Origin of the sequence: Actinomadura sp. 3N407 (genome assembly GCF_052245875.1) — a bacterium.
Taxonomy (GTDB): Bacteria; Actinomycetota; Actinomycetes; order Streptosporangiales; family Streptosporangiaceae; genus Spirillospora.
Window position 1 is genome coordinate 53,685 of record NZ_JBQQBP010000014.1, and the last position, 188,971, is coordinate 242,655.

A 188,971-nucleotide genomic window follows, 5' to 3' on the forward strand; every position below is an offset into this window, starting at 1 on the left:
TGAAACGTGGCCGGGCGGCTCCTATACGCATGTGTGTGGGCTGCCGGGTTCGCACGGCCAAGTCCGACTTGCTGCGCCTGGTGGTGGTCGAGGGCGTCATCGTCCCCGACCCCCGTGGGCGGCTGCCGGGACGGGGTGCGCATCTGCACCCCGAACTGGCGTGCCTCGAGCTCGCAGAGCGACGTCGGGCGTTCCCCAGGGCGTTCCGCGTCCCGGGGCCGTTCGACGCCGGTGCGCTGCGAGCGCGGCTTGCGGCCCGCGCCGCGCGGCAGCAGGATGGCCAAATGGTAAGCGACGTCTAGTCGGAAGCAGGTCGAGATTGCTATGAGCGCTCGATGAGCACGCCGCGATGAGTACGGCAAGTTAGCGACGGTCCGGAGGCCGCACCCCCGGACCGAGTAGGGAGTGCAGTGGCCAAGGTCCGGGTATATGAACTCGCCAAGGAGTTCGGTGTAGAGAGCAAGGTCGTCATGGCCAAGCTCCAGGAAATGGGCGAGTTCGTACGGTCGGCGTCCTCCACGATTGAGGCGCCGGTCGTTCGCAGGCTGACAGAAGCCTTCTCCAATTCTTCTTCCCCCAAGCAGGGGGACAAGCGCGCGGCGCCGAAGCGATCTTCGGCTCCGCGTCCCGCCGCGCCGCGCCCGGGTCCGCCCGGCGGCGGCGCGTCCGATTCCCAGGGCGGACGCCCGCAGCAGGCCCCACGGCCCGCGGCGCCGCGCCCGTCCACGCCCAAGCCCGGCCCCGCCGGCCCTGTCGGCCCGGGCGACCAGGGCGGTCAGGGCGACAAGGGCGGCGCCCCGAGGCCGGGCCCGCGCACGCCGGTCCCGCCGGCGCCGGGCACCCCGGTGGACGCGCCCGCGGCGCAGGGCCCGAGCGCCCCGCCCGCGGCCGGTCCCGGCGATGCCGCCGGAGGTTCCGGCGGTGCCGGTACCGGCAGCCGCGCGCCGGGCGGCCCGAAGCCGGGTCCCCGCGCGCCCAAGCCGGGCCCGCGTCCCGGCCCCCGCCAGGGTGGCGGAGGCGGCGGCCGTGGCCCCGGTGGCCCGCGTCCGGGGAACAACCCGTTCAGCTCGACCAACACCGGCATGGGCCAGTCGCCCAAGCCGGGCCCGCGTCCCGGCCCGCGTCCGGGTGCCGACCGTCCCGACCGTCCCGATCGCGGTGACCGCCCCGGCGGCGACCGCGCGGGCGGTCCGCGTCCCGGCGGCGGCCGTCCCGGCGGCGCTCCCGGTGCCGGCGGTCCGCGTCCGAGCCCGGGCGGCAGCATGCCGCCCCGGCCCGGCGGTCCGCGTCCGAGCCCGATGAACATGCCGTCCTCGCGGCCCGCGGCGCCTGGGCGCGGCGGTCCCGGCGGCGGTGGCGGCGGCGGCCGTGGTCCCGGCGGCGGCGGACGCGGCCCCGGTGGCGGCGGCCGTGGTCCCGGTGGCGGCGGCCGTCCCGGCGGCGGCTTCGGCGGCCCCCGCACGGGTGCCGGCGGCCGGCCGGGCGGCGGCTTCGGTCCCCGTCCCGGTGGCGGCGGCCGCGGCCGCGGCGGCACGCAGGGCGCGTTCGGCCGTCCCGGTGGACGTCCCGCACGCGGCCGCAAGTCGAAGCGGGCACGTCGTCAAGAGTTCGAGAACATGCAGGCGCCCGCCGTCGGCGGTGTCTCGGCTCCGCGCGGCCACGGCAAGACCATCCGGCTGCCGCAGGGCGCGTCCCTGACCGACTTCGCCGAGAAGATCGGCGCCAACCCGGCGTCGCTCGTCGCGATCATGTTGCATCTCGGCAAGATGGTCACCGCGACCCAGTCGGTCGACCCCGACGACCTCCAGGCCCTCGGGATCGAGCTGGACTTCGACGTCCAGGTCGTCAGCCCCGAGGACGAGGACCGCGAGCTGCTCGAGTCGTTCGACATCGAGTACGGCGAGGACGAGGGCGGCGAGGAGTACCTCCAGTCCCGTCCGCCGGTGGTCACCGTCATGGGCCACGTCGACCACGGCAAGACCAAGCTGCTGGACGCCGTCCGGCACGCCAACGTGCAGGCGGGCGAGGCCGGCGGCATCACCCAGCACATCGGCGCCTACCAGGTGGAGACCGTGGTCGACGGCGAGGACCGCAGGATCACCTTCATCGACACCCCGGGTCACGAGGCGTTCAGCGCCATGCGCGCCCGCGGTGCCGACACCACCGACCTGGTGGTGCTGGTGGTCGCCGCGGACGACGGCGTCAAGCCGCAGACCACCGAGGCGATCGACCACGCCACCGCGGCCGGGGTCCCGATCGTCGTCGCGGTCAACAAGATCGACGTCGAGGGCGCGGACACCAACCGCGTCCGGGCCCAGCTCACCGAGTACGGCCTGGTCGCCGAGGAGTTCGGCGGCTCGACGCAGTTCGTGGACGTGTCGGCCAAGCAGCGCGAGAACATCGACGGGCTGCTGGAGGCGATCGTCCTGACCGCCGACGCCGAGCTCGACCTGAAGGCCAACCCCGAGATGCCCGCCCAGGGCTCGGCCATCGAGGCCCACCTGGACAAGGGCCGGGGCGCCGTGGCGACCGTGCTGGTGCAGCGCGGCACGCTGCGGGTCGGCGACTCGATCGTCTGCGGTGTGGCCAACGGCCGCGTCCGGGCGATGCTCGACGAGAACGGGAACAACGTCGAGGAGGCGGGCCCGTCCCGTCCGGTGATGGTGCTCGGCCTCGCGGCCGTGCCCGGCGCGGGCGACAACTTCCTGGTCGTCGACGACGACCGGATCGCCCGGCAGATCGCCGACAAGCGGGTGGCGCGCAAGCGCAACGCCGAACTGCTCAAGAGCCGCAAGAGCAGCTCCCTGGAAGAGCTGTTCAAGGACCTCGAGCGCGGCGAGCGCGACGAGCTGCTGCTCATCCTCAAGGGCGACGTGTCCGGTTCCGTCGAGGCGCTGGAGGACTCGCTGCTCAAGATCGACGTGGGCGACGAGGTCAACCTGCGGATCATCCGCCGCGGCGTCGGCGCGATCACGCAGAACGACGTCAACCTGTCGCTGGCGTCCGAGGGCGCGGTCATCATCGGCTTCAACGTGCGGCCCGAGCGCAACGCGCAGGACCTGGCCGACCGTGAAGGCGTGGACATCCGGTACTACTCGGTCATCTACCAGGCGATCGACGAGATCGAGGCGGCCCTCAAGGGCATGCTCAAGCCGGAGTTCGAGGAGGCCCAGCTCGGCACCGCCGAGATCCGCGAGATCTTCAAGGTGCCGCGGATCGGCAGCGTCGCCGGCTCGATGGTCACCTCGGGGATCATCCAGCGCAACGCCAAGGCCCGCATCGTCCGCGACGGCGTCGTGGTCGCCGACAACCTCACGGTGTCGTCGCTGCGCCGCTTCAAGGACGACGCGACCGAGGTCCGCGAGGGCTTCGAGTGCGGTATCGGCGTGGGGTACAACGACATCAAGCTCGGCGACGTCATCGAGTGCTTCGAGATGCGGGAGAAGCCCCGCGGCTGAGGCACGTGCTCGAGACGCGCGCACGTCCGCGCGGTCCCGGTTCCGCCGGGGCCGCGCGGGCGTCCGGGCTCGACGTCGTCCGGGCCCCCGTCCGGACCCGTCCACGAGGTGATCGTTTAATCGGGTGACATGACGCCAGGCGGATCTTCTAGCCTGGCGTCTGTCATGCCCGGCCGCGTCCCCGCCGCCCCCCGCCCGGCCCGCCCGGCGGGGTGCGGCGGTCGCGGACCGGGAACACGGCGGGTGACCACCGTCGTTTCATCTTCTGAGGATCCTGAGGTGATCGACCAGGTGTACGTGGGTGCGCTGAAGCTGGACCTGCTGCTGGGGGACGTCCGCTCGCTGAAACAGAAGCGGTCGATCCTGCGGCCCATCATCGCCGAGGTGCAGAAGCACTTCCCGGCGGTGGCCGTCGCCGAGACCGGTGACAACGACCTGCATCGCAGGGCGGAGATCGGGGTGGCGGTGGTGTCCGGCACCGCGGCCAACTGCACCCAGGTGCTCGACCGGTGCGAACGGCTGGTGGCCGGGCGCCCGGAGATCGAGCTGCTGTCCGCGCGGCAGCGGCTTTTCCATGATGAGGACTGAGGGCGGGGTCTTCCCCGCACAATGACAGGTGCGGGGTCGGTCCTCACGTAGACCATAGAAAGGGAGTGCGATCATGGTGGACGCAGCTCGGGCGCGTAAGCTCGCCGACCGCATCCAGCAGATCGTGGCCGAGATGCTGGAGAGGCGGATCAAGGATCCGCGGCTCGGCTTCGTGACCGTGACGGACACCCGCATCACCAACGACCTGCGCGACGCGACCGTCTACTACACGGTGTACGGGTCGGACGGCGAGCGCGCCGAGACGGCCGCCGCGCTGGAGAGCGCCAAGGGCGTCATCAGGTCGGAGGTGGGCAAGCAGACCGGGGTCCGGCACACGCCCAGCATCACCTTCGTCATGGACTCCCTGATGGAGAACGCCGCGCACATCGACGACCTGCTGGCCAAGGCCCGCGCCAGGGACGCCGAGGTCGCGAGGGCGGCCCAGGGCGCGTCCCCGGCCGGTGACGCCAACCCCTACCGCGAGCCGGGTGCCGGCGAGGACGACGACCTCGGCGCGGACGCCGGGGACGGCCCGGACTTCGGCGGGCACGACGCCGCGGGGGACGGTGAGGACGGCCGTTCCGGACGCCCGTCATCGTGAGCGGGCCGGAGAGGCGCGCGGAGGCACCGGGCGCCGGCTGGACGGAGGAGTGCCTCCTGCACGACGTGGACGGGCATTCCGCGAGCGGCCATGACATCGTGCCGCGCGGCGGCGGTGCCGCGCGCGGCGGCGGACCGGCCGTCCCCGCCGCGCCGGGCGTCCCGCCGGACGGCTCGTCGGACGGGCTGGAGTGGGACCGGGCGGTCGAGCTGATCCACGACGCCGGGGAGGTCTGCCTCGCCTGCCACGTCGCCCCGGACGGGGACGCGCTCGGCTCCATGCTCGCGCTGGCGCAGGCCCTGCGCGCGCTCGGCAAGCGGTGCCTGGCGTCGTTCGGGGAGCCGTTCACGGTGCCGGAGATCCTGCGGTTCCTGCCGGGCCAGGAGATGCTGGTCGAACCCGACCGGATGCCCGCGGCCCCGGACCTGATGATCTCGCTGGACGCGGCCGGGCAGGCGAGGCTCGGCTCTCTCGCCGGACCCGCCGGCCGGGCGGGTGCGCTGATCGTGGTCGACCACCACGCGTCCAACACCGGGTTCGGCGGCGTGCGGCTCGTCGACCCGGACGCCGCCGCCACGGCGGTGCTGGTCGAGGAGCTGATCCGCAGGCTCGGCGTCGAGCTGGACCGCGATATCGCCCAGGGCCTGTACGCGGGGCTCGCCAGCGACACCGGCTCGTTCAAGTACCCGTGCACGACCCCCGAGGTTCACGATCTGGCGGGACGGCTGCTGACGGCGGGCGTCCGGCCGGAGGCGGTCAGCCGGGAGCTGTGGGACCGGGCGCCGTTCGGCTATCTGCAGGTCCTCGCTGGCGCGCTGGCGCGGGCCCGGCTGGAACGCGACGCCGCCGGCGGCCGCGGCCTGGTCTGGACGACGATCGCACGTTCGGACCGCGACGCCCGCGACGTCCACTACGACCAGCTCGAAGGGGTCATCGACCAGCTCAGGCGCACCGACGAGGCCGAGGTCGCGGTCGTGTGCAAGGAGAACGACGGCGGCGAGTGGTACGTCTCCACCCGCTCGAAGGGCTCGGTGGACGTCGGCCGCGCCTGCGTCGAACTCGGCGGGGGCGGTCACCGCACCGCCGCCGCCTTCACCATGGGCGGGGAGCCCGCCTCCATCATCGACCGGTTGCGCGCCGCGCTGCGCGTCCCCGGCGAACGGGACGACTGACCTTTCGGAGAGCGGCGCGTGGACAACTCGGGCAACTCGGGCAACTCGGGGCTCGTCATCGTGGACAAGCCGGCGGGCTGGACGTCGCACGACGTGGTCGGCAGGATGCGGCGGCTGGCGAAGACCAGGCGCGTCGGCCACGCGGGCACGCTGGACCCGATGGCGACCGGCGTCCTGGTCCTCGGGATCGGCAAGGCCACCCGGCTGCTCGGGCATCTGGCGCTGACCGAGAAGGGCTACGACGCCACGATCCGGCTGGGCGAGTCGACCAACACCGACGACGCCGAGGGCGAGGTCACCGCGACCGCGTCCGCCGCGCGGGTCGCCGACGAGGCGCTGTACGCGGGGATCGCGGCGCTGACCGGGCCGATCCGGCAGGTCCCGCCGCAGGTGAGCGCGATCAAGGTGAACGGGGAGCGGGCCTACAAGATGGCCCGCAAGGGCGAGGAGGTCGCGCTCGCCGACCGCCCTGTGACCGTGCACGACTTCGCGGTGACCGGTGTGCGGCGGCACGGTGAGGTGATCGACGTGGACGCGTCGATCGCCTGCTCGTCCGGTACCTACATCCGCGCGCTGGCCCGGGATCTCGGCGCGTCCCTCGGCTGCGGGGGGCATCTGACGGCGCTGCGCCGCACCCGGGTCGGGCCTTACGATCTCGGCATGGCGCGGACTCTGGACCGGCTCGCCGAGCAGCTGGAGATCCTGCCGATGGCCGAGGCGGTCGCGGCCGTGTTCCCGCGCCGGGACGTGTCGGACGACGACGCCCGCAAGGTCGCGCACGGCGGGCGGCTCCCGGCGGCGGGGCTGGGGCCGGGCCCGGTGGGCGTTTTCGCGCCCGACGGGTCGCTGCTGGCGCTGGTCGAGGAGAACGGGCAGGTCGCCAAGCCCATCGCCGTCTTCGTGCCGTGATTTCCGGTGGCCGGGCTGGACATGACCCGTGCCCGTGGCGAGCATCACCAGATGTGGGCGGTGCGGCCGAACCTACGGTCGAGTAACCTACGTTAGCGTAGGTTCATTGTGGTAGTGAGGTGTCGTGACCACTACGAAAGACCATCCCCCGGTGGCGTCCCCGACCCGTCCGCGGCTGCGCGGCTGGCTGCACGTCGGCGCGTTCCCCGCCGTGCTGGTCGCCGGGCTCGTGCTCGTCGCGCTCGGCCCGACCGTGCAGGCGCGGCTCGCGTCGGCGGTGTACGTGGCGACATCGGGGCTGCTGTTCGGAATCTCGGGGACCTACCACCGGCAGACCTCGCACCGGGTGATCGAGGTCCTGCGCCGCTTCGACCACGCCAACATCTATCTGATCATCGCCGGGACGTACACGCCGTTCGCCGTCCTCGCGCTGGAAGGCGGCGTGCGCGTCGCCGTCCTGGTGACCGTGTGGACGGGCGCCCTCGCCGGCGTCATCTTCCGCACCGCCTGGATAGGCGCGCCCCGCGCGCTCTACGTGTCCCTCTACATCGTGCTGGGCTGGGTGGCGGTGTTCTTCCTGCCACAGTTCCTGTCCGGTGCGGGCCTCGCGGCCTGCCTCATGGTCGCGATCGGTGGGATCTGCTACAGCGTCGGGGGAGTGGTCTACGGGCTGCGCCGCCCCAACCCCTCGCCACGCTGGTTCGGATTCCACGAGGTCTTCCACGCCTGCACGCTCGCCGCCTACATCCTCCAGTACATCGCGGTGTCGTTCGTCGTCTACCAATCCGGCTGACGCGCGCGGTGCCGGTCGACCCCCTGGGTGCGACGCCCCCCGCCCCCGCATGGCACTCTTAGGACGACAGCAAACCGGCAGGCACGTCTTACGCAGGGAGAGAATGGTGCGGCGCTGGAATGGCCTCGACGAGGTTCCCGCAGACTGGGGCCGTTCAGTGATCACGATCGGTGTGTTCGACGGTGTGCACCGCGGCCATCAGCGGATCGTCGGCGCCGCGGCGCAGGAGGCCCGCCGCCGCGGCCTGCGCTCGGTGGTCATCACCTTCGACCCGCACCCGGACGAGGTCGTCAGGCCCGGCACCCATCCGCCGCTGCTCGCCGGCACCCGGCGCCGCATCGAGCTGCTGGAGGGCCTCGGCACCGACGCGGTCGTGGTCGTGCCGTTCACGCTTGAGCTGTCGAAGATGGCGCCGGACGAGTTCGTCCAGTCGGTCCTGGTCGACCGGCTCCACGCGGCCCACGTCATCGTCGGCGAGGACTTCCGGTTCGGGCACAAGGCCAAGGGCGACGTCGCGCTGCTGCGCGAGCTCGGCGAGAAGTACGACTTCACCGCCGAGGGCGTGCCGCTGGTGGCCAACGGCGGCACGATCTCCTCCACCTACATCCGCGGGCGGCTCGACGCCGGCGACGTCGAGCCGGCGGCGCGGGCGCTCGGCCGTCCGCACCGCGTCGAGGGCATCGTCGTGCGCGGTCACCAGCGGGGCCGCGCGCTCGGCTTCCCCACCGCGAACCTGGAGACGCCGCCGCACACCGCGATCCCGGCCGACGGCGTCTACGCCGGCTGGCTGGTCTGCGACTCCGACCGCTACCCGGGCTTCCGCTGGCCCGCCGCGATCTCCATCGGCACCAACCCGACGTTCGAGGGCGCGGGGGAGCGGACCGTCGAGGCGTACGCGTTGGACCGTGACGACCTCGACCTCTACGGCGAGCACATGGCCGTCGACTTCACCGCCCGGGTCCGCGACACGCTGAAGTTCGACTCCGTCGAGGCGCTGATCGAGCAGATGCACCTGGACGTGGCCCGCATCCGGGAGATCGCCACGGACTGACCACGCCGAATACCTCTGAACGGTGTGTACCCTGCGATAACGGCGCTTTCCGCTTCGTGACCGGGTGGCTTTCCGGCATGGTACGGTGAATAGTCGCCGGGAAGGGCCCCGGCGCGGCTGGCTGCACCCTCATGCGGCCCGCCACATCTCTTGAACACGCACCATGCGGACCCGCGCGCCCACCGGGCCCCGGATCTGCGGGTGTCGATTCCATCGAAGGAGCCACGTGTCGCTCGACACCGCCACGAAGAACCAGATCATCGCCGAGTACGCGACCACTGAGGGTGACACCGGATCCCCGGAGGTCCAGGTCGCGCTGCTGACGCGCCGCATCAACGATCTGACGGAGCACCTCAAGGAGCACAAGCACGACCACCACAGCCGCCGCGGCCTCCTGCTGCTGGTCGGCCGTCGTCGCCGGCTCCTGAAGTACCTGAGCAACAAGGACATCAACCGCTACCGGCAGCTGATCGAGCGACTCGGCCTGCGCCGCTAGGACGGTGAGGGAGTGGCCCGCCGGGCCACTCCCTTCGTTTATGGCCGGCCGGCCCGCACGGGCCGCCGGCCACGCCGGGGCCCGGCCGGACGGGCCGGCCGCCGGCACACCGGCCGCCCGGGCCGCAAGGCCGCGGGCCGGCCGCACAACTGCAGACAAGCCTCGCGGACACCGCTGGTGCGGGCCGGTCCTCGGTAGTGGCTTCCGGATCCGTTCCGCCGCATCGGCGCAGATCTCGATCCGGGTGCTTCGATCGAAGACCGGCAGCGTGCAAGACCACGGGAAACGGCCGCGAGGACCGACATTGGAACCCTGAGGAGGTTTCCCGTGACAGAAGCCGTGCGCATCGATGGTGCGCAGAGCACCGAGGCCGTGATCGACAACGGCACGTTCGGCACCCGCACCATCCGCTTCGAGACGGGCCGGCTGGCCCGCCAGGCCGCCGGCTCCGCCGTCGCCTACCTTGACGACGACACGATGGTGCTCTCGGCGACCACCGCGTCCAAGAAGCCCAAGGACAACCTGGACTTCTTCCCGCTGACCGTGGACGTCGAGGAGCGGATGTACGCGGCCGGGCGCATCCCCGGCTCGTTCTTCCGCCGCGAGGGCCGCCCGTCCGAGGACGCGATCCTGACGTGCCGGCTGATCGACCGGCCGCTGCGCCCGTCGTTCACCAAGGGCCTGCGCAACGAGATCCAGGTCGTCGAGACGATCATGGCGCTGCACCCCGACCACCTGTACGACGTCGTGGCGATCAACGCCGCCTCGCTGTCCACGCAGCTGGCAGGCCTGCCGTTCTCCGGCCCGATCGGCGGCGTCCGCGTCGCGCTGATCGAGGGCCAGTGGGTCGGCTTCCCGACCCATCCCGAGCTGGAGCGCGCCACCTTCGACATGGTGGTCGCCGGGCGGGTCCTCGCCGACGGCGACGTCGCGATCATGATGGTCGAGGCGGAGTCCACCCGCGACACCCTGAAGCTCGTCGGCGAAGGCGCGACCGCGCCGACCGAGGAGACCGTCGCGGAGGGCCTGGAGGCGGCCAAGCCGTTCATCAAGGTGCTCTGCAAGGCGCAGAGCGACCTCGCCGCCGGCGCCGCCAAGGAGACCGCCGAGTACCCGATCTTCCTGGACTACCAGGACGACGTGCTCGCCGCCGTCACCGACGCCGTCAGCGGCGACCTGGCGCAGGCGCTGACGATCACCGGCAAGCAGGAGCGCGAGAGCCGGCTCGACGAGATCAAGGCCGCCGCCGCGGAGAGGCTCGCCGAGACGTTCGAGGGACGCGAGAAGGAGGTGTCGGCCGCCTACCGCGCCGTCACCAAGAAGCTGATCCGAGAGCGGGTCGTCCGCGACGGTCTGCGCATGGACGGCCGCGGCCTGAAGGACATCCGCCAGCTGACCGCCGAGGCGCACGTCGTCCCGCGCGTGCACGGCTCGGCGCTGTTCGAGCGCGGCGAGACCCAGATCCTGGGCGTGACCACGCTGAACATGCTCCGCATGGAGCAGATGATCGACACGCTGAACCCGGAGCGCACCAAGCGCTACATGCACAACTACAACTTCCCGCCGTACTCCACCGGTGAGACCGGCCGGGTCGGCTCGCCCAAGCGCCGCGAGATCGGGCACGGCGCGCTCGCCGAGCGCGCCATCCTCCCGGTGCTGCCGACCCGCGAGGAGTTCCCGTACGCGATCAGGCAGGTGTCGGAGGCCGTCGGGTCCAACGGGTCCACCTCGATGGGCTCGGTCTGCGCGTCCACCATGTCGCTGCTGGACGCGGGCGTCCCGCTCAAGCAGATGGTGGCGGGCATCGCGATGGGCCTGATCAACGAGGGCGACGAGTACGTCACGCTGACCGACATCCTCGGCGCCGAGGACGCCTTCGGCGACATGGACTTCAAGGTCGCCGGCACCCGTGACCTGATCACCGCGCTGCAGCTGGACACCAAGCTCGACGGCATCCCCGCCTCGGTGCTGGCCGCCGCGCTGAAGCAGGCCAAGGGCGCCCGGCTGGCGATCCTCGACGTGATGCAGGAGGCCATCGAGGCGCCCGCCGAGATGAGCCCGAACGCGCCGCGGATCATCACCATCAAGGTCCCGGTCGACAAGATCGGCGAGGTCATCGGCCCCAAGGGCAAGATGATCAACTCGATCCAGGACGACACCGGCGCCGACATCACGATCGAGGACGACGGCACGATCTACGTCGGCGCCACCGACGGCCCGTCCGCCGAGGCCGCGCGGCAGGCGATCAACTCGATCGCCAACCCGCACATGCCGGAGGTCGGCGAGCGGTTCCTCGGCACCGTCGTCAAGACCACGACGTTCGGCGCGTTCGTGTCGCTGCTGCCCGGCAAGGACGGCCTGCTGCACGTCTCGCAGATCCGCAAGCTGCACGGCGGCGCCCGGATCGAGAACGTCGAGGACGTGATGGGCGTCGGCGAGAAGATCCAGGTCGAGGTCACCGAGATCGACCAGCGCGGCAAGCTGTCGCTGGTGCCGGTCGAGGTGGTCGAGCGGGAGGCCGAGAACGGCGGTTCGGGCGACGGCGGCGCCGCGCCCTCCGCGCCCTCCGCGTCCCCGGAGTCCTCGGGCGACGACGACGGTGAGCGCCGGGAGCGGCGCGACGACGGTGAGCGCCGCCCGCGCCGCCGCCGCACCCGTCGCGGCGACGACTCCGGCCAGCGCAACTCCTGATCCCTCGGCGATGACCGGCCGGCCCGCCGGCCCGCGGCGCACCAGCCCAGCGCGGCTGGGAGCCGCGGGACGGCGGGCCGGCCGGCCGCTCTCCCACGACGGAATGTGAGCGACACGTGACCCTGCCGGCGAGGGCGCAGGAGCCCGGCACCACCACCACGATCCACACCGAGGGCGCCGGCGCGGTACGCCGCACCGTCCTGCCCGGGGGGCTGCGCGTCATCACCGAGGCGCTGCCGACCGTGCGGTCCGCCGCGTTCGGCATCTGGTCGGCCGTCGGCTCCCGCGACGAGGCGCCCGCCGACGCCGGCGCGAGCCACTACCTGGAGCACGTGCTGTTCAAGGGCACGCGGAGGCGGTCGGCGCTGGAGATCTCCGCGGCGATCGACGCGGTCGGCGGCGACCTCAACGCGTTCACCGCCAAGGAGTACACCTGCTACTACGCGCGGGTCCTGGACTCCGACCTGCCCCTCGCCGTGGACGTGGTGTCCGACATGGTCGCGGCGTCGGTGAACCGTCCCGAGGACGTCGAGGCCGAGCGCGGCGTGATCCTCGAAGAGATCCACATGCGCGACGACGACCCGGGCGACCTGATCCACGACGAGTTCGCCACCGCGCTGTACGGCGACACCCCGCTCGGACGTCCCATCCTCGGCACCGAGGACTCGATCAACACGCTGTCGCGGGACCGGATCCACGCCTACTACCGGGAGCACTACGTCCCGTCCAACCTCGTGGTGTCGGTGGCGGGCAACATCGACCACGACGAGGTCGTCCGGCTGGTGTCGCACGCGTTCGAGGGGCACCTGACCGGCGACGCCGCGCCCGCCGCGCCCCGGCTGGACGGCGCGCCCGCGCCCATGGACCCGCGCAGCGTGGTGATCGACAAGGACACCGAGCAGGCCCACATCATCCTCGGCGGCGCCGGCGTGTCCCGCACCGACGACCGCCGGTTCGCGCTCGGGGTGCTGAACGCGGCGCTCGGCGGCGGCATGTCGTCGCGCCTGTTCCAGGAGATCCGCGAGAAGCGCGGCCTGGCGTACTCGGTGTACAGCTATACCGCGCAGTACGCCGACTCCGGCATCTTCGGCGTCTACGCGGGCTGCCAGCCCGCCAAGGCCGAGGAGGTCCTGTCGATCTGCCGCGACGAGGTCGGCAAGGCCGCGGCCGAATGCCTCACCGACGAGGAGCTGGAGCGCGGCAAGGGGCAGTTGCGCGGCGCGATGGTCCTCGGCCTGGAGGACACCGGTTCCCGCATGAGCCGCATCGGCAAGAGCGAGCTGGTCTACGAGTCGCTGCTGGCCGTGGACGAGGTGCTGGCCCGCATCGAGGCCGTCACGCTGGACGACGTCCGCGAGGTCGCCCGCGAGGTCCTCGCCGCCCCGCAGGCGCTCACGGTGATCGGCCCGGTGGGGGACCGCGACTTCACGGCCTGAGCCGTCCCGCGGCCCGAATCGTTACTCCGCGTCGATCGTCAAGCCGCCGCGATCCGGGTAGACCTTCGCGGGTGAAGATCCTCATCAGGCTTGTCATCTGCGCGATCGCGCTGTGGGTGGCCGAGGCCGTCCTGGACGGCATCGAGCTGACCTCCGGCGGCACGGCCGAGCGGGCGCTGACGCTGCTCGCGGTCGCGGCCATCTTCGGCGTCGTCAACGCCGTCCTCAAGCCGCTCATCAAGGTTCTGGGCTGCGCGTTCTACATCCTGACGCTCGGCCTGTTCGCGCTGGTGGTGAACGCGGGCCTGCTCATGCTGACGAGCTGGGTGGCGGGGGAGCTGGACCTGCCGTTCCATGTCGAGTGGTTCTGGCCCGCGTTCTGGGGCGCGATCATCGTGGGCGTCGTCAGCTGGCTGCTCAACCTGTTCGTCTCGGACGACGACTAGTTCTCGCCCTTGCTAAACGGACTGAGGTCCGTTAATCTCCGGAGAAGTAACCGGACTCTAGTCCGTATACCTTCCCCGAGAGGACCCTCATGTCGCGCCTGCTGCACATCTCCGCGTCCCCCCGAGGCGCCGCCTCCGAGTCCCTGGCGCTCGCCGCGGCCTTCGTGGACGCCTACCGCGAGACCCACGGCGACGTCATCGACCACTACGACCTGTGGGACGGCGGCCTCCCCGCGTTCGGCCCCGCCGGAGCCGGCGCCAAGATGACCGTGTTCGCGGGCGACGACCCGGCCGGGGAGCAGGCCGCCGCGTGGGAGGCCGCACGCGCCGTCTTCGAGCGCTTCGACTCCTACGACCGCTACCTGTTCAGCGTCCCCATGTGGAACTCCAGCGTCCCCTACATCCTCAAGCAGTTCATCGACGTCGTGTCCCAGCCCGACTGGGTCTTCGCCTTCGACCCGGACGACGGCTACACCGGCCTCCTCCACGGCAAGAAGGCCGCCGTCGTCTACACCAGCGCCGTCTACGGCGACGGCCGCCCGCCCGCGTTCGGCGCCGACCACCAGGCGCCCTTCCTGGAAGGCTGGCTCCGCTGGGCCGGGGTCACCGACCTCAGCACCGTCGCGTTCCGACCCAACCTCGCCACCGCCGACGCCGAGACCGGGCGCCGCACAGCGCACGCCGACGCGCGCGAGCTGGGCAAGCGCTTCTGACGATAGGCTCGGGCGGGACGCCAACCGGGAGGAACACGTGATCAAGGTCGGGGTGCTGGGGGCACGGGGCCGCATGGGCGCCGAGGTGTGCCGCGCCGTGCAGGGGGCCGGCGACATGGAGCTCGTCGCCGCCGTCGACCAGGGCGACTCGTTCGACGCGCTGACCGCCGCCGAGGTCGTCGTCGACTTCACCCATCCCGGCGCCGTCATGGACAACCTCAGATGGTGCGTCGAGCACGGCCTGCACGCCGTCGTCGGCACCAGCGGCTTCGAACCGTCCCGCCTCGACACCGTCCGCTCCTGGCTGACCGACGCCTCGTCCGGGAACGTCGTCATCGCCCCGAACTTCGGCATCGGCGCGGTGCTGATGATGCATTTCGCGCAGAAGGCGGCCCCGTTCTTCGAGTCCGTCGAGATCGTCGAGACGCACCACCCGAACAAGGCCGACGCCCCGTCCGGCACCGCCTACCGCACCGCCGAACTGGTGTCCGCCGCCCGCGCCGAGGCCGGTGTCTCCGCGTCCCCGGACGCCACCACCTCCGAGGTCGACGGCGCCCGCGGCGCCGACGTGGACGGCGTCCGCGTGCACGCCGTCCGCCTCTCCGGCGCCATCGCCCACCAGGAGGTCGTCCTCGGCGGCCACGGCGAGATCTTCACCATCCGGCACGACTCGATGGACCGCGAGTCGTTCATGCCGGGCGTCCTGCTCGCCGTCCGCAGGGTCCCGGAACTCGACCGCCTCACGCTCGGCATCGAGACCCTCCTCGGCCTGTGATGGACTTCGCCGACGACCCCTGGGACTACCTCGCCGCCTCCGAGGCGATCGACATCGAGCACCCGCTCGTCCAGTCGATCGCCTCGGGGCTGCGCACCGGCGACGACATCGCCTACGCCCGCTCCGCGTTCGACCACGTCCGCGACCGGGTCGCCCACTCCATGGACGCCGGGGACACCCGCGTCCCCTGGCGCGCCTCCGACGTCCTCGACCAGCGCACCGGCCTCTGCTACGCCAAGTCGCACGCCTACGTCGCCCTCCTGCGCGCGGGCGGCATCCAGGCGGGCCTGTGCTACCAGCACTCCGCGGGCATCCTGCACGGCCTCACCGCCGCCCTGGTCGACGACCGCTGGGTCTACCTCGACCCACGGGGCAACAAGCCGGGCATAGACGTCGAGTTCTCCCCGTCCGAGAACCGCCTCGCCTACCCCGGCGACCCGATCCACCCCACCATCTACGCGGCCCCGCCCGAGCCCGTCCTGGAAGGCCTCAAGGCCATGCCGCGCCCCTCGGCCCTCCCCGCAGCCCTCGACTGAACCTCCGCCCCGTCTCACCCGCCACATGGCCTGTCGGCGGTCGGCGGGTGAGCGCGACGGGGGCGGGGTTCAGCTGAGGAGGGTGAGGTCCAGGGCGGCGAGGCGGGCCGGGTCGGCGAGGACGTCGATCTCGGCGACCCGGCCGTCCACGACCGTGAAGGACAGGACGGACATCGGCCGGCCGTCCACGATGCTGACGATCCCGGCCGTGCCGTTGACCAGCGCCGCCCGCGTCTCGCCCGCCGCCTGGCGGAACATGAGCGCCTGCCCGGCCACCGCCGCGGCGCCGCGGAACTCCGTCCAGCCGGCCGCGCCGTGGTCGGCGCGCAGGACCACGCCGGGGTCGAGGACGGCGACGAGCGCCTCGAAGTCGCCGTCGCGCGCCGCGGCCTTGAACGCGTCGACGACCTCGCGCTGGCGGACCGGGTCGCGTTCGGGATCCGGTGCCGTTCCGCGCACCCGGCGGCGGGCGCGGCTGGCCAGCTGGCGCACGGCCGCCGGGGACCGTCCCACGATCGGGGCGATGTCGTCGAACGGGACCCCGAACGTGTCGTGCAGGACGAACGCCAGCCGCTCGGCGGGGGTGAGGGACTGCAGCACCACCAGCAGGGCCAGCCCCACCGAGTCTGCCATCAGCGCCTCGTGCTCGGGATCGGCGCCGGTGGCGGGGCCGATGATCGGGTCCGGGAGGCGTTCCTCCAGGGGGTCCTCGCGGCGTGAGGTGCGTGAACGCAGCATGTCCAGGCAGACCCGGCCGACGACCGTGGTCAGCCAGCCGCCGAGGTTCTCTATGTCGCCGGTGCCCGAACGGCTGAGCCGCAGCCACGCCTCCTGGACCGCGTCGTCGGCCTCGGCGAGCGAACCGAGCATCCGGTAGGCCACGGCCTTCAGGTGGGTGCGGTGCCCCTCGAACCGCTCGGCCAGAAAGTCGTGCTCGTCCATCGTTTCCCCTCGATCAAGTGCGTCATACCACTGACGGATCGGGCGCCGGAGATGTGACGGGGCTTGTGCGCGAATCGGGGCGGGCTTAGCGTTCGGCGGATGGATGCCATGCTCGCGCGGGACATGTGGAAGGCCACCGAGCCGCTGCACACGGTGACGTACTTCGCTGAGGAGTGCAGGACGGCCAACAAGGAAGTGGGACTCAAGGGCTACTGGATGGGCTACTTCGGCAGCCGGGGCGCGCCGCTCGGGGCCGTGTCGGCCGGGACGATCGAGGCGACGTTCTTCGGGTTCCATCCGGCGCGGGTGCGGCGGGCCATCCCGGACGCGTGGGGATTCGCGTCGCCGGAGGCCATCCTGCGGGTGCGGGGCGAGGCCGCGGCGCGTGCGCTGCGCAGGGCCTTCCCCGGCATCGACGACGTGGCGGCGACGGCGGCGCCGCAGTTGCGGGAGGTCGTGCTGGCGGCGGACGGGGCGGGGCGTGCGCTGTTCGCGGCCAACCGGGACCTGCCCGTCCCGGAAGACCCCGTGGAGGCGCTCTGGCAGGCGATCACGGCGCTGCGGGAGCACCGGGGGGACGGCCACGTCGCCCTGCTCACCGGGGAAGGACTGACCGGCCTGGAGGCGAACGTCCTGGCGTCGGCCGTCGGGACCGTCAAGGCGGAATGGCTGCTGGAGAGCCGCGGCTGGTCGCAGGAGGAGTGGGACGAGGCGGCCGACGCGCTCGCCGGGCGGGGACTGCTGGAACAAGGGGAGGCCACCGACGAGGGACGGGGCCTCAGGGCGCGCATCGAACGGCGCACCGACGAGCTCGCCGCGTCCCCGTACCGCGTCCTGGACGAACCCGAGGCGCTCTACGAGTCCCTCGTGCCCGCGGCGAAGGCGCTGGCGGACGAGATGCCGTTCCCCAACCCGATCGGCCTGCCCCGCGTCGGCTAGCGCCCGGTGCCGACCGGCCTAGTGCGGGGCGGGCGGGGTGACGAAGCCGTACTTGTTGAACAGCTTCTGCGCGGCCGGTGTGGACAGCCACGACACGAACGCGTCCGCGGCCTCCTCGTGGTCGCCGTCCCGGACGGCCGCGGCGGGGAAGGCCGCGGTGACGTTCAGGTTCGCCGGGATCGGGACGCTGCTCGCGGCGACCCCCGCCGAACGCAGGTCGGTGATGTAGACGATCCCCGCGTCCGCCTCGCCGGCGCGCACCAGGTCCAGGACGGCCCGTGCGCTGATCACCTCGGAGCTCCGGTGGACGGTCAGGCCCGCGTTCGCGAGGACCTGGCGGGTGTAGCGGCCCACCGGGACGGTCCCGCCGCCGACCACCACCCGCAGCCCCGGCCGCGTCAGGTCGTGCAGCCCGCGGATGCGGTGGGGATTGCCGGGGCCGACGGCGATCGTGAGGGAGTTGTGCGCGACGGTCCGGCGGCGTTCCGCCAGGTACTCGTCGGCCTCGTCCATGCTCGCCCTGTCCGCCGTCACCAGCACGTCGCCCGGGTCGTGGCCGGACAGCCGGTCGGCCATCTCGGGCGTGGCGCCGAACTCGAACCGCAGCCTGACGCCGGGGTGCGTCTGGCCGTAGGCCGTCCCCATCTCGCCGAACACCTCCTTCAGCGACGAGGTCGCCAGGACGGTGAGCGTCGTCGGCCCGGACGAGCCGCCGCAGCCCGCGCCGAGGCCGGGAAGGGCGAGTGCGACGAGGAGCGCGGACGCGCGCAGACGCCGTCGGGGGGAATCGGGCATATGGCCTCATCCTAGGGTCGGGGTGCTTTCGCTCCCGGGATTGGCCCTGGCGTGTCAGTGGGCCGCACTAGTGTTTGCGGCAACTGGAGATCACCTTCCCGGAGGCCCGACGATGTCCCTCGACCTGATGGAAATGCTGCCCGGCGACTGGCGGGAGCGGCTCGACCCGCTGCTCGACCCGCCGGCGACCGCCGCGCTGGGCGCGTTCGTCGCGGGGGAGTACGAGGCGCAGACCGTCTACCCGCCGCGCGAGGACCTGTTCAGCGCGTTCCGGCACTGCCCGTTCGACGGCGCCCGCGTCCTGATCCTCGGCCAGGACCCCTACCACGGTCCCGGCCAGGCGCACGGGCTCAGCTTCAGCGTGCGCGACGGGGTGCGGCTGCCGCCGTCGCTGCGCAACATCTACAAGGAACTGGCCACCGACCTCGACGTTCCGGTCGCGACGTCCGGCGACCTCACCCGGTGGGCCGACCAGGGCGTCCTGCTGCTGAACGCGGTGCTGACCGTCCGCGGCGGCGCCGCCGGCTCGCACGGCGGCAAGGGCTGGGAGGACTTCACCGACGCCGCGATCCGCGCGCTGAACGACAAGACCGAACGCGTGGTGTTCGTGCTGTGGGGCGCCTACGCCCGCAAGAAGGCACGTCTCATCACCGGCGCGCAGCACACCGTGATCGAGTCCGCGCACCCGAGCCCGCTCAGCGCGAAGAAGTTCTTCGGGACGCGCCCGTTCAGCGCCGTGAACAAGGCCCTCGTGGACGCGGGCCTCCCCGAGATCAACTGGGGCCCGGAGAACCGCGCGGACTGAGGAACGAAGGCCGGGCGCGCGGAAGCCGCGGCTCGCCGGCGCAACGGACGCACCCGCCAAGGACCGAAAGGGCCAGGGCGCGTGCGGCGCGTGCGCGGGCCCGGCGGTGTGGCCCGGCGGCGGCGGTTCACCCGTTCGGGGGAGCCCTGGCGGGGGTTTCATCCGGCGGCGGGAAGCGGTGCGCGGGCGGTCCCGGGCATCGTCGGGTCCATGACCGTTGCAGATCAGCCGCTCATGGTGCGGACGCGGGCCGCGCGCCCCGGCCCCGGCCGTGTCCGCCTGGCCGTCTGCGCGGCGACCATCGCCGCGTGCGTCCCCTACCTCATCCTCAAGATCGCGTGGCTGTCCGGCAGCACGGTCGGCTGGAACGACACGGACGCGGCCGAGGACTCGGCGCTCTACGTCGGCAACGCGATCACGATGGGCATGGACGCGATGGCCGTCGTCGTCGCGCTGGCGTTCACGTTCCGCTGGGGCATGCGCATCCCGGCGTGGCTGGTGCTGACGCCGATCTGGGTCGCCGCCGGGCTGCTCGCACCGATCGTCCTCGCCGTCCCGCTGGGCAGTGTCCTTCAGGTTCTCTTCTCCTCTGAGCCGTTGACCACGTCCGGCAGCGCGATACAGGGCTGGGTGTACGGCGTCGTCTACACGGGCTTCACGCTGCAGGGTCTCGGGCTGCTCACCGCCTTCGTCCTGTACGCGCGGAACCGGTGGGCCGATGTCTTCACCGTCCGTACCAGGGACGTCCCCAAGGGGCCGACCCACCAGGTGCAGGCGCTCCTAGCGCGCGCGGCGGGTGTGCTCGCCGTCCTGTTCGCGGCCGTCCACCTCTTCTGGGCGTTCGGTGGGACGGCGGGGCTCACCGCCGAACAGGTCGATCACCGGAACGCGGCCCAGCAGCTCGCCGACGGGGCGGTGGGCCTGCTGGCGCTCGCCGGCGCGGCGGCCCTCCTGGTGATCGTCCGCCGGGGCGGCCGTCCGGAGCGGTTCGCCGTCCCGCTGGCGGCCGCGTGGGTCGGGGCCGCCGCCACGTTCGCGTGGTCGCTCTACGGGCTCCTGGTGACGCTGAGCCGGCCGGGGCTCCTGGCCGGGGAGTCCACGACCGCGCTCAACCTGACGGCGCTGTGCGGCGTTCTGGCGGGCGTCCTCATGGGCGTCACCGGCGCCTTCCTGCTCGCCGAGAGAGACGCTCAGAGCGCCAGCCCGATCGCCAGCAGCGCCCCGTAGGCGATCTGGAGCCGGCCGGTCTCGCCCAGCACCGGGATCAGGTCGGGGCCGGCCGCGCCGTTCAGCACCTTCTGCGTGGGCGGCAGCGACAGCGGCGCCGCGAGCAGCGCGATCAGCACCCACGGGTGCGGGGCGGCCAGCGCCAGGACGAACATGAACGGCAGCGCGGTGCACGCCGCGTACAGGATCCGGGTCCAGGGGCCGCCGAGCAGCACGGCGAGGGTCCGTTTGCCCGACTCGCGGTCGGTGGGGATGTCGCGCAGGTTGTTGGCGACGAGAAGCCCGCAGGCCAGCAGCCCGATCGGCACCGCCGTCGCCCACGCCTCCCACGGCAGCCCCTCGACCTGCACGTACACCGTCCCGACGACGGCGACGAGGCCGAAGAAGACGAACACCGACACCTCGCCGAGCGCCCGGTAGCCGTACGGGGTCTTGCCGCCCGTGTAGAACCAGGCCGCGAGGATCGCGACCGCGCCGACCAGCAGCAGCCACCAGGTCGTCACGGCGGCGAGGACCAGCCCGGCCACGGCGGCGGCGAGGAAGCTGCCGAGCGCGGCGGCGAGGACCTGCCTGGGCGGCGCGGTCTTCGACCCGACGAGGCGGAGCGGGCCGACGCGTTCCTCGTCGGTGCCGCGGACGCCGTCGCTGTAGTCGTTGGAGTAGTTCACCCCGATCTGCAGGACGAGGGCGACGAACGCGGCCAGTGCGGCGCGCCACCAGATGGCCTGGCCCTCACCCGCGGCGACGCCGGTGCCGACGACGACGGGAACGAGGGACGCGGGCAGGGTGCGGGGCCGGGATCCGGCGACCCATTGGGACAGCGTGGCCACAGTTACCGCTCGTTCTCGCTGGACGACAGGGGGACTAGCGCTTCGATTCTTCCCGATGATCGCCGGTCGGGCGCAGCCGCAGTGACACGGCGAGCCCGAGCGCGAGGATCACCGCGGTGGTGAGCGAGGCGTGCCTGGTGGCGGCGGCGAGGCTCTCGTCCGCGGCGCGGGCCGCTGCGGCCAGCCCGGGAGCGGCGTGCAGGTCGCGCCCGTACGTCCCGCCGCTCTCCCGCAGTTCGCCGGCGATGGCGGCCCGCCGTTCCGGCGGGAGCGGGGAGCCCGACAGCCGGTCGGTCATCGTGTGCCCGAGGCTGGTCGCGAACACCGTCCCGATGGCGGCGATGCCGAGCGCCGCGCCGATCTGCCGTGCCGTGGACTGCGTCCCGGACGCCTGCCCCGACTGCGCCGGCGGGACGTCGGCCAGCGACACGTTCGCCAGCTGCGCCGAGGTCAGGCCGAGCCCCACCCCGTACAGCAGCATCCACGGCGCGAGCCCGAGCCCGCCGGTGGTCGCCGACACGGTGAGGCCCAGCGCGACGACCGCGGTGACCTCCAGGACCATGCCGATCTGCACGACCCGGTGCGCGCCGCGCCTGTTCGCGAGCCTGCCCGCGTAGCCGCCGGCCAGGAACGCGCCGGCGGCCAGCGGCAGGATCGCCACGCTGATCTGCAACGGGTTCGTGCCGTGCACGCCCAGCAGGAACAGCGGCAGGACGAACAGCAGCCCCAGTTCGCCGACGTTGATCAGGGCCGAAGCGAGGTTCCCGCGGCGGAAGTTCGGGATCCGGAACAGGTCCAGGTCGAGCATCACCGCGCGTCCGGCGGCCGCGCGGGACCGCTCCACGACGATCAGCGCCGTGATCAGCGCGGCGGCGAGACCGAGGACGACGGGGACCGGCGACAGCCCGGACTCCGGCCAGTCGAACCCGGCCATCGTGAACGGGCGCGTCGCGGTCCACCAGCCGTACGTCTGGCCCTCGATGATCCCGCACACCAGCGCGCCGAGCCCGAGCGCGGACAGCAGCCCGCCGGGCCAGTCGATCTCGCCCCGCGCGCTCCCCGACCGCGGCGTCCGGGTCTCGGGCATCAGCGCGAGCGCGGCGGCGGCCAGCGCGATGCCGAGCGGCAGGTTGATCCCGAACGCCCAGCGCCAGCCGCCCGCGGTGGCCAGTGCCCCGCCGGCCAGCGGCCCGAGCGCCGCCATGCCGCTGATCATCGACCCCCAGATCCCGAACGCGACGGCGCGCTCGCGCCCGGTGAACACCGCGTTCACCGTCGACAGCGTCGCCGGCAGGATCATCGAGGCGCCGACGCCCTGCAGGGCACGCGCGCCGATCAGCGCCGAGCCGTCCCCCGCCAGCGCGGCGGCGGCGCTCGCCACCGTGAACACCGCTATCCCGGCCATGAACATCCGGCGCCGCCCGAACAGGTCGCCCGCCCGGCCGAACGGGATCAGCAGCGCGGCGAAGACCAGCGCGTACACCGATGTGACCCACTCGGCGTCCGTGGTCGTCAGGCCCAGGTCGGTGATGATCAGGGGCACCAGCACGCCGACGATCGTGGCGTCCACGACGATCAGGGAGACGCCCAGGCTCATGACGACCATGCCCAGCCAGCGGCGGCGGCCCGCGGCGGGCGCCGGCGCCGGGGCGCGCGGCGGCGTCAGAGAGGTGGGTTCGGGCACGACCTCAAAGATATGGCCGGGTCGCCTGTGCCCTTCACCGGCCCCCAGCGAACGACCTAGTCAACGCTGATGTCGGTGTGCAGCCGGATCTGCCGGACGGGTTCGCCCATGTCGAGGGTCCGGGCCGCACCGTCGGGCGCCCACCCGGCGGAGGCGAGGAACGTCCGGGTCACCTCGTCGTCCTCGAAGGCCCAGGTGATCAGGGTGCCGAACCCGTCCTCGCGGAGGAGGTCGGCGGTGGCGGCGAGCAGCCGGCTGCCGTGTCCGGCGCGGGTGTGCATGGGGTCGACCAGCAGCGCGATCAGTTCGGCCGTGCCGCCGGCGTCCAGGTCGGGATCCTCGGCGGGGCCGTGCGCGGCGAACCCGACGACGAGGTCGGACGCGACCGCGACGAGCAGCCGGTGCCGGGGGCTCGGCGGCGCCGTGGCGGCCTCCGCCCACCGGTCGCGCCACGTCTCGGCGGCGTCCGGCCCGGTCACCTGGTCGAGGACGCCCGCCGGAAGCAGGTCGCGGTAGCCCTGCCGCCACGCCCGCACCTGGATGTCGGCGACGGCGGCGGCGTCCGCCCGCCGCGCGGGCCGCACTCCGACATCGGCCATGGCGTCGCCCGTCCTCTCGTCCGGAATCACCGCCCACCCTAGCGAGCGGTGCGGGGTCACCGGACCGGCGGACGGCGCCGCGCGCGGTAGGCGCGGGTCTTGGTGCGGTTTCCGCAGGTGCTCATGGAGCACCAGGCGCGGGACCGGTTCTTGGAGGTGTCCAGGAACGCCCAGCGGCAGGTGTCCTCCTGGCAGACCTTGAGCCGCGGCCAGGACCCGGCGGCGACGGAGCCCATGATCGCGGCGGCGAGGCGGGCGAGGCCGGCGGCGGCCGTCGCGGGCGGGTCGAGCGGGACGAGCGCGGGACGCGGGCCGGTGAACGTGAGCCGCAGGGGCAGGGCGGCGAGGGTGTCGTCCAGGTCGTCCGGGAGTTCGGCGTCGCGGGGGCCGTGGTTGGCGGCCATGGCCTCGCGGAGCCCCTCGCGCAGCGCGACCGCGGTGGCGAGGTCGGCGCCGGTGGCCTCGGCGTCCTCCGGGACGAGCCGGCGTCCGGCCAGCCAGGCGGTGAGCCGGGCGGGCGTCGGGATCTCGTCCTCGGCGGACTCGGCGTCGTAGGTGTTGACGAAGTCCCTCAGCAGCAGCGCGGGGTCCTCATGAGCGTCGGTCATCACCCCTCCTGCCTGTCCGGTGAGCAGTCTACCAAGGTGCGACACCGGCATTCGATTTTGACTGGTTGCACTTCTTCGACACCAGCGTTACCGTTTAGGTGGTGTCAACGAACGGGAGGGCGACATGAAGGAGCTGTCGTACATGGCGACGCTCGCCACGCGGCACGAATGGGCCCGGCGTGAGTACGCGCGGCTGCACGCCGACATCGTCGAGGCGCGGCTCATCGCCCGCGCGCGGTCGATCGAGCGCGCCGCCCGCAGGCGGGCGTCCGTCCGTGACCGGCTCAGCGGGCTGCCCCCGGCGCGCCGGCCCCGGCCCGCGCCCTACTGCGCGCGTGCCGCCGCGCACTCGGCGCACGCCGTCCGGACGGCGGGTGGCCCGCGATGACCGGCGTCACCCCGAAGGTGAGCAACATCGTCATCGACTGCGCCGACCTGGACGCCATGGCGGCGTTCTGGGGCGGGCTGCTCGGCATGCGGACGACGGAGGCGACCGGCGACTGGCTGGACCTGGAGCCGCTCGGCGGAACCGGGCCCGTCCTGTCGTTCCAGCTCGTCCCCGAAGGGAAGACGATCAAGAACCGGCTGCACCTGGACCTCGACGTCCCCGACATCCGGTCCGCCGGCGAGCGCGCGGCGAGCCTCGGCGCGACCCCCGCCACCGGGCCGATGGGAAACCCGGCGTCCCCCTTCCGGGTCTGGCGCGACCCGGAGGGCAACGAGTTCTGCTTCTGCACGCTGCCGTGAGAAGCGCCGTCTCATGAACGGAGCACGGTGGCGAGGCGGCGGACGCCCTCCGCCAGCTCGCGCTCCGAGGCCGCCGTCCCGTAGCCGATCCGCAGGTACGGGGCGGGAGGCTCGGCGGGGAAGAAGGGCCGCCCGGCGCTGACCAGGACCCCGGCGCGCAGGGCGGCCTCGGCCAGGGCGGCGTCGTCCGTCCCGTCCGGCAGCCTCACCCAAAGGTGCAGACCGCCGGCCGGAAGGTTCGCGCGCAGCTCCGGCAGCTCCCTGGCGAACGCGGCGCGGACCGCGTCCCGGCGCGACCGCAGCGCCGCGCGGACGGCCCGCAGGTGACGCGGCCAGCCGGGGGAGCTGACCAGCTCCAGCAGCGTCTCCTGCAGAGGCCTGGCCGGGAAGAACTCCTCGACCAGCTGCGTCGCGCGGATCCGCTCGGCGACCGGGCCGCGGGCGACGACCGCCGCGACCCGCAGGCTGGGCGCGATGGCCTTGGTCAGCGACGCGACGTGCACGACGCGGCCCTCGGCGTCCTGCGCGATCAGCGGCGGCGGGGGCGCGGCGATGCCGAGGTGCCGCGCGAAGTCGTCCTCGATCACGAACGCGCCCGCCGCGCGCGCCACGTCCAGGACCTTCGCGCGCCGCTCCGCGCTCAGCACGGTGCCGGTCGGGTTGTGGAAGGACGGCTGGCAGTAGAACGCGCGCGCCCCGCTCATCGCGAACGCCTCGGCGAGCAGATCGGGACGCACGCCGTCCGCGTCCACCGGGACCGGAACCGGGTGCAGCCCGCTCGCCCGCGCGACGGCGAGGACGCCGAGGTAGGTCGGCGACTCGACCAGCACCGGCGCGCCCGGCGGGAGCATCGCCCGCAGGACGGTCGTCAGCGACTGCTGCCCGCCGCTGGTGATCAGCACGTCGGCGGGGGACACGGCGCCGCCGACCGTCCGGGCGAACCAGGCGCGCAGCTCCGGCATCCCGCCGAGCGGCGGCATCTCCCAGGCGTCCGGGCGCCGGGCCGCCCGCGCCGCCGCCGTGGCGAGCGCGCGGGCCGGCTGGAGCGTGGGGTGCAGGTAGCCGCCGCTGAGCGCGACCACGCCGTCCGGGGCCGGGGTGAGCAGCCACGCCACCCCGGTCGGGTCCACCGACCGGTCGCCGAGCGTCACGGCCTGCCAGCCGAGGTCGGCCGGTTCGCCGGCGGCCGGGGGACGCTCGGCGGCGAACGCGCCGCTGCCGGGCCGGGTCACCACCAGGCCCTCGGCGGCGAGCAGCCCCAGCGCGCGCGACACCGTCACCGGGCTCACCCGGTGCCGCCGGACGAGCGCCCTGCTCGACGGCAGCCGCTCGCCGGGGCTCAGCCGGCGGACGTCGGTGCGCAGCGCGTCGGCGAGCGCCGCCACACTGCTATCGTTCTTCATGAGGACCAAAGATAGCGCTACTGCTCCGTTGCCGATAGCGGGCACCCGCCTCGGGGCGGGTCTGTGGCTCGCCTCGCTCGGCGTCCTGACCTACTCGTTCACCTTCCCCGCCACGGTGCTCGCGCTCGACGGGCTCGACCCGTACATCATCGGCGTCGGCCGTGCCGCCGCCGCGAGCGTTCTCGCCGCCCTCGCACTGCTATCGGTGCGGGCCCGTCCGCCGAGGCGCGACCAGTGGGCCGGGTTCGCGGTCGTCATCGCCGGTGTGATCTTCGGGTTCCCGGTGCTCACCACGCTCGCGCTCGACCGCGGCGCCTCGTCCGCCCACTCGGCCGTCGTGATCGGGCTGCTGCCCGCGGCCACCGCCGTGCTCGGCGTCCTGCGCGCGGGGGAGCGGCCGTCCCGCGCGTTCTGGCTCGCCGCCGCGGCCGGCGCGGCCTGCGTCACGGGATTCGCCCTGATCCGCGGCGCCGGCCACGTCACGGCCGCCGACCTGCTGCTGTTCGCCGCCCTGGTCGCCGCCGCGGCCGGCTACGCCGAGGGCGCGCGGCTGACCCGCGCCATGCCCGGCTGGCGCGTCATCTCCTGGGCGCTCGTGCTGGCCGCGCCCGTCACCGTCCCGGTGACCGCGTGGCTGCTCGCGACGACCGGCCCCCACTGGACGGGACGCGCCGTGCTCGGCTTCGGGTACGTCGCCGCGTTCTCCGCCTACCTCGGCTTCTTCGCCTGGTACGAGGGACTGGCGCGGGCCGGGATCGCCCGCGCCAGCCAGGTCCAGCTGGCCCAGCCGGTGATGACGCTGCTGTGGTCGGGGCTCTTCCTCGCCGAGCGGATCGACGCGACGACCGCGCTGGCCGCCGTCGCCGTCCTGGTCTGCGTGGCCCTCACCCAGCGGACCCGGGTGAGGCACACCCCGCCTCTCTCGCGGGAGGAGACGGGCCCTCACGCGAGAAGGGAGAACGTCACAACGAAGTGACCCGGCGGCCCGGTCAGTCCTTGACGATGTGGGCGAGGAGGGTGACCACGCCGACGCCCACCCCTATGGGGATCGCGAACCGCGGTGCGGCGGCCGTGAGGACCGCGGCGCCGATCGCCACGAGAATGATCACGAGGGCCCGCGTGCTGATCAGGGGGCGCGGCTCGCCTTGCTCGGGTGTTGCTCGCATGCCGGTTCGACCTCCATCCGCGTGGACGGTAAGGACCGGGCGGCTCCCCATCGCGACCGTGGCCGACACCACTGAACCGCTCGTCATCACAGGGTTCCCCCGATGTCAACGGCCGCCGCGCGCGGCGCGCGATCACGACCCAATCATGATCGTTTCATGGGCCGGGCGTGATCGGCGCACGGTGGACCCGGCTGCGCTGCGTCCGATCCGCCGGTTCGATCCGGGATCATTGCCGGATGGTGAGATTCGGGCGGGTCGGTGGTGTGCTGGGCAGGGTGCTGCGGTGGACGGGGTGGGCCGCGGCGCTCGTGCTCGGCCTCGCCGCTCTCGTTTTCGCCGGGGCCTGGGTGTGGTGGCAGCAGGAACCCGAGGCGCGCGGCACCGAGGCCAACGCGCTGTGGGCGCGGCACCAGTGGGTGGGGGAGCCGCACACTGACGCGGAATATCGCGCGCTCGGCGCACTGCTGAAACAGAACCGCATCACCGACGTGTTCTTCCACACAGGCCCGTTCGAGTCGGACGGGACTGTGCCCGCCGCCAAGTATCGCCATGCCCCTCGGCTCATCGAGGCCATGCGCGAATACGCGCCCGGCGTTCGCGCCCAGGCGTACCTCGGGCAGATACGGGTGGTGGAGGGCAAGGGCGTCATCGACCTGGACGATCCGGCCGTGCGCGAACAGGTCCTGAAGACCGACGCGGCATTCCTCGATCTCGGATTCGACGGCATCCATTACGACTTCGAGCCCATCTATCCCGACGACGACGCATTCATGACGCTGATGGACCGCACCCGCGAGCTGACCCGGTCGAGGGGCCGGTTGCTGTCGGTGGCTCTGGAGCAGCCGACGCTTCTGGACGCGACCCAGCCGGTGTACAAGGCGCTCATCCCGCGCAAGGGCACGATCCATTACCCGCCACGTCCGACCGCGGACTTCCTGCGCGCCGTCGCCGACCGCGCCGACCAGGTCGCGATCATGACCTATGACGTGTCGCTGCCGACCGAGGCCCTGGCCGGATGGCACTACGCCCGGCACACCCGCACCACCTTGGAGCTCATCGGCGACCGCACGACCGTCTTCATGGGCGTCCCCACCTACCGTCCGCTGATGGACTGGGCGGAGGAGCTGCCGGTCGCGCTGCGCGGAGTCCGGCGGGGGATCGATGACCTGAAGCGGCCGCCGAAGCGTCCGTACGGCGTCGGCCTGTATGCGGGCTGGACGACCCAGCCCGACGAATGGGCACGTTATCGCGCCATTTGGCTGCCCGGGACGGCGGCGAGTCCCGGCGGCTGAAAAATCCGGGCGGGCGACGTTTCGGTTCCCTTGGACGCGTAGGTAGAAAGGGTCGGGTAGCCGTACACCCACGGGGGTACTGCACGCTGCGGAAGTCCGGATTCGACCAGTGGACGGCAAAGGGAAGGGGACGAGGCCGATGGGCCCCCAGCAGACCGCGTGGCGTGACGCCGACCGGCTCAGCGAGCTGTCAGCCGAGTTCACAGGCTGGCGGATCGGGAGAGGCGGATCCGGCCATTGGTGGGCCGTCCGCGGCAACGATCTCGTGCGCACCCCCGACGTCGAGGAGCTGCGTGTCCGGCTGCACGAGATGACCGCGGGGTCACGTTATCCAACCGAGTCCGGGAAGTGGCCGGACTGACCCCGTAACGAGGCATTTGCGTGCCACGATGTGGATGTGGGAGCCGCCGCCACGCGTACCCCCGAGCGTGTGGCGGCGGCTTCTTCCATGCCGTCTCCCCGCCGCCTCCGGACCCGGCCTCCCGGGCGGCGCCGATGCGGGAATCTATGCCGATCGCAGGTCAGCTTGGACCTGCGGGTCCACCTGCCGCACCCGGAACGGTACCGTTCGATGCATGGCACCCAGCACATCACCTGACGCTCCGTTCGGACGGATGCTGACCGCCATGGTCACTCCGTTCCTGCCGGACGGCGGCGTCGACTACGACGGCGCCGCGCGCCTCGCGACCCACCTGGTCGACGAGCGGCGCCACGACGGCCTCGTCGTCAACGGGACGACGGGCGAGTCGCCGACGACGAGCGACGACGAGAAGCGCGAACTCCTGCACGTGGTCATCGAGGCGGTCGGCGACCGCGCCGTGATCGTCGCCGGTGCCGGAACCAACCACACGGAGCACACACTGAAACTCGCGCGGCAGGCCGAGGCCGCCGGCGCGCAGGCTCTGCTCGTGGTGACGCCGTACTACAACAAGCCCCCGCAGGAGGGCCTCATCCACCATTTCACGGCGGTGGCCGACGCGACGGGGCTGCCGACCATGCTGTACGACATCCCCGGGCGCGCGGGGGTGCCGATCGAGAACGACACGCTGGTGAAGCTCGCCGAGCACCCGCGGATCGTCGCCGTCAAGGACGCCAAGGGCGACCTGTTCGGCGCGTCCAGGGTGATGGCCGAGACCGATCTCGTCTGGTACTCGGGCGACGACAACCTCAACCTGCCCTGGCTTTCGGTCGGGGCGGCGGGGTTCGTCAGCGTGGTCGGACATGTCGTGGGCGCCGAACTCCATGAGATGATCGACGCTTACCGCGCCGGTGACCCCGGGCGGGCGCTGGAGATCCACCGGCGGCTGCTGCCCGTGGTCACCGCCATCATGACCCGTACGCAGGGCGCCATCGCCGTCAAGGCAGCGCTGAACCTGCTCGGCCTTCCCGGAGGCGGCCCGCTGCGCGCGCCGCTCGTGGAGGCTTCGCCGGAGTTCGCGGCGCGACTGCGTGAAGACCTCACGATAGGGGGAGTCAAAGTGCCGGAGGTAGCCATCCCGGAGGTCGCCCGGTGAGTCATCCTCACCCGGAGCTCTCGGACCCGCCCGCGCCGCCCGAGGGCGGCCTGCGCATCGTCGCGCTCGGCGGGCTCGGGGAGATCGGCCGCAACATGACCGTGTTCGAGCACGGCGGCCGGTTGCTCGTCGTCGACTGCGGCGTGCTGTTCCCCGAGACCGAGCAGCCCGGCATCGACCTGATCCTGCCCGATTTCGAATACATCAGGGAGCGCCTGGACGACATCGAGGCCGTCATCCTCACGCACGGCCATGAGGACCACATCGGCGCCGTTCCGTACCTGCTGCGCGAGCGCCGCGACATCCCGCTCGTCGGCTCGCGGCTGACGCTGGCCCTGCTGGAGGCCAAGCTCGTCGAGCACCGCATCAAACCGGTCACCGACATGGTCGTGGAAGGCGAGCGGCGCACGTTCGGGCCGTTCGACTGCGAGTTCCTCGCCGTCAACCACTCGATCCCGGACGCGCTCGCCGTCGCGATCCGCACCTCCGCCGGGCTCGTCCTGCACACCGGCGACTTCAAGATGGACCAGCTGCCGCTGGACGGCCGGCTCACCGACCTGCCCGGGTTCGCCCGGCTCGGCGGCGAGGGCATCGACCTGCTGATGTCGGACTCGACCAACTCCGAGGTGCCGGGCTTCGTCACCAGCGAGCGCAACATCGGACCGGTCGTCGACGAGGTGTTCCGCACCGCGCAGGAGCGGCTCATCGTCGCCTGCTTCGCCTCGCACATCCACCGCGTCCAGCAGGTGCTCGACGCCGCCGTCGCCAACGGCCGCAAGGTCTGCTTCGTCGGGCGGTCGATGGTCCGCAACATGGGCGTCGCCCGCGAGCTCGGATATCTCAGCGTCCCCGACGGCATCATGGTCGACCAGAAGGAGCTGGACGACATCCCCGGCGACCGGCTGGTGCTGGTGTGCACCGGGTCGCAGGGCGAGCCGATGTCGGCGCTGTCGCGGATGGCGAACCGCGACCACTCGATCCGCATCACCGACCGCGACACCGTGATGCTGGCGTCCTCGCTGATCCCGGGCAACGAGAACGCGGTCAACCGCGTCATCAACGGACTCACCCGGTGGGGCGCCCGCGTCGTGCACAAGGGCAACGCGCTCGTGCACGTGTCCGGGCACGCGTCGGCGGGCGAGCTGCTGTACGTGCTCAACGTGACCAAGCCGGCCAACTTCATCCCGATCCACGGCGAGTGGCGGCATCTGCGCGCGCACGCCAAGCTCGCCGCGCTCACCGGCGTCTCCGACGAGAGCATCGTCATCGCCGAGGACGGCGTCGTCGTCGACCTCGTGGACGGACGCGCCCGCATCGTCGGCGCCGTCCCCGCCGGATACGTGTACGTGGACGGCCTGTCGGTCGGCGAGGTCACCGAGACGTCGCTGAAGGACCGGCGCATCCTCGGCGAGGAGGGCTTCGTCTCCATCGTCGTCGGCATCGACTCCACGTCCGGGAAGCTCGTCGCGGGGCCCGAGGTGCACGCCCGCGGCGCCGGCATCGTCAACGAGGACTTCGACGAGATCATCGAGCGGATCGAGGCCGTGCTGACGGACGCCGCCGGCGACGGCGTGAACGATCTGCACCAGCTGGGCCAGGTCATCCGCCGCACGGTCGGCAAGTGGGTGAGCGACAACTACCGCCGCCGCCCGATGATCGTCCCGGTGGTCGTCGAGGTATGACGCGGGCGCGCCGCCCGCGGGGCCGCCCGTCCCGCGGCCGGCGCGCCCGCTCCCGGACACGCCCCTCCAACACGCCCGTTCGTCATCCCGGGAACCCCCGGGGTCCTTGGTTACTCTCATAACCATGGCCACACGTGCGTCCGGGGGCGCGAAAAGCTCCTCGCGTGCGGGGGGCAGCGCGGCTCGCAAGCCCGCAAGGTCGGCCCCCCGGAAGCGACCGAGCGGCGGTACCGGAAGAGGCGGGAACCGCGGCTCGGGCCGCGGTCGTCCCCCGCAGAAGCCCGATCCGATCTCGCAGGCGGTCCTCGGGTTCTTCAAGCTCCTGTTCAAGCTGTACCTGCTCGCCGCGGTGGCGGTGGGCTCGGTCTTCCGCGCCTACGGGCACGGCGCCCGCAACCTCGACCCCGAGCACCGCCGCGACGGGCTCGGGCTGGCGCTGCTCGGCTCGTCCATCGTGCTGGCCTCGGTCACCTGGTTCCGTCCGGACGGCGTCGTCACGATCGCGCTGGAGAAGGTGGTGCGCGGCGGCCTCGGCGTCATCGCGATGGCGCTGCCCGTCCTGCTGGCCCTGCTGGCGTGGCGGACGCTGCGCCATCCCGAGCACCACGAGGACACCGGCCGCATCGTCATCGGGATGACCGCGCTCGGCGTCGGCGTGCTCGGCATCCTGCACATCGCGGCCGGCGTCCCGTCGCCCGCGAAGGACATGGACGGGGTGCGCGAGTCGGGCGGCGTGATCGGCTGGCTGGTGTCGGCGCCGCTGGAGGCGGCGCTCAGCGGGTGGGTGGCCGTTCCTCTGCTGCTGCTCCTATCCGGGTTCGGGCTGCTGGTCGTCACCGCGACCCCCATCAACCGGGTTCCCGAACGCGTCGCCGAACTGTGGGCGGTTGCGACGCTGCAGGGGCGTCCGCAACGTGCCGCCGCCGGCGAGGGCGAGGGCGAGGACGAAGCGGAGGCGCCGAAGAAGCGCCGCCGCAAGAAGAAGACCGACGAGGAGCGGGACGAACTGGAGGTCGGCGAGCACTCCAGGCCGTACGACACGCCGCTGCTGGAGGAGGACCCGAAGAAGGCGGACCGCCCGCGGCGCGACCTCGCCGACGAGCTGTTCGAGCCGGACCCGTTCCAGGCGGAGGTCCCGCCGCCCGCGCCGCCGGCCGACGACGAGCCGCCGATGGACGAGCACGTCGCGGGCGGCGACGCGCCGCAGTCGAAGGTCCCGGACCCGACGCCCGCGCCGCCGCGGTCCGAGCAGCTGCCGCTGTCGTCGTCCGGCGAGATCTACATGCTGCCCGACCCGTCGGCGCTGCGGCCGGGGAGCGTGCTCAAGCCGCGCACCAAGGCCAACGACACGGTGGTGAACGCGCTTACCGGCGTGCTGGAGCAGTTCGACATCGACGCGCAGGTCACCGGGTTCACCCGGGGCCCGACGATCACGCGGTACGAGATCGAGCTGGGTCCGGCGGTGAAGGTGGAGAAGGTCACCGCGCTGACCAAGAACATCGCTCTGTCGGTCAAGAGCGCCGACGTGCGGATCATCTCCCCGATTCCCGGCAAGTCGGCGATCGGGGTGGAGATCCCGAACACCGACAAGGACATCGTGAGCCTCGGCGATGTGCTGCGTTCGCCGGCCGCGACCAATGAGCATCATCCGATGATCGTGGGGCTGGGCAAGGACGTCGAGGGACGCACGGTGGTGGCGAACCTGGCGAAGATGCCGCACATTCTGATCGCGGGTGCGACCGGTGCGGGCAAGTCGACGTGCATCAACGGGCTCATCACCTCGATCTTGATGCGGGCCACCCCCGACGAGGTGCGGATGATCCTGGTCGATCCCAAGCGGGTCGAGCTGACGATGTACCAGGGCATCCCGCATCTGATCACGCCGATCATCACCAATCCGAAGAAGGCCGCCGAGGCGCTGGACTGGGTGGTGGGGGAGATGGACCGCCGCTACGACGATCTGGCCGCGTCGGGGTACCGGCACATCGATGATTTCAACAAGGCGGTGAAGGCGGGCAAGCTCAAGCCGCCGCCGGGCAGCGAGCGCGTTTACACGCCGTATCCGTACATGCTGGTCATCGTGGACGAGCTGGCCGATCTGATGATGGTCGCGCCGCGCGATGTGGAGGACTCGGTCGTCCGTATCACTCAGCTGGCCCGGGCCGCCGGCATCCATCTGGTGCTGGCGACGCAGCGGCCGTCGGTGGACGTGGTCACCGGGCTGATCAAGGCGAATGTGCCGTCCCGGCTGGCGTTCGCGACCTCCTCGCTGTCCGACAGCCGCGTCATCCTCGACCAGCCCGGCGCGGAGAAGCTCGTCGGGCAGGGCGACGCGCTGTTCCTGCCGATGGGCGCGAGCAAGCCGATGCGTCTCCAGAACGCCTACGTGGCGGAGAAGGAGATCAGCGGGATCGTCGAACACTGCAAGGCGCAGATGGAGGCGAACTACCGGGACGACGTCGCCGCGGCGGGCGCGCCGAAGAAGGAGATCGACGAGGAGGTCGGCGATGACATGGACCTGCTCGTGCAGGCCATCGAGCTGGTCGTGTCCACCCAGTTCGGGTCGACGTCGATGCTTCAGCGCAAGCTCCGGGTCGGGTTCGCCAAGGCGGGACGCCTGATGGACCTGATGGAGAGCCGCGACATCGTCGGGCCCAGCGAGGGCTCCAAGGCGCGGGACGTGCTGGCCAAACCGGACGATCTTCCGGGGGTTCTCGCGGAACTGCGCGGCGGCGGCTGAGACGGGCCGGGGGCGCGGCAGCCAGGGCATTGCGGAATGATGCGAAATCTTGCCCTGTTTCGAACGTGTCGGCTGTCGCCCAGCGGGCATGGCCGTTCCTAGACTGGTGTCGCAGGAGATCGGCGACGAGTGCCCTCAGGAGGCCCGGCGTGAGCATCGGTGAGACCTTGGCTCAAGAACGTCAGCGGGCGGGTCTCTCGGTGACACAGGTGAGTCTCCAGACGCGGATCCGGGAGACCGTGATCCGCGGCATGGAGGCCGACGACTTCTCCTACTGCGGCGGCAACTTCTACGCGCGCGGGCACATCCGCAGCATCTCCCGCGTCATCGGCATCGATCCGGAGCCGCTCGTCAGCGAGTTCGACGCGACGCACGGCGGCGCCCCGCAGCCGGTCTCGGCCGTGTCGGCGTTCGAGCCGGAGCAGCCCGTCGCTTTCCGTGAGCGCAGGGCGCCGAACTGGAGCGCCGCGATGGCGCTCGCCCTCGCCTTCGTGGTGATCTACGGGGTCGTCCAGGTGGTCGGGAGCAGCGGCGGCGGCGGGGAGCGGCGCACCGCGCAGCAGGTCGCCGGGACGCCCGCGCCGTCGACGCCCGCGCCCGCCACGTCGGCGCCGCCGAAGCAGAGCGACCCGGTCGCCGCGGCGCCGCGCACCAAGGTGGAGGTGCGGGTCGAGGCCCGGCGCACGACGTGGCTGAACGCCAGCGACGAGAAGGGCAAGACGCTGTTCAGCGGCATGCTCCGCAAGGGCCAGGCGAAGGACTGGACGGCCAAGAAGGAGATCCGGCTGGTGATCGGGGTGGGCGGCAGCGTCGACCTGACCGTCAACGGCAAGGACCTCGGTTCGCCGGGCGAGGGCGACGGCGTGCAGCGGCTGAGTTTCGACCGCGACGACCCCGAACCCGCCTGACCTGAGCCGGCCCCGCGAAGAGACGCCCCGAACTCAGGCCGCTGGTCGGTTCGGGCGGGCACGCCCATTACCGTAGGGTCATGTCGACTCGCCGCAAGGTCTCACTCATCACGCTCGGCTGCGCCCGCAACGAGGTCGATTCCGAGGAGCTCGCCGCGCGCATGGAAGACGCGGGCTGGGATCTGGCCGACGGCGCGGACGGCGCCGACGTGGTGGTCGTCAACACCTGCGGGTTCATCGAGGCGGCGAAGAAGGACTCGATCGACACGCTGCTGGCCGCGCACGACTCGGGCGCCAAGGTGGTCGCGGCCGGCTGCATGGCCGAGCGGTACGGCAAGGAGCTGGCCGAGGCGCTGCCGGAGGCCGACGCGGTGATCGGCTTCGACGACTACGCCGGGATCGGCGACCGGCTCGACGACGTGATGGCGGGACGCGGGCACGACGCGCACACCCCGCGTGACCGGCGGACGCTGCTGCCGATCAGCCCGGTCGAGCGTTCGTCCTCGCGGGCGGGGATTCCCGGGCACGGGGCGCAGGACGAGCTTCCGGAGGGTGTGGCGCCGGCGTCCGGTCCGCGGGTGCTGCGGCGGCGGCTCGGCGGCGGGCCGGTGGCGCCGCTGAAGCTGGCGTCCGGCTGTGACCGGCGCTGCACGTTCTGCGCGATCCCCGCGTTCCGCGGCGCGTACGTGTCGCGCCCGCCGGCGGAGGTGCTGGAGGAGGCCCGCTGGCTCGCCGGGCACGGCGTCCGCGAGCTGGTCCTGGTCAGCGAGAACTCCACGTCGTACGGCAAGGACCTCGGCGACCTGCGGGCGCTGGAGCGGCTCCTGCCGGACCTCGCGGCCGTGGACGGCGTCGAGCGCGTCCGGGTCAGCTACCTGCAGCCCGCCGAGACGCGGCCGGGGCTCATCGAGGCGATCTGCGGCACGCCCGGCGTCGCCCCGTACTTCGACATGTCGTTCCAGCACGCGAGCGGCCCGGTGCTGCGGTCGATGCGGCGGTTCGGCGACCGTGAGCGGTTTCTGGGGCTGCTCGACCAGATCCGCGGGCTCGCTCCGGAGGCGGGGGTGCGCTCGAACTTCATCGTCGGGTTCCCCGGCGAGTCCGAGGACGACTTCGAGGAGCTGGCGGAGTTCCTGTCGGCGGCGCGGCTGGACGCGATCGGCGTGTTCGGTTACTCCGACGAGGACGGCACCGAGGCCGCGGACCTGGACGGCAAGCTCGACCCGGCGGAGGTCGCCCGCCGGGTGGAGGAGCTGTCGGCCCTCGCCGGGGAACTGACCGCGCAGCGCGCCGAGGACCGGGTCGGCTCGCAGGTGCAGGTCCTGCTGGAGGACAAGACGGCGGACGGCGATGTCGAGGGCCGCGCCGCGCACCAGGCGCCGGAGGTGGACGGGACGGTGGTGGTCCGCGGCGGGGGCCTGGCCCTCGGCGAGGTCGTCGCGGCCCGCGTCACCGGCAGCGACGGCGTGGACCTGATCGCGGACGTGTCATGATCGCCGGCACCCCGGATCCGGTCGCGGGTTCGCACGACCCGCCGCCGGCCGGCGTATGGAACATCGCCAACGCGCTGACGCTCGTGCGGATCGCGCTGGTCCCCGTGTTCGTGTGGCTGCTGTTCCTGGACGGCACCGGCTGGCGCCTCGCGGCGTTCGGCGTCTTCGCCGTCGCCTCCATCACCGACAAGATCGACGGTGACATCGCGCGGGCGCGCGGCCTGGTCACCGACTTCGGCAAGATCGCCGACCCGATCGCCGACAAGGCGCTCACCGGGGCGGCGCTGGTGAGCCTGTCGCTGATGGGGGAGCTGTGGTGGTGGGTGACGGCCGCCATCATGGTCCGCGAGATCGGCATCACGGTGATGCGGTTCGTCCTGATCCGCCGGAGCGTGATCCCGGCGAGCAAGGGCGGCAAGCTCAAGACGATGCTCCAGGTCATCGCCATCGGCCTCTTCATCCTGCCCGGCCCGCTGGACTTCCTGCGCTGGATCACGATGGGCGCGGCGCTCGTCGTCACGGTCGTCACCGGCCTGGACTACGTCGTCCAGGCGTGGAAGACGCACGGCACGTCCGAGGCGTCCTGAGCGGGCCGCTCACAGCCCGAGCAGTCCGGGCGTCTCGGCCAGCGCCCGCCAGTGGCTCCCGGGGTCGGGGACGAGCCGCCGCCGCTCCAGATCGAGCAGGCCGCCGAGGCTGCTGATCTCGGCGGCGAGGGCGCCGTCCGCGCGGCGCAGCTCCTGCCTCATCCGGAACGTCCTGCCCTCGCCCCAGTCGAACTCGCAGGTGATGTCGACGTCGTCGCCGGCGCGCAGCTCGCGGTGGTAGCGGATGGTGTTCTCCAGCGTCACCGGGCCGACGCCGGTGGCGAGCAGTTCGTCCAGCGAGACTCCGGCGGCGCGCAGGCACTCCCACCGGGCGTGGTCGCCGTACTGGTGGTAGACGGCGCCGTTGAGGTGGCCCTGGGTGTCCAGTTCGTAGGCGCGGACGGTGACCCGCACCTTGAACGGTTCCGTCACGGTCCCTCCTCCTCGTCGTATCCGGCGAGCCACTCGTGCGATCTCGCGGTCAGGTAGCGCAGGCCGTCGTCGCCGATCTCGACCCAGTCGCCGCGTGTCCAGCCGCCGGTCGTCTGGGGCGCGAAACCGTGCCGCTTGAACAGCGCCGACGCCTCGTCCTTGCGCAGGCCCCGGCGTCCCCAGTCGCGGATGACGCGCGCCGTGCGCTCCGGCTCCCCGGCGTCCCCGGGGCCGTCGAGGGCGGCGGCGATCTCCTCCAGTCCGCGCGCGATCAGCCGCAGGCCCGCCTGGACCCGGGCACGGTCGAACGGTTCCTCCATTGGTGAATCGTATAGCGATCGCTATCGATCGACAAGCGATTAGGTGGCCGACAGCTCATCGTTCACGCGGAGGACGCCCGGTGCGCGGGGAATGCCGAGGCGGCCGAACATGATCTCGCGGGCGCCGTCGAATCGTTCGGTGCGGTACCCGGCGAGGGCGCGCAGGGGCGCCGGGGCGCGCCGGCCCGTGTCCTGGTCGGTGTTGATGATCACGCAGCGGCCGCACGGCCTGACGAACTCGATGTCGGCCCCGCCGCCGCGCAGCCGGGTGACGGTGTCCTCTCCGTAAGGCCCGAGGCCCCGCAGGACGATGTTGGGGCGGAAACGGTTCATCGGGAGACCGGCGTCCATCCGCCGGTTGAGGTCGTCCAGCGACTCGGCGGACAGCGCCGAGATCGGGTAGCCGTCGGCGAACGCCAGCGTCCCCCCGCCGCGGACCGTGGGGCGCGTCCCGGTGAAGCGGACGAGCCGGCAGGGGAGCCCGAGGACGTCCGAGAACCAGCCGGCCGCCTCGTCGCCCTGGTCGATGCCCCGGCAGGGACGCCGGTGCACGGTCACGTCGCGCGCGGGGCCGTCCACCGCCTCCCGGACCAGCGGCGTGCCGGCGAGCGGTGTGTGGACGGTGAGCTTCACACCGTCGTAGGCGGGACGGAGCAGGGCGAGTCCGGGGACCTCCCGCTGCGACAGGTGCCGCCCGTCCGGGCGGACGAGCATGAACTCCCGGTCGTGGCGCAGCCCGGCCGGCGTCACCTCGGCCTCGGCGAGCGCGACACCGCCCGCGCTCTTGATCGGGAAGACGTTCAGCCCGGCGACAACGGCGATCATGCGACGGACGTTACGGACCCGCCCCGCGCGTGACCAGGGAAACCGGCGATACTTGACGCCGATTCGTCAGTTTGCAGGCAAGGACGGACATGACCGCACAGAAATTCACGTATCCCGAGGTGGGGGCGACGCGGGACGCGGAACGGCCGGACGGGTACCGGCACATGCGGCGGCGCACGCTCGTCGGGCGGGGTCCCGAAGAGTTCCGGAACGCGGCCGACGCGGTGATGGAGTTCTGGATGCACCGGGCGATCCCCGTCCGGGTGGACGCCTCGGCCCCGCGGGCGGCGCCCGGCGTGAGCGTGGTCATCGGGCTCGGCGCCGGTCCGCTCCGGCTGAGGGCGCCGTGCCGGATCGTGTGGGCGCGTGAGGAGGAGCGTTACGCCGGATGGGCGTACGGGACGCTTCCGGGCCATCCGCAGTCGGGGGAGGAGTCGTTCGTCGTGCACCTGGACGACGAGGGCGACGTGTGGCTGACGGTCACCGCGTTCAGCCGTCCGGCGACGGCGGCGGCGAGGCTGGCGGGGCCGTTCGGGAGGATGTTCCAGCGCGCCTACGCCGGGCGGTGCGGCGCGGTGCTGCGGCGGCTGGCTCGCGGCTGACGCGCCCCGGAGGTGGGCTGCGGGACCACGCCCACCCCGGTCGTGGTCCCGCAGCCCCGTTCGCGGGCGCCGCGCTCCGCAATTATCCCCCGCGAATGCGCGGACGGACGAATCGGGCGAATGAGTTTTGACTCACAACGTGACCTGCACTTCCGCGAATTGGTGGACCGGGCGTCAGTAACACGCGGTGACGATGCGCGCTTGAGCGGCGTTCCATGTCGCGCGCAGTGGCGGGGGCGGCGTCATCACGGGACACAAAGCGCGGCCGTCCCTTTTCCCGGGCGAGCGAACGGGGATAACCGGCGAAATCACGCTTGGACCGGTTCGATGGGGTCACATCGCCTCCGTCCTCATTCGGCCGATTCCTCCCGTCAACCGGCGGGCGTCCGGGTCCGTCGTCGGGCCGGTGCCCGGGCGCCGTGCGCCGGGACGCCGCCGGTAGATTCGGAAGGCCGGACCCGGGCCCGTGCTCGCCGGGGACGTGCCTTGCGAAGAGCCGAGATGGGGACGCGATGCGGGTCGAACTGCTCACCGTCGGGGACGAGCTGCTCCTCGGCGACACGGTCAACGGGAACGCGGCATGGCTCGGGCGCCGGCTCGCCGGCCACGGTGTCGACGTCACCCGCAGCGTCGTCGTGGGCGACGACCTCGACGTGATCGTCGAGGCGGTGAACTCCGCGCTCGGCCGGGCCGGCGCGGTCATCACCACCGGCGGGCTCGGACCCACCTACGACGACCTGACCAGGGACGCGCTCGCCAAGGCGGCGGGCGTCGCGCTCGTCCGGGACCCGGCACTCGAACGGCGGCTGCGCGAGCGCGTCGCCGAGGCCGGCCGCGAACTGCGGCCCATGGCGCTGCGCATGGCCGACGTCCCCGAGGGCGCGCGGCAGCTCGGCAACTCGGCGGGCTCGGCGCCCGGCCTGCGCGTCGAGCTGCCGGGCGGGATCGTCTACGCGCTGCCCGGCGTCCCGTTCGAGATGCGCACGATCATGGACGAGGTCGTGCTGCCGGAACTGGCCGGGATCGCCGGGCCGCCCGCGGTCGCGCGCCGCACCCTGCGCACCGCCCGCATCTGGGAGTCGGTCGTCGCGACCCGGCTCGCCGAGGTCGAGGCGATGAACGGCGTCAAGCTCGCCTACCTGCCCGAGCCGGCCGAGGTGAAGATCCGGATCACCGTGGCCGGGCCCGGCGCCGCGGGACGGCTGGCGGGTGTCGAGGCGCGCGTGCGGGAGCTGCTGGGCTCGGCCGTGTACGGCGTCCAGGACGACACGCTCGACCGCGTCGTCCACCGGCTGCTCGCCGAGCGTTCGGAGACCGTCGCGACGGCGGAGTCGCTGACCGGCGGGCTCATCGGCGCGGAGCTCACCGCCGCACCCGGGTCGTCCGCCACGTTCGCGGGCGGCATCGTGGCGTACGCGACCGACGTGAAGCGGCAGGCGCTGGGCGTCCCGGCGGACCTGCTGGCCGAGCACGGGGCCGTCCACCCGGACGTGGCCGCCGCGATGGCCGCGGGCGTGCGGGATGCGCTCGGTGCGACCTACGGGCTCGCCGTGACGGGTGTGGCCGGCCCGGACCCCCAGGACGGCCATCCGGTGGGAACGGTCTATATCGGTGTGGCCGGACCCGGAAATATGCGCACTGTGGTCAGTCCGAAACTCCCCGTGCCGGGCGCCGGGCCGGAGATCCGCGCGGTGATCCGGCGGATGACCGTCGTACAAGCCCTTGACCTGCTGAGACGTCTTTTGCTGGGGCTTGACGTCGAGGGCGGGAGCGAGGAGGCTCGGGCAGATCGGGAAGATCGGGGCTGATTACAGCGTTACGTTCCCAGCGAACACGAAATCAACGGTCTGCCATGCTCACCGTCAAGCCGGGTACGGTGGAACCGGCAGATGGTCCGAACTGAGGGAGGGAGCGAGACGATGGTCCTGCTTCGCCAGCTGCTCGGTGACGTACTGCGGCAGCTGCGGCTGCGCCAGGGACGCACCCTCCGTGAGGTGTCCGCGGCGGCGCGGGTGTCACTCGGCTACCTGTCCGAGGTCGAACGGGGGCAGAAAGAGGCATCTTCCGAGTTGCTCTCCTCGATCTGCAAAGCCCTGGGCGTTCCGCTGTCGCACGTCCTCAGGGAAGTAGCGGATCAGCTGGCCCTTGCCGAGCTGCAGCACGAGCCCGTCATGGCGGGCGCGCCCGAGCACGAGCGCATTTCCACCGAGAGCATTCCGGAGACCCCGGAAGAGATCACCGGCGAGTTCCGCGCCGACATGGTCGCGGCCTGACCCGTTCTTGGTGCGTTCATGCCCGATCCGGGCCGCGGGTGTGCGCGGCCTCACGCATGGACGCGGCATTCGCGGGGAGGCTCCCGGGTTGTAACGGATAACCGTAACGACGCGGAAGGAGCCCGGACATGGCGGCGGTCAAGAGCCCGCTCTCGGATTCGGCCCTCAAGGTCGCTGGGGAGGCCCTGCAGGGCTCTCTCATCGACTTGATCGATCTTTCTCTGGTCGCCAAGCAGGCGCACTGGAATCTTCGGGGACGCAACTTCAAGGTCGTCCACGAGCACCTGGACGAGGTCGTCGCACTCGCGCGCAGCGGGCAGGACGACGTCGCCGAGCGTGCCGTGGCGATCGGCGTCAATCCCGACGGCCGTGTCCGCACGGTCGCCGACCGCACCACGATCCCGCAGATGGAGGCCGGCTACCTCGACGACGACAAGGTCGTCGCCGCGGTCACCGACATCCTGGCGCAGATCATCGCGCGGTTCCGCGAGCGCATCGCGGCGACCGACGAGCCGGATCAGATCACGCAGGACCTGCTCATCGGCATCGCCCGCGAACTGGAGAAGCAGCACTGGATGTTCCAGGTGCAGACCTGATCGCCCGCTCCGGCCGATGCGCCGCGATCCGTCCCGAGTACATCGAGCCCCGGCCCGCGCCGATCATCCGGCGGGGGCCGGGGCTTTTCGCGTCTTCCGGTGCGAACCGCCCCGAATATGGTGACCATGGGGGATGGACGTTCAGCCGAAGAACCCGCTGCCGGGATTCGTGGCGCTGGGCGCCGCGCTGCTCGCCCTGGCCGCCTGCGGTACCGGCGGCCTCGGCGCGGAGCGGCCGTGCACGGCGATCGGCTCGTCGCCCGGACTGAGCGTCTCCGTCAAGGCGCCCGACGCGGCCCGCGTCGCGTCCGCGTCCCTGCGCGTGTGCTGGGACGGGACCTGCCGGGAGCCCCGGATCGAGCTGAGACCGTCCTCGACGGCCGTCCCGATGGGCTGTAGCGGCGAGGGACCCGACGCCGTCTGCGGAGCCTCCGTGTCGCCCGACGGAGGCAAGACGGGCTTCGCCCAGGTTCAGGATCTGCCGAAGAGGCCCGTCCAGGTCACGCTCACCCTGCGCGACGCCCAGGGCCGCACGCTCGTCGACCGCCGCGTCGACGTCACCCCGAAGGCGACCTTCCCGAACGGCGAACACTGCGGTGAGGGCGGCGCCCAAGCCGCGCTGACCGTCGCCCACGGCACGGTGACCACCCGCTGATCACCGTTCGGGGGCGGCCTGGCAGCGGGGGCACCAGAACGTGACGCGCTCGCCGCCCTGGGACGGCTGGCCGGCGCGCTCGATCCGGGTCCCGCAGCGCCGGCAGGGACGACCCGCCCGCCCGTACACCCAGTGCTCGCGGCCGCGCCCCCGATCGCCCGTGGTGATGTGGCCGTGCCGTTCCTTGTTGGCGTCCAGGAGCCGGTGAGCGAGCTCCACCAGGGCCGGCAGGTCCGGAACGTCCCCGACAGGGGTCCACGGGCTGACGCCCCTCAGAAAGAGGATCTCGGCCTTGTAGACGTTGCCGACCCCGGCGAGACGCGTCTGGTCGAGCAGCGCCTCACCGACCGCCCGGTCCGGCCGCTCGACCAGCCGCGCGGCGGCCTCGGCCACCATCCCGGCGCCCCACGACGCGTCGAGCAGATCCGGGCCGAGATGGCCGACGGCCTCGTCCTCCTCCGCGGTGCGCAGCAGTTCGACGAGGCCGAGGGAGTACCCGACCGCCTGCCAGTCCGCGTTCGCCAGCACGAGCCGCACCCGGTGGTCGCGCGGCACGGGCCCGGCGCGGCGGATCTGCCAGCGTCCCTCCATCATCAGGTGCGTGTGGACGGTCAGCCCGCCCTCGACCCGGACGAGGAGGTGCTTGCCCCGAGACACGGCGCCCAGGACCGTCCGCCCGCGGAGGTCGGCGGTCGCGAGCCGGGGGACGCGGAAGTCCGAGCGCGTCAACGGCCGCCCGGCGAGCGCCTCGCGCAGGCGCCGGGCGGTCAGCCAGACGACATCGCCCTCCGGCATGTGCTCAGATCAGGGACGGGCTTTCCCAGGCCGACGGGTCCTCGGTCAGCTTCCGGACGGGCTCGGGCAACTCGCCGGCGGCGATGTGCGCGAGCTTGACCTTCTCCAGGATGGCGCGCTCGCTGGCGCGCAGCGCGATCCACACCTCCTGCAGGGAACGCGCCGGCCCCTCGTAGCCGACGTGTTCGGGGCGCTCGCCCCGGACGCCGAGCAGCGGCCCGTCGATGGCGCGGATGATGTCGGCGAGGGAGATCTGCTCGGCCGGCCGCGCCAGCCAGTAGCCGCCCTCGGGTCCCCGCTGGCTCCGGATGATGCCGGACCGGCGCAGCTGGCCGAGGATGTTCTCAAGGAATTTGGGTGGTATGCGCTGCGCTTCGGCGAGCTGGACCGCGGTCACCGGGCGGCTCCCGGCGACCGCCAGCTCGGCGGCGGCGCGCAACGCGTAGTCGACCCGGGCGGACAATCGCATGCGAGCATTATCCCTTGCCGGTAGGACCACTCGGGTTCGTTGTGGCCAAGACGCCGCCCGCCCCGGCCACCGCCCCGGCCTCGCGACAACATGAGCCATCGCGATCGCGTCCGAAGGCAGGTTTCGAGCCTGCGGGCGCGCCACGGGTCAGATGGCGGAGGTGAGGCCGAGCAGTTCGGCGGCGGCCTGGGCGTTGGCGGCGGCGGCGCCGTAGGTGGCCAGGTAGACGGCCGATCCGGGGCGCCAGACGGGCAGGCCCATCTCCACGACGACGGTGTCGGGGCGGGCCGTCAGCAGGGTCGTGGTGAGGGCCCGCTGGCCCGCGTGCCGGTGGGCGTCGCGGAGGACGATCACCAGGCCGCGTCCCGTGGCGCGCTTCAGTACACGGTCCGCGGTTCCGTCCGCTCCGCCGGCCTGGACGGCGTCGGGCGCCCATGGGCCGAGGCCCCACGGGGTGGGCCCGACCGCGATGTTCCCGGTCGACTCCGTCTCGACGATCAGCGGCGCCCCGTTCCAGCCGGGCAGCGAGCCCGACACGCGGATGGCGCGGCGGGCGGCCTCCAGCCCGGCGGCCCGGTCGACGGCGGCGGGGGAGTGCCCGGCGAGCCACTCCTTGAGCCGGGCGGTGCGTTCGGCCGCGTCGCGCAGCCGGTTCGGCGACAGCCGGCCGGTCCGCACGGCCGCGCCGATGGCCGCCAGCGTCGCCCGGACGGTCTCGGCGTGCTCGTTCGGGCCGAGGCACAGCAGGTCGGCGCCGGCGATGAGCGCCCGCACGGACGCCTCGGGGATGCCGATCGCGCCGCTGGCGCCCTCCATGTCGAGGGCGTCGGTGACGATCACGCCCTGGTATCCGAGCCGTTCGCGCAGCAGCCCGGTGATCGCGTCGGGGGACAGCGTGGCCGGTATCCCGCGGGTGATCGCGGGCAGGTTCAGGTGCCCGGTCATCACCGCGTGGGTGCCGGCCTCGATCGCCGCCCGGAACGGGACCAGCTCGCGGCGCTCCAGCAGGTCCAGGTCGGCGTCGACGAGCGGGATGGACAGGTGGGAGTCGTCCACGGTCGCGCCGTGGCCCGGGAAGTGCTTCGCGCAGGCCGCGACGCCCGCCTCCTGCGTACCGGCGACGGACGCGGCGGCGTGCCGCGCGACCAGGGCCGGGTCGGAGCCGAACGAGCGGGTGCCGATCACCGGGTTGTCGTCGGCGGTGTTGACGTCCACCGACGGCGCGAAGTTGAAGTTGACGCCCACCTCGGCGAGTTCCGCGCCCAGTGATCGGTAGATCCGGCGGGTCAGCCCGGGGTCGTCCACGGCGCCGAGCGCGGCGTTGCCCGGGTAGGGGCTGCCCGCCCGGTGCCCGCCGAGGCGGGTGACGTCGCCGCCCTCCTCGTCGATCGTCACGAACGGGTCGCCCGCCTTGCGCAGCCGCGCGGTGAGCGCGGCGAGCGACTCCGGGCTCGGCACGTTGCCGATGAGGGCGAACAGCGTGACGCCGGCGAGGCCGGCCTCCAGCTCGTCGAGCAGCCAGCGCGGGGCCGTCGCGCCCGGGAACGACGGGAGCAGGGTGCCGCGCGCCAGCCGGGCGATCTCCGCCATGGTCGCGATGTCGTCGGTCGTCACCCCTTCACCGCCCCGGCGGTGAGGCCGGACACCATGCGGCGCTGGACCAGGAGGAAGAAGGCGATGACGGGAATGGTGAGCAGCGTGGACGCTGCCATGATGGGCCCCCAGGCGTTGCCGCTGCGGCCGAAGAAGAACTGCAGCATGATCGGCAGGGTGTACTTGTCCTGGTCTTCCAGGAACGTGTAGGCGAAGATGAACTCGTTCCAGGCGGTGATGAAGGAGAAGATGCTGGTCGCGACCAGCCCGGGCGCGACGAGCGGGAGCATGACCGTGAAGAACGTCCGGATCGGCCCGGCGCCGTCGATGGCGGCGGCCTCCTCCAGTTCGCGCGGCACCGCGGCGACGAACCCGCGCAGCATCCAGATCGCGAACGGCACGGCGAAGCCGATGTAGACGAGGGTGAGCCCGGCGAGGCTGTTCAGCAGGTCGAGCGTCTTCAGGTCCAGGAACAGCGGGATGACCAGCGCCTCCAGCGGCACCATCTGCACCACCAGCAGCATGATCAGGAACGTGGTGCGGAACCGGAAGCGGAACCGGGCCACGGCGGTCGCGGCCAGCAGCGCGAGCAGGCCCGACACCAGGACGGTGGCGAGGGCCAGGAACGCGCTGTTGCGGAAGTACGCCCAGAAGGAGACCTCGGCGATGCCGCCGTTCAGCACCAGGTCGAAGTGCTCCAGCGTCGGGTGGACGGGCAGCGGCTTCGGCGTCGTGCTGAAGATCTCGGTGTTGGGCTTGAACGCCGTCGACGCCATCCAGAAGACGGGGAAGACCGCGAGGACGAAGACGAGCAGCCCCGTCCCGTTCAGCAAGGTCTTGCGAGCCGTTGAGCGTCTCACTTCGTCTCCCCCTGACGAACCATCACCCGCACGTACAGGGCGGTGACGACGAGCAGGATCATCGTGAGCACCAGCGCGATGGCCGAGCCCATGCCGAGCTTCGGATTCAGTGAGCCGAACGCCTCGGAGTAGCCGTACAGCGACAGGTTGAACGCGTCGCGGTTGGCCATTCCGGCCATGATGAACAGCTGCGTGAACACCTTGAAGTCCCAGATGATCGACATGACGATCAGCACGAGGAAGATCGGCTTGAGCATCGGGTAGGTGATGCTCCAGAACGTCCGCCACGGGCCGGACCCGTCCACCCGGGCCGCCTCGTACAGTTCGCCCGGGACGCTCTTCAGCCCGGCCAGGACCGACACGGCCACGAACGGGCACGCCTGCCAGACGACGCACACTGTGAGGACGGTGTAGGTGGACAGCGGCTTGGCGAACCAGTTGTAGTCGCTCCAGCCGCCCCCGACGAGGACGTCGGGGAGCAGGTCCAGGGTCCAGTTGACCAGGCCGCCGGTCGAGCCGAACAGCCAGGTGAAGATGATCGCGGCGGTGACGGGCGGGGTCGCCCAGGCGATCATCACGCCGCCGGCGACGAAGGCCGACATCCGCTTGCCGAGCTTGTTGAGCAGCAGGCCCACCAGCGTCCCGATGACCAGGGTCAGCGTCACCGCGACGACGGCGAACAGCACGGTCTGCCTGAGGGTCTGCCAGAAGAACGGGTCGTTGAAGATCTTTTCGAAGTTCCCGGTCCCCACCGACTCGGCCGGCTCGCCGCGCAGCTGGCGGTTGCCGACCTTCTGGAACGACATGATCCCGATCTGGATCATCGGCCAGAACATCAGGACGGCGATCACGACCACGGTGGGCGCGATGAGCAGGTAGGGCCCGAGGCGGGGCCTGCGGCGGGGGCGCGCCCGGCCGGAGGGTCTCCGGCCGGGCGTCCCGCGCACCGCGGGAGCGGTGTCGAGCATGGACGTTCCGATCAGCTGGTGTGCGACGCGGGCGTGCTACGGGTTCAGCAGGGTGTTGGCCTGCTCGTTCGCCTTCTTCATCTCCTCGGCGGCGGGCTCGCCCTGCATGACCGACTTGACCGCGTTCGGCAGCACCTTCTTGGCCTGCTCGAACTCGCCCCAGCCGGCGCTGATCGGCGGGAACTTGGTGTTGGCGGCGATCTCGGTGAAGATCGCCAGCTTCGGGTCGGAGAACTTCACGTCCGAGCGCATGGACGAGAAGCCGCTGTAGTCGGCCCACGCCTTGGCGTTCTTGGCGTTGTTCAGGATCGTGATGTAGTCGAACGCCGCGGCCTTGGCCTCGCTGTCGGCCCAGACGCCGAGGTCGGAGCCGCCCGCCATGACCGGGGCGTTGCCGCCGGTCTTGGCCGGGATCGGGAAGACGCCCCACTTGTCGACGTTCTTGTCGGAGACCTTCTTCATCTCCTTGAGCGCCCAGCTGCCGTCGAAGTACATGCCGAGCTTGCCGAGCGCGAAGTCGCGCTGCGGGCCCTCCAGCTCGTTCTTGCCGATGTACTTCTCGGGGGCGACCTTCTCCGTGCCGACGAGACCGGCGTAGTAGTTCACCGCCTCGACGGCCTGCGGCTGGTCGAGCATCCCCTTCCACTTGCCGTTGTCCTGGACGGCCACGGCGCCGTTGTTGCCCCAGATGAAGCTGAGCAGAGCGTTGGTCTGGTCGCTCGGCACGCCGATGCCGGGGACGTCCTTGGCGTCCTGGATCTTCTTCGCCGCCGCGGTCAGCTCGGCCCAGTTCTTCGGCGGCTGGATGTTCAGCTCCTGGAACCAGTCGGTGCGGTACCAGACGGCCCGGACGCCGCCGTACCACGGCACCGCGTAGGTCTTGCCGTCCGCCTGGTCGTTGCCGAGCGCGGTCTTGTTGAGCGTCTTGCCGTCGGCCCAGGCGTCGAACTCGCCGGTGATGTCGGCCAGGTTGCCCTGCTCGATGTGGGACTGGACGTCGGTGTTGCCGATCTCGGTCACGTCGGGGCCCTCGCCGCCGGCGGCCGCCTTCTGGAACGTGGTGGCGACCTGCGGCCACGGCACGTACTTGATCTGGACGTCGGTGTTCGGGTGCTCGGCCTTGAAGTCCGCCTCGACGGTGTCGAGGAACTTGGTCTGCTCCGGGGTTCCTTCGCCCATCATCCAGACCTTGAGCTGCGCCGGGTCCTTGCCCGTACCGTCTTCGCCGCCGTCTTCGCCGCCGCAGGCCGTGGCGGCCAGGGCGATCGCGACCGCCGCGGCCGCGACCTTCATGTACTTCATTGGGGATCCTTTCCGGCATCGCCTCGCGCGGCCTTGTGGCCTGCGGTGCGAGTGGACACGGCGCGGACCCTTTAGGGTCCCAGCCATGCCCCTCTCGCGTTCGCATCGCACGCGGGCGCCCTGCTCGCCAGTCGGCGCTCTGCGAGCGCCCCCAGCCCGGGGTACGGACCGGTCGGCGCCTGAGCGTAAACTAACAAGAAACTTTCCTAAACAAAACTGCTCGTTAGCGGATTGAGACATCGAGGGGTATCAGCATGGCCGCCAATCGCCCGGGAACGCCGAGGCTGCTGCGCGAGCTCAACGACCGCGCCGCACTGGACCTGCTCGTCGACCAGGGCCCGCTGACCCGCGCGCAGATCGGCGAGCACACCGGGCTGTCCAAGGTAACCGCCTCCCAGCTGCTGTCCAGGCTCGAGGACCGCGGGCTGGTCGCCGTCGTCGGATCGCAGGCCGGGGGACGCGGGCCGAACGCCGCCCTGTACGCCGTCGTCCCGTCCAGCGCCTATGTCGCGGGCCTCGAAGTGGGACCGGACGGCGTCACCGCCGGCGTCGCCGACATCACCGGGCACATCGTCGCCCAGGTCACCGTGGACCCGAACGGCGCCGACGAGCCGGTGAAGATGGTGCACAGCGCCGTCGTCAAGGCGTGCCGCTCGGCGAAGGTCGCATTGTCGAGGCTGAGCGCCTTCGTCATCGGCACCCCCGGCGTGGTCGACCCGAAATCCGGCGACGTCCAGTTCTCCTTCGACCTGCCCGCCTGGCACGAGGGCGTCCTCGCCGCGCTGAAGACCGACCTGCGCCGCCCCGTCACGATCGAGAACGACGTCAACCTCGCCGCCATCGCCGAACGGGCCTACGGCGCCGCGCGCGACGCCGACGACTTCGCCCTCATGTGGCTCGACCGCGGCATGGGCCTGTCGGTCATGCTGGGCGGCCGGCTGCACCGCGGCCGCTCCGGCGGCGCCGGCGAGATCGGCTACCTGCCGGTCCCCGGGGCGCCGCTGCCGCTCGGCGCGGCCCGGCGCGGCCCCGCCGACGAGGGCGTGACCGAGTCGACGACCTGGGGCATCCCGACCCTCGCCGGCGGCTACGGCGCCCTGGTCGGCGCGGACGGGGTCCGCGCCCTCGCCCACGAGCACGGCGTCGCCGAGCCGACCGCGGTGGACTGCGTCCGCGCGGCCGCCGCCGACGAGGCCCGCGGCGGCGCCTTCCTGGACGATCTCGCCCGCCGCATCTCCTACGGCGTGACCTCGGTCAACATCGTCCTGGACCCCGGGCTCGTCGTGCTGTCGGGGAGCCTCGGCCGGGTGGGCGGGAGGCCCCTCGCGACCCGCATCGAAGAGATCGTCGGACGGATCAGCCCGACCCGCCCCGCCGTCGCGGTGACCGAGGTGGAGGGCAACCCCGTCCTGCGCGGCGCCCTGCACGCGGCGCTCGAACAGGCGCGTGACGACGTCTTCTCGGCCGCGGGCGCGTCCTGAACGGCGAAGAGCGCCCCCGCCGATCCGGCGGAGGCGCTCTGGAGCGTTCCCCGTACTGCGCTCGGCGGCGCCTTCCCCCTCTTACTTGGCGGCCGCCTCGGCGACCTGCTCCGGGTGGCGCCGCGGGTCGTTGAGCGCGCGGTCGATGACCGTCCGACTGATGACCTGCCGCTTGCGCCGTAGCGCGGCGGCCTTGCGTGCCGTAGGCGTCATTGCGAACCCCGTTCCGCGGTGGCGTTTTCCCCTCGCCACCGCCAGCCCCGTGATGGGTCCATGCTCTCAAACGCGAGCGGCCCGGGGGATCCACCCGAGGAATGAAATCGAGGTCAGACCAAGTGCGGAGAACACCCCGGGCCGACCCTGGGCCCCGTGCTGGGATCATGATGGGGAACGCAGTCCAGTACGGCCCGTTGGGGGAACCGTGACCGATGAACCGAGGCGGCGCCATGGCGCTGCGTGACCGGCTGCGGCGGCTCGTCCAGAAGCCCGGCAGCGTCGACCTCGCGCCCTTCCGCGCCCTGGTCGGCGAGGCGGGCGAGCGCGAGTCCCGCGTCCGGGAGCTGTCCGACGAGGAGCTGACCGCCGCCGCGTCCGTCCTCCGAGAGAAGGAGGACCTGGCCGAGCTGTGCGCCCTCGGCCGGGAGGCCGCCCGCCGGACGCTGGGAGAACGGCCGTTCGACGTGCAGCTCATCGGCACGCTCGCCCTGCTGTCCGGGCACGTCGCGGAGATGGCCACCGGCGAGGGCAAGACCCTGTCGGGCGCCCTCGCCGCCGCCGGCTACGCGCTGCGCGGCCGGCGGGTCCACGTCATGTCGGTCAACGACTACCTCGCGCGCCGCGACGCCGAGTGGATGGGCCCGCTGTACGAGCGGCTCGGCGTGACGGTCGGCTGGGTGGGGCAGTCGTCCACGCCGGACGAGCGCCGTGCCGCCTACCGGGCCGACGTGACGTACGCGCCGGTCAGCGAGGTCGGCTTCGACCTGCTCCGGGACCGGCTCGTCACCGACCCCGGCGACGTCGTGCAGCCCGAGCCGGCCGTCGCGCTGATCGACGAGGCCGACTCGGTGCTGGTCGACGAGGCGATGGTGCCGCTCGTCCTCGCGGGCGCCGCCGACCTCGACGCCGCCGACCCCCGGTACGCCGACCTGGTCCGCCGGCTGCGGCCCGGCCTGCACTACTCCGCCGACGACGAGGCCCGCAACGTCCAGCTCACCCCCGCGGGGACGCACGAGGTCGAACGCGTCCTGAACGTCGACCTCTACGCGCCCGAGCACCTGCGCACCCTCACCGCCGTCAACGTCGCCCTGCACGCCGAGGTCCTGCTGCACCGCGACGTGGACTACATCGTCCGCGACGGCACGGTGAAGCTGATCAGCGAGTCGCGGGGGCGGGTCGCGCTGCTGCAGCGCTGGCCGGACGGGCTGCAGGCCGCGGTCGAGGCGAAGGAGGCTCTGGAGGCGTCCCCGAGCGGCGAGATCCTCGACTCGATCACCGTCCAGGAGCTGATCGGGCGCTACCCCGTCCGGTGCGGCATGACCGGCACGGCGATGGCCGTCGCGGCGCAGCTCACCGAGTTCTACTCGCTGCAGATCGCGGTCGTCCCGCCGAACACGCCCTGCGTCCGCGACGACGAGCCCGACCGCCTCTACGCGACCGCCGCCGACAAGGAGGTCGCGATCGTCGAGGAGATCGCCGCCGCCCACGCCGACGGCCGCCCGGTGCTGATCGGCACCGGCGACGTCGCCGAGTCCGAGCGGCTCGCGCGCCGCCTCGCCCGCGCCGGCCTCGACCGGGTCGTCCTCAACGCCAAGAACGACGCCGAGGAGGCCGCGATCATCGCCGAGGCCGGGGCGTACGGCGCGATCACCGTCTCCACCCAGATGGCCGGCCGCGGCACCGACATCCGCCTCGGCGGCAGCCCCGCGTCGTCCGCGCCCGGCACCGCCTCCGCCGAGGCCGCGGGCGGCGACCACGACCGCGTCGCTGAGGCGGGCGGCCTCCTGGTCATCGGGACCGGCCGCTACCACAGCAGCCGCCTGGACGACCAGCTCCGGGGCCGCGCCGGGCGCCAGGGCGACCCCGGCGGCTCGGTGTTCTTCACCAGCCTCCAGGACGAGCTCGTCACCCGCTACGCGCCCGACGAGAAGACGAAGGCCGCCGCGGACGACGAGGGGCTCATCACCGACAAGGGCGCCCACTGGATCGTCGGGCACGCCCAGCGCGTCGCCGAGGGCGTCGACCTGGAACTGCACCGCAACACGTGGCGCTACAGCCATCTGATCGGCCTGCAGCGCCGCGAACTCCTCGCCGAACGCGACGCCGTCCTGAACGGTGACGCCGCCGACCGGGCCATGGCCGCGGACGCCTCCGGGCGGCACGCCGAACTCACCAAGATCGCCGGTGCGGACGCGGTGGCGGCCGCCGCGCGCCAGATCGTCCTGTACCAGCTCGACCGCTGCTGGGCCGAGCACCTCGCCTACCTCGCCGACCTGCGCGAGGGCATCCACCTGCGGTCGCTCGGCCGCGGCCTCGACCCGCTGGTCGAGTTCAACCGGGAGGCCGTCCCGGCGGGCAAGCGCCTCCTCGCCGACGCGAGGAAGCGCTCGATCGCCGCGTTCGAGGCGCTCACCGCGTCCGAGGACGGCATCGATCTCGACTCCGCCGGTCTCAAGCGTCCCTCGGCGACGTGGACGTACCTCGTCCACGACAACCCGTTCGGCTCCCTGGACGAGCGGGCCCTCCGCGGTCTGATCAACATGTTCAAGGGCCGCCGCCGCTGACGCCTCAGCCGGTGCGGGGGAGGATCGCGGCGGCGGTGGCGCGGGCCTTCGCGGCGGCGTCGCGGATGCCGCCGATGCTGAACGCGATGACCGCGCCCTCGTGGACGATGAGGAGCTGATCGGCCAGCATCCCCTGGTCGTCGGCCATCCCCGCTTCGTCGACGAGGCCCGCGTAGAGGTCCCTCAGCCATGCCTTCTGCCCGGCCGCCGCACCGTGGACGGGGTGGGACGCGTCGGGCAGCTCGGCGCAGGCGTTCACCATCGAGCAGCCGCGCTCCGCCTCGGCTGCCTGCCAGGCGTCGAGGGCGTCGAAGGTGGCGAGGACGCGTTCGCGGGCGTCCGGGACGGCGGCGATCCGGGTGGTCACGAAGTCGCGCCAGCGTTCGTCGCGGGCGCGCAGGTAGGCGAGGATCAGCGCGTCCTTGGAGCCGAACCGGTCGTAGACGGTCTTCTTGGTGACCCCGGCCTCGGCGGCGATCAGCTCCATGCCGACCGAGCCGATGCCGCGCTCGTAGAACAGCTGCTCGGCGACCCGGAGCACCCGCCGGGCGGCGGGCGTGAGCGGCCGGTCCTGGGCGGTGGCGGGCATGAGGCGCTCCCTTCCCTCGAGGTACACCACAAGTATACATACCGGTATAGATACTCTGTAGCCATACCGGTATGTATACCTAGGGAGCGATCATGGCCGTCCGCCGCCCGGACACCCTCCTCGGCGCCGCGTTCGTCGTCACCTGGAGCTCCGGCTTCATCGGCGCGGAACTCGGCACCGGAAGCGCTCCCGCGAGCGCCCTGCTGGCCTGGCGGTTCATCATCGCCGCGGCCGTGCTCGGCGCGTGGCTGACGTGGCGGCGGCGCCGGATCCCGCCGCGAGACCTGGCACTGCACGTGGTCATCGGGATGCTGGCGCAGGGCGGCTACCTGTACGGGGTCTTCGCGGCCGCCGAACACGGCGTCGCCGCCGGCATCAACAGCCTGATCGCCTCGCTGCAGCCGCTCGTCGCGGTCGCCCTCGCCGTCCCGATCCTCGGTGAGCCGATCACCCGCAGGCAGCTCGCGGGGTTCGTCGCCGGGCTCGCCGGAGTGGCCCTCGTCGTCGGCGGCGACCTGCGCGGCGGCGCCCCGGCCTGGGCCTACGCGCTGCCGTTCGCCGCGATGCTGTCGCTGGTCGGCGCCACCTTCATCGAACGGCGCACACGGCCCGCCGCGGCCCTGCCCGAGGCCCTGGCCGTCCAGGCCGGCGTCAGCGCGGTGCTGTTCTCCGGACTCGCGGGCGCGGACGGCGCGCTCGTCCCGCCCGCCGACCCCCTCTTCTGGACGGCCATCGCCATCCTCGTCGCGGTGGCGATGTTCGGCGGGTACGGGCTGTACTGGGTCAACGTGCGCCGCACCGGTGTCGCTCGTGTTTCGGCCCTGCTGTACCTCACCCCGCCCACGACGATGCTCTGGGGCTGGATGATGTTCGGCAGCACACTGACCCCGCTCTCCGTGATCGGCGTCCTGGTCTGCGCCGCCGCCGTCGCCGTGGCCCTGCGCGCCCCCGCCGGTCAGGCGCGCAGGCGCAGGCCGCGGGGCGTCGGGTGGAAGCCCGCCGACTCCAGCGCGGCGGCCAGCGGAGAATCGCCGATCGCCGCGCCGTCGGCGCGTTCCACGGTCAGCTTCCCGAGGGCGCCCTCCCGGACGGCGAGGGCGAGCGCGTCCACGGCCGGTTGCAGTACGCCGGAGTCGTCGTCCCAGGTCAGCAGTGTCCGGCCGCCGCGCTCGACGTAGAGGACGAGGCGGCCCTCGGTCAGCACCACCAGCGCACCCGCCTTGCGGCCCGGCTTGTGGCCGCTGGCGACCTCGTCGTCGCGTTCCGGCCAGGGCAGGGCCGCGCCGTACGGGTTGGCGGGATCGGCCGTCGCCAGCACGAGAGCACGGTCGCCGGGTTTGCGCGGCGTCTCCCAGAGCGCGGAGACGTCGTCCGGGGCCGCCGCCGGACGGAGCGCGCGGAGCCGGTCGACGGCGCCCGGCAGGGCGAACTGGGCGGCCCCCAGGCCCTCGACGAAATAGCCGCGCCGGCAACGGCCCGTCTCTTCGAACGCGCGCAGAACCGGGTAGACGGCTGCGAACCCGCCGGGTGTCCGTTCGGCCGCGACCGCGCCGCGTATGACGATGCCGTACCGCTCCAGCAGCGCCTCGGCGAGTGCGTGCGAACGCAGGGTCGCGGTGGTCTCCCGCCCGGGGAGCGGCCACCAGCGTCCGCCGACCGTGGGAGGGCCCGTCCGGGACGGCAGCACGGGGCGGCCGCGGCGCGTCGTCGTCCGGGAACGATGCGTGGGGCGGCCGGACCCGAGTGCCGCGCGCAGCGGAGCCATCGTGTCGTTGGTGAGATGCCCGGCCCACACCAGGTCCCACACGGCGGTGACGAGGTCGGCGTCACTGGCGGTGACGTGCTCGTTCACCCGGTCCGACAGCGTCCGGAAGAACAGGGCGCCGCCGTCGCCGAGCGCGTCCAGGACGGCCTGGTGCGCCGGCGTGAGCGTGATCTCCGCGGGCTCCGGCATGAGGAGCGGCGCGGTGTCGGCCAGATAGAGCGCCACCCAGCCGTCTCCGCCCGGCAGCCCGCCCTGGCCCGCCCACACGACCTCGCCCGCGGACGTCAGCTCGTCCAGCATGGCCGGGGAGTAGCCGGGCACCCGCGACGGCAGGACCAGCGACTCCAGCGCCGACGCGGGCACCGCCGCGCCCTGAAGCTGCTCGACCGCCTGGACGAGCGCGTCGATGCCGCGCAACCGGGACCCGCCCGAGATTCCGTGCCAGCCGGGCAGGAAACGCCCGAGCGACTCGGGCGGGGACGGCTCCACCTCGGCGCGGAGCCGGGCCAGGGACCGGCGGCGGAGCGTCCGCAGCACGCCGGTGTCGCACCACTCGCTCGTCAGCGGGCCCGACACGGACCCGACGGGCAGGAACTCGCCCTCGACGACCCGTCCCGCGCCCGCGAGCCGCCGCAGCGTCTCGACGACCACGGCGACGCCCAGCCCGAAACGGGCGGCCGGCTCGCCCGCCCGGAACGGCCCGTGCGTGCGCGCGTACCGGGAGACCAGGTCGCCGAGCGGGTCGGCGACCGGTTCGAGGAAGGCCTCGGGGACGCCCACGGGCAGCGGCGCGCCGAGGGCGTCGCGGAGCCGTCCCGCGTCCTCGATGGCGGCCCAGCGCTCCTCGCCTGCGATCCTGACGCGGATCGCCCGCCGCGTCGCCTCCAGCTCCGCCAGCCACCGCGACACCTGGACGAGCAGCTCATCGGCGGCGACCGGCATCGCGTCACCGCCCGGTCCGGCGTCGGCGTGGCCGCCCGGTCCGGGGTCGGCGGCCGCGCCCGCGGGAAGCGTGCGCTCCGCCGCTTCCGCCGTCGTGAGGGGGCCGAGGGCGCGGAGCAGATCGGCGACGCCCTCAAGGTCGCGGGCGCGGCGGTCGGCGGCGAGGCGCTGGAGTTCGCGTTCGGTGTCGGCGACCGCCTCGGGATCGAGGAGTTCGCGGAGATCGGCCTGCCCCAGCAGTTCGGAAAGGAGCGCCGAGTCGAGGGCGAGCGCCTGGGCGCGGCGTTCGGCGAGGGGCGAGTCGCCCTCGTACATGAACGCGCCGACGTAGTGGAACAGCAGGGAACGGGCGTAAGGGGACGGCTCGGGCGTCTCCACCTCGACCATGCGGACCTCGCGTCCCGACAGGTCGCGCATCAGCTGGACCAGGCCCGGGACGTCGAACACGTCCTGCAGGCATTCCCGCATCGTCTCCAGCACGATCGGGAACGACGGGTACTTGCTCGCGACGGCCAGCAGCTGCGCGGCGCGCTGGCGTTGCTGCCACAGCGGCATGCGCCTGTCGGGTCGGCGGCGCGGCAGCAGCAGCGAGCGCGCCGCGCACTCGCGGAACCGCGCGGCGAACAGCGCCGAGCCGCCCAGCTCGTCCACGACGATGCGTTCGATGTCGTCGGCGTCGAAGACGGCCAGATCGAGGCTGGGAGGCTCGTCCATGTCGGGGATGCGGATGACGATGCCGTCGTCGGCGTGCATGGCCTGCGCGTCGACGCCGTACCGTTCGCGCAGACGGCCCGCCATGGCCAGCGCCCACGGTGCGTGCACACGCGCGCCCAGCGGTGAATGGACGACCATGCGCCAGTCGCCGAGTTCGTCGCGGAACCGCTCGACGACCATCGTGCGGTCGTCGGGGACGTGCCCGGTGGCCTCCCGCTGCTCGCCCACGTAGGACACGAGGTTGGCGGACGCCCACTCGTCCAGCCCGGCGGCGGAGACGCGCGCACGTGCGTCGTCGCCGGGGAGCCCGGCCAGTTCCCGGGTGAACGCGCCGAGCGCGCGGCCCAGCTCGGCGGGACGCCCCAGTGTGTCGCCGTGCCAGAACGGCAGCTTGCCGGGCTGCCCGGGAGCGGGCGAGACCAGCACGCGGTCTGGGGTGATGTCCTCGATGCGCCACGAGCTGGCGCCGAGGACGAACACGTCGCCGACGCGCGACTCGTACACCATCTCCTCGTCGAGTTCCCCTACGCGCGATCTCCCGGGGGCTCCGGGGGTCGTCCCCCGGGTGGACGGAGTCTCGCCGACGAGGAAGACGCCGAACAGGCCACGGTCGGGGATCGTCCCGCCGCTGGTCACCGCGAGGCGCTGCGCCCCGGGACGGTCGCGCAGGACGCCGGTCACGCGGTCCCAGACAAGGCGTGGACGCAGTTCGCCGAACTCGTCACTGGGGTAGCGCCCGGCGAGCATGTCCAGCGTCGCCTCAAGCGCGGAGCGGGGGAGTGCGGCGTAAGGGGCGGCGCCCTTGACGACGGACTCCAGGTCGTCGACGGTCCACTCGTCCATGGAGACCATCGCGACGATCTGCTGGGCGAGGACGTCCAGGGGGTTGCGCGGGTAACGCATCTCCTCGATCTCGCCGCCGCGCATGCGTTCGGCCACCACCGCCGTCTGCACGAGGTCGCCCCGGTACTTGGGGAAGATGACGCCCTTGGACACGGCGCCGACCTGGTGGCCCGCGCGTCCGACGCGCTGGAGCCCGTTCGCCACCGACGGCGGCGACTCCACCTGGACGACCAGATCGACGGCGCCCATGTCGATGCCCAGTTCCAGGCTGGACGTCGCCACGACGGCCGGGAGGCGGCCCTCCTTCAGCGCGTTCTCGATACCGGCCCGTTCTTCCTTGGAGACAGAACCGTGATGGGCGCGGGCGATTTCCAGGGGTGCCCCTCTGGCCGCCCCCGCCTGGGCCATCGTGGCCGCGGGGGAGTGGTCCTCGGGCAGAGGGCCGCCGGTCGCGCGTTCGTAGGCGAGCTCGTTCAGCCGTCCGCAGAGCCGTTCGGCCAGCCGCCGCGAGTTGGCGAACACGAGCGTCGAACGATGCGCCTGGATGAGGTCGAGCAGGCGGTCCTCAACATGGGGCCAGATGCTGCGCTGGCGTGGATCGGCCGCACCGGAGTCGTCGACGAACCGGCCCACCTCGCCCATGTCCTCGACGGGGACGACGATGTCGAGGTCGAAGACCTTGTCGGAACGCGGCTGGACGACCGTCGCGGGCCTCGTCCCGCCCAGGAACGCCGCCACCTCGTCCGCGGGACGGACGGTCGCCGACAGGCCGATCCGCTGGGCGGGCCGTTCGAGGAGGGCGTCGAGGCGTTCCAGCGACAGCGCCAGATGCGCGCCGCGTTTGGTGCCCGCGACCGCGTGCACCTCGTCCACGATGACGGTCTCGACTCCGCGCAGCGACTCGCGTGCGCGGGAGGTGAGGATCAGGAACAGCGACTCCGGTGTCGTGATCAGGATGTCCGGCGGCTTGACGGCCAGCCGCCGGCGCTCGTCGGCCGGGGTGTCGCCCGACCGCATCCCGACGCGGATGGCGGGCTCGGGCAGGCCGCGCCGCCGCGCCGCGTGGCGGATGCCGGTCAGCGGGCCGCGCAGGTTGCGCTCGACGTCCACGGCGAGGGCCTTCAGGGGCGACACGTACAGCACCCGGCAGCGCCGCAGGGCATCCTCAGGCGCGGGTTCGTGGGCGAGCCGGTCGATCGACCACAGGAACGCCGCCAGGGTCTTGCCGGAGCCCGTCGGCGCCACGACCAGCGTGCTGTCGCCGCTCGAAATCGACTCCCAAGCCCCGGCCTGTGCGGGGGTGGGCGAGGCGAACGCCCCGGCGAACCAGGCACGGGTCGCCGGGGAGAATCGTTCGAGCACGTCACCGCCCATGGCGCCATAGTGCCTCGCGGGTCCGACAGAATGCGACGGCGTGGCGCGCGTCACATTGTAAGCAAGCGCTTGTCCGGGCAAGGTCTACGGGTAGGACATCCGCCGCCAAGGGGGTCTCGATGCCCTACGCCCTGCTCGCCCTCGGAATCCTGTTCGCCCTTGTCGCCGCCAACGCGCACGCTCCCCCGCGCAACGCCGTCCTGCTCGCTCCGGGCTTCTTCTGCGCGTGGCTGACGATCGAGATGGCGCCGCATGTGCTCGTCACATGGGCGGCGGCGACCGCGCTGGTGGCGATGTCCGGAGGACTGGCCGGGTGGGCCGGCTGGGCGGGACTCGCCTTGGCGGTCCTCGGCATGGCGGGCGTCGCGGCCACCCTCGTCGCGTCGCGCCGTACGACCGTCACCCTGCGGGACTGTGGCGCACCCCTCGACCTGGACCCGGAAGGCGCGCCCCGCTATCCGCTGGCGCACCTGATCGTGCCGCAGTTGTGCCTGATCCCGCGCAGGGGCGTCCGGGTCGAACGCAACATCGTGTTCCACGACGAGGGTGGGCTGCGCCTCAAGCTGGACGTCTTCCGTCCCGCCGGTGAGCGCTCCGGCGGCGGACCGCGTCCCGGGCTCATGCAGATCCACGGCGGCGCATGGGTGATCGGGGACAAGCGTGAGCAGGGCCTGCCCCTCCTCAACCACATGGCCCTCCAAGGATGGGTGGGCTTCAACGTCAACTACCGGCTCAGCCCCCGCGCCACCTGGCCCGAGCACCTGATCGACCTTAAGCACTTCGTCGCCTGGTACAAGGAGCACGCCGAGGAGTACGGCGCCGACCCCGATTTCCTCTGCGTGACAGGCGGCTCGGCCGGCGGGCACCTCACGGCGATGGTCGCGTTGACCGCCAACGTGCAGGAGTTCCAGCCGGGTTTCGAGGACGCCGACACCACCGTGCAGGGCGCCGTGCCCTTCTACGGCGTCTACAACTTCTTCGAAGCGGGACCATGGCCGCGCCCCATGGGCGACACACGCATCCTTGAGCGAATGGTCATCAAGCAGCCTTTCGCCGAGAACCAGGAGGCGTACGCCAAGGCGTCCCCTGTCACGTACATCAGCAAGGACGCGCCGCCTTTCTTCGTCATCCACGGAAGCCGCGACTCGCTCATCCCCGTGGCGGAGGCCCGCCGATTCGTCGAACGGCTCCGGGACGTCTCCGACGCACCCGTCATCTACGCGGAAATGAAGGGTGCCCAGCACGCCTTCGACGTCTTCCCCTCATACCGGACGGCCCGCGTCATCGAAGGCGTCGAGCGGTACCTGACCGGGCTGCACCGGCAGTACCGCCAGGACTCCGGCCCGGCTGTCCCCGGCGAGGTCACGGAGTCCTTGGCGACCGGTCCGGCCTTGGGGGAAGGCGCCGTCGGATAGCGTGGACAGGTGCGGCTCACAGTTTTCTGGGATCGGATGAACCAGCAGTTCGGCGAGAGCTACGCCCAGAGCGTGGCCAAGGACTACGTCCTCGCCGAACTCAACGGCCGCACCATCGAACAGGCCTTCGCCGATGGCGAACCCGCCAAGAAGGTCTGGAAGGCCGTCGTCGCCACGTTCGACGTCCCGTCGAGGCTTCAGTAGACCCCTGCTACAGCGGAACGCGGTGCGGGACGAACGACGACGTGTCGTCGGTGATCAGCCCGGACGTCTCCCTGATACCGACTCCGGCGGCCCCGTCATGGACGACCCACGCCCCCAGCACCGGATGCTCGCCGTCGAAGTCGGGAAGCGCGCAGAACTCCTGGAAGACGAACCCCTCCGCGCCGTAGTCGCCCTGGGTGCGCTGCTCACTTCCGTCCGGCGTCACGATGCGCATGCTCGCGCCCTCCCGCCCGAGCAGCGGCTTCTGCACGTAGGACGTGAGGTTCGACGGCGTGTTCAGGTACGTGGGCAGCAGGTTGGGATGCCCGGGGAACAACTCCCAGAGAAGGACGAGCAGCGCCTTGTTCGACAGCACCATCTTCCAGATCGGCTCGATCCACGACGTGGGCGCGCCCGGGATGCTGCGCCCGAACGGTTCCGCGACGATCCACTCCCACGGGTAGAGCTTGCAGAGCGTCCGGATCTCCTGCTCGTCCAGGTCGACGAATCGCTCGCGCGCGGGATCCCAGCCGATGTCCTCCATGGCGATCGCCACGCCCGGCAGGCCCGCCTCCTCGGCGGTCTCCTGCATGTAGGCGATCGTCATGACCTCCTCGCCGGTCTCGTCACCGGTCGTCCAGGCGAAATGGGCCGGACCGCCGTCCACCGCCGGGACGATCTCCTTCCAGCGGGCGACCAGCCGCTCGTGAATGGAGTTCCACTGGTCGTCCCCAGGATGGGTGTCCTGCAGCCAGTACCACTGGACGACGGAACTCTCGACCAGCGCGGTCGGGGTGTCGGCGTTGTACTCCAGAAGCTTGGCGGGCCCGTGCCCGTCGTAGCGCAGGTCGAATCGCCCGTACAGATGGGGGTCGCCGCGCCGCCACGACTCCTCGATGAGCGGCGCCACCCAGTCGGGAATGGCGAGGGCGTGGTAGCGGCCGGTGGAGACGACGTGCTCCACCACCTCCAGGCACATCCGGTGAAGCTCTTCGACGACCCCTTCGAGGGCCAGCACCTCGTCCATGTCGAAGACGTAGTGAACGGACTCGTCCCAGTAGGGCCGGGTCAGGTGCTCGGGGTGTGCGGTCCGGTGGAAGGCCAGGCCGTGCGCCTCGACCCTCTCGGCCCAGCCGTCACGCGGAGTCGAACGGATTCGGCGCACCGGTCAGCTCCCGCCCCGGCCGCCGCCACCGCCGAACCCGCCCCGGCTCAGCGTGCGCCCGCTACTGGACTTGATCTTGCCTTCGGGACGGACCCTGCTGCCGCCCGACACGTAGCCGGAGCCGGCCTTTCCGCCGTAGTACCAGAAGTACCGGCCGTACGGCGTGCTGGAACCGTCGATGTCGTCGGTGTCGCACCTGCTGTCGGGGACGACCCTGTAGCCGCTCTTCCCCGTCGCCGGAGAGTTCCGGTCGACGCATCTCGCGGTGGTCGAGCCGGATCCGCAGGCGACGAGGGTCAACGAGAGGGCGCTCACCATCCCCACCTTCACGGCGTGGGAGCTGAGCCGGCGAGTGGGCTCCTGTGGGGGCAAGAGAACACTTCCTTCCACACGTCGGCGGGCCCCCATGCAGCGCGATGGGGCCTGGATGGTGAGACGCAGGGAACCGTGTTCCGGTTCATGCCGGGCCGGCCGTTTCGTGCCCCTCGGCCCGTCAGTCAGGAACGGGCAGATGCGCGTAGAGGTCCATCGCGTCCACGGACGACGGAAGATCGCTGACCTGGCCGTCGCCGACCTCCACCACACGCCACGCGCCGTCCGTGCGCCGCGCCAGATCGGTCGTGATGAACCTGCAGCCCAATGCGCGCACGGCCGGAGCCACCGCGTCCAGATCGGGATCGGGATCCACACCCGGGCTGTCAGGGTGCGGCCCCACCAGCGCGGGCTCGCCGTCCACCCACCACACGCGCGCCTCGCCGTCGCCGTCGTACTGCTCGAACTCGCGCACGACGAGACCGCCCGCCAGATGGTCGTCCCGCAGCGCGACCATCTTCGAGGCGACGTCATGAAGCTGCGCGAGGTTCTTCACATCGGGGACGAAGCACGCTTCCTCCCACTCGTGCTTGCACGACTTCACATAGTCCTTCACCACGCCTGGCCCACCGCGCAGCGGCCGGACCAGCTCCTCCAGCTCGCTGAGGTCACCGGGATCCTGCCCCGCGCCCAGGGACCGCCACACACTGTGGGGAGTCAACCCGGCGAACGTGTCGTGCCAGCCCGGCAGCTCATGCGCGCGCCTGTAGTCGTCCGGATGCGTGAGCAGCGCCGTGCCGCGCCGCTTCAGGACGGCGGAGACCGCGGCGTACTCGTCCCCGGTGAGCATCCAGCCGCGATACCAGACGGGCCCCAGATCGGAGGGCACCGCCCGGACCGCGTCGTCCACGTCGCCGCGCTGCAACGCGTCATGGTCGACCAGGGCGATCTCGCCGTAGTGGTCCCGCACGGCCGCCGCCTCACGGGAAAAGTGCGGGTCAACGCGCCGAGGGTGGATCGGATCGACGCAGAAGAGAACGGTCAGCGTCATGATTGGAACCCTCCGTGGACGGCGCCAGCGTACGGGGTTCGGACCATGGAACGCACGGAGATTCCCACCGAATCAGCGAACCGGACGATGATCGAACTAATGTTCGGTACGCTTGTCCGGGGCACGGCGTCGTCCACAATCACGCCCGGGTCTCGCAAAGTGTCGGAGGCCCGCCGTAACGTCGCCCTCGACATCGCAGGCAGCGGCCGAGAGCCGACAGTCACGACGAGAAGGACATCTCACATGGCAGCGAACGACCGGGAGAAGGCTCTCGAGACCGCACTCGCCCAGATCGAGCGGCAGTTCGGCAAGGGATCGGTCATGCGGATGGGCGAGGAGGCCCGCGCGCCGGTCGAGGTGATCCCCACCGGCGCGATCTCCCTCGACATCGCGCTCGGCATCGGCGGCCTGCCCCGCGGCCGCGTCGTCGAGGTGTACGGCCCCGAGGGCTCCGGCAAGACCTCCATCGCGCTGCACTCGGTGGCCAGCGTCCAGAAGCAGGGCGGCATCGCCGCGTTCGTCGACGCCGAGCACGCCCTCGACCCCGAGTACGCCGGCAAGCTCGGCGTCGACATCGACGCCCTTCTGGTCTCCCAGCCCGACACCGGCGAGCAGGCCCTGGAGATCACCGACATGCTGATCCGCTCCGGCGCGATCGACATCATCGTCATCGACTCCGTCGCCGCGCTCGTCCCGCGCGCCGAGATCGAGGGCGAGATGGGCGACAGCCACGTCGGCCTGCAGGCCCGCCTCATGTCCCAGGCGCTGCGCAAGCTCACCGGCGCGATCAACCAGACCAAGACCACCGTCATCTTCATCAACCAGCTCCGCGAGAAGGTCGGCGTCATGTTCGGCTCGCCGGAGACCACCACCGGCGGGAAGGCGCTGAAGTTCTACGCCTCCGTCCGCCTGGACGTCCGCCGCATCGAGACCCTCAAGGACGGCACCGAGGCCGTCGGCAACCGCGTCCGCGTCAAGGTCGTCAAGAACAAGATGGCCCCGCCGTTCCGCGTCGCCGACTTCGACCTCCTCTACGGCCAGGGCATCAGCCGCGAGGGCGGCCTGATCGACCTCGGCGTCGAGCACGGCTTCGTCCGCAAGTCCGGTGCCTGGTACACCTACGACGGCGACCAGCTCGGCCAGGGCAAGGAGAACGCCCGCAACTTCCTCAAGGCCAACCCCGACATGGCCGACGGCATCGAGAAGAAGATCAAGGAGAAGCTCGGCATCGGCCCGAAGGTCGACCAGGAGGCCGAGGCTCCCGCCGGCCCGCCGGCCCCCGCCCCCCTGGAGGCGGCCCCCAAGCCCGCCGGGAGGAAGGCCGCCAAGGCCAAGGCGGGTGAATCCTGACGGAGAATCCCCCGATAGGGGTGACTCTTGACGAAGAGTGAGCGATGATCTCGTATGCAGGGCGGCGGCGCCTTACCCCGCACCGCACGACCGGTGCGCGGACCTTCCCCGATGGCGCCGCCGCTCCCACGGACGCCGCCACGCCCCCCACAACGCCTCCTCCGCCGACACGCCGGACGAGGCGGACGCGCGACTCGGCGCGTCATGAGGCGAATGCCGCCGGGTGACCCCGGCGACGGCCCGCTCCCAGGACCCGAAGACACGGACGCGCAGGCGAGGGACGCGGGCGGGCGCGGGTCGAATCCCGAGGGGGCCGCACGCGAGGTCTGCCTGCGCATGCTGTCCGCGTCACCGCGGACCCGGGCCCAGCTCGCGGACGCCCTGCGGCGCAAGAACATCCCCGACGACGTCGCCGAACGGGTCCTCGGCCGCTTCACCGACGTGGGCCTCATCGACGACGAGGCGTTCGCGCAGGCATGGGTCCAGTCCCGCCACGCCGGCCGCGGCCTCGCCAAACGGGCCCTCGCCCAGGAACTCCGCCGCCGCGGCGTCGCGAACGAGACCGTCAACGACGCCGTCGAGTCCCTCGACCCCGCCCAGGAGGAGGAGACCGCCCGCGCCCTGGTGGCCCGCAAACTCCCGGCCACCCGGGGCGCCGACCCCGCCAAACGCATGCGCCGCCTGGTGGGCATGCTCGCCCGCAAGGGCTACTCACCCGGCCTCTCCTACCGAGTGGTCAAAGAGGCCCTGGCCGAAGAGGGCACGCTCCCAGAAGACCTCCCCACCCCTCTCGACTGACCCGCCGCCCGCGGGCTCCCTCGGGCATGCGGGAAACCATGCAGCGATCGCATCGCAGTGCCCGCCGAGGGAGAGCCGCCAAGGCCCGACGTCAAGGGCAATGCAAAATAAACACTGCTTGCTCATTACCTCTGTGCCGCTTACCGTTACGGCAGTGAGGAGTTACTCCGCGTCTCGCGGATTGCCATACGACCGAGCACGTTCCAGCAGCTGAGAGGCATACAGGACACGTTCGTCGACCGGATTCGGCCGAGTGACCGGGGTGCGCGCAGTGCGCTTCCCGGCGATGTCGTGCATCCGGCCGTCCGATGGGCGCGAGTAAATCCTCGCTAGGCAGGGTCCCGATTCCAGAGGGGTCCGCGGCGAGGAAGGATCTACCTCATGGAGAGCGTCCTGCTGGGTGCAGCGCTGCTGGTGACCCTGGTCGCTCTCGTCATCGTCGTCCTGCGGCGTCCAGGCATGCCCGGCAAGGCGGCGGCGGAGATGGCCCGGGCGCAGGGCGAGGCGGAGGAGATCCGGGCCAAGGCCAAACGGGACGCCGGGGAGGTCCTGGAGAAGGCCGGGCGGGAGGCGCAGCGCATCGCGTCGGCGGCGCGTGTGGAGGTCGAGGACGAGGGCCGGGCGCTCCGCGACGATCTGCGGACCGTGCGGGAGGATCTGGAGCGCCGGGAGGCGCGTCTCGCGGAACGGGAGCAGCGGCTGGACGCTGAGCTGCGGCGCCTGGAGGAGAGGCAGGGGCGGCTCGCCGAGACCGGGAGGGCTCTCGACGCCCGCAAGGAGGAGCTCGACGGCGTCGCCGAGGAGCGCCGCAAGGTCCTGGAGCAGGCGGCCGGGCTCAGCGCGGAGCAGGCCAAGGGCGAGCTGGTCGCCGCGATCGAGAACCAGGCGAAGCGGGAGGCCATCCCGATCACCCGTGAGATCGAGAACGCGGCGCGCGCGGAGGGCGACAAGCGGGCCCGCAAGATCGTGACGTTGGCGATCCAGCGGGTCGCGAGCGAGCAGACGGCCGAGTCGGTCGTGTCGGTGCTGCATCTGCCGAGCGACGAGATGAAGGGCCGCATCATCGGCCGTGAGGGACGCAACATCCGGGCGTTCGAGACGACGACGGGCGTCAACCTGATCATCGATGACACGCCGGAGGCGGTGCTGCTGAGCTGCTTCGACCCGGTGCGCCGGGAGGTGGGGCGGCTGACGCTGGAGAAGCTGGTCCTGGACGGGCGGATCCACCCGCAGCGGATCGAGGAGATCTACGAGCGCAGCAAGAGCGACGTGGAGCAGCTGTGCGTCCGGGCCGGTGAGGACGCGCTGGTGGACGTCGGCATCGCCGACATGCACCCGGAGCTCATCGCGCTGCTCGGGCAGCTGCGGTACCGCACCTCGTACGGGCAGAACGTGCTGAAGCATCTGATCGAGTCGGCGCACATCGCGGGGATCATGGCGAGTGAGCTGCGGCTGCCGGTGGAGGTCGCCAAGCGGTGCACGCTGCTGCACGACATCGGCAAGGCGCTGACCCACGAGGTGGAGGGCAGCCACGCGCTGATCGGCGCGGAGATCGCGCGCCGGTACGGCGAGCACGAGGACGTCGTGCACGCCATCGAGGCGCACCACAACGAGGTGGAGGTCCGGACGGTCGAGGCGGTGCTGACGCAGGCGGCCGACGCCGTCAGCGGCAGCCGCCCGGGGGCGCGCCGGGAGTCGCTGGAGGCGTACGTCAAACGGCTGGAGCGGCTTGAGGAGATCGCCCGCGACAGGCACGAGGGTGTGGAGAAGGTCTTCGCGATGCAGGCGGGGCGGGAGATCCGGGTGATGGTCAAGCCCGACTCCGTCGACGACATCCAGGCGCAGGTCATCGCGCGCGACATCGCCAAGCAGGTCGAGGACGAGCTGACGTATCCGGGCCAGATCCGCGTCACCGTCGTCCGGGAGTCCCGGGCGATCGAGTTCGCCCGCTGAGCGGACCGTGCCCGCCCGCCGGCGCGGGGACGGACGGGCGGGACTTCAGCCGACCGTGAGGTTGATGGGTTCGACGCCGCGCGGCTCGAATCCGAGCGTCTGGCCGTAGAACGCCAGTTCGGCCTCCAGGCAGCGGATGACGGTGTCGGCCCGGCGGAAGCCGTGCGACTCGCCCTCGAAGGTGAGGTAGGCGTACGGCATCTTCTTCCCGGCGAGTGCCAGCGCGAAGCGTTCGGACTGGTCGGGCGGCACGACCGGGTCGTTCAGGCCCTGCAGCAGGAGGACGGGGCATGCGGTCTTGTCGGCGCTGCCGAGCGGGGAGCGCTCCTCGTAGGCGCGTTCGAACCCGGGCAGGGGGCCGATCAGCCCGAACAGGTAGTGGGACTCGAAGTCGTGGGTGGCTTCGGCGAAGCTCTGCAGGTCGCTGATCCCGTAGTAGGACGTGGCGGCTTTGAACACGTCGGTCCGGGTGACCGCGGCGAGCGTCGTCCAGCCGCCCGCGGAGCCGCCGCGGATCGCCAGCCGGGCCGGGTCGGCGATCCCGCCGTCGATGAGGGCCTGCGCGGCGGCGACGGCGTCCTCGACGTCCACGATGCCCCACTGGCGGCGCAGCCGTTCACGGTAGGCGCGCCCGTGGCCGGTCGACCCGCCGTAGTTGACGTCGATGACGCCGATGCCGCGGCTGGTGAAGAACGCCCGTTCCAGGTCGAGGACCGTGGAGGCGCGCCCGGTCGGCCCGCCGTGCACGAACACGACGTACGGCGGCAGTTCGCCTTCCGGCCCGGCGGCCTCGGGGTTGGCGGGCGGGAAGACGTAGGCGTGGACGGGACGTCCGAACGGCCCTTCCAGGCGTTCGGCGCGCGGCCTGGACAGGAAGGCGACGTCGGGGAGTTCGGCCAGTTCGCGGCGGAGGCCCTCGACACGGCCGGTGGTGGTGTCGACCCGCACGACCGAGGTCGGCAGGTCGGGGCCGCCGGCGATGCCGACGATCGTGGTGCCGTCCGTGGACAGCTGCGGCTGCCAGTGCCCGTACGGGACCTCCAGGTCGGTGAGCTCCAGCGTCTCGGGGTCGTAGACGCCGAGGCGCATGTCGCCCTCGCCGTGCAGGACGGCGAGGCGCCCGTCGCCGAGCAGCGCGTACGGCATGCCGCCGAGCTGCCACAGCGGACCGGCGAACTCCTCTTCGGCCGGGTAGAGGGCCTGCGGCGACTCGCCGTGCAGCCCGACCTGGTAGATGTTCCACCAGCCGGGCCAGTCGGAGACGACGTACAGGGACTCGTCGTCGCGCCACACCGGCGCCAGCGCCGACTCAGTGAGGCCGCCCTTGACGGTGCGGGGTGCGACGGTGGCGCCGTTCTCGATCGCCGCCGCGCGGATCTCGGTGCCGTCCCAGGGCATGCGGGGGTGGTTCCACTGCACCCACGCCAGGTGCCCGCCGCCGGGGGAGGGGGCGGGGGAGGCGTAGAAGTCGGCGCCGGTGACGAGTTCGCGGATCGCGCCGGCGTTGTCGGCCGCGCTGCCGTCGAGGGGGACGGCGACGATGGCGCGCCTGATGCCGGCGGCGGCCGGGTCGTCCGCCGCGGGCTCGGTGTCCTGCGCGTCCCCGGTGACGTCGGGCTCGGCCCGGGGTGCGGCGATGTGGCCCTCGCACACGCACCAGATCTCGGTGCCGTCGGGGGACACGACGTAGTCGGCGTAGCGCAGCCCCGCGGGGACGGCCGGCTCGGGGGTCAGCGGGTACGGCTTCGGGTCGCCCTCGTCGAGCCGGTGGAGCCGCTGGTCGTCGTAGTTGGAGAAGACGATCGACCGGCCGGCGGCGGTACGGATCGGCAGGTAGGACCGTCCGCCGTACTCGTGGACGCGGGTGCGGGCGTCCCACGGTGCCTGCAGCAGTTCGGTGCGGTGCCCGCCCTTGAGGTGGATGACCGTGGTCCGCCCGCCCTCTTCGGGCCGGGTCTCCTGCCACCACACGTCGTTGCCCGCGACGGTGGGGAAGCTGAGGCGCAGCCGGGCGCGGGCGACGTCGGCCGCGGAGATGGGTGAGGGCCATGAGCCAAAGGGGAGGGTCGCACGAGCGGTCATACCAGGAATCGTCCCGCATACGGGGACGTGTTGGGGTCATGACGGGCCGTTTGAACTCGGAAAGATACAAGCGGCCATCAGGCGACTCGCGGGTAACACCGGTGATCAGCGGCCCGCCCGCCCGGAATCGGACCTCCGGGGCCGTATGCCGCGAAGGGCGCCGCCGGAACCGGCGGCGCCCTCCGTGCGCGGACGGGACGACCTCAGGCGGCTGAGGCCTTGCCGGAGGACTGACCGGTCAGCCCGGGGGCCGGGGGAGGCCCGGAGGCGCCCAGGGTCTGGCCCGTGGTCTTGCGGCTGCCTCGGCTGCGCCGCTCCAGCCATGTCGCGACCCGGCTCAGCGACATGTTGATCGCGATGTAGATGATCGCCACCACGATCCCCGCCTGCAGGACGTTGTTGCTGTAGTTGGCGGGGACCTGCTTGAAGCCCGCCTGCAGGAACTCGCCGTAGGCGATGATGAACCCGAGCGCGGTGTCCTTGAGCAGGACGACGATCTGGCTGACGATCGCCGGCATCATCACGGTGACGGCCTGCGGCAGCAGGACGAGCCGCATGACGCCGTTCTTGCGCAGCCCGACGGAGTAGGCGGCCTCCGACTGCCCCTTGGGGATCGACAGGACGCCCGCCCGCACGATCTCGGCCAGCACCGAGCCGTTGTACATCACCAGGCCGAACACGACCGCGGCGAAGGCGGGGACGGTGACCACGCCGGCGTTGCTCTCCACCCCGAAGATGAAGAAGAAGTAGTCCACCGACAGCCGCTGGATCTGGCCGAACTGGGACTCGGCGATCTCCGGGCTGATCTTGTTGGGGACGAAGAACGCCAGGAAGATCAGGATCAGCAGCGGGATGCCGCGGAAGAACTCGACGACGGCCCCGGCGGGGATCCGGATCCACCAGTGGTCAGACAGCCGGGCGAGGCCGAACACGATGCCGAACAGCAGCGCCAGCACGGTCGCCACCGCGGCGGCCTTCAGCGTGTTCATCAGGCCGGGCAGGAGCAGGTGCCGCCAGACCGTCCACTCGGTGAACGGGCTCCACAGCTTCTCCTGGAACTGGCCCTTGTCGTAGAGCCGCCAGACGAGCCCGGCCAGGATCGCGAGGAGCACGGCCGACACGATGGCGGTCAGCGCCTTGTTCCGCGCGCGCGCCCGCGGCCCGGGGATGTCGAAGAGGATGGATGCTTCCTTGCTCACCGTGCCACCGCCATTCGCTTGGCCAGCCAGCCGAAGAAGTAACCGGTCGGCAGTGTGAGGATCAGGAAGCCGATGGCCACGCCGAGGAACAGCGGGATCACCCCGTTGGCGAACGTGGGCTTGTCGACGATCGTCTTGGTCACCAGCGCGACCTCGCCGTAGCTCGCCGCGGCGGCCACCGTCGTGTTCTTGATCATCGCGATGAGGACGCTGCCCATCGGGGCGATGATCGAGCGGAACGCCTGCGGCAGGATGATCACGCGCAGTGACTGGGTGAAGGTGAGCCCGATCGACCGTGCCCCCTCGGCCTGCCCGAGGGGGATGGTGTTGACCCCCGAGCGCAGCGTCTCGCAGACGAACGCCCCGGTGTAGGCGGACAGCCCGACGACCGCCCACCAGTAGTAGGTGGTCGAGGAGACACTGGAGAACTTCAGGGCGAGGATGTCGTTGAGGCCCAGGCTGCACATCAGCAGCACCAGGGTGAGGGGCGTGTTGCGCACGATGTTGACGTAGCCCGTGCCGAAGGCGCGCATGACGGGGACGGGGGCGACGCGGAAGCTCACCATGATCGTGCCGATGATCAGGGAGAGCACCGCCGCGGCGCCCGCGAGGCGCAGGGTCGCCCAGAATCCCTGGAGGATCTCCCCGAAGTTGTCGAAGAACGGGCTGAAGTCAAACATTGCTCAACTGTTCCATGGCGTTCCAGCGGTGTCGGGCCATGCAGATGCGTCCCCGGAAGGACACGTCCTTGCGGGGACGCACCGGCATGACGGGTCGGACCGGCCTGTGATCAGGCGCAGCCCTCCATCTGCGGGACGGTCTTGACGAGCTTCAGCCCGGTACCGGCGAAGTGCTTGTCCAGCAGCTGGCCCGCGGTGCCGTCGGAGTACATCTGGTTGACGGCCTTGTTGACGGCCTCACAGGTCTCGATATCGCCCTTCTTGATGCCGACGCCGTACTTCTCGTCGGTGAAGGGGTCGTTGATGACCTTGAAGGAGCCCTTCTGCTGGTTGGCGAACCCGGCCAGGATCAGGTCGTCGGTGCTGACGGCGTCCAGCGCGCCCGACTTCAGCTTGCTCACGCACTCGGAGTAGCTGCTGGCGTCCACCAGCTTCACGCCGGAGATGTCGAGCTTGCCGTCCGGCGGCGGCTCGGTGATCCGGCGGAAGGAGTTGGACCCGGCGGCCTTGCACAGCCGCTTGCCCTTGAGGTCCTCGGTCTTCTTGATGTCGGCGTTGTCGTTGTTGACCATCGTGTCCTGGTGGGCCACGTAGTACGGGCCGCCGTACGTCACCTGCTGCTTGCGCGCCTCGGTGATGGAGTAGGTGGCGACGACGAGGTCGACCTGCCCGCCGCCGATGAACGACTCGCGGTTGGCGGAGGTCGTCTCCTTGAAGGTGATGCCGCTCTCGGGGACGCCGAGCTGCTTGGCGATGTACTTGGCGACGTCGACGTCGAAGCCCGCGAACGTGCCGTCGGGCTTCTTCAGGCCCAGTGCGGGCTGGTCGAACTTGATGCCGATGGTCAGTTTCTTGTCGTCCTTGGCCTTCTGGACGACCGTCTTGGCCTCGGTCTTCTCCGTGTCGCTGCCACAGGCGGAAAGCGCCAGTGACAACGCCATCCCCGCCCCGATGAGGGCGCCGAAACGACGTACTCGCATTCTCGTCCTACCTCTGCTCTCTGCCGGAGCCCCGCGGCTCAGTGGACCATTCTCATCCTCTGCGGACCGAACAGTTCATGTGTTGTGGAATAAACCGGAGGCGAGTGATTCAGTGCGTGAGGATCTTGGAAAGGAAGTCCTTCGCGCGGTCGGTGCGCGCGTTGGTGAAGAACTCGTCGGGCGTGTTCTCCTCCACGATCTGGCCGTCCGCCATGAACACGACCTTCTGCGCCGCCCTGCGCGCGAAGCCCATCTCGTGGGTGACGACGATCATCGTCATGCCCTCGCGGGCCAGACCCGTCATGACGTCGAGGACCTCGTTGACCATCTCCGGGTCCAGCGCCGAGGTCGGCTCGTCGAAGAGCATCACCTTGGGCTTCATCGCGAGGGAGCGCGCGATCGCGGCCCGCTGCTGCTGTCCGCCGGACAGCTGGGCGGGGTACTTGTGCGCCTGGTCGCCGATGCCGACCCGGTCCAGCAGTTCCATCGCGTGCTTCTCGGATTCCTGTTTGCCCTGCCTTCGGACCTTGACCGGCCCGAGCGTGACGTTCTCCAGGATCGACTTGTGGGCGAACAGGTTGAACGACTGGAACACCATGCCGACGTCGGCGCGAAGCTTCGCCAGCTCCTTGCCCTCCTTGGGCAGTTCCTTGCCGTCCACGAGGATCGTCCCGTCGTCGATCGGCTCCAGCCGGTTGATCGACCGGCACAGGGTCGACTTCCCGCCGCCGGACGGGCCGATGACGACGACGACCTCGCCGGAGTGCACGGTGAGGTTGATGTCCTGGAGGACGTGCAACTCGCCGAAGTGCTTGTTGACGTGTTCGACCACGACGAGGGGCCGGCCGTCCGCGGGGGCCCGCTCCGGGCTGGGTTCCTCCGGCCCGTCCTTGGTGAGGTCGGGCCCGCCTTCGCTGTCCGTCATGCGCTCGGACTTTACGTCATCGTTGACTCCGCTAAAGTTGCCGCGCGGTACCGATACGATCACGAATCCCCATGTCGGGCGGGGGTTCACCGTGGCGGAGAGTGATCATCGCGGCTCGTGCGCGTGGCCGGTCGCCCGTTCGGTGATATCGCGCCGGGCCCGTACCCTTGGTAACCGTCATGAGTGCGCCTATGAATACGGCTGCCCGTACGTACGAGATCCGCACTTACGGGTGCCAGATGAACGTTCACGACTCCGAGCGGCTGTCCGGGCTCCTGGAGGCGGCCGGCTATGTCCGCGCCGGGGACGGCGAGCCCGACGTGGTGGTGTTCAACACGTGCGCGGTGCGGGAGAACGCCGACAACCGGCTCTACGGCAACCTCGGCCATCTGCGGCCGGTCAAGGACGGTCATCCCGGCATGCAGATCGCCGTGGGCGGCTGCCTCGCGCAGAAGGACCGCGACACCATCGTCGAACGCGCCCCCTGGGTGGACGTGGTGTTCGGCACCCACAACATCGGGTCGCTGCCCGCGCTGCTGGAGCGGGCGCGCGTCCAGAGCGAGGCGCAGGTCGAGATCGAAGAGTCCCTGGTGACCTTCCCCTCGACGCTTCCGACGCGCCGTGAGTCGCCGTACGCCGCGTGGGTGTCGATCTCCGTGGGCTGCAACAACACGTGCACGTTCTGCATCGTCCCGTCGCTGCGCGGCAAGGAGAGGGACCGCCGCCCGGGGGAGATCCTGGCGGAGATCGAGGCGCTCGTCGGCGAGGGCGTCCTGGAGATCACCCTCCTCGGCCAGAACGTCAACGCGTACGGTTCGGGGTTCGGTGCCCTCGCCGCCGCGCCCGACGAGGTCCGTGCGATGACGTCGGGCGGCCAGTCCGCGTTCGCGGGGCTGCTGCGGGCGTGCGGCGACGTCGAGGGGCTGGAGCGGGTCCGGTTCACCTCGCCGCACCCCAAGGACTTCACCGACGACGTCATCGCCGCCATGGCGGAGACGCCGAACGTGACGCCGTCGCTGCACATGCCGCTGCAGGCCGGGTCGGACGCGGTGCTGCGCGCGATGCGCCGCTCCTACCGGCAGGAGCGCTACCTCGGCATCATCGAGAAGGTCCGGGCCGCGATCCCGGACGCGGCGATCACCACCGACATCATCGTGGGCTTCCCCGGCGAGACCGAGGCCGACTTCGAGGAGACCCTGCACGTGGTGCGGGAGGCCCGGTTCTCGTCGGCGTTCACGTTCCAGTACTCCAAGCGTCCGGGCACCCCTGCGGCGACCATGGACGGCCAGGTGCCGAAGGAGGTCGTCCAGGAGCGGTACGAGCGGCTGGTCGCCCTCCAGGAGGAGATCTCCTGGGAGGAGAACAAGAAGCAGCTCGGCCGCACCCTGGAGGTCCTGGTGGCCGAAGGGGAGGGCCGCAAGGACGGGGCGACCCGCCGGCTGTCGGGCCGCGCGCGCGACAACCGCCTCGTCCACTTCGGTGTGCCGGAGGAGCCGGTCCGTCCGGGCGACATGGTCACGGTCGAGGTGACCTACGCCGCGCCGCATCACCTGGTCGCCGACAAGCCGGTGCGGGACGTCCGGCGGACGCGCGCGGGCGACGCGTGGGAAGCCCGCCAGGGCCGGGAGGACGGCTCGGGCGGGGTGGACGGCCAGAAGGGCGTTTCGCTCGGAATGCCGTCGATCGGACGTCCTGCGCAGGCCGACGCGCCCGTGTCCGGCTGCTCCACCGCCTCCTGAACTCCGGCATGATCGGGTTGGTTTCCGTGCAAGACCCGGTGGCCGGGAGGCAGTGCGGCAGGGAGGCAGTGTGCTCGTATCGGCGGCGGTGTGCCCGCATCCGCCCATCCTCGTGCCCGCGGTGGCGGGGGAGGCGGCGCCGGAACTCGACACGCTGCGCGCCGCGTGCGATGAGGCGGTCCGACGCCTGACCGGTCGCCAGGCGGGTCCCGGTGGACGTCCCTCTGCGGGGACACAGGGCTACCGGCCGGTGGATGCGCTTGTCGTCGTGGGCGGTGCCCCGGGGACCCGCTCTTACGGGCCCGACGCGAACGCGACACTCCGCCCGTACGGTCTTGACTGGACGATCCCTGACGAGCCCAAGGACGGCGCTGAGGAGTTGCCGCTCTCCCTCACCATCGGGCGGTGGCTCCTGGAACGGCATGACGCCGATCTCGGTGCCCGCTACGAGTCGGTCGCGTTCGACGCTTCGCCGGAAGAATGCGTCTCACTCGGACGGCGGCTTGCGGAGTCGGCCGACCGGGTCGCGCTTCTGGTGATGGGCGACGGGTCGGCTTGCCGTTCGGAGAAGGCACCCGGGTACCTCGATGGGCGCGCGCGCCCCTACGACGAGGTCGTGGCGCGCGCGCTCGGAGACGCTGACGCCGCCGCCCTGGCCGCTCTGGATCCGGGGCTGTCCCAGGAACTCCGAGCGGCCGGGCGTGCGGCGTGGCAGGTGCTCGCCGGCGCCGTCGGCGAGGGCGGCTTCACGGCCGCTCTGCTCGCCGACGAGGCACCGTACGGAGTCGGCTACTTCGTCGCGGCCTGGTCACAGACGGGCTATGGCTGCTGACCGCCGCCCTGTTCGCTCTGGCCGCCGCTCTGGCCGCCGCTCTGGCCGCCTTCGGCGCTCCGGTCGATGTAGTCGCCGGCCTTCTGCTGGGCCTTGTCGACCTTGTCGGCGTACTTGCCGCCGGTGCGCTCGTCGATCTTGTCCCCGGCCCGCTCAACGCCCTGGCGTGCCTTGTCGGTGTTCTGCCCGAGCATCTGCTTGACCTTGTCGACGATGGACATCGAAAATCCCCCCGGATCCCTCGTCTCGTCGGTGGTGCCGCATGTTCACGCGCGACACCCGTACATCCCGCCTATACCCGTTCTCTTGCCACAATCAATCCCGTGACCTCAGCGAATAGACCGGACGTGATCGCGGTCGTCGGCGCGACCGCCGCCGGCAAGTCCGACCTCGCCGTGGAACTGGCCCTGAGGCTGGGCGGGGAGGCGGTCAACGCCGACTCGATGCAGCTGTACCGCGGCATGGACATCGGCACGGCGAAGCTCACCCCGGACGAGATGCGCGGCGTCCCCCACCATCTGCTGGACGTCTGGGACGTGACCGAGACCGCGAGCGTCGCCGAGTACCAGCGGCTCAGCGCCGACGTGATCGCGCGGATCCGGGGGCGGGGCCGGGTGCCGGTCCTGGTCGGAGGCTCCGGTCTGTACGTGCGCGCCGCGCTCGACCACCTGGAGTTCCCCGGGACGGACCCCGCCGTCCGGGCACGGCTGGAGGAGGAGCTGGCGCACGCCGGGTCCGGCCCGCTGCACGAGCGGCTGCGCGGCCTCGACCCGGCGGCGGCGGAGGCGATCCTGCCGAGCAACGGCCGCCGGATCGTCCGGGCGCTGGAGGTGATCGAGATAACCGGCCGGCCGTTCACCGCGACCCTGCCCGAGCACCGCTACCGCTACGGCTCCGTCGTGCAGATCGGGCTGAGCGTCCCTCGCGAGGAACTGGACGACCGCATCGCCCTGCGGGTGTCCCGCATGTGGGAGGCGGGGCTGGTCGGCGAGGTCCGCGAGTTGGAGAAGCAGGGCCTGCGGGGCGGCCTGACCGCCGGACGCGCCCTCGGCTACGCGCAGGTCCTCCGGTTCCTGTCGGGGGAGTGGACGCGGGAGCAGGCCATGGAGGACACCATCCGGACGACCCGGCGGTTCGCCCGCCGCCAGGAGTCGTGGTTCCGCCGGGACCCCCGCGTCCAATGGCTGCCCTACGACGCCCCTGACCTGGTCGGCCGCGCTCTCGCCCTGGTCGGCTGAGAGGTCCGGCGGACGCAATATGATCGGGGGATGCGGTTCGTCAAGGGGCATGGCACCGAGAACGACTTCGTGATCCTGCCCGACCCGGACGGCGTCCTGGACCTCACCCCGGAGGCGGTGGCCCGGCTGTGCGACCGGCGGGCCGGGATCGGCGCCGACGGCGTCCTGCGGGTCGTCCGGACGAAGGCGGCGGGCGTCGAGGGGGACTTCCGGGACGCCGAGTGGTTCATGGACTACCGCAACGCCGACGGCGGCATCGCCGAGATGTGCGGGAACGGGATGCGCGTCTTCGCCCGCTACCTCGTCGACGCCGGCCTCGCCGCCCCCGGGGAGTGGGACGTGGCGACCCGGGCGGGGCTGCGGCGTGTGACGCTCGGCCCGTCCGGGGACGTGAGCGTCGACATGGGCCCGGCCGACGTCCTCGGCTCCGGTGAGGCGTCCATGGCGGGCGCCCTGTTCCGGGGCGAACGCGTCTCCGTGGGCAACCCGCATCTGGCGTGCCGGGTGGACGGGCCGGTCGCGGCGCTGGACCTGTCACGGGCGCCCGGATTCGATCGCGGCGTCTTCCCCGACGGCGTGAACGTCGAGTTCTTCCGCGCCGTCGGGGAGCGGCACCTGGAGATGCGGGTGTACGAGAGGGGCTCCGGCGAGACCCGTTCGTGCGGCACCGGCACGGTCGCGGTCGCGGCGGCGGCGGCCCTGGGCGCCTCCGGCCCGTCCGAGTGGACCGTGGACGTTCCCGGCGGGCGGGTGACCGTCGCCCTCGACGGGGGGACCAGCCGCCTGACGGGGCCGGCCGTGCTGGTCGCCGAGGGCGAGATCCGTCCCGGCCTGATCTAGCGAAAGCCCGTCCAACCAGGGCCAGAGGCGCATTCAGGCTCGTCCCGGCTCGAACGGGACAGGTGTCCCTCACCAACGGGACCTTCAGCCGCATAACTTCATTCATGCACACCCTCTGGTGAATGGCCCGTATGGACCGGGATGGGAGCCCCGGTTCCGTGCGGAGCCTGAGGGCCGGTGGCGACCTTCTTGGCGGGGGGCGGTCACCGGCCCTCCCGCCAGGGTGGAGGCCGGAGCGGCCGGACGACCCGGCTTCGCCCGGCGCCCGGCAATGCGGCGGGACGGGCGTCAGCGACGGACGCCGTTCACGGGAAGCTTGGCGCGGACCAGCGTCCCCCCTTTGGGGCCGGGACCGACCGTGCAGGAACCGCCCAGTTCGGCGGCGCGCTCCCGCATGGAGGACATGCCGATGCCGGAACGCACCTGTGAGGGCAGACCCACGCCGTCGTCGTTGACGGAGACGTGCAGGTCCCCGTTCAGGTGCAGCCGGACCACCGCGCAACCGGCCCTGGCGTGCCGGTGCACGTTGGTGAGCGCCTCCTGCACGATCCGGTACGCGGCGACCTCCGCGGCCGCCGGCAGACCTCTGAGATCGCCCTCCACCTGGACGTCCACTTCCGGGCCGTCTCCCGTGGCGACGACCCCGCCGAGCGCCTGGATCGCGCCCGCCAGTCCCAGATCGTCCAGCGCGGGCGGCCGGAGCCCGTACACGAGCTCCCGGATGTCGCCGATGGTGCTCCCCATCGTCGCGCGGAGTTCTTCCAGCAGCGCGTCCACGGCCTCGGGGTCGGTCTTCAGCGTGATGCGCGCCGCGTCGACCGTCATCGCGAGGCTCGCCAGCGTCGGGCCGAGCCCGTCGTGCAGGTCGCGCCGCAGCCGCCGGCGCTCCTCCTCCCGGGTGCGCAGGATGTGCTCCCGGGACCTCTGGACGTCCGCGGCGAGTCGCACCGCGTTCGACAGTTCGGCGAGGTTGCGGGCCAGGATGCCCGACAGCCGCGCGTCCGGCGACCGGGTGACGCCGAACAGCAGCCGGCCCACCGGCTCCCCGTGCCAGACCAGCGGGATGAGCTGCGGCCGGTCGCCGAGCAGGCCGTCCTCGGCCGAGATGGTCCGGCCGTCGCGGTCCAGAACCTCGATCACGACGCCGGTGGCGTGCAGGGCGGAGCGCGCCACCTCGGCGGCCACGGCGAGCGCGGCGGCCGGGTCGGCGGCGGTCTGCAGCCGGCGGTTGAGGCGGTCGGCGATCCGGTACGGGTCGCGCTCGCCGTGGATGAACCCGTCCACCGTGCGCTGCAGGCGCCGCCGGACGGGCTCGAACACGGCGCCCGCGACGATCGCCCCGGCCAGCCCGGAGAGGGTCCCCTGGCCGTGTGCGAGGAGGCTCGCAGCGCCGACCAGCGCGAAGTACACGCCGGTGATGACGGCCACGAGCCCCGCGTACACCAGCGTCCGGCTGACGACGAGATCGATGTCGTAGAGCCGGTAGCGGGTGATCGCGATGGCGATGCAGACGGGGACGGCGACGATGGTGACGTTGCGCAACGGATCCCCGATCATGCTGTTCTCGCCGATGTAGATGACCGCCTCGGCGACGATTCCGGGATAGACGACCCAGGCGATCTGCCGCCGGACGTCGGGAGGCGACTGGACGAACCGGACGGCCACCGAGAGCAGCCCGGCGGCCAGGGTGCCGATGATGATCGCGGTGATTGCCACCGGGATCTCGTCGAACGGGTAGACCGAGACCCCGTTGTGCCAGCGGCGCACGCCGGGGTCGATCGTCAGGTGGACGCAGACGATCACCGGGACGAGGCAGGCGAGGAGGAGCACCGGCCGGAACCAGCGCGACACGAGCCGCCCGTCCGGGAAGATCAGCGGCAGCACGAGCGTAAGGGCGTAGGTGTCAATGGCCCACAGCCAGGTGCTGAGCCACGTGACGGAACCGGTTCCGGCCCAGTGGTGGATCTCGAACCACGGGGCCATGTTGAGCGAGAGGACGTACACGGCGGCGCAGAAGCCGGAGCCGAGCATGAGCCAGGCGACCGTCAGCCTCGGCCGGTGCCGCAGCAGGACGGCGGCCACGGGCGTCCACGCGATCGCGACGAGGATCTCCGGATGCCACCAGACCATCCGCAGGTCAGAGGGCAGGCGGGTACCGATGGCGAACGATGCGGCGACGATCAGGACGGCGCCGAGCGCCAGCGGGACCGCGACGCGTCCACGCCCGCGGTCCTGTTCTGCCGTCTCCACCATGCGCACCCCAGACCAAAAGTAATGGAATGTTAAAGCGTCCTGGCCCCCGTCCTGCAGTCATCAGGGCGTCCGCCTCAGGACACCGGGATTCCCGTCGGCCGACACTGTCCGCGTCGCGGCGCGCTGGCGCGTGCCGTGATGGTAACCGCGGAACCCTGCGGAGAGAACCGAAGGTGCAGGTCACAGTCGTCGCGTGGGAGGTAACGGACGATGCCCCGACGCCGCCCGCCGGTGTCCGGCAGTGCGGTGCGGGCGGCGGCTCCGAGCCCTTCAGGGGGCGGGTTCGGATCTCCGCCGGCGCCGAAACGGCCGGAATGGGCCGCCGAACAAGGTGACTGACCACCGGCGAAGGTCCTTGTCAGAGTCATGCAGTCAATGCGCTCGCGCGGGCGAGCGTCCCGTCCTCCCGCCCGGTCGTCCGATGATGTGACTCCCGGTATTTTCCTACGCGATGCGTGATCACTCAGTAGCATTCTGTGATTCGCGGACCGGCCGGGAGGAGGACCATGGCGGCGTTCCCGCTGCGGCGGCTGGCGGGCCGTCTGGTGCCGGCCGTGCTCGCGGCGAGCCTCGCCTACCTGCTCGCCGCCGCCGCGCTCGACCCGCGCGCCGGCTACGAGGGCCGCGCGCCCCGTCCGCCGGAGGCCGTCGTCGACGCGCGGCTCGACGCGCTCAACCTCAACGGCCGGACGCCCCTGGCCGACCGGTACCGCACCTGGGCCGGGGGCGTCCTGCACGGAGACCTCGGCCGCACCTGGGACGGCGAACCGGTCGACGCCGAGTTATGGCGGCGGCTCGGCGTGAGCCTGCGGCTGGTGCTCCCGGGCGCTGTCCTCGGGTGCGGGCTCGGCGTCCTCCTCGGCGCCTACGCGGCGGCGCGGCGTGGGCGGACGGCCGACCGGCTCATCACGCTCGGTTCGTATCCGCTGCTGGCCGTCCCCGTGTTCGTGCTGGCGGTGCTGCTGCAGATCGCCGCGGGCAAGGCCAACCACGTCATGGGGGCGCAGGTCTTCGTGTGGGTCGGAGAGTCCGCACCGGGGATGTCCGGAGACCTCGCAGGGTTCGTTGACCGGGTACGGCGCCTGCTGTTGCCGACGGTCACGATCGCGCTCGCACAACTGGCCGTCTGCTGCCGGTACCAGCGCGGCATGATGCTGGACGTCCTGAACGCCGACTTCGTGCGCACCGCGCGGGCCAAGGGGCTGCGGCGGCGGAGCGCTCTGATGCGGCACGGGCTGCGCGCCGCTCTGGCGCCGATGACGACCTACGTCGCCTACACCTCCGGCCTGCTGCTCCTCGGCGCCATGTTCACCGAGAAGATCTTCGGGCGGCACGGGATGGGGGAGTGGCTGGTCGAATCCGTGACGCGCGGTGACGTCAACGTGGTCGCGGCGATCGGCTGCGTCGCCGTGATCGGGGTGCTGCTGGCCGGGCTCGCCTCGGACGTGCTGCACGGCGTCCTCGACCCGCGTGTCCGGACGGCGTCGGGCCGGTGCGGGCCATGACGGTGCGGTCCCTGACGGTGCGGCGGCGCAGCCGGCGGGCGGTCGCGGGGCTCGTCCTGCTCGCGCTGCTGTTCTCGCTGGTGTTCGGCGGGCCGCTCGTGTCGCCCTGGGGCTGGGACGGCACGGACTTCACCGCCTTCCACCAGGGGCCGTCCGCGCGGCACTGGCTCGGCACGACGCACAGCGGACGGGACGTGTTCGCCCTCACTCTGCGCGGAGCCCAGAGGTCACTGCTGATCGGCCTGTTCGCCGCCGTGATCGCGACAGGGCTCGCCGCCGTCGTCGGCACGGCGGCCGGGTTCGCGGGCGGCCCGCTCGACCGGACCCTGATGTGGGGCGTCGACCTGCTGCTGGCTCTTCCGCCCCTCCTGGTCGTCGTCGTGCTGGTGCCGCGGCTTTCCGGGGGCGTGCCGGTGCTCGTGGCACTGCTGGCCGCGTTCATGTGGATGATCACGGCCCGGATGGTGCGGAGCATGACGATCTCGCTTTGTGAGCGGGAGTACGTGCTGGCCGCCCGGTTCCTCGGGGTGAGCGCGCCACGCGTGATCGTCCGGCACGTCCTGCCGCAGCTCGCGTCGCTGCTGGCCGTTGACGCGAGCCTGAACGTCAGCGTCGCGATCATCGCGGAGAGCGGCCTGTCCTTCCTCGGTCTCGGTGTCCGGCCGCCGGACGTGTCGCTCGGCACGCTGATCGCCGACGGCCACGGCACCGTGGCCGCCCGTCCGTGGCCGTTCGGTTTCGCCGCCGGGCTGCTCGTTCTCATCGTCCTCGCGGTGAACCTCCTGGGCGACGGACTGCGCGACGTCCTCGATCCCGCCGGGGGCAGGGGGTGAGCGTGCTGCGGGTCACGGATCTGACGGTTCGTTACGCACCCGATGTGCGCGCCGTCCAGGGGGTGAGTTTCACGGTCGGGGAGGGCGAGGTGCTCGGGATCGTCGGTGAATCGGGCTCCGGCAAGACCGCCCTCGCACTCGCCGTGATGGGGCTTCTGCCGGAGAGCGCCCGTGCCGCGGGTTCGGTGCGGTTGCGCGGTGAGGAACTGCTCGGGCGGCCGGACGCCGAACTGTCGCGGGTTCGCGGCAAGGAGCTGTCCATGGTCTTCCAGGATCCGCTGTCGGCGCTCACGCCCGTCCACACGGTGGGCGACCAGATCGCCGAGACCGTTCGCGTTCACTCGGCGGCTTCGCGTGCGGCGGCGCGGGCACGGGCCGCCGAGCTGCTCGACCTGGTCGGCGTTCCCGGCGCGGCGCGGCGGGTCAGGGCGTACCCGCACGAGTTCTCCGGCGGTATGCGGCAGCGCGTGATGATCGCGATGGCGATCGCCAACGACCCGGCCGCCATCGTCGCGGACGAGCCGACGACCGCCCTGGACGCGACCGTCCAGGCGCAGGTACTCGACGTGCTTCGGGTCGCCAAGGAGGCCACCGGCGCCGCGATCGTCCTGATCACTCACGACCTGGGGGCCGTCGCCGGGTTCGCCGACCGCGTCATGGTGATGCACGCGGGACGCGACGTGGAATCAGGGCCGGTTGAGCAGATCTACCATCGCCCTGGAACGCCGTACACGGTCCGGCTGCTGCGGTCGATTCCCCGGATCGGCGAGCGGCCTGTCCGTCTGCCCCGGCCGACCCGGCCCGGTCGTCCCGTCGTGCTTGAGGTGGACGGTCTCGTCCGTCACCATCCGCTGTACAAGGGGACATTGCCGCGGCGCAGGGCCGGGACGGTGCGCGCCGTGGACGGCATCGGCTTCGATGTCCGTGAGGGCGAGACCTTGGCGCTGGTGGGGGAATCGGGGTGCGGCAAGACCACGGCACTGATGGAGATCCTCCGGTTGACGCGCCCGCAAGGCGGACGCGTCGCCGTCTTCGGACAGGACACGGCGGCCTTGCGCGCCGCCCACCGGAAGGCTCTGCGGCGGGATGTCCAGGTGGTGTTCCAGGACCCGTTCTCGTCGTTGAACCCGCGGATGCGCGTGGCCGACATCCTCGCCGAACCGCTGACCACGCACGGCTACCCGTCGTCCCGCATCCGTGGGCGGGTCAGGGAGCTGATGGAGTCGGTGGGCCTGGAGCCTGATCATGCCGGGTGTTACCCACATGGTCTCTCAGGTGGGGAAAGGCAACGCGTCGGCATCGCCAGAGCGCTGGCCTTGGAGCCACGGCTGCTGCTCCTGGACGAGCCCGTGGCGGCCCTGGACGTTTCTGTGCGGGCCGGTGTCATGGCCTTGCTGGAGCGTCTGCGCGACCGGCTCGGTTTGGCGTACTTGCTCGTCGCCCATGACCTGGCCGTCGTCCACAGCCTCGCCGACCGGGTCGCCGTCATGTACATGGGGCGCATCGTTGAGATCGGGTCGGTGGACGTCGTGTACCGCGCGCCCGCACATCCGTACACGCGCGCGCTGCTGGACGCGGTTCCGTTGCCCGATCCGCGGCTGGAACGACGTCGCCGTCGTGTCCTTCTGCGGGGGGACCCGCCTGACCCCGCGTCCCCACCTGCGGGGTGCCGTTTCCGTTCCCGTTGCCCGCGCTATGCCACGCTCACCGCCGTCGAAGGAGCCCTGTGCGAGGAACACGATCCCAAGTCTCGTCCTGTGCGGCCTGGGGAAGGCGTCGACCAATCGGTGGGGTGTCACCATCCCCTTGTCGAAGTCGGGGACGGCCGGTGAAACGGGCGCTCGGCGCTGTTCTCCTTGGGGCCGCGCTGCTGACCGGCTGCAGCGGCCCCGGGCCGGAGGGCTCCACGAGCCACGCGTCTGGGCGGCTGCCCGCGTCCGACGTCAATCCGGCCCCGCGCGACCGCGTCGTGAACGGCGGGACGCTGCGCTGGCCGCTGCCGGAGTTCCCGTCCCAGTGGAACTTCAACCACGTCACGGGCACCACCGGGGTGGTCGAGCGCGTCATCCGGGGTGTTCTGCCGTACCTGATGCGCGCCGACGAGAAGGCCGTGCCGCGTCCCGTCCCCGAATACCTGCGGTCGGCATCGCTGAGGCGCACCGCGCACGGGCAGACCGTCACATACCGGCTCAACCCGCGAGCCAAGTGGTCGGACGGCCGCCCCATCGGCCACGCCGACTTCGTGGCGCAGGCACGCGCGCTCTCAGGACGCGACCCGCGATACGAAGTCTCCGCCGTCACCGGCTACCGCCGCATCAAGCGCATCGAACGAGGCCCTGGCGAAAACGTGGTCGAGGTGACCTTCGATGGGACGTACGCGGACTGGCGCAGCCTGTTCAGCCCGCTCTACCCGGCCACCATGTACGCCGACCCACGCGCGTTCAACACCGGCTGGATGAACCGCCTGCCCGTCACCGCCGGCCCGTTCGAAATCCAGGAGATCGACAAGACCGCCAAGACGGTGACGCTGGCCCGCGACCCCGCCTGGTGGGGTCCGCCCGCGAAACTCGACCGCATCGTCTACCGCGCGATGGACCCCAGCGCCATGCCCGGCGCGTTCGCCAACAACGAGGTCGACCTCATGGACATCGGCCTCGACGCGGGCGCACTGCGGCGCGTCCAGGGGGTGCGCGGCGCCGCCGTCCGCCGGGCGGGCGGGCCCGACTGGCGGCATTTCACGCTGAACGCCGCCTCGCCCGTCCTGTCCGACGTGCGGGTGCGGCGGGCCGTCATGCTCGGCATCGACCGGCGCGCCATCGCCCGATCCGACCTGTCCGGCCTCGGAGTGCCCGTCCGGATGCTCGGCAACCATTTCTACGTCAACACCCAGGACGGCTACCGGGACAACTCCGGGGAGTTCGGCGTGTACGACCCGGCCCGCGCCAGACGGCTCCTGGACGAGGCGGGCTGGAAACCCCGCGGGAAGTACCGCGTCAAGGGCGGACGGACGCTCGCGCTGCGTTTCGTCGTCCCGTCCGGGGTCCCGATCAGCAAACGCGAAGGGGAACTGGCGCGGGCGCTGCTCGAACGCATCGGCGTCCGGGTGGACATCGAGCCGGTTCCCGCGGACGACGCGTTCGACCGGTACGTCACGCCCGGGAACTTCGACATCGTCCCGTTCTCCTGGCTGGGCACGTCCTTCCCGGTGTCGCCGATGAAATCGGTGTTCGCGGAACCGCACGGCGACCGGATCCAGCAGAACTACTCCCGCATCGGCAGCGACGCCATCGACGCCGCCATGGACCGCGCCATCGCGGAGGTCGACCCGGCGAGAATTCACGTCCTCGTGAACAGGGCCGACCGGCTCATCTGGCGCCAGGCGTCGGTCTTGCCGCTGTACCAGCGACCACAGCTCGTCGCCACGCGCGCGAACCTGGCCAATCTGGGCGCCTGCGGCTTCTTCCAGCCCGCCTACCAGGACATCGGGTTCACGAAGCCGTCCTAGCCCAAGCCGTCCTGGCCCAAGCCGTCCTGGCCCAAGCCGTCCTGGCCCAAGGCGTCCTGGCCCAAGGCGTCCTCACCCGAGCAGCCGCCTAGCCCGGCCCTTCTGGAACACGACGGTCAGGGGAACGCGAGCCCGATGCCCTTGCGGTCGCTGGTGTACCGGGCGTTCCACACGTAAAGCTGCAGGTCTCCGGCGGAGACGTCATCGTTGACCGGGAGGTCGGAGGCGATCCGCACCACGTACGAGGCGCCCGCCGGGATCATCATGGTGCCGTTCTCGTCGATGGGGGGCTTCGACCCGTCGACCCGGGCGGTGATCTCGCTGTGGTTGGGGAGCGTGCACATGTCGTCGGGGATGCCCGCCTGCGGCATGCACCGCTCCTGCGCGGACGCCGGAACCTGCGCCTTCGGCATGAACAGGTCCACGGGATAGTCCAGCAGGACGGGCCGCCGCTGGCTGTTGGCGAGGACGTAGTCCGCGTAGGCGTACGTCGTCCCCGACGGTGGGGGCTCGGTGGCGCCGAGGGGCCGCCCGTCCGTTCCGGCCTTCACGGCGGCGAGGCTGTAGCCGTAGCCCTCCGGGGTGGTGAAGCCGACCGGGGGGCCGGTCTCGGGGGCGGGCACCGACGATTTCACCGGCGCGGCGCTGCCCTGACCGGCCAGCGTCGGCCGGGCGGCCTCCCCGCCCGGGTCGCCGCCCGGCCGGACGACCACGATGACGGTGGCCACCGCGGCGATGCCGACGGCCCCGGTGAGGGCTCCGGCGAGCCCGAGCCTCCCCGCGTTGCGCTTCTTCCTCCGGTGGTTCGTACGGTACGGCTGGTAGCTGTTGGACATGGTTCTGCGTGCTCCCTTGGGCCACTCCAGGCTCGGTAAGCGTGTCCCGTCTCAAGGAGTCAGACACGATACCGGACGCCCGGATCGGCGGCGTTCCAGGTCACGGGGTTACGAGCCGCGCGCGACGAGGGCGTCGCGGCCCAATCCCCGTAGGGAGGCGTCCAGCACCTGCGCGGTGTGCGCGACCGCGATGCCGGCGCCGCGCCGGCGCAGCGCGGTGGCGATCTGCATGGAGCAGCCGGGGTTGGCTGCGACCAGTAGTTCGGCTTGGGTGGCGTCCACGTTCACCGCCTTCCGGTCGCCGAGTTCTCCGGCGGCCTCCGGCTGGAACAGGTTATAGGTCCCGGCGGAACCGCAGCAGATGTCGGGTTCGGCGATCTCCCGGACGGTCAGCTCCGGGATCGCGGCCAGCAGCGCCCGGGGCTGGCCGCGGATGCCCTGCGCGTGGGCCAGATGGCACGCGTCGTGGTAGGCGACCGTGACCGGTAGTGGTCGCCGTTCCGCGCGGGGCCCGAGTTCCACGAGGTACTCCGCGAGGTCCCGGGTCTTCGCCGACAGCGCCTCCGCCCGCCGCGCCCAGGCGGGATCGTCCGCCAGCAGCGCCCGGTACTCCTTCATCGCGGACCCGCAGCCCGCGGAGTTCACCACGATGACGTCGACGGATTCGAAGGTCTCGACCGTCCGGCGGGCGAACGCGCGGGCCTCCTCCTCGCGGCCGGAATGCATGGACAGCGCCCCGCAGCAGCCCTGTTGGCCGGGGATGAGCACGTCGCAGCCTTCGAGGGCCAGAACACGGGCGGTGGCCGCGTTGACACCGGGGAAGAACTCGCTCTGCACGCAGCCGGTCAGCATCCCGACCGTGGCGCGGTGTTCACCACGGGCGGCGACCCGTTCCGGCAGCCTCGGCGCCTTGCCGAGAGGCGGCGCGAGCCGTTCCATCGCGGCGACCGACGGCGAGATGCGTTCCAGGACGCCGCTGCGCCGGACGAGCCGTTCCAGACCCGACTTCTGGTACGCGCGCAGAGGGCCGCGCAGAGCACGGAGCCTGCGCTTGTACGGGAACAGCTGGAAGACCATCTCCCGTATGGCGCGCTCCTTGAGCGAACGTGGATGTTCGCGTTCGACGTCGGCCCGGGTCATCTCGATGAGCCGGTCGTACTGCACGCCGGACGGGCAGGACGTCACGCAGGCCATGCATCCAAGGCAGGCGTCGAAGTGCCCGACCATCGCGTCGCTGAGCGGTTCTCCCTCCGCGTGCTGCTGCATGAGGTGGATGCGGCCTCTGGGCGAGTCCATCTCCTCGCCCCACAGCACGTACGTCGGGCACGTCGGCAGGCAGAAACCGCAGTGCACGCAGTCGCTGAGCAGTTTCGGCAGGTCGTCCTGGGCGCTCATCAGATACCTCCAACGAAACGGCCGGGGGACAGCCGGTGGTCCGGGTCGAACTGGTCCTTCACACGCCGCATCAGCGTGAGCGCCGGGATCGGACCCGACACGTCGATGCCGGCGCGCACCTCTTCGGGTGCGTAACGGACGACGGCGCCGCCGCGGTGCCGGGTCAGCACGTCCCGCAGGCGGCCCAGGACGTCGGCGGCGTCATCGGGCGACGACTCGGCGGGGAGACCCACATGGCCGTGCCCGCTGCCGCTCCATGTGGCGGCGGCGTCCGGGCCGAGGACGGTGAGAAGGTCGCGGAGCGCGGGCGGCGGGGCGGTGACGTCGATGAGGGTGGTGCCGTCCGGATACCGTCCCCAGCCGTCCGGCGCGGTCTCGGCTATCGAGGCGTTCTCGCCGAGGAGTTCCGCGGTCTGCCGAGCGCGCGCGGCGACGCCCTCCGGGACGCCCTCCAGGAGGACCACGACCGTCCCCGGCGCGATGTATTCGACCGCGCTGGGCGCCACAGGAGAATGGAGGACGGTCTGGACGGCATCGTGCGCGTCCTCGGGCCCGTTCACTGCGCACGTCACATAGGCGAGGGCCGCGGGGACGGGGTGCAGGCGGAAGGTGGCCTCCACGATCAGGCCGAGGGTCCCGTACGAGCCGCAGAAGAGCCGCCCCAGGTCGTATCCGGCGACGTTCTTGACGACCTTGCCGCCCGACCGCGCGATCTGACCGTCCGCCCGGACGATCGTGAGCCCGATGACCAGATTGCGGGGCGTCCCGTACAGCGAGCGGAGCGGACCGGACGCGCCAGTGGCGATCGTCCCGCCGACGGTGGAACCCGGCAGGGGGACATCGAGGGCGAGCCGCTGGCCGCGTTCGGCGAGTTCCTCGCCGAGCCGCTCCATCGGCAGGCCCGCCTCCACCTTCGCGACCAGATCCCCTGCGGCGTGCTCGATGAGACCGTCTAGGCGATGGGTGTCGACGAGCAGATCGCACCGCTCCGGTGGCGTCCCCCAGTCCAGGCGGGTTTCGGCGCCACGCGGGACGACGGCCAGACCCTTCTCGGCGGCGACGCGCATGATGTCGGCGGCCTCGGCCAGGTTCTTCGGCGCGGCGACGAGGGCGGGCTCGACACCGAGCACGCCCTCCGCCGGCTCACCGGGCCGGACATCGCCGCAGACCTTCGCCAAGGCGTCCAGGGGCCGCATCAGAAGAGGTCCGCCTTTCCTTCGTATGGGTGGGGGCCCTTGCGCACGCCCGGCACCTCGCCGCACAGGCGCGGTGTGGGGAACACCTTGCCCGGGTTGCACAGCCCCACGGGATCGAATCCGCAGCGGACCATCTGCATGGTGTCCAGATCGGTTTCGGTGAACATGCGCGGCATGTAACGGGACTTGTCGACGCCGACGCCGTGCTCACCAGTGATGGAACCGCCGTGCTCGATGCACAGGTCGAGGATCGCGCCCGACACGGCCTCCGCGCGTTCCTCCGCGCCCTCCTCCGCGTCGTCGAACAGCACCAGCGGATGCAGGTTGCCGTCGCCCGCGTGGAAAACGTTCGCGACCCGCACCCCCGACTCGGCCGACAGCGCGTCGATGCTCGCCAGGACCCGCGGCAGCGCCGTCCGCGGGATGACGCCGTCCTGGACGAGGTAGGCGGGGCTGATCCGGCCGACCGCGGCGAACGCGGACTTGCGTCCCTTCCAGATCAGCGCCCTCTCCTCGTCGTCGGCGGCGATGCGGATCTCGAACGCGCCCGCGTCCCGGCACAGCCGCTCGACGTCGGCGAACTGGGACGCGACCTCCGGTTCCGGGCCGTCCAGCTCCACGATCAGCACCGAACCGGCGCCCGGCGGATACTCGCAGCGCACCGCGGCCTCCGCCGCCTCGATCGACAGCGCGTCCATCATCTCGATCGCCGCCGGGACGACGCCCGCGCCGATGATCGCCGACACCGCGGCGCCGCCGGCCTCGATCGAGTCGAACGCCGCCAGCAGCGTCTGCACGGTCTCCGGTACCCGCGTGAGCCGCACCGTGATCTTGGTGGTGATGCCGAGGGTGCCCTCCGCCCCGACGAACACGCCCAGCAGGTCGTAGCCCGGCGTGTCGGCCGACAGTTCGGCCAGCTCGCCGTCCGGTGTGACGACCTCGCAGGCCAGCACGTGATGCGCGGTGAACCCGTACTTCAGGCAGTGCGCGCCGCCGGAGTTCTCCGCCACGTTCCCGCCGACCGAGCAGATCTGCTGGCTCGACGGGTCGGGCGCGAAGTAGTACCCGTACGGGCGGACGGCCCGCGTCACGTCCAGGTTGATCACGCCGGGCTCCACCACGGCCCGCTGCCCCGGAATGTCGATCTCCAGGATCCGGCGCATCCGGGACGTGACGATCAGGACGCCGTCCGTGCGGGGCAGCGCCCCTCCGGACAGGCCCGTCCCCGACCCGCGCGCCACGTACGGCACCCCGGCCGCCGCGCACTCGCGCACGACCGCGGCGACCTGCTCGGCGGTGCCGGGCAGCACGACCACACCGGGCGTCGCGCGGTGGTTGGTCAGCCCGTCGCACTCGTACGTGCGCAGCCGCACCGGGTCGGTGACGACACCGTCCGCCCCGACGAGCGTCTCCAGCCGCGCTCCGAGCGCCTTGAGCGTGGATTCCATCATGTCCACCATCCTCCCGCGCCCGAACCCACCGCAAGATCGAGCCGGACGACCCGTGGCCGCCCGGCTCGGGGCCGGTCGTCCGGGTTCTACGGGAACTGCTGGTAAGCGGGGGTGGTGAGGAATTCAGAATACTCGTCGGCGAGGGTGACTTCCTTGAAGAGCGTCACGGCCTGGTCGTAGCGGGGCTCGTTGTAGGCGTCGCCCAGCTCGGCCCGGATCTTGGCCAGTTCCTCGTCCAGCAGCCTTTCGACGAGCTCCTTGGTGACCTGCGGGCCGTCCTTGAGCTGGACGCCGTTGTAGATCCACTGCCACACCTGGGAGCGGGAGATCTCGGCGGTCGCGGCGTCCTCCATCAGGTTGTGGATCGCGACCGCGCCGGCGCCGTCCAGCCAGGTGGCGAGGTAGCGCAGCGCCACGTCGATGTTGGTGCGCAGGCCGGTCTCGGTGATGTCGCCGGGGGTGGCCTTGATGTTGAGCAGGTCGGCGGCCGAGACCTCGACGTCCTCGCGGAGCCGGTCGCGCTGGTTCGGCCTGTCGCCGAGGACGCCGTCGAAGATCTCCCGGCAGATGGGGACGAGGTCGGGGTGGGCGACCCAGGAGCCGTCGAAGCCGTCGCCGGACTCGCGGGTCTTGTCGGCCCGGACCTTCTCCAGGGCGATCTTGTTGACCTCCTCGTCGCGGCGGGACGGGATGAACGCCGCCATCCCGCCGATCGCGTGCGCGCCGCGCTTGTGGCACGTCCGGACGAGCAGCTCGGTGTAGGCCCGCATGAACGGGGCGGTCATCGTGATCGCGTTCCGCTCGGGGAGGACGAAGTCCGCGCCCCGGTCCCGGAACTTCTTGATCACAGAGAAGAGGTAGTCCCAGCGGCCGGCGTTCAGGCCTGCGGAGTGGTCGCGCAGTTCGTAGAGGATCTCCTCCATCTCGAACGCGGCCGGGATCGTCTCGATCAGCACGGTCGCGCGGATGGTGCCGCGCGGGATGCCCAGGTGGTCCTGGGCGAGGTTGAACGCGTCGTTCCAGAGCCGCGCCTCAAGGCGGCTCTCCATCTTCGGCAGGTAGTAGTAGGGGCCCTTGCCCTTGTCGAGCTGCCGGCGGGCCGAGTGGAAGAAGTACAGCCCGAAGTCGAACAGGGAGCCGGACATGGGCTCGCCGTCGATGAGGAGGTGCTTCTCCTCCATATGCCAGCCGCGCGGCCGGACGACGATGGTCGCGAGTTCCCCGTCGGCCTTGAGGGCGTAGGACTTGCCGCTCTTGGCGTCGGTGAAGTCGATGGTGCGGTCCAGGGCGTCCCGCAGGTTGAGCTGCCCCTCGATCATGTTGTCCCACAGCGGCGTGTTGGCGTCCTCGAAGTCGGCCAGCCACACCTTGGCGCCCGAGTTGAGCGCGTTGATGGTCATCTTCCGGTCCGTCGGGCCGGTGATCTCGACGCGGCGGTCCTCCAGGCCGGGCGCGGCCTCCGCGACCCGCCAGGAGTCGTCGGCCCGGATGCCGGCGGTCTCGGACGGGAAGTCCAGCGTCCCGCCCTCGGAGAGCCCGCGCTGGCGCTCGGCCCGCGCCTCCAGCAACTCCTTGCGCCGCGCGCCGAACTCGCGCTGAAGGGCGGCGAGCAGGCCGAGCGCCTCGGGGGTCAGGATCTCCTCGTACCGCTCGCCGAGGGGTCCGGTGACCTCGATGCCTTCAAGTTCAGCCATCAGCCTGCCCTTTCGTATCGCGAAATTCCACTTCTGTTAGGTGGAGAATGTTACGTGCCGGTACTGACCTCGGTCAAAGCGGGTCCCCTTCGCACCTCCCCGCGCGCGCTCGCGTCAACCCACGCCGATAAGCACGTGACCACCGTGGACGGTGCGTGAGACGATCGCCGGGAAGATACGGCCGCGACGCGGCGTTCTACTGAGGACATATGACTCAACCTTTCTCTGCAGACCAGACCCAGAATCCGGACGAGTTCGAGAACCGTGACGAGGCCGAGTTCGAGCCCATGACGGGCGAACTCGACCTCGAGGACCGGCGGGCACTGCGGCGCGTCGCGGGCCTGTCCACCGAGCTGACCGACGTCACCGAGGTCGAGTACCGCGCCCTCCGGCTGGAGCGCGTCGTCCTCGTGGGCGTCTGGACGGAGGGAACGGCCGAGACGGCCGAGAACTCCCTGCGCGAGCTGGCACTCCTCGCCGAGACCGCCGGCTCGGAGGTCCTCGAAGGCCTCGTCCAGCGCCGTACCCGTCCCGACCCGGCCACCTACATCGGCTCCGGCAAGGCCGCGGAGCTGCGCGACACCGTCATCTCCACCGGCGCCGACACCGTCATCTGCGACGGCGAGCTGGCCCCGAGCCAGCTGCGGCACCTGGAGGAGACCGTCCAGGTCAAGGTGATCGACCGGACCGCGCTGATCCTGGACATCTTCGCCCAGCACGCCAAGAGCCGCGAAGGCAAGGCGCAGGTCGAGCTAGCGCAGCTCAACTACCTGCTGCCGCGGCTGCGCGGCTGGGGCGGCAACCTGTCCCGGCAGGTCGGCGGCCGCGCCGCCGGCGGCATCGGCATCGGCGGGCGCGGACCCGGCGAGACCAAGATCGAGCTGGACCGGCGGCGGATCCGCACCCGGATGGCCAAGCTGCGCCGGCAGATCGAGGGCATGTCCAAGGCCCGCGACACCAAGCGCGGCGAACGCCGCCGCCACGCGGTGCCCGCCGTCGCCATCGCCGGCTACACCAACGCGGGCAAGTCGTCCCTGCTCAACCGGCTGACCGGCGCCGGGGTGCTGGTGGAGAACGCGCTGTTCGCCACCCTCGACCCCACCGTCCGGCGCGCCGAGACGGCCGGCGGCCGCGCCTACACCCTGGCCGACACCGTCGGGTTCGTCCGGCACCTGCCGCACCAGCTCATCGAGGCGTTCCGCTCGACGCTGGAGGAGGTCACCGACGCCGGGCTGATCCTGCACGTCGTGGACGGCTCCGACGCCGACCCCGAGGCGCAGATCGACGCCGTCCGCGAGGTGCTGCGCGAGATCGACGCCGACGAGATCCCCGAGATCATCGTCATCAACAAGGCCGACGCCGCCGACGACCTCGCGATCGCCCGCCTCCAGCGCCGGGAGCCGCACAGCGTCGTCGTGTCCGCCCGCACCGGGTTCGGCATGGAGGAGCTGCGCGCGGCCATCGAGGCGGACCTGCCCGGGCTGGAGAGCGAACTGCACGCCCTCGTGCCCTACGAGCGCGGCGACCTCGTCGCGCAGGTGCACGAGCGCGGCGAGATCCTCAAGCAGGAGCACCTGGCCGAGGGCACCATGCTCCACGTCAGGGTCCCGGCCGACCTCGCCGGCGAGCTGTCCCGGTACGAGGCCGTCACCCCGAGCGTCTGACGATCCCGCCGGGCCACGCCGCCCGGCGGGATTTCGGGTGTTGAGGGGGTTTCGGCTCGGTTCGGACGGTGTTCGGACGCGTCTGGAAGCCGCCCCCGGGCCCATCCTGGTCGCCGAACGGTGACAGCTTGTCCAATCGGCTTGACGGTCCGGTTGAAATCCGTACGGTCGTAGAGCTAGGGGCGGGGTGATGGCTGTCGATGCGCTACGACCAGAGGTTGTCGGACGGGCCTTCAGTGCACTACCGTGACGAAACCGATATCTCCGGTCTCGTGCCAGTGGTGGTCGCCCGACCACCCGACCCGCCAACGGTGAGTCGCCGGCACCCAGTCGGCGTTTCGGATCGAGAGCAGGTGGCCACTCATGAAAGATCCAAGCGCCGGAACGAGAACAGGTGCCCGCCTCGACTTCACGGCAGGTCCGGCCACCGGAGCGAGGGCGGTCGGCCCGCACCAGCGCCCCACGGCGACCGGAACCGCGCTGACGCGCGCATGGCACCAACCAGGCCGGTGACGCCATGACCGTACGGCTGTTGACGAACATCGGCAGGCTCTGGACGGGCACCGACGTCTGCAGCAACGCCGCGGTGCTCATCCACGACGACCGGATCGTCTGGGCCGGGCCCGCCTCCGACCTCCCGCAGCGCGTCCCCGGCATCATCGACGACATCGTCGACGTCGACCACGTGGAGAACCTGGGCGGAGGCCTGGTCACGCCAGGGCTCATCGACGCCCACTCCCACCCCGTGTACGCGGGCAACCGGTGGGCCGAACTCGCCATGCGCACCAGCGGCTCGTCCCACTCCGCCATCACCGCCGCGGGCGGCGGCGTCAACTCCACCGTGACCGTCACCCGGGGCACCGACCCCTGGACGCTCTGCAACGGCGTCCGCGAACGGCTCCGCCAGTGGATCCTCGCCGGGACGACCACCGTCGAGGCCAAGACCGGATACCACCTCACCCGCGACGGTGAACTCGCCGACATCCGGATGCTGCGCTCGCTCGAAGGCGAACCTTCCATGCCGCGCATCCACGCCACGTTCCTGGCCGCGCACATCCTGCCGCCGGAGTTCTTCGGCCGCCGCCGCGACTACATCGAGGCCGTCCGGCTGTGGGCCGGGGACGCCGCCGTGGCCGGCGCCGATTCCATCGACGTCTACTGCGACGAGGGCCACTTCACCGCCGAAGAGGCACGCGCCCTCCTGCTCACCGGGAAGCGGGCCGGCCTGAAGGCCAGGATGCACGCCTGCGCCAACGAGCGCATCGGCGCCGCCCAGGTCGCCGCCGAAGTCGGCTGCGCCTCCGCCGACCTGCTCACCCAGGCCAACGACGACGACATCAAGGCCCTCGCGCACGCCGGCGTCACCGCCACCGTCTGCCCCGGCAGCGGCCTCAACAGCAGCCGCGCCCCGGCGCCCGTCCGGCAGATGCTCGACCGCGGCGTCACCGTCGCCCTCGGCACCGACCACAACCCCGGCCAGTGCGGCATCACGTCCATGCCCCTCGTCATCGGGCTGTCGGTCGCCATGTTCGGCCTCAGCGTCACCGAGGCCCTGCGCGCCGCCACCCTCGGCGGCGCGGCCGCCCTCCGCGTCGGCGACCGCGGCTCCCTCGCCCCCGGCATGCTCGCCGACATCGTCCTCTGGGACGCCGACCACGAAGGTGCGTTCGCCTGGGCGTTCGGCCTCCGCGCCCTGCGCATCTGGCGCGGCGGAGTCCCCGTCCAGCCCTGACGCACCGTCCCGGCGGCGGGTAGTGTCCTGCCATGGGCAGCGCGGTCGCGGTCGTCACCGATTCCACCGCCTACCTTCCGGCGGGGTTCGCCGACCGGCACGGGCTGACCATCGTCCCCCTGCAGATCGCCGTCGGCGGCGTCACGCGGGACGAAGGCGACATCGGCACCGCCGAGGCCGCCCAGGCGCTCAAGGAATGGCACCCCATCACCACGTCCCGCCCCGCCCCCGAGCGGTTCGCCGACACCTACCAGGCCGCCGCGGACTCCGGTGCCCGCGAAATCGTCTCGATCCACCTCTCAGCCGCCCTGTCCGGGACGGTGGCCGCGGCCCGGCTCGCCGCCGAAGCCGCCCCCGTGCCCGTACGGGTCATCGACAGCGGAACCCTCGGGATGGGCCTCGGGTTCGCCGCCCTCTCCGCCGCGGCCACCGCCATGTCCGGCGGAACCGCCGACCAGGTCGCGGACGCCGCCGCACGCCGCGCCGAACTCACCCGGTCCCTCATCTGCGTCGACACCCTCGAACACCTGCGCCGGGGCGGCCGCATCGGCGCCGCGGCCACCCTCCTCGGCTCCGCGCTGATGGTGAAGCCGCTCCTCGACATCCGGGACGGGCGGATCGCGCCGCTGGAAAAGGTCCGCACGTCCTCCCGCGCGCTGGCCCGGCTGGAGGAACTCGCCGTCGCCGAAGCCGGGGACCGCCGCGTCGACCTGGGCGTCCAGCACCTGGCCGCCGCGTCCCGCGCCGAATCCCTCGCCGCCCGCCTCCGCGAACGCATCCCGCACGTCGAGGACGTCTACGTCGGCGAGGTCGGCCCCGTCATCGGCGCCCACGTCGGCCCCGGCATGCTCGGCGTCGTCGTGGCGCCCCAACTGTGACCACACGCCGGTTCCGGCCGCCGATTCCGTCCGGATGAGTAGCGGGCGACCGCGCCACCCCCGCCACCACCGCCCCGGACCGTGGCGCCTCCGGATGACGTCCATCTGCTCGTCGCCCCCAAGCCTTGGCGGCCGCAGTGATCCGCTGACCCAGAGTTATCCACAGTCGGCGAAGCGCTCACGGCCGGATACGGGCCCCGCTTAGCGTCAGTCGGCATGAAACCCGACCCACGGGACCGCCTGCAGACCCTGATGGGCCGCCTGCGGCCTCCCGATACACCGCCCGCCGCCCGCTTACGCGCGACACCCGAACGCTCGAACGTCCGCGTCCTCGTCCTGATCGGCGTGGTCGCCGCCCTGGTGGCCGCCGGCTATCTGTGGCTGGCCCGCCCGCGTCCGCACGAGACCGCGGCCCCCGCCGCGGTCGCCACCCTCACCGGCGCGCGGCCCGCCACGTCCCAGAGCCCGGTGACGGCCTCGCCCTCGGTGGTGGTGCACGTCCTCGGCAAGGTCGAGCATCCCGGAGTGATCACCTTGCCGCCCGGTTCCCGCGTCGCCGAGGCGATCAAGGCGGCCGGCGGGGTGCGCGAGGGCGCGAAGACCGGCCCGCTGAACCTCGCCCGCAAGGTGATGGACGGCGAACAGATCCCGGTGGGCGTCCCCCGTCCCACACCACCCCCCGGCGCCGCGCCCCCGCCTGGCGCCCCGCCCCCGCCCGGCGCGTCCGCCGCGCCCGGCGCCCCGCTGAACCTCAACACCGCGACCCCCGACCAGCTGGACGATCTCCCCGGTGTCGGGCCCGTCCTCGCCGGACGCATCGTCGACTACCGCACCCAGCACGGCGGCTTCCGCTCGATCGAGCAGCTCCAGGACGTCAGCGGCATCGGCGCCCGCCGTTACGCCGACCTGAAGCCCCTGGTCCGCGTATGACCCATGACCTGCGCCTGCTGGCCCCGGCCCTCGCCACCTGGATCACGGCCGCCGCCGCCATCGGCCTCCCCCCGGCCCTTTCCTATGCACTGGCAGCCATCACCGCCCTCACAGCCCTCTACCTCCTGGCCCCCCGCCCCAGCCCGGCCAAGCGCCTCCCATGGCGCTCCCCGAGAGCCACAGAGCACCGACTCCGAGGCGCCCCGACCACCAGCGCCCACCAGGAACCGGGGTCTACTTCGCAGGGGTCGCTGGCTTCGCGGTCATGGGGAGGCGGTGCGGGATCGATGGACGCCCGTTTGGCGGACGTCCGGGGGACCGGTGCCGGGCGGGCACCGGGCGCTGCTCCGCAGGGGGCGCTGGCTTCGCGGTCGTGGCGGGGCGGTGCGGGACCGGTCGACGCCCGTTTGGCGGACGTCCGGGGCACCGGCGCCGGCCGGGCACCGGGCTCCGCACTCCGAGGGTGGGTGCCGCCCCGGCCGTGGCGGTCCAGGGCTAGGCCGGCGGGCGCCCGTCTCGCGGACGGGCCGGGTGACCGTTCCGGCCGAGGAGCGGGCTCTGCGGGTGGCCGGTGGAAGGGTGGGGTGTCGCGGCGGAGGCTGGCCGGGGTCGTCCTCGTGTGCGCCGCCGCGTCGTCGATGGGAGTGGCGTTGCGTGCCACGGCCGTCGGCACCGGACCGGTTCGGGACCTCGCCGGCCATGGCCGTTCCGCGACGGCGGAGGCGGTCGTGACGGGCGATCCCCGGGCGAAACCGGGCGACGGGCGACGGATGATCATTCTCAGAGCCCGGGTGGAGCAGGTCCCGCGGGCCGAGGTCCGTGTTCCCGTACTGCTGATCGCGAGCGATCGCCGCTGGCTCGGCCTGGTGCCCAGCCAGCGGGTGCGCCTCCACGGCACGTTCGTGACGCCCAGGGGCGCCGACCTGCTCGCCGCGGTCGTGATCGTGCGCGGCCCGCCCGCCGTGCTCGGGCCGCCGTCCACGATCCAGCGCGCCGCCGAGCACGTGCGGGCGCGGCTGCGGGCCGCGGTGGCGCGGCTCCCGCCCGACCAGCGCGGCGTCCTGCCCGGCATGGTCGTCGGCGACACCTCCCGGCTCGACCCGGCGCTCGCCGGCGACTTCCGCGCCGCCGGGCTCACCCACCTGCTCGTCGTGTCCGGCGCGAACCTCGCGATCGTCATCGGCGCCGTCCTCGGCCTCTGCCGCCTGCTCGGCCTCGGACGGCGGCGCGCCCCACCCGTCGCCGTCCTCGCGGTGCTCGCGTTCGTCGTGGTCGCGCGCCCGGAGCCGAGCGTCCTGCGGGCGACCGTCATGGGTCTCATCGGCCTGCTCGCGCTGGTCACCGGACGGCAACGCCAGGGCCTGCCGGCCCTCGCCGCCGCCGTCCTCCTCCTCGTCCTGATCGATCCCGAACTCGCGCGCTCGTACGGATTCGCGCTGTCGGTCCTGGCGACCGCCGGCCTGCTCGTCCTGGCACCGCCGTGGCGGGAGCGGCTCGCCCGCCGGCTGCCCGGCCCCCTCGCCGACGCCCTCGCCGTCGCGGCGGCCGCCCAGGTCGCCGTCGCCCCCGTCCTGGTCATGCTCTCGGGTGAAATAGGCGTCGTCGCGGTGTTCGCGAACCTGCTGGCGGCTCCCGCCGTCGCGCCCGCCACCCTCCTGGGCGCGCTCGGCGCCGTCACCGCGCTCCTCTCATTGCCCCTGGCCCAGGTGATCGTGTGGCCGGCGGGCCTGGCCGTCGGCTGGATCATCCGCGTCGCCCGCACCGCCGCCGCGCTGCCCTATGCCACGATCCCGTGGACGAGCGGCGGCCTGGGCGCGATGACGATCCTCCTGGCCGCCGGGATCGCCGTCCTGGTCCTGCGGAGCCGCCGGCTGCGCCTGCTCATGGCCGCCGCCTTGAGCGGAGTCCTGATCGCCGTCATCGCCATGCGCGTGACGGCCCCGGGCTGGCCGCCGCCCGGCTGGCAGATGGTCGCCTGCGACGTGGGCCAGGGCGACGGCCTCGTGCTGTCCACCGGCCCCGGCCAGGCGGTCGTCGTCGACACCGGCCCCGACCCGGCTCTGATCGACCGGTGCCTACGGCGCCTGCACGTCAAGGACGTCCCGCTGCTCATCCTGACCCACCCGCACGCCGACCACATCAACGGCACGTCCGGTGTCCGGAACGGCCGCAACGTCCACGAGATCCTGACGACGTCGCGCACCTCCGGCCGTGAGGCACGCCTCGCCCCCGGCCTTCCCACCCGCCGCGCCCAGGCGGGCCAGCAGTGGCGTATCGGCGACCTGACACTCTCGATCCTCGCCCCGCGGGCCACCGGCCCCGCCCTCTCATTCGAGGACGACGGCAGCACGATCAACAACGCGAGCGTGGTCCTCGTCGCCCGCAGACCCGGCTTCAGCGCCCTCCTGGCAGGCGACATCGAAGAGGACGTGCAACGCGCCCTGGAGACGGCCGTCCCTCCCGTCCAGGTGCTCAAGGTTCCGCACCACGGCTCCCGCAGCCAGGCCCCTGGATTCCTGGCCGCCGCCCACGCCTCCGTCTCGCTGATCTCGGTCGGCGAGGACAACGACTACGGCCACCCGTCCCCGGCGACCCTCAGACTCCTGCAACGCCTCGGCACGCAGATTCACCGCACCGACCAGGAAGGAGACGTGGCAATAGCCCGCACCAGGACCGGGATAGCAGCCGTCCCCCGCCACTGACCGCCCCGCCGCCCCCAACCCAGACGAGCCACGCGAAACGACGGCCCGACCTTAAGCGACCCGATTCCCACCGCGAAGGATGCGATTCTAGGCGAGATCGTGGGGTCGGCTCGGTCGTCCGCTTAGGCGGGGCGGGGCCGGGCGTGGCATGCTGCTGGGGTGTCGGTTGAGCCCATCATCCTGGTCGTCGGTGACGAAGAGCTGCTCGTGGATCGGGCGATCGCGGAGGTCGTCGCGTCCGTGCGGGCGAACGACCCGGAGGCCGAGGTGATCGACCTCGGGCCGGGCGGGCTGGAGCCCGGGCGGATCGCGGAGCTGACGTCGCCGTCGCTGTTCGGCGACGGGAAGGTGCTCGTGCTGCGGTCCGCGCAGGACCTCGGGAAGGACCTGACGGCCGAGGTGCTCGCCTACGCCGGGACGCCCGCGGACGAAGTGGTGCTCATCGCCGCCCACCACGGCGGGGCCAAGGGGAAGGCGCTGGTGGACGGGCTGACCAAGCTCAAGGCGCGCAAGATCTCTTGCCCGAAGGTCACCAAGATGGGGGAGCGGGTCGACTTCGTCCGGGCCGAGATCCGCCGGGCGGGCGGGAAGATCTCGGCGGACGGGGCCCGGGGGCTGGTCGACGCGGTCGGGAACGACCTGCGTGAGCTGGCGGCGGCCTGCAGCCAGCTGGTCGCCGACACCGGAGGCAAGGTCGACGATGCCGCCGTGGCGCGGTACTACCGGGGCCGCGCCGAGGTGGGCGGATTCACGGTGGCGGACAAGGCCATCGAGGGGCAGCTCGCCGATGCGCTGGAGCAGCTCAGGTGGGCGCTCGCGACCGGCGTGGCGCCGGTGCTGATCGTCAGCGCGCTCGCCCAGGGTGTCCGGGGGCTGGCGAAGGTCGGTGGCGCGCCCCGAGGCGCGCGCGGTGCGGCGCTGGCGAAGGAACTCGGCATGCCGCCGTGGAAGATCGACCGCGTGCAGAGGCAGCTGCGGGCCTGGTCGGGGGACGGGGTCGCGCGGGCGCTCGCGGCGGTCGCCGAGGCCGACGAGCAGGTCAAGGGCGGCGCCGCCGACCCCGCCTACGCGCTGGAGAAGACCGTCGCCGCGATCGTCGCCGCCCGCGGCTGACCCACCGCCCGATCTCCGCGCGGCCGCGCCCGACAAGGTCCGCGAACACGCCCTCGTCCGGGCGCCGACGGGCGAACACGACGCGAGCCCGACGACGGCAATCGGCACGGCGGCGTGGTGGGACGCTGGTCGCGGCAGTGTGGCAACTGCCGAGGGCGGTGGTACGGGAGGCCGGATGACCTGGGCGAGGTGCTGGGCGCGGTGGTGTGGCAACTGCCGGTGTGGTGGTGCGTGGGGGCGGATGGGTTGGCCGGGTGGTGTGGCGGGTGGAGTGGCGGGTGCTGGGGGCGCGGTGTGTGGGCGGGTGAGTTGGGTGTTCGAGGGGTGGTGGTCAGGGGTGTTCGGCCTTGGTTTTCAGGCCGTTGGCCTCCATGGTCACGTAGCGGCGGGTGAGGCGGCCCGTGAGGATTGAGATGAGGGGGGCCAGGGGGCCTTTCTGGTCGAGGGTCAGGCGGACGGTGACGGTGCCGTCGGGCTTGGGGACGATTTCGTGGACGGCGACGGTGGTGACGCCGGGGGAGCGGGACTCCCAGGTGAAGGTCTTGTTCTCCTCGAACGCGGTGACCGTCCAGACGGCGGCGGGGAGCTTGGGCTGGTGGGCGCGGGCCCGGCTGGACAGGGTGAAGGGTTCGTCGAGGAGTTCGACGCGGTCGACGGAGGCCGTCATGTCGGGCCAGTGTTCGACGTCGATCAGGAGGTTCCAGACGGTCTCGGGGGTGGCGTCGGCGTCGACGGCGATGTCGAAGTGCACGGTTCTCTCCTCAGCGCGGTGCGGATCGCGGACAGCAGCCCGGTGACCAGGGGGTCATCGGCGCGGGCGGGGAGGTGGAGGGCGTAGTAGGGGACGGCGGGCAGGTCGATGATCTCGCGTGTGACCAGTCCGGGGGGCGGAGCGACACAGCCGTTCACGACGGCGAGGCCGACGCGGAGGGACACGAAGTGCAGGAGCAGTGGCCAGCCTTCGGCCTCGACGGCGAGTGACCACGGCACGTCGGCGGCGCGGAGGGCGCGTTCGAGGGTGACGCGGTGGGGACCGGTGGGCGGCGGGACGACCAGGGCGGTGCCCGCGAGGTCGGCGAGGGTGAGGCTCGCCTTGCCGGTCAGGGGATGGTCGTCCGGCATGACGAGGACCTGCGGGTAGGAGGCCAGGAGCACCGCTTCCACGTCGGCGGGCAGGACGTCCAGGACCGCGACGCCGAGATCGGCGCGGCCGGTGCGGACGGCGGTGAGGGTCCTGGCCCGGTCGCCGTTGATCAGCCGCATGCCGGGGTGGACGACGTCGCCGAGCAGGTAGAGGTAGGCGCCTTCGCCGGCGGCGAGGGCGGGGACGCGGGTGGGTGCGGTGCCGTGGACGTCGGCGAGGAACGCGGTCACGCGGGCGTCGAGGTCACGGGCGAAGCGGGCGACCTGCTCGCCGGCGGGGGTCAGGGCGAGGCGGCGCCCGTGCCTGGTGTAGAGGGGACGGCCGAGGGTTTCGGTGAGTTTCCGCACCTTGACGTGGAGGGCGGGCTGGGAGATGTGGAGGTCTTCGGCGGCCCGGGTGAAGTTGAGGTGGTCGGCGAAGACGGCGAACGAGGCGAGCGCGTCTGTGGAGAGGCGTCCCAGATCCATAGTTGGTGACTATAGCTAGACGCGTTGTTAATAGTTCTGTTTTAGGGCTGTGGGTTCGAGAGTTGACGCATGAACATCGAACCTCGGCTCGGCGTCGATTTCGGCCGGGTCATTCACGGGGGGCCGCTGGCCCCCGGCGACGACGACACCGTGTTCCTCGACGGGAGTTTCGAGGAGGCCCTCGCCTCACCCGCGAACGAGGGCGTGTACGAGGTGCTGCCGGGGCTGATCGAGGACTTCGGCGGACGGGCCTGGATCATCTCCAAGTGCGGCGACCGGGTGCGGAGGCGGACACTGGCGTGGCTCGACCACCACGACTTCTACGCGCGGACGCGTCTGCCCAGGGAGAACGTCCGGTTCTGCCGGAAGCGGGCGGATAAGGCTCGGCATTGCGCGGACCTCGGGATCACCCACATGATCGATGACCGGCTGGACGTGCACCGGGCCATCCGGGAGATCGTCCCCTACCGGTATCTGTTCGGGCCGCAGGAGGGGCCCGGATGGGTGCGGCACGTCCCGGACTGGGCGGCCGCCGAGGTCATTCGCGCAGATATTCCGGCGGGACGAGGCCGACCAGCCACACGCCGTTCGCGCTGACGCGGAACTCGTGCCCGTCGGCGGCCATCCGCCCGGCCTGGACGACCAGGATGACGGGTTCGCCGCGGCGGGCACCGACGCGCCGGGCCGTCTCACGGTCGGGGGACAGGTGGACGGCGTGCCGCCCCATCGGCAGGAGGCCGTCGCGCAGGATCGATTCCACGGAGCGGCCCACGGTGCCGTGGTAGAGGAATTCCGGCGGGGACGCCGAAGGCAGGTCCAGGTCGACCTGGATCGAGTGGCCCTGCGCGGCCCGGATCCGGTTGCCGTCGAGGACGTAGCGCTTCTTGTCGTTGACCGCGACGACGTGTTCGAGTTCAGCGCGGGTGAACGGGAAATCGTGACGGGCGGCGGCCGCGAGCAGTTCGGTGACGTCGGCCCACCCTCCGGAATCGAGCGTGAGGCCGATCCGTTCGGGCCGGTGCCGCAGATGCTTCGCGAGATATTTGGAGATCGTCACCGCGCGCCGCTCGTCCATGGACATGCGTCGGGGCCGGCGCGCCATGGCCGGCCCCGGTGCGTGCGGCGCTTACTTCGCCTGCAGCGCGGCGGCGCGCTTGGCGATCGCCGACTTGCGGTTGGCGGCCTGGTTCTTGTGGATGACGCCCTTGCTGACGGCCTTGTCCAGCTTGCGCGCGGCGTGACGCTGCGCGGTGGCGGCGTCCTCGAGGTTGCCGGTGTCGGCGGCCTCGCGGAACTTGCGGATCGCCGTCTTCAGCTCGGACTTGACCGCCTTGTTGCGCAGGCGGGCCTTCTCGTTCTGCTTGTTGCGCTTGATCTGGGACTTGATATTAGCCACGTCGGTAGTGCCTCAGCTTGGTCGCGATCCTCGCCTGCTCAGCCGCAGGCTCTGACGAAATGTCTGAACGGGGGCGGACGGTACCCCCCGGGGCACGACGCTACGCCACACGCAGTCGCACAGCCTACCAATCACCGGGGCCCGCCCCAAACCGGGCCGTGCACTGAGCATCGCGAAGGGCATGGGACCATGGGACGTACACATGTCCTTGCCCATCGACTGAGTTTTTGTGAACGGACCCCGGTGCCAGCGCCTGACAAGACCGATCCCGCGATCATCCGCAATTTCTGCATCATCGCGCACATCGACCATGGCAAGTCGACGCTCGCGGACCGGATGCTGCAGCTGACCGGTGTGGTCGAGGGGCGCCAGATGCGCGCCCAGTACCTCGACCGCATGGACATCGAGCGCGAGCGCGGCATCACGATCAAGAGCCAGGCCGTCCGGCTGCCGTGGACGTCCGGCGGCCGCGACCACGTCCTCAACCTGATCGACACCCCGGGGCACGTCGACTTCTCCTACGAGGTGTCGCGGTCGCTCGCGGCGTGCGAGGGCGCGGTCCTGCTGGTGGACGCGGCACAGGGCATCGAGGCGCAGACCCTGGCCAACCTGTATCTGGCGCTTGAGGCGGACCTGCACCTGATCCCCGTCCTCAACAAGATCGACCTGCCGGCGGCGCAGCCGGACAAGTACGCCGAGGAGCTGGCCGGGATCATCGGCTGCGAACCGTCGGACGTGCTGCGCGTTTCGGGCAAGACCGGCGAGGGCGTCCGCGAGCTGCTCGACAAGATCGTCGCCGAGGTCCCGGCGCCGGTCGGCGACCCCGACGGCCCCGCCCGCGCGCTGATCTTCGACTCGGTGTACGACACCTACCGCGGCGTAGTGACCTACATCCGGATCATGGACGGGCGGCTGTCGCGGCGCGAGAAGAGCCTGATGATGTCGACCGGGACCGCGCACGAGACCCTGGAGGTCGGCGTGATCGCCCCGGAGCCGAAGCCGGTGCAGGGCCTCGGCGTCGGCGAGGTCGGCTATCTGATCACCGGAGTGAAGGACGTCCGGCAGGCGCGGGTCGGCGACACCGTGACCGGCGCGTCGCGGCAGGCGCCCCAGGCGCTCGGCGGCTACCGGGACCCGAAGCCGATGGTGTTCTCCGGCCTGTACCCGATGGACGGCGACCAGTACCCGGAGCTGCGCGACGCGCTCGACAAGCTGCAGCTGAACGACGCCGCGCTGGTCTACGAGCCGGAGACGTCGGCGGCGCTCGGGTTCGGGTTCCGCTGCGGGTTCCTCGGGCTGCTGCACATGGAGATCGTCCGGGAGCGGCTGGAGCGCGAGTTCGGCCTCTCGCTGATCTCCACCGCGCCGAACGTCGTGTACCGCGTGGTCATGGAGGACGGGACGGAGCACGCCGTCACCAATCCCAGCGAGTTCCCCGAGGGCAAGATCGGCACGGTGCACGAGCCGGTGGTGCGGGCGACGCTGCTGTCCCCGTCCGAGCACATCGGCGCGATCATGGAGCTGTGCCAGGGCCGCCGCGGGGTGCTGCTCGGCATGGACTACCTGTCGGAGGAACGCGTCGAGATCCGCTACACGCTGCCGCTCGCCGAGATCATCTTCGATTTCTTCGACCAGCTGAAGTCGCGGACCCGCGGGTACGCCTCGCTGGACTACGAGCCCAGCGGGGAGCAGGAGTCCGATCTGGTGAAGGTCGACATCCTGCTGCAGGGCGAGTCGGTGGACGCGTTCAGCCAGATCGTCCACCGCGACAAGTCGCGCGAGTACGGGCTGATGATGACGTCCAAGCTCAAGGAGCTCATCCCGCGGCAGCAGTACGAGGTGCCCATCCAGGCGGCGATCGGCGCCCGGATCATCTCCCGTGAGAACATCCGCGCCATCCGCAAGGACGTCCTCGCCAAGTGCTACGGCGGCGACATCTCCCGCAAGCGCAAGCTGCTGGAGAGGCAGAAGGAGGGCAAGAAGCGGATGAAGACCATCGGGCGGGTGGACGTCCCGCAGGAGGCCTTCGTCGCGGCGCTGTCCACCGGGGGCGGCGGCGAGACCGCGGACAAGGGCCGCAAGTAACCCGGCCTCACGCCGGGCCACTTCGGCACGGGCCTATTTCTTCAGCAGGGGCCAGGCGACGACGGGCGGCACCCGCCGGAACTCGCCGCGGTTGGCGGCCCTTCCCGCGTAGACGAGGAAGAACATCACGGCGGCCGTGAAGAACAGCGGCAGCCAGATGAGCACCTCGACGGCCAGGGACAGCAGCCCGCCGGCGATCCACACGGCGATGGCCGCGAGACCCATGTTGAGGCCCTGCGCGGCGTGCCGGCGGACGAACGGCGAGCGTGCCTTGCCGACGTAGACGATGGCCGGCGCGATCGCGCCGATGAGGAACTGGCCCACGTACGCCATGAGCGACCACGTCTTCTCCTCATGGGAGACGGGGCCGTAATGGCCGGGTATCTGGGCGGTGCCTCCGCCCTGCTGCTGGGGCTGCTGCTGCCAGGCCGGACCAGCCTGCTGCTGCGGCGGCTGCTGAGGCTGCTGCCAGACGTTTCCAGGCTGCTGCCACGGGGACTGCGGCTGCCCCTGGCCGGGCGACGGGGGAGGCCCGTAGGCCATGGCGAAAGTCCTCTCCTAGTTCGCTCTGCGCGTTCGCTGTGCGACCTATTGGCGAAGTGTATGACTCCTAGGACGCGCCCGGAGTCCGCAGGGGTTCCCGCTTCCCCCTGCCCCGTGGCCGTTTCGCGCCACCGGGCGGCGGTCAGGCCAGTCCAGGACGCCAGAGGACGGCCGACGGCTTCTCCCGGGTGAGCGTCACCGACCCCCGCCATTCGATGGACGACGGCTGCGGGAGATACGACTCGTCCAGGAAGAACCCCCGGTTGATCGACGTGACCGTGGCCGGTGCACCGTTGTCGCCGAGCCCCGTCGGGCGGCGGAGCGCCTCGATGACCGCGACGTCGGACACCGTCGTCCCCTCCGGCAGTTCGACGGTGGTGGCGACGGCGCCGTCCCGGTCGATCGACCAGGCGGGCCGGTCGTGGTCGGAGCGGTAGAGCGTCGACGGATCGGACCTGAGCCGGACGCCGAGCGCCACACCGGGCACCGAGCCCCACGCGTCCGCCGCCCCGGTCGACTTGGCGAACTCGGCGAACAGGTACGCGCGCTGGTCGCCGACCTCCCGCGTCGCCGGATCGGACGGGCTCTCGATCTTCCCCTCGCGCACCATCTCCTGGGCCGCGACACGGTAGGTCCACGGTTCACGGTCCATGACGGCCTCGCGGGCGCGCCCGTCCGGCCGCGTCCCGGACGCGTCGAGCAGGAAGCGCAGCGGCGGGTCCGGCGAGATGACGTCGCACATGTTGTTGTTCTGCGTGCACGTCTGCAGCACCGGATGGTCGCCCTCGAAACGGCCGGTGAACTGGAACGTCAGGTGCAGCGGCGCCTGGTAGACGGCGGTGCCGTCCACGCGCCGCCCGGACGCGTCCACCTCGACCCGGTACACCCACTCGATGTCGGTCGTGCGGCCCCAGCGGGCCATCAGCGCGGGCGTGTCGGTGCCGCCGTCCTCGTTGCTCCACACCATCGAGTACTCGATGGTCCGGTGCCCGGGAGTGCCGGCGGGCCGCGTCTCATGCCAGGCGACCAGCGGGGTGTCGGTGGTGGCGTTCTGGTAAGGGTCGCCGAACGGCCATCCCGTCCGCCCGACGACGATGGGCGCGTGACGCAGGACCGTCGCGTCCGCGGCGGGCATCCGGACGCGGGCGCCCCCGAGGGTGACGCGGCGGGCGGCCGGGGCGCTGCCCTCGGCGAACCGCAACGTCACCTCGTGCGCGCCCTCCCGGACGTGCCCGAGACCGAAGCTCCGGGCCACCGGGTCGGACGACGGGACGACGGCGTCGGTCACATGGCGTCCGTCCACCGCGATCGACACGACGGCGGACTCGGCGCCCTCACGGCCCCACGAGACACCGGGGGCGGACGCGGCGAAGGAGATCACGGCCTCCCCGTCCCGCGCCGCGGTGAACGACAGCGACCGGGCGGGACCACCGCGCTCGACGGTGATCGTGCCGCGCTGAGCGGCGGAGGCGGGGGAGACGGGGGAGACGGCGACGGTGAGGGGAGCGCCGGCGAGGGCGGCGCCGGTCAAGGCGAGCACGGCATGACGCGCACGGCTTCTCATGATCGGCGAATCTAGACCGGCCGGGTCGCGATCCGGTGACGCCCCGGTCCCCCGTGGGTGTCGGGTTCGTATCCGTCAGGCCCGCGTCTGGAGCGGCCTCCACAGCGGCGCCAGCGCGGCCGGCGGCCGCAGGGACACGCCGGTGAACCGCTCCGCGGCGGCGCCCGCCGCGTCGGGCTCGTAAAGGGTGAGGCCCGACACGGCGAGACGGGCCGTCCGCCCCCGCCGCACGACCTCGTGCCCGAGCTCGCCCAGCAGCGCGACCACGTCCTCCGCGGGCTCGTCGAGCAGGTCGACGCCGTCGAACCGCAGACGCATCTCGGGGTTCCCGCTCCATCCGGACGGCCGCGTCGCGCAGATCTCGGCGAGCCGCTCCACACCGTCCTCGCCCCGGCCGGTGGACAGCGCCAGCATCCCGCGCCCGACCCGGACGCTGCGGTGACCCGCCCACCCGCACAGGAACGACGACTTCGGCGGGCGGGTGCCGCAGCGCTCGGCGACCGCGGCGAGGGTCGTCCAGGCGTCCGGGGCGCGCGTGGAGAACAGCAGGCTCGCGTCCGGCAGAAGCGCCCCGCGCCCCGGCTCCAGCGTGATCACGAACGGCGCCACCTGGCCGGGGAACCGCGCCGGGTCCGCCTCCCGCAGCGTGACGAGCCCCTCCCACGTGACGGGCTCGTCCACCGCGAACCAGGTGATGACCGTCTCGACGCCCAGATCGCGGAACGTCGCGTCGGTCAGCCGCTCCGCGACCACTTCCCGCAGCCCTTCGGCCGTCTCCGAAAGCCTCCGCCGCCACCACGCCGGCTCCGGCCCGGACCCGGCGCCCGTCTGCCAGCGCGTGCCCGCCCCGGCGAACTCCGAACGCCGCTCGGTGCCCGAGGCGTCCACCACCACGTAGTGCCAGCCGTCCGGCTCCCCGCACAGCACCACCCGCGCGGGCGCCGTGTTCATTGCTGCGCTTATGGCACTGCCCTCCTCCTTCGGGCCTGGCGGCCCTCCATCGTCGGGCAATGCGGTGCGATCGCCGGCATCGCTCCGAACTCGCCTGGCGGCTCGCTGCGCGATCAGATTCTCGCATGCCCGAATCCGCCTTCGGACGCGATCGCGAGAGCTGTGTTCGTCGCGTGACCGGGGGATGCGGCCGGTGTCGTCGCGGTTGGTGGCCGATGCGGTCGGGCGGGCCGTGGGTTCTCTGGTCATGTTCGTGAGACGCGACACGGCTGGTGTTGCTTGGCCTGGACGCATATGTCTGTACGGTCGGACGGGTACCGTGCCGATCAACCGACCTGACGACCTCCCGGAGGTAGCGTGACCCACCCCGAGCAGGTTCTGCGTTCTCCGAAGGAGCGGGAGACGGTGAACGGCGCCGTCCGCGCGCTGCGGTTCGCCGCCCCGTCGGGCTGGGAGCGGCTCGACTTCGAGTTCCGCGCGACGGTCGGCATCGACAGCGCCTCCTTCGAGGTCGAGGGGGCGGACGGCGAACGCCGTAAGGCCATGCCTCCTGGCCAGGCCGTGGGGAAGATGGACGAGCTCCGCCGCGTCATGTACCGGCGCGGCAAAGGCGCGTGGTTCACCGCACGGCTGCAGATCGAACGTTCGGGCCATTTCAGCGCCGAGTTCGACTATGACGGCGAACCCGACTTCAACCCGCCCCTCACCCCGTCCGCCTACGCCCTGGACCTCGACCGCTTCCCCCGAACGGACGAACACATCCCGGACTGGCTCCGCGACAAGCTCACCGAAGCCTCGGCGGACCGAGCAGGGGGTTGAGCCGGGCAGACTGGGAGGGTGCCTTCCACACTGCCTGATGGTGATCCCGTGCCCGCTGACGGTGCGTTGCCCGGTGGTGCCTTGGAGGGGCTGGGGGCGCGGCCGTTCGCGTTTTATGTGCATGTGCCGTTCTGCGTGACGCGGTGCGGCTACTGCGACTTCAACACCTACACGGCGACGGAGCTCGGGCCGGGCGCCGGCCGCGATTCTTACGTTGACACCGCCATCGGCGAGGTGCGGTTGGCCCGGCGCGCACTGGGCGACGTGGATTTGCCCGTGGAGACGGTTTTCGTGGGCGGTGGCACACCGACCTTGCTGCCAGCGGACGATCTGGGTCGTGTTCTGGATGCGATCGACGCCGAGTTCGGGCTTGCGGCGGGTGCGGAGGTCACTACCGAGGCCAATCCCGAGTCGGTGGACGAGGCGTATGTGGCCCGGTTGCGGGAGGTCGGGTTCACGCGGGTCTCCTACGGCATGCAGAGCGCGCGCGAGCATGTTCTGGCCGTTCTGGAGCGCAGCCATACGCCGGGGCGCGTCCCGCAGGTGGTGGAGTGGACGCGTAAGGCGGGATTCGAGCACGTCAATCTCGACCTCATCTACGGGACGCCGGGGGAGACCGACGACGACTGGAGGGCCTCGCTGGAGGCGGCCCTGGCCGCGGAACCCGACCATGTGTCGGCGTACGCGCTGATCGTCGAGGAGGGCACCCGGCTGGCGGCGCAGGTGAGGCGGGGGGAGCTGACCGCACCCGACGACGACGCCATGGCCGACCGCTACCTGATCGCCGACGAGATGCTGAGCGGGCGCGGACTGCGCTGGTACGAGATCTCCAACTGGGCCGCCGATCCCGGTGCCGCTTGCCGGCACAACATGCTCTATTGGACGGGCGCCGACTGGTGGGGCGTCGGGCCCGGCGCGCACAGCCACGTCGGGGGGACCCGGTGGTGGAACGTCAAGCATCCCGCCGCGTACGCCGCACGCCTCGCGGAGGGCGCCACCCCGGCGCACGCCCGGGAGGTCCTGGCCGAGGAGGACCGGCGCATCGAGCGGATCATGCTCGAACTGCGGCTCGGGCAGGGCTGCCCGGCCGGGCTGGTGGACGGCGGCGCGGTCCGGCGGGCGATCGACGGCGGGCTGATCGAGGCCGCCCCGTACGAGGAGGGCCGCGTGGTGCTCACCTTGCGTGGACGCCTTCTGGCGGACGCCGTCGTCCGGGACCTGACCTAAACGGCCGTGACGAAGTCGATGAGTTCCTCCACGCGGCCCAGGAGGGCTGGCTCCAGGTCCGTGTAGGCGTTGACCGAGCCCAGGATTCGCTTCCAGGCCTCGCCCGTGTCGTCGCCCCAGCCGAGTTCGGCGACGACGCCGTCCTTCCAGGGGATGCCGCGAGGGACGCGCGGCCAGGCGCGGATGCCGACGGACGCCGGCTTGACGGCCTCCCAGATGTCGATGAACGGGTGCCCGGTGACCAGGACGTGCGGCGACGAGATCTGGGCGGCGATCCGGGACTCCTTGGAGCCCTCCACGAGATGGTCGACGAGGACCCCGAGGCGGCGCTCCTCGTCGGGGCCGAAGTCCTCGACGATGGCGGGCAGGTCGTCCACGCCTTCGAGGTACTCCACGACGACGCCCTCGACCCGCAGGTCGTGGCCCCAGATCTTCTCGACCAGCTCGGCGTCGTGGACGCCCTCCACGTAGATGCGGCTCTCCTTGGCCACCTGGGCCCGCACCCCCTGGACGGCGATGGAGCCGGACGCGGAACGGGCCGCCCCCCGGGGCCCGGCCTCCGGCCGGACGAGCGTCACCGGCTTCCCGTCGATGAGGAAGCCCGACTTCGTCAGGGGGAACACGCGCCGCTTGCCGAACCGGTCTTCAAGGGTGACGCCGAACTTGTCGCAGCCGACGACGGCGCCGCAGAAGCCGCTGCCGGGATCCTCGGCGACCAGGCCGGGCTCGGCCGGGACCTCGGGGATCCGGCCTTTACGGGGCCTGCGCCAGTCGCCGGCCAGCACGTCGTTTCCGTAGTCCTTACTCTGCACGGGTCCGCACATTAACCCGGCGGGACGCCCGCGCGCCGCAGCCCCCCGTCCCTCGGCGTGGCGGCGCCGTCCGATACGGGTAGTATCGCGCAGCCGTACGGGGGTGTGCGCGGGCACTCCAGAGTGCTCCCACGGGTCGTACACTTGGCACTCGGGAGTAATGAGTGCCAGCAGCGCGTGTGCGGACGGCCACGGGGCCGCCGGGCGGAGGATCGGGGGCCCATGGAAGGGGATGAAGGAGGTGACACGGTGCTGGACGACCGGAAACTCGCAGTCCTGCGCGCCATAGTCGAGGACTATGTCTCCACCAACGAGCCGGTCGGGTCCAAGGCGCTGGTGGACCGGCACAACCTCGGTGTGTCCTCGGCCACGATCCGCAACGACATGGCCGTGCTGGAAGAGCAGGGCTACATCGCCCAGCCGCACACCAGCGCCGGCCGCGTCCCCACCGACAAGGGCTACCGGCTGTTCGTCGACCGGCTGTCCACGATCAAGCCGCTGTCGGTCGCCGAACGCCGCGCGATCGAGACGTTCCTGTCCGGCGCCTACGACCTCGACGACGTCGTCGGGCGGACGGTGCGGCTCCTCGCGCAGCTCACCCGGCAGGTCGCCGTCGTGCAGTACCCGTCGCTGACCCGCTCGTCGGTGCGGCACGTCGAGCTGGTGCCGGTCGCCGAGGGCCGGCTGCTGCTCGTCCTGATCACCAACACGGGCAGGGTGGAGCAGCGGGTCATCGAGGCCGGCGGCAACGTCTCCGAGGAATCGATCGGGCACCTGCGGGCGTTGCTCAACACGTGCCTGGACGGGCTCGGTCTCGGTGACGTCCCCACGGCGGTGGCGGACCTGCCGGAGAAGGTGGGCCAGGCGGACCGGCCGCTCGCGGCGGCGGTGCTGTCGGTGCTGCTGGAGACGCTCGTCGAAAAGCACGAAGAGAAGATCGTCTTCGCCGGTGCGGCCAACCTCGCCGCGGTGGACTTCTCACAGAGCCTGAGGGAGGTTCTCGTGGCGCTCGAGGAGCAGGTCATCCTGATGCGGCTGCTCGGCGAGACCGGCGATTCCTCTACAGTTACGGTGCGGATCGGCACCGAGAACCCCGACCTGGGGCTCCGGTCGACTTCGGTCGTCGCCGCCGACTACGGCGTGGGCGACCTCACACTGGCCCGGCTGGGTGTGCTCGGGCCTACACGCATGGATTACCCCAGCACGATGGGAGCGGTACGGGCAGTGGCACGCTACGTGGGACAGATCCTGGCGGGGTCGTAAGTGGCCAACGACTACTACGCGACCCTCGGCGTCCGGCGGGACGCCAGCGCCGACGAGGTCAAGAAGGCCTATCGCCGGCTTGCGCGGGAGCTCCACCCGGACGTCAACCCGGATCCGGAGACCCAGGACAGGTTCAAGGAGATCACCCAGGCGTACGAGGTGCTCTCCGACCCGAAGAAGCGCGAGATGTACGACCTCGGCGCGGACCCGTTCGCGTCCGCGGCCGCGGGCGGCGCCGGCGGGTTCGGCGGCGCCGGGTTCCCGTTCAGCGACATCATGGACGCCTTCTTCGGCACGGCGGCGTCCCGGGGCCCGCGGTCGCGGGCGCGGCGCGGCCGCAACGCGACGCTGCGGGTGGAGCTCGACCTGAGCGAGACGGCGTTCGGCACGACACGCGAGCTGTCGATCGACACCGCGGTCGCCTGCGGCGCCTGCGAGGGTTCGGGCTGCGCGCCCGGCACCCACCCGGACACGTGTGAGACGTGCCACGGGCGCGGCGAGGTGCAGCAGGTGCAGCGCTCGTTCCTCGGCCAGGTCATGACGGCGCGGCCGTGCCCGGCATGCGGCGGGTTCGGCTCGGTGATCCGCAACCCGTGCACCGAGTGCTCCGGCGACGGCCGGGTCCGCACCCGGCGCACCGTCAAGGTCAAGATCCCGGCCGGGGTGGAGAACGGCATCCACATCCAGCTCGCCGGCGAGGGCGAGGTCGGTCCCGGCGGCGGCCCGCCCGGCGACCTGTTCCTGGAGATCGTGGAGAAGCCGCATCCGATCTTCGAGCGGGAGGGCGACGACCTGCACTGCACGGTCGAGATCCCGATGACGGCGGCGGCGCTCGGCACCAGCGTCACGATCGAGACCCTGGACGCCGCCGAGAGCGTCGACATCAAGCCGGGCACGCAGTCGGGGCAGGTCATCACGCTCTACAACCGGGGCGTGCGGCACCTCAACGAGAGCGGCCGCGGCGACCTGATGATCCACGTGAACGTGGAGACGCCGAACCGGCTCGACGAGGAGCAGGAGGAGCTGCTGCGGCAGCTGGCGGCGCTGCGCGGCGAGGAGCGTCCGCCCGGCAAGTTCGCCCCGGGCCAGCGCGGCATGTTCTCGCGGCTCAAGGACGTCTTCAACCAGCACTGAAGAGCAGTGGCGGCGGCCTACGACGAGGGCCGCCGCGGCGACTCGGACCATGGTGAGTCAGGGGACGGCACATGAGCGAAGCGCCCCGCCGGGTACGCGCGTGAGCCCGCCGGTCTTCCTTGCCGGGACGGACGCGCTGGAGCGCGGCAGCGTCATACTGGACGGCCCCGAGGGGCGGCACGCCGCGGCCGTGCGGCGGCTGCGGCCCGGTGAGCGCGTCGACCTGACCGACGGCGAGGGGCTGCTGGCCGAATGCGTCGTCACCGCGGCGGACCGCGCGTCCCTCACGCTGGACGTGCTGGCCCGGCACCGGCAGCCGCCGCCGTCGCCCCGCATCGTCGTCGTCCAGGCGCTCCCGAAGGGCGACCGGGGCGAGCTGGCGGTCGAGACGATGACCGAGGCGGGGGTGGACGAGATCGTCCCGTGGTCGGCGGCCCGCTGCGTCACGCAGTGGCGCGCCGAACGGCGGGACAAGGCCCTCGGACGCTGGCGCGGCACCGCCCGCGAGGCCGGCAAGCAGGCCAGGCGCAGCCGGCTGCCCGAGGTCGCCGGGCTCGCGTCGACCGCCGACGTCGCCGGGCGGATCGCCGCGGCGTCGCTGGCCGTCGTCCTGCACGAGGGTGCCGGCGCGCGGCTCAGCGCCGTGGAACCGCCCGCGGAGGGCGAGATCGTCCTGGTGGTGGGGCCCGAAGGCGGCCTCACCGAAGAGGAGCTGGAGCGGTTCGACGCGGCCGGCGGGCGCCCGGTCCGGCTCGGCCCGACCGTCCTGCGCACCTCGACGGCCGGCGTGGCGGCCGCGTCCGTCCTGCTGGCGGCCACCGGCCGCTGGTAGACGGCCCCCCGGCGGTCAGGGGGTGCCGGCCGCGGCCCCCGCGCCCTGGTCGGTGCTCCTGGCGGATTCGCTCGTCGAAGGCGTCGTCGGGGCGTTGGTGGGCTCGTCCGGGCCGGGCGAGGTGGACGTCGGCGGCGTCGGCGTCGTGGTCGGCTGCTGCGACTGTGTGGTGCCCGGGCACGTCGTGGCGGTGGGCGTGGCGGTGGGCGCCGGGCTGGGCGACGCGGCGACCGTGGGGGTACCGGGCGGCTGCGGGAGGCTGCAGGACGACAGCCCCGGCGACGTGCTCGGCGTCGGCGTCTGCGAGGTGCTCGGGGCTCCGGACGCGGTGCCGCCCGGTGCCGGCGGGCCGGGGAACTCCGGGTTGCCCTGGGCGCCGGTGTGGTCGCCCGCGGTGGTGTTCTTCCCCTCGCCGGAGGGGCCGTTGCTGCCCACCGACTGCTGGATGAGATCGATGGTCTGCGGCGCGGTGACACCGAGCCCGGCGACCGCCACGGCGGCGGCCACGGCGAGGACGGGACGCGCCCAGCCGACGGTGAACCGGTCGAACCCGAACCCGAACCGGGCGGGGCCGAACCGTCCGAGACCGAACCGGCGGCCGGAGCCGTCGGCTATGCGGGCCCGGATGCGCTCCAGGCCGTCGCCTGCGGGGTTGACCGAGTCCGCCTCCGCGTTCAGGGCACGGCGGAGGATCTCCCCGTGCTCGTCGTGGGGGTCGGTGGTCATGAGAACTGCTCCAGGACGTTGCGTAGCGAGGTCATGCCGCGCGCCGTATGGCTTTTCACGGCGCCGCGGGAGATGCCCATCGCGTTGGCGATCTCCGCTTCGGACAGATCGGCGTAGTAGCGAAGGACGAGCGCCTCCCGCTGGCGGGCGGGAAGCCGGGACAGCGCGTCGATGACCGCCGAGCGCTCCAGCTCCCCGATGGCCCCGGCCTCGGCGCTCGGCGCGTCCGGCAGGCCCTTGGGGGCGTACTTCTCGACGACGGCGCGGTGCCGGAGCACCGATCGCGACCGGTTGACCACCGACTGGCGCAGGTACGACAGGGCCTTGTCGGGGTCGCGCAGCCGGCGCCACCCGCCGTGCATCGCGACGAACGCGTCCTGGACGACCTCTTCGGCCGTCCCCGCGTCCCGCACGAGCATGGCGGCGAGTCTTACCAGCGAGCGGTAGTTGGCGCTGTAGAGCGCGGTCACCGCCTGATCGGCGTCCCAGGCGACGGCCACCGCCCCCGCCGTGCCCCTGGCCACGAGGGTCTCGGTCACGTCAGTGGGACGCGTACCCTCGTCGTTCGGTTTACGAAAGGGCATGTCCTGGTTTGCCTCGGTCACCTATCCGCCGCCTTTGCCGTCCCCCGGCCGTTCATTCGTACGGTCGCCTTAGGAACGACGTGGATCGGGCGTGCCCGCCCGGTCCGGGCGCGGTGCAATGCCTTGCGAACCGGGGGGTACGCCCTGAGCTGACAACCTTAACCAGTAGGCGGTCGGAATGCCGACCGCAACGGAAGGTCGATCGGCCAGAACCCTATCGAGTGCGGGCCGCCGCAAGCCATGCCCGCGAGGGTCTCGATAGGATTCCGGGGCGGTCAGGGGCCGCCGGCGAGGGGAGAGGGATGACCGACTGCCTGTTCTGCAAGATCGTTTCCGGGGACGTGCCCGCCAAGATCGTCCGGGAGTCGGCGGGCGCGGTGGCGTTCCGCGACATCAACCCGCAGGCGCCCACGCACGTGCTGGTGATCCCGAGGGCGCACCACCCGACCGTCGGCGAGCTCGCCGACGCCGACCCCGAACTGCTCGCCGAGCTGGTGCGCGAGGCCCACCAGGTCGCGGTGGACGAGGACATCGCCGAGGCGGGCTACCGGGTCGTGTTCAACACCGGAGCGCAGGCCGGGCAGACCGTGTTCCACGTGCACGCCCACGTGCTCGGAGGCCGTGGCCTCAACTGGCCCCCCGGCTGACCCGTCCCCCGGCCGCTCCGGGCGTCCGGCGCCCCGGCGAAAACCATCAGCGTCGTGCCGGGGGCGGCCAGTACGATGGAACCGGTACACCTGGACACCCGGAGCAGACAGAAGGCAGGTCGGAGAGGCCACAAGGCCCGGCTGATGGTCGAATCAACTCACACGGGGCGCGACGACCGGACAGGCTCGCACTCCCAGATCAAGATCGTGGTGCCGGACGACCATTCGATGGTGAGCCTGCTGGGCTCCCGGGATGAGCTGCTCCACGCGATAGAGCAGGCGTTCGGCGACGACATCGACATCCACGTCCGCGGCAACGAGATCACCGTGACGGGCCCGGAGGGCGAGACCGACCTGGTCTCCCGGCTCTTCACCGAGATGCTCGACCTGCTGAAGGGCGGCACCCAGCTCACCCCCGACGCGGTCGAGCGCAGCCTGGCGATGCTGCGCGGCGAGGGCGACGCGCGTCCCGCCGAGGTCCTGACGCTGGACGTGCTGTCCAGCCGGGGCCGCACGATCCGCCCGAAGACGCTGAACCAGCGCCGCTACGTCGACGCGATCGACAAGCACACGATCGTGTTCGGGATCGGTCCCGCCGGCACCGGCAAGACGTACCTGGCGATGGCGAAGGCCGTCCGCGCGCTGCAGGACAAGAAGGTCAACCGGATCATCCTGACGCGCCCCGCCGTGGAGGCGGGGGAGCGGCTCGGGTTCCTGCCCGGCACGCTCTACGAGAAGATCGACCCGTACCTGCGGCCGCTGTACGACGCGCTGCACGACATGGTCGATCCCGACTCGATCCCCCGCCTGATGGCCGCCGGCACCATCGAGGTCGCGCCCCTGGCCTACATGCGCGGCAGGACGCTGAACGACTCGTTCATCATCCTGGACGAGGCGCAGAACACCTCGCCCGAGCAGATGAAGATGTTCCTCACCCGGCTCGGGTTCGGGTCGAAGGTCGTGGTGACCGGGGACGTCACCCAGGTCGACCTGCCGAACGGGCAGCTGAGCGGGCTGCGCGTCGTCCAGGACATCCTGGGCGGCGTCGAGGACATCCACTTCTGCCGCCTCGACAGCCGCGACGTCGTCCGGCACAAGCTGGTCACCGACATCGTCGACGCCTACAACCGGCACGCCGAGCAGCAGGTGCCGGAGTTCCAGCCGGGCGCGGCGGGCCGCGGCGGGTCCCGCAAGCGGGGGCGGTAGTGAGCATCGAGGTGCTGAACGAGTCGGGCGTCCCGGTCGACGAGCGGGCCATCGCCGACCTGTCCCGGCACGTCCTGGACGGCATGCGCGTCCACCCGCTTGCGGAGCTGTCGGTCCTGCTGGTCGACGAGGCCGCGATGGCCGAGCTGCACGAGAAGTGGATGGACGAGCCCGGCCCGACCGACGTGCTGTCGTTCCCGATGGACGAGCTGCGCCCCGGCCACATGTCCGGCGGCGCCGACGAGGACGGCGAGCCCGACCCGGGCCTGCTCGGCGACGTCGTCCTGTGCCCCGCGGTGGCCGAGCGGCAGGCGCGGGAGGCCGGGCACGGCACCGGGGACGAGCTGGAGCTGCTGTGCGCGCACGGCATCCTGCACCTGCTCGGCTACGACCACGCCGAGCCGGAGGAGCACCGGGAGATGTTCGGCCTGCAGGCCGAGCTCCTCACCGCCTGGCGGGAGAAACGCGGCGGCTGATGAACACCGCGCAGGCGTGGCTGTCCGCCCTGGCGGTGGGCCTGGTCTTCATGGCGGGCCTGCTGGCCAGCACCGAGGCGGCGCTCGCCCGCGTGTCGCGCGTCACCGTCGAGGAGATCGTCCGCGACGGGCGGCGCGGCGCGCGGCGGCTGGCCGAGGTGGTCGCCGACCCGGCCCGCTACGTCAACATGGTGCTGCTGCTCCGCATCGCGTGCGAGCTGGTCGCCACGGTGATCGTCGCGGACCTGTGCATCTCCTGGCTGGACGAGACGTGGCGCGCCTACGTCACCGCCGCCGCCATCATGATCGTGATCAGCTATGTGGTGATCGGCGTCGGGCCCCGCACGCTCGGCATCCAGCACGCCGACCGGATCGCGCTGGCCGGCGCAGCGGTGATCCATCCGGTGACGCGGGTGTTCGGGCCGCTGCCGCGGCTGCTGATCGCGCTCGGCAACGCCCTCACCCCCGGCCGGGGGTTCCGGGAGGGCCCGTTCGCGTCCGAGGCGGAGCTGCGCGACCTGGTCGACCTGGCCGAGCAGCGCAGCCTGATCGAGCCGGTCGAGCGGGAGATGATCCATTCGGTGTTCGAGCTGGGCGACACGCTCGTCCGCGAGGTGATGGTGCCGCGCACCGACATCGTGTTCATCGAGCGCCGCAAGACGCTGCGGCAGGCGATGACGCTCGCGCTGCGCAGCGGCTTCTCCCGCATCCCCGTCGTCGGTGAGAACGAGGACGACGTCGTCGGCATCGCCTACCTCAAGGACGTCGCCCGCCGCAGCCAGGAGAACCGCGAGGGCGAGTCCGTCGAGACGGTCGACTCGGTCATGCGGCCCGCCACCTACGTGCCCGACAGCAAGCCGATCGACGAGCTGCTGCGCGAGATGCAGGCCCGGCAGATCCACCTCGCGGTCGTCATCGACGAGTACGGCGGCACCGCCGGCCTGGTCACCATCGAGGACATCCTGGAGGAGATCGTCGGGGAGATCACCGACGAGTACGACCGGGAGACGCCGCCGGTGACGTGGCTGCCGGACGGCGCCGCACGGGTCACCGCCCGCCTCCCCGTCGAGGACCTCGCCGAGCTGTTCGACGTGGAGATGGACGTCGAGGAGGTCGAGACCGTCGGCGGCCTGCTCGCCCACGCGCTCGGCCGCGTCCCCATCGAGGGCTCCACGGCGGAGGTCGGCTCCGGCACCGCCGACGGCCACGAGGGCGGCGCCGTCCTGTCCCTCAAGGCCGAGACCATCGCCGGCCGCCGCAACCGGGTCGGCACCGTCCTGGTGCGGCGGCTGGGCGCCGCGGCGGCGGACGCGCCGGATGCCGAGGGCTCCGACCAGACCCGCTAGTCAGAGGGACGTCCGGAGGGTGCCGTCGGGGGCGGCGACCAGGACGGGGGCCTCGGGGCCCAGGTCGCGGACGGCGGTGACGTCGGAGGGGCCGGGGGTTTCGGCGGCGGTGACGACGGCGGCGGCCTCCAGGTCCTCGGCGCCGCTGGAGACGGCCATCGCCACGGCGACCTTGAGGGCCGAGAGTTTCAGGGACGGCAGGTCCACGCTCGTGGCGGAGTAGGTGCGGCCCGTGTCGTCGCGGACGGCGGCGCCCTCGGCGGCGTTCGTGCGGGCCCTGGCCGACCTGGCCAGGGTGATGATCTTCGCGTCCTCGGCGTTCAGCTCGCTCACGTCCCCCAGCGTACGGGCAGCGCGGGCGGGACTTGCGGCCGCACGGGGTTACCCGCAAGTCACCGCCAAGTGGGCGGCAAGGGGCGCGCGTGATCCTCGGAACGTCGGACAACGCCGTTCTGGGGGAGAAGTGATGTCCCGTTTGCTCTACCGCCTGGGCAAGGCCGCGGCCTTGCGACCGTGGCGGTTCATCGTCGTCTGGGTGGTGCTCGTCGCGGCGGTGGCCGGTCTGGCGGGTGTCGCGGGCGGCGCCCTGCACGACGACTACACGCTTGAGGGGACGGGGTCGCAGGAGGCCACCGACCTGCTGGAGGAGCGCTTCCCCGCGCTGTCGGGGGCGGACGCCAGGGTCGTGGTGCACGCGGAGTCCGGGACGGTCGGCCGGGCCGCGCTGGCGGAGGCGGCGGGGGAGCTGCGTGAGCTGCCGCACGTCAGCGTGGTCGAGCCGCCGCGGCCGAGCCCGGACGGGGCGACGGCGCTGATGACCGTCCGGTACTCGGTGCCGGTGACGGATCTGGAGCCGAAGCCGACGCTGGAACTGCTGCGGTCGGCGACGCGGAACCTGGACGCGGCGGGCTACCAGGTGGAGTTCGGCGGGCAGGTGCCGGAGAACGTGACGGCGCCGGGCGGTGTCGCCGAGGCGATCGGGGTCGGCGCCGCGCTGGTGATCCTGCTGCTGGCGTTCGGGTCGGTCGTGGCGGCGGGGCTGCCGCTGGTGGTGGCGCTCGCCGGGCTCGGCGCCGGGGTGTCGGGGATCACGCTGCTGGCGGCGTTCACCGACGTGGCGACCACGGCGCCGACGCTGGCGACCATGGTCGGGCTGGGCGTCGGCATCGACTACGCCCTGTTCATCCTGACCCGGCACCGGGAGGGCATGGCCGCCGGGCTCAGCGTCCCCGAGTCGGTGGGACGCGCCAACGCGACCGCCGGCCAGTCGGTGATCTTCGCTGGGTTCACGGTGCTGCTGGCGCTGTGCGGGCTGGTGCTGTCGCGGATCCCGGTCTTCATGACGATGGGCTTCACCACCGGGCTGGTCGTCGCCACGACGGTGCTGAGCGCGGTGACGCTGCTGCCGGCGGTGCTGGGGCTGGCCGGCCGCCGGGTGCTGCGCCGCCGCGACCGGGCCGCCGGTGCGACGATCGTCGTGGACTCGCCGCGGGTCCGGCGGTGGGCCGAGCACGTCGGGCGGCACCCGTGGCCGTGGCTGCTGGCCGCGTCCGTGCTGATGCTCGCGCTGGCCGCGCCCGCGCTCGGGATGCGCACGTGGCCGAGCGACGCCAGCAGCCAGCCGACGTCCAACACCGTCCGGCAGGCCTACGACCTGGTCGCCGAGGGCTACGGGGACGGCGCCAACGGGCCGCTCGCCGTCGCGGTCGACCTGACGGAGGTCGACCGGGGCGCCCTGCCCGGCCTGCGGGACTCGCTCGCCGGGACCGCGGGCGTCACGGCCGTCGCCGAGCCCCTGCTGTCCCCGCGGCGGGACGCCGCGGTGATCATGGTCACGCCGCAGTACGGGCCGCAGGACGAGCGGGTGACGGGGCTCGTCGACCGGATCCGCGGGGACGTGCTGCCGCCGGGCGCGGAGATCACCGGGCTGACCGCGGCGTACGTCGACCTGTCCCGGATGCTGTCGGAACGGCTCTGGCCCGTGATCGGGGCGGTCGTCGCCACCTCGTTCATCATGCTGATGATCGTGTTCAGGTCGCTGCTGGCGCCGCTGAAGGCCGCGGTGATGAACCTGCTGTCGATCGGCGCCGCGTACGGGGTGCTCACGGCCGTGTTCCAGTGGGGCTGGGGCGCGCGACTGCTGGGGCTCCCGCACAGCGTCCCGGTGTCGAGCTTCATCCTGCTGCTGATGTTCGCGGTGCTGTTCGGCGTGTCGATGGACTACGAGGTCTTCCTGCTGTCCCGGGTCAGGGAGGAATGGCTGCTGGGCGGCGACGCGCGCGGCTCGGTCACCGCCGGCCTCGCCGCCACCGGACGGGTCATCTCCAGCGCCGCGATGATCATGGTGGCGGTGTTCCTCGGCTTCGCCGCCGACCCCGGACTGGTGATCAAGCAGATGGGGGTGGGGCTCGCGGTCGCGGTGGCGCTGGACGCGACGCTCGTCCGGCTGGTGCTGGTGCCCGCCACGATGTCGCTGCTCGGACGGGCGAACTGGTGGCTGCCGCGGCCCCTCGCCCGTGTCCTGCCGGAGATCGACGTGCACGGCGGCGCCGAGCCCGCCGAGCCGGCCGGGCGGGAGCCCGAATTCGGTCGCGTGTGACGGCGGGGGAGTGAGCACGGCGGTCCGGCATGTCCCGGTTAGGCTGATCGGGACATGTCGCCTGTCGTACGCGTTCTCGGGGCCTTCGGCGCCGAGGTGGCGGGAGAGCCCGCCGACCTCGGCGGTCCACGGCAGCGCTCCGTCCTCGCCCGGCTCGTCGCCGCGCGGGGCCGGATGGTGACCGCGGACCGGCTCGTCGACGACCTGTGGGCGGGGACGGCCCCGCCCCGCGCCGCCGCCGGCCTCCAGTCGTTCGTGTCCCACCTGCGCCGCGCCCTCGAACCCGGCCGCCCGCCGCGCACGCCCGCGCGGGTCCTGGTCACCGAGCCGCCGGGGTACGCCCTCCGGCTGCCGGACGGGAGCGTCGACGCGTGGCGGTTCGACGCGCTGATCGACGAGGCCGCCGGGCTGCTGGACACCGACCCGCCGCGGGCCCTCCGCCGCGCGGAGGCGGCGCTCGCCGAGTGGCGGGGCCCGGCCTACGCCGAGTTCGCCGGTCTGCCGTGGGCCGCCGCCGAGGCCGCCCGCCTGGACGAGCGCCGCCGCCTCGCCGTCGAACGCCGCGCCGAGGCCATGCTGCGGCTCGCCTCCGCCGCCGAGGCCGTCCCCGACCTGGAGACCCACGCCGCCGCGAACCCGCTGCGCGAGGAGGCGTGGCGGCTGCTGGCCCTGGCCCTCTACCGCGCCGGGCGGCAGGGCGACGCCCTCGCCGCCCTCCGCCGCGCCCGCGCGGCCCTGACCGAGGAGCTCGGCGTCGACCCCGGCCCGGCACTGCGCCGCCTCGAAACCGACATCCTGGCCCAGTCGCCCGACCTGGGGGAGACGGGGCGCCGCGGCGGACGTCCCGTCCTGCGGCCGGCGCCCGAACCCGGACCCGCGCAGGCGCAGCCCGCCTTCGTCGGACGCGTTCAGGAACTCGCCCGGCTGGACGACGCGGCCGCGGACGCCGCCAAAGGGCGGGGCGGCGTCGTCCTCGTCGGCGGCGACGCGGGCATGGGCAAGACGGCGCTCGCCGACCGGTTCGCACGCGGCCTCGCCGAGCGCGGCTGGACGTGCGCGTGGGGGCGGGCGCCGGAGACCGGCGGAGCACCCGCCGCCTGGCCCTGGGCCGAACTGCTGCGCGAGCTGGCCGCCGCGGCGCCGCCCGCCGCCGGACTCGACGGGCGCCTCGGGCCGCTCCTGGACGACGCCGTCACCGGACCCGGCGACGCCGACGTCGGCACGGGGCGGTTCCGGCTCCACCTGGCCGTCGGCGACTACCTCACCGCGGTCGCGGACGCGGCGCCGCTCCTGCTCGTCCTGGACGATCTGCACTGGGCGGACGAGGAGACCCTCGCCCTGCTCGTCCGGCTCGCCGGGCGGCTGCGGGACCGTCCCGTCCTGCTGGTGGCCACGTTCCGGCAGACGGAGGTCGCCGAGGGGCTCGCGGCCGCGCTGGCCGCCCTCGCCCGGTACGAGCCGGTGCGGATCGAGCTCGGCGGGCTGTCGGCGGCCGAGGTCGCCGACCTCGTCCGCGGCGTCTGCGCGACCGGCCTCGGCGACGCGGAGCTGTCCGCCATCGCCGAGCGGACCGGCGGCAACCCGTTCTTCACCCGGGAGACGGCCCGCCTCCTCGACGCCGAGGGCCTGCCCGCCGCGACGCGGCGGGTGCCCGCCGGAGTCGGGGACGTGCTGCGCCGCCGCATCGACCGGCTGCCGGGGCCGGTCCGGACCGTCCTGCGCGACGCGGCCGTCATCGGCCGCGACGCCGACCTCGACGTCCTGTCCGACCTTGCCGGGGACGAGGAGGCGGTGATCGACGCCGTCGAGGCCGGCCTCGGCAGCGGCCTGGTCACCGAGCCCGCGCCCGGCCGGATGCGGTTCGCGCACGCCCTCGTCCGCGACACCCTCTACGACGGGGTCTCGCGGGCCCGCCGCACCCGGCTGCACGGCCGCGTCGCCGCCGCGCTCGAACGGCACGCCCCCGACGAGGTCGCCGCGATCGCCCACCACTACCTCGAATCGGGCGCGGACCCGGCCAAGGCCATCCGCTACGCGCGGCTGGCCGCGGAGGCCGCCGAGGCGCGCTTCGCCCACCGCCTGGCCGCCGACCTGTGGATCCGCGTCGTCGACACGCTGCGGGCGCGGGGGGCCGAGGCGACCCGCGACCGGCTGGAGGCGGAGGTCGCCGCGATCCGCGCGACGGCGCTCGCCGGGCACGTCGTCGACGCCCGGGACCGGCGGCTGGCCGCCATCGCCGACGCCCGCGCGTTCGGCGACGTCCGGCTCCTCGCCAGGGTCATCGCGAGCTTCGACGTCCCCACGCTGTGGACGAGCCGCGAGTACGGGACCGTCGACGACGCGGTGGTCGAGGCCACCGAGGAGGCGCTGGCCCGGCTGCCCGGGGACGAGCCGGACCTGCGCGTCCGGCTGCTGACCACCCTGGCGATCGAACTGGAGGGCGAGCCGTACGACCGCGGGGTCACCGCGTCCGGCGAGGCGATCCGCACGGCCCGCGACCTGGGCGTTCCCGAGCTGATCGCGGTCGCGCTGAACGGCGCCTACATCAACGGCTACCGGACCGCGGACGGCCTCGCCCGGCGGCGCCGGTACGCCGCCGAACTGCTCGATCTCGCGACCGGGCACGACCTCGGCACCTACCTCGTCCTCGCGCACCTGCAACTGCAGCAGGTCGCCATCGCCGCGCTCGACGTCCCCACAGCGAACCGGCACCTGAACGAGGGACGGCGCCTCGCCGACCAGTACGGGCTGCCGCTGCTCTCGCAGATCGGCGACTGGTACGCCGCGCTGATGCACGCCTTCACCGCCCGGTTCGAGGAGGCGGAACGCGCGTACAAGCGGCTCGGCGACGCCATCGGCCCGACGAGGATCTGGTCGAGCGAGCTCGGCATGGCGTTCCTCGGCGTCTTCTGCCTGCGGCTCGTCCAGGGCAGGGCCGCGGAGATGGTGGACGGCTCCGCCTGGCTGCACCGGCGGTGGGGCCACGTCGCGGCCACCGCCGACCTGCACGCCCTCGCGCTGATCTCCGCCGGCCGCCCCGCGGAGGCCGAGCGGGTCGTCGCCGGGACCGGTCCCATCCGCCGCGACTACTTCTTCGACCTCACCATGCCGGTGCGGGCGCTGCGCGCGATCGCGCTCGGCGACCGTGAGCTGGCCGGGGAGGTCTACGCGACGCTGCTGCCCTACGCCGGGCAGTTCAGCGGCGGCGCCACCGCCGTCGCCACCGTCGGGCCCATCGCGCACGTCCTCGGCGATCTCGCGCTGTTCCTCGACCGTCCCGAGGCCGCCGCGGGCCACTACCGCGAGGCCGCCGAGGTCGCCGGACGCCTGGGCGCCTCCCTGTGGGCGGAGAGGGCCGACGCGGCGAGGACCCGCCTCGGCACCCCCGCCGCGTAGCCCTGGACGCGCGGGTCCCGCGGGTGGGCGACAATTGGGGGGTGACAGTGTTGGGCAGTGAGGTGCGCGAGGGGTATCGGGCCGGGTTCGCCTGTTTCATCGGGCGGCCCAACGTCGGCAAGTCGACTTTGATGAACGCCTTGGTCGGGACCAAGGTGGCGATCACCAGCAGCCGTCCGCAGACGACGCGGCGGGCCATCCGGGGGATCGTGCACCGGCCGGACGCGCAGCTCGTCGTCGTGGACACGCCCGGCCTGCACAAGCCCCGGACGCTGCTGGGGGAACGGCTGGACAGCCTCGTCCGGTCCACGCTCACCGAGGTGGACGCGATCGGGTTCTGCGTGCCCGCCGACCAGCCCGTCGGGCCCGGCGACAAGTACATCGCCCGTGAGCTGGCGGCCGTGAAGAAGACCCCGGTCGTCGCGATCGTGACCAAGACCGACCTCGCGCCGCCCGAGCGGGTGGCCGAGCAGCTCCTCGCGGTCGGCCGGCTGGGCGAGTTCGCCGACATCGTGCCGTGCTCGGCCGAGAGCGGCTTCCAGGTGGACCTGGTCGGCGACCTGCTGATCTCCCACCTGCCGGGCGGCATGCCGCTCTACCCGGAGGGCGACCTCACCGACGAGCCCGAGCAGCTCCTCGTCGGCGAGCTGATCCGTGAGGCGGCGCTGGAGGGCGTCCGCGACGAGCTGCCCCACTCGATCGCCGTGGTGGTGGACGAGATGCTCCCGCGTGAGGGCCGCGACGACCTCGTCGACATCTACGCGCACCTGTTCGTCGAGCGGTCCAGCCAGAAGGGCATCATCATCGGGCACAAGGGGTCGCGGCTCCGCGAGGTGGGTGCGGCGGCGCGGCGGCAGATCGAGGCGCTGCTCGGCACCAAGGTCTTCCTCGATCTGCGCGTCAGCGTCCTCAAGGACTGGCAGCGCGACCCCAAGCAGCTCCGGCGGCTCGGGTTCTACGACTGATCTCTCCCGGGGTCGTCCCCGGCGGGGGCCTCCCGGTCCTGACGGCCCCATGCCTGATCTTCCTGGGGCCAGGCGGCGTACGGGTCGGCCGCGTACCGCTGGTCGGTGTACAGCCACTGGCCGGTGTACTGCTGGTCGGTGTACTGCTGGTCGGTGTACCGCTGGTCCGTGTACTGCTCGTCCGCGTCCTGCCGGCCGGTGTACTCGGGCTGCCGCTGGTACTGGTCCGGTCGGCGCCGGGGCCTGGACACACGCTCGGTGATGGGCCGGGCCAGGCTGAAACCGACCACCAGCAGGGCCGTGATGACGGCCATGTACCAGCCGTAGCGGACGGTGATCTGGTAGCCGAAGTCCAGGCCGGTCTGGGGCAGGTTGTCGCTGACGTCGCTGAGCCGCAGGACGAAGATTCCGCAGACGAGCAGGGCGAGGGTGCCGGGAATCGCGGCGAGGGCGCCGATCCGCGCGTCCCGTCCGATCAGGTCCCAGAAGGCAAGCGCGATCGCGACCACGGCCAGCACCGGGACGGCGACGACCATGGTGTCGGCGTCGATGCCCGCCAGGCTCCCGAGGTCGCGGCCGATCGGCCGCCCGAACAGCTCGATGACGATCTGCGCGTGCGCCCACGGCAGGAACGCCGACACCAGCAGCACCGCCCCCGCGGTGATCGTGGCGAGGCTCCAGGCGGCGCCGCGCCGCGGCTCCGCGGACGTCGCGCCGGAGGCCGGTTCCCAGGCGCCGTCCGGGGGCGGCGGATAGCCGTCGACGGGCGGCAGGAAGGACGGGCGCGACCGCTCGCGGCCCGCGTCGGAACCCAGGTCACCGGTCATGGACCCAGCGTAAACGCAGGAACCGCATTGCCCGTACGGCCACGTCGGGGCGCACGGATCGGTAGTTTGGAATGAAGTCCGTTATGGGAGGAGAACCGCGGTGTTGCTCGTTTTCGGCCTGACGGCGGTGTTCCGTACCGTCGGCGAGGGGACGTTCCACTGCCCGCAGTGCGGGGGTGACCGTGCCTTCCGGAGGCGCGCCGGGCGCCGCTGGTTCTCGATGTTCTTCGTCCCCCTGGTGCCCCTGTGGCGGCTCGGGCAGGCCGTGGAGTGCCGGACGTGCCGCGGCCGCTTCCCGGTCTCGGCGCTGCGGACGCCGACCGCGGAGCAGATGGCCGAGGCCCTCGCCGCGGGCATGCGCGCCGCGGCGGCCCTGGTGCTGCGCGCCGGCGACCCCGCCGACCCGGCGGCCCGCGCACGCGCCATCGACACGGTGGCCGGCTACGGCGAGCCCGGGTTCGACGGGACGGCCGTGAACGCCGACCTCGCGCTGCGGCGCACGTTCCTCGAGCAGGAGATCATCCGGGCCGGGGCCCATCTCGCCGTGGAGGCCAAGGAGTGGTTCCTCGCGCAGGCCGTCCGGATCGGGCTGGCGGACGGCCCGCTCGGCGATGGGGAGCGCCAGGAGCTGCACGGGATCGCGGACCTGCTCGGCATGTCCCGCGCCTACGCGCTGGGCGTGATCGTGACCACCGAGGGGGCGTCCCGCTGACATGAAGCGCGCCGCCGACATGGATGCCGCCGGGAGGGCGCTGGTCCGGCCCCCGGGCCCGCGGCTGGCGGAGGGAATCGTCACCCATGCCGCCCGCCGCCCCGTCGACGTCGCGCTCGCGGCGCGCCAGCACGAGGCGTACGTCGCGGCGCTGCGGTCGGCCGGCTGGCGGGTGCGGGCCGTCGCGGCCGCCGACGACCAGCCCGACGCCGCGTTCATCGAGGACGCGCTGGTCGTCTGCGGCGACGTCGCCGTCGTCGGCCGGTCCGGGGAGGAACGCCGCAGGGGCGAGCTGCCGGGCGCGGAGCAGGCCGCGCGCGAGCTCGGCCTGCGGGTCGAGCGGATCAAGGAGCCGGGCACCCTGGACGGCGGTGACGTGCTGCAGGTCGGCGACACCGTCTACGCGGGACGCGGCGCCCGGACGAACGAGGAGGGCATCTGCCAGCTCGCCCATCTGCTGGGCGGGCGGAAGGTCGTCCCGGTGGACGTCCGCGGCTGCCTGCACCTGAAGTCGGCGATGACGGCGCTGCCGGACGGCGCGCTGATCGGCGTGCCGGAGATGGTGGACACCGCGGTGCTGCCGTGCCTGCGGGTACCCCGGGAGCCGGCCGGTGCCCACGTGGTGGTCATCGGGCACGGCCACGTCCTGATGTCGGCGTCCGCGCCGCGCACCGCCGCCCGGCTCGCCGCCGACGGGCTGCGCGTCACCAGCGTGGACATCAGCGAGTTCGAGGCGCTCGACGGCTGCGTGACCTGCCTGTCCGTGCTCGTCCCCTGACCGGCCCACGGGAATTTCACCGGCGTGCGGCACCGTTCTCGTGAGACGGAAGAGGTTCCCGTTGTCTCAGCATGCGGACGCCGGTTTCCGTAACACGGATGGCATCTGTTAACTTGGCGAACGTGTTGCGTGAGCTGCTCCTCCTTAGCGGCCGCAGCGGGGGCCTGTAACCAGGCCGGCTCCCTCGCTGCGGGACTGCGTCGTGCACGTCGGCCGCGAGGTTCGAGCAGAAGGTTCTCATTCGATGTATCCGCGACAGCAGACCTCCGGTATGCCCGCCCAGCGCTACCGGCCGTTCGCCCCGATCAAGCTCACCGACCGCACCTGGCCCGACGCGGTCATCGCCGAGGCGCCGCGCTGGTGCGCGGTCGACCTGCGGGACGGCAACCAGGCCCTGATCGACCCGATGGACGCCGACCGCAAGCTACGGATGTTCGAGCTGCTGGTACGGATGGGCTACAAGGAGATCGAGGTCGGCTTCCCGGCCGCGAGCCAGACCGACTACGACTTCGTCCGGCAGATCATCGAAGAGGACCGGGTCCCCGATGACGTCGTGATCCAGGTGCTGACGCAGGCCCGCCCCGAGCTGATCGAGCGGACCTTCGAGTCGGTGCGCGGCGCGAGGCGGGCGATCGTCCATCTGTACAACTCCACCAGCACGCTCCAGCGCCGCGTGGTGTTCGAGCAGGACCGCGACGGCATCACCGCGATCGCCGTCGAGGGCGCCAAGCTGTGCGCCAAGCTCGCCGAGGACATGGGCGACACCGAGATCTTCTTCCAGTACTCGCCCGAGTCGTTCACCGGCACCGAGCTGGAGTACGCCGTCGAGGTCTGCAACGCCGTCAACGACGTGTGGAAGCCCACCCCGGACAAGAAGGTCATCGTCAACCTGCCGGCGACGGTCGAGATGGCCACGCCGAACGTGTACGCCGACCAGATCGAGTGGATGAACCGGAACCTGGCCCACCGGGACTCCGTCATCCTGTCGCTGCACCCGCACAACGACCGCGGCACCGCCGTCGCCGCCGCCGAGCTCGGCTTCATGGCGGGCGCCGACCGCATTGAGGGCTGCCTGTTCGGCAACGGCGAGCGGACCGGGAACGTCTGCCTGGTCACGCTGGGCCTGAACCTGTTCACCCAGGGCGTCGACCCGCAGATCGACTTCTCCGACATCGACGAGATCCGCCGGACGGTCGAGTACTGCAACCAGCTGCCCGTCCACGAGCGCCACCCCTACGGCGGCGACCTGGTCTACACCGCGTTCTCCGGTTCCCACCAGGACGCCATCAACAAGGGCTTCGCCCACCTGGCCATGGACGCCGAGGCCGCCGGGGCACCGGTCGGCGAGTACCGCTGGGAGGTCCCGTACCTGCCGATCGACCCGCACGACGTCGGCCGCACCTACGAGGCCGTGATCCGGGTCAACAGCCAGTCCGGCAAGGGCGGCGTCTCCTACATCATGAAGACCGAGCACTCCCTGGAGCTGCCGCGCCGGCTGCAGATCGAGTTCTCCCGCGTCGTCCAGGAGCACACCGACAGCGAGGGCGGCGAGGTCACCGCCGAGCGCATGTGGGAGATCTTCCAGAGCGAGTTCCTCACGAGCGGCCCGCGCGCCGGGCTGCTGGCGCACCGCACGACCTCGCGGGTGGACGAGAAGGACGCGATCAGCTGCGACATCCGCGTCGACGGGGAGATCCGCGAGATCGAGGGCGTCGGCAACGGCCCCGTCTCGGCGTTCGAGGACGCCCTGGCCACGGTCGGCGTCGACGTCCGCGTCATGGACTACGCCGAGCACGCGATGAGCGCGGGCGGCGACGCGCGCGCCGCCGCCTACGTCGAGTGCGATGTGAACGGCAGGTCCGTGTGGGGCGTGGGCATCGACGGCAACATCGTCACGGCGTCCCTCAAGGCGATCCTGTCCGCGGTGAACCGGGTCGCCCGGACGCAAGGGACGTAAGCGGTTTGCGTCAGGGTTAAACGGCTTGCGGTGTCACGTCGTATAGTTGCGGCATGACACGTCGACTGGCCGAGGTCGCCAAGAAGGTCGGAGTCAGCGAAGCCACCGTCAGCCGGGTCCTGAACGACAAGCCCGGCGTGTCGGACGCGACGCGCGCGGCCGTCCTCACGGCCCTCGACGTGCTCGGCTACGAGCGCCCCACCCAGTTGCGGGGGGAGCGGGCCCGGCTGGTCGGCCTCGTCCTGCCCGAGCTCGGCAACCCGATCTTCCCCGCGCTGGCCGAGGTCGTCGGCGGCGCCCTCGCCCAGCGCGGGTTCACGCCGGTGCTGTGCACGCTCACCCCGGGCGGCCTGTCGGAGGCCGACTACGTCGAGATGCTCCTCCAGCAGCAGGCGTCCGGGGTGGTCTTCGCCGGCGGGCTGTACGCCGAGGCCGACGCGTCCCATGAGCACTACCACCGGCTGCTCGACGTGCGGCTCCCGGTCGTGCTCGTCAACGCGGCCAGCGAGAAGCTCAGCTTCCCGCAGGTGTCCACCGACGACGCCGTCGCCGCCGAGCAGGCGTTCGCCCACCTGCTGTCCCTCGGGCACGAGCGGATCGGCCTGGTCCTCGGCCCCGAGGACCATGTGCCCTGCAGCCGCAAGCTGGCCGCCGTCCGCGCCGCCGCCGAGAGCGCCGGCGTCGGGCTGCCCGAGGCCCGGATCAGGCGCAGCATGTTCTCGCTGGAGGGCGGGCAGGCCGTGACCGGGCGCCTCATCCGCGACGGGGTCACCGGCATCATCTGCGCCAGCGATCCCCTCGCGCTCGGCGTCATCCGGGCGGTCCGGCGGCTCGGGATGTCGGTGCCCCGGGACGTTTCGGTCGTCGGTTATGACGACTCGGCGTTCATGAATTGCGTGAACCCGCCGCTCACCACCGTCCGGCAGCCGATCGAGGCCATCGGGCGTGCGGCGGTGACGCTGCTGGTGAACCAGGTGGAGGGCGCGTCCGTGACCGCCGAGGAGCTGCTGTACGAGCCGGAACTCGTCGTCCGCGCCTCGACCGCTCCCGTGCGAACCGCCTGACACTTCCATTTCCGGATCGTCCGAAAGCCGTCCTGATGTAGGGCGGCTTTCGCTGTCCCGACCGTGCTTACGTGCTTGGACCGAGCCACTTGTGCGGTTTTTGCGCATACTCATTCAAGTATTGCATTGCCATGTTGGTCTATGTATGTTCCTCGCAATCGGCCGACCCGACGGCCCAGGAGGAACCCCATGAGATCCCGGATTCTCGCCACCATGCTCACCGCGGTCATCGGCACGGCCGTCGCCGGCTGCGGCGGTGACGGCACCGATGGCAAGGACACCGCGCCCCTGGACGGGGGCACCAAGGTGTCGATCACGGTCGGCTGCATGCCGGCCAAGAGCCAGGAGGCCCAGCGCAAGGAGTGGAACGAGGACGTCGCCGCGTTCCAGAAACTGCACCCCAACATCACGATCGTCGGCAAGGACGCCTTCCCCTGCATCGACCCGCAGACCTTCCAGGCGAAGCTGGCGGGCGGGCAGATGGAGGACGTCTTCTACGTCTACTTCACCGACGTCCAGAACATCGTCGCCAAAGGCCAGGCCGCCGACCTCACCCCCTACATCGGCCAGGTCGGGCAGTACGAGAGCCTCGACCCGACCGTGGCGAAGGTCTTCAAGAACGACGGCAAGGTGTACGGGCTGCCGAGGCAGAACTACACGATGGGCCTGTTCTACAACCGCGAACTGTTCGAGCGGGCCGGCCTGAACCCCGACGCGCCGCCCAGGACCTGGGCCGAGGTACGGGAGGCCGCCAAGAAGATCAGCGCCCTCGGCGACGGCATCGCCGGATACGCCGAGCTCAGCGCCAAGAACCAGGGCGGCTGGCACTTCACCACCCTGATCTACAGCCAGGGCGGCGACATGGTGACCGCCGACGGCGGGAAGTCGGCGTTCAACGGTCCGCAGGGCAGGGCCGTCCTGCAGACCCTCAAGGACATGCGCTGGACGGACGACTCGATGGGCAGCAAGCAGCTGCTCGTCGACGCCGACATCCAGCGGATGATGGCCGCCGGCAAGCTCGGCATGTACCTCGGCGCCCCCGACAACGCGACCGCGCTCGTCGACCAGTTCAAGGGCGACTACGAGAACTACGGCATGGCGCCGATCCCCGGCGGGACGGGAACGCTGCTGGGCGGCGACGGATACATGATCAACCCCAAGGCGTCCCCCGCGAAGATCAAGGCCGGGCTGATGTGGCTGGAGTACTACGCGCTCACTCCCGGCCAGGGGCAGCTCGACTACGCCCGCGCCGCGAAGGACGGCCGGCCGGTCGGGCTCCCGCAGCCCAGGCTGTTCGGGCAGAACGCCGTCGGGCAGAAGGACCGCGAGCTGCGCGCCGCGTCCGCCAACCTGCCCGTCCAGAACTTCAAGCCCTACGAGGACGCCTACACCACCGTCCCCGGCAAGCTCGAACCCCCGCAGGCGCAGAAGCTCTACGCCATCCTCGACTCGGTCGTGTCGGCCGTACTGACCAGGCGCGACGCGAACATCGACGAGCTGCTCGCGGACGCGCAGGAAAAGGCCGACGCCGTCCTCGCGCGGTCCGGTTCCTGACGCCGCGGCGAACTGACGCCCGCACCGGGGCGCCGGCGGCTGCCGCCCGTTCACCCGGCGCAGCCGCCGGCGTCCCGGACCTCCCGAGGAGACGACCAACATGATCACAGCGCGGACCCTCGCGCGCCCCGCCGAGCGGAAGCGGCGCACGCCGACGCGCGCGAGGCGGATCGTGCGGCGCAACCTGACCGCGTACGGGTTCCTGTGCGGGGCGCTGATCTGCTTCGCGTTCTTCTCCTGGTACCCGATCGTCCGCGAGGTGCTGCTCAGCTTCCAGCAGACCAACTTCGTCGGGGACACCCGCTGGGTCGGCCTGGACAATTTCCGCACCGTGATCGCCGACCCGGTGTTCGTGGAGGCCTGGGTCAACACCGCGATCTTCACGCTGCTGGCCCTGGTGATCGGGTACGCCGTCCCGTTCGTCATCGCCATCGTCCTGAACGAGCTCAAGCACGCCCGCGGCTACCTGCGCTTCGTGGTGTACCTGCCGGTGATGCTGCCGCCGGCGGTCGCGGTGCTGCTGTTCAAGTGGTTCTACGACCCGGGACCCGGGCTGTTCAACCAGATCCTCGGCCTGTTCCACCTGCCGGGGCTGAGCTGGCTCGACTCCACCGACACCGCGCTGATCTCGCTGGTGCTGGTGTCGACGTGGATGAACCTCGGCAGCGGCACGCTGATCTACCTGGCCGCGCTGCAGACGATCCCCGGCGAACTCTACGAGGCGGCGGAGCTGGACGGGGCAGGGCTCTTCCGCCGCATCAGGCACATCACGATCCCGCAGACCAAGCTGATCCTGCTCGTCATGCTGCTGCTGCAGATCATCGCGACCATGCAGGTGTTCATCGAGCCGTTCCTGCTGACCGGCGGCGGGCCCGAGGACGCCACCGTCACCGTCGTCTACCTCATGTACCAGTACGCGTTCAACTTCACCAACTTCGGCGGCGGCGGCGCGCTCGGGCTGATGCTCATGCTCGTCCTGATCGTCTTCTCCGCCGTCTACCTGCGCGTCTCGCGCGAGGAAGCGAGGTAGGGCGGATGTCGCAGACGCGCACCCTCGTCTCGCCGCACACGCTCGCCACCGGGCGGGGAAAGGCGGTCTACTGGACGGTCTTCGGCACCGTCGTCCTGACCTTCACGTTCGTGTTCGTCTTCCCGCTGTACTGGATGGTCACGGGCGCGATGAAGTCGCCGGACCAGCTGGCGGAGGTCCCGCCGAGCCTCTTCCCGAGCGGCATCGACCTGTCGGGCTACCGGGAGGCGTGGCGGCAGCTCGACCTCGGCAAGTACATGTGGAACACCACGGTCTACGCGTTCGGGGCGTGGCTGTTCACGCTCGGCGTCGACGTCGCCGCCGCGTACGCGCTGTCGAAGCTGCGCCCGCTGTTCGGCCGGGCGATCCTCGCGATGATGCTGGCGACGCTGATGATCCCGCCGCTGGTGATCCTGCTGCCCGCCTACCTGACCGTGAAGGACCTGCCGATCCTCCACGTCAACCTGCTGAACACGCCGTGGGCGATCTGGCTGCCGGCCGCCGCGAACGCGTTCAACATCTTCCTGCTCAAGCGGTTCTTCGACTCCATCCCCATCGAGCTGCTCGACGCCGCGGAGGTGGACGGCGCGTCCCCGGCCCGCATCCTGTGGTCGATCGTGCTGCCGGTGTCCCGGCCGATCCTCGGCGTCGTGTCGATCTTCACGGTGGTGAACGTGTGGCGGGACTTCGTCTGGCCGCTGCTGGTGCTGCCCGACACCGACCGCAAGACGATCAGCGTGGCGATCGCGTCCCTCGCCGTGCAGGTACCGCAGAACGTGCTGATCGGCTCGCTGGTGATCGCGAGCGTGCCCACCATCGTCGTCTTCTTCGTCTTCCAGCGGCACATCATGGCCGGCCTCACGGCGGGCGGCCTGAAGGGCTGACGTCCCCAGGCCCCCCAGGACCGTTCCGCCCTTCGTTTCACTAAGGAGTTGCACGCATGCCCGAAGAATGGTGGCGGGGCGCGGTGATCTACCAGGTCTACCCGCGCAGCTTCGCCGACGGAAACGGCGACGGCGTCGGCGACCTCGCCGGCCTGCGGGACCGGCTGCCCTATCTCGCCGGGCTCGGCGTCGACGCCCTGTGGCTGAACCCGTGGTACCCGTCGCCGATGGCGGACGGCGGCTACGACGTGGCCGACTACCGGGACGTCGCGGCGGTCTTCGGCACGCTCGCCGAGGCCGAGGCGCTCATCGGCGAGGCCCACGCCGCCGGGCTGCGGATCATCCTGGACGTGGTGCCCAACCACGCCTCGGACGAGACCGCCTGGTTCCGCGAGGCCCTCGCCGCCGGGCCGGGATCGCCCGCCCGGGAGCGTTTCTGGTTCCGTCCCGGCAAGGACGGCGGGCCGCCCAACGACTGGCAGTCGATCTTCGGCGGGCCCGCATGGACCCGCGTCCCGGACGGTGAGTGGTACCTGCACCTGTTCGCGCCCGAGCAGCCCGACTGGAACTGGAACAGCGCCGACGTCGCCGGCGAGTTCCACGACGTCCTGCGGTTCTGGTACGAGCGGGGCGTCGACGGCATCCGCATCGACTCGGCCGCGCTGCTGGTCAAGGACCCCGACGCCGAACCCGACGGCCTCGACCCGTTCACCGACCGGGACGGCGTCCACGACATCTACCGGGGCTGGCGCAAGATCACCGACGCCTACCCCGGCCGGATGCTGGTCGGCGAGGTGTGGCTGCCCGACCAGGAGCGGTTCGCCCGCTACCTGCGCCCGGACGAGATGCACACCGCGTTCAATTTCGACTTCCTCAACTGCGCACTGGAACCGGACGCCTTGCGGAAGGTGATCGACACGACCCTCGCGACCCACATCCCGCTGGGCGCGTCCCCCACGTGGGTGCTGTCGAACCACGACGTCGTCCGGCCGGTGACCCGCTACGGCCGCGCCGACACCTCGTTCGACCTGCAGGACCGCCGGCACGGCGCGCCGACCGACGGGATCCTCGGCGTCCGCCGCGCGCGGGCGGCCGCGCTCCTGGCGATGGCGCTGCCCGGCGCCGTCTACGTCTACCAGGGCGAGGAACTCGGGCTCCCCGAGGTCGAGGACCTCCCCGACGACCTGCGCGAAGACCCGATCTGGACGCGTTCGGGCCACACCGACCCGGGCCGCGACGGCTGCCGGGTCCCGCTGCCCTGGTCGGGCGACCGGCCGCCGTTCGGCTTCGGCGGCGACCCGTGGCTGCCGCAGCCGCCCGGCTGGAAGGACCTCACCGTCGAGGCGCAGGACGCCGACCCCGGCTCGATGCTGAACCTCTACCGGAACGCCCTGGCCCTCCGACGCGAGCATCTGGGCGACGGCTCCCTCACCTGGCTTCCGTCCCCGGACGGCGTCCTGGCGTTCACCCGCGACTCCGGCCTGACCTGCGTCGTGAACCTCGGCGCCGAGCCGGTGCCGGTCACCGGCGAGGCGCTGCTGGCGAGCGGCCCCATGCCGGACGGCCTGCTCCCGCCCGACACGGCCGCCTGGCTGAGTTAGCTCCCGTACTTCTGCCGCTCCTCCCAGGCAGGTGTCCCCACCCCCGCATCACCGACAGGGAGAAGAACCAGAGATGAGACAGAAGTCCCTCCGCATCCTGGTGGCCGCGGCGATGGCCGCCGCCGGGCTGGTAGTCCTGGCGGCGCCGCCCGCGGCCGCCGAAACGAATCTGGCCGCGGGCAAGGCCGTGTCCGCCAGCAGCTCCAACGGACAGTACGTCGCGTCCAACGTCAACGACGGCGACCAGGCGACCTACTGGGAAAGCGCCAACAACACCTTCCCGCAGTGGATCCAGGTCGACCTCGGCGCCTCCGTCGACACGAACAAGGTCGTCCTGAAGCTCCCGACCGCGGACTGGGGCACCCGCACCCAGTCGCTGTCCGTGCAGGGCAGTACGGACGGGACGACCTACACCGACCTCGCCGGCCCCGGGGGACGCGTCTTCGACCCGGCGTCCGGCAACACCGTCACGCTGACCTACGACGCGAAGCTCACCCGCCACCTGCGCGTCCACATCACCGCCAACACCGGCTGGCCCGCCGGCCAGCTCTCGGAACTGGAGGTCTACGGGCCGTCCACCGGTGACCGGACCCCGCCGACCGCACCGTCCGGGCTCGCGTTCACCGAGCCGTCCGCCGGGAAGATCCGGCTGACCTGGAACGCCTCGTCCGACGCGGCCGGCGTCACCGGATACGACGTCTACGCCAACGGCGACAAGCGCGCGAGCGTGGCGGGCGGCGTCCTCACCTACACCGACGATCAGCCGGACACCGCGACCGTGTCGTACTACGTGCGGGCCCGGGACGCGGCGGGCAACGTCTCGTCCAGCAGCGACGTCGTCACGCGGCAGGGCGAGGGCGGCGGTACCAACCTCGCCGCCGGAAAGCCGATCACCGCCTCGTCGCACGTCCACACGTTCGTGGAGACCAACGCCAACGACAACGACGTCGCGACGTACTGGGAGTCCGGATCGGGCGCCTACCCGGCCGCGCTCACCGTCGACCTCGGCCCCAAGGCCGACCTGACCTTCGTCGTGGTGAAGCTCAACCCGGACGCGGCGTGGGCGACGCGAACCCAGACCATCGAGGTCCTCGGCCGCGGCGGCCCCGACGGCTCCTTCACCACCATCAAGCCTTCCGCCACGTACACCTTCGACCCGGCCACCGGGAACACCGTGACGATCCCGGTCGTCGCGACCGCGGCCGAGGTGCGGCTGAAGGTCACGTCCAACTCCGGTGCACCCGGTGGTCAGGCCGCCGAGTTCCAGGTCTTCGGCACACCCGAGCCGACCCCCGACCTGACCGTCACCGACGTCACGTGGACACCGTCCGCGCCGATCGAGACCGACGAGATCACCCTGCGGGCGACCGTCCGGAACATCGGGACGGGCGGGGCGGACCCGAGCGGCCTCGACTTCCTGATCGGCGACCGGCGGGCGGCGTCCGCCGAGGTCGGCGAACTGGCGGCGGGTGCGTCCGCGACCGTCTCGGCCTCGATCGGCACCCACGACGCGGGTTCCTACACGGTCGGCGCCGAGGCGGACGCCGGGGACGGCACCATCGAACTCAACGAGACCAACAACGCGCGCACCGCCGGTTCACCGCTCACCGTCGGGCCGGTGCCCAGCTCCGACCTCGTGGCGCAGGCCGTCACCTGGAGTCCCGGCAACCCGCGGCAGGGCGACACCGTCACCTTCTCGGTGACGCTGCGCAACACCGGCACCCGGCCGACCGCCGGCGGCGCCCACGGGATCACGCTGAAGGTCCTGGACGGCGACGCCGCGGTGAAGACGCTGACCGGCTCCTACAACGGTTCGCTCGCACCTGGCGCGTCGAGTGCCCCGGTCGGCCTCGGCACCTGGACGGCGGGCGATGGCCGCTACACGGTGCGGACCGTCATCGCCGCCGACGCCAACGAGGTACCGGTCAAGCGCGACAACAACACGTCCGGCCACGTGCTGTTCGTCGGACGCGGCGCGCACCTGCCGTTCGACATGTACGAGGCGGAGGACGGCGCGCTCGGCGGCGGCGCGGCGATCGTCGGCCCCAACCGCGAGGTCGGCGACCTGGCGGGCGAGGCGTCCGGCCGCCGCGCGGTCACGCTCGACTCCACCGGCAGCAGCGTCGAGTTCACCACGAAGGCGCCCACCAACACCCTCGTGACCCGGTACTCCATCCCGGACGCGGCGGGCGGCGGCGGCATCGACTCGACCCTCAACGTCTACGTCGACGGGACGTTCCTCAAGGCCATCGACCTGACGTCCCGGTACACGTGGGTGTACGGAGCCGAGGCGAGCCCGAGCAACTCCCCGGGCGCCGGGCCGCCCCGCCACATCTACGACGAGGCCAACCTCATGCTCGGCACCACGGTGCCGGCCGGCAGCAGGATCAAACTGCAGAAGGACGCCGCGAACACCACCACCTACGCAGTCGACTTCATCAACACCGAACTGGCGACCGCCGCGCCGAACCCCGACCCCGCCGCATACGCGGTGCCCGCCGGGGTCACGCACCAGGACGTCCAGAACGCCCTGGACAAGGCACGCCAGGACCCCGGCCTGACCGGCGTCTACCTGCCGCCGGGCGACTACGAGACGACGAGCAAGTTCCAGGTCTACGGAAAGGCGGTCAAGATCATCGGAGCGGGACCGTGGTTCACCCGCTTCCACACCCCGCGGGACCGGCAGAACACCGACGCCGGGTTCCGCGCGGACGCCACCGCGAACGGCTCCACGTTCTCCGGCTTCGGCTTCTTCGGCAACTACACCTCCCGCATCGACGGCCCCGGCAAGGTGTTCGACTTCTCCGACGTCAGCGACATGACGATCGACGACATCTGGGCCGAGCACGTCGTCTGCCTGTTCTGGGGCACCAACGTCGACGATTCCACGATCAGGAACTCGCGGATCCGCAACATGTGGGCCGACGGCCTCAACTTCACCAACGGGAGCAGCGACAACCACGTCGCCAACGTCGAGACACGGACGACCGGCGACGACGGCTTCGCGTTGTTCCCGGCGATCGACAACCACCACGAACAGCAGACCGGCAACGTCTACGAGGACCTGACCTCGCTGCTGACCTGGCGGGCCGCCGGCCTGGCCGTCTACGGCGGAGGCGGCAACACCTTCCGCAACATCCATATCGCCGACACCCTCGTCTATTCGGGGATCACGATCGCGACACTGCAGTTCGGGTCCATCCCGGCCCTGGGCTTCGAGGCGGCGCCGCAGACCAGGTTCGAGAACATCTCGCTGGTGCGGGCGGGCGGCCACTTCTGGGGCCGGCAGACCTTCCCCGCGCTGTGGCTGTTCTCGGGCGAGTTCCCGTTCCGCGGCATCCGGATCAGCGATGTCGACATCGTCGACCCGACCTACTCCGGGATCATGTTCCAGACCAAGTACACGGGAGGTCGGGCGCTCGACCCGATCACCGACACCGTGCTGACGGACGTCAGCATCTCCGGTGCGCGTAAGAGCGGTGACGAGTTCGACGCCAAGTCCGGCTTCGGGATCTGGGTCAACGAACTCCCCGAGCCCGGCCAGGGACCGGCGGTCGGCTCGGCGACCTTCAACGGCCTGGACCTGCACGACAACTTCCAGGACGTCAAGAACACCACGACCACGTTCACGATCAACCGGAACCCCTGACAGGGGCCGGGGGCCGCGGGTGTTGGGAGGCGCCCGCGGCCCCCGCGCGTCCGGCCCGCATCTCGGCCATCGGTACAGGACGGGCACGCGGAACCAGGGGACCCGCGCCGCACGGCCGGTGGGATGGGGTGCCCCGGTGAACTAGGCGCGGCCCAGGACGTGGTGGACCAGCTCGCGGAGGGGGCCGTGGAGCTGCGCCTCCCCGACGGTGGTCCGGTCGCCGTCGATGTCGATTTCGTACAGGAACTGGTCGGGGATTCGGCCCGGTGGCGGGACCGTTTTCAGATCGACGCGGCCGACGAGTCTCGTCAGCATGGGGTCGCTGGCGCTGTCGGACTCGGCGCGCCGTTCGATCCCCGCGAATCCTCCGCTGCGGACGACTTTCACTCTCACTTCGTTATCCGTTCGCCTCCACGGGGACATCTGCTCCCGTCCGGGCCCGGTCCGCGGTCCGGCCGGGCGGTTCCTCGTCACGGGGGATGCGCTCCAGCATGTGCGGCGGCACGATGTGGAATCTCATGCCACAACGCTGCCAGCTTCGGGTGGTTCGAGCCACAACTTTCGGCAGGACACTACGGCCGAATCCGGTCACGGTATGTAATTGTTATCCCGCGTAGCGCTACCGCCCGGGGGAGTTGCGAAGATCCTGTGGAGATGCCCGGCCGTGGCGCCGAGGCACCGGGCGGCGTGCGTCAGAATGAACGGGTGACCCTCTACCGCGACGAAGGCGTCGTCCTGCGCACCCAGAAGCTGGGCGAGGCCGACCGCATCGTGACGGTGCTGACCCGGCGCACCGGCCGGATCCGCGCCGCCGCCAAGGGGGTCCGCAAGACCAAGTCCCGCTTCGGGGCGCGGCTGGAGCCGTTCACGCACGTGGACCTCCAGCTCTACGAGCGGCGCTCCCTCGACCTGATCACCCAGGCCGAGACGCTGCGTCCGTACGGGGAGGCGCTGGTCACCGACTATCCCCGCTACACGGCGGGGACGGCGATGCTGGAGACCGCGGAGAAGCTCACGGCCGAGGAGGGCGAGCCCGCGCTGCGGCAGTTCCTGCTCCTGGTCGGCGGGCTGCGCACGCTCGCCGAACGCACCCACGACCCGCGGCTCGTCCTGGACGCCTACCTGCTGCGCTCGCTGTCGGTCGCGGGATGGGCCCCCGCGCTCGACGAGTGCTGCCGCTGCGGCACCCGCGGCGGGCTGCGCGGGTTCGCCATCGCGGCGGGCGGCGCGGTCTGCGCGAACTGCCGCCGGCCGGGTGCCGCGACCCCCGCCCCGCCGACGTTCGCGCTGATGCTGGCGCTGCTGCGCGGCGACTGGGCGTACGCCGACGGCAGCGAGCAGCGCCACCGGATGGAGACCAGCGGCCTGGTGGCCGCCTACCTCCAATGGCATCTGGAGCACGGGATCCGGTCCCTGCGCCATGTCGAGCGCGACGCGGGGTCCACCGAAGGCGCCGCGGACACCCGGACCACCGGGGACGACACCACCAGGGAGAGAGTGTGAGCAGGGCCGTTTCGCCGCCGGATCCGCATCGGGACGGCGCCGCGCCGCCCCCGATCCCCGCGGACCTGGTGCCGCGGCACGTCGCCATCGTCATGGACGGCAACGGCCGCTGGGCCAAGGAGCGCGGGCTGCCGCGCACCGAGGGACACAAGCGCGGCGAGGACTCGCTCTTCGACGTCATCATGGGGGCGATCGAGCTCGGCGTCCCCAACCTGTCGGCGTACGCGTTCTCCACCGAGAACTGGAAGCGCTCGCCGGACGAGGTGCGCTTCCTCATGGGCTTCAACCGGGACGTGATCCGCCGCCGCCGCGACCAGCTCCACTCGATGGGCGTCCGGGTCCGGTGGGCGGGCCGGCGGCCGCGGCTGTGGCGCAGCGTTATCAAGGAGCTGGAGACGGCCGAGGAGATGACGCGCCACAACGACGTCCTCACCCTGCAGTTCTGCGTGAACTACGGCGGCCGCGCCGAGATCGCGGACGCGGCGGCGGCGATCGCCCGCGACGTCCGCGACGGCAGGCTCAACCCCGACAAGATCACCGAGAAGGTCTTCGCCCGCTACCTGGACGAGCCCGGCATCCCGGACGTGGACCTGTTCCTGCGCTCGTCGGGGGAGCAGCGCACGTCCAACTTCCTGCTCTGGCAGTCCGCGTACGCGGAGATGGTCTTCCTCGACACCCTCTGGCCGGACTTCGACCGCCGCCACCTGTGGCACGCCTGCGAAATCTACGCCTCCCGAGACCGCCGCTACGGCGGCGCGGTGCCTAATGCGGTTGCTGCATCGCTCCGACTCGCCTTGCGGCTCGCTGCGCGATCAGGTTTCTTGCTCCGCTCGAAACCTGCCTTCGGACGCGATCGCGACGGGTGGAGTTCGGCGCGTGGCGGGGCAGACGGTTGCGGTGAGGTGCTCAGACGGCGTCGCTTCGGTTAGACGAGAGCGGCGTCGAGGGTGATCTTGGTGCCGGTGAGGGCCTTGCTGACGGGGCAGCCGGTCTTGGCGTCCTGCGCGGCCTTCTCGAAGTCGGCCGGGGACAGGCCCGGCACGTGGGCCCGGACGGTCAGGTGGATGCCGGTGATGCCCTCACCGGGCTGGAACGTGACCTCGGCCTTGGTGTCCACCTTCTGCGGCGGCGTCCCCGCGCCGGCGAGGGCGTGCGAGAGCGCCATCGAGTAGCAGGTGGAGTGCGCGGCGGCGATGAGCTCCTCCGGGCTCGTCCTCCCGCCCGGCTCCTCGGACCGCGATGCCCAGGTCACGTCGTAGGTGCCGAGCTTCGAGGAGTCCAGCGAGACGGTCCCCTTGCCGCTGGTGAGCGGCCCTTCCCAGTGCGCGTTTGCGGTACGTGTCGTAGCCATGCCCTGATCCTCCCATGGCCGGGCACGGCCAGATCATGAACCCGGGAAGCCCCGCGTCCGCGTGTCAGATCGGGCCGCGGACGCGGGGCCTCCCTTCCCCGGAACAGGGGCTCTGGTCCCTCTGAGGGGACGGTCAGTTGACGTTCACGGCGGACCAGGCGGCGGCCACCGTGTTGTGCTCGGTGCTGCCCGCGCCGTACAGGTCCGCGGCCGCGTTCAGGGTCGCGGTGCGCGCGCCCTGGTAGTTGGTCGAGGACGTCATGTACGTGGTCAGCGCCCGATACCAGATCTGGACGGCGGCGTCCCGGCCGATGCCGGTGACGGTGGAGCCGTTGGACGTGGGGCTGTCGTAGGCGACACCGTTGATCGTCTTCGCGCCGCTGCCCTCGGCCAGCAGGTAGAAGAAGTGGTTGCCGACGCCCGACGAGTAGTGCACGTCGAGGTTCTTGGTGTCGGACGACCAGGCGTCGGCGGAGTTGCCGTCCCTGCTGGGCCGGTCCATGAAGCGCAGGGCGGGGCTGCCGAAGCCGGGCAGGACGATCTTCTCGCCGACCAGGTAGTCGCCCACGTCGGCGGAGTTGTTCGCGTAGAACTCGACGGCGGCGGCCATGATGTCGGACGTCGCCTCGTTGAGCCCGCCGGACTCGCCGCTGTAGGTGAGGTTCGCCGTGGAGGTGGTCACGCCGTGGCTCATCTCGTGCGCGGCCACGTCGAGGGACGTGAGCGGGCCGAGGTTGACGCCGTCACCGTCTCCGTACGTCATGCAGAAGCACGAGGGGTCCCAGAACGCGTTGGCGTAGCCGTCGCCGTAGTGGACGCGGTTGAACGATCCCTTGCCGTCGTCGGCGATGCCGCTGCGGCCGAAGACGTTCTCGTAGAAGTCCCACGTCATGGCGGTGCCGAACTGGGCGTCGACGGCGACGGTGGCGCGGTCGGCGGTGGTGCCGGTGCCCCAGTGGTTGTCGGCGTCGGTGAACAGCGTCGCCGGGGCCCGGTAGAAGCACCAGATGAGGAAGCAGAGGTCGGTCTCGTTCTCGGCGTCCCCGGTGTAGGTGTTGCCGCGGGTCGGGTCCTTCAGCTGGAAGCCGCCGCCGGCCGCCGTCGTCTCCAGCGGGACGGTCCCGGTGTAGAGGGACTTGCCGTCGCCCGCCGCGGTGTGGATCGTCTCCTCGCGCAGCAGGACCTTGCCGGTGGCGGCGTCGACGGACGTGAGGATGCGGCTGGGCGTCCCGTCGGCCTGCCTGCCGACCGTCTGGACGCGCCAGGCGAGGCGGGGCCGGTGGTCGGCGGTGCGGGCCTCGACGACGAGTTCGGGGGAGCCTTCGGCCTTGCGCTTCTTGGTGACGGCCCGCTTCTCGGCGGTCTTGGCGGGGACCTCCGGGCGGGAGTCGGCCGGCGCCTCGGCGAGGGTGCCGCTGCTGCCGCGCCACGCGCCGGACGCGCTCTGGTGGACGACGAGGTCGCCGCCGAGGACCGGGAGGCCGTTGTAGGTGCGGATCATCCGGGTGTGGGACGTGCCGTCGCGGTCCATCGTGACCCGGACGACCTTGAACGCCTGCCCGTCCCCGCCGCTCTGCTCGGCGCCGCGGGCGGTGAGCGCGTCGAGCGCACGCTCCGCGGCCTTGCGCGGGTCGGGTGGGGACGGCGCCTGCCGCGCGGACGCGGGCACGGCGGTGCCGGCGGTCGCGAGCAGGGTCGCCGAGGCGAGGAGCACGATCCGTCGGCTGGTGAAGGCCCGTCTTGTCATGAACGCCCTCTCGTGCGGGCGCCACGCACCCCCGTGGCCCGCCGTCGGGCCTGCCATGGCGACGGGGACATTTATGACATAGGGCTACTCGGAAGTAGATATGACAATTTGCCAAGGATTGCCTACAGAGCGTGTGAACTACGCGCCTTGTTTCGCGTCCGGTGCCGCGTAAGGGGGTGTCAGCGCTTCTTCGCGGCGCACTCGGCACAGGTGCCGAACACCTCGACGGTGTGCGTTATGTCGGCGAAACCGTGCTCGGCGGCGATGGCGTCCGCCCACCGCTCGACGGCCGGGCCCTCGACCTCCACCGTCCGGCCGCAGTCGCGGCAGACGAGGTGATGGTGGTGCTCCTCGGTGCGGCAGGCGCGGTACACGGCCTCGCCCTCGTCGGTGCGCAGCACGTCGACCTCGCCGGCGTCGCTGAGCGCCTGCAGCGCCCGGTACACCGTGGTGAGGCCGATCTTGGAGCCGTCAGCGCGCAGGTCGGCGTAGATGTCCTGAGCGCTGCGGAACCCCTCGCAGCCGGCCAGCACCTGCCGTACCGCGTTCCGGCGGGCCGTCGTCATCCCCGTAGCACCTCCGCCTCGGCGTCCACCCGCGTCTCGGCGCCCGACCCGGACGTGCCGGGGACGGTGTCCCCGGCCCTGGCGGCCCGCGCACGCCTGCGACGCATCACCGAGCCCCCGGCGACCGCGGCCATGAACAGCGCCAGCGCCAGCAGCACGATCGAGGGGCCCGGGGGCAGATCGTACTGGAAGGAGCCCACCAGGCCCGATACGGCCGACAGTACACCGGCCGCCATCGCCACCAGCATCGTCCCCCGGAATCCGCGGGTGAGCTGCTGCGCCGCCGCCACCGGGACGATCATCAGCGCGCTCACCAGCAGCAGCCCGATCGCGCGCATCGAGATCACGACGGTGACCGCGGCGGTCGCGGCGATCAGCACGCTGAGGAACCGGACGGGCAGCCCGGCCGCCCGTGCCACTTCTTCGTCCTGGCACAGCAGGAACAGCTCGCGTCCGAACAGCGCGACGATGCCGAGCACCGCGGCGGCCAGCCCCGCGATCATGTACAGGTCGGCGGCCGTCACGCTGGTGATCGAGCCGAACAGGTACGCGTGCAGGCTCGTCCCGCCGCCGCCGTTCGCACCGGTGAGGAGCACGCCGCCGGCGAGCCCGCCGTAGAACAGCAGGGCGAGCGCGACGTCGGCGCCGCTGCGGCTGCGGGCGCGCAGCACCTCGATCGCCACCGCGCCGAGCACCGACACCACCAGCGCGCCGAGGACGGGGGAGGTGCTCGTGAGCAGGCCCAGCCCGATGCCGGTCAGCGCGATGTGCCCGATGCCGTCGCCGAGCAGCGACAGCTTGCGCTGGACGAGGAACGTTCCCACGGCCGGGGCCGCCAGCCCGATGAGCACCGCCATGACCAGGGCGATGCGCATGAAGGGGTACTGCAGCATCTCGCTCACGCGGCCCCTCCCATCGCGGCGCTCTCCACCGTGGTCTCGCGGACGATACGGCCCTGCCCCAGCTCGATCGTGCGGGTGATGAGGGATTCCAGCGGGCCCGGCTCGTGCGTCACCAGGACCACGGTGCGCCCGGCGCCGGCCAGTTCGTGCAGGGCCGACGCGAGCGCGGCCTGGCTGCGCGCGTCGACGCCCGCGGTGGGCTCGTCCATCACGAACACGTCCGGCTCGCCGGCGAGCGCGCGGGCGATCAGCACCCGCTGCTGTTCCCCGCCCGACAGCAGGTGCGCAGAGTCGCGGGCGTGGCCGGTGAGGTCCACGGTCTTCAGAGCGCGGTCCACGGCGGCGCGGTCGGCGGCCCGGTCGTTGAACAGGGCGGGCCGCCACCGGGACGTCCGGGCCACCCGCCCGGACGCCACGACCTCCCGGACGGTCGCCGGCACCCCGCCGCCCATCGGCAGCCGCTGCGGGACGTACCCGATCCGCTTCCAGCCGCGGAACCGCGCGGGCGGTTCGCCGTAGATCTCGGTGCGGCCCTCCGCCAGCGGGACGAGCCCGAGCATCGCCTTGACCAGCGTGGACTTGCCCGCGCCGTTCGGTCCGAGGACGGCGAGCACGTCGCCGGCGTCGACCCGCAGGTCGATGCCGGCCAGGACGTCGCGGCCGTCCCGCCGGACGAGCGCGCCGTTCATCGCGAACGGCGCCGCGAACGGCGGGACGTTCGGCCGGTCCGTCATGTGCACTCCAGCGCGGGACGAAGCGTCCGCAGGTTCCGCTGCATGATCGTCATGTAGTCGTCGGCCGAGCCGTCCTCGATGCCCTCGATCGGGTCCAGCACGGCCGTCCGCACGCCCGCCGCCCGGGCCAGGGTCTCGGCGACCTTCGGGCTGACCAGCGTCTCGGTGAAGACCGTGGTGGCGCCGGTGGAGGAGACCCGCCGCGTCAGGTCGGCCATCCGCCGCGGGGAGGGCTCGGCGGCCGGGTCGACCCCGGCGACCGCGATCTGCCGCAGCCCGTAGCGGTCGGCCAGGTAGCCGAACGCGGCGTGCGCGGTGATGATCTCGCGTCGCTCGCAGGTCCGCAGGCCGTCCCGGAACGCGCGGTCGAGCGCGGTCAGCTCGGCGGCGGTCGACGCGGCGCGCTCGCGGTGACCGGACGCGTGGTCGGGGTCGGCGGCGGCGAGCCGGTCGCCGAGGGCGGTCGCGACCGCGGCCATGCGGCTCGGATCGAGCCAGATGTGCGGGTCGTGGCCCGCGTCCCGGTGGTCGTGCTCCTGGTGGTCGTGCTCTTCTTCGTCGTGGGTCCCGTCCGGCGCCGGCAGGGTCTTCACCACGCTCGCGGCGTCCAGGGACTTGTCCTTCGCGTGGCGCTGGACGGCTTCGTCGACGGCCGGCTGGACACCCCCGACATAGACGGCGAAGTCGCCGTCCCCGATGCTCGCGACCTGCCGGGCGGTCAGCTCCAGGTCGTGCGGCTCGGCCCCGGGTTCGGTGAGCGTCCGCACGAGGACGTCGTTACCGCCGACCTTCCCGGCCAGCCAGGCCACCGGGTAGAAGGACGCGATGACCTCGGTCTTTCCGGGCGGGGCGGCGTCGCTCGCGCCGCCGCAGGCCGTCAGCGCGGCCGCGAGCCCGGCGAGGGCCAGCGTCGCGGGGAGGGCGCGCGGCCGACGGCGCGGGCGTGGAGGGTAACCGAAACGGGGCACATCCCGATTATGGACGAAGATGAAAACGGTTGTCAAAACCGGTCAATGCCGCGCCCCACCGCGAATCCCACCAGGATCACCAGCGCGACGATCCGCAGGATTCTTCCCGAACCGTCCAGCGCGGGCCAGTTCAGATAGGCGAACCAGGCCAGAACCGCCGCCAGTGCCAGCAGCCCGCCGGCCGCCACCCAGCCGCTCGCGACCATGCCGACCACCAGCAGCACGAACACCGCGACGAGCAGCGTCCACCGCGGCATCCGATGCAGGAAGACCACCGGGGCCGCGCTCCACCGTTCGACCGCCGCGCGCATCCCGCCGCCCCCGGTGCCCCGTGTTCCCGCCCGCTCACCTCGCGAATTCACGTGCCCAAACTAACCGAACCCCCTCCGCCGGCGGGAGGGCCGCACGTGTCACGGCGGATTCACTGACAGGATTGACCGATGATCGCGATAACCCGGTACCGGGTGCCGGCCGAGGACTCCGGCGGCTTCGCCGAGGGCATGACCGCGGTGCTGACGGCGCTGTCGGCGAGCCCCGGCTTCCGCTCCGGCCGGCTCGCCAGGACCGTCGACGATCCCGGCCTGTGGGCCCTGGTCACCGAATGGGACGGCGCCGGGCACTACCGCCGCGCGCTCGGCGTGTACGAGGTGCGGCTGCTGTTCATGCCGCTGGCCGCCATGGCCGTGGACGAACCCGGCGCCTACGAGGTCGTCAGCTCCGCCTGATCCCGCGGGTCAAGGATGCGGCAAGAAGCGTCCGGCCCGGTTTCACGCCCCCCGGCCAAGGTCATCTTTGCCGCATCACGATCATGCCGTGGCCCTCCGGGGAGACGACCGCCCGGGGGATCCTGTGTCCTTCCGGGGGAGAACATGCGCCATGTCGTCCTGTTCGGCACCGTCCTGTGCGGGGTGGCCGCCGCGCCCGTCCTCGCCGTCCTCGGGACGGCCGCCGGCCGGCCCGCGCCCGGCGAGACCTCCGCGCTGACCCGTGACGCCGCACCGGCCGGGAACGCCGCACCGGCCGGGGACGCGGAAGGTCCGCGCGGTCCCCGCGTCGTCGAATACCGGGGGCTGCGCATCCCCGTCCCGGCCGGCTGGGAGGTCCACCACCTGGAGCGGGACCCGGCCCGCTGCGTCCGCTACGACCGGCGCGCCGTCTACCTCGGCCGCCCGGGACCGCAGCCCGACTGCCCGGCCCGCATCGTCGGCCGCACCGAGGCCGTCCACGTCCGGCCCGCCGGCGGCGACCGGACGTCGCGGACCGCCGTGCGCGGCGACGAGCTCGCCACCCTCAGGATCCCGCCGACCGTCGACCACGAGATGAGCCTCGCGCTCCCCGAGGCCGGGGTCACGATCACCGGCGTGTACGGGACGGACCCGGCGCGGCTCCAGCGGATGCTGCGCGCCGCCCGGCTGACCGGGAACTGGTCCGCCGGGCCGCGCGTGCCCGAGCCGTCCAGGACGGACGTCAGGCGCGAGACCCCCGGCGCGCCCGAGGCGAGCGAACCCGGAGCGAAGGACAAGAAGTGGGTGCGGGGCAAGGGATTCGACACCTGCACGGCCCCGTCCCTGGCGACCATGAGGGCGTGGCGGCCCTCGTTCGAGGTCACCAACATCTACATCGGCGGCGCGGCCCGCGGCTGCGCGCAGCCCAATCTCACCAAGGCGTGGGTGCGCGAGGTCCGCGAGATGGGCTACCGCATCACGCCCACCTACGTCGGCCTGCAGGCGCCCTGCGGCAGCCGCCCGCAACGCTTCACCGCCAAGAACGCCGCGAGACAGGGCCGGAAGGCCGCGGTCGACGCCGCCCGCAAGGCCAAGGCCCTCGGCATCCCGGAGGGCGCGCCGATCTACTTCGACATGGAGGCGTACGACATCGGGAAACGCGCCTGCAGGGCCGCCGTCCTGCGGTTCGTGGACAACTGGGTCCGCAAGCTGAAGGACGTGGGGTACACGCCCTGCCTCTACAGCAGCGTCAAGTCCGGCATCCGCGACGTGGGCCGCGCCACCGGCATCAGCAAGCCCGTCGCCATCTGGTTCGCCCACTGGGACGGCAAGGCCAAGGTGTACGGCGACCGCTTCATCCCGGACCACTGGTGGCGCCCGCACCGCCGCATCAAGCAGTACCGGGGCGACCACAGGGAGCGGCACGGCGGCGTCACCCTCAACATCGACAGCAACATCGTCGACGGCCGTGTCTACTAGCATTCACCCACCAGCCGCCACGTGCCCTAAGCTGGGAACGCTCGCAGGCGCAGGCGAAGACCGCGCCGCAGGGCACCATCACCGGGGATCACACTCGCCGCCGCCCGCCGCCGTCGCGGGACCGGGGCGCACTCACTGTCCCGCCGACCGCCAGCCGGATGGAGAATCTTTCATGGCACGCCGTTCCGATGTGCTGGACACGATCGTCAACCTCGCCAAGCGGCGGGGCCTGGTCTACCCGTCGAGCGAGATCTACGGCGGGCTCCGCGCGTCCTGGGACTACGGGCCGCTCGGCGTCGAGCTGAAGAACAACGTCAAGCGCCAGTGGTGGAAGTCCGTGGTGCAGGGCCGCGACGACATCGTCGGCATCGACTCGTCCGTCATCCTGGCGCGCGAGGTCTGGGAGGCCAGCGGCCACGTCCAGGCGTTCGTCGACCCGCTCACCGAGTGCCAGTCCTGCCACAAGCGCTTCCGGGCCGATCACCTGGAGGAGGCCTACGAGGGCAAGCACGGCCGCCCGCCGGCGAACGGCCTGGCCGACATCGGCTGCCCGAACTGCGGCGTCAAGGGGTCGTTCACCGAGCCGAAGATGTTCAACGGCCTCCTCAAGACCTACCTCGGCCCCGTCGAGGACGAGTCGGGCCTGGCCTACCTGCGTCCCGAGACGGCGCAGGGCATCTTCATCAACTACCTGAACGTCCAGCAGTCCGCGCGCCGCAAGGTGCCGTTCGGCATCGGGCAGATCGGCAAGTCGTTCCGCAACGAGATCACGCCCGGCAACTTCATCTTCCGGACCCGCGAGTTCGAGCAGATGGAGATGGAGTTCTTCGTCAAGCCCGGCAGCGACGAGGAGTGGCACCAGTACTGGATCGACGAGCGCCTGCAGTGGTACGTCGACCTCGGCATCCGCAAGGACAACCTGCGGCTGTACGAGCACCCGGCCGAGAAGCTGTCGCACTACTCCAAGCGGACCGTGGACGTGGAGTACCGGTTCGACTTCGTCGGCGGCGAGTGGGGCGAGCTGGAGGGCGTCGCCAACCGCACCGACTACGACCTGTCGACGCACTCCAAGGCGTCCGGCGCCGACCTGTCGTTCTTCGACCAGGAGTCCGGTGAGCGCTACGTCCCGTACGTGATCGAGCCGGCGGCGGGCGTCGACCGCTGCACGCTGACGTTCATGATGGACGCCTACGCCGAGGACGAGGCGCCCAACGCCAAGGGCAAGCCGGAGAAGCGGACGGTCATGCGGCTCGACCGCCGGCTCGCCCCGGTCAAGGTCGCGGTGCTGCCGCTGTCGCGCAACGCCGACCTGTCGCCGAAGGCCCGTGACCTCGCCGCGCAGCTGCGCCGCAACTGGAACGTCGACTTCGACGACGCGGGGGCCATCGGCCGCCGCTACCGCCGCCAGGACGAGATCGGCACGCCGTTCTGCGTCACCGTCGACTTCGACACCCTGGACGACGACGCGGTGACCATCCGCGAGCGCGACTCGATGAGCCAGGAGCGCATCGGGCTGAGCCAGGTCGAGGCGTTCCTCGCCGCGCAGCTCGTCGGCTGCTGACGACCCGCGCGGGTCCGGTCGCGCGGCGGACACCGCCGACGGGCCGCCCCCCGGCCATGGGGGGCGGCCCGCTTTGTGGGAGCACGCCTGGGAGCGTGTCCTGTGATGGGAGCGTTCTTCTCGGGAGCGTCAGTCCGTCACGTAGAGGGACTGGTCGAACGTGCCGGACCCGGCGGAGCTCTCGCCGAGCAGCTCGTAGTTGGCGGTGACCGTGGCGGTGCCCGGGCAGAAGAAGCTTCCGCCGGTCTTGCTGACCTGGGCGTCCTGCACGCCGACCTGTGCCTCACCGTTGCCCGTGTCGGGCCGTGAGGGGTTGTCGCCGTTGTAGCCGTCGGCGGTGAGGGTGCCGCCGAACTCGCAGGTGATGCCGCCGAACAGGTCCACGACGGCGCGGACCTTGAAGTTCGCGATGGTGACGGTGGCGTCGCGGCCGTCGGTGTGGTTGGCGTCGTATTCGACGCTGCCGCCCGTCCACGGCACATCCAGCGCGGTGATGGTGGAGTCGGTGGTGCCGGAGCAGGGGCCGCCGCCGGCGCCGGTGAAGGACGCGGCGTCGATGGTCAGGTTCGTGCCGTCGGAGTTGATGGACCCGGTCATCTCCGACTCCTCGCAGGAGCCGTCGCCGATCGAGGTGGAGACGGTCGCGGTGCCGAGCAGTGACGCCTGGACGGCGCCGTCGTAGGCGGCCGCGCTGGCCGAGCCCGCGCGGATGGTCGTGGTCGCGGCCGCCGCGGGGACGGCGCTCGCGGCGAGGACGGCCAGGGCGGCGGTCCCGATGATTGCGGTCTGTCTAATACGTGCCACCGGATACTCCTCTGTCCGGTTCGGGGTGGGCGTACGCGAAAGTAATTCGCTTTTCGTCCCCCGACAATGGCTGCAGGCCGATTGCGGCCTGGCCAGATTGGGACACGCGCCGGTGTCTGCTGGTACGCGCCCTGGGACGGGCCGGGCAACGGCATTGTCACGCCGGGTCACCTTGACGGAGCACCCCCTCCGTGTTTCGCCGACGAAGCGCGAACCGGACTCCCGTAATCTGAACCTGCGTTAGTTTGACTGGACCACCCGCCGCCGCCCCGGCATCGCGGGCGGAACGACGATCACGGAACCGAGGAAGGGAGCGGAATGCGCGAACTGCAGCGTCCGGCCCTCTCCCTCGCCCGGCTGCTCGTCGTCGCGCTCGGGTTCCTCGGTTTCATGGCCGGGCCCGCCGGGTCGGGGACGCAGGGCGGCACGTCCACGACCGGGGCGATCACCGGTGTCCGGACCTGGGTGGCCGAGCACACCTCCACCCGGAGCCGGACGTCCACCAAGCCGCGGCCGGGCGGCCACGCGCAGGCCGTCACCACCGTGGCGGCCAGGCAGGTCATCGCGGCGGCCGCACCGGACGCCCATCCCGCCCCCGCCACGCTCCCCGCGCCCGGCGTCGACGTCCGGCCGCCGTCCGCGCGCGTCGTTCGGCTCCCCGCCGCCACGCTCACCACGCCCGGTGTCGTGCTGAAAGGCGTACCGCGCGGCCGCGCCCCGCCGCCGCCCACACGGATCTGAGTCTTTCGTCCGCGGTACCGCACACGGCAGTGCGGCGCCGAATCCCCGTGTGGAGGTCTCCCTTTGAACCGCGCCAACCTGGTGCGGGCGGTACTGGCACTAGCCGTGCTCGCCACATCCTTCTACTTCGCCTTTACCCAAGACGCCCGCCTCGGCCTCGACCTGCGCGGCGGCACCCAGATCGTTCTCGAGACGCAGGACTCGCCGACGGTGAAGGCCGACCGGGAGTCCACCGACCGCGCCCTGGAGGTACTGCGCCGCCGCATCGACGCCCTCGGCGTCGCCGAGTCGTCGATCACCCGGTCCGGTGACCGGCGGATCATCGTCGAACTGCCCGACGTCCAGGACCCGGCCCGGGCGACCGAGGCGATCGGCAAGACCGCGCAGCTCACCGCGCACCCGGTGCTCGCCAACACCGGAAAGCCCGACAAGGAGAAGGGCCAGCGGCTCATCCCGGACGAGAGCGGCCAGCAGATCCTCATCGGGCCCGCCGCGCTCACCGGCGAGGGCATCGGCGAGGCCAGCGCCTCCTACGACCCGCAGAACCTCGGCGGCTGGGCCGTCAACGTCGACTTCAAGGGCAACGGCGGCGCCATCTGGGAGAAGCTGACCGCCAAGGCCGCCTGCGCGACCGGCGACGACCGGCGGGTCGCGATCGTCCTGGACGGCAAGGTGATCTCCTCCCCGCAGGTCACCCAGAGCGTGCCCTGCGGCGTCGGGATCACCGGCGGATCGACCCAGATCACCGGGGACTTCAGCCCCGAGGAGGCCAAGGACCTCGCGGCCCTCATCGAGGGCGGCGCGCTCCCGGTGCCCGTGAAGATCATCGAGCAGCGGGTGGTCGGCCCGACGCTGGGCGACGAGGCGATCGACGCCAGCGCCAAGGCCGCGGTCATCGGCATCATCCTGACCGGGCTGTTCATCATCGCGGTCTACCGCCTCGTCGGGCTCCTCGCGACCGTCGCGCTGGCCGGGTACGCACTGATCTCCTACGGCGCCCTCGTCGCGATCGGGGCGACGCTCACCTTGCCCGGCCTCGCCGGGTTCGTCCTGGCCATCGGCATGGCGATCGACGCCAACGTGCTCGCCTTCGAACGCGCGAGAGAGGAGGTGGCGGAGCATCCGGGGCGCCGGGCGCGGACGGCGCTGGCCACCGGGTTCAACAAGGCGTGGTCGGCGATCGCCGACACCGCCGTCACCACGCTGCTCGCCGGTGCGCTGCTGTTCTTCCTTGCCTCCGGGCCGGTGAAGGGCTTCGGTGTCACCCTCACCATCGGTGTGATCGGCTCCCTCATCTCCGCGATGCTGGTGAGCCGCGTCCTCACCGACGCCGCCGCCGCGCGGTTCCCCAAGCTCACCAAGGGCAGGGCGGGCGGTCTCAGCGGTGCCGGGCGCATTCGGCGGTGGCTGGAGGAGCGCGGCCCCGACCTGATGAAGCGCCGGCGGCTCTGGCTCGGCATCTCCGGGCTCGCCATCGTGGCCGCCGCGACCGGGATCTTCACCCAGGGCCTCAACTTCGGAGTGGAGTTCACCGGCGGACGCATCGTCGAGTACTCCACGAACCGTCCCGTCGACATCAACGAGGCTCGCTCGGCCGTCTCCGACGCCGGATTCCCGCGGGCCATCGTGCAGACCTCGGGGGAGGACGACATCTCCGTCCGGACCTCCGACCTCAGCAACCAGGACGTGAAGAACATCCAGGAGGCCCTGGCCGAGAAGGGCGGCGGGGCCACCAAGGAACGCGACGAGCTGATCGGGCCGAGCCTCGGCGACGAACTGCGGAAGAACGCGCTGATCGCCCTGGGTGTCGCCCTGCTCGCGCAGCTCGCCTACCTGACGATCAGGTTCCGCTGGACGTTCGCGGCCGGGGCGGTGGTCGCGATGTTCCACGACATCATGGTCGTCACCGGCGTCTTCGCGTGGCTCGGCAAACCGATCGACGGCGTCTTCCTCGCCGCGCTGCTCACGGTCATCGGATACTCGGTGAACGACTCGGTCGTCGTGTTCGACCGCATCCGGGAACTGTGGGGCGCCAACCGCAAGGGGCGTTTCGCCGACATCGCGAACCGGGGCACCCTGCAGACCGTCCCGCGGACGATCAACACCGGTATGGGCGCGCTGTTCATCCTGGGGGCGCTGGCCTTCCTCGGCGGCGACTCGCTGACGGACTTCGCCGTCGCGCTGCTGATCGGCATCGTCGTCGGGACCTACTCCAGCGTGTTCACCGCGACGCCGGCGGCGATCGTCCTGGAGCGGTTCGCGAAGTCCCCGCCGCCGCAGCCCAAGGACAAGCCCAAGCAGGCCGTCCACCGCACGTCCGACAGCTCGGGCGCCGTCGTCTAGCCCGGGCGGCGGGCCCCCGGGGCGTCGAGCACCGGGGGCCCCCCGCGGGTCAGTGCGGCGGGGCGACCTCTTCATGGGACGCCGTGGCCGGGGCCGCGGCCCGGCCACGGCGGGGGTCAGGCCAGGGGCGGCTGCGGTTCGTCGTTCTCCGCCCTGATCACCTGCATGACCGCGTTGATCAGCGCGAGGTGGGTGAACGCCTGCGGGAAGTTGCCGAGATGCCGCCCGGTGTGCGGGTCGATCTCCTCCGAGTACAGCTGCAGCGGGCTGGCGTAGGACAGCAGCTTCTCGCACAGGGCCCGCGCCCGGTCCAGCTCCCCGATCATCACCAGCGTGCTGACCAGCCAGAACGAGCAGATCGTGAAGGTGCCCTCCTCCGACTCGAACCCGTCGTCGGTCTCCGTGGCGCGGTAGCGCAGGACGAGGTCGTCCTCCGACAGCTCGTCGGCGATGGCGAGGACGGTCTCGCGGACGCGCTTGTCGTCGGCGGGCAGGAAGCCGAGCAGCGGGATCAGCAGCGCCGAGGCGTCCAGCGCCGACGCGCCGTAGTGGGCGGTGAAGACGCCGCGCTCGTCCAGCGCGTTCGCCATCACGTCGGCGTGGATCTCGTCGGCGGCGGCCTGCCAGCGCCGGGCCCGGTCCTGGTCGCCGCGGACGCGGGCCAGGCGGGCGCCGCGGTCGGCCGCGACCCAGCAGAAGATCTTCGAGGAGGTGAAGTGCTGCGGCTCGCCGCGCACCTCCCACATGCCGCAGTCGGGGGTCCGCCAGTTGGCGAGGGCGTCCTCCACCTGCTTGATGATGATCTTCCAGAGCCGGTCGTCGAGCCGGTCGCGTTTGCGCACGAACAGGTAGATCGAGGCGATGATCGCGCCCCACACGTCGTGCTGCGCCTGCATGTACGCCTCGTTGCCGATGCGGACGGGACGCGCGTTGTCGTAGCCGGTGAGGTGGTCCAGTGTGGACTCCGGCAGTTCCTCCCGGCCGTCCAGCCCGTACATGATCTGCAGCTTGCCCTCGGCGGCCTCGGCGACGTCGGTGATGAAGTAGAAGAAGTCGTTGGCCTCCCAGTCGTAGCCGAGCGTGTAGAACGCCCACAGCGCCATCGTGGAGTCGCGTATCCAGGTGTAGCGGTAGTCCCAGTTCCGGTCGCCGCCCGGAGTCTCCGGCAGCGACGTCGTCGCCGCGGCGGCCACCGCGCCGGACGGCGCGAACGTCAGGCCCTTGAGGGTGAGGGCGCTGCGCTGCAGGTGGCTGCGCCACGGGTGGTCGGGGAAGCGGCCCCGGTCCAGCCAGTGCTGCCAGTGGTGGACCGTCCAGACGAGCCGCTCACGCGACTCCTCGAAGGACGCGGGCGCCGCGTGCTCGCTCCACGACAGCGCGACGAACCGGGACTCGCCCTGCTTCAGCAGCGTCCGGGACGTGGCGAGCGACCCCTCGAACCCGACGTTCATGTCGGTGCTCAGCCGCAGCCCGACGCCGTTCCCGCGCGCGACGGCCTCGTGGTACCCGGCGCCGGTGTGCTCCCAGCGGGCGGGCGTCTGGCCGTAGTCGAACACCGGCATGCAGTCGAGCCGGACCTGGACCTGGCCGTTCACGCACCGCACCATCCGCAGCAGGACGTGGTCGGCGTCGTAGTCCGTCGGGGCCCTGCGGTGCGTGTGGGACCGTTCCGTCTCGTGGTGCCACGGCCCCATCAGCAGCGCGTCCGTCACCACCAGCCAGCCCCCGTGCACCCACCACGTGGTCTCCATCACCATGGTGCCCGGGATGTACCGCTGCGCGGCGGGCACCTCGACGCCCGCCGGGCCGACCCGGAAGTACCCGGCGTCGCGGTCCAGGATCGACCCGAACACGCTGGGCGAGTCCATCTTGGGCAGGCACATCCACTCGATGTTGCCGCTCGGCGCGACCAGGGCGGTCGTCTCGCAGTCGGACAGGAACCCGAAATCGGCGATGGGGGCGAACGGATCTCCCGCCCGGCCGCCGGCGACCCTCGGCCTCACCCGCACCTCCGGAGGACGCCCCGGCCTGTGGACCGGGGAGGGACCGCCCCTTCGGCGCCGTCCCGGTCGGACCGGGACGGCCCCGAGCGCACAGCGTGCATGAACCTCTCCTTCCCGAAGTCTTCATCGATCATGATGGCGCACGGTGAACAGCATGTTCGGGTGCGTGCGCGAGGTCTGGAACCAGGTCCTGGAATGGCGCACCAACGCTACCGGGCGCGCGGCGCTTCACCTCCTTGATCGTTCGTTGTCGTCCCGCGCGGCGAACCGTTTCCGGACGGGTGTCCGGGCCTCGGTGTGTTCCCGGTCTCCCCAGTGGAATAGACCACTATCTGGCCGTTGAGCTGGGAGAACGCCCCTCACCCCACCGGGCGCCGAGCAAGGCCGGACTGCGCGGGTACAGTCCCGGCAAACAGGGCAGCGGACCCGCCGCCGCCTGCGGGAACGCGATGCCGCGCCCCGCCGCGGCGGGGCCGGAACTGCCACTGGGTGGAACCGGAGCGAAAAGGAGCTCCCCGTGCCGAAGTTCGTGTACGACTTCACTGAGGGAAACAAGGACCTCAAGGATCTGCTGGGCGGCAAGGGCGCCAACCTGGCCGAGATGACCAACCTCGGACTGCCCGTCCCTCCCGGGTTCACGATCACCGCGGAGGCCTGCCGTCACTACCTCGAGCACGGGAACCTGCCCGAGGGGCTGGCGGACGAGGTGAACGCCCACCTGGCCGCCCTTGAGTCCGAGATGGGCAAGAAGCTCGGCCAGAGCGACGCCCCGCTCCTGGTCAGCGTGCGTTCCGGCGCCAAGTTCAGCATGCCGGGCATGATGGAGACCGTCCTCAACGTCGGGTTGAACGACGAGTCGGTGCACGGCCTCGCCGCGCAGGCGGGCGACGAGCGGTTCGCCTGGGACTCCTACCGCCGGCTGATCCAGATGTTCGGCAAGACCGTCCTGGACATCGACGGCGACCTGTTCGAGGAGGCCGTCGAGGACGTCAAGCGGGCCCGCGGCAGCGACGACGACGTGGACCTCACGGCCGAGGACTTCGAAGAGCTGGTCGGCCGCTTCAAGGGGATCGTACGGGAACAGGCGGGGCGGGACTTCCCGACCGACCCGCGCGAGCAGATGGACCTGGCCGTCGAGGCGGTGTTCAACTCCTGGAACGCGCCCCGCGCGATCCTGTACCGCCGCCAGGAGCGCATCCCCGTCGACCTCGGCACCGCCGTCAACATCTGCTCGATGGTGTTCGGCAACATGGGCATGGACTCGGGGACGGGCGTCGCCTTCACCCGCGACCCCGCGTCCGGGCAGCAGGGCGTCTACGGCGACTACCTGCAGAACGCCCAGGGCGAGGACGTCGTCGCCGGCATCCGCAACACCGTGCCGCTGAAGGACCTGGAGCAGATCGACAAGGCGTCCTACGACCGGCTTCTCGAGATCATGGAGACGCTGGAGAACCACTACCGCGACATGTGCGACATCGAGTTCACGATCGAGCGCGGGAAGCTGTGGATGCTGCAGACCCGGGTCGGCAAGCGGACCGCCGGCGCGGCGTTCCGCATCGCCTGCCAGCTCCTCGACCAGGGGCTCATCGACGTGGACGAGGCCGCCCGCCGCGTCACCGGCGACCAGCTCGCCCAGCTCATGTTCCCCCGCTTCGCCAGCAGGGTCGAGGGCGTCCGGAAGCTGACCAAGGGCATGAACGCCTCGCCGGGCGCGGCGGTCGGCAAGGCGGTGTTCAACTCCGAGCGGGCCGTCGAGCTCGCCGGGCGGGGCGAGGACGTGATCCTCGTCCGCCGCGAGACCAACCCCGACGACCTCGCCGGCATGGTCGCGGCCAAGGGCGTCCTGACGTCGCGCGGCGGCAAGACCTCGCACGCCGCCGTCGTCGCCCGCGGCATGGGCAAGACATGCGTCTGCGGCGCGGAGGAACTGGACGTCGACGTCAAGAACGGGCACTTCACGGCCCCCGGCGGCGTGACGGTCGCCGAGGGCGACGTCATCTCGATCGACGGGACGTCCGGGGACGTCTACCTCGGTGAGGTACCCGTCGAGGACTCGCCCGTCGTCCAGTACTTCGAGGGCGAGCTGTCCGTCGAGGAGGGCGGCGACCTCGTCAAGGCCGTGGACCGCGTCATGCGGCACGCCGACGAGCGGGCCGCGCTGAAGGTCCGCGCGAACTCCGACAACCCCGGGGACTCCGCGCGGGCCCGCCGGTTCGGCGCCGCCGGCATCGGGCTGTGCCGCACCGAGCACATGTTCCTCGGCGACCGGCGGCAGCTCATCGAGGAGCTCGTCCTCGCCGAGGACGACGCGGAGCGGCAGGCCGCGCTGGACGCCCTGGAGCCGCTGCAGCGGAGCGACTTCGAGGGCATCTTCGAGGCCATGGACGGACTGCCGGTAACGATCCGGCTGATCGACCCGCCGCTGCACGAATTCCTCCCCGACCTCACCGAGCTGTCGGTCAGGGTCGCTCTTGCGGGCGACGACGCGGACGCCAAGGACCGGAGACTGCTCGAAGCAGTCAACCGACTGCACGAGCAGAACCCTATGCTGGGCCTGCGCGGCGTGCGGCTCGGTTTGGTGATTCCGGGACTGTTCGGCATGCAGGTCCGCGCGATCGCCGAGGCGGCGGCGGCGCGGCGGCGCGCCGGGGGCGACCCGCGTCCCGAGATCATGATTCCGCTCGTCGGGGCCGTGCAGGAGCTGGAGGCCGTCCGCGACGAGGCCCGCGCCATCCTGGACGGCGTCAGGGAGGCCACCGGGGTCGACGTCCCGGCGCTGATCGGCACCATGATCGAGCTGCCGAGGGCCGCGCTGACCGCCGGGCAGATCGCCGAGGCCGCCGAGTTCTTCTCCTTCGGGACCAACGACCTCACCCAGACGACGTGGGGCTTCTCCCGCGACGACGTCGAGGCGGCGTTCTTCGGCCGCTACCTGGAACTCGGGATCTTCGGGGTGTCGCCGTTCGAGACCATCGACCGCGACGGGGTGGGGCGGCTCGTCCGCATCGCCGCCGAGGAGGGCCGCAAGGCGCGGCCCGGCATCAAGCTCGGCATCTGCGGCGAGCACGGCGGCGACCCCGACTCGGTGCACTTCTGCCACGAGGTCGGCCTCGACTACGTGTCCTGCTCGCCGTTCCGCATTCCCGTCGCCCGGCTGGAGGCCGGCCGCGCCGCGATCGAGGCGGCGGACGCGTCGTCCGGCGGCAGCGACAGCCGCTGACGCCGTCCCCCGAGGCCGGTTTCCGCACGCGCCGTGCGCGCGGGACCGGCCGCCGGGACGGAGCCGCGACGGCGGACACGCCGTATCGTGAACCTCGCACCCCCGGCGAGCCATCTAACTAACGTGGTCGAACCGATGACGTTGGAAGATGAACTGCCGGAGTCCCAGACCGAGGACGACGGGCCGGACGAGCCCGAGGAGCGGCCGCGCGGGAAGCGCAGGAGGCCGCTCTGGTTCACGATCCCGGTGAGCGTCGTCCTCGGGCTGCTCGCCGTCGCCGTGCTGGCGCCCCTCACCGTCGGGACGCGGATCTGGCACCAGGCCCGCCAGGACGAGCGGCCCCGCTCCGACGCGATCATCGTTCTCGGCGCCGCGCAGTACAACGGGGTGCCGTCCCCGACGCTGAAGTGGCGGCTCCAGCACGCCCTGAACCTGTACCGCGACGGTGTCGCGCCCGCCATCGTCACCGTCGGCGGCAAGGCCCCGGGCGACAACTACACCGAGGCCGGCGCCGGGCGCACCTGGCTGATCCAGAAGGGCGGGGTGCCCGCCGGCAAGGTCTTCGCGGTGCCCGTCGGGCGGGACACGCTGGAGAGCATGCGGGCCGTCGGCAAGGAGTTCGACCGGCACCACTGGTCGTCCGCCGTGATCGTCACCGATCCGTGGCACGGGCTGCGGTCGAAGAAGATGGCCGGGGACAACGGCATCGAGGCGGCCGCCTCGCCGACCCGCAGCGGCCCCAGCGTGCAGACCCGCGAGACCCAGCTCCACTACATCATCCGGGAGACCGGGGCGTACCTGTCGTACGTCCTGCTGGGCAAGAGCGTCCAGCCGCCGAGCGAGACCGTCAAGCGCATCCACATCGACCCCTCCGGGACGCCGCCCGCGCCGTCGTCCGATCCTTCGCCGAGCCGCTGACACCCCCGGCCCGCCCAAAGGTCAACGGAACGTCATCATGCCCGCATACCCTGGGTAGGGACATGACGATCAACCCCATTCACGGCGGCTCCGGCCGCTACTCCGCTCGCGACAGGAAACGCTGGGCGCCCGAGCCCGCCAAGCGGCGCGACCGGACGGCGTTCGAACGCGACCGGGCCCGCGTCCTGCACAGCGCGGCCCTGCGGCGGCTGGCCGCCAAGACGCAGGTCGCCTCGCCGGGCGCCGACGCCGGCGCCGACACCGTGCAGAGCCTGCGCACCCGGCTGACCCACTCGCTCGAATGCGCCCAGGTGGGCCGTGAGCTGGGCAAGTCCCTCGGCTGCGACCCCGACCTGGTGGAGGCGGCGTGCCTGTCGCACGACATCGGGCATCCGCCGTTCGGGCACAACGGCGAGTCCGCGCTCGACATCGTCGCGCGCGCCTGCGGCGGCTTCGAGGGCAACGCGCAGAGCCTGCGCATCCTGACCCGCCTGGAACCGAAGTCGTTCGCGGCGGACGGGCCGCCGCTGCATGGCCGCAGCGTCGGCCTCAACCTGACCCGTGCCGCGCTGGACGCCGCGATGAAGTACCCGTGGCCGCAGGCGGAGGCGGTCAACGGGAAGTTCGGCGTGTACGACGACGACACGGATGTCGCGCGCTGGGTCCGCGAGGACGTCGAACCGGGCCGGACGTGCTTCGAGGCGCAGGTCATGGACTGGAGCGACGACGTCGCCTACTCCGTCCACGACCTGGAGGACGCGCTGGTCGCCGGGCACATCGACTTCGCGCGGCTCGCCGATCCCGCCGAGCGCCGCCTCGTCGCCGCGACCGCGATCAAGCTGTACTGCCCCGACGCCGACCTGCCCGAGCTGGAGGAGCGCTTCGCCGCGCTGCTCGCCGAGCCGTACTGGCCCGACCGCTACGACGGCACGCCGCGGAGCCTGGCCGCCCTGAAGAACCTCACCAGCACCCTGATCGGGCGGTTCTGCGTGGCCGCCGAGACCGCCACCCGGGACGCCTACGGGGACCGCCCGCTGACCCGGTACGCGGCGGAGCTGATCGTCCCGCGCGCGCAGCGGCTGGAGAACGCCCTGCTCAAGGGGATCACCGCGCACTACGTGTGGATCAGCCACGAGGAGATCCGGGCCCGGCAGCGGACTCTGGTCACCGAGCTGGCCGAGATGATGCTCGCCGGCGCGCCCGGCACCCTCGAACCCGGCTTCCGCGCCGCGTTCGAGGACGCGGACGACGACGCGGGCCGGCTCCGCGCCGTCATCGACCAGGTCGCCTCGCTGACCGACGTGTCCGCGATGGCGCGGCACCGCCTCCTGGAGGGCGGCGTCTGATCGCCGCCGGCCGGGTCCGCGGACCGGTCCACGGGCGGAACACGCCTCCACGCGCTCGACGATGACCCTTGTCTCGTTACAGACGCCGCTGTAGGGATAGCTACAGGTCGACTACAGGAGGTTGTCATGCCCGAGGAGACGTTCGTCATCGTCGGTGCCAGCTTGGCGGGTGCCAAGGCGGCGGAGACGCTCCGCCAGGAGGGCTTCGCGGGCAGACTGCTGCTGATCGGGGACGAGATCGAGCGGCCGTACGAGCGGCCGCCGCTGTCCAAGGGGTTCCTCCTGGACAAGGAGCCGCGCGAGAAGGCCCACGTCCACGAGGCGGACTGGTACGACAAGCACGATGTGGAGCTGCGGCTCGGCGTCTCCGTCGCCGCCGTCGACCGCGAGGCGCACCAGGTGCGCCTGTCCACGAAGGAGCCGATCGGGTACTCCAGGCTGCTGCTGGCGACCGGCGCGTCCCCGAGGCGGCTGGACGTGCCCGGGTCCAAGCTGCAGGGCATCCACTACCTGCGGACGATGGCGGACTCGGCGGCGCTGAAACAGGCCCTCGCGCACGGCGGCCGCCGGGTCGTGGTGGCCGGGGCGGGCTGGATCGGGCTGGAGACGGCCGCCGCCGCCCGCTCCCACGGCAACGACGTGGCGATCATCGACCCGGAGCCCACGCCGCTGCACGCCGCCATGGGGCCCGAACTCGGCGGGATGTTCGGCGACCTGCACCGCGAGCACGGCGTCGACCTGCGGCTCGACCAGGGCGTCGCCGGGTTCTGGGGCGCCGGGCAGGTGTCGGCGGTCGTCACCTCCGGCGGCGCCGAGATCCCCGCGGACGTCGTGATCGTCGGCATCGGGGTGCGGCCCAACACCCGGCTCGCCGAGGAGGCGGGGCTGGACGTCTCCGACGGGATCCTCGTCGACCAGTCGCTGCGCACGTCGGACCCCGACGTCTTCGCGGCCGGGGACGTCGCCAACGCCTACAACCCGCTGCTCGGCCGCCGCGTCCGGGTGGAGCACTGGGCGAACGCGCTGAACGCCGGGCCCGCCGCGGCCCGCGCCATGCTCGGGCGGGACGTCGTCTACGACCGCATCCCGTACTTCTTCAGCGACCAGTACGACCTCGGCATGGAGATGTCGGGCACCGGGTCGCCGGGGGAGTACGACGAGGTCGTGTACCGCGGGGACGTCGCGTCCCGGGAGTTCATCGCGTTCTGGCTGTCGGGCGGCCGGGTCGTCGCCGGGATGAACGTCAACGTGTGGGACGTCACCGGGGACGTCCAGGCGCTGATCCGCTCCGGGAGCACGGTGGACGCCGCGCGCCTGGCCGACCCGGACGTGCCGCTCGCCGAGCTGGCCTGAGCCCGCTGCGCGGCGTGATCGGCCGCCCCGGGCGGGGAAGGCCGCGCGCGTGGGCCACGTACAGTCTGGTGCGTGGTCACCAAGATCGCGGCGCTGGGCCGGGCACGGGTCGCCGTCACGGTCGCGTTCGCCGCGCACGGCCTGCTCGCCGCCGCCTGGGTCGTCCGCATCCCGCAGATCAAGGAGCACCTCGGGCTGAGCGAGGGATCGATGGGCGTCGCCCTGCTGGGCGCGCCCATCGGCGTCGTGGCCGCGGTGCGCTTCGCGGGACGGATCGTCGCGCGGTGGGGCAGCCGGGCGACGACGATCGCCGCCGGGATCGCGGGCGCGGTGTCGCTGATCCCGCTGGGGCTCGCCTGGAACCTCGGCGCGCTGATCCTCGCCCTGCTTCTGCTCGGCGGCTCGCTGGGCCTGATGGACGTGGCGATGAACGCCCAGGGGGTGGCGGTCGAGCGCGGCTACGGGCGGCCGCTGATGTCGGGCCTGCACGGCTCGTACAGCATCGGGGCGCTCCTGGCCGCGCTGGTCGGCTCCGGCGCGGCGTACGCCGGTGTTCCCGTCCCGCTGCATCTGGCGGCCGCGGCGGTGGTGCTGACGGCACTGCTGGCGATCGGCTGCCGTGACCTGCTGGACCGCTCCGCGGACGCCCTCCCCGACCTTCCGGAGGAGGCCGAGCCGGGCGGGCGCGCCCCCGCCGCCCCCTCCGCCGGATCGTCGTCCCGCTGGCTGCTGGTCATGCTCGGGGTCATCGGGCTGTGCTCGTTCGTCGGGGAGGGCGCCATGGCCGACTGGAGCGCGATCCACCTGCGGGAGGACCTCGGCACCGGCCCCGGCTTCGCCGGCCTCGGCTACGCCGGATGCGCGGTGGCGATGACCGTCGGCCGGCTCGCCGGCGACCGGGTCGTCGCGCGGTTCGGTCCCGTCCCGGTGCTGCGGGCGGGGTCGCTGCTCGCCGCGGTGGGGCTCGGGTTCGGGCTCGCCGCCGGGCACCCGGTGGCGGCCGTGCTCGGCTTCACGCTGTTCGGCCTCGGCGTCGCCGTCGTCGCGCCCGTCACGTTCAGCGCCGCCGGCAACATCCCGGGCGTTCCCGCCGCGGCCGGGATCTCCCGGGTCACCGGGGTCGGCTACCTCGGGCTGCTCGGCGGCCCGCCCGTCATCGGGTTCGCCGCGCAGGGCGTGGGGCTCGCGTGGGCGCTGGCCGTCCCGGTCGCGCTGGTCGGCCTGATCGTCCTGCTGGCCCCTGCGACCTCCACCGCCGCCGTCCCGGCCGAGCACCGAGGCGCCGGGTGTTGATCTTTTGGCGGGGTTGCGACATTCGCATATGTCCTACTCAGGTAAGGTCTGGGCGAGTGAGCACCATGCAGCGGTCAAGACCGGTCAAAACGGTCGGGTCCGCCCAGGCGTACCGAACATTCCTGAGTGAGCTGCTCAGCTTCGGCTTCGTGGGAGTCGTCGGCACGCTGATCATGATCCTCGGCGCCAACCTGATGCGCGCCATGCTCGGCGGCAGCCCCGTCACGAGCGTCGTCGTGCCGACCGTGGTGTCCACACTGGCCTCCTACCTGCTCAACCGGTTCTGGGTGTTCCGCCACCGCGACAGCGACGGCTCCGGCCGCGAGGTCGCGATCTTCTTCGCGCTGAACGGCGTCGGGCTGCTCATCCAGGTCCTGTGCACCGGCTTCACCTACTACACCCTCGAGCTCCACGGCGGGATCGCCTACAACGCCGGGCTGCTGGCGGGCGTCGCGTTCGGCGCCGCGTTCCGCTACTGGTCGTACAAGAAGTGGGTGTTCACCCCGGCGGCGGTGTGACCCGCCGTGATCATGGACGGCCGGGGATGAGCCGGCTCGACGACGAGTGGCCCTCGCACCGTCCCGCCGTGTTCGGCGCCGCGTACCGCATCACCGGCAGCGTCGCCGACGCCGACGACATCACCCAGGACGTGTGGCTGCGCGCCGCCGCCCGCCCGTCCCTGGACGACGTCCGCGACCTGCGCGCCTGGCTGATCACGGTCGCCGCGCGCCGCGCCTGCGACGTGCTCGGCTCCGCCCGCGCACGCCGCGTCGACTACGTCGGCCCGTGGCTGCCCGAGCCGCTGCTGACCGGCCCGGACGCCGCCGAGCCCGTGCTGATGGACGAGACGGCCGGCACCGCGATGCTGCTGGTCATGGAGGAGCTGGCGCCGCCCGAACGGGTCGCGTTCGTCCTGCGGCAGGCGTTCGACGTCCCGTACGAGCAGATCGCGGACGTGCTCGGCAGGACGCCCGCCGCGTGCCGGCAGCTCGCGTCCCGGGCCCGGCGCAGGATCGCCGCCGCGCCGCCGCGCCGTCCCGCCCCGCCGGGGGAGCGGGCGAAGGTCCTCGCGGCGTTCCGCTCCGCCTACGAGAGGCGGGACGAGGCCGCCCTGCTGGAACTGCTGGACCCGGACGCGACCTACACCACCGACGGCGGGGGCCGGGTCTTCGCCGCCCGCAAGATCATCATTGGGGCCGGCCGGGTGGCCGGCACGCTGCTGCGGGTGGGCGCCCGCGGCGGGATGCGGCTCGTCCCCGCGGAGGTCAACGGGCGGACCGAGCTGCTGGTGCACGGCCGCGGCGGGCTGGTCGCCGTCGACACCCTGGACGTCGCGGACGGCCGCGTCACCGCGTACCGCCGCGTCCTCAACCCGGACAAGCTTCCCTCGCCGCGCTGACCGCGGCCCCGCCGTGTCACGTCCCGCCGGGACGTCCCGTGCTCAGCGTCCGGCGGGGACGATCTTCTCGGTCTGCGCCAGGGCCTCGCCGAGGACGCCCGCCAGGTCCTGGCCGGTGCCCTGGGAGAAGATCGCGTGGTCGACGCCGCTCTCCGCGAGACGCCCGATGGTGTCCACGGCCTCGTCCACCGACGGCGTGCCGCCGAAGTAGCCCAGCGAGGTCTTCTCGATCTCGGCGTAGTCGCGTCCCTCGCGCTCGCAGTGCCCGCGCAGCACGTCCAGCTTGTGCGGCAGCTCGGCGCCGTCGAAGAGGTTGCACGCGTCGGCGTACCTGGCGACGAACCGCAGCGTCTTCTGCTCCCCGCCCCCGCCGATCAGGATCGGCGGACGCGGCCGCCTCAGCGCGGGCGGCGAGTTCAGCGGCCGCTCCAGCTTGAAGTGCTCACCCTCGAACGCCGACTCGTCGCCCCTCCACATCCGGTGGGCGATCCGCAGCGTCTCCTCCAGCCGCTCGAACCGCTCCGCCGTCGGCGGGAACGCGACGCCGAGCCCCCGCGACTCCTCCTCGTACCAGGCCGCGCCGATGCCCAGCCAGGCGCGTCCGCCCGACAGCACGTCCAGCGTGGTCACGGTCTTGAGCAGGATGCCGGGATGCCGGTACGTCACGCCGGTGACCATCGTCCCGAGCGTGATCCGCTCGGTCAGCGCGGCGGCGTAGGCGAGCGCGGAGTAGCTCTCCAGCATCGGTTCCTCTGGTGCGCCCACCATGCCGATCTGGAAGAAGTGGTCCATCACCCACAGCGAGTGCAGCCCCGCCTGGTCGGCCTCCCGGGCGATACGGCCGTAGACCGGGCCGATCTGCTCCGGTCCGCCGGGGAAGGTGAAGCTGGGAACCTGGAGTCCAACGCGCATGGCAAATCCTTCTCGTTCCGTGTGAGCGGGTCCACCCCGCGGTGTTCCCACTGTGCGACCTGGAGCGCGCTCCAGGTCAACCGCGGCGCCCCGGCGGCGGGCATTGACCTGGAGTGCGCTCCAGGTGAAATCCTTGGGGGCGTGAGCGCCTACTCTCCCGCCGAGACCGCCGAGAAGAGCGGCTTCAGCATCGACACGCTGCGGTACTACGAGAAGATCGGGCTGCTTCCCGACATCGCGCGGAACGCGTCGGGACGGCGCGTGTTCAGCGACGACGACCTGCAGTGGCTCGGGATGCTGCGGTGCCTGCGCGAGACCGGCATGCCGATCGCCGAGATGCTCCGGTACACCGAGCTGGCCCGCGGCGGCGACGGGACGGTGCAGGAGCGGCTGGAGCTGCTGCAGGACCACGACCGCCGGGTGGACGAGCAGATCACCAGGCTGCGCGAGCAGCAGGAGCACATCCAGTGGAAGATCCGCCTCTACAGCGGTGAGGTCTGCCGGGAGCTTTCCGCCTGACGGTTCAGGGCCAGGACGGGGAACGGCCCAGGAGCGTCAGCAGCCGGTCCTCGGGGGCCGCGCCCGCGGCCTGCCGCGGCTTCGCGCCGAACGACTCGCCGGGGCCCCGGCCGTCCTCGGGGACGAGGGCGGCGACCTTGAGGGACGCGCTGACCAGATCCTCGGCGGGCTCCCACGGGACACCGATGGTGACCGCGACGTCCCACGCGTGGACGACCAGGTCGACCAGGTGGAAACCGATCGCCAGGGAGGCCGGGAAGGCGCCGCCGTCGCGGATCTCGGGGAGGGCGAGTGCGGCGTCGAGCGGCGTTTCGGCGAAGGCCCGCGCCACCAGGTCGGCGGAGGCGCGGGAGGCGGCATGGGGATCGTCGCCCAGATCGCCGCCACGCCAGGCGGAGAGCCGGGCGCCGTCGCCCCGGGCCGCGGCGGCGAAACCCTCGTCCTGGCTGACCTGGTGGCGCAGGAGGCCGTGCAGCGTCCAGTCCGGGCAAGGCGTGGGCAGGGTCAGCGCGTCCGGCTTCACCTGCGCGACGGTGCCGAGGTAGAGATCGGCCGCCCTCCGGTCCAGGGGACGGAGGTCGGTGGTGAGAAGTTCGGTCAGCAGGTCCATGCCGCCCACGCTAGGAAGCCGAGAGGACCAAGTGAAGGTCCAAAATCGGGGAGAATGACTGAGCCGATTCTGGCGAGGCGGCGGGGGGACGAACCGTGGATCTTCATGTGAGCCTGATGGGACGCCGGGATCTCGCCGGGCAGATCTACCGGCAGCTGCGCGCCGCGATCCTGGACGGACGGCTCCGCGCGGGGCTGCCCGACGTGCGGCTGTTCCCGTACGAGTCGTGGCGGCGGATCACGGCGGGGGCGCTGCGGCCGTCGGCGCTCGGCGACCCCGCGTCCGCGGGCGACCCGGCGGGACTGCCCGCGCTGTCGGAGTTCGCCGTGACCGGGCCGCCGGTCCGGGGCCTGGTCTTCGGCTACGGCGCCGTCACGCCGCCCGAGATCGGCGAAGGGCTCCGCAGGCTGCGCCGGTTCGTCGATGGTTGAGGGGCGGGGCCGCCGCGGGGCCGCCGGTCTACCGGTGGACGGGCGTGGCGCGGTGCCCGTCCTCGCCGAAGAACAGGACGCGGCTCAGGTCGACCCTCAGCGCGACGTGGTCGCCGCGGTCCGGGCGGTTGCCGGGCGAGATGCGGAACACCAGGTCGGAGCGGCGGTGGTGGCCGGCGTGCTCCTCGACCGGCTCCTCGTAGGTCGGCCGGCCGAGCATCGACCGCAGCCGGTCGCGCAGGCCGGGACGCTCGGGCTCGACGGTCTGGGGCGGCCGCGGCCGTCCCACCTCGGTCGCGTCGATGGTGGGGATGCCCGCCTCGGCGTAGGCGAGCCACTCGTGCCCGTGGAACTCCAGCGCGCGGACCTGGCCGGACAGGACGGTCCCGTGCGGAGCCGGCGCGCCCGGCGCGATCGGCATCAGCGTGTCCGGGCGGATCCCCACGATCACGGTCTGGCCGTGGTGGCTGATCAGCGACGACGCCCGGGGATCGTTCCACGGGACGCTCAGCCGCTGCGGCCCGAAGTCGAGCAGCAGTCCCTCGCCTTCGACGGCCCACAGGGTGGCGTGCAGGAGGTTGATCGGCGGTGAGCTGAGGAACGCGGCCACGAACACCGTCGCGGGGTCCTCGTAGATCTGCTCGGGGTTCCCGACGTCCTCCAGCACGCCGTCCCGCAGCACGGCCATCCGGTCGGCCATCGTCATGGCCTCGACCTGGTCGTGCGTGACGTAGACGGTGGTGGTGCCGGTGGAGCGCACCAGCGCGGCGATCTCGACGCGCAGTTCGGTGCGCAGCCCCGCGTCCAGGCTGGACAGCGGCTCGTCCATCAGGAACAGCGACGGCTCGCGGATCAGTGCCCGCCCGATCGCGGCCCGCTGCCGCTGGCCGCCCGACAGCGTCCGCGGCAGCCGGTCGATCATGGTGTTGATGCCGAGTGCGCGCGCCAGCTCGACGACCTTGGCGCTGGCCTCGGCGCGGTCGTCGCCCGACACCTCCAGGGGGAACATCATGTTGCCCTTGACCGTGCGGTGCGGGTAGAGCGCGCCCTCCTGGAAGACCATCGCCACGTTCCGCTCGCGCGGCGGCAGCTCGTTGGCGACCGATCCGTTGAGCCACAGGTCGCCGCCGGTGATCTCCTCCAGCCCGGCGATCATGCGCAGGATCGTGGACTTGCCGCACCCGGACGGCCCGAGCAGGACGAACAGCTCGCCCTCGTTAATGCGCAAACGGACATTCCGGACGGCGATCTGCCCGCCCGGATACACCTTGTCGACGCCGTCGAGCACAACATCCGTCATCCGGTCCGCCTGGGTGTGAGCAAAATCTCGATTTGTCATCACATCGCGTGATGGCTCGGGTTGTCCAGAGTAAAACCGGTGTTACCGACCGCCGATCCGGCCGAGTCCGGCCATGGGACGCGGAATTTCGGTCACCGCAGGAGGATCCCGGCTCCGCGGCGTCCGGGCCGGTGGACCCTGACCCAGGCCGGTTCGGGTGCGGGGCGCCGGATGTCCGGGTACCGCCGTAGACTCCTTCGTCGTGGCAGGCCGTATTCGCAATGAGGACATCGCACTCGTGCGGGAGCGCTCGTCCATCGCCGACGTGATCGGCGATTACCTGCAGCTTCGCAGCGCGGGCGGCGGCAACCTCAAAGGCCTGTGCCCGTTCCACGACGAGAAGTCGCCGTCGTTCAACGTGACGCCGTCGCGCGGGCTGTACTTCTGCTTCGGCTGCGAGGCGGGCGGCGACGTCATCAAGTTCGTCCAGGAGATGGAGCACCTGCCGTTCTCCGAGGCGGTGGAGCGGCTCGCCGCGCAGGCCGGCGTCCAGCTGCGCTACGAGGACGGCGGCGGGCGCGGCCCCCGGCAGGACGGCGGGCAGCGCGGACGGCTGATCGAGGCGCACAAGGCCGCCGCCGAGTTCTACGCCGAGCAGCTGAACTCCCCCGAAGGGTCGATCGGCCGCAAGTTCCTGTCCGAGCGCGGCTTCGAGGCCGCCGACGCCGCCCATTTCGGCGTGGGGTTCGCGCCCCGCGAATGGGAGGGCCTGGTCAGGCATCTGCGCGGACGCGGCTTCGCCGACCGCGACATCATCGCCGGCGGGCTCGCCAAAGAGGGGCGGCGCGGCCCGATGGACCGGTTCCGCGGCCGGCTGATGTGGCCGATCCGCGACCTGAGCGGCGACGTGATCGGGTTCGGCGCCCGCAGGCTCTACGAGGACGACGACGGCCCCAAGTACCTGAACACCCCCGAATCGCCGCTCTTCCACAAGGGCTCGGTGCTGTACGGGGCCGACCTGGCGAAGAAGGAGATCGCGCGGCGGCGGCAGGCCGTGGTGGTCGAGGGCTACACCGACGTGATGGCCTGCCACCTGGCGGGCGTCCCGACGGCGATCGCGACCTCCGGGACGGCGTTCGGCGACGAGCACATCAAGGTGCTGCGCCGGCTGCTGATGGACCAGGACGAGTTCCGCGGCGAGGTGATCTTCACCTTCGACGGCGACGCGGCCGGGCGCAAGGCGGCGCTGCGCGCGTTCGACGACGAGCAGAAGTTCGTCTCGCAGACGTTCGTGGCCATCCAGCCGGACGGGCTCGACCCGTGCGACCTGCGGATCCGGCACGGCGACGCGGCGGTGCGCGACCTGGTCGCCTCCCGGCTGCCGCTGTTCGAGTTCGCGGTGCGCAGCGCGATCGAGCAGCACGACCTCGACACCGTGGAGGGGCGGCTGAGCGCGCTGGACGCCGCGGCCCCGGTGGTCGCCGCCATCAAGGACCGGTCGCGCCGGCACATGTACGCGGTCAACCTGGACCGCTGGCTCGGCATCATGGACGAGCAGTTCGTGCTGCGCCGCGTCCGCGAGCTGGCGGCCCGCAAGCACGGCCGCTCCCAGGGCGGCAACGGCCGCGCGGGAAACGGCCGCGCCGGCGACGGGCGCGCCGGCGACGGGCGCGCCGAGAACGGACAGGACGGCGTGGCGGTCCCCGACCGGCCCGCGTTCGACCCGAACGATCCCGAGGTGCAGCGGGAGCGGGAACTGCTGAAACTGGCAGTCCAGCGCCCGGCGGTGCTCGGGCCGGTGTTCGACGAGGTCCCGGCCGAGGCGTTCATCGCGCCGCCGCACGCCGCGGTGCGCGCGGTCATCGAGGCGGCGGGCGGCGTGATGGCCGCGGGCGGTGTCGCCGAATGGGTCGCCGGCCTTCTGGAGCTGGCACCGAACGACCAGGTCAGAGACCTGATCACGAAACTCGGTGTGGAGCCGACCCGGTCCGCCCAGGAATCGGATGACCGTTATGCCATCGAACTGCTCGCCCGAATACAGGAACGCCAGCTCACACGCATGATCGCCGATGCCAAATCTAAACTCGGGCGGCTGAATCCGGTCGAGGCCCCCGAGGAGTACCACCGGCTCTTCGGCGATCTTGTCGCACTTGAGCAGCAGAGACGGGTGTTGCGGGAGCGAGGGCTTGGATCACAGTAAGTCAAGAGACCGCAAAATGGGTCCTGTGATCTAGGCCCGGTTTGACGCAGACTGTCCCCGTGGGCCCTTCGGTGCTGCCAAGCGAGGCGCCATCGGTTGATCAGGTGGCGGACCTCGTCGCACGTGGCAGAGAACGCGGCGGTGTGACCGTCGAGGACGTCGCTGCCGCGCTCGATCGCTCGGACTTGCCGGACGACTCCCTGGAAAGGGTCGTCCGGATGCTCGCAGAGCAGGGGGTGGAGGTTCTCGAGTCTCAGCAGGAGACCGAGGACGTCACGCGAGCGGATGAGGGTGACCTCGGCAAGCGGGCGCCGACGAGCGACCTGGTTCGGATCTACCTGAGAGAGATCGGTCGCGTACCGCTACTCACGGCAGAAGATGAAGTAGAACTCGCGAAATCGATCGAGGCGGGACTGTTCGCCGAGGAGAAGATGGCGCGTACCGCCGTCCTCGCCCGCGGCGAACTCCTCGACCTCGAACTGCTCTCCCGCGAGGGTGCGCGGGCGAAGCAACGCCTGATCGAGGCCAACCTGCGCCTGGTGGTCTCGATCGCGAAACGCTACGTGGGCCGGGGAATGCTCTTCCTCGACCTGATTCAGGAGGGAAATCTCGGACTGATCCGTGCGGTCGAGAAATTCGACTACACCAAGGGGTTCAAGTTCTCGACCTATGCCACCTGGTGGATCCGGCAGGCGATCACCCGGGCGATCGCCGACCAGGCCAGGACCATCAGGATCCCGGTGCACATGGTCGAGACGATCAACAAGCTGGTCCGGGTGCAGCGGCAGATGCACCAGGACTTCGGCCGTGAACCCACCCCCGAGGAGATCGGACTGGAGATGGGCCTGTCGCCCGTCCGGGTCATCGAGATCCAGCGGATCGCGCAGGAACCGGTCTCGCTGCAGTCGCCGATCGGCGAGGAAGACTCCGATCTCGGCGACTTCATCGAGGACGCGGACGCCGTCGTGCCGATCGAGGCCGCGGCGTTCATCCTTCTGCAGGATCAGCTGGAGGACATCCTGGGCACGCTGTCGGAACGGGAGCAGCGCATCATCCAGCTGCGCTTCGGCCTGACCGATGGCCATCCGCGCACTCTGGAGGAGGTCGGCAGGGAGTTCGGCGTGACGAGGGAACGGATCCGCCAGATCGAGTCGAAGACCCTGGCGAAGCTGCGCCACCCGTCACGCGCCCAGATGCTCAAGGAGTACCTCGAGTGAACGCCGGCCCCTGACGGGACCGGCCTGAGAGGCGAGCACGCCGCATGGCGACCGCCCTCCCGGCCGCGCCGCCGGGAGGGCGGTCGCATGCCGGCGGACGCGGCCGCGGCGAGTCCGGCTTCGGCGGGACTGCGCCTTGTGTCGGCATTGCGTCGCAATTCGTCCGGCACGTCATCTACCGTTGTGGTCATGCTGATCGTGACGACTGATGGCGTGGCGGGGTACGAGATCAGGAGCGTGCTCGGGGAGGTCCTCGGGACGGCCGTCCAGGCCGGCCAGAGCGGTGCGCCGCAGCCCGGGCACGACGGGAGCAGCGCCACCTTCCGGGTGACGGGGGAGCAGCCGTCGTCCGGCCTCGCCGCGGCCCGCCGCGAGGCGGTGGACCGGCTGCGCGAGGAGGCGCGCCACAAGGGCGCGAACACGGTGGTCGGCATGCGTTTCGACACCGCCGCGGTCGGCGGCGGCGTCGAGGTCTGCGCGTACGGCACGGCCGTCTGGGCGGAGCCCGCGCAGCAGTCCCGCGACCAGGTGCCCCAGCACCAGCCGCACCCCCAGCAGCAGGGCCAGATGCCGCCCTACGGCGACCCGCAGGCGGGCGGCCCCCCGATGGTCGCGCGCAACCTCACGATGGGCCTGCAGGACCGCCCTCGATGACCCCGCGCTGCGCGGGTCCTCCCCGCCGCCGCCATGAACGCGGCCTCCTCAGCCGACGGACCGGCCGCGCACCGACCGCCGAGGGCACCGCGATCAGCCCGCTCGTTCGGCGCGGATGCGGGTGACCACGTCGCCGGCGGCGGTCTTGATGGATTCGAGTTCCTGCAGGTAGGCCCAGTAGTCCGGGTGGGCGCCGGTGAGGCGGTTCGGCGCGTTCTCCAGGCGCTCGACGAGCGAGTCGAGCACCCGGACGTGCTGGGGTGCGGGTCCGCCCGGCTGGGCCATCGCGAGGCGCTGCGCGTCCCGCACCGCGAACCTGACGCTCTCGACCGGCGCCGTCGGGTCGGCGGCGACGGCGTTCAGCTCCTCGACCCGCCCGGTGACCTGCCCGGCGCGCCGGTCGGCGGCGTTCAGCTCGGCGCGGGCGGCGGTGAGCGCCTGCTGCGCCTGCTTCCACTCGGTGCGGGCGGTGTGCGCGGACGCCTCGTTCAGCCGCTCGCGCGCCCGGGTCGTGGCCGCCTCGATCGACTCCGGCGCGCCCTTCAGGTCCTGCCAGCACGCCTGCGAGTAGTTGCGCAGCAGGACCCGCATGGCCTCCCTGACCGGCCCCACGCGGTTCGCGACGACGTCCACACGGGTCCGGACGGAGGCGAGCGAGTTGCGGACCTTCTGCGCCATCTGCGGCAGCTCGGCGGCGGCCTCCCGCGCCCGCTCGGCGATCTCGCTGACCTCGTCGGCCTTGCGCATCGCCCCGTCCAGCCCGAACCCGCCGAGCCCCTGGGAGCCGAGCTGCGCCAGAATCTGCTTGGCCTGGGCCAGCTCGGCCTCCGGGTCGGAGGCGTCCATCCCGGCCTCCACGGCGGCGGCCACGGCGGCGTCGGCGGCGATGACGGCGTCGCGTGCGGCCGTCAGCCGGGGCGGGAGCTGGTCGAGGGCGGCCTCCAGCCGGGACATCCGCTGGGAGAGCTTTTCGGCGAACCCGTTCAGGTTCCGGGTGAGCTCGTGCAGCCGCTCGGTGGTCGCCACGAACGCGCGCCGCGCCGCGTCGTACTCGGCCGGTGACCGGTCCTGGTCATCCAGGTCGTGCGAGTCCAGGACGGAGATGTACGCGTGGGCGGCGGCGTCGGCGGCCTCGGCCAGCCCGGTGAACTCGCGCCGGACCGGTTCCGCGGCCTTGGCGTCCAGATCCTCGAACACGGTCACGCGGCCGTCGATGTACTTCTGCGCTTGGTCCATGTCGTAGAAGGCGGTCGACGCCGCCTCCCTGGCCTCGATGGCACCGGCCGCCGCCTGCGCCCCCCGGCCCCGGCGCCGCTGGTCGCCCGCTCCCCGCAACGCAGCCTCCCTTCGTCCCTGCCCAGTCTGGCGCAGATGGGCCTGGTTTTGCGCGGTGGGCACGGGTCTCGTGCAATGCGTCCGCCGAGGATGGAACGGATAGCATCGCTGCAACGTCGATAAGTCTGGGCGCCGGGCCGGTGTCCGATACGGCATGCGATCATGGAGGACCTACCGTGGGTGTCAGTCTCAGCAAGGGCGGCAACGTCTCGCTCACCAAGCAGGCACCGGGGCTGACCGCGGTGACGGTCGGTCTTGGCTGGGACCTGCGCACCACCACGGGAACCGGCTTCGACCTGGACGCCTCCGCCATGGTGCTGGACGCCTCCGGCAAGATCATCACCGATCAGCACTTCGTGTTCTTCAACAACCTCCGCACGCCGGACGGCGCGGTCGCGCACAGCGGCGACAACACCACCGGCGCCGGCGAGGGCGACGACGAGCAGCTCCAGGTCAACTTCGGCGCGATGCCGGCCACCGCCGAGCGGGTGGCCTTCGCCGTGTCGATCTACGACGGCGACAACCGCGGCCAGAACTTCGGGCAGGTCCGCAACGCCTACATCCGCGTGCTGAACCAGGGCGACGGCTCGGAGATGGCGCGCTACGACCTGTCCGAGGACGCGTCCATGGAGACCGCGATGGTTTTCGGTGAGCTGTACCGTTCCGGGGCGGAATGGAAATTCCGCGCGGTCGGTCAGGGTTATGCCTCAGGTCTGGCCGGCATCGCCATGGACTTCGGCGTCAACCTCTGACGCCCGCGCGGATGCGGTCCCCGCAGGTTCCGGTCACCGCGGGCACAGGTCTCAGTAGGATCCTCAGCCAAGGATCAGGCTTCACAGGGAAGGGAGTGGCCCGGACATGGGAGTATCACTCGCCAAGGGCGGCAACGTCTCACTGACGAAGGCCGCGCCCAACCTCACCGCGGTCACCGTCGGGCTCGGCTGGGACGTCCGCGCCACCACCGGCGCCGACTTCGACCTGGACGCGTCCGCGCTGATGCTCGCCGGAACGGGCAAGGTCATGTCCGACCAGCACTTCGTGTTCTTCAACAACCTGAAGAGCCCGGACGGCTCGGTCGAGCACACCGGCGACAACCTGACCGGTGAGGGCGAGGGCGACGACGAGTCCATCAACGTCGAGCTCAACGGGGTGCCGGCCGAGTGCGAGCGCATCGTGTTCCCCGTCTCGATCTACGACGCCGACAACCGGCAGCAGAGCTTCGGCCAGGTCCGCAACGCCTTCATCCGGATCGTCAACCGGACCGACGGCAACGAGTTGGCACGCTTCGACCTCACCGAGGACGCCTCCACGGAGACGGCCATGGTGTTCGGGGAGCTCTACCGGCACAGCGGCGAATGGAAGTTCAGGGCGGTCGGCCAGGGGTATGCCTCGGGTTTGGCCGGCATCGCGATGGACTTCGGCGTGAACGTCGGCTGAGGCCGGCTCCCCGCATCCCGGCCGCCACGTCCGGCCGTCCTCTCTAGCAGAAATACGCGCATGATTCTTCGCACCTTCGGATGGTCCTTCGGCGTCACGGCCGCTGGTCTGGTCCTCGCCCTGCTCTACGGCGGGCCGGCCGGGCTGGCCCTGGTCGCCGTGCTGGCCGTCCTCGAGATCTCTCTGTCGTTCGACAACGCCGTTGTCAACGCCAAGGTGCTCGACCGGATGAGCCCCTTCTGGCAGAAGATCTTCCTGACGATCGGCATCGCGATCGCGGTGTTCGGCATGCGGCTGGTCTTCCCGCTGCTGATCGTGGGGATCACCGCTCGGCTGGGTCCCGTCGAGGCGTTCGACCTGGCGCTCAACGACTCGGATCGCTACCACGAGCTGATGAACGACGCCTATCCGACGATCGCGGCGTTCGGCGGCATGTTCCTGTTGATGCTGTTCCTGAACTTCGTGTTCGAGGAGCGCGCCGACAAGTGGCTGCCGTGGCTGGAGCGGCCGCTCGCCCGCATCGGCAGGCTGGACCAGCTGGCCGTGGTGGTCGCGGGCGGCGCGCTGTCGTTCGTGTCGTGGCTGGCCGCCGACGACCCGGGCACCGTCATGATCGCCGGCGTGCTCGGCATGGTGACCTACATCCTGGTCAACGGGCTCGGCGAGCTGTTCTCCGAGGTGGCCGAACCCGGCGAGGACGAGGAGTCCGAGGAGGCCGGCGTGGACGGCGGCACGGCGACCGCGCGGCAGGCCCTGCAGGAGGCGACGCGGGACGGCGAGCGGGGACGCGGCGGGCCGAGCCGGCTGGCACTGGCCACCGGCAAGGCCGGGTTCTTCCTCTTCCTGTACCTGGAGGTGCTGGACGCCTCGTTCAGCTTCGACGGCGTCATCGGCGCGTTCGCGATCAGCACCGACCCGATCGTCATCGCGCTGGGCCTCGGCATCGGCGCCATGTACATCCGTTCGCTGACGGTGTTCCTGGTCCGCAAGGGCACGCTGCACGAGTACGTGTACCTGGAGCACGGCGCGCACTGGGCGATCGGGGCCCTCGCGGTCTGCATGCTGATCAGCATCGGCCACCACGTCCCCGAGTGGATCACCGGCGGGCTCGGAGCCGGCCTGATCATCGCCGCGTTCGCCAGTTCCATCCTCCGCAACCGGGGGACGGACGGGGAACCGTCCGAGGAGCCGTCCGGGGAGGGCGACAAGGAGCTCCACTCCAGCAAGGTCTGACCTTCCACCTCGCGACAGCATCGATCATCAAAGGAGCCGAACGATGTCAATCTCGCTGCAGAAGGGCCAGAAGGTCTCGCTGGCCAAACCCGGAGGGGGAACGCTCTCCCGGGTCAGAATGGGTCTCGGCTGGGACGCCGTCGCCAAGAAGGGCCTGTTCGGCAAGAGCAAGACCCAGAACATCGACCTGGACGCGTCCTGCCTGCTGTTCGACGGCAGCGGGAACCTCGCCGACCAGGTGTGGTTCCGGCAGCTGCGCAGCAAGGACGGTTCGGTCCTGCACACCGGCGACAACCTGACCGGTGAGGGCGAGGGTGACGACGAGGTCATCAACGTCGACCTGCAGGGCGTCCCGTCCAACGTCACCCAGCTGGTGTTCACGGTGAACTCCTTCACCGGCCAGGACTTCTCGCAGATCGAGAACGCGTTCTGCCGGCTGGTGGACGAGAGCACCGGGCAGGAGATCGCGCGCTACGACCTGAGCGGCACCGGGCAGCACAACGCGCAGATCATGGCGAAGGTGTCGCGGGACGGCGACGGCTGGTCGATGACGGCGATCGGCGCGACCGCGACGGGCCGCACGTTCCAGCATCTGCTGCCGGCAGTGTCGGCGCACCTGTGAGACGGGGTCCCGGCCGGGTGACCCGGTGCCCGATCTCATGACACGGCGCGTCTGACGGGGCGTCCATGCGGCATTTCGACCACATCGACGCCGCGCGTCGCAAGCTCCTGTTCCACCGGCACCCGCGGCCGTTCGACCGGCACGACGATCCGGCGGTGCTGGCCGTGGCGATGGGGGCGACGCTGTACAGCCCGTCCACCCGGCCCGCCATCGCCGACGACGTCGAGCGGGCGGCGCGCCGCGGCGTGATGAGCATGGTCCTGTGCCTGGAGGACGCGATCGGTGACGACGAGGTCGCGGCCGGGGAGTCGAACCTGGTGGGGCAGCTGCGGGCGCTGTTTGAACGCGGCACGGACGTGCCGCTGCTGTTCGTCCGGGTCCGCGACGCCGGGCAGATCGGCGACCTGGTCGACCGGCTCGGTGACGCCGCCGCGCTGGTCACCGGGTTCGTGCTGCCGAAGTTCACGGCCGCGTCGGGCGGCGCGTTCCTGGACGCGCTGGAGGACGCGGCCACCCGGACCGGTCTGCGGCTGCTGGCGATGCCGGTGATCGAAAGCCCGGAGGCGGTGTACGCCGAGTCCCGGACGGAAATGCTGCACGATGTGGCGCGGCTTCTCGCCAAGCACCGGCCGCGGGTCCTGGCCGTCCGGATCGGGGCGACGGACATGTCCGCGGCGTACGGGCTGCGCCGCCCGCCGGACCTGACGATCTACGACATCCGGCCCGTCGCGGGCGTGATCTGCGACGTGGTCAACATCCTCGGCCGGGCCGACGGCACCGGTTATGTGGTGACCGGGCCGGTGTGGGAGTACTTCTCGGCTGGTGAGCGGATGTTCAAGCCGCAGCTGCGGCAGTCGCCGTTCGAGGCGCAGCGGGCGGCGCCGCTGCGGCAGCGCCTGATCACGTCCGATCTGGACGGGCTGATCCGCGAGGTGCACCTGGACAAGGCGAACGGCCTCATCGGCAAGACGGTGATACATCCGAGCCATGTGGCGGCCGTGCACGCCCTGTCGGTGGTGACGCACGAGGAGTACTGCGACGCGGCCGACATTCTCGGTGTCTCCGGGGGAGGGGCCATGGCCAGTGCGTACGCCAACAAGATGAACGAGGCCAAGCCGCACCGCGCGTGGGCGCAGCGGCTGATGCTGCGCGCCCGGGTGTTCGGGGTTGCGGCGGAGGGCGTCACGTTCGTCGAGCTGCTGGAAGCGGCGGGCAGCCGGTGACGGCCTTCCCGCCCGGCTGGCCCGGTTCTTGGGTGGCGTCGCGTCTGGGGGTGCGGCTCACGGACGGCCGGCGTCCGGTGGGCGTCGGGCTCTCGGATCTCGTCGGGCTGGCCGTGCGGCGTAATCCGCGCCGTGCGCATTTGCTGGTCTCGGCGGTGCAGGGCAAGCACGTGCCGACCGACCCGCGGCTCGTGTACGGGTCGGGGCTCCTGCTGGGGGAGCTTGTGCGCGCGTGCCTGCGCGGTGAGGAGCCGTCCCAGCCGGGGTCTCTTCTCGCTGATGCCTTGCTGGGCGTGCCGGGGCGGGCGGCGGGACTGCGCGACCTTCTGCGCGAGCCACAGACCCCCGTGGACGCCATCGTCCTGGGTTACGCGGAGACCGCCACGGCCCTGGGGCATTCGGTGGCGGACGCTCTGGGAAGCGCCTACTACCTGCACTCCACACGCCGTCCAGTCGCGGGCTTCGCCATGTACGGAGGGTTCGAAGAGGAGCACAGTCACGCCACGAGCCACCTGCTGCTTCCCGCCGACTCCGCCGCCCTCGACCGTGACGTGCCGATGGTGCTGGTCGACGATGAACTCTCCACCGGCCGGACCGTGCTGAACACCATCGCGGCCCTCCACGCCGTCCGTCCCAGGGGCCAGTACGTCCTCGCCGCCCTGGTCGACTTGCGCGGCCCCGCCGACCGGGCCCGGATGGACGATCTCGCCGCCCGCCTGGGAACCCGCATAGACGCCGTGGCACTCGCCGGGGGGCACGTCGACCTTCCCGAAGACATCCTGGAGACGGGGAAGGCGCTCGTCGCCGACCTTTCCGCCCGTGCCACGCCCCCGGACGAGCCGGCGGCCACGTTCGCGGTGTCCCGGCTGCGCCTGGAGTGGCCCACCGGGCTGCCCGACGGAGGACGCCACGGGTTCCTGCCCGAGCACCGGGCCCGGCTGGAGAAGGACCTGGCGCGGATGGCCGACGCGCTGGCGTCCGGACTCGGCGACGGGGCCTCCCGCGTCCTCGTCCTGGGGTTCGAGGAGCTGATGTACACGCCGCTGCGGATCGCCGAGGCGCTCGCCGACGCGCTGCCGGGCGTGGACGTCCGCTACTCGACGACGACCCGTTCGCCGGTGCTCGCCGTCGACGACCCCGGCTACGCGATCAGGACGCGCCTGGCCTTCCAGTCGCACGACGACCCCGCGGACGGGCCGGGGGAGCGGTACGCCTACAACGTCTCCCCGCCGTCAGACCGGAACGGCTTCGACAGGATCGCGTTCGTGGTGGACGACATAGGCGACACCTCCGCTCTCGCCGGTGGGCTGCTGCAGCGGCTGCGCACCCTCGCGCCGGTCCAGGTCGCGGCGGTCCCCGCCAGGAGGGCCATGTGAAACCGCTGCAAGGGCCGACCTTCGGCAGCTACCCGGCCGAGGACGTCACCTGGCTGCTCAAGGACCTCTCGCAGGTGCGGCTCGAAGCGCCGACCGAGGAGCGTGAGGCGGCGATCCAGGCGGGCCGGGCCCACTACGCCGAGTCCCTGCCGGTCGAGTACCAGCCGGGCCCCGAATACCGGCGGCTGTTCCACCGGGCGCTGGAGACGTCGGCCGAGCGGATCGCGTACGCGACCGGGCTGGTCACCGAGATGATCCTCGCCGAGCGCGGCCCGGAGGCGGTCCTGGTGTCGCTGGCCCGCGCCGGGACGCCCGTCGGGATCCTGATGCGGCGCTGGGCCCGGTACGCGCACGGCCTGAACCCGCCGCACTACGCGGTCAGCATCGTCCGGGCGCGCGGCATCGACACCGTGGCCCTGCGGTACCTCGCCGAGCACCACGACCCGGCGACGGTGATGTTCGTGGACGGCTGGACGGGCAAGGGCGCGATCACGCGGGAACTGACCGGCGCGCTCGCCTCACACCCGTTCCCCGCCGACCTCGCGGTGCTGGCCGACCCGGGACGCTGCACGTCCCTGTTCGGGACGCGCGACGACTTCCTGATCCCCTCCGCCTGCCTCAACTCGACCGTGTCCGGGCTGGTGAGCCGCACCGTCCTGAACGCCGACCTGATCGGCCCCGGAGACTTCCACGGCGCGAAGTTCTACGCAGACCTCGCCGGCGACGACGTGTCCGCCGTGTTCCTCGACACCGTGTGCGCCCGGTTCGGGGACGTCGCCGAACGGGTCGCGAAGGACCTGCCGGACCTCCGCGCCGCCGACCGCACCCCCGACTGGTCGGGCTGGGAGGCCGTCCGCCGCTGCGCCGACGCCGACGGGATCGACGACCTGAACCTCGTCAAGCCCGGGATCGGGGAGACCACCCGGGTGCTGCTGCGCCGCGTCCCGTGGAAGGTGCTCGTCCGGGCCGACGCCGGTCCCGAGGTGTCGCACATCAGGCTGCTCGCCGGCGAACGCGGCGTGCCCGTCATCGACGTCGAACCGGACCGGTTCCCCTACGCCTGCATGGGATTCATCCACCCCCGGTTCGGCAAGGGAGCCGTCCAGTGACCGTCCTCGTGTGCGCCGACCTCGACCGTACGCACATCTACTCCGCCGCCGCGTTCGCCCTGGACGGGCCCGACGAGACGATGCCGCGCCTACTGTGCGTGGAGTTCTACCAGGGCGCCCCGCTCTCCTACATGACCGAGGCATCCGCGCGCACGCTGGAGGCCCTCTCAACGGCCGCGGCGTTCGTCCCCACGACGACACGCACACCAGAGCAGTACCGGCGCGTCCACCTGCTGGAGAAACCGGCCGAATACGCCATCACCGCGAACGGCGGGCACCTCCTCGTGGACGGCGTGGACGACCCGGAATGGGCCGCGTCCGTACGGACACGCGTCGCCGACGGGTGCGCGCCGCTCGCGGAGATCCAGGAACACCTCGTCCAGACCAGCGGCGACTTCGTCCTCAAACGGCGCAACGCGTCCGGCCTGTTCGCCTACACGGTCGTCGACCGGGCCTCGCTGCCGTCCGGATGGGTGGACGACCTCACCGGATGGTGCGCAGAACGCGGCTGGCGGACGTCCCTGCAAGGCCGCAAGGTCTACTGCCTCCCCGCGGGCCTGACCAAGGCCGCCGCCGCGGCGGAGGTCGCCCACCGGACGGGCGCGTCCACCATGCTCGCCGCCGGCGACTCGCTCCTGGACATCGAACTCCTCGAAGCCGCCGAACTGTCCATCCGCCCCGCCCACGGTGAACTCCACGACACCGGCTGGACGTCCCCGGACACGGCCGTCACCGCCTCACGCGGCATCCTCGCCGGGCAGGAGATCGCGGACTGGCTGCTGGAACGCGCGACCGCCCCCTAGACCGGCCACCGCGAAAAATCACGGCGCGGCCCTGGAGACCGTTGACAACCGACGCACCACAGGGGGTCGCAGCGGCCGCGTTCTGCGGTCACAATCACCGTGAGCCCCTCTCCCAGGAGGAGGACACCCTGAACACATGAGCTCCCGTCTGACCGGCGACGAGACCGCGCTGTGGAAAGCCGCGGCCAGGGTCCTCGATGCGAACTGGACCGGGACGGCCACCGCGGCGTCGCCCGGCCTCTACCCGCACCAGTGGAGCTGGGACTCCGCGTTCATCAGCATGGGCCTCGCCCGCCACCGCCACGACCGCGCCGAAGCCGAACTGCTCTCCCTGTTCCGCGGCCAATGGGCCGACGGCATGCTCCCCCACATCGTTTTCAACACCAGCCTCGCCCGGCACGCGTACTTCCCCGGCCCCGAACTGTGGCGCAGCGAACACCAGCCGGACGCGCCCCGCGGCGTCCACACCTCCGGCCTCACCCAGCCGCCGCTGCACGCCCTCGCCGCCCTCCGCCTCCACGAATGCGCCACCGACGGAGACGGCAGCCGCGCCTTCCTCACCCGGCTGTACCCCATGCTGACCGCCCAGCACCGCTACCTCGCCCACGCCCGCGACCTCGACTCCAGCGGCCTGATCGCGATCTGCCACCCATGGGAATCGGGCCTGGACAACAGCCCCGCCTGGGACCGGCCCCTCGGCGCCCTCCAGCTCCCGCCCTCCGCGTACGCGCCCGCACAACGCGTCCACACGCTGCCGACCGGCGAAGACTACGACCGCTACGTCCGCCTCGTCGCCCTCATGCGCGAAGCCGGCTACCAGCCCCGCTACCTCCGCGAAGCGCACCCGTTCGCCGTCGAAGACCCCCTCGTCAACGCCACCTACCTGGCCTCCACCCACGCCCTCGCCGAAATCTCCGAAATCGTCGGCGCCGACCCCGCCCCCCACCGCGAACGCGCACAACGCATCCACTGCGCCATCCTCGACCGGCTCTGGGACCCCGAAACCGGCTGCTTCCGCGCCCGCGACCTGCGCGACGACCGCCACCTGCCCGTCGTCACCATCGGCGCGTTCGGCCCGCTCCTCGACCCCGAACTGCCCGCCCCGATCGTCCGCAGCCTCGTCGACCTGCTGCTGTCCGCCCGATTCGCCGGCGCCGCCGGATACCCCGTCCCCACCTGCGACATCCAGGCGCCCGCGTTCGACCGCGGCGGCTACTGGCGCGGCCCCACCTGGATCAGCACCAACTGGCTCATCTGGTACGGCGCACTCGGACACGGCCTCCCCGTCGTCGCGGACCTGCTCTACGGCTCCACCATGCGGCTCGTCCGCCAATCCGGATTCCGCGAATTCTTCGACCCCTTCGACGGCACCGGACGCGGCAGCCACGACTACGCCTGGTCGGCGGCGCTCGTCCTCGACCTGCTCGGAGCCCGCCGCGCCCCCCAGGCCGCCTGATCGCCTACCGTGGAGGCATGCGCCTACGCCGTGGTTCCCTGCCGTCAGCGGTCCGCGACGCACTCGCGCTGCAACGCGGCGAACGCGTCCTCGCCGCCGCCCCCACCCGCGGCGGCTCCCACGTCACCGCCACCACGGCCGCCCTCCACCTCCCGACACCCGAAAGCGGATTCACCCGCATCCCCTGGGAACGCGTCGACCACGCCACCTGGAACGACGGATGGCTCCACGTCCAGGAGACGTCCACCGGCACCGAACACCACGTCCGGCTCACCGACCCCGGCTCCGTCCCCGAAACCGTCCGCGAACGCGTCACCGCCACCATCGCCGTCAGCCACCAAGCCGCCCTACCCGGCGGCGGGAAAGTCCGCATCGCCGGCCGGCGCCCCACCGGAGGCGGCGACGTACGCTGGACCTTCGTCTTCGAAGCAGGACTCGACCCCGCCGACCCGAGCCTGCGGGCCCAGGCCGAACAGGTCCTCGAAGATCTGCGCCGCCAGACCGGCCTCTAACCGGGGTACACCTGCGGGGGCTGCTCCTCAGAAGAAGCCTTGTGCCGCCCCGGAACCTGCTCCGGCACCCGATCCTTCAGATGACCGGCCTTCCCGCGCGCCGTCCCGGCGAACTCCTCGCCCTTCGCCCGCAGCCTGCCCGCGGTCTCCTGGACGTTCGGATTCTCCGACACCTGCTGCGACAGCCTCTTGATCTGCTCGTACCGCTCACGGCCCGCCTTCGTCCCGAGGACGTAGCCGATCGCGGCCCCTGCCATGAACATCATGCGAGTCTTCATGCCCAACTCCTGCCGACGGCGGATTCGTGCCAACCCCATACCCGCCAGCGCCGACCCAACCCATAACCGTGCGCGAGCAGCCCCGGACATGCGCTAACCTAGGGGCGCCGACAGGGGCCCCACAGCCCCACCGGACGAACGATCCCGCGTAGCTCAATCGGCAGAGCAGCCGGCTGTTAACCGGCAGGTTACTGGTTCGAGTCCAGTCGCGGGAGCTTCTTTTGTGCTAAGAAGTTGCAGGTCAGGCCCCGTCCGATCGTGTCGGAACAGGACCTTCCCTGCCTCTGTCTGACCAACTGCCTGACCAAGAGCGTCTT

General features: G+C 71.9%; 169 protein-coding genes, 1 tRNA gene and 2 pseudogenes. 109 read left to right on the forward strand and 63 right to left on the reverse strand.

Annotation, left to right across the window (positions count from 1 at the left end):
- Positions 1–29 precede the first annotated feature (29 nt).
- The 15 genes from ACTWPP_RS30575 to ACTWPP_RS30645 all read left to right on the forward strand — a co-directional run bounded on the left by ACTWPP_RS30575 (position 30) and on the right by ACTWPP_RS30645 (position 15,665).
- Positions 30–302 carry a YlxR family protein gene (locus ACTWPP_RS30575; protein ID WP_443107838.1) on the forward strand — a complete coding sequence of 91 codons (273 nt, stop codon included), beginning with the start codon at positions 30–32 and terminating at the stop codon, positions 300–302.
- 108 nt (positions 303–410) lie between these two features.
- Positions 411–3,458: a translation initiation factor IF-2 gene (gene infB / locus ACTWPP_RS30580; RefSeq protein WP_443107839.1), complete on the forward strand. Its 3,048-nt coding sequence runs from the start codon at positions 411–413 to the stop codon at positions 3,456–3,458.
- A gap of 279 nt (positions 3,459–3,737) precedes the next feature.
- On the forward strand, positions 3,738–4,046 hold the full coding sequence (locus ACTWPP_RS30585) for a DUF503 domain-containing protein (RefSeq protein ID WP_358450811.1): 309 nt from the start codon (positions 3,738–3,740) through the stop codon (positions 4,044–4,046).
- Positions 4,047–4,119: 73 nt separating this feature from the next.
- A complete protein-coding gene (gene rbfA, locus ACTWPP_RS30590) occupies positions 4,120–4,647 on the forward strand; it encodes a 30S ribosome-binding factor RbfA (protein WP_443107840.1) in 528 nt (175 codons plus the stop codon).
- Entirely contained in the window at positions 4,644–5,819 is a 1,176-nt protein-coding gene (locus tag ACTWPP_RS30595) for a DHH family phosphoesterase (protein ID WP_443107841.1), read from the forward strand. The genes rbfA and ACTWPP_RS30595 overlap by 4 nt, the downstream gene beginning before the upstream one ends.
- Positions 5,820–5,837: 18 nt before the next feature.
- Positions 5,838–6,728, forward strand: coding sequence for a tRNA pseudouridine(55) synthase TruB (truB, locus tag ACTWPP_RS30600; RefSeq protein ID WP_443107842.1), 891 nt, complete (start codon positions 5,838–5,840; stop codon positions 6,726–6,728).
- A 124-nt stretch (positions 6,729–6,852) separates the two neighbouring features.
- Positions 6,853–7,521, forward strand: a complete 669-nt coding sequence (trhA, locus tag ACTWPP_RS30605) for a PAQR family membrane homeostasis protein TrhA (protein WP_443107843.1) — start codon at positions 6,853–6,855, stop codon at positions 7,519–7,521.
- Positions 7,522–7,627: 106 nt separating this feature from the next.
- Positions 7,628–8,572 (forward strand): bifunctional riboflavin kinase/FAD synthetase, encoded by a 945-nt coding sequence (locus ACTWPP_RS30610; RefSeq protein WP_443107844.1) that lies wholly within the window; start codon positions 7,628–7,630, stop codon positions 8,570–8,572.
- 226 nt (positions 8,573–8,798) lie between these two features.
- The gene (rpsO, locus tag ACTWPP_RS30615; RefSeq protein ID WP_021599383.1) at positions 8,799–9,068 is read left to right on the forward strand and encodes a 30S ribosomal protein S15; all 270 of its coding nucleotides are present in this window, start codon (positions 8,799–8,801) and stop codon (positions 9,066–9,068) included.
- Between the two features lie 345 nt (positions 9,069–9,413).
- Positions 9,414–11,759: a polyribonucleotide nucleotidyltransferase gene (locus tag ACTWPP_RS30620; protein WP_443108009.1), complete on the forward strand. Its 2,346-nt coding sequence runs from the start codon at positions 9,414–9,416 to the stop codon at positions 11,757–11,759.
- A 116-nt stretch (positions 11,760–11,875) separates the two neighbouring features.
- On the forward strand, positions 11,876–13,195 hold the full coding sequence (locus ACTWPP_RS30625; RefSeq protein ID WP_443107845.1) for a M16 family metallopeptidase: 1,320 nt from the start codon (positions 11,876–11,878) through the stop codon (positions 13,193–13,195).
- 71 nt (positions 13,196–13,266) lie between these two features.
- The gene (locus ACTWPP_RS30630; RefSeq protein WP_443107846.1) at positions 13,267–13,641 is read left to right on the forward strand and encodes a phage holin family protein; all 375 of its coding nucleotides are present in this window, start codon (positions 13,267–13,269) and stop codon (positions 13,639–13,641) included.
- Between the two features lie 89 nt (positions 13,642–13,730).
- The gene (locus ACTWPP_RS30635; RefSeq protein WP_443107847.1) at positions 13,731–14,354 is read left to right on the forward strand and encodes an FMN-dependent NADH-azoreductase; all 624 of its coding nucleotides are present in this window, start codon (positions 13,731–13,733) and stop codon (positions 14,352–14,354) included.
- Positions 14,355–14,391: 37 nt separating this feature from the next.
- On the forward strand, positions 14,392–15,129 hold the full coding sequence (gene dapB / locus ACTWPP_RS30640; RefSeq protein ID WP_443107848.1) for a 4-hydroxy-tetrahydrodipicolinate reductase: 738 nt from the start codon (positions 14,392–14,394) through the stop codon (positions 15,127–15,129).
- On the forward strand, positions 15,129–15,665 hold the full coding sequence (locus tag ACTWPP_RS30645; protein ID WP_443108010.1) for a transglutaminase-like domain-containing protein: 537 nt from the start codon (positions 15,129–15,131) through the stop codon (positions 15,663–15,665). Before dapB ends, ACTWPP_RS30645 begins: the two co-directional genes overlap by 1 nt.
- Positions 15,666–15,734: 69 nt before the next feature.
- On the opposite strand, the gene ACTWPP_RS30650 is transcribed toward ACTWPP_RS30645, so the two are convergent.
- Positions 15,735–16,607 (reverse strand): sigma-70 family RNA polymerase sigma factor, encoded by an 873-nt coding sequence (locus ACTWPP_RS30650; RefSeq protein ID WP_443107849.1) that lies wholly within the window; start codon positions 16,605–16,607, stop codon positions 15,735–15,737.
- A gap of 99 nt (positions 16,608–16,706) precedes the next feature.
- Between ACTWPP_RS30650 and ACTWPP_RS30655 the strand changes: the two genes are divergently transcribed.
- Entirely contained in the window at positions 16,707–17,546 is an 840-nt protein-coding gene (locus ACTWPP_RS30655; RefSeq protein WP_443107850.1) for an SCO6745 family protein, read from the forward strand.
- Between the two features lie 18 nt (positions 17,547–17,564).
- On the opposite strand, the gene modA is transcribed toward ACTWPP_RS30655, so the two are convergent.
- Positions 17,565–18,341, reverse strand: coding sequence for a molybdate ABC transporter substrate-binding protein (gene modA, locus ACTWPP_RS30660; protein WP_443107851.1), 777 nt, complete (start codon positions 18,339–18,341; stop codon positions 17,565–17,567).
- 112 nt (positions 18,342–18,453) lie between these two features.
- On the opposite strand from modA, the gene ACTWPP_RS30665 reads away from it, so the two are divergent.
- Both ACTWPP_RS30665 and ACTWPP_RS30670 read left to right on the forward strand, forming a co-directional pair.
- Positions 18,454–19,146, forward strand: coding sequence for a uracil-DNA glycosylase (locus ACTWPP_RS30665; protein ID WP_443107852.1), 693 nt, complete (start codon positions 18,454–18,456; stop codon positions 19,144–19,146).
- 210 nt (positions 19,147–19,356) lie between these two features.
- The gene (locus tag ACTWPP_RS30670) at positions 19,357–20,373 is read left to right on the forward strand and encodes a hypothetical protein (protein WP_443107853.1); all 1,017 of its coding nucleotides are present in this window, start codon (positions 19,357–19,359) and stop codon (positions 20,371–20,373) included.
- On the opposite strand, the gene ACTWPP_RS30675 is transcribed toward ACTWPP_RS30670, so the two are convergent.
- From ACTWPP_RS30675 to ACTWPP_RS30690, 4 genes are read right to left on the reverse strand one after another with little or no spacing between them, the layout of a single operon-like run.
- On the reverse strand, positions 20,337–21,203 hold the full coding sequence (locus tag ACTWPP_RS30675; protein ID WP_443107854.1) for a 1,4-dihydroxy-2-naphthoate polyprenyltransferase: 867 nt from the start codon (positions 21,201–21,203) through the stop codon (positions 20,337–20,339). The two genes, ACTWPP_RS30670 and ACTWPP_RS30675, sit on opposite strands and share 37 nt — an antisense overlap.
- Before the next feature lie 34 nt (positions 21,204–21,237).
- Complete coding sequence (locus tag ACTWPP_RS30680) at positions 21,238–22,887, reverse strand: MFS transporter (protein ID WP_443107855.1); 1,650 nt, start codon at positions 22,885–22,887, stop codon at positions 21,238–21,240.
- Between the two features lie 56 nt (positions 22,888–22,943).
- Positions 22,944–23,486, reverse strand: coding sequence for a GNAT family N-acetyltransferase (locus ACTWPP_RS30685; RefSeq protein WP_443107856.1), 543 nt, complete (start codon positions 23,484–23,486; stop codon positions 22,944–22,946).
- A 56-nt stretch (positions 23,487–23,542) separates the two neighbouring features.
- Entirely contained in the window at positions 23,543–24,094 is a 552-nt protein-coding gene (locus tag ACTWPP_RS30690; RefSeq protein WP_443107857.1) for a CGNR zinc finger domain-containing protein, read from the reverse strand.
- Positions 24,095–24,218: 124 nt separating this feature from the next.
- Here ACTWPP_RS30690 and ACTWPP_RS30695 point away from each other — a divergent pair, with 124 nt between their 5' ends.
- Together ACTWPP_RS30695 and ACTWPP_RS30700 are read left to right on the forward strand one after the other, a co-directional pair.
- A complete protein-coding gene (locus ACTWPP_RS30695; RefSeq protein ID WP_443107858.1) occupies positions 24,219–24,482 on the forward strand; it encodes a hypothetical protein in 264 nt (87 codons plus the stop codon).
- Complete coding sequence (locus ACTWPP_RS30700) at positions 24,479–24,841, forward strand: VOC family protein (RefSeq protein WP_443107859.1); 363 nt, start codon at positions 24,479–24,481, stop codon at positions 24,839–24,841. The genes ACTWPP_RS30695 and ACTWPP_RS30700 overlap by 4 nt, the downstream gene beginning before the upstream one ends.
- 11 nt (positions 24,842–24,852) lie before the next feature.
- On the opposite strand, the gene ACTWPP_RS30705 is transcribed toward ACTWPP_RS30700, so the two are convergent.
- A complete protein-coding gene (locus tag ACTWPP_RS30705; protein WP_443107860.1) occupies positions 24,853–26,244 on the reverse strand; it encodes an aminotransferase-like domain-containing protein in 1,392 nt (463 codons plus the stop codon).
- On the opposite strand from ACTWPP_RS30705, the gene ACTWPP_RS30710 reads away from it, so the two are divergent.
- Complete coding sequence (locus ACTWPP_RS30710) at positions 26,243–27,220, forward strand: DMT family transporter (protein ID WP_443107861.1); 978 nt, start codon at positions 26,243–26,245, stop codon at positions 27,218–27,220. The genes ACTWPP_RS30705 and ACTWPP_RS30710 overlap by 2 nt on opposite strands.
- Before the next feature lie 13 nt (positions 27,221–27,233).
- Here ACTWPP_RS30710 and ACTWPP_RS30715 read toward each other — a convergent pair whose 3' ends face one another.
- The gene (locus tag ACTWPP_RS30715; RefSeq protein WP_443107862.1) at positions 27,234–27,410 is read right to left on the reverse strand and encodes a hypothetical protein; all 177 of its coding nucleotides are present in this window, start codon (positions 27,408–27,410) and stop codon (positions 27,234–27,236) included.
- 236 nt (positions 27,411–27,646) lie between these two features.
- Between ACTWPP_RS30715 and ACTWPP_RS30720 the strand changes: the two genes are divergently transcribed.
- From ACTWPP_RS30720 to pgsA, 8 genes are all read left to right on the forward strand, one after another.
- Positions 27,647–28,702: a hypothetical protein gene (locus ACTWPP_RS30720; protein ID WP_443107863.1), complete on the forward strand. Its 1,056-nt coding sequence runs from the start codon at positions 27,647–27,649 to the stop codon at positions 28,700–28,702.
- 139 nt (positions 28,703–28,841) lie between these two features.
- Positions 28,842–29,063, forward strand: coding sequence for a hypothetical protein (locus ACTWPP_RS30725; RefSeq protein WP_443107864.1), 222 nt, complete (start codon positions 28,842–28,844; stop codon positions 29,061–29,063).
- A 214-nt stretch (positions 29,064–29,277) separates the two neighbouring features.
- Positions 29,278–30,216 (forward strand): 4-hydroxy-tetrahydrodipicolinate synthase, encoded by a 939-nt coding sequence (gene dapA, locus ACTWPP_RS30730; protein WP_443107865.1) that lies wholly within the window; start codon positions 29,278–29,280, stop codon positions 30,214–30,216.
- Positions 30,213–31,898: a ribonuclease J gene (locus tag ACTWPP_RS30735; RefSeq protein ID WP_443107866.1), complete on the forward strand. Its 1,686-nt coding sequence runs from the start codon at positions 30,213–30,215 to the stop codon at positions 31,896–31,898. Before dapA ends, ACTWPP_RS30735 begins: the two co-directional genes overlap by 4 nt.
- Before the next feature lie 124 nt (positions 31,899–32,022).
- On the forward strand, positions 32,023–34,638 hold the full coding sequence (locus ACTWPP_RS30740; protein WP_443107867.1) for a DNA translocase FtsK: 2,616 nt from the start codon (positions 32,023–32,025) through the stop codon (positions 34,636–34,638).
- A gap of 149 nt (positions 34,639–34,787) precedes the next feature.
- Positions 34,788–35,546, forward strand: coding sequence for a helix-turn-helix domain-containing protein (locus ACTWPP_RS30745; RefSeq protein ID WP_443107868.1), 759 nt, complete (start codon positions 34,788–34,790; stop codon positions 35,544–35,546).
- Between the two features lie 80 nt (positions 35,547–35,626).
- Positions 35,627–37,039, forward strand: a complete 1,413-nt coding sequence (rimO, locus tag ACTWPP_RS30750) for a 30S ribosomal protein S12 methylthiotransferase RimO (RefSeq protein WP_443107869.1) — start codon at positions 35,627–35,629, stop codon at positions 37,037–37,039.
- On the forward strand, positions 37,036–37,626 hold the full coding sequence (pgsA, locus tag ACTWPP_RS30755) for a CDP-diacylglycerol--glycerol-3-phosphate 3-phosphatidyltransferase (RefSeq protein WP_443107870.1): 591 nt from the start codon (positions 37,036–37,038) through the stop codon (positions 37,624–37,626). Before rimO ends, pgsA begins: the two co-directional genes overlap by 4 nt.
- Positions 37,627–37,635: 9 nt before the next feature.
- Here the strand turns inward: pgsA and ACTWPP_RS30760 are convergent, their stop codons facing one another.
- From ACTWPP_RS30760 to ACTWPP_RS30770, 3 genes are read right to left on the reverse strand one after another with little or no spacing between them, the layout of a single operon-like run.
- A complete protein-coding gene (locus ACTWPP_RS30760; protein WP_443107871.1) occupies positions 37,636–38,058 on the reverse strand; it encodes an acyl-CoA thioesterase in 423 nt (140 codons plus the stop codon).
- Complete coding sequence (locus tag ACTWPP_RS30765) at positions 38,055–38,378, reverse strand: hypothetical protein (protein WP_443107872.1); 324 nt, start codon at positions 38,376–38,378, stop codon at positions 38,055–38,057. The genes ACTWPP_RS30760 and ACTWPP_RS30765 overlap by 4 nt, the downstream gene beginning before the upstream one ends.
- A gap of 39 nt (positions 38,379–38,417) precedes the next feature.
- Entirely contained in the window at positions 38,418–39,203 is a 786-nt protein-coding gene (locus tag ACTWPP_RS30770) for an MOSC domain-containing protein (protein ID WP_443107873.1), read from the reverse strand.
- 89 nt (positions 39,204–39,292) lie between these two features.
- Between ACTWPP_RS30770 and ACTWPP_RS30775 the strand changes: the two genes are divergently transcribed.
- The 5 genes from ACTWPP_RS30775 to ACTWPP_RS30795 all read left to right on the forward strand — a co-directional run bounded on the left by ACTWPP_RS30775 (position 39,293) and on the right by ACTWPP_RS30795 (position 43,329).
- Entirely contained in the window at positions 39,293–39,805 is a 513-nt protein-coding gene (locus ACTWPP_RS30775) for a DUF1990 family protein (RefSeq protein ID WP_443107874.1), read from the forward strand.
- 512 nt (positions 39,806–40,317) lie between these two features.
- Positions 40,318–41,613 carry a CinA family nicotinamide mononucleotide deamidase-related protein gene (locus tag ACTWPP_RS30780; protein WP_443107875.1) on the forward strand — a complete coding sequence of 432 codons (1,296 nt, stop codon included), beginning with the start codon at positions 40,318–40,320 and terminating at the stop codon, positions 41,611–41,613.
- A 111-nt stretch (positions 41,614–41,724) separates the two neighbouring features.
- Entirely contained in the window at positions 41,725–42,078 is a 354-nt protein-coding gene (locus ACTWPP_RS30785; protein ID WP_443107876.1) for a helix-turn-helix domain-containing protein, read from the forward strand.
- Positions 42,079–42,206: 128 nt separating this feature from the next.
- Positions 42,207–42,674: a Dps family protein gene (locus ACTWPP_RS30790; protein WP_443107877.1), complete on the forward strand. Its 468-nt coding sequence runs from the start codon at positions 42,207–42,209 to the stop codon at positions 42,672–42,674.
- A 133-nt stretch (positions 42,675–42,807) separates the two neighbouring features.
- Positions 42,808–43,329, forward strand: a complete 522-nt coding sequence (locus tag ACTWPP_RS30795; RefSeq protein WP_443107878.1) for a hypothetical protein — start codon at positions 42,808–42,810, stop codon at positions 43,327–43,329.
- Here the strand turns inward: ACTWPP_RS30795 and ACTWPP_RS30800 are convergent, their stop codons facing one another.
- From ACTWPP_RS30800 to ACTWPP_RS30825, 6 genes are all read right to left on the reverse strand, one after another.
- Entirely contained in the window at positions 43,330–44,124 is a 795-nt protein-coding gene (locus tag ACTWPP_RS30800) for a DNA-formamidopyrimidine glycosylase family protein (protein ID WP_443107879.1), read from the reverse strand. It lies immediately after the preceding gene.
- A gap of 4 nt (positions 44,125–44,128) precedes the next feature.
- The gene (locus tag ACTWPP_RS30805) at positions 44,129–44,593 is read right to left on the reverse strand and encodes an RrF2 family transcriptional regulator (RefSeq protein WP_443107880.1); all 465 of its coding nucleotides are present in this window, start codon (positions 44,591–44,593) and stop codon (positions 44,129–44,131) included.
- Between the two features lie 147 nt (positions 44,594–44,740).
- On the reverse strand, positions 44,741–46,183 hold the full coding sequence (locus ACTWPP_RS30810; RefSeq protein WP_443108011.1) for a glycoside hydrolase family 3 protein: 1,443 nt from the start codon (positions 46,181–46,183) through the stop codon (positions 44,741–44,743).
- Positions 46,184–46,203: 20 nt separating this feature from the next.
- On the reverse strand, positions 46,204–47,046 hold the full coding sequence (locus ACTWPP_RS30815) for a carbohydrate ABC transporter permease (RefSeq protein ID WP_443107881.1): 843 nt from the start codon (positions 47,044–47,046) through the stop codon (positions 46,204–46,206).
- Positions 47,043–48,014 carry a carbohydrate ABC transporter permease gene (locus tag ACTWPP_RS30820; RefSeq protein ID WP_443107882.1) on the reverse strand — a complete coding sequence of 324 codons (972 nt, stop codon included), beginning with the start codon at positions 48,012–48,014 and terminating at the stop codon, positions 47,043–47,045. The genes ACTWPP_RS30815 and ACTWPP_RS30820 overlap by 4 nt, the downstream gene beginning before the upstream one ends.
- 36 nt (positions 48,015–48,050) lie before the next feature.
- Complete coding sequence (locus tag ACTWPP_RS30825; protein WP_443107883.1) at positions 48,051–49,316, reverse strand: extracellular solute-binding protein; 1,266 nt, start codon at positions 49,314–49,316, stop codon at positions 48,051–48,053.
- 254 nt (positions 49,317–49,570) lie between these two features.
- Between ACTWPP_RS30825 and ACTWPP_RS30830 the strand changes: the two genes are divergently transcribed.
- Positions 49,571–50,797, forward strand: coding sequence for an ROK family transcriptional regulator (locus tag ACTWPP_RS30830; RefSeq protein ID WP_443107884.1), 1,227 nt, complete (start codon positions 49,571–49,573; stop codon positions 50,795–50,797).
- Positions 50,798–50,878: 81 nt separating this feature from the next.
- On the opposite strand, the gene ACTWPP_RS30835 is transcribed toward ACTWPP_RS30830, so the two are convergent.
- Positions 50,879–51,010, reverse strand: coding sequence for a hypothetical protein (locus ACTWPP_RS30835; RefSeq protein ID WP_443107885.1), 132 nt, complete (start codon positions 51,008–51,010; stop codon positions 50,879–50,881).
- A gap of 233 nt (positions 51,011–51,243) precedes the next feature.
- On the opposite strand from ACTWPP_RS30835, the gene secA2 reads away from it, so the two are divergent.
- Positions 51,244–53,577 (forward strand): accessory Sec system translocase SecA2, encoded by a 2,334-nt coding sequence (secA2, locus tag ACTWPP_RS30840; RefSeq protein ID WP_443107886.1) that lies wholly within the window; start codon positions 51,244–51,246, stop codon positions 53,575–53,577.
- Between the two features lie 4 nt (positions 53,578–53,581).
- Here secA2 and ACTWPP_RS30845 read toward each other — a convergent pair whose 3' ends face one another.
- Positions 53,582–54,166, reverse strand: coding sequence for a TetR/AcrR family transcriptional regulator (locus tag ACTWPP_RS30845; protein WP_443107887.1), 585 nt, complete (start codon positions 54,164–54,166; stop codon positions 53,582–53,584).
- Between the two features lie 92 nt (positions 54,167–54,258).
- Between ACTWPP_RS30845 and ACTWPP_RS30850 the strand changes: the two are divergent.
- Positions 54,259–55,044: pseudogene (locus ACTWPP_RS30850) on the forward strand (DMT family transporter); the annotation flags it as partial.
- 77 nt (positions 55,045–55,121) lie between these two features.
- On the opposite strand, the gene ACTWPP_RS30855 reads toward ACTWPP_RS30850, so the two are convergent.
- Positions 55,122–59,804, reverse strand: a complete 4,683-nt coding sequence (locus ACTWPP_RS30855) for an Lhr family helicase (RefSeq protein ID WP_443107888.1) — start codon at positions 59,802–59,804, stop codon at positions 55,122–55,124.
- A 119-nt stretch (positions 59,805–59,923) separates the two neighbouring features.
- On the opposite strand from ACTWPP_RS30855, the gene ACTWPP_RS30860 reads away from it, so the two are divergent.
- Together ACTWPP_RS30860 and ACTWPP_RS30865 are read left to right on the forward strand one after the other, a co-directional pair.
- Positions 59,924–61,219 carry an alpha/beta hydrolase fold domain-containing protein gene (locus ACTWPP_RS30860; protein ID WP_443107889.1) on the forward strand — a complete coding sequence of 432 codons (1,296 nt, stop codon included), beginning with the start codon at positions 59,924–59,926 and terminating at the stop codon, positions 61,217–61,219.
- Between the two features lie 9 nt (positions 61,220–61,228).
- Positions 61,229–61,423 (forward strand): DUF3046 domain-containing protein, encoded by a 195-nt coding sequence (locus ACTWPP_RS30865; RefSeq protein ID WP_358450648.1) that lies wholly within the window; start codon positions 61,229–61,231, stop codon positions 61,421–61,423.
- 7 nt (positions 61,424–61,430) lie between these two features.
- Here ACTWPP_RS30865 and ACTWPP_RS30870 read toward each other — a convergent pair whose 3' ends face one another.
- The 3 genes from ACTWPP_RS30870 to ACTWPP_RS30880 all read right to left on the reverse strand — a co-directional run bounded on the left by ACTWPP_RS30870 (position 61,431) and on the right by ACTWPP_RS30880 (position 63,951).
- Positions 61,431–62,588, reverse strand: coding sequence for a glutathionylspermidine synthase family protein (locus tag ACTWPP_RS30870; protein WP_443107890.1), 1,158 nt, complete (start codon positions 62,586–62,588; stop codon positions 61,431–61,433).
- A gap of 3 nt (positions 62,589–62,591) precedes the next feature.
- Entirely contained in the window at positions 62,592–62,960 is a 369-nt protein-coding gene (locus tag ACTWPP_RS30875) for a hypothetical protein (protein ID WP_443107891.1), read from the reverse strand.
- Between the two features lie 121 nt (positions 62,961–63,081).
- Positions 63,082–63,951 carry an ATP-grasp domain-containing protein gene (locus tag ACTWPP_RS30880; protein WP_443107892.1) on the reverse strand — a complete coding sequence of 290 codons (870 nt, stop codon included), beginning with the start codon at positions 63,949–63,951 and terminating at the stop codon, positions 63,082–63,084.
- 243 nt (positions 63,952–64,194) lie between these two features.
- On the opposite strand from ACTWPP_RS30880, the gene recA reads away from it, so the two are divergent.
- The 3 genes from recA (at position 64,195) to rny (ending at position 68,052) form a co-directional block, all read left to right on the forward strand.
- The gene (recA, locus tag ACTWPP_RS30885; protein WP_443107893.1) at positions 64,195–65,301 is read left to right on the forward strand and encodes a recombinase RecA; all 1,107 of its coding nucleotides are present in this window, start codon (positions 64,195–64,197) and stop codon (positions 65,299–65,301) included.
- Positions 65,302–65,514: 213 nt separating this feature from the next.
- Entirely contained in the window at positions 65,515–66,099 is a 585-nt protein-coding gene (locus tag ACTWPP_RS30890; protein ID WP_443107894.1) for a regulatory protein RecX, read from the forward strand.
- Positions 66,100–66,480: 381 nt separating this feature from the next.
- Positions 66,481–68,052, forward strand: a complete 1,572-nt coding sequence (rny, locus tag ACTWPP_RS30895; RefSeq protein ID WP_443107895.1) for a ribonuclease Y — start codon at positions 66,481–66,483, stop codon at positions 68,050–68,052.
- Between the two features lie 45 nt (positions 68,053–68,097).
- Here rny and ACTWPP_RS30900 read toward each other — a convergent pair whose 3' ends face one another.
- From ACTWPP_RS30900 to ACTWPP_RS30920, 5 genes are all read right to left on the reverse strand, one after another.
- A complete protein-coding gene (locus tag ACTWPP_RS30900; RefSeq protein ID WP_443107896.1) occupies positions 68,098–70,134 on the reverse strand; it encodes a prolyl oligopeptidase family serine peptidase in 2,037 nt (678 codons plus the stop codon).
- Between the two features lie 203 nt (positions 70,135–70,337).
- A complete protein-coding gene (locus tag ACTWPP_RS30905) occupies positions 70,338–71,333 on the reverse strand; it encodes an amino acid ABC transporter permease (protein WP_443107897.1) in 996 nt (331 codons plus the stop codon).
- Positions 71,330–72,013 carry an amino acid ABC transporter permease gene (locus ACTWPP_RS30910; RefSeq protein WP_443107898.1) on the reverse strand — a complete coding sequence of 228 codons (684 nt, stop codon included), beginning with the start codon at positions 72,011–72,013 and terminating at the stop codon, positions 71,330–71,332. Before ACTWPP_RS30910 ends, ACTWPP_RS30905 begins: the two co-directional genes overlap by 4 nt.
- Positions 72,014–72,123: 110 nt before the next feature.
- On the reverse strand, positions 72,124–72,993 hold the full coding sequence (locus ACTWPP_RS30915) for a glutamate ABC transporter substrate-binding protein (protein ID WP_443107899.1): 870 nt from the start codon (positions 72,991–72,993) through the stop codon (positions 72,124–72,126).
- A 109-nt stretch (positions 72,994–73,102) separates the two neighbouring features.
- Positions 73,103–73,918: an amino acid ABC transporter ATP-binding protein gene (locus tag ACTWPP_RS30920; protein WP_443107900.1), complete on the reverse strand. Its 816-nt coding sequence runs from the start codon at positions 73,916–73,918 to the stop codon at positions 73,103–73,105.
- Between the two features lie 191 nt (positions 73,919–74,109).
- Here ACTWPP_RS30920 and miaB point away from each other — a divergent pair, with 191 nt between their 5' ends.
- Both miaB and ACTWPP_RS30930 read left to right on the forward strand, forming a co-directional pair.
- Complete coding sequence (gene miaB, locus ACTWPP_RS30925; protein WP_443107901.1) at positions 74,110–75,657, forward strand: tRNA (N6-isopentenyl adenosine(37)-C2)-methylthiotransferase MiaB; 1,548 nt, start codon at positions 74,110–74,112, stop codon at positions 75,655–75,657.
- A gap of 70 nt (positions 75,658–75,727) precedes the next feature.
- Positions 75,728–76,489, forward strand: a complete 762-nt coding sequence (locus tag ACTWPP_RS30930) for a hypothetical protein (protein WP_443107902.1) — start codon at positions 75,728–75,730, stop codon at positions 76,487–76,489.
- On the opposite strand, the gene ACTWPP_RS30935 is transcribed toward ACTWPP_RS30930, so the two are convergent.
- A complete protein-coding gene (locus ACTWPP_RS30935) occupies positions 76,477–76,710 on the reverse strand; it encodes an antitoxin (protein WP_443107903.1) in 234 nt (77 codons plus the stop codon). The genes ACTWPP_RS30930 and ACTWPP_RS30935 overlap by 13 nt on opposite strands.
- Positions 76,711–76,836: 126 nt before the next feature.
- Here ACTWPP_RS30935 and miaA point away from each other — a divergent pair, with 126 nt between their 5' ends.
- Positions 76,837–77,727 (forward strand): tRNA (adenosine(37)-N6)-dimethylallyltransferase MiaA, encoded by an 891-nt coding sequence (gene miaA / locus ACTWPP_RS30940; protein WP_443108012.1) that lies wholly within the window; start codon positions 76,837–76,839, stop codon positions 77,725–77,727.
- A gap of 30 nt (positions 77,728–77,757) precedes the next feature.
- A complete protein-coding gene (gene dapF / locus ACTWPP_RS30945) occupies positions 77,758–78,567 on the forward strand; it encodes a diaminopimelate epimerase (protein ID WP_443107904.1) in 810 nt (269 codons plus the stop codon).
- A gap of 288 nt (positions 78,568–78,855) precedes the next feature.
- On the opposite strand, the gene ACTWPP_RS30950 is transcribed toward dapF, so the two are convergent.
- The gene (locus ACTWPP_RS30950; protein WP_443107905.1) at positions 78,856–80,820 is read right to left on the reverse strand and encodes a histidine kinase; all 1,965 of its coding nucleotides are present in this window, start codon (positions 80,818–80,820) and stop codon (positions 78,856–78,858) included.
- Between the two features lie 506 nt (positions 80,821–81,326).
- On the opposite strand from ACTWPP_RS30950, the gene ACTWPP_RS30955 reads away from it, so the two are divergent.
- From ACTWPP_RS30955 to ACTWPP_RS30970, 4 genes are read left to right on the forward strand one after another with little or no spacing between them, the layout of a single operon-like run.
- On the forward strand, positions 81,327–82,325 hold the full coding sequence (locus ACTWPP_RS30955; RefSeq protein WP_443107906.1) for an ABC transporter permease: 999 nt from the start codon (positions 81,327–81,329) through the stop codon (positions 82,323–82,325).
- Complete coding sequence (locus tag ACTWPP_RS30960) at positions 82,322–83,158, forward strand: ABC transporter permease (protein WP_443107907.1); 837 nt, start codon at positions 82,322–82,324, stop codon at positions 83,156–83,158. Before ACTWPP_RS30955 ends, ACTWPP_RS30960 begins: the two co-directional genes overlap by 4 nt.
- The gene (locus tag ACTWPP_RS30965) at positions 83,155–84,990 is read left to right on the forward strand and encodes a dipeptide ABC transporter ATP-binding protein (RefSeq protein ID WP_443107908.1); all 1,836 of its coding nucleotides are present in this window, start codon (positions 83,155–83,157) and stop codon (positions 84,988–84,990) included. Before ACTWPP_RS30960 ends, ACTWPP_RS30965 begins: the two co-directional genes overlap by 4 nt.
- Entirely contained in the window at positions 84,987–86,663 is a 1,677-nt protein-coding gene (locus ACTWPP_RS30970) for an ABC transporter family substrate-binding protein (RefSeq protein WP_443107909.1), read from the forward strand. Before ACTWPP_RS30965 ends, ACTWPP_RS30970 begins: the two co-directional genes overlap by 4 nt.
- A gap of 116 nt (positions 86,664–86,779) precedes the next feature.
- Here the strand turns inward: ACTWPP_RS30970 and ACTWPP_RS30975 are convergent, their stop codons facing one another.
- From ACTWPP_RS30975 to aceB, 5 genes are all read right to left on the reverse strand, one after another.
- Positions 86,780–87,499: a hypothetical protein gene (locus ACTWPP_RS30975; RefSeq protein ID WP_443107910.1), complete on the reverse strand. Its 720-nt coding sequence runs from the start codon at positions 87,497–87,499 to the stop codon at positions 86,780–86,782.
- A gap of 108 nt (positions 87,500–87,607) precedes the next feature.
- Complete coding sequence (locus tag ACTWPP_RS30980; protein ID WP_443107911.1) at positions 87,608–88,894, reverse strand: (Fe-S)-binding protein; 1,287 nt, start codon at positions 88,892–88,894, stop codon at positions 87,608–87,610.
- On the reverse strand, positions 88,894–90,090 hold the full coding sequence (locus tag ACTWPP_RS30985; protein WP_443107912.1) for an FAD-binding oxidoreductase: 1,197 nt from the start codon (positions 90,088–90,090) through the stop codon (positions 88,894–88,896). Before ACTWPP_RS30985 ends, ACTWPP_RS30980 begins: the two co-directional genes overlap by 1 nt.
- On the reverse strand, positions 90,090–91,541 hold the full coding sequence (locus ACTWPP_RS30990; RefSeq protein ID WP_443107913.1) for an FAD-linked oxidase C-terminal domain-containing protein: 1,452 nt from the start codon (positions 91,539–91,541) through the stop codon (positions 90,090–90,092). The genes ACTWPP_RS30985 and ACTWPP_RS30990 overlap by 1 nt, the downstream gene beginning before the upstream one ends.
- 86 nt (positions 91,542–91,627) lie before the next feature.
- Positions 91,628–93,235, reverse strand: coding sequence for a malate synthase A (aceB, locus tag ACTWPP_RS30995; protein WP_443107914.1), 1,608 nt, complete (start codon positions 93,233–93,235; stop codon positions 91,628–91,630).
- Positions 93,236–93,444: 209 nt separating this feature from the next.
- Between aceB and hflX the strand changes: the two genes are divergently transcribed.
- From hflX to holA, 6 genes are all read left to right on the forward strand, one after another.
- Entirely contained in the window at positions 93,445–94,899 is a 1,455-nt protein-coding gene (gene hflX, locus ACTWPP_RS31000; RefSeq protein WP_443107915.1) for a GTPase HflX, read from the forward strand.
- Between the two features lie 517 nt (positions 94,900–95,416).
- Entirely contained in the window at positions 95,417–96,631 is a 1,215-nt protein-coding gene (hutI, locus tag ACTWPP_RS31005) for an imidazolonepropionase (protein ID WP_443107916.1), read from the forward strand.
- 32 nt (positions 96,632–96,663) lie between these two features.
- On the forward strand, positions 96,664–97,509 hold the full coding sequence (locus tag ACTWPP_RS31010; protein WP_443107917.1) for a DegV family protein: 846 nt from the start codon (positions 96,664–96,666) through the stop codon (positions 97,507–97,509).
- A 216-nt stretch (positions 97,510–97,725) separates the two neighbouring features.
- Positions 97,726–98,439, forward strand: coding sequence for a helix-hairpin-helix domain-containing protein (locus ACTWPP_RS31015; protein WP_443107918.1), 714 nt, complete (start codon positions 97,726–97,728; stop codon positions 98,437–98,439).
- A 584-nt stretch (positions 98,440–99,023) separates the two neighbouring features.
- On the forward strand, positions 99,024–101,141 hold the full coding sequence (locus tag ACTWPP_RS31020; RefSeq protein WP_443107919.1) for a ComEC/Rec2 family competence protein: 2,118 nt from the start codon (positions 99,024–99,026) through the stop codon (positions 101,139–101,141).
- A gap of 159 nt (positions 101,142–101,300) precedes the next feature.
- The gene (gene holA, locus ACTWPP_RS31025; RefSeq protein ID WP_443107920.1) at positions 101,301–102,254 is read left to right on the forward strand and encodes a DNA polymerase III subunit delta; all 954 of its coding nucleotides are present in this window, start codon (positions 101,301–101,303) and stop codon (positions 102,252–102,254) included.
- A gap of 331 nt (positions 102,255–102,585) precedes the next feature.
- Here the strand turns inward: holA and ACTWPP_RS31030 are convergent, their stop codons facing one another.
- Complete coding sequence (locus ACTWPP_RS31030) at positions 102,586–103,005, reverse strand: SRPBCC family protein (protein ID WP_443107921.1); 420 nt, start codon at positions 103,003–103,005, stop codon at positions 102,586–102,588.
- A complete protein-coding gene (locus tag ACTWPP_RS31035; RefSeq protein ID WP_443107922.1) occupies positions 102,945–103,865 on the reverse strand; it encodes a LysR family transcriptional regulator in 921 nt (306 codons plus the stop codon). The genes ACTWPP_RS31030 and ACTWPP_RS31035 overlap by 61 nt, the downstream gene beginning before the upstream one ends.
- Positions 103,866–103,934: 69 nt before the next feature.
- Between ACTWPP_RS31035 and ACTWPP_RS31040 the strand changes: the two genes are divergently transcribed.
- Positions 103,935–104,462 (forward strand): hypothetical protein, encoded by a 528-nt coding sequence (locus tag ACTWPP_RS31040; RefSeq protein WP_443107923.1) that lies wholly within the window; start codon positions 103,935–103,937, stop codon positions 104,460–104,462.
- On the opposite strand, the gene ACTWPP_RS31045 is transcribed toward ACTWPP_RS31040, so the two are convergent.
- Together ACTWPP_RS31045 and rpsT are read right to left on the reverse strand one after the other, a co-directional pair.
- Entirely contained in the window at positions 104,404–104,967 is a 564-nt protein-coding gene (locus ACTWPP_RS31045) for an RNA 2'-phosphotransferase (RefSeq protein ID WP_443107924.1), read from the reverse strand. The genes ACTWPP_RS31040 and ACTWPP_RS31045 overlap by 59 nt on opposite strands.
- Positions 104,968–104,991: 24 nt before the next feature.
- Positions 104,992–105,261 (reverse strand): 30S ribosomal protein S20, encoded by a 270-nt coding sequence (gene rpsT, locus ACTWPP_RS31050; protein ID WP_443107925.1) that lies wholly within the window; start codon positions 105,259–105,261, stop codon positions 104,992–104,994.
- A gap of 243 nt (positions 105,262–105,504) precedes the next feature.
- On the opposite strand from rpsT, the gene lepA reads away from it, so the two are divergent.
- Positions 105,505–107,346 (forward strand): translation elongation factor 4, encoded by a 1,842-nt coding sequence (gene lepA, locus ACTWPP_RS31055; RefSeq protein ID WP_443107926.1) that lies wholly within the window; start codon positions 105,505–105,507, stop codon positions 107,344–107,346.
- 33 nt (positions 107,347–107,379) lie between these two features.
- On the opposite strand, the gene ACTWPP_RS31060 is transcribed toward lepA, so the two are convergent.
- The 3 genes from ACTWPP_RS31060 to ACTWPP_RS31070 all read right to left on the reverse strand — a co-directional run bounded on the left by ACTWPP_RS31060 (position 107,380) and on the right by ACTWPP_RS31070 (position 110,404).
- On the reverse strand, positions 107,380–107,889 hold the full coding sequence (locus ACTWPP_RS31060; protein WP_443107927.1) for a DUF4870 domain-containing protein: 510 nt from the start codon (positions 107,887–107,889) through the stop codon (positions 107,380–107,382).
- Between the two features lie 142 nt (positions 107,890–108,031).
- Positions 108,032–109,453 carry a hypothetical protein gene (locus ACTWPP_RS31065; protein ID WP_443107928.1) on the reverse strand — a complete coding sequence of 474 codons (1,422 nt, stop codon included), beginning with the start codon at positions 109,451–109,453 and terminating at the stop codon, positions 108,032–108,034.
- A 75-nt stretch (positions 109,454–109,528) separates the two neighbouring features.
- Positions 109,529–110,404, reverse strand: a complete 876-nt coding sequence (locus ACTWPP_RS31070; RefSeq protein ID WP_443107929.1) for a hypothetical protein — start codon at positions 110,402–110,404, stop codon at positions 109,529–109,531.
- 357 nt (positions 110,405–110,761) lie between these two features.
- Here ACTWPP_RS31070 and ACTWPP_RS31075 point away from each other — a divergent pair, with 357 nt between their 5' ends.
- Complete coding sequence (locus ACTWPP_RS31075; protein ID WP_443107930.1) at positions 110,762–111,223, forward strand: hypothetical protein; 462 nt, start codon at positions 110,762–110,764, stop codon at positions 111,221–111,223.
- Between the two features lie 18 nt (positions 111,224–111,241).
- The gene (hemW, locus tag ACTWPP_RS31080; RefSeq protein WP_443107931.1) at positions 111,242–112,450 is read left to right on the forward strand and encodes a radical SAM family heme chaperone HemW; all 1,209 of its coding nucleotides are present in this window, start codon (positions 111,242–111,244) and stop codon (positions 112,448–112,450) included.
- On the opposite strand, the gene ACTWPP_RS31085 is transcribed toward hemW, so the two are convergent.
- On the reverse strand, positions 112,447–113,262 hold the full coding sequence (locus ACTWPP_RS31085; protein WP_443107932.1) for a DUF3097 domain-containing protein: 816 nt from the start codon (positions 113,260–113,262) through the stop codon (positions 112,447–112,449). The two genes, hemW and ACTWPP_RS31085, sit on opposite strands and share 4 nt — an antisense overlap.
- A 249-nt stretch (positions 113,263–113,511) precedes the next feature.
- Here ACTWPP_RS31085 and hrcA point away from each other — a divergent pair, with 249 nt between their 5' ends.
- The 3 genes from hrcA to ACTWPP_RS31100 all read left to right on the forward strand — a co-directional run bounded on the left by hrcA (position 113,512) and on the right by ACTWPP_RS31100 (position 116,491).
- Positions 113,512–114,525, forward strand: a complete 1,014-nt coding sequence (gene hrcA / locus ACTWPP_RS31090; protein WP_443108013.1) for a heat-inducible transcriptional repressor HrcA — start codon at positions 113,512–113,514, stop codon at positions 114,523–114,525.
- On the forward strand, positions 114,526–115,659 hold the full coding sequence (gene dnaJ, locus ACTWPP_RS31095) for a molecular chaperone DnaJ (protein ID WP_443107933.1): 1,134 nt from the start codon (positions 114,526–114,528) through the stop codon (positions 115,657–115,659).
- Positions 115,660–115,759: 100 nt separating this feature from the next.
- On the forward strand, positions 115,760–116,491 hold the full coding sequence (locus ACTWPP_RS31100) for a 16S rRNA (uracil(1498)-N(3))-methyltransferase (RefSeq protein ID WP_443107934.1): 732 nt from the start codon (positions 115,760–115,762) through the stop codon (positions 116,489–116,491).
- A gap of 15 nt (positions 116,492–116,506) precedes the next feature.
- Here the strand turns inward: ACTWPP_RS31100 and ACTWPP_RS31105 are convergent, their stop codons facing one another.
- Positions 116,507–117,217, reverse strand: a complete 711-nt coding sequence (locus ACTWPP_RS31105; RefSeq protein WP_443107935.1) for a hypothetical protein — start codon at positions 117,215–117,217, stop codon at positions 116,507–116,509.
- The gene (locus ACTWPP_RS31110) at positions 117,214–117,801 is read right to left on the reverse strand and encodes a SigE family RNA polymerase sigma factor (RefSeq protein WP_392902874.1); all 588 of its coding nucleotides are present in this window, start codon (positions 117,799–117,801) and stop codon (positions 117,214–117,216) included. The genes ACTWPP_RS31105 and ACTWPP_RS31110 overlap by 4 nt, the downstream gene beginning before the upstream one ends.
- A gap of 302 nt (positions 117,802–118,103) precedes the next feature.
- Between ACTWPP_RS31110 and ACTWPP_RS31115 the strand changes: the two genes are divergently transcribed.
- The 4 genes from ACTWPP_RS31115 to ACTWPP_RS31130 all read left to right on the forward strand — a co-directional run bounded on the left by ACTWPP_RS31115 (position 118,104) and on the right by ACTWPP_RS31130 (position 121,476).
- A complete protein-coding gene (locus tag ACTWPP_RS31115; RefSeq protein WP_443107936.1) occupies positions 118,104–118,448 on the forward strand; it encodes a histidine triad nucleotide-binding protein in 345 nt (114 codons plus the stop codon).
- A 144-nt stretch (positions 118,449–118,592) separates the two neighbouring features.
- Positions 118,593–119,654 (forward strand): PhoH family protein, encoded by a 1,062-nt coding sequence (locus tag ACTWPP_RS31120; protein WP_443107937.1) that lies wholly within the window; start codon positions 118,593–118,595, stop codon positions 119,652–119,654.
- A complete protein-coding gene (gene ybeY / locus ACTWPP_RS31125) occupies positions 119,654–120,130 on the forward strand; it encodes an rRNA maturation RNase YbeY (RefSeq protein WP_443107938.1) in 477 nt (158 codons plus the stop codon). Before ACTWPP_RS31120 ends, ybeY begins: the two co-directional genes overlap by 1 nt.
- Positions 120,130–121,476 carry a hemolysin family protein gene (locus ACTWPP_RS31130; RefSeq protein WP_443107939.1) on the forward strand — a complete coding sequence of 449 codons (1,347 nt, stop codon included), beginning with the start codon at positions 120,130–120,132 and terminating at the stop codon, positions 121,474–121,476. The genes ybeY and ACTWPP_RS31130 overlap by 1 nt, the downstream gene beginning before the upstream one ends.
- On the opposite strand, the gene ACTWPP_RS31135 is transcribed toward ACTWPP_RS31130, so the two are convergent.
- Positions 121,477–121,809, reverse strand: coding sequence for a cytidine deaminase (locus ACTWPP_RS31135; protein ID WP_443107940.1), 333 nt, complete (start codon positions 121,807–121,809; stop codon positions 121,477–121,479).
- Between the two features lie 133 nt (positions 121,810–121,942).
- Here ACTWPP_RS31135 and ACTWPP_RS31140 point away from each other — a divergent pair, with 133 nt between their 5' ends.
- From ACTWPP_RS31140 to era, 3 genes are read left to right on the forward strand one after another with little or no spacing between them, the layout of a single operon-like run.
- Positions 121,943–124,075 carry an MMPL family transporter gene (locus tag ACTWPP_RS31140; RefSeq protein ID WP_443107941.1) on the forward strand — a complete coding sequence of 711 codons (2,133 nt, stop codon included), beginning with the start codon at positions 121,943–121,945 and terminating at the stop codon, positions 124,073–124,075.
- A 54-nt stretch (positions 124,076–124,129) separates the two neighbouring features.
- On the forward strand, positions 124,130–127,471 hold the full coding sequence (locus ACTWPP_RS31145) for a BTAD domain-containing putative transcriptional regulator (RefSeq protein ID WP_443107942.1): 3,342 nt from the start codon (positions 124,130–124,132) through the stop codon (positions 127,469–127,471).
- A gap of 41 nt (positions 127,472–127,512) precedes the next feature.
- The gene (gene era / locus ACTWPP_RS31150) at positions 127,513–128,436 is read left to right on the forward strand and encodes a GTPase Era (RefSeq protein WP_443107943.1); all 924 of its coding nucleotides are present in this window, start codon (positions 127,513–127,515) and stop codon (positions 128,434–128,436) included.
- On the opposite strand, the gene ACTWPP_RS31155 is transcribed toward era, so the two are convergent.
- Entirely contained in the window at positions 128,427–129,263 is an 837-nt protein-coding gene (locus tag ACTWPP_RS31155; RefSeq protein ID WP_443107944.1) for a hypothetical protein, read from the reverse strand. The two genes, era and ACTWPP_RS31155, sit on opposite strands and share 10 nt — an antisense overlap.
- Before the next feature lie 100 nt (positions 129,264–129,363).
- On the opposite strand from ACTWPP_RS31155, the gene ACTWPP_RS31160 reads away from it, so the two are divergent.
- The 9 genes from ACTWPP_RS31160 to ACTWPP_RS31200 all read left to right on the forward strand — a co-directional run bounded on the left by ACTWPP_RS31160 (position 129,364) and on the right by ACTWPP_RS31200 (position 142,492).
- Entirely contained in the window at positions 129,364–129,975 is a 612-nt protein-coding gene (locus ACTWPP_RS31160; protein WP_443107945.1) for a hypothetical protein, read from the forward strand.
- 1 nt (position 129,976) lies between these two features.
- Positions 129,977–130,753: a dimethylargininase gene (gene ddaH / locus ACTWPP_RS31165; RefSeq protein ID WP_443107946.1), complete on the forward strand. Its 777-nt coding sequence runs from the start codon at positions 129,977–129,979 to the stop codon at positions 130,751–130,753.
- A gap of 244 nt (positions 130,754–130,997) precedes the next feature.
- A complete protein-coding gene (gene leuA / locus ACTWPP_RS31170) occupies positions 130,998–132,710 on the forward strand; it encodes a 2-isopropylmalate synthase (protein ID WP_443107947.1) in 1,713 nt (570 codons plus the stop codon).
- Between the two features lie 53 nt (positions 132,711–132,763).
- Positions 132,764–133,774: a LacI family DNA-binding transcriptional regulator gene (locus ACTWPP_RS31175; RefSeq protein WP_443107948.1), complete on the forward strand. Its 1,011-nt coding sequence runs from the start codon at positions 132,764–132,766 to the stop codon at positions 133,772–133,774.
- Between the two features lie 189 nt (positions 133,775–133,963).
- Positions 133,964–135,328: an ABC transporter substrate-binding protein gene (locus ACTWPP_RS31180; protein ID WP_443107949.1), complete on the forward strand. Its 1,365-nt coding sequence runs from the start codon at positions 133,964–133,966 to the stop codon at positions 135,326–135,328.
- A gap of 100 nt (positions 135,329–135,428) precedes the next feature.
- Positions 135,429–136,358 carry a carbohydrate ABC transporter permease gene (locus tag ACTWPP_RS31185; RefSeq protein ID WP_443107950.1) on the forward strand — a complete coding sequence of 310 codons (930 nt, stop codon included), beginning with the start codon at positions 135,429–135,431 and terminating at the stop codon, positions 136,356–136,358.
- Between the two features lie 5 nt (positions 136,359–136,363).
- Positions 136,364–137,242 carry a carbohydrate ABC transporter permease gene (locus ACTWPP_RS31190; RefSeq protein WP_443107951.1) on the forward strand — a complete coding sequence of 293 codons (879 nt, stop codon included), beginning with the start codon at positions 136,364–136,366 and terminating at the stop codon, positions 137,240–137,242.
- 56 nt (positions 137,243–137,298) lie between these two features.
- Positions 137,299–138,843: a glycoside hydrolase family 13 protein gene (locus tag ACTWPP_RS31195; protein WP_443107952.1), complete on the forward strand. Its 1,545-nt coding sequence runs from the start codon at positions 137,299–137,301 to the stop codon at positions 138,841–138,843.
- A 73-nt stretch (positions 138,844–138,916) separates the two neighbouring features.
- Entirely contained in the window at positions 138,917–142,492 is a 3,576-nt protein-coding gene (locus ACTWPP_RS31200; protein ID WP_443107954.1) for a discoidin domain-containing protein, read from the forward strand.
- A 141-nt stretch (positions 142,493–142,633) separates the two neighbouring features.
- Here ACTWPP_RS31200 and ACTWPP_RS31205 read toward each other — a convergent pair whose 3' ends face one another.
- Together ACTWPP_RS31205 and ACTWPP_RS31210 are read right to left on the reverse strand one after the other, a co-directional pair.
- Positions 142,634–142,885: a protealysin inhibitor emfourin gene (locus ACTWPP_RS31205; RefSeq protein WP_443107955.1), complete on the reverse strand. Its 252-nt coding sequence runs from the start codon at positions 142,883–142,885 to the stop codon at positions 142,634–142,636.
- A 4-nt stretch (positions 142,886–142,889) separates the two neighbouring features.
- Entirely contained in the window at positions 142,890–143,012 is a 123-nt protein-coding gene (locus ACTWPP_RS31210; RefSeq protein WP_443107956.1) for a hypothetical protein, read from the reverse strand.
- A 185-nt stretch (positions 143,013–143,197) separates the two neighbouring features.
- Between ACTWPP_RS31210 and recO the strand changes: the two genes are divergently transcribed.
- Both recO and ACTWPP_RS31220 read left to right on the forward strand, forming a co-directional pair.
- Positions 143,198–143,995: a DNA repair protein RecO gene (gene recO / locus ACTWPP_RS31215; protein ID WP_443107957.1), complete on the forward strand. Its 798-nt coding sequence runs from the start codon at positions 143,198–143,200 to the stop codon at positions 143,993–143,995.
- Positions 143,992–144,768 (forward strand): annotated as a pseudogene (locus ACTWPP_RS31220) (isoprenyl transferase); the annotation flags it as partial. The gene recO and the pseudogene ACTWPP_RS31220, both read left to right, overlap by 4 nt.
- Positions 144,769–144,920: 152 nt before the next feature.
- Here the strand turns inward: ACTWPP_RS31220 and ACTWPP_RS31225 are convergent.
- From ACTWPP_RS31225 to ACTWPP_RS31255, 7 genes are all read right to left on the reverse strand, one after another.
- A complete protein-coding gene (locus tag ACTWPP_RS31225; protein WP_443107959.1) occupies positions 144,921–145,346 on the reverse strand; it encodes an OsmC family protein in 426 nt (141 codons plus the stop codon).
- A 133-nt stretch (positions 145,347–145,479) separates the two neighbouring features.
- Positions 145,480–147,093 carry a M4 family metallopeptidase gene (locus tag ACTWPP_RS31230; protein ID WP_443107961.1) on the reverse strand — a complete coding sequence of 538 codons (1,614 nt, stop codon included), beginning with the start codon at positions 147,091–147,093 and terminating at the stop codon, positions 145,480–145,482.
- Positions 147,094–147,272: 179 nt separating this feature from the next.
- On the reverse strand, positions 147,273–147,659 hold the full coding sequence (locus ACTWPP_RS31235) for a Fur family transcriptional regulator (RefSeq protein ID WP_443107963.1): 387 nt from the start codon (positions 147,657–147,659) through the stop codon (positions 147,273–147,275).
- Positions 147,656–148,561, reverse strand: coding sequence for a metal ABC transporter permease (locus ACTWPP_RS31240; protein ID WP_443107964.1), 906 nt, complete (start codon positions 148,559–148,561; stop codon positions 147,656–147,658). Before ACTWPP_RS31240 ends, ACTWPP_RS31235 begins: the two co-directional genes overlap by 4 nt.
- Positions 148,558–149,295, reverse strand: a complete 738-nt coding sequence (locus tag ACTWPP_RS31245; protein WP_443107965.1) for a metal ABC transporter ATP-binding protein — start codon at positions 149,293–149,295, stop codon at positions 148,558–148,560. Before ACTWPP_RS31245 ends, ACTWPP_RS31240 begins: the two co-directional genes overlap by 4 nt.
- A complete protein-coding gene (locus ACTWPP_RS31250) occupies positions 149,292–150,263 on the reverse strand; it encodes a metal ABC transporter substrate-binding protein (RefSeq protein ID WP_443107967.1) in 972 nt (323 codons plus the stop codon). Before ACTWPP_RS31250 ends, ACTWPP_RS31245 begins: the two co-directional genes overlap by 4 nt.
- 32 nt (positions 150,264–150,295) lie before the next feature.
- Positions 150,296–150,625 carry a DUF6703 family protein gene (locus ACTWPP_RS31255; protein ID WP_443107968.1) on the reverse strand — a complete coding sequence of 110 codons (330 nt, stop codon included), beginning with the start codon at positions 150,623–150,625 and terminating at the stop codon, positions 150,296–150,298.
- Between the two features lie 78 nt (positions 150,626–150,703).
- Between ACTWPP_RS31255 and ACTWPP_RS31260 the strand changes: the two genes are divergently transcribed.
- From ACTWPP_RS31260 to ACTWPP_RS31270, 3 genes are all read left to right on the forward strand, one after another.
- Positions 150,704–150,988, forward strand: a complete 285-nt coding sequence (locus ACTWPP_RS31260) for an antibiotic biosynthesis monooxygenase family protein (RefSeq protein WP_443107969.1) — start codon at positions 150,704–150,706, stop codon at positions 150,986–150,988.
- 144 nt (positions 150,989–151,132) lie between these two features.
- The gene (locus ACTWPP_RS31265; RefSeq protein ID WP_443107970.1) at positions 151,133–152,467 is read left to right on the forward strand and encodes a DUF1906 domain-containing protein; all 1,335 of its coding nucleotides are present in this window, start codon (positions 151,133–151,135) and stop codon (positions 152,465–152,467) included.
- 172 nt (positions 152,468–152,639) lie between these two features.
- The gene (locus ACTWPP_RS31270; RefSeq protein ID WP_443107971.1) at positions 152,640–154,028 is read left to right on the forward strand and encodes a glycine--tRNA ligase; all 1,389 of its coding nucleotides are present in this window, start codon (positions 152,640–152,642) and stop codon (positions 154,026–154,028) included.
- A 129-nt stretch (positions 154,029–154,157) separates the two neighbouring features.
- On the opposite strand, the gene ACTWPP_RS31275 is transcribed toward ACTWPP_RS31270, so the two are convergent.
- On the reverse strand, positions 154,158–154,832 hold the full coding sequence (locus tag ACTWPP_RS31275; protein WP_443107972.1) for a hypothetical protein: 675 nt from the start codon (positions 154,830–154,832) through the stop codon (positions 154,158–154,160).
- Between the two features lie 318 nt (positions 154,833–155,150).
- Here ACTWPP_RS31275 and ACTWPP_RS31280 point away from each other — a divergent pair, with 318 nt between their 5' ends.
- Both ACTWPP_RS31280 and secD read left to right on the forward strand, forming a co-directional pair.
- Positions 155,151–155,573, forward strand: coding sequence for a hypothetical protein (locus ACTWPP_RS31280; protein WP_443107973.1), 423 nt, complete (start codon positions 155,151–155,153; stop codon positions 155,571–155,573).
- 63 nt (positions 155,574–155,636) lie between these two features.
- Positions 155,637–157,916 carry a protein translocase subunit SecD gene (secD, locus tag ACTWPP_RS31285; protein ID WP_443107974.1) on the forward strand — a complete coding sequence of 760 codons (2,280 nt, stop codon included), beginning with the start codon at positions 155,637–155,639 and terminating at the stop codon, positions 157,914–157,916.
- Positions 157,917–158,032: 116 nt separating this feature from the next.
- On the opposite strand, the gene ACTWPP_RS31290 is transcribed toward secD, so the two are convergent.
- Positions 158,033–159,919 carry a glycoside hydrolase family 15 protein gene (locus tag ACTWPP_RS31290; protein WP_443107975.1) on the reverse strand — a complete coding sequence of 629 codons (1,887 nt, stop codon included), beginning with the start codon at positions 159,917–159,919 and terminating at the stop codon, positions 158,033–158,035.
- A 517-nt stretch (positions 159,920–160,436) separates the two neighbouring features.
- Here ACTWPP_RS31290 and ppdK point away from each other — a divergent pair.
- From ppdK to ACTWPP_RS31325, 7 genes are all read left to right on the forward strand, one after another.
- The gene (ppdK, locus tag ACTWPP_RS31295) at positions 160,437–163,139 is read left to right on the forward strand and encodes a pyruvate, phosphate dikinase (RefSeq protein WP_443107976.1); all 2,703 of its coding nucleotides are present in this window, start codon (positions 160,437–160,439) and stop codon (positions 163,137–163,139) included.
- Positions 163,140–163,274: 135 nt separating this feature from the next.
- A complete protein-coding gene (locus ACTWPP_RS31300; protein WP_443107977.1) occupies positions 163,275–164,057 on the forward strand; it encodes a YdcF family protein in 783 nt (260 codons plus the stop codon).
- 62 nt (positions 164,058–164,119) lie between these two features.
- Positions 164,120–165,403 (forward strand): deoxyguanosinetriphosphate triphosphohydrolase, encoded by a 1,284-nt coding sequence (locus ACTWPP_RS31305; RefSeq protein WP_443107978.1) that lies wholly within the window; start codon positions 164,120–164,122, stop codon positions 165,401–165,403.
- Between the two features lie 126 nt (positions 165,404–165,529).
- Entirely contained in the window at positions 165,530–166,756 is a 1,227-nt protein-coding gene (locus ACTWPP_RS31310; protein ID WP_443107979.1) for an NAD(P)/FAD-dependent oxidoreductase, read from the forward strand.
- 72 nt (positions 166,757–166,828) lie between these two features.
- A complete protein-coding gene (locus tag ACTWPP_RS31315) occupies positions 166,829–168,049 on the forward strand; it encodes an MFS transporter (RefSeq protein ID WP_443107980.1) in 1,221 nt (406 codons plus the stop codon).
- A gap of 65 nt (positions 168,050–168,114) precedes the next feature.
- Positions 168,115–168,567: a GtrA family protein gene (locus ACTWPP_RS31320; protein WP_443108014.1), complete on the forward strand. Its 453-nt coding sequence runs from the start codon at positions 168,115–168,117 to the stop codon at positions 168,565–168,567.
- 26 nt (positions 168,568–168,593) lie between these two features.
- The gene (locus tag ACTWPP_RS31325) at positions 168,594–169,448 is read left to right on the forward strand and encodes a sigma-70 family RNA polymerase sigma factor (RefSeq protein ID WP_443107982.1); all 855 of its coding nucleotides are present in this window, start codon (positions 168,594–168,596) and stop codon (positions 169,446–169,448) included.
- Positions 169,449–169,490: 42 nt separating this feature from the next.
- Here ACTWPP_RS31325 and ACTWPP_RS31330 read toward each other — a convergent pair whose 3' ends face one another.
- Positions 169,491–170,360: an LLM class F420-dependent oxidoreductase gene (locus tag ACTWPP_RS31330; RefSeq protein WP_443107983.1), complete on the reverse strand. Its 870-nt coding sequence runs from the start codon at positions 170,358–170,360 to the stop codon at positions 169,491–169,493.
- Between the two features lie 141 nt (positions 170,361–170,501).
- On the opposite strand from ACTWPP_RS31330, the gene ACTWPP_RS31335 reads away from it, so the two are divergent.
- Positions 170,502–170,879 carry a MerR family transcriptional regulator gene (locus ACTWPP_RS31335; protein ID WP_443107984.1) on the forward strand — a complete coding sequence of 126 codons (378 nt, stop codon included), beginning with the start codon at positions 170,502–170,504 and terminating at the stop codon, positions 170,877–170,879.
- A gap of 4 nt (positions 170,880–170,883) precedes the next feature.
- On the opposite strand, the gene ACTWPP_RS31340 is transcribed toward ACTWPP_RS31335, so the two are convergent.
- A complete protein-coding gene (locus tag ACTWPP_RS31340; protein ID WP_443107986.1) occupies positions 170,884–171,489 on the reverse strand; it encodes a TIGR03086 family metal-binding protein in 606 nt (201 codons plus the stop codon).
- A 95-nt stretch (positions 171,490–171,584) separates the two neighbouring features.
- Here ACTWPP_RS31340 and ACTWPP_RS31345 point away from each other — a divergent pair, with 95 nt between their 5' ends.
- Positions 171,585–171,920 (forward strand): hypothetical protein, encoded by a 336-nt coding sequence (locus ACTWPP_RS31345; RefSeq protein WP_443107987.1) that lies wholly within the window; start codon positions 171,585–171,587, stop codon positions 171,918–171,920.
- Between the two features lie 28 nt (positions 171,921–171,948).
- Here the strand turns inward: ACTWPP_RS31345 and ACTWPP_RS31350 are convergent, their stop codons facing one another.
- On the reverse strand, positions 171,949–173,220 hold the full coding sequence (locus tag ACTWPP_RS31350) for an ABC transporter ATP-binding protein (protein WP_443107988.1): 1,272 nt from the start codon (positions 173,218–173,220) through the stop codon (positions 171,949–171,951).
- Between the two features lie 241 nt (positions 173,221–173,461).
- Between ACTWPP_RS31350 and dnaG the strand changes: the two genes are divergently transcribed.
- The 3 genes from dnaG to ACTWPP_RS31365 all read left to right on the forward strand — a co-directional run bounded on the left by dnaG (position 173,462) and on the right by ACTWPP_RS31365 (position 177,270).
- Complete coding sequence (gene dnaG, locus ACTWPP_RS31355) at positions 173,462–175,399, forward strand: DNA primase (RefSeq protein WP_443107989.1); 1,938 nt, start codon at positions 173,462–173,464, stop codon at positions 175,397–175,399.
- A gap of 71 nt (positions 175,400–175,470) precedes the next feature.
- The gene (gene rpoD, locus ACTWPP_RS31360) at positions 175,471–176,616 is read left to right on the forward strand and encodes an RNA polymerase sigma factor RpoD (RefSeq protein ID WP_443108015.1); all 1,146 of its coding nucleotides are present in this window, start codon (positions 175,471–175,473) and stop codon (positions 176,614–176,616) included.
- Between the two features lie 189 nt (positions 176,617–176,805).
- Entirely contained in the window at positions 176,806–177,270 is a 465-nt protein-coding gene (locus ACTWPP_RS31365) for a YbjQ family protein (RefSeq protein WP_443107990.1), read from the forward strand.
- 93 nt (positions 177,271–177,363) lie between these two features.
- Here the strand turns inward: ACTWPP_RS31365 and ACTWPP_RS31370 are convergent, their stop codons facing one another.
- Positions 177,364–178,605: a molecular chaperone DnaJ gene (locus ACTWPP_RS31370; RefSeq protein WP_443107991.1), complete on the reverse strand. Its 1,242-nt coding sequence runs from the start codon at positions 178,603–178,605 to the stop codon at positions 177,364–177,366.
- Between the two features lie 176 nt (positions 178,606–178,781).
- Between ACTWPP_RS31370 and ACTWPP_RS31375 the strand changes: the two genes are divergently transcribed.
- The 10 genes from ACTWPP_RS31375 to ACTWPP_RS31420 all read left to right on the forward strand — a co-directional run bounded on the left by ACTWPP_RS31375 (position 178,782) and on the right by ACTWPP_RS31420 (position 188,376).
- Positions 178,782–179,357, forward strand: coding sequence for a TerD family protein (locus ACTWPP_RS31375; RefSeq protein ID WP_443107992.1), 576 nt, complete (start codon positions 178,782–178,784; stop codon positions 179,355–179,357).
- 106 nt (positions 179,358–179,463) lie between these two features.
- A complete protein-coding gene (locus ACTWPP_RS31380; RefSeq protein WP_443107993.1) occupies positions 179,464–180,042 on the forward strand; it encodes a TerD family protein in 579 nt (192 codons plus the stop codon).
- Positions 180,043–180,102: 60 nt separating this feature from the next.
- Entirely contained in the window at positions 180,103–181,275 is a 1,173-nt protein-coding gene (locus ACTWPP_RS31385; protein ID WP_443107994.1) for a DUF475 domain-containing protein, read from the forward strand.
- A gap of 43 nt (positions 181,276–181,318) precedes the next feature.
- Positions 181,319–181,897 (forward strand): TerD family protein, encoded by a 579-nt coding sequence (locus ACTWPP_RS31390; protein WP_443107995.1) that lies wholly within the window; start codon positions 181,319–181,321, stop codon positions 181,895–181,897.
- A gap of 65 nt (positions 181,898–181,962) precedes the next feature.
- Positions 181,963–183,120, forward strand: coding sequence for an HpcH/HpaI aldolase/citrate lyase family protein (locus ACTWPP_RS31395; protein ID WP_443107996.1), 1,158 nt, complete (start codon positions 181,963–181,965; stop codon positions 183,118–183,120).
- 32 nt (positions 183,121–183,152) lie between these two features.
- Positions 183,153–184,496: a phosphoribosyltransferase family protein gene (locus ACTWPP_RS31400; protein ID WP_443107997.1), complete on the forward strand. Its 1,344-nt coding sequence runs from the start codon at positions 183,153–183,155 to the stop codon at positions 184,494–184,496.
- The gene (locus tag ACTWPP_RS31405; RefSeq protein ID WP_443107998.1) at positions 184,493–185,605 is read left to right on the forward strand and encodes a cysteine protease StiP family protein; all 1,113 of its coding nucleotides are present in this window, start codon (positions 184,493–184,495) and stop codon (positions 185,603–185,605) included. Before ACTWPP_RS31400 ends, ACTWPP_RS31405 begins: the two co-directional genes overlap by 4 nt.
- The gene (locus ACTWPP_RS31410; protein ID WP_443107999.1) at positions 185,602–186,408 is read left to right on the forward strand and encodes an HAD family hydrolase; all 807 of its coding nucleotides are present in this window, start codon (positions 185,602–185,604) and stop codon (positions 186,406–186,408) included. Before ACTWPP_RS31405 ends, ACTWPP_RS31410 begins: the two co-directional genes overlap by 4 nt.
- Before the next feature lie 136 nt (positions 186,409–186,544).
- Positions 186,545–187,864: an amylo-alpha-1,6-glucosidase gene (locus tag ACTWPP_RS31415; protein ID WP_443108000.1), complete on the forward strand. Its 1,320-nt coding sequence runs from the start codon at positions 186,545–186,547 to the stop codon at positions 187,862–187,864.
- Between the two features lie 17 nt (positions 187,865–187,881).
- Positions 187,882–188,376 (forward strand): hypothetical protein, encoded by a 495-nt coding sequence (locus ACTWPP_RS31420; RefSeq protein WP_443108001.1) that lies wholly within the window; start codon positions 187,882–187,884, stop codon positions 188,374–188,376.
- Here ACTWPP_RS31420 and ACTWPP_RS31425 read toward each other — a convergent pair.
- Positions 188,373–188,654 (reverse strand): YtxH domain-containing protein, encoded by a 282-nt coding sequence (locus tag ACTWPP_RS31425; RefSeq protein WP_443108002.1) that lies wholly within the window; start codon positions 188,652–188,654, stop codon positions 188,373–188,375. The genes ACTWPP_RS31420 and ACTWPP_RS31425 overlap by 4 nt on opposite strands.
- Positions 188,655–188,796: 142 nt before the next feature.
- Between ACTWPP_RS31425 and ACTWPP_RS31430 the strand changes: the two genes are divergently transcribed.
- Positions 188,797–188,869: transfer RNA gene (locus tag ACTWPP_RS31430), tRNA-Asn, on the forward strand.
- Positions 188,870–188,971: the final 102 nt, after the last annotated feature.

Coding starts and splice junctions, on each gene's coding strand:
- ACTWPP_RS30575 (WP_443107838.1), top strand. CDS start 30: ATGTGTGTGGGCTGCCGGGTTCGCACGGCCAAGTCCGACTTGCTGCGC.
- rbfA (WP_443107840.1), top strand. CDS start 4,120: ATGGTGGACGCAGCTCGGGCGCGTAAGCTCGCCGACCGCATCCAGCAG.
- ACTWPP_RS30635 (WP_443107847.1), top strand. CDS start 13,731: ATGTCGCGCCTGCTGCACATCTCCGCGTCCCCCCGAGGCGCCGCCTCC.
- ACTWPP_RS30645 (WP_443108010.1), top strand. CDS start 15,129: ATGGACTTCGCCGACGACCCCTGGGACTACCTCGCCGCCTCCGAGGCG.
- ACTWPP_RS30650 (WP_443107849.1), bottom strand. CDS start 16,607: ATGGACGAGCACGACTTTCTGGCCGAGCGGTTCGAGGGGCACCGCACC.
- ACTWPP_RS30655 (WP_443107850.1), top strand. CDS start 16,707: ATGGATGCCATGCTCGCGCGGGACATGTGGAAGGCCACCGAGCCGCTG.
- modA (WP_443107851.1), bottom strand. CDS start 18,341: ATGCCCGATTCCCCCCGACGGCGTCTGCGCGCGTCCGCGCTCCTCGTC.
- ACTWPP_RS30665 (WP_443107852.1), top strand. CDS start 18,454: ATGTCCCTCGACCTGATGGAAATGCTGCCCGGCGACTGGCGGGAGCGG.
- ACTWPP_RS30670 (WP_443107853.1), top strand. CDS start 19,357: ATGACCGTTGCAGATCAGCCGCTCATGGTGCGGACGCGGGCCGCGCGC.
- ACTWPP_RS30685 (WP_443107856.1), bottom strand. CDS start 23,486: ATGGCCGATGTCGGAGTGCGGCCCGCGCGGCGGGCGGACGCCGCCGCC.
- ACTWPP_RS30690 (WP_443107857.1), bottom strand. CDS start 24,094: ATGACCGACGCTCATGAGGACCCCGCGCTGCTGCTGAGGGACTTCGTC.
- ACTWPP_RS30695 (WP_443107858.1), top strand. CDS start 24,219: ATGAAGGAGCTGTCGTACATGGCGACGCTCGCCACGCGGCACGAATGG.
- ACTWPP_RS30700 (WP_443107859.1), top strand. CDS start 24,479: ATGACCGGCGTCACCCCGAAGGTGAGCAACATCGTCATCGACTGCGCC.
- ACTWPP_RS30710 (WP_443107861.1), top strand. CDS start 26,243: ATGAGGACCAAAGATAGCGCTACTGCTCCGTTGCCGATAGCGGGCACC.
- ACTWPP_RS30705 (WP_443107860.1), bottom strand. CDS start 26,244: ATGAAGAACGATAGCAGTGTGGCGGCGCTCGCCGACGCGCTGCGCACC.
- ACTWPP_RS30715 (WP_443107862.1), bottom strand. CDS start 27,410: ATGCGAGCAACACCCGAGCAAGGCGAGCCGCGCCCCCTGATCAGCACG.
- ACTWPP_RS30720 (WP_443107863.1), top strand. CDS start 27,647: ATGGTGAGATTCGGGCGGGTCGGTGGTGTGCTGGGCAGGGTGCTGCGG.
- ACTWPP_RS30725 (WP_443107864.1), top strand. CDS start 28,842: ATGGGCCCCCAGCAGACCGCGTGGCGTGACGCCGACCGGCTCAGCGAG.
- dapA (WP_443107865.1), top strand. CDS start 29,278: ATGGCACCCAGCACATCACCTGACGCTCCGTTCGGACGGATGCTGACC.
- ACTWPP_RS30740 (WP_443107867.1), top strand. CDS start 32,023: ATGGCCACACGTGCGTCCGGGGGCGCGAAAAGCTCCTCGCGTGCGGGG.
- rimO (WP_443107869.1), top strand. CDS start 35,627: ATGTCGACTCGCCGCAAGGTCTCACTCATCACGCTCGGCTGCGCCCGC.
- pgsA (WP_443107870.1), top strand. CDS start 37,036: ATGATCGCCGGCACCCCGGATCCGGTCGCGGGTTCGCACGACCCGCCG.
- ACTWPP_RS30765 (WP_443107872.1), bottom strand. CDS start 38,378: ATGGAGGAACCGTTCGACCGTGCCCGGGTCCAGGCGGGCCTGCGGCTG.
- ACTWPP_RS30770 (WP_443107873.1), bottom strand. CDS start 39,203: ATGATCGCCGTTGTCGCCGGGCTGAACGTCTTCCCGATCAAGAGCGCG.
- ACTWPP_RS30775 (WP_443107874.1), top strand. CDS start 39,293: ATGACCGCACAGAAATTCACGTATCCCGAGGTGGGGGCGACGCGGGAC.
- ACTWPP_RS30780 (WP_443107875.1), top strand. CDS start 40,318: ATGCGGGTCGAACTGCTCACCGTCGGGGACGAGCTGCTCCTCGGCGAC.
- ACTWPP_RS30785 (WP_443107876.1), top strand. CDS start 41,725: ATGGTCCTGCTTCGCCAGCTGCTCGGTGACGTACTGCGGCAGCTGCGG.
- ACTWPP_RS30790 (WP_443107877.1), top strand. CDS start 42,207: ATGGCGGCGGTCAAGAGCCCGCTCTCGGATTCGGCCCTCAAGGTCGCT.
- ACTWPP_RS30795 (WP_443107878.1), top strand. CDS start 42,808: ATGGACGTTCAGCCGAAGAACCCGCTGCCGGGATTCGTGGCGCTGGGC.
- ACTWPP_RS30800 (WP_443107879.1), bottom strand. CDS start 44,124: ATGCCGGAGGGCGATGTCGTCTGGCTGACCGCCCGGCGCCTGCGCGAG.
- ACTWPP_RS30805 (WP_443107880.1), bottom strand. CDS start 44,593: ATGCGATTGTCCGCCCGGGTCGACTACGCGTTGCGCGCCGCCGCCGAG.
- ACTWPP_RS30810 (WP_443108011.1), bottom strand. CDS start 46,183: ATGGCGGAGATCGCCCGGCTGGCGCGCGGCACCCTGCTCCCGTCGTTC.
- ACTWPP_RS30820 (WP_443107882.1), bottom strand. CDS start 48,014: ATGCTCGACACCGCTCCCGCGGTGCGCGGGACGCCCGGCCGGAGACCC.
- ACTWPP_RS30825 (WP_443107883.1), bottom strand. CDS start 49,316: ATGAAGTACATGAAGGTCGCGGCCGCGGCGGTCGCGATCGCCCTGGCC.
- ACTWPP_RS30830 (WP_443107884.1), top strand. CDS start 49,571: ATGGCCGCCAATCGCCCGGGAACGCCGAGGCTGCTGCGCGAGCTCAAC.
- ACTWPP_RS30835 (WP_443107885.1), bottom strand. CDS start 51,010: ATGACGCCTACGGCACGCAAGGCCGCCGCGCTACGGCGCAAGCGGCAG.
- secA2 (WP_443107886.1), top strand. CDS start 51,244: ATGGCGCTGCGTGACCGGCTGCGGCGGCTCGTCCAGAAGCCCGGCAGC.
- ACTWPP_RS30845 (WP_443107887.1), bottom strand. CDS start 54,166: ATGCCCGCCACCGCCCAGGACCGGCCGCTCACGCCCGCCGCCCGGCGG.
- ACTWPP_RS30855 (WP_443107888.1), bottom strand. CDS start 59,804: ATGGGCGGTGACGTGCTCGAACGATTCTCCCCGGCGACCCGTGCCTGG.
- ACTWPP_RS30860 (WP_443107889.1), top strand. CDS start 59,924: ATGCCCTACGCCCTGCTCGCCCTCGGAATCCTGTTCGCCCTTGTCGCC.
- ACTWPP_RS30880 (WP_443107892.1), bottom strand. CDS start 63,951: ATGACGCTGACCGTTCTCTTCTGCGTCGATCCGATCCACCCTCGGCGC.
- recA (WP_443107893.1), top strand. CDS start 64,195: ATGGCAGCGAACGACCGGGAGAAGGCTCTCGAGACCGCACTCGCCCAG.
- ACTWPP_RS30890 (WP_443107894.1), top strand. CDS start 65,515: ATGCCGCCGGGTGACCCCGGCGACGGCCCGCTCCCAGGACCCGAAGAC.
- rny (WP_443107895.1), top strand. CDS start 66,481: ATGGAGAGCGTCCTGCTGGGTGCAGCGCTGCTGGTGACCCTGGTCGCT.
- ACTWPP_RS30900 (WP_443107896.1), bottom strand. CDS start 70,134: ATGACCGCTCGTGCGACCCTCCCCTTTGGCTCATGGCCCTCACCCATC.
- ACTWPP_RS30910 (WP_443107898.1), bottom strand. CDS start 72,013: ATGTTTGACTTCAGCCCGTTCTTCGACAACTTCGGGGAGATCCTCCAG.
- ACTWPP_RS30915 (WP_443107899.1), bottom strand. CDS start 72,993: ATGCGAGTACGTCGTTTCGGCGCCCTCATCGGGGCGGGGATGGCGTTG.
- ACTWPP_RS30920 (WP_443107900.1), bottom strand. CDS start 73,918: ATGACGGACAGCGAAGGCGGGCCCGACCTCACCAAGGACGGGCCGGAG.
- miaB (WP_443107901.1), top strand. CDS start 74,110: ATGAATACGGCTGCCCGTACGTACGAGATCCGCACTTACGGGTGCCAG.
- ACTWPP_RS30935 (WP_443107903.1), bottom strand. CDS start 76,710: ATGTCCATCGTCGACAAGGTCAAGCAGATGCTCGGGCAGAACACCGAC.
- dapF (WP_443107904.1), top strand. CDS start 77,758: ATGCGGTTCGTCAAGGGGCATGGCACCGAGAACGACTTCGTGATCCTG.
- ACTWPP_RS30950 (WP_443107905.1), bottom strand. CDS start 80,820: ATGGTGGAGACGGCAGAACAGGACCGCGGGCGTGGACGCGTCGCGGTC.
- ACTWPP_RS30955 (WP_443107906.1), top strand. CDS start 81,327: ATGGCGGCGTTCCCGCTGCGGCGGCTGGCGGGCCGTCTGGTGCCGGCC.
- ACTWPP_RS30960 (WP_443107907.1), top strand. CDS start 82,322: ATGACGGTGCGGTCCCTGACGGTGCGGCGGCGCAGCCGGCGGGCGGTC.
- ACTWPP_RS30975 (WP_443107910.1), bottom strand. CDS start 87,499: ATGTCCAACAGCTACCAGCCGTACCGTACGAACCACCGGAGGAAGAAG.
- ACTWPP_RS30980 (WP_443107911.1), bottom strand. CDS start 88,894: ATGAGCGCCCAGGACGACCTGCCGAAACTGCTCAGCGACTGCGTGCAC.
- ACTWPP_RS30985 (WP_443107912.1), bottom strand. CDS start 90,090: ATGCGGCCCCTGGACGCCTTGGCGAAGGTCTGCGGCGATGTCCGGCCC.
- ACTWPP_RS30990 (WP_443107913.1), bottom strand. CDS start 91,541: ATGATGGAATCCACGCTCAAGGCGCTCGGAGCGCGGCTGGAGACGCTC.
- aceB (WP_443107914.1), bottom strand. CDS start 93,235: ATGGCTGAACTTGAAGGCATCGAGGTCACCGGACCCCTCGGCGAGCGG.
- hflX (WP_443107915.1), top strand. CDS start 93,445: ATGACTCAACCTTTCTCTGCAGACCAGACCCAGAATCCGGACGAGTTC.
- hutI (WP_443107916.1), top strand. CDS start 95,417: ATGACCGTACGGCTGTTGACGAACATCGGCAGGCTCTGGACGGGCACC.
- ACTWPP_RS31010 (WP_443107917.1), top strand. CDS start 96,664: ATGGGCAGCGCGGTCGCGGTCGTCACCGATTCCACCGCCTACCTTCCG.
- ACTWPP_RS31015 (WP_443107918.1), top strand. CDS start 97,726: ATGAAACCCGACCCACGGGACCGCCTGCAGACCCTGATGGGCCGCCTG.
- ACTWPP_RS31035 (WP_443107922.1), bottom strand. CDS start 103,865: ATGGATCTGGGACGCCTCTCCACAGACGCGCTCGCCTCGTTCGCCGTC.
- ACTWPP_RS31040 (WP_443107923.1), top strand. CDS start 103,935: ATGAACATCGAACCTCGGCTCGGCGTCGATTTCGGCCGGGTCATTCAC.
- ACTWPP_RS31045 (WP_443107924.1), bottom strand. CDS start 104,967: ATGGCGCGCCGGCCCCGACGCATGTCCATGGACGAGCGGCGCGCGGTG.
- ACTWPP_RS31060 (WP_443107927.1), bottom strand. CDS start 107,889: ATGGCCTACGGGCCTCCCCCGTCGCCCGGCCAGGGGCAGCCGCAGTCC.
- ACTWPP_RS31065 (WP_443107928.1), bottom strand. CDS start 109,453: ATGAGAAGCCGTGCGCGTCATGCCGTGCTCGCCTTGACCGGCGCCGCC.
- ACTWPP_RS31070 (WP_443107929.1), bottom strand. CDS start 110,404: ATGAACACGGCGCCCGCGCGGGTGGTGCTGTGCGGGGAGCCGGACGGC.
- ACTWPP_RS31105 (WP_443107935.1), bottom strand. CDS start 117,217: ATGACCACCGACCCCCACGACGAGCACGGGGAGATCCTCCGCCGTGCC.
- ACTWPP_RS31110 (WP_392902874.1), bottom strand. CDS start 117,801: ATGCCCTTTCGTAAACCGAACGACGAGGGTACGCGTCCCACTGACGTG.
- ACTWPP_RS31115 (WP_443107936.1), top strand. CDS start 118,104: ATGACCGACTGCCTGTTCTGCAAGATCGTTTCCGGGGACGTGCCCGCC.
- ACTWPP_RS31120 (WP_443107937.1), top strand. CDS start 118,593: ATGGTCGAATCAACTCACACGGGGCGCGACGACCGGACAGGCTCGCAC.
- ACTWPP_RS31130 (WP_443107939.1), top strand. CDS start 120,130: ATGAACACCGCGCAGGCGTGGCTGTCCGCCCTGGCGGTGGGCCTGGTC.
- ACTWPP_RS31140 (WP_443107941.1), top strand. CDS start 121,943: ATGTCCCGTTTGCTCTACCGCCTGGGCAAGGCCGCGGCCTTGCGACCG.
- ACTWPP_RS31145 (WP_443107942.1), top strand. CDS start 124,130: ATGTCGCCTGTCGTACGCGTTCTCGGGGCCTTCGGCGCCGAGGTGGCG.
- ACTWPP_RS31155 (WP_443107944.1), bottom strand. CDS start 129,263: ATGACCGGTGACCTGGGTTCCGACGCGGGCCGCGAGCGGTCGCGCCCG.
- ddaH (WP_443107946.1), top strand. CDS start 129,977: ATGAAGCGCGCCGCCGACATGGATGCCGCCGGGAGGGCGCTGGTCCGG.
- leuA (WP_443107947.1), top strand. CDS start 130,998: ATGTATCCGCGACAGCAGACCTCCGGTATGCCCGCCCAGCGCTACCGG.
- ACTWPP_RS31175 (WP_443107948.1), top strand. CDS start 132,764: ATGACACGTCGACTGGCCGAGGTCGCCAAGAAGGTCGGAGTCAGCGAA.
- ACTWPP_RS31180 (WP_443107949.1), top strand. CDS start 133,964: ATGAGATCCCGGATTCTCGCCACCATGCTCACCGCGGTCATCGGCACG.
- ACTWPP_RS31185 (WP_443107950.1), top strand. CDS start 135,429: ATGATCACAGCGCGGACCCTCGCGCGCCCCGCCGAGCGGAAGCGGCGC.
- ACTWPP_RS31190 (WP_443107951.1), top strand. CDS start 136,364: ATGTCGCAGACGCGCACCCTCGTCTCGCCGCACACGCTCGCCACCGGG.
- ACTWPP_RS31195 (WP_443107952.1), top strand. CDS start 137,299: ATGCCCGAAGAATGGTGGCGGGGCGCGGTGATCTACCAGGTCTACCCG.
- ACTWPP_RS31200 (WP_443107954.1), top strand. CDS start 138,917: ATGAGACAGAAGTCCCTCCGCATCCTGGTGGCCGCGGCGATGGCCGCC.
- ACTWPP_RS31210 (WP_443107956.1), bottom strand. CDS start 143,012: ATGAGATTCCACATCGTGCCGCCGCACATGCTGGAGCGCATCCCCCGT.
- ACTWPP_RS31225 (WP_443107959.1), bottom strand. CDS start 145,346: ATGGCTACGACACGTACCGCAAACGCGCACTGGGAAGGGCCGCTCACC.
- ACTWPP_RS31230 (WP_443107961.1), bottom strand. CDS start 147,093: ATGACAAGACGGGCCTTCACCAGCCGACGGATCGTGCTCCTCGCCTCG.
- ACTWPP_RS31235 (WP_443107963.1), bottom strand. CDS start 147,659: ATGACGACGGCCCGCCGGAACGCGGTACGGCAGGTGCTGGCCGGCTGC.
- ACTWPP_RS31245 (WP_443107965.1), bottom strand. CDS start 149,295: ATGACGGACCGGCCGAACGTCCCGCCGTTCGCGGCGCCGTTCGCGATG.
- ACTWPP_RS31260 (WP_443107969.1), top strand. CDS start 150,704: ATGATCGCGATAACCCGGTACCGGGTGCCGGCCGAGGACTCCGGCGGC.
- ACTWPP_RS31265 (WP_443107970.1), top strand. CDS start 151,133: ATGCGCCATGTCGTCCTGTTCGGCACCGTCCTGTGCGGGGTGGCCGCC.
- ACTWPP_RS31270 (WP_443107971.1), top strand. CDS start 152,640: ATGGCACGCCGTTCCGATGTGCTGGACACGATCGTCAACCTCGCCAAG.
- ACTWPP_RS31280 (WP_443107973.1), top strand. CDS start 155,151: ATGCGCGAACTGCAGCGTCCGGCCCTCTCCCTCGCCCGGCTGCTCGTC.
- ACTWPP_RS31300 (WP_443107977.1), top strand. CDS start 163,275: ATGACGTTGGAAGATGAACTGCCGGAGTCCCAGACCGAGGACGACGGG.
- ACTWPP_RS31305 (WP_443107978.1), top strand. CDS start 164,120: ATGACGATCAACCCCATTCACGGCGGCTCCGGCCGCTACTCCGCTCGC.
- ACTWPP_RS31310 (WP_443107979.1), top strand. CDS start 165,530: ATGCCCGAGGAGACGTTCGTCATCGTCGGTGCCAGCTTGGCGGGTGCC.
- ACTWPP_RS31320 (WP_443108014.1), top strand. CDS start 168,115: ATGCAGCGGTCAAGACCGGTCAAAACGGTCGGGTCCGCCCAGGCGTAC.
- ACTWPP_RS31325 (WP_443107982.1), top strand. CDS start 168,594: ATGAGCCGGCTCGACGACGAGTGGCCCTCGCACCGTCCCGCCGTGTTC.
- ACTWPP_RS31330 (WP_443107983.1), bottom strand. CDS start 170,360: ATGCGCGTTGGACTCCAGGTTCCCAGCTTCACCTTCCCCGGCGGACCG.
- ACTWPP_RS31340 (WP_443107986.1), bottom strand. CDS start 171,489: ATGGACCTGCTGACCGAACTTCTCACCACCGACCTCCGTCCCCTGGAC.
- ACTWPP_RS31350 (WP_443107988.1), bottom strand. CDS start 173,220: ATGACGGATGTTGTGCTCGACGGCGTCGACAAGGTGTATCCGGGCGGG.
- ACTWPP_RS31365 (WP_443107990.1), top strand. CDS start 176,806: ATGCTGATCGTGACGACTGATGGCGTGGCGGGGTACGAGATCAGGAGC.
- ACTWPP_RS31380 (WP_443107993.1), top strand. CDS start 179,464: ATGGGAGTATCACTCGCCAAGGGCGGCAACGTCTCACTGACGAAGGCC.
- ACTWPP_RS31385 (WP_443107994.1), top strand. CDS start 180,103: ATGATTCTTCGCACCTTCGGATGGTCCTTCGGCGTCACGGCCGCTGGT.
- ACTWPP_RS31390 (WP_443107995.1), top strand. CDS start 181,319: ATGTCAATCTCGCTGCAGAAGGGCCAGAAGGTCTCGCTGGCCAAACCC.
- ACTWPP_RS31395 (WP_443107996.1), top strand. CDS start 181,963: ATGCGGCATTTCGACCACATCGACGCCGCGCGTCGCAAGCTCCTGTTC.
- ACTWPP_RS31415 (WP_443108000.1), top strand. CDS start 186,545: ATGAGCTCCCGTCTGACCGGCGACGAGACCGCGCTGTGGAAAGCCGCG.
- ACTWPP_RS31420 (WP_443108001.1), top strand. CDS start 187,882: ATGCGCCTACGCCGTGGTTCCCTGCCGTCAGCGGTCCGCGACGCACTC.
- ACTWPP_RS31425 (WP_443108002.1), bottom strand. CDS start 188,654: ATGAAGACTCGCATGATGTTCATGGCAGGGGCCGCGATCGGCTACGTC.